Origin of the sequence: Streptomyces rubiginosohelvolus, assembly GCF_014649875.1 — a bacterium.
GTDB lineage: Bacteria > Actinomycetota > Actinomycetes > Streptomycetales > Streptomycetaceae > Streptomyces > Streptomyces rubiginosohelvolus.
Window position 1 is genome coordinate 1 of record NZ_BMTW01000015.1, and the last position, 187,241, is coordinate 187,241.

A 187,241-nucleotide genomic window follows, 5' to 3' on the forward strand; every position below is an offset into this window, starting at 1 on the left:
GTGCCGTCGGCGAGCCCGGCCCACAGGATGTCCTGGTTGGCGGCCTCGCGGATCGGCGGGCAGCACTTGAACTCGGTGGCTCCGTCCGGGACTTCCTCGGCGGTGAGGGTGAGGAAGTGCGGGCAGGACTCGACGCTGATACGGACGCCCTCGCGCTTCGCGGCGGCGATCAGCGGCAGCGCGTCGGAGGACGACAGATGCAGGACGTGGACGCGGGCGTTCAGCCGCTTGGCGTGGGCGATGAGCCCTTCGATCGCGGTGTTCTCGGCATCGCGCGGGCGGGAGGCCAGGAAGTCGGCGTACCTCCGCCCGTTTCTCTGCGGGGCCGCGGTCAGGTGGTGCGGGTCCTCGGCGTGCACGATGAGCAGGCCGCCGAAATCGGTGATCTCGCCGAGGGAGTTCGCGAGCTGCTGCTGGTCGAGTTCGGGGAACTCGTCCACCCCTGAGGGTGACAGGAAGCACTTGAAGCCGAACACGCCGGCATCGTGGAGGGGACGCAGGTCCTTGACGTTGTCGGGCAGGGCGCCACCCCAGAAGCCGACGTCCACATGGGCTTTCGTTCGGGCGACCTCCTGCTTGACCCGCAGGTTCTCCACCGTCGTCGTCGGAGGGAGGGAGTTGAGCGGCATGTCGACGATCGTCGTGATCCCACCGGCCGCCGCGGCCCGGGTGGCGGTCCAGAAGCCTTCCCACTCGGTGCGCCCGGGATCGTTCACGTGGACGTGGGTGTCGACGAGACCGGGGAGTACGGCATGGTCGCCGACGTCCTCCAGGCGTGCCGAGGAAGGAACTTGGGCGTCGTAGGGGAGGACCGCGTCGATCGTCCCGCCCGCGACGGCGACCGCAGCCGGGCGGGTGCCCTCGGGGGTGACGACGCGCGTTGAACGCAGAACCAGTTGTACGTCGGGCATGGCAGCCCTCTCTCTTTCTCAGTCGCGACGTCTCGGCGGAGGTCTGGGGTCTGGGTCGGGTGGGGACGGAGAGTCAGCGGGCGAGGGGCGGCCAGTTGACGATCTTCTTGGGCCGGGGCGGAGCGTAGGTGCGCACCTTCGAGGTGGACAGGCCGAGGCGTACGAGGGACTCGGCGATGGTGACCGCGGCGGTGACGCCGTCGACGACGGGCGCCCCGGTCCGTTCGGCGACCCGTTCGGCGAGCCCGGACATGCCTCCGCACCCCAGACAGATCACTTCCGCCCGGTCCTCTTCGACGGCCCGGCCGGCCTCTTCGGCGATGGCGGCGACGGCGGCCTGCTCGTCCCGTTCGAGATCCAGTACGGCGAGGCCGCTGGCCCGCACCGAGGCGCAGCGCTCGCTCAGCCCCGCGGCGTGGAGCCGCTCCTCGATCAGCGGGACGGTGCGGTCGAGGCTGGTGACGACGGAGTAGGTGCGGCCGAGGAACTGCGCTGTGCTCGCGGCCGCCTCGGTGATGTCGACGACCGGGACGTCGAGGAGCTCCTGGAGTCCCTCGCGGCCGTGTTCGCCGTAACCGGCCTGGATGACGGCGTCGAACGGTTCGCGGAAGGCGCGCACCGTCTCCATGACGGCGATGGCCGCGAGATAGCTTTCGTAGTTCCCCTCGACGGACTCCGCCCCGAAGAGCGGGGTGAGGGGGACGATCTCCGTGCCGGGCGAGGCGGCGGACGCCGCCTGCTCACCGATCGACGCGGTGATCGACTCGGTGGTGTTGACGTTGACGACGAGGATGCGCATGATCCGGACTCTCCGCTCGGGGGTCTATTCGGCGGCGACGGCGATGGCCTCACCGTCGACATCGCTCATCGCGGACGTGCGGTCCGCGATGAGGGCGTACAGCGCGGCGGCGAGGACGGCCCCGATGAACCAGGAGAATCCGGCGGCCGCGTGGAAGAACGGGACCAGCGCGATGACGACGGCGAGGGTTGCGCTGGGGGCGAAGGCGGCGATGGCACGGGGGTTGACTCCGCGGCGGTAGTGGTAGTCGCCCGCCGGGTCCTCGGAGTAGAGCGCCGGCACGTTCACCCGGGACCTGCGCAGGAGCCAGTAGTCGGCCATGATCACGCCGAAGAGCGGCCCGAGGAGCGCCCCGAGTCCGCCGAGGAAGTAGTTCACGACGACCGGGCTGTTGTAGAGGTTCCACGGCAGGATGACCAGGCCCGCGACGGCGCTCACGACGCCCGCCCGGCGGAAGTTCAGCCGGCGCGGGAAGAGGTCGATGAGCGCGTAGATCGGCGCCACGAAGTTGGCGAGCAGGTTCACGGCGACCGTCAGGGCGATCAGGGCCAGGGAAGCGGTCGCCAGGAGGAACATGTTCGGAATGGTCCGGACGATGTCCGTGGGGCTGGTGATGACATGCCCGTCGAGTTTGAACTGCGCCCCGCTGAGGACGATCACGATCACCGCGAAGAAGACCATGTTGACCGGGATGCCGATCACGTTGCCCCAGATGATGGAGCCACGGCTCTTGGCGGAGCGGGTGAAGTCGCAGAAGTTCAGCACGAACGTCCCGTAGATCACCACCCACAGGGCGGCTGCCTGCAGGATCTGCAGCCACATCTCGCCGCCCACGAGCGGAGCGTCGACGGAGACGGAGATCGACCAGTCCGCCCGTACGAACATCCAGACGGCGAGGGCGCACATGGTGATGAGGGTGGTGGGGGCGGCGAACGCCATGTACCGCCGGATCATCTGCATGCCGTAGCTCACGATGAGCAGTTGGAGGGCCCACAGGGCGAGGAAGGTGATCCAGCCGAGCGTCGACTGCCCGAGCACGGAGTTCGTGTCGAGATCGCGCAGTCCGGGGAACATCGCGATGAGCAGGGCGCTCAGCACCGCGGAGGCCAGGTAGGTCTGGATGCCGAACCAGGCGATGGCGACGACGCCGCGGACCGCGGCCGGTATCTTCGCGCCCCTGATCCCGAAGGCGATCCGGCTCATGACCGGGAACGGGACGCCTGTCTTGTGGCCCATGAAGCCGGAGAGCGTCAGCAGGAGGAAGAGCAGCACCGACGCCAGCAGGAACGCCGCGAGGATGCCCCACACATTCAGCCCGAGCGCGAAGAGGCCGATCGCGAACGCGTAGTTCCCCAGGCTGTGCACGTCGTTGGCCCAGAGCGTGAAGACGTTGTACGCGCCCCAGCGGCGCCCCTCGCGTTTGGTCGGGGCGAGATCGTAGGTGTAGAGCGTCGAACTGGTCGCACCGTCGCTCGTTTCGGACGGACGCTCCTCCACTGCTGTCATCGATCGGCCCCTCTGCATCCTCGTCAGGGTCGCGACGGAGCCCGTCGTACCGCGCCGGGGGGAAGCGGGCGACGGAGATCCGGGCGACCGGACGTTTGGCTGATTCCACAAAGTGGAAGTTGGTTTCCGCGAGAGGAAACGTAGTTTTCGCCAAAGAGCAACGTCAAGAGGTCAGGGGAAATCTGCTCGCTCTGCGGACCGAATGATTCCGCCGGCGCCCGCGCCGATGGCCGGACGGATCGTCGAGCCACTCGATGCGGCGCACAACGCACAAGGCCGGGGTGTCGGCGACGTGCGCCGACACCCCGGCCTTGTGCCTCGGGAGGAGGGAGGGGGGAGCCCGGTCTCAGGCGAGCAGCTTCGCCTTCGCCTGTTCGTACTCCTCGGCGTTGATCGCGCCCTTGTCCTTGAGCTCGGCGAGCTTCGCCAGGTCGTTCACATGGCCGCCGCTGCCGCCCGAGCCGCCCTCCGTCCCGGCGGCCCGGCGTACGTAGTCACGGAACGCGGCCTCGGAGTCCTTGGCCAGCTTCTCGTCGCGCTCGTGCATGCTGCGTCCGCGGACGATGAGGTAGATCAGCACGCCCACATAGGGCAGCAGGATGACGAGGACCAGCCAGCCCGCCTTGGCCCAGCCGTTCAGGGAGTGGTCCCGGAAGAGGTCCGTGATCACCTTGAACAGCAGGAAGAACCACATGACCCACAGGAACAGGTACAGCATGGTCAGGAAGAGGTTCAGCAGCGGGTAATCGTCCATGGGGGCCTACTCCGATCGCGCGGATGGTCCCTTATTCATACAGCTGGTCCGATTGGTCCGCATCCGGCGATCCGCAGAACGTGCGCGGGCGGATGACTGATGCCCAGCTCCGGTCGCCAGGCCGCCAGGATCTGTGCCGACGGGTCGAACAGCGGGGCCGGCAGCTCCTCGGGCGCGGTCCACCGCCAGGCGCTGATCAGGTGCGGCTCGGTCACCCCGGGTTCGCCGGAGGCGAGCCGTACGACGGCCGCCATGCTGATCCGGTTGATCCCGCCGATCACGTCGTGGACCATCGCGACGACGTCCACGGACGCTTCGTCGACCACCAGGCCCGTCTCCTCGCGCAGCTCCCGGACGGCCGCCGCGGCGATCGACTCGTGCGTCGCGTCGACCTTCCCGCCCGGCAGCTCCCACGTACCGCTGTGATGTCGGCCCAGCAGCACGCGCCCCCGGCCGTCCTCGACGATCACCCCGACCCCGAGGGCCGCCTGGGCCACGGGCGGGTGGGTGTTGCGGGCGGGCTCGGTGACGGGGTCGGCCGACATGGTGCTGGTTCTCCGCTCTCCGGTGCGTGTGCGTGTGCCTGTGCGGTACGCGTACGGGGGACGCGTGCGGACCACCGTAGCGAAACCGCCGGGCCGGACACGCTCAGATCACCAGGCGCAGCGCTCTCTCCGCGATACCTAGCCGCACGCTCTGACCCCAGGTCAGCTCCAGCGCGTCGGACTCCATCCCGTCGCCGAAGACCACGATCCGGTCCGACTCCACGGTCAGCCGCAGCCCCTGCCCGCGCGCCAGTTCGCCCGCCACCCGCGACGTCCCGGTTGCCGGTGACGGCCAGGCCTCGCGTACGAACCACAGGAGGCGCGCGTCGCACGGCCCGGGCAGCGGCAGCGCGCTGCCGCGCTCCAGCCACAACGAGCGGAGCCAGCCGGTCGCGCCCGTGCCGGTGCCGACCAGCACCCCGGAGGACGCCTGGGCCTCGCCGGAGGCGCCCTCGCCGTCGTCGCCCAGGCGGTAGCGGGCCGTCTGGTGGCCGGGCGGCCCGAGGTAGATCTCGTTGAGGGCGATGAGGCGCTGCGTGTCGTCGGCGACGGCCTCGACCATGGTCAGTTCCTCGGCCTGCCCGCCGGCCGCCGTCGCGGCGCGCAGCAGGGCCGCCGCGTCGGCGTGCCGGTGGCGTACCAGGACGCCGGGGTTCCGCCCCGGGGCGGTGTCGATACCCACCACCGGCTGCCCGGCCAGGTACTTCGCGGTGTTGGCGACCAGACCGTCCTGGCCGACCACGACCACCACGTCCTCCGGGGCGAACAGGAAACGGTCCAGGTCCGCCCGTTCCACCCGGGTGGAGCGCCAGGTGAGCGGCACTGCCGCCGCCACCTCGCGCAGTGCCTGCCGGGTGTCCTCGTGGCGGCGGGCCACCGCGTCGATCGAGCGGCCCCGGCTGGACAGGAAGAACGCGGCCTGCCCGTGGGTCCCGTGCCGGGCGAGCAGCTCCTCGTACTCCGTCCGCCGGTGGACGAGCACCGCCCGGGGCGCCAGGCTCACGCTCCCGCCCCGCCTTCCGGACGGCCCAGCTTGGCGAGCAGCCCGGTGAGGACGTCGGGGGAGAGGGTGAGGCTCTCGATGCGCGGCAGGTTCTCCGCGAGCCGGGTCGCCGCCAGGGCGTGCAGCGTGGCCGGGTCGACCTCGCCGTGCACCCGCAGCCAAGCGGCCTGCGCCTCGGCCCGGGCCCCGCCCGTCTCGCGCGCCGCCTCGGCCTCCGCCCGGGCCAGGCGCACCTTGCGGGCCGCCTCCGCCTCGGTCCGTACGCCGTCGGCGGCGGCCTTCTCCTCCGCCTCGCGGCGGGCGTTCGTGCCGCGCTGGTCGACCAACTGCTCCTCGCGCCGGGCCAGTTCGATCTGGCTGGCCAGCTCGTTCTCGGCGATGGCGCGTTCGCGCTCGACGGCAACGGCCCGCCGCTCGTAGGTGGCCCGGTCCGCCTCCTGCTGGATCTGCTCGCGGGCCGGGGTGCGCAGGGCGCGCTCGACCTCGGCCTCGGGGCGGATCGCGACGACGCGCACGGCCACCACGTCGATGCCGGTGGCCGGGAGCCGGGGTTCGGCGGCGAGACCGGTGGCGACCCGTTCGCGTACGGAGGCGACGCCGTCGACCAGGGCCGCGGCCAGCGGGGTGCGGGCCAGGACGTCCAGGGTGTGCTGCTGCGCGGTCTCGGTGAGGAGGGTGGCGATCTGCTCCAGCGGTGCGCCGCGCCAGCTGCCGGTGTCCGGGTCGACGGAGAAGTCGAGCCGGTTCGCCGCCTCGGCCGGATCGCTGATCCGGTAGGTGACGGTGGCCTGCACGGTCACGTCCTGGAAGTCGGCCGTACGGGCGTGGAACGCCATGGCCAGCTCCCGGTCGTCGACCGGCACCTCGGAGAGCGCCGCCGACAGCGACCGGTACCAGAAGCTGAGCCCCTGCCCGTCGTGGGCGAGCCTGCCGCGCTTGTGGTGGCGGATGTGGGCGGTGGGCGCGGAGCGCAGGTGGCGCCAGCCGAAGCGCCGGGTGATGTCGGCCATGATGAGGACCCCCTTGATTTCGTCATGACGACGATAAGGGGTGAGTGTTATTAGAGTCAAGGTGACTATTAAGGAGGGCCGGGGCGGCGGGCGACCGTGTACCTGACCGGGACCTCGCCGCCTCCGTGCACGGCGAGGTCGGCCCCGTTGACGTACGAGGAGAGGTCGCAGGCCAGCCAGAGGCAGGCCCGCGCCACATCGTCCGGCTCCGCCAGTCGCCCCATCGGGACGACGCCCGCCACCGCGTCCCCGTCGTCCTCCCCGTACAGCGCGGCGGCGTTCTCGGTCCGGATGGGGCCCGCCGTGATGTGGTTGATCCTGACTCGCGGCGCCCATTCGAGGGCCAGCGCCCGGGTCAGCCCGAGCAGGCCCGCCTTGGCGGCGGAGTAGGCGGCGGTGCCCGGCTGCGGGGTGTGGGCGGAGACGCTGCCGATGTTGATCACGCTCCCGCCGCCCGGCTGCTCCCGCATCACCAGGTTCGCCGCCTGGGCCGTGTAGAACGGGGCGAGGAGGTTGAGTGCGACCACCTTCTCCACGAAGCGCGGCGAGACCGTGGCCGCGTCGGCGTCCGGGGAGCCGCCGGCGTTGTTCACCAGTACGTCGAGCCGCCCGAACCGCTCGGCGGTGGCGGCGACGACATCCGCCGCCGCCATCGGATCCCGCAGGTCCGCCGCCCGGAACGCCGCCTCGTGCCCGCCCGCCGAGGGCAGGGCGGCCGGAGTCGAGCGTCCGCAGACCAGGACGTCCGCGCCGCTCGCCAGGAAGGCCCTCGCGATCGCGGCCCCCAGGCCCCTGGTGCCGCCGGTGACGAGCACGGCCCGTCCGGTGAAGTCCATCGCGTGGGACTGGTCGTTCATGGTCGGCCCTCCTGCACCAGAATCTACCAAGCGCTTGTTAGGTGCGGTAGGGGAGGAGTGGGTGCGGATACACGGGCGGCCGGTGACCTCCGCAGAGGTCACCGGCCGGCCGGGCGGTGCGCCGCCCCCGTCCCCACGGTGCGGCGCGGGTGGACCGTCCCCATCCGCCGGGACGGGCGGTCCACGTCTGTCAGGACTCCGGCGCTCCCGCCGTGAGCCCGAGGCCCGGGAGGATCGCCAGCTCCACGAACCGGGTCAGATACGCGGCGTCCGCGTAGCGCCCCTCCAGCAGCGGCCGGGCGCGCAGCACGCCGAGCAGCTGGGCCGCCACGAACTCGGCCGCCGGGAGGTCGGCCGCGATCTCGCCGCGCTCCTGGCCCCGCCGGACCATCGCGTCGATCGCCGCGACCTCCGGAAGGATCAGTGCCTCGCGCAGCGCGCACAGCAGCTCCGGGCTCTGCAGCGCGGCGTGGCTGAGGGCGTGCATCAGCGGGGTGTCGCTCCCCGAGGCCTCACCGATCGTCCGCGCGGCCTCCAGTAGATCCCCCGCCAGCGTCCCGGTGTCGATCCTCGGGAGCCGCATCCGCCGGGTGCCGTGCAGCGCGGCCACCACCAGCTCCGGCTTGGAACCCCATTGCCGGTAGAGCGTCGACTTCCCGCAGCGGGTGCGCGAGGCGACGCCCTCCATCGTCAGCGACTCATAACCGCTCTCCCGCAGCAGTTCCAGCACCGCCGCGTACAGCTCCTGCGCCCGCTCCGGTGTGATCTTCGACCGGGGGGAGGAGAGGGCTGACTCCGGTACGGAATCGGGCGACGGCATGGGCTGTACCTCCAGCGGCGGTGCGGTGAGGTTCTCGATACGCCAGTGTACCGATACGCGCGTGTACCGATACGCCGACGTATCGGTACACTGGCGTATCGATACGGCGTGGATCGATGGAACCGGGCCGTCCGCTACCGCTTCGCATCCAAGGGGGCACGGGTGAGACTCGCCCGCACCGAGCCCACGGACCAGGAGCCGGACATACGTGCCCGACCGCCCCTCGTCCGCGAGTTCCTTCTCGTGGCCGGACTCTTTCTGGCCTACAAGTTCGGCCGCCAGGCCGCCAACGGCCATGTCGAGGAGGCGTTCCGCAACGCGGGGAGCGTCTGGGACCTCGAACGTGCCCTGCACCTTCCCGGCGAGGGCGCCGTCCAGGGGCTGCTGCTGCACAGCCAGCCCCTGATCCACGCGGCGAACACCTACTACGCCGTCGTGCACTTCCCGGCCACGGCCCTCTTCCTGATCTGGCTCTACTGGCGCCGTCCCGCCCACTACGTCCGGTCGCGCCGCGTGCTCGCCGCGCTCACTGGGGCGGCCCTGGTGCTGCATCTGCTGTTCCCGCTGGCCCCGCCCCGGATGCTCCCGGCCGCCGGGCTTGTCGACACCGGTCAGGTCTACGGGCCGACGGTGTACGGGCAGACGCCCGCGACCGACACGATGGCGAACCAGTTCGCCGCGATGCCCTCGCTGCACGTCGGCTGGGCCGTGATGGTCGCCCTCGGGCTGATCGCCGCCACCCGCTCCCGGTGGCGCCGGCTGTGGCTGCTGCACCCGGCGATCACCCTGTTCGTTGTCGTGGGCACCGCGAACCACTACTGGCTCGACGCGATCGTCGTCGTGGCGCTGCTCGCCGTCGCCCTCGCCGCGTTCCGGCTGCCCCTGTCCGCCCGGACGGTTCCGGCGCGGCTGCGGGGGCCGGGCGCGCGGGGGAGCGGCGAGGGGGCTCCGATCCCGGCGTACGCGGGGGGCGCGCACCTTGCGGTCTCCGGTGCGTACGAGGGCGGCGTGCGGCCTGCGATCTCCGAGGTGCCCGTGGCCTCCGGGACGTACGCGGGTGGCGCGCGATGAACGCCACCCTGCTCGCCGTCGCGCTCTCCCTCGTCTCCGCCGGCGCCTACGCGGCCGCCGCCGTCGCCCAGTCCCGGCTCGCCGGGCGTACCGAACCCGGCACCGGAGTCCTGCGGATGCTGGGCCGGGGCGCCTGGTGGTCGGCGGTCGGCCTCAACGCGGCGGGCGCGCTGCTGCACGTCGCCGCGCTCAACTACGGCCCGCTCACCCTGGTCCAGCCCCTCGGGGCGCTCACCCTCGTCGTCGCCGTCCCGCTCGGCGCGCGCGCCGCCGGACGCCGGGTCGGCCGTGCCGAGTGGCGGGGCACCGCCCTGACCCTGCTCGGCCTCGGCGCGCTGCTGCTGACCGCGGGCGGCTCCGCCCCGCACGAGACCCTCACCCTTCCCGAGGCCCTCGGCGTGGGCGCGGCCACCATGGCGGTCGTCGCCGGGCTCAGCCGGCCCGGGGCCCGCCCGGGCCTGCGGCACGCGGCGGCGTCCGGGATCACCTCCGGGGTCGCCTCCGCGCTCACCCAGACCCTCACGGTCGCCGTCACCGACCACTCCGGCGGCCCGCTGTTCAGCTGGCGCCTGCTGACGGTGGCGCTGCTCGTCTCCGCCTTCGCGATGGGCGGCCTGCTGCTGTCCCAGACCGCCTACCGGGGCGGGCTCGGCGCACCGCTCGCCGTGGTCACCCTCGCCAACCCGGTCGCCGCCGCCGCGATCGGCCTGGCCCTGCTCGGTGAGCGTCTCCAGGGCGGGCCGGTCAGCCTGGTGCTCGCTCTCCTCGGTACGACGGCGGCCGTGCGCGGGGTGATCCTCCTCAGCCGGGCGCAGGCACGGAACGCGGACCCGGATGAGGTGCCCGAGGGGCCCGCGCCCGTGGATCCGGTGCCCTCGCGGGTCGTCATCGGCAGCCCTCGCCCCGCGGCCGTCCCGGAACCCGTGGCCGTACGGGCGGGCGGCGCGCCGCACCCGTAACGCGGTCCCCGCGGTCAGGCGTCCAGGTCCGCGATCGCCCGGGTCAGCCAGCCGATCCAGAACGTCTCCAGGTCGATGCCGCCCCGCAGCACCAGATGCCGCAGCCGCCCCTCGTCGGTCGTCGGCGGCGGGGTGAAGTCCCGCTCCTCGATCTCCTGGTACTCCGCCAACTGCCGATCGTGCAAAGCCAGATGGCGGCGCAGCTCCGCGCCCATGCCGTGCGCCCCGACGACCGCCGCCGCCCGCATTCGCAGCAGCAGCGGATCGCGGACCGGCCGCGGGTCCTCGGGGAGCGCCACCCAGGCCGCCAGCTCCTCGCGGCCCGCGGGCAGCACCTCGTACTCCTTCTTCTGCCCCCGGGCCGGCGCCGCCGTGGGCAGCGCCCTGATCCGTCCGGCCTGCTCCAGTTTCCCCAGCTCGCGATAGATCTGCTGGTGGGTCGACGACCAGAAGTAGCCGATCGACCGGTCGAACCTGCGGGTCAGTTCCAGACCCGAGGACGGCTTCTCCAGCAGGGCGGTGAGAATCGCGTGCGGCAGTGACATGACGTGCATCCTAAGGACGGGGGTGCGCGGTGGTACGGGCCCCCGGCGGGGCGGGTTCAGAGCGCGGCGGCCAGCTCCGTGCCCTGGCGGATGGCCCGCTTCGCGTCCAGCTCGGCCGCGACGTCCGCGCCGCCGATCAGATGGACCGGGACGGTCCCCGCGCTCAGCTCCTCGTACAGCTCGCGGCGCGGCTCCTGGCCCGCGCACAGCACGACGGTGTCAACCGGCAGCACCCGCGGCTCACCGTCGACGGTGAGGTGGAGGCCCTCGTCGTCGATGAGGTCGTACGAGGCTCCCGCGATCATCTCGACGCCCCGGTGGCGCAGTTCGGTGCGGTGGATCCAGCCCGTCGTCTTGCCGAGCCCCGCGCCGACCTTGGTCGTCCTGCGCTGGACCAGGTGGACCGTGCGCGGCGACTTGGGGCGCTCGGGGGCGCGCAGCCCGCCCCGGTCCTCGTACGCCGTGTCCACGCCCCACTGCCGGAAGAACGTGTCCGCGTCCAGGCTCGCCGCGTCGCCGCCGTCGGTCAGGAACTCCGCGACGTCGAAACCGATGCCGCCCGCGCCGACGATCGCGACCCGGTCGCCCACCGGCGCCCCGTCGCGCAGCACGTCCAGGTAGCTCACGACGTTCGGGTGGTCCGTGCCGGGGATCGCGGGCGTGCGCGGCTCTACGCCGGTGGCCAGCACGATCTCGTCGAAACCGTCCAGCGTGCCGGTGTCGGCCCGGGTGGACAGCCGCACGTCGACGTCCAGCTCCGCCAGCCGCGTACGGAAGTAGCGCAGCGTCTCGTCGAACTCCTCCTTGCCCGGCACCCGGCGGGCCACGTTCAGCTGCCCGCCGATCTCGTCCGCCGTGTCGAACAGGGTCACCGCGTGCCCCCGCTCGGCCGCCGTCACCGAGCACGCGAGGCCCGCCGGACCCGCCCCGACCACGGCGACGCGTTTACGGGTCCGGGTCGGGCTGAGCACCAGCTCGGTCTCGTGGCAGGCGCGCGGATTGACCAGGCAGGAGGTGATCTTGAGGCTGAAGATGTGGTCCAGGCAGGCCTGGTTGCAGCCGATGCACGTGTTGATCGCGTCCGCCCGGCCCGCCGCCGCCTTCGCGACGAACTCCGGGTCGGCCAGGAACGGCCGGGCCATCGAGACCATGTCCGCCCGGCCGGAGGCGAGGATGTCCTCGGCGACCTCGGGGGTGTTGATGCGGTTGCTCGTCACCAGCGGTACGGAGACCGCGCCGCGCACCTTCTCGGTGACCCAGCTGAACGCGCCACGCGGTACGGAGGTGGCGATCGTGGGGATCCGCGCCTCGTGCCAGCCGATGCCGGTGTTGATGATCGTCGCGCCCGCCGCCTCGATCTCCCGCGCGAGCGTCACGACCTCCTCCAGCGTCGAGCCGCCCGGCACCAGGTCCAGCATGGAGAGCCGGTAGATCAGGATGAAGTCGTCGCCGACCCGCTCCCGGACCCGGCGCACGATCTCGATGGGGAGCCGGATGCGGTTCTCGTAACTGCCGCCCCAGCGGTCGGTGCGGTGGTTGGTCGCGGAGACGATGAACTCGTTGATCAGATAGCCCTCGGAGCCCATGATCTCGACGCCGTCGTACCCGGCGAACCGCGCCAGCTCCGCCGCTCGGACGAACTCCTCGATGGTCTCCTCGACCTGCTCGTCGGTGAGCGCGTTCGGGACGAACCCGCTGATCGGGGCCTGGATCGCGCTCGGGGCCACCAGATCCGGGTGGTGCGCGTACCGGCCGAAGTGCAGGATCTGCATCGCGATCCGGCCGCCAGCCGCGTGCACCGCCGAGGTGATCTCCCGGTGCTGCTCCGCCTCCGCCTCGGTCGTCATCTTGGCCCCGCCGGGGAAGGAGCAGGCCCGCTCGCTGGGGGCGATGCCGCCGGTCACCATCAGGCCGACGCCGCCCCGGGCGCGCTCGGCGTAGAACGCGGCCATCCGCTCGAAGCCGCGCTCGGCCTCCTCCAGACCGATGTGCATCGATCCCATGAGCACCCGGTTGGGCAGGGTGGTGAACCCGAGGTCCAGCGGGCTCAGCAGGGTCGGGTAGGGGCTCATCCGGGATCTCCTCCGCAGGGGTCGTCGCGTCAGTTGTAGACCACCCCGAACCGCTTATGCAACAAGTTGCACAATGATCTGCGTCGCACGACGGGCCGTGCGGCGTCCGGCCCGTGCCCCGTACGGCGTAGTCGGCCGCGCCCGCAGGCCACCCGCCGACGAGAGTGGAGCCGTACCCCTGAACCCCCCTGACCCCGGGAGTCCTCATGGTCTGCTTCGAGCGGCGTGATCTCGGTCTGCTCGCCCTGCGCGTCGGCACCGGCGCGGTGCTCGCCGCCCACGGCAGCCAGAAGCTCGCCGGGTGGTTCGGCGGCGGCGGGATCCAGGGCACCACGGCGGCGATGGAGGCGATGGGATTCCACCCGCCCAAGCACAGCGCGGTGGCCGCCGGGCTGGGTGAGGCGGGCGGCGGTGCGCTGCTGGCGCTGGGGCTCGCCACTCCGGCGGCGGGTGCGGCGGCGGCCGGGGCGATGGCCGGTGCGGTGGCCGTCCACGCCCCGGCGGGATTCTTCGCCCAGGGCGGCGGCTACGAGTACCCGGCGTTCCTCGGCTTCACCGCCGCCGCCATCGGCCTGACCGGTCCCGGGCGCTATTCGCTGGACCACGTCACCTGCCATGTGTTCGACCGGCCGTGGATGGTCGCGCTGGCCTTCGCGGGCAGCGCGGCCGCGGCCGCCGCGGTGGTCGGCCGGCGGGCGAAGGGGCAGGCGGCGCAGAAGGAGGAGGCGTCCGGATGAGCGAGGACCCGTCCCGGGCCGCCGATCCGTCGTCGGCGGCCGATCCCTCCCGCGCTGCTGAGCCCTCCCGAGTAGCTGATCCGTCCGGCGCCGCTGATCCCTCCCGGGGCGCTGATCCGGTCGCCGCCGGGCAGGGGCCCCGGCCGGGGCCCGGTCAGGGCGATACGCCGTGGCAGCGCGGCGACGGTCCGGCCGGGCGCGCTCCCGCGCCCGACCCGGACAGCCTCTGGGTGACCGGCGGCGTGCTCTTCGCCGGGGTGCTGATGCTCTGCCAGGGCGTCGTCGCGGCCCTGGAGGGCATCGCGGCCCTGGCCGACGGGGACGTCTACGGCGATGTCGGCGAGTACGTCTACCGCATCAGTCTCACCGGCTGGGGCTGGATCCACCTGGTGCTCGGCGTCTGCGTCGCCGTCACCGGGGCGGGGCTGCTCAAGGGAGCGCGATGGGCCCGGGTGACCGGCATCGTCTTCGCCTCCCTGAACCTCTTCGCGCACTTCCTCTTCCTGCCGTACGCGCCCCTCTGGTCGGTGATCGTCATCGCCCTGGACATCTTCGTGATCTGGGCGCTCGCCGCCTACCGGGACCCGGGCTGGGCGCCCGGGGACGCGCTGCGGCGGCCTTGAGGCCTTCGCTCAGGACCTCTCGCGGCTCAGTGCCCCCGGCCACCACGCCTTCGGCCCGATATCCCGGACCAGCGCCGGAACGAGGAGCGACCGGACGACCAGGGTGTCCAGCAGGACACCGAAGGCCACGATGAACGCGATCTGGACCAGGAACGCCAGCGGGATCACGCCCAGCGCCGCGAAGGTGGCCGCCAGGACGACGCCCGCCGAGGTGATCACCCCGCCGGTCGTGGTCAGTCCGCGCAGGATGCCCTCCCGCGTGCCGTGGCGCAGCGACTCCTCCCGGACCCGGGACATCAGGAAGATGTTGTAGTCGACGCCCAGGGCGACCAGGAACACGAACCCGTACAGCGGAACCGATGAATCCGTGCCGCTGAAGCCGAACACATGGGTGAAGACCAGCGAGGAAATGCCCAGCGTCGCCAGGAAGTTCAGCGCCACCGTCGCCACGAGCAGCACCGGCATCAGCAGCGACCGCAGCAGGAAGACCAGGATCACCAGGATGATCGCCAGAACCACCGGCACGATCAGCATGCGGTCGTCCTCGGCCGTGCGCTGGGTGTCGTACTGCTGCGCGGTGTAGCCGCCGACCAGGGCGTCCGATCCCGGCACCGCGTGGACCGCGGTGCGCAGCGCGGCCACCGCCTCCTTGGCCCCGTCGCTGTCCGCCGCGTCGTCGAGGGTCGCGTCGATACGGACCTTGCCGTCGACGACGAGGGGCTCGCCGCCCGGCCGCCCGCTCGCGCTCACCGGTACGGCCGAGTCCACCCCGTCGGTGCGCTCGGCGGCCTCGGTCACCTGGGGCAGCCGGTCCGCCGCGGCGATGATCACCGCCGGATTGCCCGAGCCACCGGGGAAGTGCTCGCTCAGCGTCTCCTGGGCGGCCACGGACGGCGCGTCGTTCACGAAGATCTCGTCGAGCGGCACGCCCTTGGAGGTGAGCGTCGGAGCGAACGCGGCACAGGCGATCAGGGCCGCCAGGGTGATCGCCCAGACCTTGCGGGGCGACCGGTCGACGAGGGCCGCGACCTTGTGCCAGATGCCGTGGCCACCGGACACCTTGTCCTCGGCGGGCTTGGGCTTCGCCGGCCAGTAGGCGGCCCGGCCCAGCAGGACCAGCGCGGCGGGCAGGAAGGTGAGCGCGCTCAGGACCGAGCAGACGATACCGATCGCGCCCACGGGACCGAGGGCCCGGTTGTTGGTGAGGTCGCTCAGCAGCAGCGCGAGCAGACCGGCCGCGACGGTCGCGGCGCTCGCCGTGATCGGACCGAAGGACTCGCGCAGCGCGACGCGCATCGCGGCGAACCGGTCGCCGTGGACGGCGAGTTCCTCCCGGAACCGGGCGGTGAGCAGCAGCGCGTAGTCCGTCGCCGCGCCGATCACCAGGATCGACAGGATGCCCTGCACCTGACCGTCCACCCGCACGATGTCGTGGTCGGCGAGGACGTAGACGATCGCACAGGACAGACCGAGGGCGAAGACCGCGCCGAGGATGATGACGAAGGGCAGCAGCACACTGCGGTAGACCAGCAGCAGGATGACCAGCACCGTGATCAGGGCGACCCCGAGCAGCAGCCCGTCGATGCCCGCGAAGGCGTCGGACAGATCCGCCTGGCTGGCGGCCGGCCCCGCGAGCTGGACCGTCGTACCGGACACCGAGGCACCGGCCTTGTCGACCTCCTCCAGCACCGTCGGCAGCTCGTCCCCGAGGTCCGGGCTCAGCTGCACGATGCCCTGGAGTGCGAGGCCGTCCTTCGAGGGCAGCGCGGGGGAGGGGGTTCCGACGACGCCCTCGTTCCCGGCGAGCGAGGCGAGGGCGCCGGTGGCGGCCTCGCGCTGCTCGTCGTTCACCGGGGCGTCCTTCTCCGCCGAGGTCCAGACGAGGATGACCGGCAGGGTCTCGTTCTGCTGGAACGCCTTCTGGGCGTCGATGACTTGCGTGGACTCGGCGTTCTGGGGCAGGAAAGCGGCCTGGTCGTTGGTGGCGACCTCGCCGAGCTTCCCGGCGTACGGTCCGAGCCCGCCGCCGATGCCGAGCCAGGCGATCAGCAGGACGACGGGGACCAGCCAGCGGACCGACCGTGCAGGGGTGGGCATGTCTCTCCCGAGGGGTGGAGATATCTCATCGGTGAACAATCTCAATCGCTGAAATACATTACGCGATGGCTCCCCGGGGAGTTCGCACGGGGGTGGAAGGCAGCGTGAGGAGGGTGGCGCAAAAGGGGCGGGGATGTTCAGCGACGCGCCGGGGGGACCTCGGCCAGTTCCTCGTTCATCGCGGCGAGGAAGCGCAGCACGGTCGTCAGTTCGCCCTCGCTGAAGCGCGCCCTGGCCCGCGCCGTGGCCTCGGCGAGGGGCATGAAGTAGTCGCGGGCGACGGTCCGGGCGCTCGGCTCGTAGTACACGTGCACCACACGGCGGTCGGAGCTCTCCCGGGCCCGGCGGATGTGCCCGGCCCGCTCCAGCCGGTCCAGGCAGGCGGTCACCGCACCGGAGGTGAGCCCCAGATGCTCCCGCAGAGCCCCCGGCGTCAGGGGCGACGGGGCGTCGAGGATGGCCCCGAGCGCGCTCACGTCCGTGGGGTGCAGTTGCTGGTTCACCGCGAAACCGTGGGTCATCCGGTTGATCTCGCCGTTCATCCGGCGCAGCTCGACCGCGAAGGCCTGGAGGTCTGCGAGCGGCGCCTCGGAATCCGAGGCGCCGCTCCGGGTCGGTCGGTCGTCGGCGTGTCTCACGCCTTCAGCGTATAGAACCCCCGCTCAGGGGCCACGCGGTGTCCCTAGGACGGCGGCATGAGGACCGTGTCGACGAGGTTCACCGTGGCGTTGGCCGTCGGCACGTCGCCACAGACGATCTTCGAGGAGTCGTTCACCGTGAACTCGGTGCCCGAGCCCTTCGTGGTGAGGTCGCTGCCCTCCAGCGTCTTGAAGGTGCCGTTCTCCATCTGCTGCGTGGTGACCTTCTCGCCCACCACGTGGTACGTCAGCACCTTGGTGAGCTGGGCCTTGTCGTTGAGGAGGGCCTCCAGATCGGCCTGCGGGATTTTTTCGAACGCGGCGTTGGTCGGCGCGAACACCGTGATGTTCTTCGCGTTGTTGAGGGTGTCGACCAAGCCGGCCTTCGTCACCGCGTCGACGAGGGTGGAGAGTTCGGGGTTGTTGGACGCGGCGGTGGCGACCGGGTCCTTCGCCATGCCTTCCAGGCTGCCCGCGCCCTCCTTCGGTACGGAGGCGCAGGCGGGGCCGTACGGGTCGGCGGGGGCCTCGGCCTGTGCCTGCGGGGCGAAGAACGCCAGAGAGGCGGGAAAGGCGAGGGCCGCGGCGGCCGCCGCGGTGCGCTGCAGACGGGTGATCGTCATGATGTCTCCTCCGGCGATCGAGGGGGGTGCGTCGTCACCCCCACGGGTCTTCTCCGTCATCCCCACGCTGACGCGCCTCCGTCCGCTCCGCCTGCCGCGTCGATTCTGCGTCGAAACGGACTTTGCATCTGCGTCGAAACAGACTCCCGGGTCTCACCGGATCGGCCCGGGATCGTCACGCCGTCGATCCAGGACCTTCACCGTGTCGGACCTTCACTGCATTGATCCGCCGCACGGGGGCAACCGGGTGACATGAATAGCCGTTCAGTAACAGCGCAGGGGCGTGGCCAGGCACGGCGTGCCGCGAACAGCAACGCCATGGAAGCGGCGGGCCGCGCCGGGTTCGTCGCCCGCGGAGTGATCTACGTTCTCGTGGGCTTCCTCGCCCTGCGGATCGCGTTCCCCGGAGGCGACAAGAAGCAGGCCGACCGGGGCGGCGCGGTCGCGGAGATAGCCGAGAAGCCCTTCGGGACGGTTCTGCTGTGGGTGCTGGGCATAGCCGTGGCGGGCATGGCGTTGTGGCGCCTGTCCGAAGCGCTGTTCGGCGGCGCCGGACCCGATGAGCACAAGCCGGGCAAGCGGGCCATGGCGGCGGGCCGTGCGGTCTTCTACGCCTTCGTCGCCTTCTCCGTGCTGTCCTTCGCCGCCGGGGACTCCGGTAGCGGCGGCGGTTCCTCCGACCAGCAGTCGCAGGACATCACCGCCAAGGCGCTCGGCTGGCCGGGCGGGCAGTGGATCGTCGGGATCGGTGGTGCCGTGGTGGCCGGTGCGGGCCTCTGGATCGCGGTCCGGGCCCTCATGCGCAAGTACCACAAGCACCTGAAGCTGTCGCAGATGTCCCGCCGGGTCCGCCAGGCCGTGGACTTCACGGGGATGTTCGGCGGAGCGGCGCGCGGCAGCGTCTTCGCCGCGGCGGGCGCCTTCGCCATCGCCGCCGCCATCGAGCACGAGCCTGACAAGTCCAAGGGGATGGACGACACCCTGCGCTCCTTCGCCGACACCCCGGTCGGCCCGTGGCTGCTGGTGCTCATCGCCCTCGGACTGGTCGCCTTCGGCGTGTTCTCCTGGTTCAACGCCCGCTACCGCAAGGTCTGAGCCGATCCGTCCCGCAACGGGCCGCCGGCCGTCGCCCTCCTGCGGGCGGCGGCTTCGGCTGCTGCCTGCTCGGGGTGGCGGCGACGCCAGTACGGGTTGTCGTGCGGCAGGCCGCCGGTCACCCGGCCGTACATCCCGAACGTGAGGATCAGCAGCCCCATCACGAAGCTGAAGATGACGTTGGCCATGCTGAAGTCCAGGATGTTGGCGGACCGGTCCAGGATGAACAGGTGGATGAAGCCGCTGAGCAGGAAGAGCGTGCCGACGGTCATGTTCACCGTGGAGGCGACGTTGCCGCCCACCGCCGCCCCGGCGATCAGGACCGCTCCGACGAGCAGCGAGATCAGACTGAGGAGCCCGTTGGACGTGAGTCCGGCGATCTGGCTGCCATCGGTGTTGAAGAAGCTCAGCTGATTCGCGAAGCCGAGAGAGCCGAACACCATCAGGATCGCGCCGCAGAGCCCCGCGCCGATCCGGTACACCGTCGCCAGCCGGTGGTCGGTGGGCAACTCGTCGCTCAGTTTCATGACCGTCTCCTGTCCCTTGGCGCTTTTCATGACGCTCCTGTCCCGGTGTCTCAGCGAACCGTGTGGGCACGCGCCGGACAACATGCGTCGCTTATGCGTCGTATGGTGGATTTATGGACCCCACAGGTGACCTGCTCCTAGAATCCCCGGCCGACGGGGGTCTGACCACCGGCGCGGTGGCCCGCCTCCTGGGGGTCGCCCCGACGACGCTGCGCTCGTGGGACCGCCGCTACGGCATCGGCCCGGCCGCACGGGAGGACGGCCGGCACCGCCGCTGGACCGGGCCGGACATCGCGGCTCTGCGGAACATGTGCGCCCTGACGAGCGCGGGCCTGCCCCCGGCCGAGGCCGCCCGCACGGTCCTGGCCGGAACGTCCGGCGCGGGAACGTCGAGCACCGGACCGTCCCGCGCGGAAGAGTCGGGCGCCGGGGCGTCCGGCGCCCCGGCCGCGCCCCGCTCGGCGCGCGCTTCCCGGGCTTCCGGGCCGCTTCCGGTCGGCCGGGCCCGCCAGGAGTGCCGCGGTCTGGCCCGGGCCGCGGTCCGGCTCGACGCGCCGGCCCTGGACGAGCTGCTCACGGCGGTGCTCGACCGCTACGGACTCCCGGCCGCCTGGGACGAGGTGATGATGCCGGTGCTGCACGCGGTGGGCCGCAAGTGGGAGACGGCGGGGGAGCGGTACATCGAGGTCGAGCACCTGCTGTCGTGGCACGTCTCCGGCGCACTGCGCGGGGTCACGGCCGGGCGGACGCCGACCCCCGGCGCGGGCCTCGCCCTGCTGGCCTGTGCGCCCGGCGAGACCCATACGCTCGCCCTGGAGGCGCTCGCCGCGACCCTCGCCCAGCAGGGCCTGCCGGTCCGTATGTTCGGTGCCGCCGTGCCCGCCGGGGCGCTGGAGGACGCGATCCGGCGCACCGGCCCCGCCGCGGTGGTGCTCTGGGCGCAGTCCCGGAAGACGGCGAGCCCCGCGCTCGTGGCCCGGCTGGACGCGCTCGAGTGGGGCGTACGCGGCGCGCGCAGGCGTCCCGTCGTCTGCGTGGCCGGACCCGGCTGGGCGGGGCGGCAGCCGCCGGGTGCCCGGCACCTGTCCGGTCTTTCCGACGCGGTGGACACCTTGGCCACGCTCTAGGGGTGTGCGCCCGGCCTGCCGTCAGCCCAGGAAGTCCGCCAGCCCCGTCAGGAGCCGCTCCACATCGTCCGCGTCGTTGTACGCGGACAGCCCGACGCGCAGGCCGCCGCTCTCGCCGAGCCCCAGGTGCCGGGAGGCCTCCAGGGCGTAGAACGACCCCGCGGGCGCGTGCACCCCGGAGCGGGCGAGGGCACGGTAGGCGTCCGTCGCGTCCCGGCCTTCGAAGGTGAGCAGCAGGGTGGGGGTGCGCTCGGCGGCCCGCGAGTGCACCGTCACCCCGCGCAGATCGCGTACCCCCTTCTCGATGCTCTCCCGCAGCGCGGTCTCGTGGGACTCGATCGCCGCGTACGCCGACAGCAGCCGCTCGCGACGCCCCGCGAGCCCACCGGCCGCTACGGTCCCCAGCTCCGCGATGAAGTCCACCGCCGCGCGGGTCCCCGCCATCAACTCGTACGGAAGCGTGCCGAGTTCGAAGCGCTCGGGCACGGCGTCGGTTGACGGCGCCAGCTTGTCCGGGCGGAGGGCGTCGAGCAGTTCCGGCCGGGCGGCCAGCACCCCGTGGTGAGGGCCGAAGAACTTGTACGGGGAGCAGACGAGGAAGTCCGCCCCGAGCCGCGCCAGGTCCACCGCGCGGTGCGCCGTGAGATGGACCGCGTCCACGTACAGCAACGCTCCCCCTTCGTGGGCGAGTCGGGCGACGGCCGGGATGTCGGGCCGGGTGCCGATCAGGTTGGAAGCGCCGGTCACCGCGACCAGCCGGGTCCGCCCGGTGAGCTGCGCTCCGACGGCCTCCGGGGGCAGTTCGCCGGTCGCCGGGTCGAAGTCGGCCCACCGCACCACCGCCCCGACCCGCTCGGCCGCCTGCACCCACGGGCGGATGTTGGCATCGTGGTCCAGCCGGCTGACCACCACCTCGTCCCCCGGCTGCCACGTCCGGGCCAGGGTGCGCGAGAAGTCGTAGGTGAGCTGGGTGGCGCTCCGGCCGAACACGATGCCGCCCGGATCCGCGCCCAGCAGATCCGCCATCGCCTGCCGGAACTCCCGGACGATCCCGTCCGCGTTGACCTCCCCGGGCAGTGTGGAGCCCCGGTTGGACAGCGGGCGGCTCATCGCCTCGCCGATCGCGGCGACGACGGAGGCCGGGGTCTGGGTGCCCCCGGGGCCGTCGAAGTGCGCCGTGCCGGAGCGCAGGGCGGGGAACTGTGCGCGCACCGCGCTGACGTCGTACGACAAGGAGGCTCCTCGGGTCGCTGATGGCTGCCGGATCTCGCCGCGATCATCGCAGGGCGGTGTCCTCCGGCGGAAGGAGCCCGGAGTCCGCCCACCGCGCGTGCCCGTGAGGAGCACGCGGCGACCCCGCCTGCGCGCGGGCGCACGGCTCCTCGCTCCGACGCACGCCCGAGCGTGGGAATTCGCTTCCCGGTGCACCGGAATGCGCCGTCGCCCGGCATCGCGATGATCCTACGAAGTAATTTCTCCGAAACGTGAGCTCGCTCGGTTGTGCGATCCTTTCCGCATCGCTTTCCGTATGGCTTCCGTGAACAAAAGCATCGGTCGAATTCTCTGAGTCGGGCGTGATTAAAGCCGTGGGATCGGGAAATAGATGATCTGGGCTGATGGGGTCGGGGGCATCGGTTCACGCCACGGCCGAATTCCATCGGAGCCGGGTGTCTGAAAGGCATCAGTGCGGGGCCATGGTCGCCCCGGAGTTCACCGAGACTCTCAGGTCTGGTCCGACCTGCGCTGATTCGGAGGAATTGGTCTCTCTCCCAGTTGCGTTCCCTTGTGGGGGTCACCTATGGACGAGCGCGAGCGCGCCGCCGATGGCGAAATTTATTCGGCCGACTATTCGGTTCCCGGGAAGGGGGCGGTAAGGAATTCGGCTGCCCGTATTCTCCGTGCCGCCGCCTACCCCGTTCTCCTCCTCGCGGTCGTGGGCGTTGCGGCGTTCGCATTGCGCCTGCGATGGGATCCGGCGTGGGTCAGCCCACTTTTCCTGGTCGGAGTGATCGCCTATCTGGCGCTCCTGGAGCGGCTGATTCCTTACGACCGGAACTGGCACCCCGGCAAGGACGAATGGCGCTGGTACGGCATCTACTTCCTGCTCACCATGGCCGGAAGCGGACTGGCGCAGCTGCTGGTCGCCCTGGCCGTCGGCCTGATCTCGCCGGAGGAGCCGGCCCACCACCTCGGGGCCGAGATCCCGGGCGCCCTCCTCACCGGTTCGCTGGTGAGCTACGCGGTGCACCGGCTGGGCCACCGGAACGCCCTGCTCTGGCGCCTGCACGGCGTGCACCACGTGCCGGAGAAGGTCAACGTCGCCAACAACGGGGTCAACCACGTGCTGGACATCGTCCTGGCGCAGAGCCTCGTCCAACTGGCCCTGGCCCTCGTCGGCTTCTCGCGCCCCGCTGTCCTGGTGGCCGGACTCTTCGTCGCCGCACAGGGCTACTTCGTCCACGCCAACATCGACGTCCGGATCGGCCCGCTCAACCATCTGCTGGCCAGCCCCGAGCAGCACCGGCTGCACCACAGCACCGATCTGTCCGAAGCCGGCCACTACGGCTCCGACCTGTCGTGCTGGGACCACCTCTTCGGCAGCTTCACCTGGCACCCCGGCCGCGAACCCACCGCCGTCGGCCTGCACGATCCCGCCTCCTTCCCCGGCACCGGCGAGATCCTCGCCGCCCTTCTGCACCCCTGGCGGCGCAGACCGGCCCCGCGCCCCGGCACGGAATGACCGCGGTCCCCACCACGCGCTTCATCACGACGTACGGCACCACGACTTGAGGAGTTCGAATGGCCGACGCGAACAGCCGGGCGTTACGGAACAAGGTGGCGATCATCGGGATGGGCTGCCGCCTGCCCGGTGGCGCCTCGGACCACCGCACGTTCTGGCGGAACCTGGTGGCGGGCAAGGACTGCATCACCCCCACCCCGCCCGACCGGTACGACGTCCGCACCCTCGGCAGCCGGTTCCGCGACAAACCCGGGCGCCTCGTCGGCGGCCGCGGCGGATACATCGACGGCTTCGACGAGTTCGACCCCGCGTTCTTCGGCATCAGCCCCCGCGAGGCCGACCACATGGACCCGCAGCAGCGCAAGCTGCTCGAAGTCGCCTGGGAGGCGCTGGAGGACGGCGGCCAGCGCCCCGCCGACCTCGCCGGAGGCAACGTCGCCGTCTACGTCGGCGCGTTCACCCTGGACTACAAGATCCTGCAGTTCGCCGACCTGGGCTTCACCTCGCTGGCCGCCCACACCGCGACCGGGACCATGATGACGATGGTCTCGAACCGCATCTCGTACTGCTTCGACTTCCGCGGCCCGAGCCTGTCCGTCGACACGGCGTGCAGCTCCTCCCTGGTCGCCGTCCACCTTGCGTGCCAGGCGCTGCACAACGGGGAGACCGACCTCGCGCTGGCCGGCGGCACCCTGCTGCACATGGCCCCGCAGTACACCGTCGCCGAGACGAAGGGCGGGTTCCTGTCGCCCGAGGGCCGCTCCCGTACGTTCGACGCCGCCGCCGACGGTTACGTACGGGCCGAAGGCGTCGGCCTGGTCGCGCTGAAGCGGCTGGAGGACGCCGTACGGGACGGGGACCGGATCCACGCGGTGATCCTGGCCAGCGGCGTCAACCAGGACGGCCACACCAACGGCATCACCGTGCCCAACCCCGACGCCCAGGTCGACCTCATCCGCCGGGTCTGCGCCGAGGCGGGCATCACCCCCGGCGACCTCCAGTACATGGAGGCGCACGGCACCTCGACCCCCGTCGGCGACCCGATCGAGGCGAACGCCCTGGCCCGCGCGCTCGCCGTCGGTCGGGCCCCGGGCGCCCGCGCCTACGTCGGCTCGGTCAAGACGAACATCGGCCACACCGAATCCGCCGCCGGGATCGCCGGGCTGATCAAGACCGTGTTGAGCATCGGGCACCGCACGATCCCGCCCCACATCAACCTGGAGAACCTCAACCCCGCCATCGACCCGGCGACCCTGCCGTACGAGATCCCCACCCGGCCCACCGCCTGGCCCGCCCACGAAGGGCCCGCCCGTGCCGGGGTGAACTCCTTCGGCTTCGGCGGCACCAACGCCCATGTCGTCCTGGAAGAGGCCCCGCCGCCGCTTCTGCCGGACCCCGGGAACGCCGCCGCCTCCTCCGGGCGTCGCTGGAGCATTCTGCCGCTCAGCGCCCGCCGCCCGGACGCCCTGGCGGCGATGGCGGCCGGGATCCGGACCGAGCTGGCGGGCGACGACGGCCCGGCCGTCGACCTCGACGACCTCGGCCACACCCTGGCCCACCGCCGCCAGCACCTGCCCGAACGGCTGGCCGTCGTCCACTCCTCCCGCGCCTCCCTCGACGAGGCCCTGGCCGCCCACGAGCGCGGCGAGCCCCACCCCCGGGTCGTCCACGGCCGGGCCCGCGACGCCGCCGACCGGGGGCTGGTCTGGGTCTTCACGGGCATGGGCCCCCAGTGGTGGGGCATGGGCCGTCAACTCCTGGAAGTGGAGCCGGTCTTCCGGGACGCCGTCACCGCGTGCGACCGCGCGCTGCAAGAGTTCGCCGACTGGTCCCTCGTCGAGGAGCTGACCGCCGACGCATCCGTCTCCCGGATGACCGAGACCTGGCTCGCCCAGCCCGCGAACTTCGCCGTACAGGTCGGCCTCGCCGCCCTGTGGCGGTCCCACGGGGTGCGCCCCGACGCGGTGGTCGGCCACAGCACCGGCGAGATCGCCGCCTTCCACGCGGCGGGTGTCTACTCCCTGCGGGACGCGGCCAGGATCGTCGTGCACCGCAGCCGCCTCCAGCAGACCCTGGCCGGCACGGGCACCATGCTCGCCGTCAGTCTGTCCGAGGACGAGGCGGAGCGCCGGGTGCGCCCCTACCGCGACCGGGTCTCCGTCGCCGCCGTCAACAGCCCTACCGCGATCACCCTGGCCGGGGACGAGGCGGCGCTGACGCTGCTGGCCGAAGAGCTGCGGGCCGAGCAGCAGTTCGCGAAGTTCCTCACCGTCGAAGTGCCGTACCACAGCGTCGGCATGGAACGCATCAAGGACGAACTGCTCGCAGAGCTGGCCCCGTTGGAGCCTCGACCGGCCGAAGTGCCGCTGTATCCGACGGGCGTCGAAGGGACCGCCCGGGGCGAGGAACTCGACGCCGCCTACTGGTGGAAGAACGTCCGCGACCGGGTCCGGTTCCGCTCGGCCATCGACCGTATCGCCGACGACGGCCACCGGGTCTTCCTGGAGATCGGCCCGCACCCGGTCCTCGGCCACGCGATCCGCGAATGCCTCGACGCGGGCGGCAGGTCCGCGCTCACCCTGCCCTCGATCCGCCGCCGGGAGGACGAGACCGAGCGCTTCGCCGCCTCCCTCGGTACGCTCCACACCCTCGGCGTCCCCATCGACTGGGGCCTGCTCCAGCCCACCGGCCGGCCCGTCACCCTGCCCCGTCACCCCTTCCGGCGCGACCGCCACTGGACCGAGCCCCGCCCGGTCGCCCAGGTCCGGCTCGGCCACCACGACCACCCGCTCCTCGGCCGCCGCACCGACGCCACCGAACCCACCTGGCAGTTACGCCTGGACACCGAGGCCCTGCCCTACCTCGCCGACCACCGCATCCAGGACACGGTGGTCCTCCCCGCCGCCGGCTACCTGGAGATGGCGGCCCAGGCCGTCCTGCGGCTCACCGGCTCCACCACCGCCGTCCTCGCCGACATCGACCTGCGCAAGGCGCTCTTCCTGCCCGACGGCGAGGACCGCACCGTGGAGGTGTCGCTCTCCCTGGAGAACGCCGCCTTCACCATCGCCTCCCCGACCGGGGATGACGGCGAACGGGCCGTCCACGCGAGCGGCATCGTCCGCACCGGCCAGCGCCGCCGCACCGCTCCGCCGCTCGACGCCCCGGCGATCCGGGCCAGATCCCGCCGCCACATCGAAGGGCCCGACTGCTACACCGCGCTGGCCGCCCTCGGCTACCACTACGGCCCCGCCTTCCAAGCCATGGAGGAGGTCTGGATCGGCGCCGACGAGGTCCTCGCCCGCATCCGCCCGCCCCGGGCGATCGGCGACGACGCCGCCGGCCACCACCTGCACCCCGCCCTGCTCGACGCCTGCTTCCAGACCCTCCTGACCCCGCTGATCCCGGAGACCCCCGAGGACTCCGCCCCGGCCACCGGGATCAGACTGCCCCTCTCCCTGGACGAGGTCGCCCTCGAACCCATCGGCGACCAGCCGTTCTGGGCCCACGCCACCCTGCTGCCCGCCGACGCGGACACCACCCTCGGCAACATCGCCCTGTACGCCGACGACGGCACGCCCCTCGGCCGCATCGAGGGCTTCCGCGCCGCGGACGTCGAGAAGGCCGCCACCGCCGTCGCCCGCACCACGATCGACTCCTGGCTCGCCGAACCCGTCTGGACCGACTGCCCGCCGCTGCCGGTCGAGGACGCCGGAGCCCCGCCGCAGCACGTGAGCTGGCTGCTCCTCGCCGACACCGGAGGCCTCGCGGACGCCTTTGCGGCTCTGGCCGACGCCCGGGGCGAACGCTGCCGCCTGGTGCGCCGGGGCGCGGCCTACACCGCCTCCGCCGACGGCCGCACCTACACCGTCGACCCCGCGTCCGACGCCGACCTGCGACGCCTCTTCGCCGACCTCGACCGCGACGGCGGGCCCTTCCGGGGAACCGTCCTGCACCTGTGGAACCTCGACGCCCCCGCCCTCGCCGCGTGCGACCGGACCGCCCTCCGTGACCACACCGGCGCGGGCGCCTACTCCCTGATCGCACTGGCCCGGCTGCTGTCCGCCCGGGGCGCAGGAGGCCGCCTGCACATCGTCACCCGGGGCGCCCAGCCCGCCCTGCCCGGCGAAGCACCCGAACCCCTCGGAGCACCCGCCTGGGGCATCGGCCGCGTCCTGCGCCACCAGGAACTGACCGAGCACCCCGGCAAACTCATCGACCTCGACCCCCGGCGGCAGCCCGGCCCCGACGGCGACCGGGCCGAAGCCGCCGCACTGCTGGCCGAAGCGCTGACCGACGACGAAGCGGAGATCGCTCTGCGCGACGGCGGCCGCCGCACCGGCCGCCTCCGCCTCGCCGGGAGCCTGACCCGGCCGCTGCCCCTGCGCCTGCGGGCCGACGGAAGCTACCTGGTCACCGGTGCGTTCGGCGCGCTCGGCCGACTGCTGTGCCGCACGCTCGTACGCCGGGGAGCCCGCCGGATCGTGCTGGTCGGGCGCACCCCCGTACCGCCCCGGGAGAAGTGGGCCGGAACCGACCCCGCCACCGCCGAGGGCCGGGCCGTGGCCCTGCTCCGCGAGCTGGAGGCGCTCGGCGCGCACCCGGTTCCGGCGACGTTCGACATCACCGACGAGGACGCCCTGACCGGCTGGCTCGACGCCCACCGGCGCAGCGGAGCGCCGTCCGTACGCGGAGTGTTCCACCTCGCCGGCCAGGTCCGCGACACGCTCGTCGCCGACCTCGACCGGGCCGCCTTCGACGCCGTCCACGACCCCAAGACCGTCGGCGCCCACCTCCTGCACCGGCACCTGCGGGACGAACCCCTCGACCACTTCGTGCTGTTCGCCTCGATCGCCTCCCTGCTCACCACGGCGGGCCAGACCAACTACGCCGCCGGGAACGCCTTCCTGGACGCCCTCGCCCATCACCGCCGCGCCCAGGGACTGCCCGCGCTCAGCCTGGACTGGGGCCCCTGGGCCACCGGCATGATCGAAGAACTCGGCCTGGTCGAGCATTACGTGCAGAGCCGGGGCATGAGCTCGCTCTCCCCGGACACGGGCATGGCCGTACTGGAACGCGTCATCGGCCAGGACCACGCCCAGCTCGTCGTCGCCACCGTCGTCGACTGGCAGGTCTTCCTCGCCTGGTACCCGTCCCCGCCGCCGCTCGTCGCCGACCTCGCGGCAGCCGCCGTCCCGCCCACGGACACCACCTCCGGCAACGGGTTCCTCGACACCTTCCGCACCACCGGGGAGGAAGCCCGGCGCGCCCTCGTCACCGAGCGGTTCGCCGCCCTGGCCGCCACCGTGCTGCGTACCGGCGCCGACCGCATCGACCCCGCCACCGGCCTCGGCGAACTCGGCCTCGACTCGCTCCTCGCCATGGAGCTACGGGCCCGCATCCACGCCGAACTCGGCGTCGCCCTGCCCGTGGTCGCCCTGCTCAGCGGCACCCCGGCCGGGGAACTCGCCGGGCGGCTCCACGACGGACTCACCGCCCTGGCCTCGGCGGAAGACCCCGCAGGGGCGACGCGGGCGGTCCAACTCCACAGCGACGAGCGGCAGTACCCCCTGACCCAGAACCAGAAGGCGCTCTGGTTCCTCAAGCACCTGAACCCCGACGGGTACGCGTACAACATCGGCGGAGCCGTCGAGGTGAACGTCGCCCTCGAACCGGACCTGATGTTCGACGCCGTCCGCCGGCTCATCGCCCGCCACCCCGCGCTGCGCACCAACTTCCTCCTGGAGGACGGGCAGGCCGTGCAGCGGGTCTCCGAGGACGCCAGGACCGACCTCGCCCTCTTCGACGTCCGGGGCGAGGACTGGGACACCATCCACGCCACCATCGTCGAGGAGTACCGCAAGCCCTATGACCTCGCCCACGACCCGCTGATCCGCTTCCGCCTCTTCCAACGTGGCCCGGACCGCTGGATCATCATGAAGGCCGTCCACCACATCGTCTCGGACGCCATCTCCACCTTCACCTTCATCGAGGAACTCCTCGCCATCTACGAGGCGTTGCGCCGCAACCAGGAGCCCCAGCTCCCGCCGGTCGAGGCCCGCTACCTCGACTTCCTCAACCAGCAGAACGCCTTCCTGGCCGGCCCCGAGGCCGCGGGCATGCTCGACTACTGGCGGTCCCATCTGCCGGCCGAGGTCCCGCTCCTGGACCTCCCCGTCGACAGACCGCGCCCGGCGGTCCAGACCCACAACGGCGCCTCGGAGTTCTTCGTCCTCGACGACGAGCTGAGCGCCCGCGTCCACGCCCTGGCCCGGACGCACGGCGTCACCCCGTTCATGGTGCTGCTCAGCGCCTACTACCTCCTGCTGCACCGCTACTCCGGGCAGGACCACATCGTCGTCGGCAGCCCGGTGACCGGCCGCACCCGGCAGGACTTCGCCTCCGTGTACGGCTACTTCGTCAACCCGCTTCCCCTGCACGCCGACCTGTCCGACGACCCGAGCGTCGCCGAACTGCTGCAACAGGTCCGCCGGACCGTGCTCGGCGGCCTGGACAACCAGGAGTACCCCTTCGTCCTCCTCGTCGAGGAACTGGGCCTCCAGCACGACCCCAGCCGCTCCGCCGTCTTCCAGGCGATGTTCATCCTCCTCACCCACAAGGTGGCCACCCAGCAGTACGGGTACCGCCTGGAATACATCGAACTACCTGAGGAGGAAGGCCAGTTCGACATAACCCTGTCGGCCTACGAGGACGAGGCGGAGGGCCGGTTCCACTGCGTGTTCAAGTACAACACCGACCTCTTCCTCCCCGAGACCATGCGTCGCATGGCCGCCCACTACACCCGCCTTCTCGACGGGATGACCCGCGCCCCGGGCGAACAGCCCGCCTCCCGGCTCGCGATGCTCGGCGACCGGGAGCGGGAGGGGCTCGTGGGGGAGTGGAGCCGCCCGGCCCTGCCGTCCACCGGCCACCGGGACGACGAGCCGTTCACCCCGGTCCACACGCTGATCGCCCGCGCCGCCGCCGAACACCCCACGGCCGTCGCCGTCACCACCCCTTCCCCGCACGGCGAGGCACACCGGCTGACCTACGCGGAACTGGAACGGCGTGCCGCCGATACCGCTGCCCGTCTGCGGACGCTCGGGATCGGCGAAGGGGCGGTGGTCGTGCTCCGCCTGGACAAGTCGCCCGAGCTGATCGTCGCCCTGCTCGCCGTGCTCAAGGCCGGCGCCGCCTACCTCCCGGTCCGGCCCGACCAGCCGGCCGACCGGCTCGCCCATCTCGTATCGGCCACCGGAGCGGAACTCGTCCTCGTCGCCGACGACGCCGGGCCCGGGGCGCAGGGGGCGACCGGCGCGCTGACCGTCCCCACGCTCACCCTCTCCGCCCTGGCCCGCACCGAGCCGCACCCGGAGGGACCGGCGGCCCAGGCCGCTCCGGACTCGCCCGCGTACGTCATCACCACCTCCGGCTCCACCGGCCGCCCCAAGGCCGTCCGCGTCAGCCACCGCAACCTCGCGTCCGCCCAGGCCGCATGGCGGCAGGCGTACCGGCTGGACACCGACGTGACGACCCACCTCCAGATGGCCGAACCCTCCTTCGACGTGTTCACCGGCGACCTGGTGCGCGCCCTGTGCTCGGGCGGCACGCTCGTCCTGGCCGACCGCGACCTCCTCTTCGACACCACCCGCCTCTACCGCACGATGCGTCAGGAGCGTGTGGACTGCGCGGAGTTCGTGCCCGCCGTCGTACGCGGACTGATGGACCACTGCGCGCGGCAGGGACTGCGGCTGGACTTCCTGCGGCTGCTGGTGGTCGGCTCGGACGCCTGGAGCGTGGGGGAGTACCGCAGGCTGTCCGAGCTGTGCGGACCCGGCACCCGCCTCGTCAACTCCTACGGCCTCACCGAAGCGACCATCGACAGCGCGTACTTCGAAGGCCCCGTCGACGCCCTGGAACCCGGCGCGATGGTCCCGATCGGCCGCCCCCTCCCCAACAGCACCCTCCACATCCTCGACGCCCACGGCGAACCCGTCCCGCCCGGCGTGCCCGGCGAACTCTGGATCGGCGGCGACGGCGTCGCCCTCGGCTACGCCGGAGACCCCGAGCAGACCGGCGAACGCTTCGTCACCCGTACGCTCTCCAGGGCCGCCGACGCCCGCGCCGAACGGCTCTACCGCACCGGCGACATCGCCCGCTGGGACGCGCACGGCCGGGTCCATCTGCTCGGCCGGACCGACGGACAGATCAAACTGCGCGGTCACCGCATCGAGATCGGCGAGATCGAGGCGCACCTGGCCCAGTGGCCCCCGATCGCCCGGGCCGTCGTCACCGTACGCACCGACACCGGGGGAGACGCGGCCCTCTGCGCCTACTGCGTACCGGAGGCCGGCGCGGCTCTGGACGTCCGGGCGCTGCGCCGCCATCTGGCCCGCTCGCTGCCCTCGTACATGATCCCGTCCCACTTCACCGAGCTGCCCGCCCTGCCGCTCACCGCCAACGGCAAGGTCGACACGGCCGCACTGCCCGCCCCGCGGGCCGAGGCGGGCGACCGGCCGTACGAGGAGCCCGTGACCCTGTACGAGGTGAGCGTCGCCCGGCACTGGAAGACGCTGCTGGGGTGCGAACGGGTCGGCCTGGAGGACGACTTCTTCGAACTCGGCGGCAGCTCGATCAAGCTCATCGAGCTCCTCCACCACCTGCGCACCGAGTTCGGCATCGGCGTTCCCGTCAGCAGGCTCTACCAGGTCACCACCCTGCACGGCATGGCCGCCACGGTGCAGGACGTCCTGCTCGGGGCGAGCGCCGAGGAGTTGCCCAGCCTGACCTTCAACGCCGGACAGCACCCCGTCCTCTTCTGCTTCCCGCCCGCCGGCGGCCACGGGCTCGTCTACCGGGGCCTGGCCGCCCGGCTCCCCGACCACCGCGTCATCGGCTTCAATTACCTCCCCGGCGACGACAAGATCGCCCGGTACGCCGACCTGATCGAGGCCGACCAGCCCGAAGGACCCTGCCTGCTCCTCGGCTACTCCCTCGGCGGCAACCTCGCCTTCGAGACGGCCAAGGAGCTGGAGCGGCGCGGCCGCCGCGTCGCCCATGTCGTCATCCTCGACTCCCGCCGCATCCTCACCGCCTACGAACCGGACGCCTCCGGCATCGCGGCCTTCGAGGCCGAACTCGGCGACCACGTACGCAAACACACCGGATCCGACGCCGTCACCCACGAGACCCTCGCCCACGCCGCCGAGTACCTCGCGTTCTGCGGGCGCACCCCCAACACCGGCACGGTCGCCGCGACGGTCACCGTCATCACCGACGAGGAGAAGGCCGCCCTCTACGCCGCCGGGGAGCACGGCACCTGGCACGGCAGCTCCACCGGCGCCACCGCCGTCCTGCGCGGCTCCGGGGTCCACGCCGACATGCTCGACGCCAAACACCTCCCCCGCAACGCCCAGTTGGTGCGGTCGGTCATCGCGGGGGAGGCGCCCCATGGCGGCTGACAACAGGGCCGCCCCCACGGAGTCCTCCGACTGGACGACCAGGGAGCGCACCCCCGGTACCCCACCCCGCGTCATCGTCGTCGGCGCGGGCGTGGCCGGCCTCTCCACCGGCTGCTACGCGCAGATGAGCGGCGCCAGGACCCGCGTCTTCGAGAAGCACGTACTGCCAGGCGGCTGCTGCACCGCCTGGTCGCGGGACGGCTACCTCTTCGACTACTGCATCGAATGGCTCATCGGTACCGCCCCGGGCAACGACGCCCACCAGGTGTGGGCCGAACTCGGGGCGCTGGACGGCAAGTCCGTCACCAACTTCGAGCTGTTCAACAAGGTCGAGGACGAACACGGCCGGTCGGTGACGTTCTACAACGACCCCGACCGCCTGGAGGCCCACCTCCTGGTTGTCTCGCCCGCCGACGCCCCGCTCATCCGGGCCTTCACCCGGGATCTGCGGCGGTTCATCGACATCGAGCTGTACCCGTTCCTGACCGCGCCCGCCCTGCGGACCGTACGGGAACGGGCCGAGACCCTGCGCACGGTACTCCCCGCCTTCCGGCTGTTCTGGCGGACCGCGGCGACGCCGATGCACGCATTCGCCGACCGGTTCCAGGACCCCTTGCTCCGCAAGGCGTTCCGCAACATCTTCTTCCAGGACCCGGGAGGCTTCCCGCTGCTGCCCTACCTCTTCAACATGGCCGCCGCCCACCACGGCAACGCGGGCTTCCCGCAAGGCGGTTCGCTCGGCCTCGCCCGGTCGATCGAGGAGCGCTACCGGAGCCTGGGCGGCACGATCACCTACCGGGCCCGCACCGAACGGATCCTGGTCGAGAACGACCGGGCGATCGGCATCGAACTGCGCGGCGGAAGGCGGTACTTCGCCGAACACGTGGTCTCCGCCTGCGACGGGCACACCACCGTCTACGGACTCCTGGGCGGCCGGTACACCGGCCCCCGCATCGACGAGCTCTACACCGACCTCCTCCACCGGCCCGGCACCCTCTTCCCCGCCGTCGTCTCCGCCTTCGTCGGCCTGCGCGGCGACCTCGACCCCGACGAGGCGCACAGCACCACCCACCTCCTCGGCCCGGACGACGCGGACCACCTCCCCGGCGCGCTGCAGGACAGCCTCGTCGTCCAGGCCCGCTCCCGCTACTCGGGAGGCTTCGCACCACCCGGCTGCTCCGTCCTGCACTGCACCTACTTCAGCGACTACGCCCACTGGAAGGACCTGCGCACCAGGAACCGCAAGGAATACCGCCGCCGCAAACGCGAAGTCGCCGACTTCGTCCGGGACTTCCTGGAGCGCCGCACCCCCGGTATCGCCGACCGCATCGAGATGGTCGAGGTCGCCACACCCGCCACGACCCACCGCTACACCGGCAACCTGGGCGGCTCCATCCTCGCCTGGAAGGCCTTCTCCGACGCCGACGACGTCGCCGCGCGCCTGGTCGGCAAGGACCGGATGCGGCTGCCCGGACTGAGCGGCTTCTCCATGGCCGGCCAGTGGGTCGGCATGGGCGGCCTGATCCGCGCCGCGTCCACCGGCCGCTTCGCCGTGCAGTACCTCTGCCGCGAACTGGGCCTGGAATTCCGGGCTTGGGAGAGCAAGGGCGACGAACCGTGGCACCCCGGGAAGCTGGGGCACCTGCCGCAGCTCGACCGGTGGTCGGCGCGGGAGAGCGAGGGATCATGAGCGGAGACAGGAACCGGTCCCGCCGTGACGGCGGCGAGCGCAGCCCCCGGGAGACGATGATCATCATCGGGGCCGGGCTCGGTGGCCTCTCCACCGGCTGCTACGCCCGGATGAACGGCTACCGCACCCGCATCCTGGAGATGCACGAGATCCCCGGCGGCTGCTGCACCGCCTGGGAGCGCGGCGGCTTCACCCTGGACGCCTGCGTCAGCTGGCTCCTCGGCAGCGGCCCCGGCAACGAGATGCACCGGATCTGGCTGGAGCTCGGCGCCCTCCAGGGCAAGGAGATCCGCCACTTCGACGTCTTCAACATCGTGCGCGGCACCGACGGCCGGGCCGTCCACTTCTACTCCGACCCGGACCGTCTCGAAGCCCACCTCATCGCCATCTCACCGGCCGACGCCCGCCTCGTACGGAAGTTCTGCGGGCAACTGCGCAGCTTCCGCGGGGCGTTGGCCGTCTATCCCTTCCTCAAGCCCGTCGGCCTGATGGGGCGCCGGGAGCGCTGGCGCATGCTCGCCTCGTTCCTCCCGTACTTCAACGCCGTACGGACCACGATCACCGTCCTGATGACCGACTTCTCCGCCCGCTTCAAGGACCCCCTCCTGCGGGAGGCCTTCAACTTCATCCTGTACGAGAAGCACCCGGCCTTCCCTGTCCTCCCGTTCCACTTCCAGCTCGCCTCGCACGCCAACCTCTCCGCCGGCGTCCCCGAGGGCGGCTCCCTCGGTCTCGCCGAGTCGATCGAGGCCCGCTACCGGCGGCTCGGCGGCGAGATCTCGTACAACACGAAGGTCGAGTCGGTGATCGTCGAGGACGACCGGGCGGTCGGCGTCCGCCTCAGTGACGGCGGCGAACTCCGCGCCGACATCGTCGTCTCGGCCTGCGACGGCCACACCACCACGATGAAGCTCCTGAAGGGCGCCTACCTGGGCGAGGACTACCGCAAGCTCTACACCGAGACCATCCACGAACCCGGCATGGTCTTCCCCGGCTACTTCACCCTCTTCCTCGGCCTCTCCCGGCCCTTCCCCGAGGGCGACCCCTGCACGACGCACCTCATCGACGAGGCCCTGGCGGCCGAGCTGACCGGGATCCGGCATCCCAGCATCAACGTTCAGTTCCGCAGCCGCCATTACCCCGAGCTGTCCCCGGACGGCACCACCGTCGTCTACGCCACCTACTTCTGCGACATCGCCCCCTGGCGCGCCCTGGACGAGGGGCCCGAACAGGTCACCCGCACCCGCGGCGGCCAGGAGCTTCACACGTTGCCCGTACGCCACGGGCGCGGCTACTACGCGGCGAAACGGCGGGCCCGCGAGGCGCTCGTCGGCTTCCTGGAACAGCGCCACCCCGGCCTGCGGGACGCGATCGTCGTCCGGGACGTCTCCAGCCCCCTCACCCAGGTCCGCTACACCGGCAACTACGACGGGACCGTGCTCGGCTGGCAGCCCTTCGTGGAGAGCGGCGAGAAACTCGAAGAGCTGATCAAGAAGCACGGCCCCGGCCTCCCCGGACTGCGCGACTTCTACCAGTCCGGCGTCTGGGCCACCACCGGCGGCCTCATCCGTGCTGCCGCCGCCGGACGCCACGTCATGCAGTTCGTCTGCCGCGACGACAACAAACCCTTCACCGCGTCGATCGACCGCACCGCACCCCCGCCGACCCACCGGGTGATCCCCGTGCCCGTCCGCCCCACCGCACCGACGGAGAGGAAACCATGAAGATCGCGAAATGGGTGGTCCGGGAGCACATGGAGGGCGTCCCCGACGTGGACCGCGTCTACGAGAAGGTCGTCGAGCACGTCGATGTCACGCTCGCCCCGGACGAGATGCTGCTGCGCACCCTGTACGTCTCCGTCGACCCCTACCTCCAGGGCATCGCCCTCGACACGCCCATCGGCCGGCACATGGGCGCCGACTCGATCATGGAGGTCGTGGAGGCCGGACCGCGCGCCGCCCACCGCGTCGGCGACCTCGTCCAGGGCTTCGGCGGCTGGCGTACGCATCTGATCTCGACCGGCGTCCCCGAACTCTGGCAGACCGGGACGTTCCCCATGGTCTTCCCGGCGTACCGCAGACTCGACCCCCGGTGGTACGACGACGCCCTGCCGCTGTCGACCGCCCTCAGCGTGATGGGCGGCCCGGGCATGACCGCATGGGGGACCCTCTCCAAGTACATGACGATCAGCCCCGGCGAGACGCTCGTGGTCAGCGGGGCCTCCGGTGCGGTGGGCGCCCTCGTCGGCCAGCTCGCGGCCCTCGCAGGAGCCCGGGTCATCGGCACCACCTCGTCCCCGGAGAAGGCGGACTACCTCACCGGGCTCGGCTTCGACGCGGTGATCGTCTACCGCCACGGGGACGGCGCGGACACCGTGCGCGAGGCACTGGCCCGGGCGGCACCCGACGGTATCGACCGGTACTTCGACAACCTCGGCGGCACGGTCACCGACGCGGTGTTCTCCCTGCTCAACATCGGCAGCCAGGTGGCGGTGTGCTGGCAGTGGGCGACCCAGGTCGGCAACGAGGACACCGGCCCCCGGCTCCTGCCCTACCTGATGTTCCCGCGCGCCACGGTCCGCGGCATCTTCTCCCTGGAATGGTTCACCGAACGCAACTGGCAGGACCTCCACACCGAGCTGGGCGGCCGGGTCCGGCGCGGCGAGGTCGTCTGCGACCACACCCTGCACCACGGCTTCGACTCCATCCCCGCCGCCTACGGCAGCCTCTACGGCGACCGGGCGGCCAACCGCGGCAAGGTACTCGTCGAACTCTGAGCCCGGCTCACTCTCTCCCCTCGCTGCAACGGGAGGCACGTTGAACCCCACCGACCCCACGGAACCGGCCCCGGAGCCGATGCACCGCCTGCGTTTCGAGGCGCCCGGGCCGCCCTGCCGCACCCAACTTCCCGGCGGCACGCCCGCCTGGCTGGTCAGCCGGTACGCCGACGTCCGCCAGGTGCTCTCCGACCCGCGCTTCGGCCGGGCCCGGCTGTACGCCCCCGACGCCCCGGCCCTCTCCGACGTACCGGACCTCGTGAACGACCCCGACCTCATGTTCAACCAGGACGGCCCCGACCATCTGCGGCTGCGCCGCACCCTGCGGCGTGCGTTCACCCCGAGGGCTGTCGCCCGTTGGCGCCCGTGGATCGCCGCGATCGTCGAGGAACTCCTCGACCGGCTGGAGGCACAACCGCAACCGGCGGACGCGGTAGCGAAGTTCGCCCTCCCCCTGCCGGTCGCGGTGATCAGCCGGCTGATGGGACTCGACGAGTCGGTGTGGGGCCGGCTGCGGACCTGGAGCGAACACGCCTTCTCCGACGGCACCCACGAGAGCGAACAAGTGGCGTCGGCACTGAAGGAGTTCAGCGCGTTCGGCGCCGATCTCCTCGCGCAGCGGCGCCGGGCTCCGGGCGATGATCTGGTCAGCGGGATCGTCGCGGCGGCCGACGAGGAAGGGGGCGTTCCCGAGGCGCAGTTGGTCAGCCTGGTGTGCGGTCTTGTCGTCGGCGGCCACGACAGCACGATGACCATGCTCGGCAACGCGCTGCTCTACCTCCTGGGCGAACGCCGCGAGACCTGGCCCCGTCTCGGGGCCGACGAGCAGGCCGCGGAACGCGTCGCGGACCGGCTCGTCCACCTCGTACCGCTGGGCGACGACCGGGGCAGTACCCGGCACGCCGCTGCGGACGTCGAGGTCGGCGGGGTGACGATCCCGGCGGGCGCGATCGTGCTCGCCGACTGCGGCATGGCCAACCGCGACCCGGAGGTCTTCCCGCCCGCCACACTCCACGACCTGCTCGCCCCGCTGGAGGCCCCCACGCTGTCCTTCGGCGCCGGGCCCCACTACTGCCTGGGCGCCTGGCTGGCCCGTACGGAACTCCAGCTCGCCCTGCACCGCCTGGCCGCCCGCTTCCCGGAGCTGTGCCTGGCCGACCCGACGGACACGGTCGTGTGGCGGACCGGGACGACCTCGCGCAGCCCCCGGTCCCTCCGCGTCAGGTGGTAGGTGCGCCCGTGGTGCCGGGAGCGTCGCCGGTACGCACCGCACCGGGCGTCACCAGTCGTGCACGGTCCCGTCGTGGAGCCGGTTGACCGGCAGATACGCGGCCGCGTACGGGTGGGCGGCGGCCAGCTCCTCGTCCAGTTCCACCCCGATGCCGGGCGCCTCGCCCGGATGCAGGTGGCCGTCGGAGAAGGTGTAGGCGTGCCGGAACACCTCGTCGGTGAGCGGGGTGTGGCCGGAGTACTCCTGGATGCCGAAGTTGTGCACGGCCAGGTCGAGATGGACCGCTGCGGCCATCCCGACCGGGGAGATGTCCTCGGGGCCGTGGATCGCGCTCTTGATCTGGTACTGCGCGGCGAAGTCGAAGAGCTTCCGCAGCGGGGTGACCCCGCCGAAGTGGGTCACCGCCGAGCGGACGTAGTCGATCAACTGCTCGGTGACCAGGGTCTGGTAGTCGTACACCGTGTTGAAGACCTCGCCCACGGCGAGCGGCGTCGTCGTGGACCGGCGGACCAGGCGCAGCGCCTCCTGGTTCTCGGCCGGGGTGCAGTCCTCCAGCCAGAACGGCCGGTAGGGCTCCAGGTCCTTGCCGAGCCGGGCGGCCTGGACCGGGGTGAGCCGGTGGTGGGAGTCGTGCAGCAGCGGCAGCTCGGCCCCGAACTCCGCGCGTACCGCCTCGAACACGGTCGGCACATGACGGAGGTACGCCGCCGTGTCCCAGTCCTCCACCAGGGGGCGGGCCTGCTGGTGGAGGACCGGCGCACCGGTTTCGTCGGTGTCGGATACCCCGTACACCGCCTTGAGCCCGGGGATGCCGGACTGGATGCGGACGGCCGGATAGCCCTCGGCGAGCCGGGCCCGTACGGAGTCGAGCAGCTCGGGTATGTCCCGCCCGTTGGCATGACCGTACGTCCCGACCCGCTCCCGGCTCGCGCCGCCCAGCAGTTGGTACAGCGGCAGCCCGGCGGCCTTCGCCTTGATGTCCCACAGCGCCACGTCGACGGCGGCGATGGCGGCCATGGTCACCGGGCCGCGCCGCCAGTACGCGCCCCGGTACAGCGACTGCCAGGTGTCCTCGATGCGATGCGGGTCGAGCCCGATGAGCAGCGGGGCGACATGGTCGGTGAGGTAGCTGACGACGGCCAGCTCCCGCCCGTTGAGGGTCGCGTCGCCGAGGCCGGTGAGCCCTTCGTCGGTCGTCAGCTTCAGGGTGACGAAGTTGCGGCCGGGGCTGGTGACGACGACCTTCGCGTCGACGATCTTCATGCGTGTGTGCTCTTTCCGCAGGTGGGGGAGTTGAAGGGGTCAGCCCTTGGAGGCGCCGGACGTCAGCCCGGCCACCAGGTACTTCTGGCCGAGGAGGGCGGCCAGGACCACGGGCACGGTGATGAGGGCCGCGGCGGCCATCAGACCGCCCCAGTCCGTGCTCGCGTAGGAGATGAAGTTGAACAGGGTGACCGGCACGGTCTGGGTCCGGTCGTCGGAGAAGACCAGCGCGAACATGAAGTTGTTCCAGCTGAAGACGAAGGCGAGCAGGGACGCGGTCGCGGTGCCGGGCGCGGCGAGCGGCAACGAGATCCGCCAGAACGCGCCGAAGGCGCTCAGCCCGTCGGTGCGGGCGGCCTCCTCCAGCTCGACCGGCAGCCCGGCGAAGAAGCTGATCATGATCCACATGATCAGCGGGACCGAGACGAACATATGGCTGAGAACGAGCACCGTGTAGGAGCCGACCAGGCCCATCCGCGCGAACAGGTAGTACCACGGCACCAGCAGCGAGATCGCCGGGACGATCCGCGCCACGAGGATCACCGAACCGGTGCGGTGCATGGAGAACCGGCCGACCGCCCAGGCGGCCGGCACCGCGATCACCGCGGAGAGCACCGTCGAAACCACCCCGACCAGCAGGGAGTTGCCCATCGAGCGCACGATCTGCCCGGCCTCGACGACGGCACGGAAGTTGTCCAGCGTGGGTGTGAACCACAACCCCACCGACGGATCGGTGACCTGCACGTTGGTCTTGAAGGCGGCGGCGAACATCCACACCAGCGGCAGCGCGAAGACGAGCGTCACGACGGTGATGGCGATGCCCCGCAGCCAGGAACCGAGACGCCGGCCGCGCCGGGCCCGCGCGGGGGAGAGGGTGGCACTCATGCGTTCTTCCTTCCGCCCCGGCGGCGCAGCAGCACCACGACACCGATGATGAACAGCGTGAACAGGACCAGGACGGCGGCGGCGAGACCGTACTCCTGGTAGTCGAAGGTGAGCCCGTAGGCGTAGACGTTGAGGGTCTCCACCTCGAAGTCCGAACCGCCGCCCGCGCCCTTCGTGGCGTACAGGAGGTCGAAGGTCTTCAGCGCGTCTACGGCGCGCAGCACCAGGGCGGTGGCGAGGGTCGGCCCGAGCATCGGCAGGATGACGTGACGGAAGCGCTGCCAGGCGTTCGCCCCGTCCATCAGGGCGGCCTCCTCCGGCTCCTCGGGGAGTGTGGTCAGGCCCGCGAGCAGCAGCAGCGTCATCATGGGGGTCCACTGCCACACGTCGATGAGCATCAGCGTCGGCAGCGACTGCCCGACCGAGCCGAGGAACTCCTGCCGGGGCAGACCGACCGCCTCCAGCAGGTGGTTGGCGATGCCGTTGGTGGGGTCCAGGATCAGCAGCCACAGGATGCCGATCGCGACCGGGGTGGCGAGCAGCGGGATGATGAGCACGGTCCGTACCCATCGCATCCCCTTGAACGGCTTGCGCATCAGCATCGCCAGGGCGAGCCCGAGCACCGTCTCCAGGGCCACCGCGCCGACCGTGAAGACCAGGGTGCGGCGGGCCGCGGGCCAGAACCGGCGGGTGTCGCCCAGGGCGTCACCGAAGTTGCGCAGCCCGATGTGGGCGCTGTCGGCGTTCACCGCCCCGAAGGCGTCGGTGAGGCTGAGGTTCAGCGTGAAGACCAGCGGAAAGACGATCATCAGGCCGACGAACAGCACGGCCGGGGCCAGCATCGCCCACTTGAGCCTCCGGTTGGCCTGTTCGAAGGTCCGCTGCCGCCGCCCGCCTCGGGAAGGCGCCGAGCGCCGGGTGCGTGCGGTGGCACTCCGGTCGTCCGCTGCCACTCCTCGGGTCTCCGTGGTCTCCGTGGCGGGCATCAGGACTCCTTGTGGCGGTTGTCGCGGACGAGGAAATCGGCGAACTCCGCGTCCGCGTCACGCACGACCGGCCGCACGGACTGGCCGAGGATGCCCGCGACCAGCGGACGGCCGACGATGTCCCGGGCCCGGCCGACCTGGAGGACGCGCGGCCGGTCGTGGCCGACGCCGCGCTCCGCGTTGATCCGCATGGCCTCGGCCAGCTGCGGCGGGAAGGCGGACAGCGTCTTCGGGTCCGACCACACGGAAGTGCGGGCGCCGGGTATGCCCTCCTTCTGCAGCGCGGCCGACATCTCGGGCCCGGCCGCCCACCGGATGAACTCCCAGGCTTCGTCGCGCAGTCGGGAGAAGGTGTTGATACCGAGGCTCCAGGACGGGATGTTGTGCGGCTTCGCCCCGGCCGGCCCGGCCGGGAAGGGCGCGAAGCCCACGGTCTCGCGCACCCGCGACACCTTCGGATCGAGGAAGCTGCTGTAGATCGCGTCGGCGTCGACGAAGAAGGCGGCCTTGCCCTGCGCGAAGACCGGCAGAGCCTGTTCGAGGCTCATGTTGGTGGCCCCGGGCGGTCCCGAGCCGGCCAGCAGGCGGCCGTAGTACTCGTACGCGGCGACGGCCTCGGCGCTGCCGATCCCGGACTTCCCGTCCACGACGAAGTCCCCGCCGTACGAGTAGAGGAAGCTCGACCACTGGGAGACCGCGCCACTGCGCTGGCCCCTGCCGACATACCCGTAGAAGCCGTCCTTCCGCCGGGTCAGCTCCCGCGCGCCCTCCATCAGCGCCTCCAGGGTGCGTGGCGGCCCGCCCAGATCCGCCACCAGGTCCTTGCGGTAGTAGAGGGCGGGGCGCTCGGTCACCACCGGGACGCTCAGCACCTTCCCGGCCGTGACCGACGCCTCGCGCGGTGCGTCCTGGAAGTCGTCCCAGGCGAACCGGTCGTCCGCGACCCGGTCGCTGAGATCCGCGAGCCAGCCGTTGTGGCCGAACAGCAACTGCTCCTGGAGCGCGCGGACCATCATCACGTCCACGTCCGTCCCCGACGCGTTGAGCTTGACGTTGTAGCTGCCGGCGAGCTGGTCGGCGGTGAGCAGCGTCATCGAGACCCGCCGCCCGACGCGCTCCTCGAACTCCGCGATACTGCGCTTCACGGCCTGGGACCAGACATGGTTGATCGCCATGATCCGCAACGGCGCGTCGGCCGAGGGCTTGCCGCCCCCGCCCGCACAGGCGCTCAGCGCGCCCGCCCCGGCGGTCGCCGCGACCCCCGCGGCGAGCTTGCCGAAGGCGCGCCGGCTCAGGAGCTGGCTGCTCGTGGACATCCTCGTCCTCGTTTCTCTGCGTACGTGTCGCGTGCCGGCCCCCTCGGGAAACCGGACTGGTCCGACCTGGTCCAACTGGTAGGACCAGTTGGTCTACGCGGGACCGTAACAGCAGGGAAACCTCCCCGACCAGACCCTGAAGCCAAGAATCCCACGGACCGGACGGACGAGTTCCGCCCCAGGCCGATGAGAAGGGGACTACCGCCCCGCGGAGGTCCGGCGGCCCTCGGTCTGCCCCAGCAGCGTCTCGATGTGATTGCGCGCCATGGTGTCGACCTGTACGTCGAGATCGGCCCCGTAGGTCCGCAGACCGAGCATCAGGTGCTCCCGCATCCGCGCGCACGCGAGGTCCACGTCCCGCGCCTCGATCGCCTCGAAGATCTCCGGGTGGTGCGGTACGCCGGGCTCCCCGATCGACGGGTCGGAGTTCGAGCGGAGCATCATCTCGAACATCATCCCGCCGATCGACGACAGCATGATCCTCAGCACCGGATTCTTGCTGGCCACCGCGATGGCGTCGTGGAACTCCATGTCCGCCTGGGCCTTCACCACGACGTCGGTCGCCGACTCCAGCCCGTCCCGGGCGGCCCGCATCGCCGCGATGTCCTCCTCGGTGGCCCGCTCGGTCGCCAGCCGGACCATCTCGACCTCCAGCGGGATCCGCGCCTCGATCAGCTGCCGGACGGTGGGCCGCCCCGCCCGGTACAGCGCGTCGTACCCCCGGGCCTGCCCCGAGGACTGCTCGCGGACGAAGGAGCCGCGGCCGGGAGCCACCTCGATCAGGTGCTGGGCCTCCAGCCGCCGCAGCACCTCGCGCACGACGTTCCTGCTGGCGCCGAACTGGGCGGCGAGCTCCCGCTCGGAGGGGAGCTTCGTCCCGACGGCGATCTCACCGGAACGGATGTCGTGCTCCAGCTCGCGGGCGATGCGCTCGGTCAGGAGCCCGCGCCGGGCGGACCCCGACGGGGAGGAGGAGGGGACGGACGGCTGCATGATCGCAGCGTACAGGCCGGGTCGGAGGCGGATGGAGGCTCCGGACCGGACCTGGCCGGGTGGAGCCCCGTCGCTGATCACGTCGGATCGGGCGAGCGGAAAGTGCGTTTCCTGCAGGAAACCGCTCGTCTGCGATCGACTTGCGGAACATTCATTTGGCTCTGTAAGTATTGCCGTGTGGAAACTATTGGAGACTTCCCTGCGGGCACGTCGATCACGGCGGAACTCCGCCGGACGCCGACTGTGTGGTTGGTGCGGATCGTCGGCGACGTCGACATCGACTGCATAGAGCCGCTCCGCATGGCGCTGTCCGAGGCCACCCGTACCCGCACGGCCGTCCTTCTCGACTGCTCGGGCATCACCTTCGCCGACTCGTCCTTCCTGAACGCGGCCCTTCAGGCGATCCGTTTCGTGCCCGTCCATCTCGCGGGCGTCTCCGGCATGCTGGCCTCGCTTTTGAAGGTCACGGGGACGGAGGAGGCGTTCCAGCTTCATCCCGACGTCGCGACGGGCCTGCGGGAGTGCGCCCGGCGGGAGGAGAACGGGCCGTGACCGGCGGGGGGCCCTGCCCGAGGAGGTCAGAGGGCGAAGGTGACCGTGATCCGCTTTCCCGCGCCCGGCAGCCGGGTCACGGAGCAGGTGTCGGCCAGCCGCCTCACCAGGGCCCACCCCCGCCCGCCCGGTTGGAAGCGGTCGGTCTCGGACGGGCTGCGGGGCAGACGTGAGTCGGCGTCCTCGACCGCGAGGCGCAGCCGGGAGGAGTCGGGGCTCAGATCGGCGGAGAACCCCGTGAGGCCGCCGCCGTGGCGGATCGCGTTGCTGATCAGCTCGGTGGCGGCCAGATGTGCGTCCCCTCTGGCCGCCGACGTGTCGGCCGCGCAGCGCTGGAGGAGCGAGGTGATCAGGTCCCGCGCCGCCGCGCACGTCGGCACTCGCCGGTCCGTGGCGGTGGGTCCGGCGGACTCGCTCCGCCCCTCCCCGTGTGCAGAGATGATGTCGGACATGGCGCTCCCCGGCCTTCGCGATGTATGAACGATCTCTGTCCCGCGGTCGGCACGCACGGGGGGACAACACGCCGCATACCCGTACTGCGGCCGAACAATCGTGGTGATCGCGTGGTGTGCGTGGTCACGGTGTCCGACGGGGCATCGGCGTGCATGATCTGCCGACGGGCGACAAGCGCCGATGCCCCTCTCGGCCGCGGGCTCGCCGTTCGCCCGGAAGGCAGGCCGTGGGCCGGGTCTCGGCGGCAGGCGGCGTCAGAACGCGTATCTGATGCGGAGCCAAGGAGCGTGGGACGCGATCAGCTCGCGGAGCCGACCGATGGCCCGCTGCTTGACCTGAAGTTCGTAGCGGACGTTGATCGCACCGTTCTGCGAGCGCTTGGTCTCCTGCGCGGCGGGCTGCCACAGGACGTCCTCGGCCCGGGGGTGCCAGCCCAGATTGACCTCGTGGAGTTGCTCGTTGTGGGTCAGCAGAATGACCTCGGCGGCCGCCTGCTCCTTCACCCGGTCCGGTACCACGTCGTCGAGATGGGTGAGCAGCTCCGCCCAGTCCCGCTGCCACCCGGGCCGCAGCACCACCGGGGAGAGGTTGAAGTGAACCTCGTAGCCCGCGTCCAGGAAGTCGGCGGCGGCCGCGATGCGCTGGGCCACGGGGCTGGTACGGATGTCCAGCAGGCGCGAGTCGTCCTGCGGCATCAGCGAGAACCGCACCCGGGTACGGCCCCCCGGGTCCAGATCGAGGAGGTCGGGATTGACGAACTTCGTCGCGAACGATGCCTTCGCGGTGGGCAGTGCGCGGAACGCGGCGATCAGGTCCGCGGTGTTGTCGCAGATCAAGGCGTCGACCGAGCAGTCGCCGTTCTCGCCGACGTCGTACACCCAGGCGTCCCGATCGCACTGGTTGGGCTCCGGTTTGGACCCCTGGGCCCGTACGTGCCGCTGGATGTGGGCGATGATCGCCTCGATGTTGGTGAACAGGGTGATGGGGTTGGCGTAACCCTTGCGGCGCGGCACGTAGCAGTACGCGCAGGCCATCGCGCAGCCGTTGGACGCGCCGGGGGCGATGAAGTCGGCGGACCGTCCGTTGGGGCGGGTGGTCAGGCTCTGCCGGACGCCGAGGACCAGCGTCTCGCGCTTGATCCGGGTCCAGCGGGCGACGCTGCCGGCGTTCCCGTGGAGGGAGGGAATGCGCCAGTGGCCCGCCACCTCGGTGATCGGCACTTCCGGCAGGCGGGCCAGGATCTGCTGCCCGCGGGGGGACGCGAGCGCGGCCGGCTCTCCGTACACCTCCCGGATGTCCAGCATGCGCCGGGCCGTCGCGCTGATCCGGAAGGACCCGTCGTGCTCCGGGGGTGCGGCGGGAGCCGTGTCGGCCCAGCCGAAGAGGGCCTGCTGTTCCGGTTCTCCGTCGAAGGGGTCTCCACCTGAGGTCGGCTGCACGGCGCTGCTCCTGATCCGGTGTTCCGGAGCTGCTGGGTCCGGGCCGCCCCCGACCGTACGCGGACACGCGCCCGCGAACACCGCGACGCGGCCGTACCGGGGGATCGCGGGCCGGAGGCGTCGGCCCCGGCCCGCGATCGCTGTGAAGCGCGTCAGCAGCTCAGGTTGGAACCGGGCGTGGTGCCCAGGATCTGGGTGAACTGCTGGAACTTGTTGATGCGGCTCTGCACCTGGGCGGGATTACCGCCGTTGCACTCGATGCTGCCGTTGATGGCACGGATCGTGTGACCGAAACCCTGGTTGTTGACGATCGCGTTGTGCGCGGTCATCCACCCCGGGCCGTTCTGGGTGTTCCAGTACCAGAGGGCGGTCTTCCAGGAGACGGAGGCGTTGTTCTGGACGAGCCAGGGGTTGTTCAGCAGGTCGATGCCGAGTGCGTCGCCCGCGGCCTTGTAGTTGAAGTTCCAGGAGAGCTGGATGGGTCCCTTGCCGTAGTACGCGGCCTGTCCGGCCGGGCAGCCGTAGGGCTGGCTCCAGTCGCAGTAGTGCGGGTAGTTGGCGGTGTTCTGCTCCACGATGTGGACGAGGCCGCCCGTCTCATGGCTGACGTTGGCCAGGAAGGCCGCCGCCTCGCGACGCTTGACCTCGGTGCTGCCCATGTTGGCGAACGCCGGGTACGCGCTCAGCGCGGAGACGAGCCCGCTGTAGGTGTAGAAGGAGTTCCTGTTCGGGAACATCTGGTCGAACTGCGCCTGGCTGACCGGGAAGCCGGTGGTGGGCGGGTTGCCGCCGCCACAGGTGTAGGGGTCCCAGTACCACGTGCTGATGGTCGGATCGTAGGCCGGGTTGTCGTGCTCGGCGATGTAGTAGGCCCCGTTGAAACGGACGACGGTCCCCGCCGTGTACCAGGAACCCGCCTGCCAGTTGGGTGCCGTGTCGCACAGACTGGCGGCGGCTTTGAGGGGGGCCGCCGAGGCGGCGGGGGCGAACGCCGCCGCGAGCCCGGTCACCAGCAGCAGGGTCATGAGCGTTCTCGCGATGCGATGTCTGAGCACTCGATCACTCCTTTACGCATGACGGCCGCCCGGACCGGGGTGCGCGGCGTCCGGTCACGACCGTGATGGGGGTGTGACCACACTCAAGCGCCTTGACATGATCCAGTCAAGGTATAGACCAATGGTCGAGTGAGGGAAATGCGGCGGGCGTCGGCGTCGGGTCACCCGTCGGCGAGCGAGGCCGGGGTGCGCCGCCGAGCTGATCCGGGGCTGCCCGCGCCCCGGAACCGCCCAGAGGCAGGTCACGTACCGCTGAACAGCCGGTCCAAGTGCGCGTCGATCGCGGCGAGCGCGTCCCGGGGCTCGATCACGTCGAGTTCGATCAGGGGGGTGAAGCCGGTGAGGGCGAGGAGCAGGTTGGTCTCGGTCGCCGGGTCGCGGCCGGAGTCGATGTGCCCGTCGGCGATCGCCTGGCGGACCAACTGCTCGACGAGGAAACGCCCTTGGGTGAGGCCGTGGCGTGCCTGTTCGTGCACGGCCCGGTCGTGCAGCGCCTCCAGGGCGTAGGCGGCGCTCATCCGGCTGGTCGCGCGGGCGTCGGCATGCAGGGGAAGCAATTCCGCGAGCGTCAGTCGCAGTACGTCACGGGGGTGCGGGCGGTCGCCGAGTTTTGCGAGCCCCCGGGTCACGCGCACCGAGGTCTGCTCGGACGCGAAATCCATGGCGAAGGAGAGCATGGCGGTCCGGGAGGCGAAGTAGTGCTGCAACTGCCCGAGTGACATGCCCGCCTCCTGTGCCACCACGCGCATCGTCAGCTGTGTGACGCCGCGCTGCTCCACCACCCGCCACAGGGCGCGGGCGATCGTTTCGCGGCGTCCGCGGTGATCCACCTGTTTCGGCACCGCAGGCCCCTCCCTCGTACCGCAGGACTGTTCCCATACGCTCGACATAATACACCTGACCCATCATCCTGGAGTCCGGTCCAGGGAAGGAGTCGTCATGTCCGAACAGCCGAAGGTGCGGACCACGGAAGGCGTGGTGCAGGGGCTCCGGCGGCAGGGGCACGCGGTGTTCCGCGGCATCCCCTACGCCCGGCCTCCGGTCGGAGCCCTCCGCTTCGCAGCCCCCGCGCCGCCGCACCGCTGGGAGGGGACGAGGCAGGCGGTCGAGTTCGGCCCCGTGGTGCCGCTGTCCCTGCCGATCGACGTGACCCCGCAGGGCACCGACTGGCTGACGCTCGACGTCGGCACTCCGGATCCCGGCGCGGCGGGACTGCCGGTGCTGGTGTGGATCCCTGTGGGCGGCTACCTCTCGGCGGTGTCGAGCGACCCGATGTACGACCCGGCCGCACTGGCCGGGGCGGGAGTCGTCGTGGTGACCATCAACTGCCGTGTGGGCGCGGAGGGGTTCGCGTTCCTCGACGACGTGCCGCCCAACCGCGGATTCCTCGACCAGATCGCGGCGCTGGAGTGGGTGCAGCGCAACATCGCCGCCTTCGGTGGCGACCCCGGCCGGGTCACCGTGGGCGGGCTGTCCGCCGGGGCGGGCTCGGTCGCCGCCCTGCTGACGATGAAGTCCGCGCGCGGCCTGTTCCGGCGCGCCATCGCCCATTCGGTGCCGGGACTGCACAGCACTCCCGCGCTGGCACGCCAGGTCACCGCCGCGTTCACGGACCGGCTCGGCGCTGCGGCCCCCACCGCCGAGGCCCTGCGCGACATCGACCCCTGGCACCTGGCCGCCGAGCTCACCTCCTTCAACGCCGGCCTCCACGCGCACCGGGAGAGCTGGGGACGCCTCACGGAGACCGGCACCGCGCTGTGCCCCGTCGTCGACGGCGAGGTCCTCCCGGAATCCCCCTGGACCGCGCTGACCGGCGCGCGGGCGAACGGCGCCGAACTGCTCGTCGGTCACGCCCGGGACGAATTCCGGTACTTCAGCGTCATCAGTGGACGGTACGGCACCTTCACCGAGGAGGACGCCCACGCGGCCCTGGACCTGCTCGCCCCGCAACCGGACGGCGCGCGGGCCTACCGCGCCGCGTTCCCGCAAGCGGGCCCGGAGGAGCTCGTCGAGACGGTGTACTCCGACGCCCTCTTCCGTATGCCGTCACAGAAACTCGCCGAGGCGAACGCCGCAGCCGGCGGCACCTCGTACCTGTTCGAACTGTCCTGGGTCGCCCCGGCCCTCGGCGGCATCCTGGGCGCCTGCCACAGCCTCGACCTGCCGCTGGCGTTCGGCACGCTGGACAGTCCCGTAGGCACCCAGCTCATCGGCGAGGAGCCGACTCCCGAAGCTGTCGCGCTCTCCCGCGAACTCCAGGACGCATGGGTCCGCTTCATCACCACCGGCGACCCGGGCTGGTCCGCCCACCGGCCTGACGCGTACCTCACCCGCGTCCTGGACGCAGAGTCGAAGACGCTGCCCTACCCCGAACAGGCATCCCGCACGATCTGGGAAGGCCACCACCCCGCCCCCTTCGATCATGCGTAAGGGCCTCCCTCACTGCGGTGAGGGTGGCCGGGTCGTGGTGGCGGCCTTGCCCACGCGGGCCTCGACGCACTCCCGTTCGCCGTCGGCCGACGCCGGGCGGAAGCAGGCCCGGACGGTGCTGCCGGGACGGACCTCGGTCATCTCGGTATAGACGAACGTCGCCGCGTCGTCCTTGTTCCGGATGCGCACGCCGTGGGTCGGTCCGTCTGCCGTGACGTCCACCCGGTCGCCGATCTCCGTTCCCCAGGTCCGGGCCCAGCTCGCACCGCACTTTCTGCTGTGGCGCAGCTCGATGTGGGCGCCGGTGGCCGTGCGGTACGAGGCGAGGGTGTCGGGGTCGATGCCGCAGATCAGACGCATCGGGTCCCGGCCCTCGCAGGCGGCGCCGTGGCATTGGGGAGCGACGGAGAACGGCACGGAGGCCGGTCGCCCGGCCTCCTGAGCTTCGGAGTCCGGCAACAGGAGGAACAGCAGGACGGCGACACCGCCGACGATCACGGTGTACGCCGACGCCAGCACCACCAGGAGCCTGCTCCTGCCGAGTCGCCGCCACCCGGTCCCGGCGGACGGTGGCGACTGCTGAGGATTCCGCTGCGTCGGCTCATCCATGGGAGGTGCGGATGCAGGGGTCGCGGCGCGGGCGCTCCATTGCGACTCGGCGATCTCCCACAAGGCCAGCAGCCGCCCGTCCGGTTCGTTCGCGAGCCGGCACAGTTCCCGTACGGCCTGGCGAGGAGGCAGGCTCTTGCCGTTGAGGTAACGCTCCCACGAGGACTTGCTGTACGGCGTTCGCTCCGCCAGCGCGGCCAGGCTCAGCCCCGCACCGGCCCGCAGTTCCCGCAGCGCCGCGACCAGTCGCGTGTGTTCCGTGATCACTTCGGCGTCGCCTCCCGCAGGGCCTGCCAGGTGGGCGGGTCGATGACCCCGTTGACGATCAGCCCGTTCCGCTTCTGCATGCGCTCGACGGCCCGTCGGGTTTTCGGGCCGAAGATGCCGTCGATCTCTCCCGGCGCGGTGCCCGCCCGGTGCAACAGGCACTGTGCCTCGGCCACTTCGGGCCCCACCTGGGTGTTGGACAGGAGGATGTCCGTGGCCGGGCTCAGGTTCGCGTGCCAACGGCCCTCTCGCTGCTCCAGCCGACAGGTGTAGATGACCGGCACCAGGGACGCCGACACGGTGGCCGGGGCCGTCACGACAGCATCGCCGCGGTCGTGCGCGAGCTGGGCACGGGCCTCGGTGAGCCGCACGGCCAGCAGGAGTGCCGCGGAGACGGACAGCGCGGTGACAACGGCTCCCGCCGTGACCGCCGCGCGCAGGTGGCGCCCGTAGGGCTGATGCTTCGCGGGGGTGGGTTCCGGTGCCGGGGAGGAGTCCTCGGGGCTGTCGGTGGTGACCGCCTTGGCTTCTGCCCAGCGTTGGGCGGCGATCTCGTGCAGCACCAGCAGCCGGGCCGGATCGTCACCGCCGACGCGGGCCATCGCCTCGACGGCCGCCCGGGGCGGCAGAGACCTGCCGTTCAGATAGCGCTGCCACGATTTCGCGCTGTACCCGGTCTTCGTGGCCAGTTGCCGCGTGCTCAGTTCGTTGTGGTCCTTGAGCCTGCGCAGTCGCACGATCAGCTGACGGACCTGTGGATGCAGCTCCGCGGGCAGTTCCTTCCAGCGCGACACGCTTCCCCCACTCGTGTTGGGGACCGCAAGCCCCGCCCTCCGTGTCCCGGCCTCATTCTGCACCAGCCGCCACGGGGCTCGCGGCGTCCCGTCCGGCGGGAAACCAGCCGGCCGTCTGTCGTGGCAGTCCCGCCGCAGGGACTCGGCGGGCTGCATCGCAGCAGGTCAGAGGGCGGGACGTCCCGGGACGGGGTCACTTCCACGTCACCTGTGGCCGAAGAGCCCGCCGAACCCGCAGTCTCGTTGCGGAGCCGGCCGCTGCGGTCGGCTCCTTCCAGCGCACGTCCATCGAGGGGGACAGCATGCGAGCTTTCACGAAGGCACTCGTCAGTGCCGGCGCGGCGGTCGGGATCGCCGCCACCGGCAACCTGGCCATCACGGGCACAGCCATGGCGGCTGCGTCACCAGGTCCGAGGTCCGCGGTCGCGGTCGCGCCTTCCGACGTCTCGGCCGCCCCCACGTGGCAGGCCATGGACACGGTCTGCAAGACGTACACCGCCCTCGACGGCGTCACGTCCCGGGGAGAGATCTGTGCCGAGGTACAGAAGCGTGTCACCGACACCGGCTCGGTCACGGGCTACCGGGGAAGAGTGGTCCTGTCCCCCCTCAACGGCTACGAGATGAAACCGACCGCCTATCACTGGAACACCGGCGCGGGCCTCTCCGAGGTCTGCGCGGGAGGCTGCGCACCACAGGCCGGCGCGTGGACCTCCGCCTGGTCCCCGGTTCACACGGCGAGCTCCGGACCGTACAAGGTGCAGGGCGAGTTCGGCGACGGCTCGTTGTGGGACCTGCACGCCTCGTGGGGCGCGTGGCAGACGGCGGACCAGACGTGCCTCACGTACACGGCCGGGAAGGTGTGCGTGAGGTACGAGGTACGCAGCTACCGTGACACTCCCCAGGAGCGCAGCCGCCTCACCTATACGCCGGTCAAGGGCGGGTACATCATCCCGATATCCATAGGTGTGGGATCCGAGATCGACGGGAGCACCACGGGCACAACCAGGAATCTCTGCCAGCCGTGCACCAAGCGGACGACGTCATACTCCGCGACGGTGAGCCGGGACACGCCCAACCCTGGCGGTACCAACGAGTACTACGCCACCGCCAGGTTCGAGCATCCCAACGGCAAGACGTCGACCCTGAAGGCGGCCATCACCGGCTGACACCGGCGCGACCGCGCCCCGGACTTCCCATGCGTCCGGGGCGTGTCGCCGCTGTCGGGGGTGACGATCATCACGAGCGTTCTCGAGAGGTGTACTGCGTAGGCTTTGGGGGTCGTGAGGGGGTGAACGCTGCCCGGACACGCGACGCGTTGTAGCGTAAGGAAAAGGCCCTTGACCTGCAAAAACGTAGGCAGGGAGCCATAAACTCGGGAGCACTCCGATGATGCGCACCATGTTCAAGTCCAAGATCCACCGTGCCACCGTCACCCAGGCCGACCTGCACTACGTCGGCTCCGTGACCATTGACGCCGCTCTGATGGAGGCCGCCGACCTGCTGCCGGGCGAGCTGGTCCATATCGTTGACATCGACAACGGCGCCCGCCTGGAGACGTACGTCATCGAGGGCGAGCGAGGCTCCGGTGTCATCGGGATCAACGGCGCGGCCGCACACCTCGTGCACCCCGGTGACCTGGTCATCCTGATCAGCTACGCGCAGGTCGACGACGCGGAGGCCCGCGCCCTCGTGCCGCGGGTCGTGCACGTGGACGCGGACAACCGGATCGTGGCGCTCGGCACCGACGCCTCGGCGCCGGTTCCCGGGACGCGTACGGAGCGGAGCCCGCAGGCCGTCGTCGCGGGCGGCTGAGAGCGCCGGCCGCTTCCAGGACCAGGAGAGGGCGGAAGCCGATGGCGGAGAACGCTGCTGTGGAGATCAGGGACGACCGGGAGCACGGCAACCTCGTGGCGTACGAGGGCGGTGAGTCGGCCGGGACCATCGCGTACTTCGTCATGGCCCCGGCTCCCGGCGCGCTCGTGGCCGTCCACACCGTCGTCCGGCCCGAACACGAGGGCAAGGGCATCGCGGGCGCGCTCGTACGGGAGTTCTACGCGATGGCCGCTCGAGAGGGCGTCCCCGTCGTTCCGCTGTGCCCGTACGCGGCGAAGTGGGCCGAGCGCCACCCCGACGAGGCGCCCGAGGCGTCGGCCGAGCTCGTCCACGAGGCGAAGCGGCAGCTCAGGGATCATCCCGAGCTGTTCTGACCGAGACAAGGGGAGCCCGGACCGGGGTGGATCACGGGCTCGGTCCGGGGCGGATCACGCGCTCAGTTCCGTGGCTGACCCGCACCGGCGCCCCAGGTCCTCGCGGATGTACCACTCGGTGCCCAGCACCTCGCGCTGGACGGCCGGAGTCAGGGCGGCGATCCGGCCGGGTGCCGCTCCTCGTTCCACCTCGCTGCGGTGCGCGAGGATCGCGGCCAGCTTCTGCGGAAGCCAGGGGCGGACGTCGACGGTCGTGGTGATCCAGGCATCCTCGGAGCAGTACAGCGCATCTGCCGGGGTGCCCGACCCGGTCATCCGTCCGCCCACCGCGACGGCCGCCGAGCGGGGGTGGGTGGCGAGGTACAGGGCGCTCGGCTGCCAGGGGGCGCCGGCGCCTGGACAGAACCCGGGCAGTCCGGCGGACCGCACCGCCAGCGCGGTGATCCGGTGGGCGTGAACGTGGTCGGGGTGCCCGGTCATGCCTCCGTAGGCGTCCGTCGTGATCACGACCTCCGGGCGCACGTCACGGATGTGGCCGACCAGGGCCGCCACGGCTTCGTCCAGCGGTGCGTCCAGGAACCGGGGCCTGCCCGGGGCCGACTCCGATACGCGGGCGTCCGCGTAGCCGAGCAGCCGGGGGACGCCCGCGCCCAGGGCGTCGAGGGCCCGGGCGAGCTCAGCTGCCCGGCGCGTGCCCTCCGCCCAGGTCGCCGTGACCACCGCCGTACGGGCCCCGGCCGCCGCGTGCCGGGCCAGGACGCCTCCGCAGAACAGGGCCTCGTCGTCCGGATGGGCGTGGACGGCGAGAACACTCGGCAGGGGCATGGGGAAACCTTTCGCGTCGGCCGCGACGAGCGCGGAACCGGGCGGCTCCGGGCGTCGTGCCCGGAGTCCTGCCCACTCCGGGCGGGCCTGCACCTCCGTCCACGCGCTCCTCGGCCACCGGGCGTATGTGTGGACTCGGCAGGCGCGGGCAGCCGCACCGGGAGACGGTGGAGGAAAGCTCCATCTGTCCTTTTCGTGCCGTTGTGGAGGATCGCGATGACCCACCCGTACCCCGACCCCGTACCGCCCTCGCCGACCCCTCCGCCCGTGCCGGGCCCGCCCACGCCGGTGCCCAGCCCGCCGCCCGTTCCGCCGGGGCCCGGGCCGATGCCGCCCGGCCCCGCACCGGACCCGATCCCGCAGCCGCCGGGCCCCAGCCCGGACCCCGTACCGGATCCGGAACCGGAGCCGCAACCGGCCGGGACGTGACCGCGGGAGCCCCCGGGACGACGATGAGCGTCGTCCCGGGGGCTCCTCGGCGAGGGCGGCTGTCCAGGGGCTCCTCGGCCCGGACCGTCCCGCCCGCTCCCCGGTGACCCGTCCCGCCTGCTCCCTCAGTCGTCCCGCTCGATCAGGGCGTCCACGTGCGCGAGTCCGCTCTCCGCCGCGATGGAGTCCAACGACTGCGGCCCCCGCACGGTCGCGAACGTCACCGCCCCCGCGTGCCCCGGCCCTTCCCCCTCCTGCCCCGCCGCCACCCGGAATCCGTACACCGCCGGGCGGGGCAGGCTGTTGTACGCCCACGGGGTGGAGAAGTAGTACGCCCCCGTGTCGTACAGCACCACCACATCGCCCTCGGCCAGCTCCGGCAGCTCCCTCCCGTACGCCACCACGTCCCCCGCGAAGCAGCAAGGACCCGCGATGTCCTGCGCCAGCACCGGGCTGGCCTTGGGGGCGCCGTCAGGGCCGAACGCGCCGATCCGCAGCGGCCAGGCGTCGGGCATCAGGACGGTACGGGTGGCGGTCTGCGCTCCCGCGTGGGTGAGCGCGATCCGGCGGCCTCCGGCGTCCTTCGTGTACTCCACCCGGGCCCCGATGAACCCGTTCTTCGCCACCAGCGACCGGCCGAACTCCGTGACCAGCGCATAGCGTCCGGAGAAGAGGCCGGGGGCGGCGGCCGTCAGGGCCGCCACGTAGTCCGCGTAGCTGGGGCGCACGGTCTCGTCGGCGAAGTTGACGGGGAGCCCGCCGCCGATGTCCAGGCTCGTGATCTGCCGGGCGCCCAGCGTGGCGTTGATCTCCTCGGCCAGCTCGTACGTCCGGGCCACCCCGGCCGCGATCAGCTCCAACGGGCAGCCCTGGGAGCCCACATGGGCGTGCAGCCGGGTCAGCCACGGCCGTTCCCGGAAGGCTTCCACGATCGCCTCGCGGGCCCCCGGGTCGCGCAGGGCCACCCCGAACTTCGACGTGTCCGTCGCCGTGCTCATCGGCCCGATCGAACCACCGCCCACCTGGGGGTTGACCCGCAGCCCGAGCACCGAGGAGGTGCTCGGGTTCCGGAGGGCGTCGATGCGGCGAAGTTCACCGAGGCTGTCGGCGTTGACGGCCACGCCGAGGGCGAGCGCCAGCCGGATCTCCTCGCGGGTCTTGGCGGGGGAGTCCAGGACGACACGGGACGCGGGGAACCCGGCCTCCAGGGCGAGGCGCAGTTCACCGGGGCTCGCCACCTCGCACCCCATGCCGCAGTCGGCCAGCAGCCTCAGCACCGGGATGAGGGAGCAGGCCTTGGCCGCGAAGGTGTGCAGCACCTCGGGCGTGGCGGCGAAGGCGTCCCGCAGGGCCCCGACGGAGGCGCGTACCCCCGCCGTGTCGATGAACCCGGCGACCGGACCGCCCTCGCCCAGCAGCCCCTGCTGGACGGCCGCTTCGACGATGGCGTCGAAGCGCGCGGCGGGTGGTGCCGTGCCGTCCTCGTGCTGGGGTGCGGAAGTCGTCTGCGTCATACGGCCAGCGTCCCTGATGGCTGCCCCCGGGGTCAGGCGATCAGGCCGACCACGGCCTCCGGCGTCAGCATCCGGAAGGTGAAGGCCTGATGGAAGTAGAGGTGGATGCTGGTGGCGTCGTGGTCCGCGTAGCCGATCGACAGGTCCTGCCCCAGGCAGAGTTCGAAGTCCCCGCCCCGCGTCGACAGCAGCACCCCGCCCTTGACCGCGGGCGCCCACAGGATCTCGTCGTCCACCAGCCGGCTCAGGTGTGTCTTGACCGGATACCCGTGGTCCGAGGTCTCAGCCGCCTCGGTGAACGCGTCAGCGCCGAGCAGCAGCCGGTACGGCCCGTCGACACCGGCCAGCCGCAGCCGCGTCACGGCCTGACTGACCGCCACCGGATAGTCCCGCGCGTCAGCCGGCAGCGGCAGCGGTTCGTGCGAGGAGCCGTCCCGCAGACCGGTGATTCCGGCCGCCGCGTACCCGTCGATGATCGCCATGTCCTCGGCGAACGCACAGGTGCGGGCCGCGTCCTTGACCGGCTGCCAGTCGCTGTCGGCGGAGCCGCGCTCCACGTCGTCCACGGCCTGGCGGCTCACCGTGAACGGCACCCGCCACTCGATGACCGGCATCGACGTGCGGGCCCGGGCGAGCACGTCCGGGGTGGGCGGATCGATGTCGCGCAGATGGCCGTCGCCCACGGCGGCCAGTGTCGGACCGTCCGGGTCGGACACGTCGACGACGCGGCGGCCGGCCACATGGCGGCGGAAGGTGCGCCGGGCCTCCTCCTCGATCTCGTCCCAGGCGGACGGGGTGACCGGTGCGAGTTCGCGGTGCAGATTGTTCATCACTGGGCACTTTCTTGCAGGCTGCCGATGCGCAGCGAACCGTGGTCGGAACCGGCCGGGACCGGCTCCCGCCGGACGGGGGCGGCCGCCGGTTCCTGCCCGACCGGTGCGGCTGCCGGTTCCGGCCGGTCCCTGGAGCGGGTCAGGGAGGGCAGGGGCGGCGGGTCGTCCAGGAAGTCGGCGCGGGGGGCGAAGAAGAGGGAGCCGGTGACCGCGGTGGAGAAGTCGAGGATGCGGTCGTGCGTCCCGGGCGGATCGCCGAGGAACATGTTGCGCAGCATGCGTTCGGTCACGTCGGGATCGGCGGCGTACCCGATGAAGTACGTACCGAACTCGCCCTTCCCGAAGCTCCCGAACGGCATGTTCGCCCGCAGGATGTCGCGTTCGGTGCCGTCCGGATCGGTGATGGTGTTGAGGGCGAGGTGGGAGTCGGCGGGCTTGTCGTCGTCAGGGAACTCCACGTCGTCCAGCTTGGTCCGGCCGATGACGCGTTCCTGCTCCTCGACGGTGAGCGCGTTCCAGGACGTCAGGTCGTGCAGGTACTTCTGCACGACGACGTAGCTGCCGCCCTCGAAGTCCGGGTCGTCGTCCGCGCCGACCAGCGCCGCCGCACGGGCCGCGTCGCCGACCGGGTTCTCCGTACCGTCCACGAATCCGAGCAGGTCCCGGTGGTCGAAGTAGCGGAAGCCGTGCGTCTCGTCCACGATCCGCAGGGCTCCGCCGAGCTTGTCGAGGAGCTGGGCCGCCCACGCGTAGCAGACGTCCATCCGCTCGGCCCGGATGTGCAGCAGCACGTCGCCCGGGGTCGCCGGCGCGTGGTGCAACCGCCCGCGCAGCTCCGGGAACGGGTGCAGGTGCGCGGGGCGCGGCCCGGCGAACAGCCGGTCCCAGGCGCTGGAGCCGAACCCCGCCACACAGGCGAGATCGGCGTCCGGAAAGCGGAAACCGAGCGACCGGGCCACGGCCGCGAGATCCGGCAGCACGTCCCGTACCGCGCCCTCGCCGCCCGGCTCGATCGTGCCGACCAGGATCAGCGCCGCGTTCGTCAACGGCGCCACGACGGGCTGTACGGAGACGGGATCGGGGACGGCGTCGGGCATGCGCGCACTCCAGGACGAAGGTGACAGGAGAACAGGACTCGCAGCCACTAAGCCACGTCCCGCAGCCCCCCGCACCCGGGGTGGACCGGCCGGGTCAGCCCGCATCGCCCCACTCCCGCCCGCACGCCGGGAGCGCCCCGCCTGGTCAGCCGGCCCCGGATGGGACGCGGCCGGGTCAGCCCGCCCCGACCTCGGACCGGTCGCCGCCCCAGAGCGTGTGGAACGAACCCTCCCGGTCCGTACGCCGGTAGGTGTGCGCCCCGAAGAAGTCCCGCTGGCCCTGGGTGAGCGCGGCGGGCAGCCGGTCCGCGCGCAGCCCGTCGTAGTACGCGAGCGCGGCGGCGAAGCCCGGGGTCGGCACGCCCTGGCGCACGGCCTCGGCCACCACCGCCCGCCAGTCCTCCTGCGCCGCGCCGATCTCCTGCCCGAACTCCTTGTCGGAGAGCAGGCTCACCAGGTCCGGCCGGCCGTCGTACGCGGCGCGGATACGGTCGAGGAACGCGGCCCGGATGATGCAGCCCGCCCGCCAGATCGCCGCCACTGAGCCCAGGTCGATGTCCCAGTCGTAGGCCTCGCTGCCCGCCCTGATCTGGTGGAAGCCCTGCGTGTACGAGACGATCTTGGAGGCGTACAGGGCCTGCTCCACCCGGTCCGCGAACGCCGCCGCTCCCGCCTCGTCGAGCGGCTCCGGCGTGGGCCCCGGCAGGCCGCGCGCCGCCTCCCGCAGATCGGCGTGGCCGGAGAGCGACCGGGCGAAGACCGCCTCGGCGATCCCCGACACCGGGACCCCGAGATCGAGCGCGATCTGTACGGTCCAGCGCCCGGTGCCCTTCTGCTCGGCCCGGTCCTGCACGATGTCGACGAACGGCTTCCCGGTCGCCGCGTCGGTGTGGGCGAGGACCTCCGCCGTGATCTCGATCAGATACGAATCGAGCCGGCCGGTGTTCCACGTACGGAAGACGTCGGCGATCTGCGCGGGGGAGTACCCGGCGACGGCGCGCAGCAGGTCGTACGCCTCGGCGATGAGCTGCATGTCCGCGTACTCGATGCCGTTGTGGACCATCTTCACGAAGTGTCCCGCGCCGTCCGGACCGATGTGGGCGGTGCACGGCGTGCCGTCCTTCGCCTGCGCGGCGATCCTCTCCAGCATCGGGCCCAGCGACGCGTAGGACTCCGCCGAACCGCCCGGCATGATGCTGGGCCCGTTCAGCGCGCCCTCCTCGCCGCCGGAGATCCCCACCCCGACGAAGTGGATCCCGCGCTCGCGCAGCTCCTTCTCGCGGCGGCGGGTGTCCTCGAAGTGGGCGTTCCCGCCGTCGATGATGACGTCGCCCTCCTCCAGCAGCGGCGCGAACTCCTGGATCACCGCGTCGGTGGGATCCCCCGCCTTCACCATGATCACCAGGCGCCGGGGGCGCTCCAGCGCGGCGACGAACTCCTCGGGTGTGTGCGCGGCGACGAAGGTGCCCTCGTCACCGAACTCCTCGACCAGGGCGTCGGTCCGGGACGTGGTGCGGTTGTGCAGGGCGACGGTGAAGCCGTTGCGGGCGAAGTTCCGGGCGAGGTTGCGGCCCATGACCGCGAGTCCGGTGACGCCGATCTGAGCAGTGCCGCTCATCTGTGTGCTCCTGGGGTGCGGTACGTACCGCTCTTCGGGTGCGGTGCTTCGGTCAGGGGAGTACGGGCGCGGGGACAGCCGCGTTCAGGGGCGGGCGCTCGTCGGCGGCCCGCTCAGGGCGAGGGCGAGGCGGCCGTGCCACCGGTGGTGGGATCGGTTCCGGGACTGCCCGCGACCGGCGAGGGCTCCAGGAGCGCGTCGTCGTCCCCCGGCTCGGGGATCACGTGCATCGCGGCCTCCTCGGCCGACGCGGCCGCCCCGTCGATGCCCACGTCGCTGGCGGTCAGGGTGGCCGGTACGGTCCCTTCCGCCTGCTGGGTCAGCCGACCGGCGCGGGCGACGCCCACCTCGTTGTCCCAGGGCTCGCCGTCGCCGTCCACCAGATCGCCCACACCGTCGCCGAGGGAGCCGTCCGGCTCGGGAACCTCCCTCGTCAGCCGCGTTTCGAGGGACTCGCCGGAGTGCCGCTCGTTGGCCGTGGTGCCGAGTCCCTCGACCACCCACGGGCGGTCCGGGGGCGCGTAGCCCTCGTCCAGCGGATCGCCGGTACCGGACGGGTCCATGAGCGTGTCCTCCGCGCCGAGCTGCTCGGCGGGGTCGGAAGCCTCGGGTTGCTGGGGCTGGTAGACGTCGTCCCCCCAGTCGGTGTCGCTCATGGCGCGTCCTTTCCTCCGGGAGCCTCCGGGAGTACCGAATACCACTGTCCCCTGTACGCAATTCCACTCCGGTCCTGCTCCGGCCGCAAAGGGAAGATCGGATTCCGGTGCCCCGCGCGGGTGGCGTGAAACGGTCCGTACGCAGGTCGCGCCCCGTTCTCCGGCGCACGGAGACTCGTGGACGCCGGGCTGTTCGAGTCGTCGAACGGCCCGGCATAGGGTGACCCTCCATGGGGTACGGACAGCAGTCGCCCGGGGGCGAACACCAGCAGCAGGGCCCATGGCCGCCGTACGCGGGACAGCCGCCCGCTCCCGGGGGCGGGGCGCCCTGGAACGCGCACCCCGGCCCGCCCCCGTCCCCGTCCGGCGGCGGCCGCCGTAGCTCGGTCATCGCGGTCGTCGCGGCCACCGCCGTCGTGCTGGCCGCCGGGATCACCGGATTCCTGGTGCTCGGCGGCGACGGGGACGACGGGAAGCCGGACGCTGGACCCACCGGAGACGCTGTCCCGCGGTCCGCGTCCCCTGGCGAGCCCCGGGGCGGAGCCCGGGACGGCACCGCGCCCCTCGTGCCGGGCTGGAAGACGGTGGTCAACCCCCAGCGCGGCATCGCCTTCGACGTACCGGTGGACTGGGCGGTCAAGTCGTCCGGATGGGTGACGTACGTCGCGGAGAACGGCGACCCCGAGGAGACCCCGCTCGTCGGGTTCGCCGCCCCGGCGATCCTCAAGGAGAAGTGGTGCCGGTCCGACGACGACGGCAACGGCACCCAGGAGGACACCCCGCTGGCCTCCGTGGGCTCCCGGGCCGAGCCCGACGCCCGCGACACCGCCGAAGCGGCCCGGGAGAACGCCCGCCTGTGGGTCTACGGCAGCTACGCCCAGCCGGCGAAGGAGAAGGTCGCCACCGGGGCCGCGAAGCCGTTCACCACGAAGTCCGGCCTCACCGGGAGCGTGGCGACGGCCGCCTCGACCGGCGTCGATGGGCCGGGCCGTTGCGCCTACGACGGCAAGGCGACCGCCTTCGCCTTCGAGAACCCGGCGGGGGAGACCCTCTCCTGGACGTTCGTCGGAGTCCGCGGTGTCGACGACGAGGTGCCCGAGCCGACCGTGCGGAAGATCCTCGGCACGGTCCGGCTCGTCGACAGCACACCCTGACCTCCGGTGCCACCCGGGAGGGCCCCGGCCGATGCGGACGGGGGCCTTCCGCTGCCCCGTACACCCGGCCCATGGGACGCGGCGCCGAGTAAGTGCCCGCACCGGGCCTCCTCCGCGCCGCCTCCGGCCGCCGCCCGCGCGGCCGTGCCCCCGGCGCCCGCCGACGCGGCGCCCGGAACAGGCCGTACCGCACTGCACGGCCACGGCTTAGCCGTGGCCTACGCGTGGCCGTCGGCGCGCGCCAGCCAGCGGCCGGCGTGCCGGGTCACCTCGATGGGGCGGCCGAAGCAGGCGGTCATGCGCTCGGCCGTGAGAACGCCCTCGATCGCCCCGCGCGCCAGAACGCGCCCCTCGCGCAGGAGCAGGGCGTGACCGATCGCCGGAGAGAGCTCCTCCAGATGGTGGGTGACGGTCACCGTCGACAACTCGGGCCGGGCCGAGGCGAGATGGCGCATGGTGTCGATGAGGTCCTCCCGCGAGGGCAGGTCGAGCGCGTTGAACGGCTCGTCGAGCAGCAGCAGTGCCGGGTCCGCCATGAGGGCGCGGGCGATGAGGATCCGGGCGCGCTGGCCACCCGAGCAGACGCCGTACTCACGGTCGGCGAGGTCCTTGATCTGGAGTTCGGCGAGCAGCGCGTGGGCCCGCTCGCGCACCTCGCCGTCGTACTTCCTCCACAGCGGCTGGACCGTGCCGGTGTGGCCGGTGAGCACGACGCCGTGGCCCGTCAGGTCGCCCGGGACGCGGGAGGTCGAGACGTGGCCGATCAGGGCGCGCAGATCCCGCACGTCGACCCGGCCGAGCCGGTGGCCGAGGACCTCGACCGTGCCGGCCGTCGGGAAAGCGGTGGCGCCGACGAGACGCAGGACGCTGGTCTTTCCCGCCCCGTTGGGACCGAGCAGCGCCCAGTGCTCACCGGCCCGGACGGTCCAGTCGACGGCGTCGAGGATGACCTGCCCGCCGCTGTGGCGGCGCATGCTCACACCGTCGAGGGCGGCGACCACACGCCCGTGACTGATGCCGGTGTTCCCGTCCATGGCGTCGGTCGACCCCTTCGCGTCGGTGTTCACCGCACGAAGGGTAGCTGTAGACGGCATTTACCCGTTGCGGGTGACTGCATCGTGGAACCGCGGCCCATGGGCGCCGCGGCACCGCGGACCTCAGCGCCGCGCCAGCGCCAGCACGCTCAGCCCGAACATCAGGACGCCCAGGGGGAGATGCACCGACGGTATGTGCGCGATACCGACCGCCACCTGGACCGAGGCGAGGACCAGGAAGCCGACGGCGTGCCCGACGGGCCGGGGCGAGCCGCCGCCCGGCTTCCACGCCAGCACGGCGGCGAGCACGTACAGCATCGACGCCCCGTACATCACGCGCGCCCCGACGCTGTGCAGGACCTCGCCGTAGGCCGAGGTCATCAGCAGTCCGGAGGAGACCGCCTGAAGGAAGATGGTCAGGGTCTGCAGGGCGATCGCGATCCGCAGGAACGAGAAGCCGCTCCGCTCCGTCGTCACGTGGGTGGTCATGCCGGGCCCCCATTTCCCGCCCGTCGGGCGGTAGATCGATAAGGTCTCACCAGCCCGACGAGACGGGCCCGCGAAAGGTAAGGCGAGGGGGCGGCGGTGAGCCGGGAGACTGCGGGGGCGAATGCCGAGGAGACAGCCGGTGAGCGGCGCCAACTGTTGAATGTCGCCTATCGGTTGCTCGGCTCGGTCGCCGAGTCCGAGGACGCCGTGCAGGAGGCCTACACCCGCTGGTACGCGCTGCCGCGCTGCCGGCGGGACGAGATCGCCTCCCCCGGCGCCTGGCTGACGACGGTCACCGGCCGCATCTGCCTGGACGTTCTCGGCTCGGCGCGGGCCCGGCGGGAACGCTATGTCGGCGTGTGGCTGCCCGATCCGCTGCCCGACCGCGCGGAGTGGGGCCTCGCCCCGAGCACGGGCCTCGCCGACCCCGCTGACCAGATGGTCCTGGACGAGTCGGTGACCATGGCCTTCCTCGTCGTCCTGGAGTCGATGACCCCCGCCGAGCGCGTCGCGTTCGTCCTGCACGACGTCTTCCGCTACCCGTTCGCCGAGATCGCCGCCGTCCTCGGCCGCACCCCCGCGGCCTGCAAGCAACTGGCCGCGTCCGCCCGACGCCGGGTGCGCGCCGCGCGGGCTCCGGTGTCGGTGGGGGAGACCGGGCGGGCCGACGCGGTGCGGCAGGTCAAAGAGGCGTGGGAGAGGAAGGACATCGCTGCTCTCGTCGACCTCCTCGACCCGGCCGCGGTGATGACCGCCGACGGTGGGGGCCTGGTCGGAGCCTCTCTGCGGCCGATCGAGGGCGGTGCGCGCATCGCCCAGTACATGGTCGCCATCGCCGACAAGGCCCCGGGGCTCGAACTCCTGGAGCGGTCGGTCAACGGCGCCCCGGGCCTCGTGGCCCGGCGCGACGGCGTCGTCATGACCGTGGCGTCGTTCGACGTCACCGACGGCCGCGTCACCCGGATCTGGGCGGTCCGCAACCCGGAGAAGCTGCGGCCGTGGGCCCGCCATGACCTGTCCTAGGGCAGGTCATGGCGACAAGAGCGCCCTCCTACTCGTACCGGTACTTCAGCGATTCCGCCTCGCGCTGCTCGATGTCTGCGATCGTCAGCTCCGGCATCCGCAGCTGCGCCAGGGTCACCTCGGCCGAGGTCGGCTGGGCGTCCGCCGGCAGCCACTGCTCCGGCTTCCAGGCCCCGCTGCGCAGCAGCGACTTGGGGCAGTGCGGGTAGACCTCCTCGATCCCGATCACCAAGGCGCTCGCCGGCGGCTTGCCCACGGCGGTGAGTTGCGACAGCAGCTCCGGGCGGGTGGAGACACAGGCCCGGCCGTTCACCCGGAGCGTCGTGGTGCGCCCCGGAATGAAGAACAGCAGCCCGGCCCGTCCGGTGGCGATGACGTTCTGCAGCGTGTCCAGCCGCTTGTTGCCGGTCGCGTCCGGTATCGCCACCGTCCGTGCGTCCAGGACGGAGACGAACCCGGCCGGGCCGCCACGCGGCGAGACATCGCAGTTGCCCTCCGCGTCCGCGCTGGCGACCAGGACCAGTGACGAGCACCCGATCAACCGCTGTGTCTGCTCGGTGAGTTCGGTCATCTGCTTGCGGATGGCCGCGGCCCCGGGCAGTTCGTAGGCGCGGCGCAGCGCCTCCTGGTCGGTCACGGCGTCGAGGCGGAGCGAGTCGAAAGCGCTGCCAGCAAGGGGTGTCGTCATGCCTGTGACCCTAATAGGGGGTGCCGATCCCGGCCGGTGGGGCACGGCCGGCCGGTCAGTACGGCGGCAGCCGCAGCGCCCCCGTGCCCTCGCGGACGTCATGGACGAGCCGGATCTTCCCCACCGGATTGCCACGCTCGTCCGTCGTCACCAGGGCCGCGTCGTCGGCGTTGACGCACCGCCCGCGCGCCCCCGGCTCGGGGCAGAACAGGACGTAACCGGTCTGCCGGTCCACCCGGCCCGGCTCCAGCCGCCAGATCCACTGGTAGTCGCTCACGACCACCCGGGGGTAGGTGGCGCGCAACCGCTCCTTCACCGCGTTCTGCACGGTGCCGCCGAACTCCTGCCTCTCCCGGAACGGGCGGACAACCCTGGCGCTGCCCGTCGTGTCGACCCGGCCCGCCTCGATCTCGTAACTCGCCGAGAAATACGCGTGCTTGGTGAGCGAGGCCAGGAGGTCCGACCGGGTCAGCCGCATCACCGTCGGCCAGGAACCCTTGCCCCGGTCGCGCCGGTCGGCGACCGACGGGGAGACCACGTTCACGTACGAGGCCTGCGCCTTCGCCAACGCGCTGCCGGCCCCGCTCGCCGTGACCCACCGCTGGACGCACTCCCCGATCTCGCCGAGCACCTTCGTCACGGTGGCGTTCGTCAGCTCGGCCACCACGTAGGGCGGGGTGCCGGTCGGGCCCAGGGCGACGACCTCGTAGCCGCAGGCGTCGAAGGCGTCCCGGAGCGTACGGAAGTCCTCGGCCTGCTGCCGCCCGCGCTCCACGGCCTCGGCCAGCACGCCCGCGCACTCCTTCCGGTCGCACATGCCCCGGTCCGCCTCGTCCGTGTCGATGCGGAGCCGGACCACGGCGTCGCGGTCGCCGGTCACCGCGAACGTGACCTCCGAGCCGCCGGAACCCGGGAAGAGCGTGCGGGCCCCGATCGCCTTGAGCTGCCCGGGGAAGTGCTTCTCGGCCAGCTCCTCCGCCGCCCGGCGGTCGTCCTTCGTGTCCACCACGCCGCACGCGCCCAGCAGCACGACCAGCGAACCCGCCAGTGCGCCGGTGAGCCCGGCTCTCCACCGTCTGCGGCGTGATCCGGCCATGATCTGCTCCTCCACCTGGTCCAGCCGTCGGGTCTCGCCCCGTGCTCCTGTGACCGTAGGACCAGTCTCCGCACGGCGGATGAGTACGCCTACTCAACCCCGGTGCGCACAGCGCCCCGAGCCCCTCCCGTGCACCTCCTGTCATTGGCATGGACCTGACTCTTGAACTCCGCTACAGTCCGGGAACGGCACATCTGAGAGCGCTCTCAAAGGCACGATCGGATCGCGCTCCCGGACGCCTCCCGTTCCACCCCCACGTCGCTGGAACAACAGGAAGGGTCACTCCCTTGAGACACGCAACCCTGCTGCGGACCGGTCTGTCCGCACTCCTGGTCATCGGAGCCTGGACCGCCGCCGGTCCGGTGTCCGCCTCCGCCGCGCCCGCCCCCGCCGAACCTCCCGCCTCCGCCGCCCTGCTCTCCGCGATGCAGCGCGACCTCGGCCTCACCGAGAAGCAGGCCCTCACCCGGCTCGCCGACGAGAAGGCCGCCACCGCCCTGGAGAAGAAGGCGCAGCGCGCCGCCGGCTCCGCCTTCGGGGGCTCCTGGCTCGACGCGAAGACCGGCAGGCTGACCATCGCGGTCACCACCGCCGGGAAGGCCGAAGCCGTACGGGCGACCGGTGCCGACACCCGGCTCGTCGAGCACTCGGCCAAGAGCCTCGACGCCGCCAAGGCGCGGATCGACGCCCTGAAGGCCCCGTCCGGGGTGAGCAGCTGGCACGTCGACCCGGCCACTAGCCGCGTCGTCGTGAACGTCGTCGCCGCCGAGCAGACTGACAACGATGTCCGCACCTTTGTCGCCAAGGCCCGCAAGGCCGGTCCCGTCACGGTGAAGACGACCGCCGAGGCTCCGCAGACCTTCGCCGCCGGAACGGTCGGCGGCGACCCGTACTACACGGGCAACGTCCGCTGTTCCATCGGCTTCTCCGTGCACGGCGGCTTCGTCACCGCAGGCCACTGCGGGGGCACCGGCCAGCAGGTCCGCGGCTGGGACAACTCCTACATCGGCAACTTCCAGGGCTCGTCCTTCCCCGGTGACGACTACGCCTGGGTGAACGTCGGCAGCGGCTGGTGGACCGTCCCGGTCGTGCTCGGCTGGGGCACCGTCCCGGACCAGCTCGTCCGTGGCTCGATCGAGGCCCCGATCGGCGCCTCGATCTGCCGCTCCGGTTCCACCACGCGCTGGCACTGCGGCCGCGTCCTCGCCAAGAACGAGACCGTCAACTACAGCCAGGGCGCCGTCCACCAGATGACCAAGACGAGCGTCTGCGCCCAGGGCGGCGACTCCGGAGGCTCGTTCATCAGCGGCGACCAGGCCCAGGGCGTCACCTCCGGCGGCTGGGGCAACTGCACCAGCGGCGGCGAGACCTGGTACCAGCCGATCAACGAGATCCTCAACCGATACGGGCTGAGGCTGCACACCGCGTGATCCGGGGGAGCCGTCCCGCCGTCCTCCCCGGCGGAGCGTGCCCCGGCAGTACGACGTAGGACCAGCGAGCGGCCCCGCCGGAGTGCGGGGCCGCTTCCTTGCGCCAACAGCCGTTGGGCAGCGCATCGTTCACAAGCTATTGACACCCTCTCAGCCTCGGCGCAACACTGGCACCGCTTTGGAGAGCGCTCTCCCAGAGGGATCCCGCGGTCCGCCGGCCTCGTGACGCGCAGGGTGGAGTCTCTTCCCGGCTGCACCGTCCAGCTCACCCTTTCCCCCCACCGTGCACCCGAAGTGCAGGGATGAAGAGCGGCATGGAGGTCCCTATGGTGACAAGACTCAACCGATCAACTCTGGTGTCCGTACTGGTCGTTGCCACCGCCCTGGCGCTGGTCGCGCTCGGGCTGTCCGCGATCGCGAACGCCGGTCCGGCCGCCGCCGGTGCGGCCCCGGAGGCGGCCGGCAAGTCCGCCGCGGCCTCGCACGCCATGCAGGGGCACAAGATGGCCCCGGCGAAGCCCGTGGCCTTCGGGGACGACCCCGACGGCGACGGCTACATACCCGCGGAACCGCCGGTCACGGGCGTCGAGCCGTCCGACGAGATCCCGCCGCACCGCTACTTCCACGAGTTCCAGGCGAACTGCTCGGTCAACCACACCGCGCCGGACGACCCGATCGTCTATCCGGGCCAGGCCGGCGCCTCGCACGACCACACGTTCATGGGCAACGACACCACGAACGCGAACAGCACCACCGCAACCCTGAGCGCGGGCGGCACCAAGTGCGTGGCGCCCGGTGACCGGTCCGCGTACTGGATGCCGACCCTCTACAACGGGAACGAGGAGGTCCGCCCGATCGGCCCCCAGACCATCTACTACAAGGCCGGAGTCACCGACTACCGCACCGTCCGGCCCTTCCCCAAGGGGCTGCGGTTCGTCGTCGGCAGCCCCACGCAGACCGCCGAGGAGTTCCGCAACCACCCCGGCATGGTCGAGGGGTACGAGTGCGGCGAGAGCTACCACAACTACGACTTCCCGGCCGCCTGCCCGACCAGCCAGGACACCCAGCTCAACCTGCGCATGCAGGCGCCCAGTTGCTGGGACGGCAAGTATCTGGACACCCCCGACCACAAGGCCCACATGGCCTACCCGGTCGTGACGGGGGCCAACCAGGACGTCTGCCCGCCGAGTCACCCGGTCGCCCTGCCGATGATCGAGTTCAAGATGGCATGGCCGGTCAACGGTGACATGTCGCAGGTGAGACTGGCCAGCGGCACCGGCCACTCCTTCCACTACGACTTCTTCAACGCCTGGGACGACGCCACGCTCGACGCCCTCGTCGACCATTGCATCGTGGGCGCTCTCCAGTGCAACGCCCGTGGCTACGACGAGAACAACCCGGGCGAGGGCGCGGCCCTCGACGAGAACTACGAACTGCCCCGACCCTGACCCTCCCCTTGGCGTCTCCCTCATGGGTGCACCGCGCCCATGAGGGAGAGCGCTCTCCAAGTTCTCCCGTACCTCGGCATCCCCACCCGCACCCCGACTCCCGTGAGGAGCTTCTCCCCCCATGATCATGTCCCGTTCTCGACGACCGGCCCGCCCCCGTGGCCGTACCACCGCCCGCCTCGCCGTCGCCGGAGTCCTGGCCGCCACGGCGGCCGCCCTTCCGGTCCCGACCGCCCAGGCCGCCGGAAGTGTGGTGAAGGTGACCGGGTCCCAGGGCGCCTGGCAGCTGACCGTGGACGGCGCCCCGTACACCGTGAAGGGCCTGACCTGGGGTCCGTCCGTCGCGGACGCCGGGCGGTACATGCCCGACGTGAAGTCGATGGGCGTCAACACGATCCGTACGTGGGGCACCGACGCCACCACGAAGCCCCTGCTGGACAGTGCGGCCGAGAACGGCATCAAGGTGATTGCCGGGTTCTGGCTGCAGCCGGGCGGCGGCCCGGGCAGCGGCGGCTGTGTGAACTACCTGACGGACACCGCGTACAAGAACGACATGCTCGCCGAGTTCCCGAAGTGGGTGGAGGCCTACAAGGACCACGAGGGCGTCCTCATGTGGAACGTCGGCAACGAGTCGGTGCTCGGCCTGCAGAACTGCTACAGCGGCGACGAGCTGGAGCGGCAGCGCGACGCGTACACCACCTTCGTCAACGAGATCGCCAAGAAGATCCACGCGGTCGACCCGAACCACCCGGTCACCTCCACCGACGCCTGGACCGGGGCCTGGCCGTACTACAAGAAGAACGCGCCCGACCTCGACCTGTACGCCGTCAACTCCTACGACGCCGTCTGCGACATCCGCGCCACCTGGGAGAGCGGCGGCTACGACAAGCCCTACATCGTCACCGAGGGCGGGCCCGCCGGCGAGTGGGAGGTCCCGGACGACGCCAACGGCATCCCGGACGAACCCACGGACGTGGCAAAGGCGGAGGGCTACCAGCGGGCCTGGGACTGCGTGAACGGGCATCAGGGGGTGTCGCTCGGGGCCACGTTGTTCCACTACGGCACCGAGTACGACTTCGGCGGCGTCTGGTTCAACCTGCTTCCGGCGGGCCAGAAGCGGCTCTCGTACTACGCGGTGAAGGAGGCGTACGGGGCGGACACCTCCGGCGACAACACCCCGCCGGTCATCAGCGGTATGACCGTCGACAACGCCTCCGCCGTGGAGGCGGGCAAGCCGTTCACGTTCAGGGCGTCCGTCTCCGATCCGGACGGCGACGCGCTCACCCACCAGGTGCTGGTCAACTCCAAGTACATCGACGACAGCGGCCAGTTGACGGACGCCGACTTCACCGACCGGGGTGCCGGCACCTTCGAGGTCACGGCTCCGGACAAGCTCGGCGTCTGGAAGGTTTACCTCAAGTCGACCGACGGGAAGGGCAACGTCGGCATCGAGACGAAGTCCTTCACGGTGGTTCCGCCGAAGGTCGACGGGGTGAACCTGGCTTCGGGCAAGCCCGCCGAGGCCTCGTCGTTCCAGCCGGACAGCGTCGGCTGCCCCTGCCCGGCGGCCAACGCCGTCGACGGCTCCTTCGACACCCGGTGGGCCAGTGAGTGGGCCGACCAGCAGTGGATCCAGGTCGACCTGGGCGCGACCACCTCCTTCGACCACGTCCAGCTGGCGTGGGAGGCGGCCTACGCCAAGGCGTACACGGTGCAGACCTCGGACAACGGCCAGGACTGGAACACCGTCCACACCGAGACGGCGGGCAACGGCGGCATCGATGACATCCAGGTCGCCGGCAACGCGCGCTACGTCCGCGTGAGCACCTCCGAGCGCGGCACCCCCTGGGGCTACTCGCTCTACGAGTTCGGCGTCTACCGGCGCTGATCCGACGGGGCCCGCAAGCCCTCCGCGCCGTCCCATCCCCGCTGTCGGCGCGGCGGGAGCCCGCGGCGGCCACGGACATCCGTGGCCGCCGCGGGCTCGTCACGTCGTTGGCGGGAGAAGCGAGGTAGCGTCCTCGTCATGGACTTTCGAACCACTGTCGAGCGCGCTGAGCGCCTCAAGCAACTGCACGCCGACCACAAGCCGCTCGTGCTGCCCACCGTCTGGGACGTCTGGTCCGCCCGGACCGCGGTCGCCGCGGGCTTTCCCGCGCTGACCATCGGCAGCCATCCGCTCGCCGACTCCCGAGGGGCCGAGGACCAGGAGGGCCAGACCTTCGAGGAGGTGCTCGCCGCCGTCAGGCCGATCATCGCGGCGGTCGACGTCCCCGTCTCCGTGGACCTGGAGTCCGGCTACGGCCAGAAGCCCGCGGACCTCGTCGCCGGTCTCATCGAGGCCGGCGGTGTCGGTCTCAACATCGAGGACACCGTCCACTCCGAGGGCGGACGCGTGCGCAGCACGCAAGAGCACGCGAGCTACATCGCGGGTCTGCGCGCGGCGGCCGACGACGCGGGCGTCCAGGTCTGGGTCAACGGGCGCACCGACCTCTTCGCGCACGCGGAGAACCCCTCCGCCGTCCTCGACGAGGCGATCGAGCGACTGCGGGCCCTGGAGCAGGCCGGAGCCGACAGCGTCTACCCGGTGAAGATCCAGGACAACGACGAACTGCTCGCGGCGGTGACCGCGGCCGTCGCCGTCCCGGTGAACACCACGGCGCATCCCGTGAAGCACGACCTGGAGCGTTTCCGCCGCCTCGGCGTCGGCCGCATCACCTACGGTCCGCTGCTGCAGTTCGCGCTGACTGATGCGATGAAGGACATGCTGAAGCCGTGGGCGCCGTAGGCGTGTCCGCGATGTGACCTGCGAGCCGGTGGCCGGTCGGCCACCGGCTCGCCGCGCGAGGCGAAGCCGTTCCCCCCGGCTGGGCGTCGGTACATCGGCCCTGGAATCCCGTTGCCCCGGCGTCCGCCGAACGGGCACGCTTCCGGCATGCGATTCCCCGCTGAAGCCCGCCGCGATGTCCACGTCCGCTACACCCGGCCAAGCTGTATGGGCGGGTTCGCCTGGTTCACCGTGGATTTCGAGCCGCTCCCGGACGGGCGGCTTGGCTTCGATTTCGTCAATCCGCTCGGCCCGGAGGACATCGACGCGGAGTGCGCGGAGGCGGTGAGCGACGGGATATTGCTGTGGCTGATCGGAGCGGGACCGCAGAACGTGAACTTCGACCGCCCGCCCCTCCCCACGGCGAAGGAGCTCGCGGCGGGAGTCCTCGTCCGCCCGGACGCCGGGTCGGGATTCATCGCCCTGCGCACGGTACTCCGGCACTCACGCCTGCACCCCGTCGACTCCCTGCCCTGGACCCATGCGCGCGCCGGGTGGCGGGCCGCGGACAAGAGCTGGCGGGGCGGGGAAGCGGCCGATGACCCGATGGACCGTGCGCCGTAGAGGCGTGCGGTCGCCGGGAGCCGACCGGGTCGGACCGGTCCTTCCCGTGCCCGCTGTCAGCTGCTGAGGTCGAAGACGCCCCATTCGGTGAACGGTTCGGCCTGGACGTAGATCCTGCCGCCTCGGCCGACGACCCGTCGTCGGCCGACAACGGATCCGTCGGGCATGGTGAGCGCGCCGACATCGGTCTGTTCGACGGACGTCTCGGCGAGTTCTGCGTGGACGAGTCGGTCCTGCTCTTCGCCGTAGCCGCCGTAGAAGGCCACTCGTTCACCGTGGACGGCCACTGCCCTGGCGCCCCGCACCTGGTTCTCCCACACTCGCACGGGCCGTTCGCGACGGTCGGGACGTATCTCGACGAGCGGGAAGTCCGTGTACGGGCAAGCCCAGGCGGTGGTGCCCGACACGTTCAGGGCGTAACAGTCGAAGAGACCGGGGATGTGGGCGTCGTCCGACATCCAGGTGGGGCGGCCCGTGGCGCTCCAGCGGCGGATGCCGATCGGGTTCTCGTCGAAGTGCCCGACCCAGAGCTGGCCGGCCTCGTCCACGAGCAGGTGCTCGACGGCGTCCCCGACGGAGAAGGACGAGGTCTCACGGCCGAGCGCGTCGAAGACCTGGACCTGGTTCGCGTCCTCGTATCGCCGGGCGCGCGACGCGGCGACGACGAACCCGCCGTCGGGCAGGCGGTCCAGGTGCGGCCAGCGGGCCCGTACGGCGCTCAGCTCGGTGAGTTCGATGCTGCCACCGGGATGGACGGAGACGACCAGGGCGTCGAAGGGCGGGACATCGCCGCCGGGCTGCGGAACATGCTCGCCGAGCAGCCAGTGGGCGGTGCCGAAGAGATCCTCGCCGACGCCCGAACCTTGCGACAACCCATTTCGGTACGCCCCGTGCGGCGGCGACCCACCGTATGCCCCGTGCTTTCGGCGCGGGATCGGTCAGTGGCACTCCTCCGGCCGCGGCGAGCGATGCGCCGCGGCCGGAGGGCTGCCGGGGAGGAGCAGGGGAGGAGCAGGGGAGAAGAGGGGTCAGGCGGCTGTCCGGCCCTCCCGGCGTCCCGCGTGTTCCCGGACCAGCTCCGCGTACCGGAGTCCGCTGCTCTTGACCGTACGGCGCTGGGTCGCGTAATCCACGTGGACCAGGCCGAACCGCTTGTCGTAGCCGTACGCCCACTCGAAGTTGTCCATCAGGGACCAGGCGAAGTACCCGGCCAGCGGGGCGCCCTTGCCGACCGCGCGGGCGCAGGCGGCCAGGTGCTCCTCCAGATAGCGCACGCGCTCCGGGTCGTGCACCGAACCGTCCGCCGCGACGACGTCCTCGTACGCGGAACCGTTCTCGGTGACGTAGATCCGCTGCACGCCGTATTCGTCGGTCAGCCGCAGCAACAGCTGCTCCAGGCCCTCCGCATGGACCTCCCAGCCCATGTGGGTGAGCCGGGCGCCGGGGACGGAGATCTGCCGGGCGTGCGGGGCGGTCCCGTCGGGGTCGGCCGTGACGATCTGCCGGAAATAGTAGTTCAGGCCAAGCCAGTCCAGCGGGGCCGCGATCGTCTCCAAGTCACCTGGCTGAAGCGGTAGTTCGACGCCATACTCCTCCACCATGTCCTGCGGGTAGCCGCGCCCCAGGATCGGGTCCAGCCACCAGCGGTTGATGTGGCCGTCGGCGCGGCGGGCGGCGGCGAGGTCGGCCTCGCTCGTGCTCGCCGGCTCGATCGGGCTGAGGTTGTTGACGATGCCGACCCGGGCGTCCGAGGAGGCCGCCCGGATCGCCTGGACGGCGAGACCGTGGCCCAGGTGCAGGTGGTACGAGGCGCGCACGGCGGCGGTCAGGTCGGTGAGGCCCGGCGCCATCCGGCCCTCCAGGTGCCCGATCCAGGCCGAGCACAGCGGCTCGTTGAGCGTCGCCCAGTCCTTGACCCGGTCGCCCAGGCGCTCCACCACCTGGGAGGCGTACGCCGCGAAGTGCTCCGAGGTCTCCCGTACGGTCCAGCCGCCCCCGTCCTGGAGCACCTGCGGCAGGTCCCAGTGGTAGAGCGTGGCGAACGGGGTGACGCCCGCCTCCAGCAGGCCGTCCACGAGCCGGTCGTAGAAGTCGAGGCCCGCCTTGTTGACCGGCCCGTCGCCGCCGGGCACGACGCGCGGCCAGGCGACGGAGAAGCGGTAGGCGTCCGCGCCCAGTTGCTTGATCAGGCCGATGTCCTCGGGCACCCGGTGGTAGTGGTCGCAGGCGATGTCGCCGGTGTCGCCGCCGTCGACCTTGCCCGGGGTGTGCGAGAACGTGTCCCAGATGGAGGGGGAGCGGCCGTCCTCGGCCACGGCTCCCTCGATCTGGTACGCGGCGGTGGCGACGCCCCAGGTGAAGTCGGCCGGGAGTGCGGTGAGGTCGGACACGTACTGCCTTTCTGTGGAGGTCACTTGACGGCTCCGGCGGTGAGACCGGCGACCAGGTAGCGCTGAAGCAGCAGGAAGCCCACGACGATCGGGACGCTGACGACGAGGGACGCGGCCATGACCTGGTTCCAGTACACGTCGTTCTGCGTGGCGTAGCCCTGGAGGCCGACGGAAAGGGTCCGGGTGGCGTCGTTCGTCATGACGGAGGCGAAGAGCACCTCGCCCCAGGCCGTCATGAAGGAGTAGACGGACACGGCGACGATGCCGGGGATGGCCGCCGGCACGACGACCTGGAAGAGGGCGCGGACGGGACCGCAGCCGTCGACCAGGGCCGCTTCGTCCAGGTCCCGGGGGATGGAGTCGAAGTAGCCGATCAGCATCCAGATGGAGAACGGCAGCGAGAACGTGAGGTAGGTGAGGATGAGCCCGCCGCGCGAGCCGTACAGGGCGACGCCGGTGCTGTTGCCGATGTTGACGAAGATGAGGAACAGCGGGAGCAGGAAGAGGATCCCCGGGAACATCTGCGTGGAGAGCACCGTGACGGTGAAGACCCGCTTCCCCCGGAACCGGTAGCGGCTCACCGCGTACGCCGAGAACACCGCGATGGTCACCGACAGCACCGTCGACGAGCCCGCCACGATCAGCGAGTTGACGAAGTACTTGGCGAGCGGGACGGTCTCCCAGATGTCGAAGTACGGCTGGATCGTCAGCGTCGACGGGAGCCACTGGAACTTCCCCGACACGTCCTGGAGCGGCTTCAGCGAGCTGCTGACCATGACGTAGACCGGCAGCAGGACGAAGCCGGCGAGCAGGGTCAGGATGATGCGCCGGGTCCACAGGAAGGACTGCGGGGCCGCCATCGGCGAGCGGGCCCGCGACCGGGTGGTGCGGGTCGGCCGCGTGAGGCTAGACATCGGCGCCCTTCCTTCCGCGCGAGGTGAAGAACAGGTAGACGGCCGTCACGATCAGCAGGAAGAGCAGCAGCAGGACGGACATCGCGGACCCGGTGCCGAAGTTCCAGGTGACGAACGAGGACTGGTAGATGTGGATCGAGATCAGGTCCGCGTTCTCCGGTGCCGATTTCCCGAACAGCACGAACGGGGTGTTGAAGTCGTTGAACGTCCACAGGAAGAGCACCAGGATCAGCACCTGGTTGACCGGGCGCAGCGAGGGCAGCGTGATCCGGCGGATCTGCTGCCAGATACCCGCGCCGTCGATCGAGGCGGCCTCGTACAGCTCGCGCGGGATGTTCTGGAGCCCGGCCATCAGCATGAGGAAGGCGAACGGCCAGCCCTTCCACACCGAGACGATGATCAGGGTGTAGAGACTGTTGTCGCCGATCAGCCAGAACGACGGCTCGTCCGTGATGCCGAGCTGGTCGTGCAGGACGTGGTTGATCATCCCGTTGTCCCGCTGGAACATGAACGCCCAGGTGATGACGGCCGCGTAGACCGGCAGGGCGTACGGGACCAGGAAGATCGTCCGCAGGACGCCCCGCCCCCGGAAGTTCTCCTGGAGCAGGATCGCTGCTGCTGTGCCGAGCAGCCAGGCCAGGCCGACGGAGAAGAACGTGAAGACGCAGGTGACGAAGAACGAGTGGAGCAGGGCCTCACCGATCGGCGCGTCGATGTCGACGGCGATCTTGTAGTTGTCGAGGCCGGACCAGGGCGCGGCGCCCCAGTTGTTGATGAAGAACTGCGTGAGCTGCCGGAAGCTCATCACGATCCCGATGACCATCGGGATGATGTGGATGAGGAGTTCCAGCAGGACGGCGGGCAGAAGCAGGAGATAGGGCAGTCCGCCTTGGCGGATCCGGTCGGGGATGCGCGGCAGTCTCCTGCGCGCACCCCCGGTGCCCCGGCTCGTACCCCTGCTGGTCGACTTGTCGACCTCGGGGTCCGTGGTGACGGTGGCGGTCATGGATCAGGGCCTCACTGCTGCATCGTCTGCTGGGCCTTTTCCAGGCGCTCCTTGACCGATGCCTCGGTCACGGGGCGTCCGGCCGCCGCGTCCGCCCACAGCTCCTTGACCGCCGTGCCCACGGCCGTCTCGAACTGCGACTCGTTGGGGACCTGGGGGAGCGGGGCGGCGCTGGTGGCGAGGGTGTCGCGCAGGACCTTGAGGTCGGGGGCCCCGAACGCGGCGTCGGCCTGGGCGGCCTTGACCGGCGGGATGGAGCCGTAGGTCTTGTTGAGCAACTTCTGCTCGGCGTCGCTGGTCATGAACTTCACGAACTTCTTGGCGCCGTCGATGTTCTTGCTGTTCTTGAACACCGCCATGTTGATGCCCGCGACCATGGAGTTGACCTGCTCGCCCGTTCCGGGGGCGCCCGAGGGGACCGGCACCGGGGCCGCGCCCCAGTCCTCCGGCTTCATGCCCTGCGCGGCGAAGGTGGAGGCGGCCGCCTGCCACAGCACCATCGCGGTCTTGCCCTTGGCGAAGTCGGTGAGCGACTGGTTCTGGGCGTACTCCGCGTTGCCCGGGGCGATGATCTTGTCCTTGGCCATGAAGTCGATGTACTGCTTCACCGCCGCGACCGCACCGTCCGAGGTGAACGTCGCCTTGCCGTCCTTGTCGAAGAAGTCGGCGCCGTGCTGCTGGCCCAGGACGAAGGTCTGGTGGATGTTGTTGGAGAGGTTGCCACCCTCGGCGCCAAGGCCCCACTTGCCGTCCTTGGATATCTTCTTGCCGGTCGCGACCAGCTCGTCCCAGGTGGCCGGCGGCTTCTCGACGCCCGCCTCGGCGAACATCTTCTTGTTGTAGTAGAGGGCGTACGCCAGCGAGTACAGCGGCACGGCGGCGGGCGGTTCGCCCTCCTTGCCGGCCGAGGCGACCGCCGAGTCGACGAAGCGGTCCCGGCCGCCGATCGCCTCGAAGTTCTTGTCGTCCCACGGCAGGAGCGCGCCGGTCGCCTGGAGTGAGGCCGACCAGGTGTTGCCGATGTTCAGCACGTCCGGGCCCTGACCGGAGGTGGTGGCGGCGAGGATCCGGTTCAGCAGGTCGGCCCACGGCACGACCTCCAGCTTCACCTTGATCCCGGTCTCCTTCTCGAACTTCTTCAGCTCGGGAGTGAGGATCTTCTTGTCGGCCTCGATGCTGGGGCCCTGGTTGGACGCCCAGTAGGTGAGGGTCTTCGGCGACTCGTTGCTGCCGCCCGACGTGGTTCCCCCACCACAGCCGGTGGCGGCCACGGCGATGGAGAGGGCGAGGGTGACGGCGCTTGCGGCTCTGAGATGACGCATGAGAGGTGGCCCCTTTCCGGGGATGGCTGCGTTCGGGAACCGAACGGCCTCCATGACTTAAATTATGCCGTGATTTAAGAGGTGAGAGAAGGTCGCGTCAAGGCCTTGGGCCGGGGTATGTTCCTGGACGGGAAGGAGCACCATGGCCGAGCGCAACAGACGAACCGTGCGTGACCTGCGGCGGGGCAACCGGGCGCGGGTATTGCAACGGTTGTATTTCGACGGCCCGCTGAGCCGTCAGGAGCTCGGCCCGGTCACGGGACTGAGTTCAGGCTCCATCAGCAACGTCGTCGCGGAGCTGTCCGCCGAGGGCCTGCTGGAGGAGGCTGGTGTCGTCGACTCGGACGGCGGCCGCCCCCGTACGCTGCTGCGCGTCGCTCCGGACGGCGGCCTCCTCGTCGGCATCGACATCGGCGAGACCCGCGTCCGGGTCGAGCTGTTCGACCTCTCCCTCACCGAACTGGCCCGCACCGAGCGGCTGTTGGCCCAGCACGGTTACGACGTCGAGCGCATCGTCGCCCATGTCCGCACCGGCGTCGCGGACGTGCTGCGCGACGCGGGCGCCGACCCGCGCCGGCTCCTCGGCATCGGGATCGGGGTCCCCGGCATCATCGAGCGCGACGGCCCCGAAGGCCCCGACGGCACCCGCGGCGCGGTGGTGCACGGCCAGACGATCGGCTGGCGCGCGGTCCCCTTCGAACAACTGCTGCGCGAAGCGGTCGACGTGCCGCCCGAGGTGCCGCTCTTCATCGACAACGGCGCCAAGACGCTCGGCCAGGCCGAGATGTGGTTCGGCGGCGGCCGGGGCGCGGGCGCCGCCGCCATCGCTCTGATCGGCTCGGGTGTGGGCGCCTGCGTCGACCACGGCGACATCCTCGACGAGGACCGCACCAGCCTCGCCCTCGAATGGGGCCACACCACCGTGCAGTTGCGCGGCCGCCGGTGCCGTTGCGGCTCCATCGGCTGCCTGGAGGCGTACGCGGGCGCGGAGGCCCTGCGCGAGCGCTGGCGGGAGGCGGGCGGCCCGCTGCCCGAGGACGCCGACGACGAGACCGCGCTCGCCGCCCTGCTCGCCGCCGCCTATCCGGGGCGCCGTGGCACTCCGGACCCGGTGGCCCTCGCTCTGCTCGACGAGACGGCGGAATGCCTCGGCGCGGCCCTCGCCGACCTGGTCAACCTCTTCCTGCCCGAACGCATCCTGATCGGCGGCTGGGCGGGCCTGCTCCTCGGCCCCCGCCTGCTCCCGGAGATTCGCCGGTACGCCAACGAGTACGCCCTGAGCCACGCGGCGGCCCGCACCACCATCGAGATGGGCCGCCTCGGCCCGGACGCGGTCACCGTGGGCGCGGCGACGCTCCCGCTGGCGGATTTCCTGACCCGGGGCGGCAGCCGCCCGGCGCCGGGCGGGACGGGCACCCCACCGCGTACGGCCGTCCACGCGGTACGGGAACGGCACCGGACCCCGGTCAACTGAGAGGACGCGCCTCGTCGGGCCGGCCCGCCACCTCGCCCGGTGCGGCCCAGCGCGGGTCCACCCGGCGCAGATGCGCGTCCTGGGCGTCGGCGAGCGGGGACGCCAGGGGGAGCGGTGCGAACCGGCAGACGAACCGCATGCCCGCGTCGCCCCCGTCGCCCCGGACCCGGTGCTCCCACTCCGCGGGGCCGCCCAGCGGGGCGTCGAGCAGGAGATAGGTGGTCAGCCGGGGCTGCCCCGTCTCGGGGTGCGGCCGCCCGTCCACCGCGATCCGCCGGACGACGCGGGCTCCCCGCAACCCGGTCTCCTCGGCGACCTCGCGCAGGACGGCCCGCTCAGGGTCCTCGCCGGGCGCGACACCGCCCGCGGGCACCTGGGTGCCGGCCTCGGGGAAGGCCGGCTGGTCGAACACCAGCAGGGCGGGGGAGGGGTGACGCCGGATCACATAGGCGGCGACCCGGACGCGGGGCGGGGGAGAGGTCATGCACGGCATCCTCGCGTACGCCGATGAGCCTCCGTTCCACGGAACGTGGGCCGCGCACGCCGATGAGCCTCCGCCCGCCAGGCCCGGAGGGCCGTCGTTCAGGCCGACCCCGTACGAGGTGAGCGTCTGCCCGGCCGTCGGGTCCTCGCCCGGCGTTCCCTAGGCCGACGCCCGTACCACCAGCTCCGGTTCGAAGATCACCGAGGTCACCGGGCCGTCCGGCCGGGACAGCCGGTCCAGGAGCAGGCGCGTCATCTCCGCGGCCATCCCCTCCACCGGCTGGCGGACCGTGGTCAGCGGCGGGCGGCAGGCCAGGGCCGCGCTGCTGTCGTCGAAGCCGACCACCGCCACGTCCCCCGGCACAGAGCGGCCGTGCTCCCGCAGGACGTGGCAGGCCCCCAGCGCCATCAGGTCGTTGGCGGCGAACACCCCGTCCAGGTCGGGGTGTTCCGCCAGTAGCCGTTCCATCGCCGCCTCGCCGCTCTCCTGGGTGAACTGCCCCTCGACGATGGGGATGTACGGGTGCCCGTGGCGCGCCATGGTGTCCCGGAACCCCGTCAGGCGCGCCTGCCCCGCCGGTACGTCCAGCGGGCCGCTGATCGTCGCTATCCGGCGGCAGTTCCGGCCGAGCAGGTGCTCCGCCGCCAGCCGCGCACCGTCCTGGTGCGCGAGATCGACATAGCTGACCGGGACCGGCCGCGCGGGGCGGGCGAACAGGACGGCCGCCAGGCCGGCTTCGGCGATCAGGGCGGGCAGTGGGTCCTCGGCGTGCGTCGAGACGACAAGGGCCCCGTCCGCGCGGCCCTGCCGCAGGTACGCCACCACGTCCTCGCGTGCCCGCGACGACTCCGCGAACATCAGCACCGGGTGCATTCCGCGCGGCCGCAGGTAGTTGACCACCCCGGTCACCACCCGGCCGAAGAACGGGTCCGCGAAGACCTGCGCGGTGAAGGAACTCCCGTCCCCGGACGCGGTGGTGTCCTCGGATTCTTCTGCTGCCTTCGGCTCGACGCCCGCGCCCGACACCACCAGCGCGATGGCGTCGGCCCGCCGGGTGACCAGCGACCTGGCCGCCCGGTTGGGGGTGTAGCCCGTCACGGAGACCGCCCGGCGCACCGCCTCCTGGATCACCGGGTCGACATTGCGCACCCCGTTGACCACCCGGGAAACGGTGGCGCGCGAGACGCCCGCCGCCCGGGCCACGTCCTCCAGGGTGGGCGCTCCGGCCGACCGCAGATCATCCGTCATGAGCGTCTTTATAGCACTTCAGGAGAGCGCTCTCCATGGGGTGGCCTTCCTCCCGATACCGATGCGGAGGCGGCCATGCGTGCCTGGCCGGACGAGTCCCCGGAGGGCTGAACGCGGCCGGGCGAGAGGGAAGCTCAGGGCGGCGGTATTCGGCCACGGACGGGCCGGGTGCGGCTGAAGTATCACGTTTTGCTTGTGATCAGTCACTGTGCGGACCTACGTTGCCCCTTGCGAGATGTACCGAAGCCAGTGGGGGAGCCACGTATGGCCGCGACCGGACGGCACCGCAGATATCAGCCCAGTCGGATCAACCGTGCCTCGCTCACGGTGACGGCGGGCGGCGCGGGCATCGCGCTCCCGCTCATCACCGCGGCCTCGGCCGGGGCCGCTTCGGGCGAGGTCTGGGAGAAGGTCGCCGCCTGCGAGTCCAGCGGCAATTGGGCCATCAACACCGGCAACGGCTACTACGGCGGGCTGCAGTTCAGCGGCTCCACCTGGGCCGCGTTCGGCGGTACGGAGTACGCGCCACGCGCCGACCTCGCCACCCGTGAGCAGCAGATCGTCATCGCCGAAAGGGTGCTGGACGGCCAGGGGCCCGGCGCCTGGCCCACCTGTTCCGTACGGGCGGGGCTCACGCGCGGCGGCGACGCACCCGACACCACCCCGGGGGCCGGGACCGCCCCGCAGAGCGCGGGCAGCCGGACCGCCCAGGCACCGGCGCCGCAGAGCGCACCGCCCAGGCAGCCGCAGACCCGTCCCGCCGAGGCGACGCCCACCCATGTGCCGGGCAAGCGCGATGCGTACACCGTGGCGAGCGGCGACTCCCTCTCCGGGATCGCGTCCGCCCAGCGGGTCCCCGGCGGCTGGCAGGGCCTCTACGCCGCCAACCGCACCGTCGTCGGGAACGACCCGGACCTCATCTTCCCCGGACAGCGGCTGAGCCTGGACGGGAGCCGGGCGCCGAAGGCGGGGGAGGGGGCGAGCACCGGGAAGCCCGCACGGCAGACCGCTCCGAAGCCCTCGGCCACCGCCCCCGGGCCGAAGAAGGCGGACCAGCGCCAGGCCGAGCCCAAGAAGGAAGCCCCGAAGCGGCAGGCGCCCAAGAAGGAAGCGCCCGAGCAGCAGGCGCCGAAGCAGGAGGCGCCCAAGAAGGCCGCCCCCAAGAAGGCCGCCCCCAAGAAGGAACAGCCCGCTCCGGAACGCGCCGTACGGCACTCCGGTTTCAGCGCCCCGGTCGCCGCCGGCACCGGCACCCCGTACCGCCAGGCCGGCTCCTGGTCCAGCGGCTACCACACCGGTGTGGACTTCCCCGTGCCCACCGGGACGTCCGTGAAGTCGGTGGCCCCGGGCCGCGTCGTCTCGGCCGGCTGGGCCGGAGCGTACGGCTACGAGGTCGTCATCCGGCACAGCGACGGCAAGTACAGCCAGTACGCCCATCTCTCCGCGCTCCACGTGCGCGCCGGGCAGTCCGTCTCCGGCGGGCAGCGCATCGCCCGCTCCGGCTCCACGGGCAACAGCACAGGGCCCCACCTGCACTTCGAGATCCGCACGGGCCCCGGCTACGGCTCGGACGTCGACCCGCTCGCCTACCTGCGAGCAGGCGGCGTCAGGGTCTGAACCCTCCGCTCGGAGCGGGGGCGCCGCAGGGTGGATCCGCCGCGCCGCTGCTGCTCCGCGAGCGGCCCCGGCGTACCGAACTCCACCTGCGGCACGGCACGCCCCGGCGGCAGGGGCGATGACTTGGTGGCCGAGGGCGCCGGTCCCGGCACGGCAGGCGCATCGGACACATCCGGCGACGACGAGGACTGACCGTCCTCCTGCCCCTCCGCGCCGCGAGCCCCGTCCACCCCGTCCGGGGCCGCGCGCCGGGCTCCCGGGCCCGCCGGCTCCGGGTTCGCCAACGCCTCCTCGGCGTGCTCCCGATTCATCCGCTCCCGCGTCAGCATGATGAGGCCGGCGGCGGCCAACGCCCCGCAGGAGAGGGCGAGGACCGTGCCGGGGACGCCGAGACGGAAGTGCTCGCCGAACAGGGTGAGGCCGATGGCGGCGGCCACCACCGGGTTGACCACCGTCACCGTGGCCAGCGGAGCGGTGAGCCCGGCGCCCCGGTACGCGGCCTGGGACAGGAACAGGCCCGCCGCGGCGAGCCCGGCGATCACCAGCAGCGGCAACGCACCCGAGCGCACCGAACCGGACGTCCACTCCACGGCCACGGTCTTGGTGAACACCGAGGCCATCCCGAACGCCGCCCCCGCGCCCGTGGCCAGGACGATGCTGCGCAGGACCGGCCGGCGCAGCGTACGGGAGAAGACGACGAGCGCGCCCACGGCCCCGAACGTCACCGCGGCCAGCAGCACCTGCTCCGGGCCGTTCAGGGTGTGCGGTTCGGCGTTCCCCGTGAGCGCCAGCAGTCCGCCGAGCCCCGCCGTCGCCATCAGCGCCCCGCGCCACGCCGTCGCGCCCGCCCGCCGCCCGACGAACAGGGCCGCCATCGGTAGGGCGAAGACGATCGTCAGCGCCCCGAGGGGCTGGACCAGGCTGAGCGGACCGTAGGCGAGCGCCACCACGTGCAGGACCGCACCGACCCCGTTGAGGACGACGGCGACCCACCACACGGCGTTGCGCAGCAAGGCGTGCCAGGCGTTGTCATCGGTCGCGGCCACGCGCTCCTGGATGATCGCGCCGGCCGCGTAGGCGACCGCGGAGACCAGTGACAGCAGCACGGACAACGCAAGGGAGCTCATGTACACCACGATGTCCCGTCCGGGGCCCCACGTCGTCGTCCTTGAGTCTCCACTTCGGCGTACTGCCCCAGTAGTACGCCCGTCGGACCGACGTCCTCCTCCTGACGGTAGTCCTGCCGCCCCCAGCCGTCAGAAGTTGTCGCCCGGCGGATACGGTGAGCCGCCGGGGCGGCACAGTCGGTGGCCGCCGGACCGGTCACGGGAGCGGGACCGCGGACGGACCGGAGACGGAGGGGGAACGGGCCATGGACCTGGCACAACTGGCATCGGTCGGGGGATTCTTCGCGCTGCGGACCACCCCGGTGCCGGACGGCGGACACCGGCCGCTGGAGCGGCTGTACGCGGGCGAGAACGCTCCGCTCGCCGCGCGTGTCGACCGGGTCGCGGAGCGGCTTCGGGCCCCCGAGCGCCGGGTCGCCGCCTCCATCGCCCATCTCGGTCTGGCCGCGCGGCTCTGGTCCATCGCCCTGGGCCCCGCCGCGCTGTTCGGGCGGATCCCCGCCCTGGCCCCCGGCGACCTCCACTGGGACCCGTCGTCCACCTCGCCGGACGACCTGTGGCTCGCGGGGACGGCCGAGCTGCCCGGCACGGCGGCCCGGATCCGCGAGGAGGTCCAGCACGGGCATCTGGTCCCGCTGGCCGACGCGTTCCGGCGCGACGGGAACATCTCCCCGCAACTGCTGCGCGGCAACGCGGGATCAGCCCTCGCCGGGGCCGTACGCGAACTCGTCGCCTTCGCCCGCGCCCAGGACCGGCCGGACGTGGCCGCACGGGCCCGCGCGCTGGCGGCCGAGCTCTTCGACGACGAGACGCTGCGCGACACCGGGTCCCCGCACGGTCCGGCGTTCCGGCGGCGCAGCTGCTGTCTGTACTGGCGCTGTCCCGGCGGCGGGGTGTGCGGTGACTGCGTGTTCGACCGGGCGCCCGGCTCCGCTCGGGCCGGGGCATAACGCCGGAAGGACGTTCAGGAAGGCAGCACGGCGTCTATGGCGTCGTCCACCGACGGCAGGACGGGCAGGGCGCTGTCGAGGCCGATCATGCCGATCAGGCGCCGCATGAACGGGGACGGGGCCGCGAGACGCAGCCGGTCGCCGAGCGCGGTGTGCCCCTGGAGGAGCACGTTCACTGTCGTCGAGTCCGCGAATCCGACGCCGGAGAGATCCACGACGACCGGGCCCGAGCCGTCCTCGGCCGCCGAGGTCAGAGCCAGGCCCAGGGGGGACACGCTGTCGATGTCGAGGTCACCCGAGACGGTCAGGACCAGGGCGCCCCGCTCCCGCCGGGTGGTGATTCTGACGGCTCTGTCCTCGTTGGGCGATGAAAGCACGGAAGGCACCTCGGGCGGGATCGGAAGGGAGCGGAGAGCCGTGCCGCCGGAGGGGCCGGCAGCGCTCCGTCCCTGGTCGCGGCGGGATATCGGGATAACGATAGAAGTAACAGTTGCCATTTGACAACATTCTCCATCGGGTAACAATCTGATCCCCGCCGGTTGATCGTCCGGCTGTCGACGGCGGAGTGCCGATGGATGCGGAAGCAGGGGCTGGATGAGGCTAGGCGCTGTCGGCGACATCATCGCGGAGCGGGGAGGCGTCCGTATCCCGTTCCGGGGAAAGGCGCTCCGAAGCCGCGGCATGGAAGGCCGCGAGTCCGTCCGTGAGCGCGGCGAGGTCGGCGGGAGCCATCCGCTCCAGCACGGCGTTCAGCTCGGCGGCGCGCAGGGCCCGGTATTCTTCGAGGAGGGCGCGGCCACGAAGACTCAGCCGCAGTTCCAACTCGCGTCGGCTGGTCGGGCTGGGTGCACGCAGCACGAGCCCCATCGCCTCCATCCGGTCGCAGAGCCGGCTGACGGAGGGGGCGCGCGAGCCCAGGGCTTCCCCCAGGGCCCGCAGATTGGTGCCTTCGTGCTTCTCGATCACCAGAAGGGCACGGAGCTGGGAGGGCGATACGGTTCCCGAAGCGGCGGATTCCTGGCCCCGGCCCCACAGCACCTCCAGCAGCTCCGAGGCGGCGACGGCGTAGACGGACGCCTGTTCGCCATTGCGGGGGCGGAATCCTCGGTGGGGCATTCAGCCACTCTGTCACCCGTCAGCCCTACTTGTCAGCCCGGGCCCGGCCCTTACCACGTAGCAGGACGAAGAATGCGCGAGAGACCGTGAACAGACGAACCCACATCGAGGCCGCAGTGCGGGCCGCCGCGCCGCACGCTCTGCTGGCCGCCCTGCGCGCCGAGCTCATCAGCGCCTACGGGGCCCTCGCGGTGGAGCTGCACCTCGCCGACTACGGTCTGCGGGTCCTCACCTCGCTGGACGGGCCCGACGGCGAGAGCGAGCCGCTGTCCCTCCACAACAGCCCCGAGGGCCGGGCGTTCGGCAGCCAGGAACCCCGTGAGCAGCAGGTCCGGCACGACGACGCCGTCGATCACCACCTGCCCGTGACCGTCCGGGGCGAACGGCTCGGCATCCTCACCGTCCGGCTGCCCCAGACGCTGTCCACCCCGGAGCTGGTCGGCGAGCTGACCCACGTCGCCGACCTGCTGGGACACGAGATCCTGGTCGCCGAACGGGACACCGACCTGTATCAGCGCGCCCGGCGCACCAGCCGTCTCACCCTGGCCGCCGAGATGCAGTGGCAGCTGCTGCCCGCCCGCGCCTGCACCGCCGCCGAGTTCGCCATCGGGGCCCAGCTGGAGCCCGCGTACGCCATACACGGCGACAACTTCGACTGGGCCGCCGACGGCGACGAGCTGACCCTCGCGGTGACCAACGGCATGGGCGAGGGCATACAGGCCTCCCTCCTCACCAACCTCGCCGTCAACGCCCTCCGCAACGCCCGCCGGGCCGGCATCGGCATCGCGGACCAGGCGGCCCTCGCCGACCAGGCCATCTACGACCAGCACCGCGGCGCCTCCCATGTCTCCACCCTGCTGCTCCGCTTCGAGCTGGCGACCGGCCGCGTCGGCGTCGTCGACGCGGGATCGCCGCAGCTGTGGATGCAGCGCGGCCGCTCGGTCCATCGGATGGAGCTGGAGGCGCAGCTGCCGCTCGGCATGTTCGAGGAGTCGCAGTACACGGTCCAGGAGTTCCACGTCGAGCCCGGCGACCGGCTGCTGCTGTTCAGCGACGGCGTGTACGACGCGGTGTCCCCGCTCGGCGAGGCCTACGGGGACCGCATGCTGGCCCGCGCCATCCAGTCGACCCGGCTCCTGCCCGCCGCCACCGTGCCGCGCGCGATCCTCGCCGAACTCGCGGAGTACCGGATCACGGAGACGCTCGACGACGCGCTGGTCCTGTGCCTGGACTGGTTCGGCCGGCAGAAGGACTGACCGGAAGGGCTGACCAGGAGACAGGGCTGACCGGCCGGCCGGATACTCCCTAGGGCGCGTCGAAGGCGCGGCGGGAGGCCTCGATGTGGCCGATGTGCTCATGGGTCCAGTCGCACATCACATGGACCGTCCGGCGCAGGCCCTGCCCCGGCTCGGTGAGCGTGTACTCGACCCGCGGGGGCACGGTGGGGTGGACGCACCGCTCGACGAGTCCGTAGCGCTCCAGCATCCGCAGGTTCTGGGTGAGCATCTTGTGGCTGATGCCCTCGACCTCGCCCCGCAGCTCGCTGAAGCGGAGAGTGCCCTCGCCCAGGGCCTCGATGATCAGGAGCGCCCACTTGTTGGCGACGTCGGAGAAGATCTCGCGCGCCAGCGAGTCCGCGCGCCGCAGATCCGCGTCCTCGGGCGAGCCGCTGAACTGTTTGGTCACCATGAGGTTCCCCTGTCACCCAAAAGTGCGTTCTTCCTTGTCGACGCACACTCTCCTACGGTTCCTGAGTAACCACAAGTGACCGGTAACCGTCCGGTCCGGTGGAGAACGGGGGCACGGCCCCCAGGACGAGGAGGCGAGAGGTATGGCCATCACCCTGGTGAACCCGAGCGGACTGCCGGAGATCGGCGCCTACCGGCAGGTGTCGGTCGCGACCGGATCGAAGCTGGTCTTCATTGCCGGGCAGGTCGCCTGGGACGCGGACGGCGCCACCGTCGGTGCGGGCGACCTCGCCGCGCAGGTCGAGCAGTGTTACGTCAACATCGGCACGGCCCTCACCGCGGTCGGCGGCACGTTCGCGGACGTCGCGAAGCTGACCGTGTACGTCGTGGACTGGACGCCCGAGAAGATGCCGCTGTTCCTGGAGGGCGTGGCCCGGGCCGCAGCGCGACTGGGGACCACCCCCGTACCGCCCGGCACGCTGGTGGGCGTCGCGGCTCTGGACGTCCCCGACCACCTGGTCGAGGTCGAGGCCACCGCCGTCCTCGACTCCTGAGAAGGGAGCCGGCCGTCAGGGGGGAGCCGGCCGGGCTCAGGTGCTGAGCTGGAACTCCGCGCGGATCCGCTTGCCCACCGGCACCCGCTCGGCGGTGAGCCGGTCGCAGAGCGCCACGACGATCTCCATGCCGTGGCCGCCGAGACGGGACGGGTCGGGGGCGTACAGCACGGGCATCGCGGTGCTGCTGTCGTACACCGTGACGCTGATGCGCTCCGCGTTGCCCTCCAGCTCCAGCATGTAGGGCCCGTGGCTGTAGCGGTCGGCGTTGGTCACCAGCTCACTGACGGCCAGCATCAGATCGCTGCGCGTGTGCTCGCCGATCCGGGCGAGGCACTCCACCGTGAGCCTCGTCAGGAAGCGGTCGGCGAGCGCACGGGCCAGCGCGATGCAGCCAGGCTCGCCGTCGAAGACCTCGGCGCTGAGCAGTACCTCGGCGGAGGGCGGTACCTCGACGGAAGCCGGCGCCTGACCCGGTTCTTCCGGTGGGGAGGTGACCTGTTCGTTCATGTGCTCCAGCCAGGGCGCCGCAGTGAGGTCGGAGACCTTTTCCGCCAATCGTCTACCCGTGGCGAACGATCCCACTCCAGGAGATCCGGACCGATCCTACGCACGTCCGGGCAGCCGCACCACGGTCACGAAGAACTCGTCGATCTGGCGGACGGCCGCGATGAACTGGTCGAGGTCCACCGGCTTCGTCACGTAGGCGTTGGCGTGCAGCTTGTAACTGCGCAGGATGTCCTCCTCGGCCGAGGAGGTGGTGAGGACGACCACGGGGATGAGGGCGAGTTCGGGGTCGCCCTTGATCTGCTCCAGCACCTGCCGGCCGTCGTACTTGGGCAGGTTCAGGTCCAGCAGCACCAGGTCGGGGCGGGGGGCCTCGGCGTACTCGCCGCGTCGGTAGAGGAAGTCCAGCGCCTCCTGCCCGTCGCGCACGACGTGCAGGGTGTTGCGGATCTTGTTGTCCTCGAAGGCCTCACGGGTCATCAGCTCGTCGCCGGGGTCGTCCTCGACGAGCAGGACCTCGATGGGCTGCACAGGGGTGTTCACGAAGCGTCTCCCGACTGGCTGGTGAGCTGGGCGTGAGCGAGCAGCTCCGCCGTGGTGTGGGTGGGCGCCTCGGGCGCGACGGGCAGGGTGAAGTGGATCCGGGTGCCTTCGCCTGGTTCGGGCTCCAGCCAGATCCGGCCACCGTGGAACTCGATGATCTTCCGGCAGAGTGCCAGACCGATGCCCGTGCCGTCGTACTCGTCCCGGGCGTGCAGCCGCTGGAAGATGACGAACACCTTGTCCGCGAACTCGGGCGCGATCCCGATCCCGTTGTCCGACACGGTCAGGTGCCAGTTCTCGTCCTCGCGCTCGCAGTCGACGGTGATCCGGGGCGGACGGTCGGGGTGGCGGAACTTCACCGCGTTGCCGACGAGGTTCTGCCAGACCATGGTGAGGGCGGTGGCGTCCCCGACGAGCTCCGGCAGCTCCTCGGGCCGTTCGACGACCGCCCCCGACTCCTCGACCGCCGTGGCCAGATTGCCCAGGGCACGGTCGAGCGACCGCCCCAGGTCGACGGGCTTCCAGCTCTCGTGGACCCGGCCCACCCGCGAGAAGGTCAGCAGGTCGTTGATGAGCACCTGCATGCGCTTGGCGCCGTCCACCGCGAAGGCGATGTACTGCTTGCCCCGGTCGTCCAGCTCCGTCCCGTACCGCTTCTCCAGCAGCTGGCAGAACGAGGCGACCTTGCGCAAAGGCTCCTGAAGGTCGTGCGATGCGACGTACGCGAACTGCTCCAGCTCGGAGTTGGAGCGGCGCAGTTCCTGCGTCTGGTCCGCCAGCAGGTCTTCCCGCTTCTGCGTCTCGGCCAGCTCGTCGGAGAGCCGCTGGCGCATGTTCTCCACGGCCCCGGCCACGGCCTGGACGTCGGAAGGGCCCTCGATCTCGATCCGGCGGTCGAAGGTGCCCGAGCGCACCGCCTCAGATGCCGCACGCAGCCGGTTCAGCGGCATGCCCACCACCCGGTGCAGCAGGACGCTCAGCGCCACGATGGTCAGCACGAGAACGCCGAGCAGGATGCCCACCACCCAGTCGCGGGTGGAGCGCGCGGCGTTCAGGTCGGCCCGCGCCCGGTCACGGGCCTCGGCCAGATGCCCCTGCTGGGCGGTGTAAGCGCGCCGCAGGCTGTCGAACTCCGTCTTGCTGCTCTGGAGCTGCGCGGTGGTGCCGGAGCGGCTGGGACCGCCCTCCCGCACCGCCGCGATCAACGGCTCGGCCTTGTCCCGCCGCCACCGGCCGGCTGCTGCCTCGATGGCGTCGAGGTCATTCGTGAGTCGCTCGTCGTCGCCGACCAGCTCCCGGGCCTGAGCCAGCCGCTCCAGCTCTGCGCTCTTCCCTGCCTCGTACGGCTCCAGGAAGGAGCGGTCACCGGTCAGGGCGAACCCCCGGACCCCCGTCTCCTGGTCGAGCAGGGCGTTCTGCAGCTGGAAGGAGACCGATCGCGCCGGCTGGATACGGTCCACCAGCTCGTCGGTGCGCTCCGACATCCGGGACAGCACCAGTCCGCCGACCACCAGGCAGCCGCAGACGACCACGACGAAACCGCCGAGTATCAGATGGACCCAGGACTGCACCGGCAGCCGAGCGGCGAGGCTCGTTCCCGGTGTCCCCTTGGTGCTGTCAGTGCTCATCGTCTTCCGATCCCCAGGCCAGGTGCAGTACGGCCACATCGTCCGCGAGCCCGCCGTACGGCGCGGCCCCCTCGGCGGCTCCCGCCACCAGGGCGTCGACGAACGCGGAGGCCGGCAGATGCCCGTTGTCCTGCGCCATCGCCAGCAGCCCTTCTTCGCCCAGGCGGCTTTCCGGTCCGTCGCGCCCCTCGAAGAGGCCGTCGGTGAAGAGCACCAGGCCCGCTCCGGGCGACAGCGGAATGTCCACCGTCGGCCATCGGCCCATTCCGGGCAGCAGCCCGAGTGCCATGCCGCCTTCCGGCTCGACCCACGTCACACCGGTGCCCTGGCGCAGCAGCAGGCCGGGGTGACCGGCCCGCAGGATCTCGACGCTTCGCCGGTCCGGCGGGAACACCAGGGAAGTGACCGTGGCGAACACATGCGCGTCCGAGCGCTCGGCGACCAGGATCTCCTCCAGCAGGGCGATCTGGTCGACGTGGGACGTGCCGCACAGTACGGCGGTACGCCAGGCCACCCGCAGACACACACCGAGCGCGGCCTCGGCCGCACCGTGCCCGGAAACATCGCCGATCACCGCGTGCACCGTGCCGTCCGCGGTCTGTACGACGTCGTAGAAGTCACCGCTCAGCAGCCCGTGGACACGACCCGGCTCGTAACGGGCGCGGGCCCGGAACAAGTCGTCCCGCAGTAGCGGTACGGGCAGCAGACCACGCTCCAGCCGGGCGTTCTCCTGGGCCATCAGCTGGTTGGCGCGCAGTGCCGCGGCGGCCCGCTCGACCTCCTTGCGCTGCAGGGCGTAGCGGATCGCGCGCGACAGGATCTCGGGGCCCAGCCGGCCTTTCACCAGGTAGTCCTGGGCGCCTCCGGCGACCGCGCGGAGCCCGGTGCCCGAGTCCTCCAGGCCGGTGAGGACGACGATCGCGGCCTCGCCGTCGGTCTCCAGGATCTGACGCACGGCGTCCAGGCCGTGGGCGTCGGGAAGATGAAGATCGAGCAGCACGCACACCGGCGCGGTCGAGGCGCGCAGGAACGTGCGGGCCTCACCCAGTGTCTTGCACCAGGTGAGGGCGGAGTCCAGCTCGCTGTCCGAGAGCATCTCCTCGACGAGCAGCGCGTCACCGGCGTCGTCCTCGACCAGCAGGATCGTCGCGGTCCACAGCGGAGACTCGGGATGGTGGGGGATGCCGACCTGCTGGGTCGGGATACCGGGCGCGCCCGCAGGAATCTGCGATGTGCCCACGGGTGACTCGGTCAAGCCTTCACCCTCTCGTGCGACGGCACGGTGCGTCCGGCCTGATCGTCGCAAAGCATATGCGAGGGATACGTCCCGTCGGCCCCCGCCCGGAAGAGCGGACGGCACGAAGCCGCCCGCCCGTAGGGGCGGACGGCTTCGGACTCGGGACGGGACCCGAACGGTGTGCGGGATCTCACGCCTCGACGCTCATACCCTTGCGCAACTGCTGGACGATCCGGCTGAGCAACCGCGACACATGCATCTGGGAAACGCCCAGCTCAGCCCCGATCTGCGACTGCGTCATCTCCGCCCCGAACCGCATCTGCACGATGCGGCGCTCCCGGTCGTCGAGCTGCTCCAGCAGCGGGGCCAGGGTGTGCAGGTTCTCGACGGTCTCCATGCCCGGATCCGCCTCGCCGAGCACATCGGCGTACGCCCGCTGCTCCTGGCCGGAGTCGCTGTCCGCGGACGGGGTGTCCAGCGAACCGGCCGAGTAGCCGTTGGCGGCCACGAGCCCCTCGATGATCTCCTCCTCGGGGAGGTCGAGGTGGGCGGCCAGCTCCTTGACGGTGGGGTCGCGGTCGAGCTTGGCGGAGAGCTGCTCCTTCGCCTTGGCCAGGTCCACGCGCAGCTCCTGGAGCCGCCGCGGCACGTGCACCGACCAGGTGGTGTCGCGGAAGAACCGCTTGATCTCCCCGACGATGTAGGGCACGGCGAAGGTGGCGAACTCGACCTCGCGGGAGAGGTCGAACCGGTCGATCGCCTTGATCAGGCCGATCGTGCCGACCTGGATGATGTCCTCGGTGTCGTCGCCGCCGCGGTTGCGGAACCGGGACGCGGCGAAACGCACCAGGGAGAGGTTCATCTCGATGAGGGTGTTGCGCGCGTACTGGTGCTCGTGCGTGCCCTCCTCCAGCGTCTGGAGGCGGTCGAAGAAGATCTTGGAGAGGGCGCGGGCGTCCTGCGGGGCCACCTTCCCGGCGTCCTCGATCCAGGGCAGCTCCCCCGTGACGTCCGCTGCCTGCGTGCCGATCCGGCCGTCGCTCAACTGCGCCGTACTTCCGGTGGCTCGCGCCGACATCGTCGTCATGATGACGCCCTCCCTGTTGACCAGTGCATGTGTGTCGGACCAGCGCCTGCCCCGCCTTCGCGAAGTCATGCACATCTTTTTCAGATTTCTTCGATCGCCCTCCGGACGCCCCGCCTGCGGCACCCGTTCGCCCGAACGGAGCAGTGGCCCGCGCATGGCAAACTTGAGCGGGGTGTTTCGGCCTGCGGTGACCCACGACCCGCGGCGAGAAGATGACAGAGGAACGGCAATGACGGTGACAGAGGACAGCCCGGAGTTCGCTCCCGGAATCGAGGATTTCGGTCCCGGAATCGACCCGGAGCGGCTGGCCGTCTGCCTGAGCGTGCTCGACGAGCTCGACAAGATCGAGGTGGACCACCCGGACGCGATCCTCGTCCGCCGTGCCACCGCCGGGATCTACCGCACCGTGAAGCAGCGCCGCCGCCAGGAGCGCCGCGCCGCCAAGACCGCCCACGACCGGGCCGTCACCGAGGCCACGGCGACCGGCTCGGCCGAGCGCATCGACGACGAGACGCAGGGCGTGCTGCCCTCCTCCTCCGCCCAGGCCGAGATCGCGGGCATCCTCCAGCGGCCCAGGTCCTGCTACATCTGCAAGACGCGGTACGTCGAGGTGGACGCGTTCTACCACCAGCTCTGCCAGCCCTGCGCCCAGGAGAACCGCGCCCGCCGCGACGCCCGTACGGACCTGACCGGACGCCGGGCGCTGCTCACCGGCGGCCGGGCGAAGATCGGCATGTACATCGCGCTGCGGCTGCTGCGCGACGGCGCGCACACCACCATCACCACCCGCTTCCCCAACGACGCGATCCGCCGCTTCAAGGCGATGGAGGACAGCGACGAGTGGATCCACCGGCTGAAGATCGTCGGCATCGACCTCCGCGACCCGGCCCAGGTCGTCGCGCTGGCCGACTCCGTCGCCGCCGAGGGGCCGCTGGACATCCTGATCAACAACGCCGCCCAGACCGTGCGCCGCTCCCCGGGGGCCTACAGCGAGCTGGTGAGCGCGGAGTCGGCGCCGCTGCCCGCGGGCGAGCTGCCCGCCGCCGAGGTCATCGGCACCTTCAACAGCGGTTCGGTCGACCGGGTCGCCGCCCTGCCCAGCGCCCGCAAGGAGGGCCTGAGCGCCCAGGAGGTCACCGACCTCGCCCTGGTCACCGGCTCCGCATCGCCGGCCCGGATCGCGGCGGGCACCGCGATCGACGCGGGCGGCCTCGTACCCGACCTGCACGACACCAACAGCTGGATCCAGACGGTCGACGAGGTCGAGCCGATCGAGCTTCTCGAAGTCCAGCTCTGCAACTCCACCGCACCGTTCATCCTGATCAGCCGACTGCGCCCGGCGATGGCCGCGACCGCAGCGAAGCACGCGTACGTCGTCAACGTATCGGCGATGGAGGGCGTCTTCAGCCGTGGCTACAAGGGCGCGGGCCACCCGCACACCAACATGGCCAAGGCCGCGCTCAACATGCTGACGCGTACCAGCGCCCAGGAGATGTTCGAGAAGGACGGCATCCTGATGACGGCCGTGGACACCGGCTGGATCACCGACGAGCGCCCGCACCCGGACAAGATGCGCCTCGCCGATGAGGGCTTCCACGCCCCGCTCGACCTGGTCGACGGCGCGGCCCGGGTCTACGACCCGATCGTGCGCGGTGAGGGCGGAGAGGCCCTCCACGGCTGCTTCCTCAAGGACTACGCCCCGGCGAACTGGTAATCCCGACGGCCCAACCGGCCCGACGGTCTCCGCGCGGCGGCCGGGAACCCGGCCCAGGATGATTCCTGGGCCGGGTTTTCGCTTACCCGGTGGCCGAAAGTGACCTACCGCACACGTTCTATCGAGCGCGGAGGCGCTCATTTGGTTACGCTGATGCGAACGGACGTCATCGAGGGGCCCACGAAGGTTCCTCGACCGTCCTGGGACACGGTCGGTAACCCGGCCGCTGTTCCGCCCCGAACCGGCGCCACCGCGACCGACATATCACCATCCCTGCCCCGCTCGGGGCGGTCGCGCTCCGGCATCGGTGCCGGAGCGTCGGCGACGCCCTGGGTGACGCGACACAGAGGAGTGCGCGGTGACGACACCGGAACTGACCGAACGCGAAATGCGCCCCGCCGAACGGACCTCGGGGCGGCCCGGCCGCCCCGAGAAGCTGCGGAACATCGAGGTCTGGGCCAGGTCCGCCCCGATCCGGCTCGCCGGATACGAGGACGACCTCGCCGAGCCGCACATCCTGCCCGGCATCGACTGACCCCCGAGGCTCTCTAGCGCGACCCGCGGCCCGTCCCCCCGCTCTTCCGCTCCGGCGGCAGCGGCCGGGAGACGGGCCGCAGGAATTCCCGGACGTAGGTGCGGTGCCACCAGCATCCGGTGGCCCGCAGCTCCCGGAGCCCGGTGAACCGGTAGCGGAACACCCGGGCGCGCACCTGGCGGGGCGGCCCGTCGGGGAACGGGTTGTGGCCGAGCAGCCGGAGCGTGTCCCGGTCGCCCTCCAGCAGTCGCTCGGTGAACGGTCCGAACCAGGAGCGCGCGTACGCGGGGGAGAGCGCCGCGAACCACATCATCCAGTCCAGCCGCAGGTGGTACGGGGCGAACAGACGCGGCAGCCTGCGCGGATCGCCCGGCTTGCCGCGGAAGCCGTACTCCCGCCACTCGGTGCCCTCGTGCACCACCGGATCGGCGCTGCCCTCCACCACGACCTCCAGCCGCATCCGGCTGATCGAACCGAACGCGCCATAGGTGTTGACCAGGTGCAGGGGATCGTAGGACCGGTTCATCGCCTGCCGCCGCGAGACCAGATTGTGCGCCGGGCGGTAGCTGAGCACCAGCACCAGGGCGGTCACGGCGATGACGACCACCTCGTACCAGAGGGGCGGCGCGGCCTGGGCCGGCGGCGGCCCGGCCAGGGGAGTCCAGTCGATCACGGAGAGCGCCAGCGCGATCGTGAGCCAGTTCAGCCAGGCGAAGTTCCCCGACAGGACCAGCCAGAGCTGGGTGAGGACCATCAGTCCGGCCGCCGCGCTCGCCACGGGCTGCGGGGTGAACAGCAGGAAGGGCACCAGCAGCTGCGTGACATGGTTGGCCGCCACCTCCACCCGGTGCACGGGCCGGGGCAGATGGTGGAAGAACCAGCTCAGCGGCCCCGGCATCGGCTGGGTCTCGTGGTGGAAGTCCAGGCAGGTCAGCTCCCGCCAGCACGCGTCGCCCCGCATCTTGATCAGCCCCGCGCCGAACTCCACCCGGAACAGCAGCCACCGCAGCAGCCACAGCACCAGGACCGGAGCGGCGGTGTCCCCGGTGCCGAGGAAGACCGCCAGGAACCCCGTCTCCAGCAGCAGCGACTCCCAGCCGAACCCGTACCAGACCTGCCCCACCTGGACGATCGACAGATACAGCACCCACGGCAGCGCCCAGAGCAGCATCCCGCCCCACAGCGGCAGCAGACCGTCGAGACCGGCGATCAGCGCCACCGAGACGGCGCAGCCGCTCCAGGCGACGGCGGCGAAGAGGCGGTCCGAGTAGTGCAGCCGGAAGAGCCCCGGAGCCGCTCGCCAGGGGGTGCGCCGCAGCAGGTCGGGGACGGGCAGCATGCCGCGCTCGCCGATCAGCGCCCGGAACTGGAGCGCGGCGGAGAGGAAGGCGACCAGATAGACCACGGCCAGGGCCCGCTGGAAGATCAGCCGGCTCAGCCAGTAGCCGTCCGCGGTGAACCACTCCATCCCTGCCAGTATCGGCCGACGGGCGGCCCGGGGCTCCCCGCCGGCCGCGACCGGCGGTTCCCGGGCCCCTCCGCCCGCGGGCCGCGCGGGTCAGCCCGCCGCGACGATCCGGCGGAGCGTACGGCCGAGCCTGCGCGCGTACCAGTGCTGCACGACCGGCACCAGCGGCCCGGCGAGCCGGGCGTACCAGGAGGCGGGGCGGGAGAACGCCAGGACGGTGAACCACACCGTGCCGTCGTCCGCGAGGTCCACCACGAAGCATTCCTCGCCGCGTTCCGGATGCCCGGCCAGGGTGCCGTAGCCGAAGCCGGTGCGGCCGTCCTCCCCGTACGCCGTCCAGATCACCTCGCACGGGGCGGTGAAGCGCAGCGGGCCCAGGCCCAGGGAGACCCGGACGCTTCCGCCGGGCTCCGCGCGCCGGGCCGAAGCCTCCACCCGGGCGCCCGACGCACGGTGCATCCGCCACTCGGTGATCGCCGCGCCGGCGGCCGCGAAGTCCGCCGCGCCCCGGCCGACCCGGGTGCTGTGGTGGAGGTGGTGGTAGCCCCGGGGGAGCGGGCCGAGGCGGGTCGCTCCGACCTCCGGGTAGGTGAGGGTGCTCATGCGGTCCTGCCTTCGGTGTGGGTGCGGACGGCGGCGCGGGAGGCGTCGTGGGTGTGGATGCGCCGCCAGGCCAGCAGCGAGCAGAGCGCGAAGCCCAGCGCGTTGCCGAGACCGTGGGTGGCGGCCATCCAGGTCAGGGTGGGGTGGGGGAGCCCGGTCGCCTCGCCGAGCGCCCAGCTCAGCGCGAGCAGCATCGTCGCCACCAGGACGGCGGCGGAGGAGAGCAGCAGGAGCCGTGTCGTCCGGTCGCGCCCCTCCTCGTGCCCCATGCGCCAGGTCAGCAGCCCCACGGTCCACATCCCGGCCGTCAGGACGACGGCCCCGGCGAGTTCGGCCCAGTCGCCGATGAAGTACCCGACGAGGACGATGAGGGTGCCCAGCGGCACGCTCAGCGCGGCGAAGCGGCCCGCGGGACCGTCGGAGACCCGGCAGACCAGCCCGGCGATCAGGGCGGCGGCGAATCCGGCGAAGTGGAAGTGCGGCACGGTCAGCGCCAGGATGCCGAGATCGAACCCGAACAGCTCGTGCCCCGAACGCTCGGCGACCAGCGCGGTCGCGGCGACGGCCGGGGTGACCAGCGCGGTGAGCAGGGCGATGCCGGCCGGGTCGAGGTTCCGGCCCCGGGCCGCCCGGCGCGGGGCGTGCAGGGCGAGCAGGACGGTTCCCGCCGTGTAGACGCAAGCGAGCGCCGTGGCCGTGGCGCCGCGCGGCAGCCAGAGGGCGAGCGCGCCCGGCGCGGCGAAGAGCGGCCAGAGCCGGCGGATCCGCTCCAGTTCCGGCTGCTCGGTCAGCCGCAGACCCGCCGGCACGACGACGAGCATGCCCAGCATGACGATGACGTTGACCAGTGCGGACATGACTTCCCCCCTTGTTTGAACGTGTTCAACTCTCTGGTGTGAGCGTAGAGGATCAATTGAACGCGTTCAAGACGGGGGCGACGGCCGGCTGTCCGCTTGCGGGTCCGTGCCGGGTGCGGCACAGATAGGTGACACCGAACCGTTCCTCCGGGACAGGCAGGAGAGCTCTGTGCGCTCACAAGGACGATTGCGGCGTACCGCGCTCGCCGCGCTCTCCGCCGGGGTGCTGCTCGCCGTCGCCGGCTGCGGCGAGGGCGGCGACCGCACGGCGAAGGGCACCACGGGCACCGCGGAGGCCAAGGACGTCCTCCTCCAGCCGCTCGCGTCCCCCGGTCCCGGACCGTTCACCGCGTCCACGGCGCGGGCGGCGGACTCCCCGTCCCCCACCGGCGCACCGGACGACGAACCGGACTCCGGCACCCGTACGGTCCATCCGGTCTCCGGCGCCGTCCCCGGGCTCTACGGCGGTACCCGATCGGTCGCCGCCTGCGATGTCGAGAAGCAGACCACCCTCCTGACGGACGACAAGAAGAAGGCGAGCGCCTTCGCCGAGGCGGCCGGCATCGAGGCCGTGCAGATCCCGGGCTATCTGAAGTCCCTCACCCCCGTCGTCCTGCGCGCCGACGCCCAGGTCACCAACCACGGCTACAGCGCCGGATCGGCCACCGCCTTCCAGGCTGTGCTCCAGGCGGGCACCGCCGTCCTCGTCGACAGCCGCGGAATGCCCCGGGTCCGCTGCGCCTGCGGCAACCCGCTGGGCCCGCCCGTGGTCGCCGACGGCAAGGTCGCCCACCGGGGAGAGCGCTGGCCCGGCTACGACCCCGCGCGCATCGTGGCCGTCGAACCGGGCGTCAAGGCGGCCACGAGCCTGATCATCGTGAACACCGACGACAACAGCTGGATCGAGCGGGCCATGGGCGACAGCGGCGGCCGTGACCGGGTGCCGGACGACCCGCCGCCCTTCGAGCCCGACGCCGACCTGCTCTTCCCGTCCCCGGGCCGCCCCTCCGAGCCCCCGTCCCCGGACGCCACCCCGTCCGACCCGGCTCCCTCCGAGCCGGAAGCGCCGACGGACCCCGGCCCCGACGAGTCGTCCGACGACTTCGGCGACCCGCCGCCCGAGGAGCCGTGGGAGTACGAGGAAGGCATCCCGGAGGAGGTGGCGCCGGAGCCGACCCAGGTCTTCCCCGCCGAGCCGGAGCAGCCGGACGTGCCGGACGCGCCCATGGAGCCGGACGCGCCCATGGAAGCGGATCTCGGCGACGTGTTCGCCGGCTGACCGGCCGAGGCCCGAGCGGCGGACGCGGACAAGAGGAATAGGAAAAATGGTGGCAGAGTGGCCCACATGGATGATCGGGTAGCGGGTGCCCTGTCGCTCCCCGAAGACTGGCCCGCCCACCCGGACCTCAGCCTCGCCCTGAACCGTATGGGCAGCTTCGACTGGGATCTCGACACCGGCCTCATGCACATGGACCGGACCGCCCTGGACGTGTTCGACCTGACCCCGGACGAATACGACGACCGGCCGGCCTCACTGTCGCCGCGCGTGCCGACGGACGAGGCCCAGCGCCTGGACGGGCTGGTCTCGCACGCCCTGAAGAGCGGGCGCACCAACTACGGCGCGTACTTCCGCATCCAGCGGCGCGACGGCACCCTGCGCTGGACCCACACCCAGGGCTTCGTCCGCCGGGACGGGACCGGACGCCCGCGCCGGATCATCGGGATCGTCCGCGACGCCACCCAGGAACTGGCCGACTCCACCGCCCGCCGCGAACTGGACGAGGAGCGCCGCCGGCGCACCAGCCTGGTCGAGGGCACCACCGCCGCCCTGGCCCACGCCCGTACGGTCAAGGACGTCATCGCCGTCCTCAAGAACTCCCAGGGCCTCGCCCACCTCGGAGCCACCAGCCTCGTCATGGGCCTGCTGGAGTCCGGCCGCATCCACCTGGTGGCCGACGGCCCCGAAGGCGCGTACGTCCCCGGCACCCGGTACACCCGGGTGGACGAGCAGTACCCGATGAGCGAAGTGGTCCGCACGCTGTCGCCGCGCTTCATCGAGTCCGCCGAGGACTTCGCCGCCTCCTATCCGATCCTGTGGCCCAACATCAGCCACCTCGGGATCACCTCCGCCGCCTACATGCCGCTGATCGCCCAGGCCCGCCCGATCGGCGCGCTCGGCCTGCTCTACCGGGACAAGGGCGGCTTCACCGCCGACGAACGCAATCTGCTGATGGCGCTCGGCACGTCGATCGCCCAGAGCCTCCAGCGCGCGATGCTCTACGAACAGGAGCACGACCTCGCCGAGGGACTCCAGCAGGCCATGCTGCCCCGCCGGATCCCGTCCGTGCCCGGGGCGCAGGTCGCCGTCCGCTACCGCTCGGCCCGCCTCGGCCGGGACATCGGCGGCGACTGGTACGACCTGATCCCGCTGCCCGGCGGCCGGGTCGGCGCCGTCATCGGGGACGTCCAGGGGCACGACACCCACGCCGCCGCCGTCATGGGGCAGCTCAGGATCGTGCTGCGCGCGTACGCCGCCGAGGGGCACAGCCCCGCCACGGTCATGGCGCGCGCCTCCGTCTTCCTGCACGAACTGGACACCGACCGCTTCGCCACCTGCACCTACGCCGAGGTCGACCTCACCACGGGGGTCGTGCAGGTGGTCCGGGCCGGGCATGTGGACCCAGTGGTGCGGGACGTGGACGGGAGCTGCCGCCGCGTGGTGTCCGAGGGCGGTCTGCCGCTCGGGCTCTCGGCGGAGTTCGGCCGGCTGGAGTATCCGGTCTCCACGGTCGAACTGGACCCCGGCCAGACGATGATCCTGTTCACCGACGGCCTCGTCGAACTGCCGGGCTCCGACCTCGACGAAGGGATGCAGCGGCTCACCTCCCTCGTCGCCAACGGCCCCCAGGACCTGCAGAAACTGGCCGACCAGCTCTGCGACGCGGTCGACGGGCGCGGCGGCCAGGACGATGTCGCGGTCCTGCTGCTGCGCCGCCGGGCCGCGCACGCCCCGCAGCCGGGCGGCCGGCTCCAGCAGCACGTCGCCCAGAACGACCCCGAGGCGCTGAGCTCGTCCCGGCACATGATCCGGGCCGCGGTCCGGGCCTGGGGCGCGAAGGACCGGGCCGACGAGATCGAGCTCGCGGCCGACGAGCTGATCACCAACGCGCTCATGCACACCGACGGCGGTGCCGTCGTCACGATCCGGGTGCTCGCCGGAACCGAGCGACGGCTGCGCGTCGACGTCGAGGACCGCTCCAGCGCCCTGCCCCGGCGCCGCGACGCGGGGGAGGACGGGGTGTCGGGGCGTGGCCTGATGCTGGTCGACCGGCTGGCCGACGTCTGGGGCGTGGAGTCGCGGGGCAGCGGCAAATGCGTGTGGTGCGAGTTCCTCATCCCGACCCGCTGAAGGCCGGCCCCGGGGCGTCCCGTTCGCGCGCGACCGACGCACCGATGTAACAGTACGTAATATGTCTGTGCTTGACCGTGACCGACCGCAAACGATTGACTGCGAGGGGCCCGCCCACCACCGCCCCGCCGCTTCGACGACATGAGGCCCCCGTTGAGTACCGAGCTTCTCGCCCCGCTCGACCTTGCTTTCTGGCACCTCGAATCGGATGCCCATCCGATGCACCTGGGCGCGCTCGCCGTCTTCGCCCCGGCGCCCGGCGTCGGCCCGGAGCGGATCCTCGACCTGCTCGGGACCCGCGCCGCCGCGATCCCCCGGCTGCGCATGGGCGTACGGGACGTCCTGCTGCCGGTCGGCGGCAAGGCCTGGACGGTGGACAAGGACTTCGACGTGCACCGGCACGTCGAGCGGGTCGTCCTGGCCGACGGCGACTTCATGGCCGGGGCCACCCGGCTGGCCGGCGAACTGATGGAGCGGCCCCTCGGGCGCGGGCTGCCGCCCTGGCGGATGTACCTGATCTGCGGCGCGGACGGCGGGCCCTTCGCCGTCCTGGTGAAGCTGCACCACGCCCTGGCCGACGGCATGCGGGCGGTCGCCATCGGGGCCGGGATCTTCGACGAGATCGCCGCCGTCACCAGCGCCCGCACCAGCGCCCGGGGCCGCACCGCCGTTCCTCCCCGCTCCTGGCTGCCCGACCCCCGGGAGATGGCGGGCATGGCGCTCGGGCGGATCGGCGAGGTCGGCCGGGCGCTCGGCGTGGGGGCCTCCGTCGTCCGCGCCGGCCGCCTCGACCTGTGGGGCCCCTCCGCCCTCACCGCACCCTCCAGCGGTACGCGGCGCCTGGCCACCGCCGAACTCGACGCCGGAGACCTCCAGCGGATCCGGCGCGCCGAGGGCGGCACGGCCAACGACATCCTCCTGGCCGTCGTCGCCGGGGCGCTGCGCCGCTGGATGGCCGAGCGCGGCGAGTCCCTGCCCGCCGCCGACCCGCGCGCCCTGGTGCCCGTCTCCCGGCGCCGCCCCGGCGGGGCCGCCGCCTCCGGCAACCGGCTCTCCGCCTATCTGCTGGGCCTGCCGGTCACCGCGGCCGACCCGCGTGACCGGCTCCGGGCGGTCCGGACCGCGATGGACCGCAACAAGGCGGCGGGCCCCCTGAAGGGCGCCGGAGCCGTCGCCGTACTCGCCGACCAACTGCCGCCGCTGGCGCACCGGTTCGGCGCACCGCTGGCGGCCAACGCCGCGCGCATGCTGTTCGACGTGCTGGTCACCAGCGTGCCGCTGCCCCGCTCCGCGCTCTCGCTGGGCGGCTGCCCGCTGACCGCCCTCTACCCCATGGCGCCGCTGGCCCGGGGCCAGTCCCTGGCGGTCGCCCTGTCCACCTACGGCGGGCGGGTGCACGTGGGCCTGGTGGCCGACGGCAAGGCCCTGCCCGACCTGGACCGGCTCGCCGCGGCGGTCGAGGACGAGTTCACGGAGCTGTACGCCCTCGTCGTAGGCCCGGACGGCACACCGGTGTCCTGACAGGCAGCGGCGCACCGGCTGCGGCAGGCTTGAGCCATGCCCGAACTGCCCGAAGTCGAAGCCCTGCGGGTCTTCCTCGACGACCACCTGGTCGGCAAGGAGATCGCCCGTGTGCTCCCCCTGGCGATCAGCGTCCTGAAGACGTACGACCCGCCGCTGACCGCCCTGGAGGGCACGAGGGTCACCTCGGTCGCCCGGCACGGCAAGTTCCTCGACATCGAGGCGGGCGGACTCCACCTGTGCACCCACCTCGCCCGGGCCGGCTGGCTCCGCTGGAAGGACTCCTTCCCCGCCGCCCCGCCCCGGCCCGGCAAGGGCCCGCTCGCCCTGCGCCTGGTGACCACGGACGGCGACGGCTTCGACCTGACCGAGATGGGCACCAAGAAGAGCCTCTCGGTCCACCTCGTCCACGACCCCATGGACGTCCCCCGTATCGCGACTCTCGGCCCCGACCCCCTCGCCGACGCCTTCGACCGCGACACGTTCGCCGCGCTGCTCGCCGGGGAACGCCGCCAGATCAAGGGCGCGCTGCGTGACCAGTCGCTGATCGCGGGCATCGGCAACGCCTACAGCGACGAGATCCTGCACGTGGCGAAGATGTCCCCGTTCAAGCGGACCGCCGACCTCGGCGAGGATGACGTCACCCGGCTGTACACGGCGCTGCGCACCACCCTGCGGGACGCCGTGGACCGCTCCAGCGGGGTGGAGGCGGGAAAGCTCAAGGCGGAGAAGAAGACCGGGATGCGCGTCCACGGGCGGACCGGCGAGTCCTGCCCGGTCTGCGGGGACACCATCCTGGAGGTCTCCTTCAGCGACTCCTCGCTCCAGTACTGCCCCACCTGCCAGACGGGCGGGAAGCCACTGGCCGACCGCAGGCTCTCGAAATTCCTCAAGTAGCGGCGATCCGCGTTCCCGAAGTGACCCGGGGGCTCACCGCGTCACCGTCACCAGCCGCCGCCCGTCCGCCGTGCGCACTTCGAAGTGGTCGATGCCCTCCGGCCGCAGCGCCGCCCCGCCCGACACCTCCACCGGACCGTCCTCCGCGCCCCCGGCCGACCAGCTGCCCACCGTCTCCTCGCTGCCGTCCCGGCCCACCGCGACCAGCGCGCACACCCCCACCGCCGGAACCCGCGCCACTTCCAGCGCGACCGCCGTCCCCCACTCGCGCCCCGCCGCTGTCACGACGGCGGCCACCCCCGACGCCCCGTCCGTGCCGGACCACCGCTGCGTGCCCGCCCCCTCCGCCGGACCGCCCGACAGCCCGGCCACCGCCGCCGGGCCGGACACCGCCAGCACCACCGCGGCCGCCACCAGCGCGAGCCGCCGCCGGCCCGCCCTGCGCCGCCCCGCCGCCACCGCGGCCGCCAGCCGCTCCGCGAGCCCGGGCCCCGGGGCCACCGGCGGCCCCACCACCGCCAGACCGTCCCGCACCCCGGCGAACTCGCCGGCCCGCACCCGGCACCCGGGGCAGTCCGCCAGATGCTCCTCGAAGCGGAAGGTGTCGGCGCTCCCGAGCACACCCAGCGCATAGGCCCCCACCCGGACGTGGGGTTCGGTCGTCTGCATGTACTGCGGTACGGGAACAAGCCGCGCATCACTCACGCCATCGGCCGCCACAGGTCCTAAACTCCGGCCCATGCTGCGCGTACTCGCCGTCGACGACGAACAACCCGCCCTGGAGGAGCTTCTCTATCTCCTGCGCGCCGACCCCCGTGTCCGCAGCGCCGAGGGCGCCACCGGTGCGACCGAGGCACTGCGCCGCATCGGCAGCGCGGTGGACGCGGGCCCCGACGACCCGTCCGCGATCGACGTGGTCTTCCTCGACATCCACATGGCCGGTCTCACCGGGCTCGACGTCGCCCAGCTCCTCGCCGGATTCGCCGCGCCCCCGCTCATCGTCTTCGTCACCGCGCACGAGGGCTTCGCCGTCCACGCCTTCGACCTCAAGGCCGTCGACTACGTCCTCAAACCGGTCCGCCGCGAACGCCTGGCCGAAGCCGTCCGCCGGGTCGCCGAACAGGTGGGGGACCGGTCCGCACCCGTCCACGACAGCGCGGGCGACCAGATCCCGGTCGAGCTCGGCGGCGTCATCCGCTTCATCCCCATCGACGAGATCGCCTACGCCGAGGCGCAGGGCGACTACGCCCGCCTGCACACCGCCGGCGGCAGCCATCTCGTCCGCATCCCGCTGACCACCCTGGAGGAGCGCTGGCGCTCCCGCGGCTTCGTCCGGATCCACCGCCGCCACCTCGTGGCGCTCGGCCGGATCGACGAGCTGCGCCTGGACGCGGGCAGCATGAGCGTGCGCATCGGGGAGGCCGAGCTCGCCGTCAGCCGCCGCCACACCCGCGCCCTGCGTGACCTCCTGATGCGCCAGGGCGGCCGCTGAGAGAAGCCGTAAGGCAGCCGCTGACCTGGGGAGACCTTCCGGCAGCCCTTCCCAGCACCATCCGGCGACGCCTACACTCCGAGCCCATGTCCGCAGAGCCAACCCCCCGGCGCGAAGTGGTCACGGGAGAGCCGCGGCGGGTGCGCCCGCTGCCCCGTTACCGCACCCAGTCGGAGATCGACGAGCAGACCGCCCTCGGCGGCGCCTACGTACGCTCGCTGATGCGCGGCCAGCTGCGCGCCGGGCTCACCGTCTTCGGTGTCCTCGCCCTCGTCGCGGGCACCCTGCCGCTCCTGTTCGCCGCGCTGAACAGCTCCGCCCTGGTCTGGGCGGTCCTCGGCTTCGCCACCTACCCGCCGCTCACCCTCGCCGCCTGGTGGTACGTCCGCCGGGCCGAGCGCAACGAACGCGACTTCGCCCGGCTGGTGGAGGGCCGCCCCGCCCCGTGAGCGCCCCCGACCACATGGCGTCCTGGGTGGCGGTCGCCCTCGTCGTCCTCGCCACCGTCCTCGTCGGCGGCTTCGGCCTGCGCATCTCCCGTACGACCTCCGACTTCTACGTCGCCTCCCGCACCGTGCGGCCCCGCCTCAACGCCGCCGCGATCAGCGGCGAATACCTCTCGGCCGCCTCCTTCCTCGGCGTCGCCGGACTCGTCCTCGTCCACGGCCCCGACATGCTCTGGTACCCGGTCGGCTACACCGCCGGATATCTGGTGCTCCTGGTCTTCGTCGCCGCACCGCTGCGCCGCTCCGGGGCGTACACCCTGCCGGACTTCGCCGAGGGCCGGCTCGAATCACGGCAGGTCCGCCGCCTGGTCAGCGCCCTGGTCGTCGGGGCGGGCTGGCTCTACCTCGTACCGCAGCTCCAAGGCGCCGGGCTGACGCTGAAGATCCTCACCGGAGCTCCGGGCTGGCTCGGGGACGTCCTCGTCGCCACCGTCGTGGCGGCCGCCGTCGCCGCGGGCGGCATGCGTTCCATCACCTTCGTCCAGGTCTTCCAGTACTGGCTGAAGCTCACCGCCCTCCTCGTCCCCGCCCTCTTCCTGGTCCTCGCCTGGCAGGGCGACGGCCGGCCCCGGGTCAGCTTCGACGACCAGCTCGCCGTCTTCCGCGCCGACCACCCGCTGTACGCGACGTACGGGCTGATCGTGGCGACCTTCCTCGGCACCATGGGCCTGCCGCATGTCGTCGTCCGCTTCTACACCAGCCCCAACGGCCGCGACGCCCGCCGCACCACCGTCGCCGTCCTCGCCCTGGTCGGTCTCTTCTACCTGCTGCCGCCGATCTACGGGGCGCTCGGCCGGCTCTACACCCCCGAACTGCGGTACGGGGGAGACGCGGACGCCGCCGTCCTGCTGCTGCCCGCCCGGGTCATCGGCGGACTCGGCGGCGACTTCCTCGGGGCGCTGATCGCGGGCGGGGCGTTCGCCGCGTTCCTGTCCACCGCCTCCGGTCTCACCATGGCCGTCGCCGGGGTCATCACCCAGGACGTCCTGCCCTCGCGCGGGGTACGCCACTTCCGGCTCGCCACCGTCCTCGCCATCGCCGTGCCGCTCGTCGGCTCCCTGCTGGTGAGCCGGGTGCCGGTGGCCGACGCGGTGGGCATGGCCTTCGCCGTCTCCGCCTCCTCCTTCTGCCCGCTGCTCGTCCTCGGTATCTGGTGGCGGCGGCTCACCCCGCCCGGGGCCGTCGCGGGGCTCCTCCTCGGCGGCGGGTCCGCGCTCCTCGCGGTGGCCATCACCGTCAGCGGTGCCGTACGTCCACCGGGCTGGCCGCACGCCCTGCTCGCCTGGCCCGCCGTCTGGTCCGTCCCCGTCGGCTTCCTCGCGATGATCCTCGTCTCGCTCGCCACCCCGGGGCGCATTCCCCCGGGCACCAACGCCGCCATGACCCGCTTCCACCTCCCCGAAGCGCTCTCCTCGGCGCGGGCCGCCGCGGGGAGGGAGCGATGACCGGGGCAGCCGTCGCCGTCGTGGTCGTCCTCGCCGCGCTGCTGGTCGGCGCCGGCTATCTGCTGGGGCGCCGCACCGCCCGCCCGGTGCGCCCCAGCGACGTCGGCACGCCCGTCGAGCACGCCACCTTCGAGACCCTGCACACCGCGTCGCTGGCCGCCCCGCCGCTGCGGGCCGGGCTCACCGAGGAGAGCGCCCGGCGGGCCGCCCGCAGGCTGCGCTCCCTCCTCGGCACCGACGCCCTCTGCCTCACCGACCGGGAGCGGGTGCTGGTCTGGGACGGGGCGGGACACCACCACGGCAAGGACGTGATGGAGCATCTGCAGGTGCTCCTCGACAACGGCCGCGACACCGCCTTCGACAGCGGCTGCGGCGACCTCGACTGCCCGCTGCGCTGGGCCGTCGCCGTCCCGCTCACCGTCGAGAACCGGGTCTTGGGCGCGCTCGTCGCCTACGCCCCGCGCGAGTCGGCGGTGCTGGCCCGGGCGGCGGGGGAGGTGGCGCGCTGGGTCTGCGTCCAGCTGGAACTGGCCGAGCTGGACCGCTCCCGTACACAGCTGATCGAGGCGGAGATCAAGGCCCTGCGGGCGCAGATCTCCCCGCACTTCATCTTCAACTCGCTCGCCGCCATCGCCTCGTTCGTCCGCACCGACCCCGAGCAGGCCCGCGAACTGCTCCTCGAGTTCGCCGACTTCACCCGCTACTCGTTCCGCCGGCACGGGGAGTTCACCACTCTGGCGGACGAACTGCACTCCATCGACCAGTACTTGGCCCTGGTCCGCGCCCGCTTCGGCGAACGCCTCTCCGTGACCCTCCAGGTCGCCCCCGAGGTGCTGCCGGTCGCACTCCCGTTCCTGTGTCTCCAGCCGCTGGTGGAGAACGCCGTCAAGCACGGCCTCGAAGGGGCGGTCACCCGCAGCCGGATCACCATCAGCGCCCTGGACGCCGGTTCGGAGGCCGAGGTGGTCATCGAGGACGACGGGACCGGGATGGACCCCGAGCGGCTGCGGCAGATCCTGCGCGGCGAGGGCGGCACCTCCACCGGCATCGGCCTGCTCAACGTGGACGAGCGGCTGCGCCAGGTCTACGGGGACGACTACGGGCTCGTCATCGAGACCGGGGTCGGGGCGGGCATGAAGATCACGCTGAGGCTCCCCAAGTACCGCGCGGGCGTGCACGGTTCCTGAAGAAGGCCGTCAGCACAGATGGACGCCGTCAGCACAGATGGACGGCCAGATGCCCCAGCGGCAGCCCCAGCTGCCAGGCGGGCGTCCAGATCCGGACTTCCTGGTCGTCGTCCGCCGGGTCGGCCGGGGCCTCCCAGGGGGCGGGGCCGATCGCGTCCAGGTCCGCCGCGAGCAGTTCGGTCTCCTCCAGCCAGCGCCAGGCGGCCCGGGCCAGCGCCAGATCGGGATCGCCGGGCTCAGCACACCGCTCCGACTCCGCAAGACGCTCGCAGATCCAGCTGCGCCAGGTGCCCTCGTACGCCGTGAGCACGCGCAGTTCGTCGACCCGCGGCTCGGGCAGGGCGTGCGGGGCTGGCGCGTCCCGGGGGAACTCGCAGAGGAACATCGTCAGCGCGAGGGCGTCACGCCCCGCCCGGAACTCCAGCGTCGTCGGCTCCATCAGATCGCCGGTCCGTAACAGCTCGTCGGCCAGGTACTCGGTGGTCAGCCAGGTCATCGGCACCCGGAGCCCGTTCCCACCGGCCTCATCCGTATCCTCGGGACGCATCCCGTCTCGCCTCTTTCCTTGTTCGGTACCGGGCTTCACGCAGCATTGAACCGGGGGCGGGCGCCCCGCGTGGGCAGAAGGGGAGGATCGCCCAGGAGATGCGAGGCTGCGAATGAGTGCCGACCCCGGCGACGACCCGCATGTGCGCCCGCTGCTGGGGGCGTACGTCCTGGACGCCCTGGACGCCGAGGAGACCTGCCGGGTCGCCCGTCACCTCCAGGGCTGCGACGGCTGCGCCCGGGTCTATGTGGAGGTGGTCGAGGCCTCCGCCCTGTTGGCGCTGCTCCGGGCGGAGGACCTGCGGGAGTAGCCGGGCAGGGTGCGCGCGAGGACCCGCAGGGCGTAGTACGAACGGGACTTGACGGTCCCCGCCGGGATCCCGAGCACCTGGGCCGTCTCGCCGACGCTCAGCCCGCGGAAGTAGATCTGCACCAGCACCGCGCGGTGCTCGGGGCTCAGCGTGCGGACCGCCTCCCGGACGTCCAGGGTGCGCACCGCGCGGTCCGCGGTGTCCAGGGCGTCCGGGGTGGTCTCCAGCACCGTGTCGCTCACCTCGACGGGGCGGGCCTGGCGGGAGCGCCGCGCGTCGATGGCGAGGCGGCGGCCGACGGTGAACAGCCACGGCCGCATCGAGTCGTAGGGCGCGTCGAACGCCTCGGGGTGCTGCCAGGCGCGTACGAGGGTCTCCTGCACCAGGTCCTCGGCCCGCTGCCGGTCCCCGAAGGTGAGGCCGAGGAGGAAGTGGAACAGTGCGGGGCCGTGTTCGCGCTGCAACTCCGCCAGGGTCCGTTCGTCGGTCGTCGTGGTGGTCTTCATGAACGTCCTCTCCCGCCGAGGCCCCTGACGGCCGCGTTGCCGACTGGCGTATACGAACGCATTCGACGGCGCGGGAACAGGCGGTGCACCGAGGCGTGCGACGAGCGGTCGCTCAGTGCGGCGAATGGTGCGGTGAACGGTCGAGGGGCCGTCGGGGTCGGCCGGTACGACCAGTTCAGCTAGGTATGCGGCAATGCTCCTTGCTTATGCGGTATGAAAATCTATGTAGTCGGATGGTCGTAATCATCCGAACATGGAGTCGAGCAGATGACGCAGCGCATCCGACCGGGCACCGTGGCCGCCATCGCCCTCCTGCTCGCCGCGGCCACCGGCTGCACCGGGCAGCAGCCCACGGCCCCCGCGCCGAGCGGGCCGCCCGCCGCCCGGGGCGCGGGCGGCCAGGGCGCCGACGGGCCCCGCCCGTTCACGCTCCTCGCCGCCGGCGACGTCCTGCCGCACTCCTCCGTCATCGACCAGGCCGCCGCCGACGCGGGAGATGCCGGCTACGACTTCGCCCCGATGCTGGCCGGTGTCGCCCCGGTCGTCTCCGGAGCGGACCTGGCGTTCTGTCATATGGAGACGGTGTACGGGAAGGAGGGCGGCCCCTACACCGGCTACCCGAGCTTCAAGTCGCCCCCCGAGATCGCCACCGCCCTGCGCACCACCGGATTCGACTCCTGCTCCACCGCCTCCAACCACACCCTGGACGACGGGGCCGAAGGGGTCCGGCGCACGCTCGACGCCCTGGACGAGGCGGGCGTCCGGCACGCCGGTTCGGCCCGCACCGCCGCCGAGGCCGCCCGGCCCACGATCCTGCCCGCCGGACCGGGGAAGGGCGCGGCCAAGGTCGCCCACCTCGCGTACACCTACGGAACCAACGACATCCCGCTGCCCGCCGGCCGGCCCTGGACGGTGAACGTCACCGACGAGCGGAAGATCGTCGAGGAGGCCAGGGCGGCCCGCCGCGCCGGCGCCGACGTCGTCGTCCTCTCCACCCACTGGGGCACCGAATGGCAGGACGAGCCCGACGCGCAGCAACGGGAACTCGCCGAGCGGCTCACCGCCTCCACCGACCGGGGCCGCCCCGACATCGACCTCATCATCGGCACCCACGCCCATGTGCCCCAGGCGTACGAGAAGGTCAACGGCACCTGGGTGGTCTACGGCATGGGCGACCAGATCGCCGGAGCAATGATCAACTACGAGGGTGCCCAGGACCCGCGCGGCAACCAGAGCTCGATGGGCCGCTTCACCTTCACGCCGCCCGCGAAACCCGGTGAGCGCTGGAAGGTGAAGAAGGCGGAGTTCGTCCCGCAGTGGTACGACACCGTCACCGGACGCGCCGTCAACCTCAACGCCTCCCTCGGCTCTTCCGGCGAGGAGGCTGAGCAGCTGCGCGAGGTCCGCGACCGTATCCGTACCGTCGTCCTCGGCCGGGGAGCGGACGAGGACGGGCTCCTCATGGGCAAGTAGCGGTCGTCGGCGGGGCCCTACGGCACCACGGTGACCGGCCAGCGCCCCGCCTTCACCAGACGTACGGCCACCGAACCGATGAAACGGTGCCCGGCCGACTCCGAGGCCCCGACCACCACCGCGTCCGCCTTCAGCTCGTCGGCCGCCGTCACCAGCCCGTTGTAGGGGTCGCCCCGGAAGGTGTGGAACTCCCAGCGCACGTCCCACGCGTCCCTGAAGCGCTCCGTCGCCTCCCGGATCTCGGAGACCAGCGCGTCCGCGACCTCCCCCGTCGCATCGCCGACCGGTACGCCCAGGGCGGCGCCCGCCGTCATGACCGGCTGGACGTACACCAGGGCCAGCATGGCGTTCTGCCGACGGGCCAGTCCGGCGGCGTAGGCCGCCGCGCGCATCGACGAATCGGAGCCGTCGAGCCCCGCGACGATCACCTTGGGGCCGTCCGTACCGCGTTCGAACTGATGAGGCTGCTGCTCTGTCACGGCTCCGAGGCTATCGGCTCGTCCGGAGGGGGCGTCGCCGGGCCGTCGGCGGGCACCGGCGAATATGAGCATACTGCGTCGATCGGGTACAAAAAGGTCGGCATGCGGTGTCGACGGGCAGGGCGGACGTCCGGCCATGCGAGCAGTTGGCCATGACACGTGATCACACCGGACCCGAGCGCCGCACCCTGCTGAGGATCGCCCTCGGCCTCGGAACCGCCGCCGCCGTGCACCTGGCCGTCGCCGATCCGGCGTCGACGCCCAGCCGCCCCGCCCGTACCGCGGGCACCCCGCCCGCGGGGGCCGCCGGGCCTCCGGCGAACGTGCGGGGCCGGCCCTCCCCGTACCGGCTCGACCCCATGACCGCGGGCAGCCCGGCCCGCTTCAGGCCGGCCAGGCCGCCCGTGCGCACCCGGCCCTTCGAGCACCTTCCCGACCTCGGGCACTCGATGGTCCTCAGCTTCGACGACGGCCCCGACCCGCTGTACACCCCGGACATCCTGGCCACCCTGCGCGAACACCGGGTCCGCGCGATGTTCTTCGTCTGCGGCGAGATGGCCGACGGCAGCCCGGACCTGCTGCGCGAGATGGCCGACGACGGGCATGTGGTGGGCAACCACTCCTGGTCCCACCCGCTGATCCCGAAGCTCTCCCGCCCTGCGATCCGCGACGAGCTGGGCCGTACCAGCGACGTGGTGGAGCGGGCGCTCGGCGCCCCGCCGCTGTGGTACCGCGCCCCCTACGGCGCGTGGAACCGCAACTCCTTCGAGATCGGGGCCGAGTTGGGCATGGAGCCGATGGCCTGGACGGTGGACACCCTCGACTGGAAGGAGCCGGGAACCGGCACCATCGTCCGGAGGGTGCTGGACGGCGCGGCGCCCGGTGTCGTGGTCCTCTCGCACGACGCGGGCGGCGACCGCTCGCAGAGTGTCGCCGCCCTGCGCCGCTATCTTCCCCGGCTGCTGGAGGCGGGCTACCGGATCACGGTGCCGCAACGCGTCTGAGCGCGCACGCGTATGGCTGTGTCCCCGGCGATCCACCGGGGACACAGCCATGCCGGGACGCGTTCGGTCAGCGGGTGTCGACGAGCCGGGCGAAGACCACCACGTTGCCGTCGTAGCCGCCCGCCTTGGAGTAGCCCCCGCCGCAGGTGATCACGCGGAGCTCCGCGTGGCCGGTGTCGCCGTAGACGCGGGGGCCGGGGAAGTCGTTCTTGGCGAAGACCTCCACCCCGTACACCTCGAAGATCCCGACCCGGCCGTCGTAGCGGGAGACCTCGACGCGGTGCCCCTTCTGGAGCGAGCCGAGGCCGTAGAAGACCGCGGGCCCGGACATGTTGTCGACATGGCCGACGACCACGGCGGTGCCCCGCTGGCCGGGGGCGATGCCGTTCTGGTACCAGCCGGCGAGGTTGGGGTCCTCGGCGGGCGGGGCGTCGATCCACCCGTTGGCGTCCAGGTTGACGTCGATGATCGGCGCGTCCACGTCGATGGAGCCGATCTTCACCCGGGAGGCGGGGGCGTAGGGCAGCGGCTGCACCGGCTCGCCCTCCACCGGCGGGCCCGCGGCGTCCTTGCTCAGATCCAGCGAGGCGGCGGCCGCGGGCTGCGGCGGGCCCTCCTCCGAGAACTCCGTGCCGTTGCGCATGAGGGCGAGGCCGCTGAGCATCACCAGAGCGATCGCACCCCATGGCACCCGTCTGGTCCGCTCGCCCCCGGTGTGGTCCCGGCCCATGGTTCTCCCTTCGTCGCGACGCTGTGAACGTTAAGGGCGTCGCGCCGGGTCGGCGATCAGGGAGAGGCGAACGGGTGGCGGCGGGGCCGGTCCTCGCTGGGTTCCCCTGATGGCTGACTGCCCATCGGAGTAATGAGCAGATAAAAGTTCTGACGGCTCGTGACCTGCGACTCCGTCAGATTCTGCGGCTCCCGTACGGCGTGTCGCGTCACCGGGGTGGAGCAGTGCCGAAGTGCGAGCCGCCGGTCGACTGGTGAGTGTTCGTCATGGGAGACGTTCTCGTCGATCCACCGGGGGACCAGCCCCCGGGGGCGTTTCCCGCTGGAGGTTCACACGATGCGTGCTTCACGCGCTCTCGCGGTCACCGCGACCGCTTTCGCGGCCGTCGGGCTCGCGGCCCCCATGGCCGCCGCCACCAACGGCCCGGTCAACGTCGCCGTCAACCCTCAGTCCGTCCACCAGGGTGGCACGCTGAAGATCACCGCGCAGGGCTGCGGCCACGGCGGCAAGGTCTGGTCGAACGCGTTCCCGACGACCACCCTCTCCGCGGGTGACGGCACCAACTACGCCCACGCCCGGGTCCGGAACAACACGACCCCGGGGCAGTACCACCTGTCCGTGAAGTGCAACGACAACAACCGGATCGCGACGCAGCAGTTCACCGTGCTCGCCGGCAACGGCGCGCAGGGCGGGCTCGGCGGCTCGATGGGCCCGAGCTCCGTCGAGATGCAGGTCGGCGGCGGTCTCGTGGCGGCCGCGGCCGTCGGCGGCGCGGTCTTCCTCGTCCGGCGTCGGCGGACCAGCCATGCGGCGTTCTAAGGCGTCGAACCTCCCGCCCGGCCCGATACGCCCGTCGCCCCGAGTCCTCGATCAGGACCCGGGGCGACTGCCGTGCGCCACATGCTCGCGGTCAGTGGCGGCGGTCGGCGTTACGGCGACGCGCGAAGTAGAGGGCGCCCGAGGCCGCCGCGACCACCAGGGCCCCGCCGGCGGCGACCTCCACCGTGTCGGTGGTGCCGGAGCTGCCGCCCAGGCCACCGCGCACACCGCCCGGCACGAGAGCCGTCGAGCTGGCGGTCGGGACCGTGGTGGGCGTCGGGGTGGGCGTGGGGCTGCTCGTCGCACCGCCGGTGATCGTCAGGTTGACGTTCCGGGAGGTGCCGGTGGAGCCGCACGTGAACGTCACCGCGTAGACGGCGCCCCGCCGCGCGTCGGAGTCGACGGTGGCGGTGGCGGTCGTGCTGCCGCTCGGGATGGTGGTGGTGTCGAAGATGCCCGAGCTGACGGTCGTCTCGCCCGTGCAGCCACCGGCACCGAGGGTGACCCGGCCGCCCGGTGCGATGACCGAGGGGGTGATCGTCGGATTGAACGTGCTGGAGGCCCCGTCCGGCGCGGCGAAGGCGGCGGACGGGGCGAGGAGCGTCAGGGCACCGGCGCCGAGCAGGGCGAGCGGTGCGACACGTATCGCGCGCATGGTGGATCCTCCGGGTTCCCCGAGGGGCAGCTGCGGAACCAATTTCCACATAGCAGGAAAAATGCACCTCGATGCCCGACACGCTAGGAGGGGTCCCCCCGACCCGCGATCGGGGTCCGGCGAATGGGTCACGCTGTCCCCCGACCGGCGCACCGGCCCGCTTGTCGGCCGGGGGAGCGGCGGTCAGCGGGTGATGCCCGGGAACATGTCGATGAAGGGGTCGGCGGTGGCCGAGATCCCCCGGCCGAAGGGTGCGTCGAAGTCCCAGATAAGGAAGAGCAGGAAGGCGATCAGCGCGCTGAACAGGCCCGCCAGGAGCAGTTCGCGGAACGTTCTGCGGATCTGGAGCGTGAAGATCAGCCCCACGGTCACCAGCGCCCCGATGATCAGCCCGAACCAGACCACCCCGGGCATCGTCGCCCCGGCGTTCTGCCCCCGAGTGCTGCGGGCGTCGTCCGCCGCCGCCACCTGGTCGACCAGCGGCTGGTAGGCCTGCCCCTCGTGATCGGTCTTCGGCTCGTAGCCGGTGACGTCCGCCCGCACCTGGTTCAGCAGTTCGGTGCCGCGCTCGGTGAGCGTGTTCCGCTCCGACATCACCTTCCACTCGTCGTTCACGACATGGCTGACATAGGCGTCGACGTCCGCCCGGATACGGTCGCGGACCTCCACCGGGTAGACGGACGCCCGCGCCTTCACCTCGTGCAGCGCCTGCGCCTCGATGCGTACGGACTCCTGGGCGGCACTGCGCCCCTCCCAGACCCCGGCGATGGCGAGCCCCAGGACGATCGCGTAGACCACCCCGATCATCATCGTCATGTACTCGATGACGTCGGGGGTCTCGGAGGGATCGTCGTCATCCCCGACCCGCCGGTTGTTGAGGACGACGATGATGAGGACGACCGCGCAGGCGGACGCCATGGCAATGCTCAGTACGAGCCATTCGGACATGCATCTCTCCTGGTCAGCGGGATGACCGCGGCCGCAGGACGGCAACGGCGAACACCGCCGGGGCGGTGATGAGCAGCGTCAGCGACACCAGTGACGGTCCGCTCCGCGGCTCTTTGCGGGTCGGTTTGCGGTACGTCGGCAGCGCGACGGGCCGGGGTTCGGGCGGCTCGGTCCGCACCGGGGGCTTCGTTGGGGGCGAGGGTTTCGGGGCCGGTGCCGGAGGCGGAGGGGGTGGTGGCGCAGGAGGCGGGGGAGGTGGTGGAGGCGCCGGTTCCGACACCACGGGCGGAGGCGGCGGAGGCGGTGGCGGCGGGGGAGAGGGCGGCGGGAGAGGGGGTGGCGGAGGCGGTGGTGGCGGAGGAGCCGGTTTGGGCGGGGGTGGCGGCGGCGGAGGCGGCTCCGGCTCGGAGACCGCGACGCAGCCCCCGTCGCCCGCCACGGCGACCGCGGAAACGCTCCCGTCCTGCTCGATCGACGCAACCGCGCAGCTGTCAGCGGTCGCGGGCGGCGGCAGGGCCGTCAGCCAGAGGAGTGACGCGACTGCCGTGAGCCGCGCGATGCGTGATCCGTACACGACGGGCAGCATGATCGACATTTCCCGGGAACACGCGGTCGACGCAGGGGATTCGCCTGATCGTGGGATCAATAGGCCATCCGTGTTTACCGGGTCGGCCCGACCCGCCGCATTCTTCTCGGACTTCCTTTGAACGCGACCCGGTCGGCGTCCCGTACCTAGGGCCACGAACGGCGCGGTCCCGCGCCGGAATCACCAGCGCTACGACGAAGCACCACGGGAGTCGACATGAACACCTGGCGCAACGCCTCGCTCGCGGTCACCGCGGCGGCTCTGTTGACGCTCACGACGGCGTGCGGTCAGGAGCAGGGCACGTCGCCGAACGGCCAGGCGGTGGGCAACGCCGCCCCGGCCCAGCAGCCCGCCGAGAGCGGGTACGGATCGGCCGGCGGGGGATACGGCTCCGGGGCCGACGCGGAGGCGGCGGAACCGAAGGAGGCCGGTCAACTCGCCGTGCAGGAGAGCAAGGAGCTCGGAAAGGTGCTCACCGACAGCGAGGGCTTCACGCTCTACCGCTTCGACAAGGACACCGCGAACCCGCCGAAGTCGAACTGCGACGGCGACTGCGCCACCGCATGGCCGGTGGTGGCATCGGGCAACGCCGTCGCCGCGGCCGGCACCGACGAGGAGCTGCTCGGCGAGGTCAGCCGCCCCGACGGCACCAGCCAACTCACCGTCGACGGCTGGCCGATGTACCGGTACGCCAAGGACACCGCACCCGGCCAGGTCAACGGACAGGGAGTCGGCGGCACCTGGTTCGCCGCGGCCCCGGACGGGAAGAAGGCGGCGAAGAACGCCGACAGCGAAGGGGTCGCCGAAGACGGCGAAGGGGGTGCCGAACCGGCCGATCCCGCGGGACTTTCCGTCCGCAAGGACCCGGAACTCGGCGACATCGTGGTGGACGGCCGGGGCATGACGGTTTACCGCTTCACCAAGGACTCCGCCTGGCCGATGAAGACGGCCTGCACCGGTGAGTGCCTCAAGAAGTGGCCGGTGGTCGACCCCGTGGCCAAGAATGCGGTGGACGGTGTCACGACGAAGGGATTCGTCACCTTCGACCGTCCCGACGGCATCAAGCAGCAGACCATCGACTGCTGGCCGATCTACACCTTCGCGGGCGACAAGAAGCCCGGAGACACCAACGGGCAGGGTGTCGGCGGAACCTGGTACGCCGTTTCCCCGGATTCCAAACTCGTCGGCGCCGCCAAGTAACCCCGGACTCCGCAGAACAATCGCCCAGGAGCCCCAAGTGGCCCCGAACCACCGGGAAACGGCGCCCGGAGTGCCGGTCCGTCGCTGTCCGCACACGCGCAGCGACGGACCGACCGGGTATGCCACCTGAGTGTGACCAATAACGGATCGCTAATTTCCGTTTCCACTCGCTCTCTTGGCGGCCGATCAGTAGCCTCTGGTCAACACTGACCATGAACATGGCCGGATCGCCGTGGCGAACTTGTTGGAGACATCGATGGAGCGTCCCGCCTGGGCACCGCAGGGCATAGACATTTCGGTGCCGAGCGTGTCCCGCATGTACGACTTCTATCTGGGCGGATCGCACAATTTCGAGGTGGACCGGGAAGCCGCGCGCAAGGCCATGGAGTTCCTCCCGGGCCTTCCCAAGATCATGCAGGCCAATCGCGCCTTTATGCGCCGGGCCGTCCGCCACGCCGTCGACTCGGGCATCGACCAGTTCCTGGACATCGGCTCCGGCATCCCGACGTTCGGCAACGTCCACGAGGTCGCCCAGGCCGCCGACCCCGGCGCCAAGGTGGCCTACGTCGACCACGACCCGGTCGCCGTCGCCCACAGCCAGGCCGTGCTGGAGGGCAACGACCGCGCGGTCATCGCCGCCGCCGACCTGCGCCGCCCCAAGGAGATCCTGGCGAACCCGGAGATCACCGGACTGCTCGACCTCGACCGGCCGGTGGCCCTGCTGCTCGTCGCGGTGCTCCACTTCATCGAGGACGCCGACGAGCCGTACGCCGCGGTCGCCGAACTGCGCGAGGCACTGGCCCCGGGCAGCCTGATCGTCCTCACCCACGCCTCGTACGAGGGCATCCCGCTGCCCAAGGAGGAGGCGGCCGGCACGGTCGGCGTCTACAAGAACATCCGCAACCCGCTGATCATGCGCTCGCGCGAGGAGATCAGCCAGTTCTTCGAGGGCTACGAGATGGTCGAACCGGGACTCGTGTCGATGCCCGAATGGCGGCCCGACACCCCGCAGTCGCCGGAGCAGGAAGACCCGTACGCCTTCTCGGGCTTCGGCGGGGTCGGGCGCAAGGCGTGAGCATTCCCGCCCAGGCGTCCGGAGAGCCGGACGCGGAACCCGACGGCCCCGAGGGCCGGCTCCGGAGATTCGCCAGAATCTGGAGCCGCGCCATCTTCCCCCTGACGGCCACCTCCCTCACCCGGCCGGAGTTCGAACAGCACCTGCTGCCCCTGGCACGCGAGCTGAACGGCATCCTGCACGCCCACCCCTTCGACGCCTCGCCCGCCCAGCGGATCGGCGCGGCCCTGATCGACGCGCACTGCACCGATCCGGACGCCCTCAGCTCCACGCTCGGCGTCGTCGACTCCTATCTCGTCCTCTACTGCGGCGGCAACGGACCCGGCCCGCTGTCCACCGAGGACGGCCGGGCCCGCTGCGCCCGGATCCAGCACACGCTGGCCGCCGGGTTCACCGGCGCCCTGCGCGAGCGCACGCTCGCCGAGCAGGAGGCCATCGCCCGCTCGGCGCTGACGGCCCGTTCGCACGCCGAAGAGGCCCTGCACGCCACCGAGGCCCGGTTCCGCGCGGTCTTCAAGGACGCCGCCATCGGCATCGGCATCGCGGACCTGGACGGCAACATCCTGGAGATCAACGACACGCTCACCAGGATGTTCGGCGGCCTCGAACACCACGTCCGCAGCCACAAGGTGAACGAGTGGGTCCACCCCGAGGACTCGCCCCAGGTGTGGAAGTACTACGACGAGCTGGTACGCGGCGAACGCGAGCACTACCGGGTCGAGAAGGCGTACTACCGCAACGACGGCACCGTCCTGTGGACCAACCTCACCGTCTCGCTGCTGCGCGACTCCGAGGGCCGCCCCGAGTACCAGCTCGCGCTGATGGAGGACACCACCGAGCGCCGGCTGCTCAACCTGCGGCTGCGGTACGAGGCCACCCACGACGCGCTCACCGGCCTGCCCAACCGGACCCTGTTCTTCGAGCGCCTGGAGAAGGCCCTCACCGCCCAGGACGGCGTCCGCTTCGGTCTCTGCTACCTCGACCTCGACGGCTTCAAGGCCATCAACGACAGCCTCGGCCACGCCGCCGGCGACCGCCTGCTGGTCGAGGTCGCCGACCGGCTCCAGAGCTGCGCCACCGCGCGCGGCGAGATGGTCGCCCGGCTCGGCGGCGACGAGTTCGTCGCCCTGACCACCGGGCCGGACACGGCCGAGGAGGTGCACGAACTGGCCGGCCGGATCCTGAACGCGCTCGCCACCCCGATCCGCCTCGACGGGCGCGAGCTCTCCGTCCGGGGCTCGATCGGCATCGTCGAAGGGCCGTCCGGGGAGCGCAGCGCCGCCGAGGTGCTGCGCAGCGCCGACATCACGATGTACCGGGCCAAGGCGGCGGGCGGCAACCGCTTCCAGCTCGCGGACGCGGAGGCCGACGCGCGCGCCATCACCCGGCACGGGCTGACCACCGCCCTCCCGGCGGCCCTGGACCGGGGCGAGTTCTTCATCGAGTACCAGCCGCTCGTGCACCTGGGCGACGGCACGGTGCACGGCGCGGAGGCGCTCGTACGGTGGTGCCATCCGCAGCACGGGGTGCTCGGCCCCGACCGGTTCATCCCGCTCGCCGAGCACACCGGCCTCATCGTGCCGCTCGGCCGCTGGGTGCTGGAGGAGTCCGTACGGCAGGCGAACTTCTGGCAGGAGCGGCACAGCGACGGCGGCCCGCTGCGGATCAACGTCAACCTGTCGCCGACCCAGCTGCACCATCCCCGGCTGGTCGCGGAGACGGTCGACGTGCTGGAACGTTCCGGTCTGGAGCCGGGAGCGCTCTGCCTGGAAGTGACCGAGTCGGCCCTGATCGGCGCAGACGACGATCTCCTCAAGCCGCTGCGGCAGTTGGCGGAGATGGGCGTCGACATCGCGCTCGACGACTTCGGCACGGGCTACTCGAACCTGGCGAACCTGCGCCGACTGCCGGTGAGCGTGCTCAAGCTGGACCGTTCCTTCACCCGGGGCATGCAGCAGCATCCGGCGGACCCGGTTGATCTGAAGATCGTCGAGGGCATCGTGTCGCTGGCCCACAGCCTGGAGCTGGCCGTCACGGTGGAGGGCGTGGAGACGGGCGCGCAGGCCGAGCAGCTGCGCCGGATCGGCTGCGACACCGCCCAGGGCTGGTACTACGCCCGCCCCGGGGCCCCGGACCGCATCCACTCCCTGCTGCTGGCGGACGCGGTCTGAGCGGTTGCCGGGCGGGGGACCCCGCCCGGCTGCCGGGCCCACGTCAGCCGGGTACCGGCCGGTGCTCCAGCAGCATCCGCTGGAGTTCGCGCGCGGCCCGGGGCGGGTCCACGTCGCTGCGGTGCGCCAGCGCGATCGTGCGCCGCAGCCCGCCCCCGGCCAGCGTGGTCCTGCGCAGGTCGTGGCCCGCCCGGGCGGCGACCATGCTCGGCACCACGGCGATGCCGAGCCCCGCCCGTACGAAACCGAGCACCGCGTCCATCTCGCCGCCCTCGACGGTGAACGTCGGCTCGAAGCCCTCCGCGCGGCACGCGGCGAGTGTCAGCTCCCGCAGGTTGTACCCGTGCCGGAACATCACGAGCGGCGCCCCCTCCAGATCCGCGATCCGGATCGAGCCGCCCCGTCCCGGCGGAGGCTCCGTCGCCGCTGAGACCACCACCAGGTCCTCCCGCAGCAGCTCCACCGTGGTCAGCACGGGCGAGGCGGCCGGCAACGGCAGCACCACCAGCGCCAGGTCGAGCGCCCCGCGCGCCAGCTGACGTACGAGATCGTGCGAGCCGCCCTCCTCCAGCAGCAGCCGCACCCCCGGATGCCGGTCGTGGAAGGCGCGCAGCAGGTCCGGCAGCAGCCCGGTGCACAGGCTGGGCGTCGCTCCGAGACGCACCCGGCCGCTGCGCAGCGAGACCAGCTCCTGGACCTCGTGGCGCGCGGTCTCCGCGTCGGCGAGGATCCGCCGGGCCAGCGGCAGCAGCGCCTCACCGGCGTCGGTGAGGGTGATGTTGCCCCGGGCCCGGCTGAACAGATCCGCGCCCAGCTCCGCCTCCAGCGCCCGGATCTGCTGGGAGAGCGAGGGCTGCGACACATGCACCGCCTCGGCGGCCCGGGTGAAGTGCCGGGCCTCGGCGACGGCCACGAAGTACGTGAGCTGCTGGAAGTGCATACGCCGACGATAAACCTCACCGATAGGCACTGCCTATGGAGATCAGCCAGACCATGTCTTGGACTGATCGGGCCCTCCGCCCCTACCGTCGTGTCCATGGCATTGGCAACGCGGACGGACCGACGGCCGTCGATGACGCGTACGCTCTGGGACTCGACCGTCGGCAAGAAGACGATCATGGCCGTGACCGGTCTGGTCATGCTCGGATATCTCGTCGCCCACATGGTGGGCAACCTGAAGATCTTCTTCGGACCCGGTGAGTTCGACGGGTACGCCCACTGGCTGCGCACCATGGGCGAACCGGTCCTGCACTACGAGTGGGCGCTCTGGATCGTCCGTGTGGGGCTCGTGGCCGCCGTCGTGCTGCACGGCGTCTCGGCGTACCAGCTGAGCCGCCGCGACATCAAGGCGCGCCCGGCCAAGTACGTCCACAAAAAGCCCCGCGCGAGCTACGCCACCCGGACCATGCGCTGGGGCGGCATCATCCTCGCGCTCTTCATCGTCTGGCACATCCTCGACCTGACGACCGGCACCGTGCACACGAGCTTCGAGGCCGGGCACCCCTACCAGAACGTCATCGACACCTTCTCCACCTGGTACGGCAACGTCATCTACATCGTCGCGGTGCTCGCCATGGGCCTCCACGTCCAGCACGGATTCTGGAGCGCCGCACAGACCCTCGGCGTCGGCAACGCGACCCGCGACCGCATCCTGAAGACCCTCGCCAACGTCCTCGCGGCGGTGCTGACCCTGGGCTTCGTCTCCGTACCCGTCGCCGTCATGACCGGAGTGGTGAGCTGACATGCCCGACTACACGCAGTACCGCACGGGCGAGCCCGCCGTCGACACCAAGGCCCCCGAGGGCCCCGTCAACGAACGCTGGGACACCCGCCGCTTCCAAGCCAAACTCGTGAACCCCGCCAACCGGCGCAAACACACGGTCATCGTCGTCGGCACCGGGCTGGCCGGCGGCGCGGCCGGGGCCACCCTCGCCGAACAGGGCTACCACGTCGTCCAGTTCTGCTTCCAGGACTCGCCCCGGCGCGCCCACTCGGTCGCCGCCCAGGGTGGCATCAACGCGGCGAAGAACTACCGCAACGACGGCGACTCCATCCACCGGCTGTTCTACGACACCGTCAAGGGCGGCGACTTCCGCGCCCGGGAGTCCAACGTCCACCGGCTCGCCCAGATCTCGGTGGAGATCATCGACCAGTGCGTAGCCCAGGGCGTCCCCTTCGCCCGCGAGTACGGCGGCCTCCTCGACAACCGCTCCTTCGGCGGCGTCCAGGTCTCCCGTACGTTCTACGCGCGCGGCCAGACCGGACAGCAGCTCCTCCTCGGCGCCTACCAGGCGCTCTCCCGGCAGATCGCCACCGGCGGCGTCGAACTCCACGCCCGCACCGAGATGCTGGACCTGATCGTGGTCGACGGAAAAGCGCGCGGCATCGTCGCCCGCGACCTCGTCACCGGGAAGATCGACACCTACTTCGCCGACGCGGTCGTCCTGGCCACCGGCGGCTACGGCAACGTCTTCTACCTGTCGACCAACGCCATGAACTCCAACGCCACCGCGATCTGGCGGGCCCACCGGCGCGGCGCCTACATGGCCAACCCCTGCTTCACCCAGATCCACCCCACCTGCATCCCGCGCACCGGCGACCACCAGTCCAAGCTGACGCTGATGAGCGAGTCGCTGCGCAACGACGGCCGCATCTGGGTCCCCAAGGCAGAGGGCGACACCCGCCCGGCCAACCAGATCCCCGAGGACGAACGCGACTACTACCTGGAGCGCATCTACCCCGCCTTCGGGAACCTGGTGCCCCGTGACATCGCCTCCCGCGCCGCCAAGAACGTCTGCGACGAGGGGCGCGGCGTCGGCCCCGGCGGGCAAGGGGTCTACCTGGACTTCGCGGAGGCCATCCAGCGCATGGGACGCAAGGCCGTCGAGGCCAAGTACGGCAACCTCTTCGACATGTACCAGCGGATCACCGACGAGGACCCCTACACGGTCCCCATGCGGATCTATCCCGCCGTGCACTACACGATGGGCGGCCTCTGGGTCGACTACGACCTCCAGACCACCATCCCCGGCCTCTTCGCCATCGGCGAGGCCAACTTCTCCGACCACGGGGCCAACCGGCTCGGCGCCTCCGCGCTGATGCAGGGCCTCGCCGACGGCTACTTCGTCCTGCCCTCCACCATCAACGACTACCTCGCCCGCAACCCGCACACGGAGAACGTCGACGCCGAACACCCCGCCGTCGCCGAGGTGGTGGCGGAGACCGAGGACCGCATCAACCTGCTGCTCTCCGTCGACGGCGACCGCACCCCCGACTCCTTCCACCGCGAGATCGGTGAACTCATGTGGGAGTACTGCGGGATGGCCCGCACCGAGGACGGCCTGCGCAAGGCGCTCGCGAAAATCCCCGAGATCCGCGAGGAGTTCTGGCGCCGCATCAAGGTCCCGGGAACCGGCGAACAGTTCAACCAGTCGCTGGAGAAGGCGAACCGCATCGTCGACTACCTGGAGCTCGCCGAGCTCATGTGCCTCGACGCCCTGCACCGCGCCGAGTCCTGCGGCGGCCACTTCCGCGAGGAGTCCCAGACCCCGGACGGCGAGGCCGAACGGCGCGACGAGGAGTTCTCCTACGCCGCCGCCTGGGAGTTCACCGTCACCGGCGGCGCCCCCGTCCTGCACAAGGAAGACCTCGTCTTCGAGTACGTCCACCCCACCCAGCGGAGCTACGCATGAAGCTCACCCTGCGCGTCTGGCGTCAGCGCAACGCCCAAGAGCCCGGCGCCATGGCCACCTACGAAGTCGACAACATCTCCGCCGACATGTCGTTCCTGGAGATGCTCGACACCCTCAACGAGGAACTCACCCTCGCCGGGGAGGAGCCCGTCGCCTTCGACCACGACTGCCGCGAGGGTATCTGCGGAGCGTGCAGCCTCGTCATCAACGGCGACGCCCACGGCCCGGAGCGCACCACCACCTGCCAGCTCCACATGCGGTCCTTCGCCGACGGCGACACGATCGACATCGAGCCCTGGCGCGCCTCCGCCTTCCCGGTCATCAAGGACCTGGTCGTGGACCGTTCCTCGTTCGACCGGATCATCCAGTCCGGCGGTTACATCTCCGCCCCCACCGGCACCGCTCCGGACGCCCACGCCACCCCGGTGCCCAAGCCGGACGCCGACTTCGCCTTCGAGCACGCCGAGTGCATCGGCTGCGGAGCCTGCGTCGCCGCCTGCCCCAACGGCTCGGCGATGCTCTTCACCTCGGCGAAGGTCAACCACCTCAACGTCCTGCCGCAGGGCGCCCCCGAACGCGAGACCCGCGTCCTCGACATGGTGGCCCAGATGGACGAGGAGGGCTTCGGCGGCTGCACCCTGACCGGCGAATGCGCCACGGCCTGCCCGAAGGGCATCCCGCTGCCGTCGATCGCCGCGATGAACAAGGAGTGGCTGCGGGCGACCCGCAAAGTCCGCCGCTGACAAGGCGAGTCGATCCCGTACGGCTCCGATCACGTCCGGAGCCGTACGGGATCGGCGCTGTCACCTGCCCAGCGCCCTGGCCAGATACGGGGCCGTACGGCTTCCGGCGCTACGCGCCACCTCGGCGGGGGTGCCGGCAGCGACGATCCGGCCGCCCCGGTCCCCGCCCTCCGGGCCCAGGTCGATGACCTGGTCCGCGCCCGCCACCACGGCCATGTCGTGCTCCACGACCACCACCGTGCTCCCGCCGTCGACCAATGCGTGCAACTGCCGCATCAGCACTTCCACATCGGCCGGATGCAGCCCCGTCGTCGGCTCGTCCAGCAGGTACAGCGTGTGCCCGCGCCGGGTGCGCTGGAGCTCCGCCGCCAGCTTGATGCGCTGTGCCTCGCCGCCGGACAGCTCCGTGGCGGGCTGGCCGAGCCGCAGATACCCGAGCCCCACGTCCAGCAGGGTCCTCAGCGCGCGCTCGGCGGCGGGCGTCCCGGCGAAGAACGACGCCGCCGACTCCACGGTCAGATCGAGGACCTGAGCGATCGTCAGGCCGTCCAGCCTGACGTCCAGCGTCTCCGGGTTGTAGCGCGCACCGTGGCAGTCCGGGCAGGGCGCGTAGGTGCTGGGCAGGAACAGCAGCTCCACCGAGACGAAACCCTCGCCCTGGCAGGTCTCGCACCGCCCGCCGCTCACGTTGAACGAGAACCGCCCCGCCCCGTAGCCGCGCTCCCGTGCCGTCACCGTCCGCGCGAACAGCTTCCGTACGGCGTCGAACAGGCCGGTGTACGTGGCCAGATTGGACCGGGGCGTACGCCCGATGGGCTTCTGGTCGACCTGGACGAGCCGGTCCACCGCCTCAAGACCGGTGACGGAAGCGCAGAACCGCTCGCCCGCCCCGGTCGCCTCCTCACCCGCCTGCCGGTCCGCGAGCACCCCGGCGAGCACCTGGCCGACCAGGGTCGACTTGCCCGAGCCGGACACCCCGGTCACCGCCGTGAACACCCCGAGGGGGAACTCCGCGTCGACGCCACGCACATTGTGCCGCTCCACTCCGGTGAGCCGGATCCACCCGGACGGGGTGCGCGGCTCGCGTACCGGCGCGGGGCCGCGGCCGTCCTCGGGGAACAGGAAGCGGCGGGTCGCCGACTCCGGGACCTGGGCGAGTCCCTCCGGCGGCCCGCTGTGCAGCACCCGCCCGCCGTGCTCCCCGGCCAGCGGGCCCACGTCCACCAGCCAGTCCGCCCGCCGCACCACGTCCATCTGGTGCTCCACCACGAAGACCGAGTTCCCGGCCTCCTTCAGCCGCCCCAGCACCCCGAGCAGCGCCTCGGTGTCCGCCGGATGCAGACCGGCCGACGGCTCGTCCAGGACGTACACAACACCGAAGAGCCCCGACCGCAATTGCGTGGCCAGCCGCAGCCGTTGCAGCTCACCGGAGGACAGCGTCGGGGCCGTCCGGTCCAGGCTCAGATAGCCGAGGCCCAGCTCCGTCACCGTCCCGATCCGCGCCAGCAGATCGGCGGTCAGCACCCGGGCCGTCTCCTCCCCGCCCGCGCCCGCCCCCGCCAGTACTTCCGCCAGCACGGACAGCGGCAGCCCGGCCAGCTCGGCGATGGTCCGCCCGGCGAACGTCACCGCCATCGCCTCGGGCCGCAGCCGGCTCCCGCCGCACACCGGGCACGGCGCACTGGTCAGAAAACGCTCCGCCTTCGCCCGCAGCGACCGGCTCTTGGTGTCGGCGAAGGTGTGCAGCACATAGCGCCGCGCGCTCATGTACGTGCCCTGGTAAGGGCGTTGGATCCGGCCCGCGTCCCGCACCGGATGCACCGTCACCACCGGCTGCTCGTCGGTGAACAGGATCCACTCCCGGTCCTTCGGATCCAGCTCCCGCCAGGGCCGGTCGACGTCGTAGCCCAGCGCGTCCAGCACATCCCGCAGATTCTTCCCCTGCCACGCCCCCGGCCAGGCGGCGATCGCCCCCTCCCGGATCGACAGCGAGGGATCCGGGACGAGCAGCTCCTCGTCCGTCCGGTGGATCCGCCCCAGACCGTGGCACTCCGGGCACGCCCCGACGGCGGTGTTGGGGGAGAAGGAATCGGAGTCCAGCCGCTCGGCCCCCGGCGGGTAGTCGCCCGCGCGGGAGAAGAGCATGCGCAGCGAGTTGGAGAGCGTCGTCACCGTCCCGACGGACGACCGGGCCCCCGGGGCGGAGCGCCGCTGCTCCAGCGAGACGGCGGGCGGCAGCCCGGTGATCTCCCCGACAGCGGGCGCACCCACCTGGTGGATCAGCCGCCGGGCGTAGGGCGCCACGGACTCGAAGTAGCGGCGCTGCGCCTCGGCGTAGATCGTGCCGAACGCCAGTGAGGACTTCCCCGATCCCGACACGCCCGTGAAGACGGTCAGGGTGTCGCGCGGGATGTCGACCCGGACGTCCTTGAGATTGTGCTCGCGCGCGCCGCGCACCCGGACGTACGGATCGTGGGGGGAGTGCATGGGGCTCGGCTCCGTACGGGTGGGGTGCTGACGGCTGGAGGGACAAACGGTCCGATTCTAGGCGTCGACGCCGGTGGCGGCTGGGTGGGGGCCCGCCGTGCGGCCCACTGGGTGAGGGCTCGGGTCCCGTTCGTCCGACCGGCCCTGGGGACGGGCCAGCCCGGCGAGCCGCCGCAGCGAGTCCACCAGCGCCTCCCGGTCGTACGTACTCGTCGTCACGAGCACCTCGTCCGCCCCGGTCTCCTTGATCGCCCGCTCCAGCTGCTCGGTGACCTGGTCCTCGGTGCCGTGGATGTGACGGTCGAGCCCGCGTTCGTACAGCTCCCGCTCCTTCGCCGTCATCGTGCGGCGCCCGATCTCCTCGGCCGGGGCCAGCGGCGGGAAGTCCCCGTGCGTACGGGAGTACGCCATGGCCCACGCCTCCGGTACGAGCAGCCGCCGGGCCGCCTCCTCGGTGCCGGCGACGGCCACCGTGCCCGCGACGATCACCTCGGGGTGCTCGGCGCGGGCGGACGGGCGGAAGTCGCGGCGGTAGACCTCGATGGCGCGCAGCACCTTGTCCCGGCCGCGCAGGTCGCCGATGACGAGGGGGAGTCCGGCGGCCGCGGCGACCGACGCGCCCTCGCCGATCGCGAGCACGTACGCGGGGATCCGCAGGCCCTCCGCCGGGTGGGCGTGCACCCCGGGGTGGGCCTGCTGGGTGCCGTCGATCCAGCCGAGCAGTTCGGTCAGGCGTCCGGGGAAGTCCTCGGCGTCCTCCTTGCCGTGGCCGAGCGCCCGGCGTACGCCGTCGGTGAAGCCCACGGAGCGGCCGAGCCCCATGTCGATCCGGCCGGGGAAGAGGGAGGCCAGGACGCCGAACTGCTCGGCGACGACCAGCGGCCGGTGGTTGGGCAGCATCACTCCGCCGGTGCCGACGCGGATGGTGGAGGTCGCGGCGGCGACGGCGGCGGCCAGCACCGTCGGCGCGGACCCCGCGACCCCCGGCACGCCGTGGTGCTCGGAGACCCAGAAGCGGTGGAAGCCGAGCGCCTCCGCCTCCCGGGCCAGATCCACGGTGTCGCGCAGCGCCTCGGCGCTCCCGTGTCCCTCACGGGTGCGGGAGCGGTCCAGGACGGAGAAGCGGGTCGACGCGATCACAGAGCTCACGTTCTCTTCAACGCACTCGTTCCGCAGGGATTCCCGAGGTGGTTCCTAAGCTGGGGGAGTGGACAACGACGCACGGCCGCTGGCCGTATTCGACCTGGACAACACGCTCGCGGGCACCGCTCACCGGCAGCACTTCCTGGAGGGCGCCAAGCGCGACTGGGCCGGCTTCTTCGCCGCGGCCGTGGACGACCCGCCGCTCCCGGAGGGCGTACGGATGGTGCTCGCGAACGCCGAGGAGTGCCGGATCGTCTATCTGACAGGACGGCCCGAGCGGTGCCGTCGCGACACCGTGCGCTGGCTGAGCCGTCAGGGGCTGCCCGAGGGCGAGCTGTTCATGCGGCGCAACGACGACCGGCGCCCCGCGCGCCGGACGAAGCTGGACATCCTCCGGCGGCTGGGGCGGACGGGGCAGGTGCGCATGCTCGTGGACGACGACGAACTGGTCTGCGATGCGGCCGAGGTGGCCGGATTTACCGTGGTGCGGGCCCGTTGGGCCGATCCGTCGGATGCGCTGAAGGACGCCCAGGAGCGCGAGGGGCGTACCTGATCAGCTGTTTTCGTCGAGCCGAAAGCCCACCTTCAGGCCGACCTGATAGTGCGCGATTCGGCCATCCTCGATATGGCCGCGAACTTGATTAATCTCGAACCAATCGAGATTGTGCAACGTTTCCGCCGCTCTTGCGACGCCGTTCCGGATCGCCGCGTCGACGCCCTCGTCGGAGGTTCCTACGATCTCGGTGACCCGATAGGTGTGATTCGCCATTGTTTGTCTCCTCTCCTGTGACCACGGTGCCCCAATCCGGGGCGTCCCGCGAGGGGGAGGGTCGGGTGAAGCGGGAGAGGCATCCGCCTTGACCTACCCATTGGTCCATACCAAAATTCAGCCAACCACCCGTGCGAGCGCCGCCCGCAATCCCCCCACACCGGGTCCGATTTCGTTGTGCCGTTTCGCAGAAGGTGACCACGTGAAGAACCGCATACTGGCTGGAGCCATCGCGCTTGTCTCGACCGTCGCACTCGGTGGATGCGGCTACATATCGGGATCGGGCGGCGGTGACCGCACAGTGACGGTCTGGCTGATGAAGGACAGCGTCTCGCCCGGCTTCCTGGACAAGTTCACCCGCTCGTACGAGGAGGAGAACCCCTCGATCGAGCTGGACTTCCAGATCCAGGAGTGGAGCGGCATCGGACCCAAGGTCATCTCCGCGCTGGAGGGCGACGACGCCCCGGACGTGATCGAGGTCGGAAACACGCAGGTCGCGCAGTACGCGGAGAGCGGCGGCCTGCGGGATCTGACCCTCGAATCGATGCGCGACCTGGGCAGCGAGGACTGGCTGCCCGGCCTGGCCCAGCCCGGCAGCATCAACGGCGTGCAGTACGGCATCCCCTGGTACGCGGCCAACCGGGTGGTGATCTACAACAAGGACATCTTCCAGGAGGCGGGCATCGACGCCGTCCCGAAGACCCGCGCCGAGTGGATCGACGCCACCGCGAAGCTCAACAACGGCGGAAACCAAGGCATTTACCTGGCCGGCCAGAACTGGTACGTGCTCGCCGGATTCATCTGGGACGAGGGCGGCGAGCTCGCCGACGAGAACGGCGGCGACTGGCAGGGTGCCCTGGACACCCCGGAAGCCCTGGCGGGCATGGAGTTCTACCAGAAACTCCAGGCGCTCGGCGACGGCCCCAAGGACGCCGACGAGGAGAAGCCCCCGCAGACCGACGTATTCGCCGGGGGAGACGTCGCCCAGATCATCTCGGTGCCGGGCAGCGCCGCGCTCATCGAGCAGAAGAATCCCGAACTCAAGGGAAAGCTGGGCTACTTCCCCATTCCCGGCAAGACCGCGAAAGCGCCCGGTTCGGTATTCACCGGCGGCTCCGACCTGATCGTCCCGAAGAACGCCGACGAGCGCAGTGCGGGCATCGCCGTCGTCAAGGCGCTGGCGAGCGAGAAGTGGCAGACGGAGCTGGCCCGGGGCATGAGTTACGTCCCCAACAAGCCGAGCCTCGCCCATGTCATCGAGGGCGAGGAGGGCACCGCGGCGATGGCGGAAGGCGCCACCCGGGGCCGCGCCACCCCCAACTCGGCCCAGTGGGCCAGGGTCGAGGCGGAGAACCCGATCAAGCCCTACATGACGGCCGTGCTCCAGGGCGGCGACCCGGCCCGCGAGGCCAAGGCCGCCTCCGAGCGCATCTCCGCGCTGCTCACCGGCACCGGCACCGGCTGATCCCGCGCCTGGGGAGGCGGACGGCGGCCCGCGCACCATCCGGACGGCGGCCAGGCGGACGCTCCGTCCCGGGGATTCAGCCGTCGCACATCCGCGCTCCCCACGGCGGTCACGTCGAATCCAGCCGGTGACGGAAGAAGTAGGGGGTCGGTGCGTCGCACCCGCGGCGGCCCGGCCCCTGACCGCTCCCGTCCCCGGAGACCGCCATGACCGTGCTGCCCGTCGCACCGCACCGCCCCGCCGCTCCCGCCTCCGCCCCGACCCCCGCCCCCGAGCCCGCCTCAGCCCCGGAACCGGCCTACCGGGTCTCCCTCGCCACCTGCCAGGAAGACGTACGCGCGGCGCAGCGACTGCGCCACCTCGTGTTCGCCGGGGAGCTCGGAGCCCGGCTGGAGGGACCCGAACCCGGCCTGGACAGCGACGCCTTCGACGCGTACTGCGACCACCTGCTGGTCCGGGAGACCGCCACCGGGGACGTCGTCGCCACCTACCGGCTGCTGCCGCCGGACCGGGCCCACATAGCCGGACGCCTCTACGCGGAGAGCGAGTTCGACCTCAGCAACCTCGCCCCGATCCGCGACGACCTCGTCGAGGTCGGCCGCTCCTGCGTCCACCCAGCCCACCGCGACGGCGCGGTCATCGCCCTCGTCTGGGCCGGACTCGCCCGCTACATGGAGCGCACCGGTCACACCTGGATCGCGGGCTGCTGCTCCCTCCCGCTGGCCGACGGCGGCACGTCGGCCGCCCGCAGCTGGAACACCGTACGCGCGGCGCACCTCGCACCCCAGGAGTACTGGGTCACCCCGCACCGCCTCTGGGACTCCTCCGCGCACGGCCCGGAAGCCGGCTCCCGGGCGGACCTGCCGCCCCTGCTGCGCGGCTACCTCCGGCTCGGCGCCCAGGTCTGCGGGGCCCCGGCGTACGACCCCGACTTCAACGTCGCCGACCTGTACGTCCTGCTCTCGATGCGCCGGACCGACCCGCGCTACCTGCGCCACTTCCTCTCCCTGGCCCCGCTGCGATGACCGGCTGGCTGCCCGTCGCCCCGTGCACCCCGGACGGCTGCGCCCGGCACACCGGGGCCGTACGCGCTCCGCTGCCCGCCGCGCTCCTTCTGCTGTCCGGCTGCGCCCTGGTCCTGCTGGGGGTGGCCTGCGTCCCGCTGGTCCGGCTGCTCGGGGCCGGCCCCCGCCGCCGGCTGACCCGATGCTGGGCGCGCGCCGTTCCGCACGCTTTCGGCGTACGTGTCAGGGTCCGGCTGCACGCGCCGGACCGGGCCCCGGGCGGCGGCGAACTGGTCGTCGCCAACCACATCTCCTGGCTCGACATACCGCTGGTCGCGTCCGTACTGCCTGGCCGGATGGTCGCCAAGCGCGAGATCCGGTGCTGGCCGCTCCTGGGGTCCCTCGCCGCGCTCGGCGGCACCCTGTTCATCGACCGCGACCGGTTGCGCGCGCTGCCCGCCGCCGTACGGACCATCGCGACGGCCCTGCGTTCCGGCTCCCGGGTCGTGGTGTTCCCCGAGGGCAGCACCTGGTGCGGACGGGGAGGCGGCGGCGCATTCCGGCCCGCCGTGTTCCAGGCGGCGATCGACGCCAGGGCGACGGTCCGGCCGGTCCGCATCACCTATCGCACGGCGGCACACAGCAGCGCGGAACACCCCACAGGTCCCGCCGCGGGCGCCGTCGCGTTCGTCGGGGCCGACCCGCTCGCCGCCTCCCTGTGGCGCGTGGTGCGGGCGGCCGGGCTCACCGCCCACGTCGACCTGCTCGCGCCGATCTCCGCAGACGGCGAGGACGGCCGCCGCGCCCTGGCCCGCAGAGCGCGAACGGCCGTCCTCGGCTCCGAAGAGCCCCGCCGAACCGGCCTGTCCGGCCGGCCCGGTCAGACCGCGGTGGCCAGCGACAGGGCGAACCGCCCCGCCGAGTCCGTCCACCACTGAGCCAGCCGCATCCCGGCGGCGGCCAGCTCCTCGCGGACGTCCTCCTGCCGGAACTTCGCCGACACCTCCGTACGCAGCTCCTCACCGGCCTCGAACGGCACCACGAGGTCCAGCTCCCGGATCTTGACGCTCAGCGCCCGCCGGGCACGCAGCCGCATCTCGATCCACCGTTGTTCCGGATTCCACACCGCGCGGTGATCGAAGCCGTCGAGCGGGAAATCTGCCCCCAGTTCACGGTTGACCACGCTCAGGACGTTCTTGTTGAAGGCCGCCGTCACCCCGGCCGCGTCGTCGTACGCGGCCACCAGCGTCTCCTCCTCCTTCACCAGGTCCGTGCCCAGCAGCAGCGCGTCACCGGGGGAGAGGAGCGAACGCACCGACCGCAGGAACGTCGCCCGCTCCTCCGGCAGCAGATTGCCGATCGTGCCGCCCAGGAACACCACCAGCCGGGGGCCCGGCGTCCCCGGCAGGACCAGGCCGGTGGTGAAGTCCGCGATCAGCGCGTGGACGGACAGACCGGGGTGCTCGGCGAGCAGTGATTCGGCCGCCCCCGTCAGCGCGCTCTCGCTCACGTCCACGGGGACGTAGGCGTGCAACTCGGGGAGGACCTCCAGGAGATGGCGGGCCTTCTCGGACGACCCCGAGCCCAGCTCGATCACGGTCCGGGCCCCCGAAGCGGCGGCGATCTCCTCGGCCCGGGTCTGCAGGATCTCCCGCTCCGCGCGGGTCGGGTAGTACTCCGGCAGCCGGGTGATCTCCTCGAACAGCTCGCTGCCGCGGGCGTCGTAGAACCACTTCGGCGGCAGCGTCTTGGGATGCCGGGTCAGGCCGCTGAGGACATCGGCGCGCAGCGCCGCGTCCGTCGCGTCCACCGGCAGGGTGCGGGTCAGCGAATAAGGACTCACGCGGGGGGCTCCTTGAGCGGGGTGAGCAGGACGTCCGAGGCGGTCGCGACCAGCAGGGTGCGGTCGGGGACCTCGCGCCAGAGCGGGTCGTCGTCGTACGGCTCCGAGGCGACCGCGGTGCGGCGGCCCGGCTCCGTGAGGTACCAGAGGGTGTCGCCCCAGGCGGTCGCCGTGATGGTGGCGCCGTCGGTGAGCAGCAGATTCAGCCGGGAGCCGGGCGCGGCGGCCGCGACCTCGCGGACCGTCTCCGCGACGGCACGCGGCACATCGTCCCCGGCGTCGGTACGGTGCCGGATCAGCGCCCAGACCAGCGCCGAGTCGTTCCGGGCGGCCAGCGACAGGAGCTTCTCGGCGGGCAGAGCGGCGGCCGCGCCGGCGAGCGAAGCGGGCCAGCCCTTCACCGCCCCGTTGTGGCTGAACAGCAGCCGCCCGGCGGCGTACGGCGCGGCTGCGGCCTCCCCGTCCGCACCCGCCTCGGTGGCATCCCGTACGGCGGCGAGCAGCGCGGTGCTGCGGACCACCCGGGCCAGATCGGTGAAGGTCTCGTCGCCCCATATGGGGCCCTGGCGGCGGTAGCGTCCGGGTGCCGGGTCCCCCTCCGCGTACCAGCCGACGCCGAAACCGTCCGCGTTGACCGTGCCGTAGCGCTGCCGGCGCGGCTCCCAGGACTGCCGCACCAAGGAGTGCGGAGGCCGCACGAGCACCTCTCCCAGCGTCACCGGATCGCCCACATAGGCGATATGACGGCACATCAGGCGTCCCTCGCCGTACGGAAACCGGCGAAGATCTGCCGCCGCACCGGAAGGTCCCAGTTGCGGAACGTGCCCCGGCAGGCGACCTGGTCCACGGCGAACGACCCGCCGCGCAGCACCTTGTGCCCCGGGCCGAAGAACACTTCCGAATACTCGCGGTAGGGAAACGCCACGAACCCCGGATAGGGCAGGAAGTCGCTGGCGGTCCACTCCCACACATCGCCGATCAACTGCCCCGCCCCGGAGGGCGACCGGCCCAGCGGATACGCCCCGGCCCGCGCCGGACGCAGATGGCGCTGCCCCAGATTGGCCCGCTCCGGCGTCGGATCCTCGTCGCCCCACGGATACCGCCGCGACCGGCCGGATACGGGGTCGTGCCGGGCGGCCTTCTCCCACTCGGCCTCCGTGGGAAGCCGCCGCCCCGCCCAGCGGGCGTACGCGTCCGCTTCGTACCAGCTGACGTGCAGCACCGGCTCGTCGTGCGGCACCGGCTCGGTCACCCCGAACCTGCGGCGCAGCCACTGGCCCGCCTCCCGCCGCCAGAACAGCGGTGCGGACAAGCCGTGTTCACGGACCATCGCCCAGCCCTCGGGCGCCCACCAGCGCTCGTCCCCGTACCCGTCGTCCTCGATGAAGCGGAGGTACGCGCCGCAGGTGACCGGCGAGGAGTCCAGGTGGAACGCCGCCACGTCGCGCCGGTGCGCGGGGCGTTCGTTGTCCAGGGCCCACGGTTCGGCGGAGGTCCCCATCGTGAAAGGGCCACCGGGAACGAGGACTTCGCTCGGAATGACCTCGTTGCCGACGGGCTCGGGTGGGGCAGGAGGGGCGGGCGCGGTGAGCGCCGCCGGTCCCGCGCGCAGCTGATGGGTGATCAGCATGGTCTCGTCGTGCTGCTGTTCGTGCTGGGCGATCATCCCGAAGGCGAACCCGGCCCGTTCCAACGGCCCCCCGCCCTCGTGCAGCGGCGTACCCTCCAGCAGCTCCAGCGCCCGCCCCCGTACGTCGGAGGCGTACGTCCGGGCCTCGGCGGGGGCCAGCAGCGGCAGCGAGGGGCGCGAGGCGCGCGCGTGCTCGAAGGCGTTGTACAGCCCGTCGATCTCCGGGCGCAGCGCCTCCCGGCCGCCGACGGCGCGCAGCAGCCACTGCTCCTCCTGGTTGCCGATGTGCGCCAGGTCCCAGACCAGCGGCGACATCAACGGGGAGTGCTGGGCGGTCAGTTCACCGTCGTCCACACTGTCGGTGAGCAGCGTGGTGCGGTCGCGCGCGGCCAGCAGCGCATCCAGGGCGCGCCGCCGCAGGGTCTCCGGATCGATCCCGGAGGCGAAGGGGAAACCGGCGGCGGCCGGACCGGAGACCTGGGTGGGATCGAACGCGTCGGACAGCTCACGGGGCTCGAAGCCTTCGCGGTGCTCTTCGTGTTCACGGTGCTCGGTCATGCGGAGGCCGCCTTCCGGTCGGTCAGCAGGCTGAGATCGATGAGGTCGCCCGGCTCGGGCAGATCGTCGGCCGGACATCGGCCCCGGGCGACATAGCGGTCGGTGAAGGCGGCCACCGTGTCGCGTACCGCGTCGCTCGCCCCCATCCGCTCCAGCGCCGGCAGCGCCGCCCCGAAGCAGGTGACGGCCGCCGCCCGCAACTCCGGATCGGCGAGCCCCTCGCGGGCGGCGGCCGTCCAGAGCGGATTGCGCGGGGCCGCCGAAGTGCCCGCGATCTCGGCCAGCGGCTTCACGGCCCGGTACACGGTCTCGGCGGCCTCCGGGTCGTCGAACAGGGCCGTGGCGACGGCGAGCGGCACCAGCCACCCGTCGGGCCCGCTCTGCGCGTCGATCATGCGCAGTTCGAGATGGCCGCGCGGCCGGATAGGCGGGAACAGCGTGGTGAGGTGGTAGTCGAGATCGGCCTGCACCGGCGGCCGGGGCGAACCGGTGCGGATCCACTCGCGGAAGGTGAGCCCCTCGGGGACGTCCCACGGGCCGCTCTCACACCGGATGCACAGCACCGTCGCGTCCAGGACATGGGCGGCCCAGGCCTCGCGGGGCGCGCGCCCGGTGCCCGGTGCGAGGGTCCGGCCCGGGTCGAGGTCGGCCCACAGCGACTGCCGGGTGGAGGCCCAGCCGGTCCGGCGGCCCCGCTGGAACGGCGAATTCGCGAACGCCGCCACCAGCACCGCGCCCAGCAGATGCGCGAGCTGCCAGCGCCGCCCGTATCCGAGCGGTCCCGGCTCCTCCTCGCCCGCGTCCAGGCAGACCTGGACCGACGCGGAGGTGCACATCATGGCCCGCCCGGCCGGCCCCGACCGGTCCAGAGCGGCCTCCATCGCCTCGTAACGCGGCTCCCGCAGTCTGCGGTGCGGGGTCTGCCACGGGTCGACGCCGAGCCCCACGGGCGCGAGCCCCGCCGCGCCGAGCGAGGCACGGACCGCCGCCAGATCGGCCGCGGTCGTCGCGACGCACTCCATCAGCGAACCGGCCGGCTGCGAGCTGAGTTCCAGCTGCCCGCCCGGCTCGAACGTCAGTGCGGCGCTCAGGGGCAGCGCGCGGACCGCCTCGACGGCGCTGTCCAGCCGCTCCTGTTCGACCGGGACGTGCGGACGTTCCCGGTCATGGATGAGCCATTCGAGTTCCACGCCCACGGTTCGGGGCGGACCCGTCTTGAAACATATACCGCGCAGTAAATCCTCTGCCCCGCTCTCGTCGAGCGGGGTGGCGTCCGGGCGCGAGCCGGTCGCGCCGGGAATGTCCAAGGCCATGAGGGCCTCCTTCTCAGCTGTCTGCCTACCAGCCAAACCCGTACCCGGAGATCGCACAAGGGTGCCCCCGAGCCAGGAAAATCCGATTGCGCCCAGGCCGGGTTCCCCGTCAGCATGCCCCGTATGCACCACACGGGGGAGCGCCGATGAGCGCGCGGCTGCGCGGGATCGCGCGCGAGACGGAAGCGGTCGTCGAGGCCGGGCGATACCGCAACGCAGCAGGTCAGGACGTGTCCATCGAACGAGCGGTGGCCGCGGCACGCTCCGGCACCCGGCTCTACGGCCCCGATCCGGTGCCCGTCGCCGCCCTGGACACCGACCGCACCCCGCACATCGAGGTCACCGCCGAGAGCAGCCTCGCCGCGGCCCGCCGGATGACCGGCGAGGCCCCCGGCCGGGTCGTTGTCCTGAACTACGCCTCGGCCCGCAACCCCGGCGGCGGCTATCTCAACGGCGCCCAGGCCCAGGAGGAGGCCCTGTGCCGAGGATCGGCCCTCCACACGACCCTCCTGCGCGCCCCCGAGTACTACGCGCACCACCGCGCGGAGCGCAGCGCCTTCTACACCGACCGGGTGATCCACTCGCCCGGCGTGCCGGTCTTCCGCGACGACAGGGGCGACTTCCTGGACGCCCCGTACACAGCGGGATTCCTCACCTCGCCCGCGCCGAACGCCGGAGTGATCCGGCGGCAGACCCCCGAGGACGCCCACCGCGTCCCGGCCGCCCTGGCCTCCCGCGCCGAACGGGTCCTGGAGGTCGCGGCCGTACGGGGGTACCGCAGGCTCGTCCTGGGCGCCTGGGGCTGCGGAGTCTTCCAGAACGACCCGGGGGCGGTCGCGGAGGCGTTCCGGGCGCTGATCGGCGAGGGGGGCCGGTTCGGCGGCCACTTCGAGCAGATCGTCTTCGGGATCCTGGACCGGAACCCCGACTCCGCCGTCCGGGCCGCCTTCACCCGGACCTTCGCCTGACGCGGAGCCCGCCGGGGCCGCGCTCCGGGGTGCCCGTCGCAGGCGTCGCGCCCCGGGCCTGACCGGCCGGACACGCTCCGGGGGCGCTCAGCTCCATCGGACACACGCCGGGGAGCCGCTCAGCTCCAGCCGTACCGCTCGCGCAGCCGCCCGACGACCCGGTCGAAACGCTCCAGGTCCAGCGCGCACGCCTCCCGGCGCATCCCGTCCTCGTGGACCCGCAGCACCCGGTCCAGATCCGCCCAGGACGGCCGCCCCGAGCTGTCCCACGGGCCCGCGCCCAGCGCCACCCACTCGTGGTCCCGGTCGTGCTGCTTGCTGGAGAGCTGGACGGCGAGGAGCGTGCCCGCCTCCTCACGGGCCACGACGAGCACCGGCCGGTCCTTCCCGCGCCCGTCGTTCTCCTCGAAGGGCACCCAGGTCCAGACGATCTCGCCGGGATCGGGATCGCCGTCGCGATCGGGGGCGTAGGAGGTGCGCACGGAACCCACCTCGGCCGGATCGGCCTGCACCGTGGCGGTCGGCCCGCTGCTGCCGGGCACGTCAAAGGGGTTGTCGGAACGGTAGGCGCTGTCGTGGAACGTCATCACCACACCGTAGAACCCCTGGCCCCGGATCCCGGGAGGGGGGCGGCGGACCGAAACGGCGGGGCGGTGTTCCGGCCACCGTGACCGGACCTGCGGGCCCCGGGCCGAAACCCGCTCCCGCGGGTCTGGAAGACTGCCCGACGCCATGAGCCAGTTACCCAAGCAGCCCGCCGAAGTCTCCGTCCCGACCAGCGCCGATGTGGCCCGCCTCGCCGGAGTGTCCCGGGCCACCGTGTCGTACGTACTGAACAACAACGCCACCGTCCGGATCAGCGATCCCACCCGACGCCGGGTCAGGGAGGCCGCCCTCCAACTCGGTTACGTGCCGCACGCGGCCGCCCGCAGTCTGCGCGCCGGACACAGCCGCATGGTCCTGCTGCCCTCAGGCCACATACCCGGGGGGCCGCTGCACCAGTATTTCTTCGAAGAACTCCAGTCCGGGTTGCGCCGGCTGGACTACACCGTCGTGCAGTACGGCAGCGTCGGCCTCTCCGCCGACGAGGCGGCCACGGCCTGGGCCGAACTGCGGCCCGTCGCCGTCGTCGTACCGCCGGGCATCACCCTCACCCCGCACGGCACGGGCATCCTGACCCGCTCCGGGGCCAAAGCGGTGATCACCCTGGGGCCCGACCCGGTACCGGGTGCGCACGGCCTGGTCATGGACCAACGCCGGGTCGGGGAAAGCGCCGTGCAACACCTGCTGGCCCGCGGCCGCCGCCACATCGGCGTGGTCATGCCCCAGGAACCGTGCCGCGCGTCGTTCTCCGAAACCCGCCTCGCCGGCGCCCGGCGTGCCGCAGAGGCCGCCGGGGCCCGCATCTGCCCGCTGCCGCTGCGGTACGAGGAGGAGTCGGGGGAGCAGTTGGCCGCCCGCTGGCCGGAACTGGGGCTGGACGCGGTGTTCGCGTACAACGACGAGTACGCCATGCTGATGATGCGTGCCCTCCAGGACGCCGGAGTGGACGTGCCCGCCGACACGGCGGTGATCGGGGCGGACGACACCCTCATCGGCAGGCTGCTGCGCCCCCGGCTGAGCACCGTCCGGATGGAGCTGGCCATGCCGCAGCCCCTGGCGGAGACGATCGACCGCATGGTCCAGCACCCGGGCGGGCCACCGGTCCACCACGACCTGCTCCGCACCAGCGCCGTCCACCGGGAATCCAGCTGACCGCCTCCGGCGCTGGATATGCGCCGTGCACCGCGCATGTCTAGCGTCGGAGGCATGAGCCACCCGCAGAGTTACGAGCTGCTCCTGATCCCCGACCACAGCAGAACGCGGTCCGGAGCCCCCGGCCGGCCGATCCGGTCCGCGGTCGTCGCCGCCACCGGCGAAACGGGGGCCTCGGGCTATCCCCGGTACGCCGGTGACGGCATGGAGGCCGACGTCGATCCGGAGACCCGGACGGTGGAGGCCGTGCTGATCGACGGCGAGGAACTCGACTACGGCATGTCGGTCCGCGTCGCAGGGTCCGAGGGCGAGCGTCGGCCGGGCGCTTGAGACAGCCGCCCGGCCGGACGGTCTACTGAGCCTCGGGCTGCCCCTGCCCCTGCCCCGCCTCGGCCGCCCGCTGCTGCTCCTCGACCGACTTGCGGACCTCGTCCATGTCCAGGTTCCGGGCCTGTCCGATGACGTCCTCCAAGGCCGCCTCGGGCAGTGCGCCGGGCTGCGCGAAGACCGCGACGTTGTCCCGGACGATCATCAGAGTCGGGATGGAGCGGATATCGAAGGCAGCCGCCAGCTCCTGCTGTGCCTCGGTGTCGACCTTGGCGAAGACCAGGTCCGGGTGGCGCTCGGAGGCCGAGTCGTAGACCGGCGCGAACTGCCGACAGGGGCCACACCAGGAAGCCCAGAAGTCGATCAGGACGAAATCGTTGTCGCTGACGACCTGATCGAAGTTTTCCTTGGTGAGCTCGACGGTGCTCATGCTGGGGATACCTCTTCCTGTGCCCGTGGGGGTCCTGTCGGGTCCTGTCCGGCACAACGGTGACTGCACTTGCGCTATTCCGCCTGCCCATGTGGCCGGTGCGCACACCCACGAGGAGACTGTTTCCATGACTGACGCAGGCAAGATCTCCGAAGGCTCGCCCTACGACGTAGTGGTCATCGGTGCCGGACCCGTGGGCGAGAACGTGGCGGACCGGGCCCGCGCCGCCGGGCTCACCACGGCGGTGGTGGAATCCGAGCTGGTCGGCGGCGAATGCTCCTACTGGGCCTGCATGCCGAGCAAGGCGCTGCTGCGCCCCGTCGTCGCCCGCGCCGACGCCCGCCGGGTGCCGGGACTGAGCGCCGCCGTGCAGGGCCCCCTGGACGTGGGGGCCGTCCTCGCCAAACGGGACGAGGAGACGAGCCACTGGAAGGACGACGGCCAGGTCGCCTGGCTGGAGAGCGTCGGAGCGGACGTGTACCGCGGTACGGGCCGGCTCACCGGCCCCCGCGAGGTCACCGTCACCGCCCCCGACGGCACGGAGCACCGGCTCACCGCCCGGCACGCCGTCGCCGTCTGTACCGGCACCCGGGCCGTCGTCCCCGCCCTCCCCGGCATCGAGGAGGCCCGCCCCTGGACCAGCCGCGAGGCCACCAGCGCCAAGGAGGCTCCCGGCCGGCTCGTGGTCGTCGGCGGGGGAGTCGTGGGCGTGGAGATGGCCACCGCCTGGCAGGCGCTGGGCTCCCAGGTGACCCTGCTGATCCGGGGCGGCGGCCTGCTCCCCAGGATGGAGCCCTTCGCGGGCGAGCTGGTCGCCGACGCGCTCACGGAGGCCGGGGCCACGATCCGTACGGGCGTCTCCGTCACCGCCGTGCACCGCCCCGCACCCGACGGCCCGGTCACCGTCGAGCTGGACGACGGCGGCTGCGTCGAGGCCGACGAGATCCTCTTCGCCACCGGCAGGGCTCCGCGCACCGACGACCTGGGGCTGGAGACCGTCGGCCTCGAACCCGGCTCCTGGCTCACCGTGGACGACAGCTGCCTCGTCGAGGGCACGGACTGGCTGTACGCGGTCGGGGACGTCAACCACCGTGCCCTGCTGACCCACCAGGGCAAGTACCAGGCCCGGATCGCGGGCGCGGCGATCGCCGCCCGCGCCGGGGAGACCCCCCTGGACACCGCCCCCTGGGGCGCCCACGCCGCCACCGCCGACCACGCGGCCGTTCCCCAGGTCGTCTTCACCGACCCCGAGGCCGCCTCCGTCGGCCTGACCCTCGCCGAAGCCGAACGCGCCGGCCACCGGGTCCGCGCCGTCGACTACGACCTCGCCTCCGTCGCCGGCTCCGGCCTCTACGCCGGCGGCTACCGGGGCCGCGCCAGGATGATCGTGGACCTGGACCGCGAGATCCTGCTCGGCGTCACCTTCGTCGGCCCGGGCATCGGCGAACTCCTCCATTCGGCGACGGTCGCGGTCGCGGGGGAGGTCCCCGTCGCCCGCCTGTGGCACGCGGTTCCGGCGTACCCGACGATCAGCGAGGTGTGGCTGCGGCTGCTGGAGACGTTGAGGGGGTAGCGACCGCTGTCACGAGCGCTTCCGCCGTCGGCGTACCGCCGGCGGCGGCGGCCTGTGCCCGGCGTGCCGCCGTGTTCTTTCCCCCGCAGGGGCATGTGAGTGACCATCAGGGGCAGGAACTCATCGTCGACACGAGGGGGACAGCCGTGAAGGTGGGACTGCTGAGTCGGGAGTACCCGCCGGACGTCTACGGCGGCGCCGGTGTCCATGTCGAGTTCCTGGCACAGGAGTTACGCGCGCTCACCGACCTGCAGGTCCACTCCTGGGGCGAAGGGGCATCGAACGGCGTGGTGAGGCACCGGCCCGGCCGGGAGCTGGACGGTGCCAACGACGCGCTGCGCGCCTTCTCGGTGGACCTGTCGATCGCCGCCGCGCTCGAAGGCCGCGACCTCGTGCACTCGCACACCTGGTACGCCAACCTCGCGGGCCACCTCGCCGGAATGCTCCACGGCATCCCGCATGTGATGACCGCCCACTCGCTGGAGCCTCTACGGCCCTGGAAGGCCGAACAGCTCGGCGGCGGCTACGCGTTGTCCAGCTGGGCCGAGCGCACCGCCGTGGAGTCCGCCGACGCGGTGATCGCCGTCTCGCACGGCATGCGTGCCGATATCCTCGGCTGCTACCCGCAGTTGGACCCCGACCGGGTCAGGGTCGTCCACAACGGCATCGACACCCGCCTGTACCGGCCCGTTCCCGGAGCCGATGTACTGCGCAGGCTGGGCGTCGACCCGGACCGCCCCTTCGTCCTGTTCGTCGGCCGCATCACGCGCCAGAAGGGCGTTCCGCACCTGCTGCGCGCCGCCCACCGGCTCGACCCGGCGGCGCAGTTGGTGCTCTGCGCGGGCGCGCCCGACACTCCGGAGATCGAAGCCGAGTTCCGCGAACTCGTCGGCGAACTGGAGCGCTCGCGCGACGGGGTCCACTGGATCCCGGACATGCTTCCGCGGCCCGACGTCATCCAACTCCTCAGCAGGGCAGCCGTTTTCGTCTGCCCTTCCGTGTACGAGCCGCTGGGCATCGTCAATCTCGAAGCGATGGCCTGCGGCACCCCGGTGGTCGCCTCCGCGGTCGGAGGCATCCCCGAGGTCGTCTCCGACGGCGGCACGGGACTGCTCGTACCGTACGAGGCCGACGAGCCGGGCCGGTTCGAGGCGGATCTCGCCGAAGCGATCAATCAGGTGCTCGCCGATCGTTCGGCGGCCCGGCGGATGGGTGAGGCGGGCCGTGAACGTGCGGTGCGCGAGTTCGGCTGGGACAGGGTCGCCCGGCGGACTCTCGAGGTGTACGAGGAGCTCGTCAAAACGGTGTAGCCGGAAACGGCTCCGGTGTTTCAGGAGGGGGAGTGGCCATGCGCGCTGGACCTTCGGTGCTCGGGATCGTCCTTGCGGGAGGCGAGGGGAAACGGCTGATGCCGCTGACGGCCGACCGGGCCAAGCCCGCGGTGACCTTCGGCGGAACCTACCGGCTGGTCGACTTCGTCCTGTCGAACCTCGTCAACGCCGACATCATGAGGATCTGCGTCCTCACCCAGTACAAGTCCCACTCGCTCGACCGTCATGTGACCACCACCTGGCGGATGTCCAGCCTGCTCGGCAACTACGTCACACCGGTCCCGGCCCAGCAGCGCCTCGGCCCGCGCTGGTACCTCGGCAGCGCGGACGCCATCCTGCAGTCGCTCAACCTCGTCCACGACGAACAGCCGGACTACATAGCGGTGTTCGGAGCCGACCACGTCTACCGCATGGACGCACGCCAGATGCTGGAGCGGCACATCGAGAGCGGCGCCGGCGTCACCGTCGCCGGTATCAAGGTGCCCCGTGCGGAAGCCTCCGCCTTCGGCGTCATCACCCCGGCCTCCGACGGCTCACGAGTGAAACGCTTCCTGGAGAAGCCCTCCGACCCACCCGGCCTGCCCGACGACCCGACCAAGGTCTTCGCCTCGATGGGCAACTACGTCTTCTCCACGAAGGTTCTCGTCGACGCCCTCCACCAGGACGCCGAGGACGAGAACTCCGTCCACGACATGGGCGGCTCCATCCTGCCCATGCTCACCGAGCGCGGGGCCGCCCACGTCTACGACTTCGACGACAACCACGTACCGGGCGAGACCCAGCGCGAGCGCGGGTACTGGCGGGACGTGGGTTCTCTGGACAGCTATTACGAGGCCCACATGGACCTCATCTCCGAGCAGCCGCTGTTCAGCCTCTACAACCAACGCTGGCCCATGTACACCCACGCGAGCCACCAGGCCCCGGCCCGCTTCGTCTCCGGAGGCATCGCCGGCGAGTCGATCGTCAGCCCGGGCTGTGTGATCCGTGGCCAGGTCACCGGGTCGGTGCTCTCGCCCGGTGTGATCGTCGAGCAGGGCGCGGTGGTCCAGGGCTCGGTGCTGCACCACGGTGTGCGCGTCGGCAGGGGCGCGGTGGTGCGCAACGCGATCCTCGACAAGAACGTCGACGTCCCGCCCGGGGCGACGATAGGCGTCAACCCCGAACGGGACCGCGAGCTCTACACCGTCTCGCGCAACGGCGTGATCGCCCTCGGCAAGGGCCGGGTGGTGTCCTAGGGGGTGGCTTCGGCAGGTGCTGCCTCTTCCACGCTGCGGGAGTTCGTGAGGCTCAGCGCGCCGACCGTCGCGATCACACCGACGGCGACGGCGAGGACGGCGTAGGCGATCCGCTCGCCGTGGAAGAAGGAGGCGACGAGGCCGCTGCTCCACACGCCGGCCGGAAGCTGGGTGGTGACCAGCGCGGCGATCAGCGTGCCGACCGCGGCGGTGCCGACGCTCGTGCCGACCTCCTGCGCGGTGTCGTTGAGCGCGGTGCCCATCGAGGTGCGGTTGGCCGGCATCGCGTCGACGAGCGCGACCGCGCAGATCGTCATGACGGTTCGCAGCCCGATCGTCATGAGCACCATGCAGAGCGCGATGACGAGATACCCGTGCTCGACGCCCCAGGACAGCCCCGCCAGCGCCACGGCCAGGCAGGCCGCGCCCACCAGGCAGGCGACGCGGTGGCCGTAGCGGCGGGCCAGTCCCTCGGAGAGGGGCGTCGCGAGCAGCATGGTCACGATCAGAGGCAGGTTGGCGAGGCCGGCCCGTACGGGGCTCCAGCCGTACGCGTACTGGAAGTGGAGGATAAGCCCGAACATCACGCCGGCCATCGCGATGGACGTACCGATCTGTGCGACGGCGGCGCCCCGGACCGTCCCGTTGGAGAACAGGCGCAGGTCCAGCATGGGGGCCGGGCTGCGGCGCTCGTGGAGGACGAAGGCGATCGCGGCGACGGCCGCGCCCACGATCGAGCCGAGGGTGAGGACCGAGAGCCAGCCGTTCTCGACGCCGCTGGTCAGCGCGTAGCAGGCGAGCCCGATGGTGGCGACGCTGAGCACGGCGCCCGGCACGTCGAGCCGGTCGCGGGTCAGGTCCTCGGGCCGGTCGGCCGAGACGCCCAGGCGGACTCCGATCCAGGCGATCACCGCGATCGGGGCGTTGACGACGAGCAGCCACTCCCAGCGCACATGGGCCAGGGCCGTGCCGCCGATCAGCGGCCCGAGGATGAAGCCGGACATGCCGACGACGATCATCACCGTCATGGCGCGCATGCGCAGCGCCTTGTCGTCGAAGAGGCGGAACACCAGCGAGTTGGTGATCGGAGCCATCGCAGCGGCGGCGATGCCGAGCAGGGCGCGCAGGGCGATGAGCTCACCCGCGGTGGTGACCCAGACGGCGCACAGGCTCAGCCCGCCGAACACGGCGAGACCGACGAGCAGGACGCGGCGGCGGCCGAGCCGGTCGGCCATGGAGCCCGCGGTGAGCAGCAGACCGCCGAAGGTCAGTGAGTACGCGCCGGTGACCCACTGCAGTGCGGTGGTCCCGCCGCCGAGGTCGCGCCCGATGGTGGGCAGCGCGATCGACAGCAGGGTGTTGTCGACCATCTCCACGAAGAAGGCCAGACAGAGCGCGGCCAGCGGGATCCAGGCGGCGCGCAGGGAGGGATAGGTACGGGAAACGGGGGGTTTCAGCATCGCGGTCGTCATGGCGGCGCTCCTTTCCATCGAACGCCGATCGGTTATCGAACGGTGTTCCATGAGGTACGATAGAACAGCGTTCGGTAGAGATGCAAACGAAGGGGCAGAGGGCATGCCGCGCCACCAGAACCGGGCCGCCGCGGGCGGCCGTCGCCGGGCTTCGCACTCGATGGAGTCCGTGCTCACCGAGGCGGTGGCGCTGCTCGACGAGGCGGGCCCCTCGGCCTTGACGTTCCGGGCGCTCGCGCAGCGCCTCGGCGGTGGCGTGGCCAGCATCTACTGGTACGTTGCGAGCAAGGACGAGCTGCTCGACCGCGCCACCGATCACGTCATCGGCGGCGTTCTCGCCGAGATCGAGGCGATGGAACCCGGTGACGACCCGATCGACGACCTGCGGGCGATGTCGCTGACCTTGTTCGACGCGATCCTGGTACGGCCCTGGCTCGGGAACTACTTCATGCGCAACACCGACGTCCAGGGCAACGCCCTGCGCCTGTACGAGAAGCTCGGGCAGCCGACGCTGCGGCTGAAGCTCACCGCGCGCCAGCGGTTCCACGCCGTCTCGGCGATCACGACGGTCGTCGTCGGCTCCGCGGTCGACCTGGGGCAGGAGCCGCCCCAGGAGGTCCTCGACGGCGCCCTCGGTCGCGACGAGTTCCTCGGCCGCTTCGCCGCGACCTGGCGGGAGCTCGATGCCCAGGAGTTCCCCTTCGTGCACGAGATCGTCGACGAGTTCGAGGGGCACGACGACATCGAGCAGTTCCGGGCCGCGCTGGATCTGACCCTGGCGGGGCTGAGCCTCCAGGCCGGCGCCTGAACGAATCTCCTGGGTGACCGCTTGGCCGAAAAGTGTGCCTTGCGGCAAGGGTTTCCGGTTCCCGACAATCGGATCGCTTTGACGGGTGCATGACCAGAGTGTCATCGCGCCCGTGTCGTGGTTCCCCCAGCAGCCCCCCACGAAAGAAGGCGGTCCGTGAAGCAACTCCTGCGTGCCCTCAAGAGATGTTCCGTCGTCGTCGCCACCGTCGCCATCGCCGTCGTCGGCCTCCAGCCCGTCACGGCCTCGGCAGCCCCCAACCCCGTCGTCGGCGGAACCCGCGCCGCCCAGGGCGAGTTCCCCTTCATGGTCCGGCTCTCCATGGGCTGCGGCGGCGCCCTGTACGCCAAGGACATCGTCCTCACCGCCGCCCACTGCGTGAACGGATCGGGCAACAACACCTCGATCACCGCCACCGCCGGTGTCGTCGACCTCCAGTCGTCCAGTGCCATCAAGGTCCGCTCCACCAAGGTCCTCCAGGCCCCCGGCTACAACGGCACCGGCAAGGACTGGGCGCTCATCAAGCTCGCCCAGCCCATCAACCAGCCCACCCTGAAGATCGCCACCACCACCGCGTACAACCAGGGCACCTTCACCGTCGCCGGCTGGGGCGCCAACCGCGAGGGCGGCAGCCAGCAGCGCTACCTGCTCAAGGCCAACGTCCCGTTCGTCTCCGACGCCGCCTGCCGCTCCGCCTACGGCAACGAACTCGTGGCCAACGAGGAGATCTGCGCCGGATACCCCGACACCGGTGGCGTCGACACCTGCCAGGGCGACTCCGGCGGCCCGATGTTCCGCCGGGACAACGCCAACGAGTGGGTCCAGGTCGGCATCGTCAGCTGGGGTTACGGCTGCGCCCGGCCCGGCTACCCCGGCGTCTACGCCGAGGTCTCGACCTTCGCCTCCGCCATCGCCTCGGCGGCTCGCACGCTCTGACGCCGCGCACCACCACCGTTCGATCGCCCTCGGGTGATCACGGCTGAACCACCCCCGGGGGGTGCCCGTACGGACGGGCACCCCCCGGGCCCGTCCCCACGGACGGCCGCGCTGATCCCGGGGCTCCGGACGCGTTGTCACTGGGGCCGCCTAGAGTCTCTCCCAATCGTCACGGTGCGTTGCCGTCGACGGGATTCATCAGCATGCCGCCAGGGCGGCGGCCGGCCGGCACGACGGGGAGAACAGCGCATGGGGTGGGTTCCGGCGGGCGACTACGAAGTCGCTCTGGAGGCGGGCAAGGTGGTCTGCCGCAACGGGAAGGGCCGACGGCTCAAGTCCGTTCCGGCGAAATTGAAGGACGATCCGGCGGTCGTCGGTCTCCGCCAGCTGACCGAGTGGCTGGAGCGGCACGAGAAGCGATGCCTGAGCGACGTCGAGCAGTGGATGGTGCGTTCGCTGCCCGTTCCCACCGCCGTGCTCGCCCGGGTCTGGCCCGACCCGGCGTGGCAGGCCGCCCTGCGGGACGTCGTGGTCACCGGCGCGGACGGCGGAGTCGCCGGGTTCCTGCGCGACGTCGATCCCGAGCGCGGCCTCGGCCTCGTCGACCTGGACGGCGACACGGTCCGCATCACCCCCGACATCGTCCATGTGCCCCACCCCGTCCTGCTGGAGGACCTCGACGAGCTGCGGGAGTTCGCGGTCGAACTGGAAGTCCGCCAGAACGTCGAGCAGCTGTTCCGCGAGGTGTGGCACCGCCCGGCCGGCCTCGCCCCGGACACCACCTCCGTGGACACCTACGCCGGCGGCGTGTTCAAGGAACTGCGCTTCCTGCACGGCCGCGTCACCCAGCTCGGATACCGGTCGCGCGGCGGATACGCGGTCTGCCCGGTCGTCGAGGACGGCGTCGGAGTCGAGGCCCGCATCTGGATCGGCGAGCACGACGGATACGACGCGTACGGCACCGAGACGGGCCCGCTGGGCTGGACCGACGCCTCGGGGCGCGCGCTGACGGCGGCCGAGGTCGGCCGCGTCGCGTGGTCCGAGGGCATGCGCATGGCGGCGGCGCTCTACGCCGGACGCGACGTGGAGGACGAGGAGCGGGCGGCATGAGCAACATGACGAACACCGAAGCGAACACGGCGGCGACGGGCTCGACGGCCCTCCCCGCCCAGAACCGGGGCCGCAGCGCCGCCGCCCTCGCCGCCGAGGCCCGCGCGGCGAGCCTGCTGGACGCGGGCGCGATCCTCCCGGCCGGGACCACCGAGCGGGACGACGCCGACACGCTGACCGCCCGCACCTACACGCACACCGCACTCGGGGACCGCCCGGTGGTCCGGCTCGTCCCGGGCACGCTCGCCGAGGCCGAGGACCTGGCCCTGGAGTTCCTGGGGCTGGCCCGGGCCGCCGAGGCCCCCGTCGTCGGGCAGATCCGCCGCGAGACGCTGGGCTTCCCCGCCTGGGCCCTGGTCAACGACCCGGCCAACGGGCACCACGCCCTCGCCCTGGTCAAGGACATCGAGCGGCTCGGCCGGCAGGCCAAGACCCGCGCCGGAGCGGCCAAGGAAGGCTTCGACGAACTCGGCACCCGCCTCGGCCGTGCCGTGCCGCACTTCCTCCCCACCTACTACGAGCAGGTGGCCCGCCTCTTCCTCCAGGCCGAGAACGCCACCTACGCCGCCTCCTTCTTCGGCAAGGCCCGAGAGGCCGAGCGGGTCCACGGCCTGGTCGTGGACGAGGATCGGCAGCGCGCCGTCTTCCTGGAGTTCGCCCTCGCCGGCGCACTGACCGTCAAGGCCCTGCGCCAGTACGTGCGCGACCTGGTGGCCCGGCTCGCACCGGCCGACGCCTGGGCGCAGTTCCGCCGCCTGCTGGTGGAGCGCTGCGCCGCCGGTATGCCGCCGTACGCGGCACTTCCGCAGGACGTACGCACGCTGGTCAAGGCCGCCGGACTGGACCGCGAGAGCGCCGAACGCGAGCTGGTGGCCGACCTGATCGGCTCTCCCGGAGTCGTCCGCGCCCCCGCCTCCTTCTGGGAGACCTACGGCTCCGCGCTCATCGCCCTCGCCCGGGCGGACGCGTCCGTACGGGCCCGGCTCCTCGGGTTCTTCCCCGAGACCTTCAGCGAGAACGGCCGCGACACGGACGGCGAATCCGGCTGGCTCGCCCTGCTGGCCGACTCCGGAGCCGAGGAACTGCTGACCGCACTCCCGGGCTCCTCCGACTCCGCCGACGCGGCCGTCTCCCCGGCGGACTGGCTCGCCCGCTGGGAGGCGTACCGACGCCGCAACCGGGCCACCTCGGGCCGCAGCCCCCGCACCCTGGACCTCACCGCCCGGATGGCGGACCGGCTGCGCGCCGACGGACGCCCCGTCGAACTGTTCCAGGGCCGCTGGCAGCCCACCGCCGACCTGGACCTTCTCGACCTCTGCCTGGCCTCCGGGGTCCCCGTGGCCGAGCCGGACGGCGAGGACTCGGGCCGTGGCCACCAGCGGTCGAACGGCTTCGCGCTGGGACAGTGGCTCGCCGACGACGAGCCCGGACAGCGGGATCTCGCCGCCGTCGCCGAACACCCGGGCTTCCGCGACCTCCTGCGCCGGAACGTCGGCGGCCTCGGCGACGGGCGCGGCCAGCGGCTGAGCGACGCCGGGATGGCGAAGGTGGCCGCCCACCCGGTGCTCTCCGTCCTCCTGCGCGAGTGGCTGACCCGCTGTGCCGAGGAGTACACCGCCGCGCGAGGACTGCCCGGGCTGCGCATCGCCCTCAACAAGCTCTCGCCGTTCCGCGCCGTCGTCGCGGACGTCGCCCCGGAGGCCGCGCGCCTGCTCGAAGAGCACGACGTCGTACCCCTGCTCGTCTCCACCCTGCGCACGGGCGTCTTCGACGAACTGGGCTGGCCCGCGCTCGACGAGACCTACACCGAACTGGCCGCCGAGGCAGCCACCGCATCGCGGCGGACGAACAACCGGTCGCATAATGTCGGCGTCACCGGTGCCTGGCCCGCGCTGATCCTGAGCACACAGGAACGGGCCGTCGTCGTCGGCCCGGAAGGCGTTCTGCTGCGGCACACCCTGCGACTGCCCCCCTCCACCGACCAGTGGCGGACACCCGCCTTCCGCTTCGTCGACGGCGAGTTGCTGGTGATCTGGTGGGAGGACGGCAAGCAGCACGGCTACTGGTCGCACCGCCCCGCCGAGGTCTTCACCGTCGGCGGCGAGCAGACCCCTCGCTGGGGCCGCCCCACGCTCACCGACGAGGTCTCCGTACCGCTGCCCTCCGGCGGCAGCGCCACCGGAGGCAAGGCCCTGCACGCGGGCGACACCACCCTCCCGCCCCAGCGCGCCGTCCTCGCCGATGGCACCGGCCACTGGCGGGAGGGCCACCAGGGCACCGAGCGGGTGTGGCTGGAGTACGACCCGGTCAGCGGCACCCACGGCCGCGCCTCCCTGCCCGCCTTCCTCCGCTCCGGGGTGCAGGACGGCACCCGGCTGCTCGCCGAGCACTGCCAGGTGCTGCCCCTCCAGCCCGGTCTGGAGACCACCCCGTTCGGCACGGACGGCACGGTCCTCGGCCGCTGGGTCCGCCGCACCGCCACCGAGCCGGGCACGGCCGCCCCCGCCGACGGAGGCCGGATCGTCGCCGGTACCCCCGACGGCCACACGGTCGCCCTGCCGCACCCGCTGCCCGACGGCGCCACCGTCGTGCCGCTCGGCGCCCTCACCCTGCCCGGCGGGTCGCGGCCCGCCGTGGTCCTGCGCCACCGGTCCGTCGAGGCGCACCCGGCGGACACCGACGGCACCGGCGGCGGCCTGTGGTCCGTCGGCACCGACTCCTCCGGCGGGAACGACGCGGCGGGCACCCCCTACGTGCCGCCCGCCGTCTACTGGCACGCCCTGCGCCCCCGGGACGAGCAAGGATCGGCCACCCTGCGGAAGCTGACAGAGGCCCGGGCCCACGAGCTGTTCGACGAGGTCGCCGCCGCGGTCGTCCGGCACCTGAACGCGTTCCGGGCGGTCGAGGAGTACACCGGACCCTCGTCGCAGGAGATGAGCCAGGAGGCCGTCGCCCGGATCCTGCCCGAGGTGTCCGACGTACGCCTCCTCGCGGGCGTCACCGCGATCGTACGGAACGCCGTGGACCGGGCCGTCGCGGTCGCCCAGTACCTGGAGCCGCCCGCACCCGCGCAGCCGGTCACGCCCCGGAACACCGCACGCACCCAGGGCATGTTCTTCGACCACGAGCCCGGACACGGCGACGACACGACGCTGCGGGCCGCCACCGCCTGGGGCGCCGAGAAGGTGCGCGGCTCCTGGTACGGAGCCGCAAGCCGCTGGACGGCGATCCGGCAGATCCTCGCCGTCAACCACGTCCTCGGCGGTGAGCCGGCGTTCGGCCCGGCCACGCCGTCGAAGGTCCCCTTCACCCCCGTGGACGGCTGGCAGCGCGACGCGTACACGGTGCCCGGCGAATCCCTCGCCTGGACCCCTCTCCTCGACAAGCTGCCCGAACTGGCCTACCGGGCCGCCTCGGAGGCCACCTCCGCCGAGCACCGCGCCGGGCTCATCGTCCTGCTGGAAGCGCTCGCCGCGGGCCCGCTGGCCGACCCGGCGGGCACGGTCCGGCGGGTGGAGCTCGTCGAACCGCTCGACGCGGCGACCCCCGGCCGGACGGGACGCCCCGAGGCCGTGCACCGCCTCGGGCAGGTGCTCCGCAAGGGCGCCCGCACCGTCGTGGTCCTGGCCAACCACGGCCGCAACTCCCGGGACGACGCGGCCCGCTGGCTCGCCCTGGACCACGACCCGACCGGAGCCTTCGGACCCGTCCCCGGCTTCACCCTCGACCGCGAGCACGTCTACCGGCAGGGCATCGCCCGCGACCGGCTCACCCGGCTCACCGCCCTGGTACGGGACAAGGGCCCGGCGCCCTGGCGTCCGGAAGCCGCCGAGGCGTTCCACACGGCCACCGGAATCGGCCCCCTCCAGGCCACCGCGCTGCTGTCGGCGGCTGTCGAGGAGCCCGGCGCCGAGGCGCTGGCCCTCCTCGGCACGAAGAGCCGCGCCTTCGAGACCGCCCAGGACCGGCTGGACGCCCTGCCCCGCGACGAACGGCACACCGTGCTCCGGGCGTTGCTGCCCGCGGACCCGGCCGAGCTGTGGTCCACGGGCCCCGACGTCCGGGCCGCCGCCGAGACCTGGGGGGAACTCCTGGGGTCCCTCGTCCGCGTCCCCGAGGAACTGGACCTCGACCTCAGCGGGGCCACTGCCGCCTCCGTCGACCTGATCCTCAACGCGGGCACCCGCAGCTGGCTCGCCCACGGCACCCCCGTACCGGACGGCAGCGCCCGCCCGGCCCTCCACCGGGTCAGCGCGCGCGGCGCGGTCGCGAACGCCCTGACCGCCCTGCGCACCCTCGCGTACACGCTGCCGTACGGTCACCCCCTGCGGGCCCACCTGCCCGTCGGCCTCGCGGCGCTGCGCAGCCGTCTCGCCGACCCCGGACTGGTGCTGGACCTCGGTCTGGACTGGACCGAGTCGGGGACGTCCCTCGGCACCGCGATCCGCGCCGCCCACGCACTCCCCGAATCCGGCGGTGCCGAGGCCGACGGACTGGTCCGGGCCGGCACGGCGCTGCTGCTCGCCCCCGGGTACGGCGACAGCGAGAGGCTGCTGATCCGCCCGGCGGGACTGGAGGGCTCCGACGATCCGGTGTTCGGCCTGGTCGAGGGCACCGTCGGCCCCCACCGCACCGGCGACCTCCTCGCCCTGCGCGCCCTGCTGGGATCGGAGTCCGACGCCCTGGCCTCGGCGGGTGCCCCCGACGGCTCCGCCCACCACCCGGCCCAGGACCCGACGCGTACGGTGCCGGACCTGGTGGCCGAGGCGGCCGCCGCCCTCGCCCTGAGCGAGGACGCCGCCGCCCTCTACCTGATGCTGCTCGCCCTGCCCGACCCGACGGACCGCAACTGCGTCCGCTGGACCGAGTGGAAGCCGGCCCGGATCAAGAAGGCCCGCGCGGAACTCGCCGCCACCGACCTCGTCGTGGAGGCGAAGCGCTCCCGGGCCGGCCGCACCCTGTTCCTTCCCTGCGGCTGGCTCGAACGCGGCGCCCCCGGGCTGCCGCTGGAGACCTGGAAGGAAGGCCTGTACCCCGTGGCGGGGTCCGCCCGGACCCTGCCCCACCTCCCCGTCCCCGCGCTGTACGCAGCCGCCTGGGCACGGGTCCGGGGCGGCGACGCCCCCGCCTTCGAAGAACTGAACACCCGCGCCACCCGGAAGGGCCGCCGCCGATGACGTACGACACCACGACCACCCCCGACAGCACCACGCCGGACGGCACCCTCGCGGGAGGCGTCCCGGGCCAGGCGACGGCGCCCGGCCACGGGCCGCGGCAGATCACCCCGCCCGAGGACCGGTACGCCACCGAGCTGGCCTTCCTCGCCGCGCACGACTCCGGCCCGCGCCCGCCCGGCTGGCTGCTCACCCCCCGTGCCGTCGTCACCTTCGTGATGGGCAGCGCGGGTGACGCCCTGAGCCTGCCGAAGGGGGCCCGGCCCGGCGCCGGAGTGCCGCGCCGTCTGGTGATCGAGCAGAAGTTCGTCGGCGAACGCGCCTTGGTCGAACGGTGTGTGGTCACCCTCGCCGGGGAACGCGGGCTTCTCCTCGTCGGCGAACCGGGCACCGCCAAGTCCATGCTCTCCGAGCTGCTGTCGGCGGCCGTCTGCGGGACCAGCGCGCTCACCGTGCAGGGCACCGCGGGCACCACCGAGGACCAGCTCAAGTACGGCTGGAACTACGCGCTGCTGCTTGCCCAGGGCCCCACCGAGCAGGCCCTGGTGCCGTCCCCGGTCCTCACCGCCATGACCCGGGGCGCCGTCGCCCGCGTCGAGGAGGTCACCCGCTGTCTGCCCGAGGTCCAGGACGCCCTCGTGTCCCTGCTCTCCGAGCGGCGGATCGCGGTGCCCGAACTGGCGGGCGGCGACGGCGCCCAGGTGCACGCGGCCCCCGGCTTCACCCTCATCGCCACCGCGAACCTCCGGGACAAGGGCGTCTCGGAGATGTCCGCGGCCCTGAAGCGGCGCTTCAACTTCGAGACCGTGGGCCCCATCGGCGACGTGGACGCCGAGACCGCACTCGTCCGGAGCCAGTCGCGGGCCGCCGTCGAACGCGTGGGTGCCGCCTACCAGGTGGACGACGCGGTTCTCGAAGCCCTCGTCACCGCCTTCCGGGACCTGCGCGAGGGCCGCTCCGTGGAGGGCTGGGAGGTCGAACGCCCGTCCACGGTGATGAGCACGGCGGAGGCCGTCTCCGTCGCGGGCTCCCTGGGCCTGGCCGCCGCCTATTTCCCCGGCGACCGGGACGTACTCTCCCTGCTGCCCGGGCATCTGCTCGGCGTCGTCCGCAAGGACGACCCCGCCGACGCGGCACGGCTGCTGGGGTACTGGGACGGGCCGGTGCGCAGGCGCGCGGAGCAGGGTTCGGCCACCTGGCGTGCGCTGTGGGACCTGCGCTCGGTGCTGGAGAGCTGACGGATGAACGAGTCGACCATGGCCGGGGCCTCCGCCGAGGCACCGCCCGCCGCCGGCGTGCCCACCGGTGCTCCCACGGCTCCCGTGGTTCCTGCGGTTCCCGGGCGGGGTCCGGCGGGCGGACCGGCCACCGCGGAAGCCGCGGTGGCGGCCCTCGCGGAGGCCGGTCCCGGGGCACCGTTCCTGATCGGGGTACGCCACCACGCGCCCTCGCTGGCGGCCGCCCTGCCCGCCCTGCTGGACGCGGCCGACCCCGACGTCCTCCTCGTCGAACTGCCCGCCGAGTTCCAGCCCTGGCTGGGCTGGCTCGCCCACGAGGAGACCGAGGCCCCGGTGGCGCTGGCCGCGGTGCCCGCCGCCGGCCCGGCGGGTGAACGGGGCCCGGCCTTCTACCCGTTCGCGGACTTCTCGCCCGAACTGGTCGCGCTGCGCTGGGCGGCGAGGAACGGCGTCCCGGCCGTGGCCTGCGACCTGCCCCTGGCCGACCGGGCCTGGGCGGAGGGTCGCGACGGGGCCCCCGCCCCGGTTCCCGGCGCCGCCTCCGCACCCGTGCCGGGGGAGGGGCACGGGCTGTCCGCCGCGCTCCGGTCCCGGCTCACCGGCCGGGAGGGCGACGACCTGTGGGACCGCCTGGTGGAGGCCCAGGCGCCCGGCTCGACACCCGAGGCGCTCCGCCGTGCCGCCCTGCTCACCGGCTGGGCGCTGCGTTACGAGGCCGAGGCGCGGGGCGGGGTGCACGGCACGGACCTGGTACGCGAGGCATGCATGCGCGGCCATGTCGCGGAGGCCCTGGCGAACGGACGGCGGCCCGCCGTGGTGGTGGGCGCCTTCCACACCCCGGCGCTGTTGCGGTCAGGGGCGGGGGCGGACGGGACAGCCTGCACTGCTGTTGCCGCCGCCGAGGAGGCGGGATCGCCGGGCCCGCCCTCCGTGCCGGAGCCGAGCGTGGGCGGGCACGCCGACGGCGTTGCCGGGGCGGCCGCGTGCACGGTCTCCCTGATCCCGTACACGTACCCGCTGCTCGATTCCCGCTCCGGCTACCCGGCCGGCATCCGGGACCCGGAGTGGCAGCACACCGTCCTGGAGGCCGCCGGGGACCCGGCGGTGGTGCACGAGGCGCTGGTCCGCACCGCCGTACGTCTCTGTGCCGCCCTGCGCGAACAGGGCCACCCCTACGGCCCGGCGGACGGCCGGGAGATCGTCCGGGTCGCCGGTGACCTGGCCCGGCTGCGCGATCTGCCCGCGCCGGGCCGCGGTGAACTGCTGGAAGCCGTGCAGACGGTGCTGGGGCGCGGCGAGACCTACGGCACGGGACGCGCCGTCGCCCAGGCCCTCGAGCGCGTGCTCGTCGGAGCCCGCACCGGGCGGCCGGCACCCGCCGCTCCGCGCAGCGGACTGAGCCCCGCCGTCGAGGCCGAGACCGCGGCGCTCGCGCTCCCCGGGCCGCAGGACGCGCACGAGAAGGCACCGCGCGACCTCCGGCTCGACCCGGCGCGCTCCGCCCTGGACCGCCGCCGCGAACTGCTGCTGCGCAGACTGACGGTGTGCGGCATTCCCTACGCGCAGGAGCAGGAGGTGACGGGCGCGGCGGGTGCTGAAGGACTGACGACACGCTGGCGGGTGCGGTGGACCCCGGCGACGGCCGCGATGCTCACCGCGGCCGGGGCCCGTGGCGTCACCCCGGCCCAGGCGGCCGAGGGTGTGCTGCGGAAGCGCCACGCGGCCGAGCGCGCGGAGGGCGGTCCGACGGCCGCCCAGGTCGTCCGCGGCCTCGCGGAGGCCGCCGCGTGCGGGCTGCCCGCCCCTGCCGACGAACGGCTGACCGAACTCGCGGCCGTGCTCCCCGCGAGCGGCACCCTCCCCGAACTCCTCGCCGGGCTCGACCTGCTGGACCGCGTCGACGCGGGCCATCTGCCGGGCCTGACCGAGCCCGACGGCCCTGACAACCGGTCCGACAGCTCCGAAGTGCCGTCAGAAAGCTCCGGAATTCCGTCCGACCGCCCTGCCGCGGCCCTGGACGCCGCCGACACCACCAGGGCCGCCCGCACCGCGCACGCTGCGGAACTGCTGACCGCTGCCGCGGTGCGCCAGGTCGAGGGGCTGACCGGCTCCGAGAAGCCGGAGGACGCCCGCGCCCTGCTCGAACTGGCCCAGCGGGCCGATCGGCTGGGCGGCATCCGGCTCACCGACGCCCTTGCCCGGCTGGCCGCCGACGGCGCCCCGCTGATCGCCGCGGCGGCCGGAGCGGTCAGGGTGCTCACCGGCCATGAAGAGGCCGAGGCCTTCGGGGAGCGCGTCGCCTCCTGGGTGGACGGTGCCGTGGACAGCACTTCCCGGGCCACGCTCACCGCCCGGCTCTCCGGCGTCCTGACGGTCGCGGGCCCGCTCCTGACCGTCGGCGTCGGCGCCCTGGATCCGTTGCTGGACCGGGTCGTCGAGCTGGACGACTCCGCGTTCCTGGCCCGCCTGCCGGCCCTGCGCGGTGGCTTCGACACCCTGAGCCCGGCCGCCCGGGACCGTCTGCTGGGCACCGTCGAGGAGCGGCTGGGCGAACGGGTGGACGATCTCGACGCCGACGATCCGGCCGAACTGGCCCGCCGTACGGCCGCCGACCTCGCGGCGCGGGAGCTGCTGACGGGACTCGGCCTGCCCGTCCCGCCGTCGCCGGACGACGGCCGGGTCCCACCGCCGTCGGACCACTCCGCCGCAGCCCCCGCGACGGCGCCTCTTACGGCTGTCACCCCCGCCGACGAGCCCCGGGCCGAGGCGACCTCTGCCGAGACGGCACCCGTAACCGCACTCACCACCGAGGCGCCCTCGACAGAGGTGCCCCCTGCCACGGCACACCCCACCGAGGCGCCCCGCGCCACGGCGCCCTCCACCGAGGCGGGACCCGCCCAGGCTCCCGCCCGTACCCTCGCACCCGCCGACCGTTGGCGGCTCGTGCTCGGCCGGAGCTCCGACCGGTTGCCGTCCGGCGCCGCCCGGCTGGCGACCGCGCTGGACGAGCTCTACGGCGCGGGACACGGGGAGGGTTCCCGCGGCGGCCTCCCCGGGCGCGACGGGTCCGGGGCCGGTGGCGGGCGGGAGCCGTCGTTCCCCGGTGTCCGCGAGTGGTCCGAGGAGCTGGCCGCGCTGTTCGGCCCCGGTGTCCGCGAAGAGGTCCTCGCCGCCGCGGCCGTGACGGGGCGGCAGGACGTCCTGGCCGAACTCGACCCGGCGGCCGCCACCCCCTCCGTGGAGCTGCTCCGGACGATCCTGCAGTACGCCGGCGGCCTTCCCGAAGCCCGCCTCGCGGCGCTCCGACCCCTGGTGCGTCACCTGGTCGAGGAACTGACCCGGCAGCTCGCCACCCGGCTGCGGCCAGCGCTGACCGGCGCGATGACGGCCCGGCCCACCCGCCGCCCCGGCGGCCGGCTCGACCTGCCGCGTACTCTGCACGCCAATCTGGCCACCGCCCGCCGGACGGCCGACGGCACGATCCAGGTGATTCCCGAAAAGCCCGTCTTCCGCAGCCGTGCCCGCCGGTCGGCCGACTGGCGGCTGATCCTGGTCACCGACGTCTCCGGGTCCATGGAGGCCTCCACGATCTGGTCCGCGCTGACCGCCTCGGTGCTCGCCGGGGTGCCGACCCTGAGCACCCACTTCCTGGCGTTCTCCACCGAAGTCGTCGACCTCACCGGCCATGTACGCGATCCCCTCTCCCTCCTGCTGGAAGTGAGTGTGGGCGGCGGAACGCACATCGCCGCCGGGCTCCGGCACGCCCGCGGCCTGATCGAGGTGCCTTCGCGCACCCTCGTCGTCGTCATCAGCGACTTCGAGGAGGGCGGGCCGCTCGCCGGACTTCTGGCCGAGGTGCGGGCGCTGGTGAACACCGGCTGCCACGTCCTCGGGTGCGCGAGCCTCGACGACGCCGGCCGACCCCGCTACTCGACGGGCGTCGCCGGGCAGCTCGTGGCCGCGGGGATGCCCGTGGCGGCCCTCAGCCCACTCGAACTGGCCCGCTGGATAGGGGAGAAGACCGCATGAACGCCGCTCAGCTGCCGCCCGTCGCACCTGAGGTCACGGCCACGCTCGTGGAGGGCCTCTCGCCCCGGCTGCGCAAACGGCTGGACGCGGCGGTCACCAAGCTCGCCGCCCGCCCGACGCACCGCGACGGGGACACCACGACGATCGAGGTCGACGACGAGACCGAGCTGCGCCTGTACGCCCCGGGCGGGGTGGTGGCGAAGGTGGAGGACGTCACCTGCGGCTGCCTCCTCGCCCCGGCCTGCGTCCACCGCGCGGCCGCGGCCTGTGCCGCCCCCGCGACCGACCTGGCGCCGGAGCCCGCCGAACAGGCCACCCCGGAAGCGCCGGGACCGGCCTCGGCGACGGCCCCGACCCCCTTCGGCCCCGACGCCGCCCATGCCCTCGGCCTCAACGTCGCCCCCGCCTCCGGCCCCGACGCCGCCACCGGCGTCGCCGCCAACGCAGCCCCCGGCCGCGCCCCCAACGCCGCCCCCGACGCCGCCACCCCGCACGAGACGGCGAGCCCGGACCAGCGTGCCGCCGCCGACGCCCTCTGGTCGGCGGGCGCCGCCGTGCTGGAGGCCGGGGTCGACGGGGCCGGGGCCGTCACCCAGTCGGCCCTCCTGCGCGCCGCGCACAGCGCCCGGCTCCGACACCTGCCCCGTGCCGCCGGCGCCGCGCTCTCCGTCGTCACGCTGCTGCGCGCGGCCCGCGCCGGGAACCCGTCGTACCGGACCGCCGAGCTCGTCACCGCCCTGGCCGAACTCCTGGGCACCGCCCGGCGGGTGGGGACGGCGTCCGGGGCGGAGCTGGCAGCCGTCCGGGGCCGGGTGCGTCGGCCGTACAGCCCGGACGGCTCGCTCCGCCTGTACGGCCTGTTCACCGAACCCGTGGTCACCGACTCGGGGCACGGCGGCGTCCGCACCTGGGTCGCCGGAGCCGACGGCCGCCTCTTCACCGTCGGCGATGTGGCGCCCGGCGGCGTGGGGCGGGCCCTCGGCGTGGCCGACCGGGCCGTGCGCCTGGGGGACAGCGCCCTCACCCACCGGGAGCTGGGCCGCGCCGGTCTCGCCGTCTCGGGCGCGACGGTCTCGCCCGACGGCAGACTGGGCGCCGGAAAGGCCGTCAAGGCCGTCACCGCCCGGGGTGCGGCGTGGACGGAGCCGCCGCTCGCCGCCCTGTGGGAGACACCACCGGCCGAACAGGCCGCCCGCGCCCTGCGGTCCACCTCCCGCTACGCGGACCCGGACGGCACCGGCAGCGACCTGCTCTTCCTGGACGTCGAACTCCTCGGCGCGGTACGGGAACCGGGCGGCGCCTGCCTGCTCGCGCAGTGCGAGGGAGGCGTTCGGATCCGGCTCACCGTCGCCGACGACGACCCCGCGCTGGCCCACCGCGACAACCTGGCCCTGCTGGCCGCCGCGCCGGGGACCCGGCTGAGGATCATCGGCCGCCTGATTCCCGCCACCCACCCCCGGCTCACCCTCCTCGCGTGCACGCACCCCACCGGCGAGGGCACGGTCGACCTCGGCCTCGACCGGCTGCGCCGCGCCGACCTCCCGGACCCGTCCGCCCCCGCCCACTTCGCCCCGCCGCAGCCCGCGGGACCCGGCGGGGCATCGCCCCTGTACCTCCTGGAGCGCCGGGTCGAACAGACGGTTCCGGCGGGCCGCGCCGCCCTGGGCCTGCTGAGCGATGTCACCGCCGAGACCCGCCGGATCCGCCGCGGCGGTCTCCCCACGGCTGCCGCGCTGCTCACCGCCCTGTGCGCCTCGGCCGCCCAGCGTGATCGCGATCTGTTCGGCCGTCTGCTCCCGGCCGACACCGACGGTTTCGCCGCGTACTGGCTGGCGGCCGCCCGCTACACGGCCGCCGTGTCCGAATCGCTGTGCGCGGCAGCCTGGAACGCGACGGAGGGAGATCCGGTCGCGGTGCCGCCCGTTCCGGTCCACGACGCGGCGGGCTGAGGCGCGGACCGCCCGACACCGGGCAGTCCACCCCGCCGATCGGCGTCGGCCGGCGCGGCGCACCCGCCCCACGCGTGCACCGGTTCACCGCGGTCTCAGCTCGCGACTTCGGGCCCGGTTCTCCGCGACGTTGCGCGTCTTCTTCCTGCGGCCCGACTCGGCGAGCAGGGCGAGTACAGCCGGCGACCTCGACCCCTCGGCGAGGGTGCGCTGCATCCAGTCGGTGACCTCCGCCAACTCGGCCGTCGTCGGCACGTGACCGTCCTGGACGTGCAGGTGGAACAGCCAGTCGCGGATACGGCGGCGGATGAACGCGCGGTGCCCTTCCCCTTCGAGCCCGTCGATCTCCGGCAGGAGTCCGGATGCCCACTCCCGGAACTCGGCAGGTCCGGCCGTCCTCATCGCGATCTCGTCCACGAGGGCGACCACCGCCGACTTGGCGACCATCTCGACGGGGTCTCGAAGAATGGTGGCCACGATCGCCCGGTCCCGGTCCCGGCTCGGCGAGGAAGCGATCACCGACACGATGCGTCGGTAGGCGGACCATCGAACGTGTTCGTCCGCGACCGCGTCGTCGACGTCCACGCCGGGGATGCCGGCCACCGCGAGCAACTCGGCCACGTCGGCATGCAAGGTCATCGCTTCACCCCTCCCGGACAGCCTGTCTAGCGTGCATCGGCATCGGCTGTCACGTCGGAGTCCTGGGCGGCGACGTCCGGGGCGAGCCGGATCGCGCCCGCCTGCCCCCCCCCGGAACGTCCGGGCCGGGCTCGCTCGCCCCCGGAAGCAGCCGACGTCAGACATCCGGCCGCGTCCCGGGAGCGCACCGCCGGGACCCCGGGTAACGTCGGACGCGGCTGAGGAAGGTGTGGCCATGACGCAGGATCGCGGGGAGCAGACGTTTCAGCGGATCGTCCAGGCCGCCGGAATCGTGATCGACCGGGACGGCTACGCCGGTGCCTCGACCCCGGCGATCCTCCGCCTGGCCAACGTCTCCCGCAGCGGCTTCTACCACCATTTCGCGTCGAAGCAGGACCTCGGTGACGAGATCCTGGCCCGCCAGCACACGTACTTCCAGCAGGTCTCCGAGCAGATGGCGGCGGGCCCGGCCCCCGAGCTCTGGCTCCAGGCCCTGGTGGACATCAGCCACCACTACACCGCCGGCCTCCTGGAGGACCCCGTCCTGCGGGCCGCCGTGCGCCTCTCGATCGAGCCGGGCCCGTACCAGACCGCCGAGAGCTACGCGGGTTCGCTGGGTGCCGTCACCGCCGCTCTCGAATCCGCGCGCGAGGCCGAGGAGATCCAGGACCACGTCGAGCCCGTGGAGACCGCGCGGACACTCGTCGGCTGCTACAGCGGCGTACAGATGCTGTCCCTCGCCCTGGCCGAGCGGGACGCCCTGCACCAGCAGGTCAGCGCCATGTGGTCCCTGGTCATGCCCGGCATCGCCCGTCCGGAGGTCTTCGCCCGCCTGCGTCTAGGGCCGCCGCGCTCCATGGGTACGTCCCCGCCGCGCTGAGACGGCGGTGCCGGGAAACCCTAGTCCGCCCAGTGGGGCGGGCGCTCCAGGGTCTGCGGGACCTTCGTGCGGGCGTCGCCCCGCGCGGCGTTCAGCTGGGGCTGGGTGAGAAACAGCGCGCCGCGCAGATCCGCCCCGCACAGATTGGTGTCCCGCATGTCCGCGCCGATCAGGTCGGCGTCGCGCAGATCGGATCCTGACAGGTCGGCCGCGATGAGGAGGGCCCCGCGCAGGCTGGCGCCGCGCAGCTTCGCACCGCGCAGCCGGGAGCCCATGAGATGGGCGCCCCGGTGGTTCTTCTTGCGCCCGGGGACCGCCGCCCGGGCCAGCTCGCTGGCCCGCAGGAGCAGCGGGTTCACCTCGCCGCGCAGCGTGTCCACGTCGACGGCGAGCAGCGTCTCGGCCGTGTCCCGGGTGAGGGCGTCCAGCCGCTCGTACGCCCGGCGCAGATCCCCGTGCACGGGCCCGGCCGCGGGCAGGTCCAGGGCCTGCGCGATGTACTTGAGAAGCTCATGGAGCTGCCGCACGACGGGGAAGGCCTCGTACATCGCACGGGCCGAATCCGGCTCCTCGCGCCAGCTGACGCCCTTGAAGGTGACCTGGGAGACCTTCTGGCCCGCCCCGAAGCAGTCGAACACCGTGCAGCCGTTGTACCCCTGGTCACGCAGCCGCTGGTGGATGCCGCAGCGGAAGTCCTCCTGGAGGTTTGCGCAGGGCGTGCCGGCGGACTTGTCCACCGGGAAGTCCGAGGAGCGCGAGAAGGGCAGCGCCACGCAGCACAGCCCGAAGCAGCTCCCGCAATCGGCCTGCAGGTCGGGCTGGGCGGCGTACGAGGTGCGCTCGGACAAGACGGTGACTCCTGGTGGCGTGCGGGGCCGGCAGCGGTGTGCCGGTGGCTGTACGCCCCCATTTTGTCCCGCGTGCTCCGAACGCGGCGTACCGGGAGGCCGGTCAGCCTTCCGGACGCAGGATCCCGCGCTCGTAGGCCTTCACCAGCCGCTGCGGCACCTGGTGGACGGTTCCGTCGATCGTCACGGGGACGAGCTGAGGCGTCGTCGCCTTCCACTGGGCGCGACGGTGACGGGTGTTGCTGCGGGACATCTTCCGCTTGGGGACTGCCATGAGGGACCACCTTTGTCGTTGACCTCGAAGAACGCTATATGAAAACGATAGTCAACACCAAGTCGCCACCGGCTTGTCCATCTGCCGTCGTCGATCGGGCCGAAGGCCGCCCCGCCGGGGGTCGGGTTGCTGCCTGCCCCCGTCGGCCTACGCCGGTACGCCGCACGGACGGAGGATCATCAGCGAGTCCTCCAGGGTCGCGACCATGGCGAAGGGGAAGCGGTCGACTTCGAGGCAGAGGGCGACGTCGTCCTGGTGGGCTCCTTCGCGGATGCCGTCCGTCAGTTCCGTGGCGGCGCGCGACTCCGCGGCGCGGCGCACGAACGCGGTCGCGTCCGCCCCCGACCCGGTGACTCTCCCCGCGATGTACTGGGCGCACGCCAGGTCCTCCTCGGCGCGCCCGTCCTCGCCGGTGACCACGAACGTGACGTCCTCGCAACCGCGTTGGCGCAGGAGCCCCGCCGTCGCCTCCGCCACCACGAAGCCGGCGCACAGCACCAGCGACGCTTCCTTGACCGCGAGGGCGCCCACCGTCCCCGCCGTGGTCTTCTGTATGACGGTGCGTCCGCCCAGGTAGGCGGAGCGCAGCAGGCCCGGTGAGTTGACGGCGTCGAAGCCGCGCGCCGGCGCACCGTCCTTGAGCGCCACCCAGTCCGGATGGCTCGCCTTGAGCGCGAGGGCGTCGTCGAGTGACTCGGCGAGGACGATCTTCTCCGCCCCTCGCGCGAAGGCCCAGGCGGCCACCGTGTAGGCCCGCATGACGTCGACCACGACCGCCACGGACGGCGTTCCGGTGAGCTCGGGGATGCCGAGGAAGCGAGTGTCCATCCGGTCATGATCGAGTAAGCCCCTCCCGAAGTCCCCGACTTCGTGAGCCACTTCACACCGGCAGGCGCGCACGCCCGCGTTCCCTTGATCGGGCACATTGGTCCAGTCCAAACTGTGCATGAGTGGGCGAGGGGGATGCCATGTCGGATACGGCGTCGGCGACGGTGGACCCGCAGGGCGAGCCGGGCGGGCCGGGCGAGGGAGACGAACGTGGCACGGTCGGCCCACGGATCCAGTCGTTCCGCCGCCGGGCCGGGCTCAGCCAGGAGGCGGCCGCGTCCCGGGCCGGGATCAGCACCAGGGCGCTGCGCGACATCGAGCGCGGCCGCGCCCGGCGGCCCCGGGTGCACACCCTGCGAAGCCTGGCCGCGACGCTGGGGCTGAGCGACGACGAACTGGCGGACCTGCTGGCCGACGCCCGCACCGGGCCACCGCGCGACACCGGTCGGCCGAACCTGCTGATCCTCGGCCCGCTCGTCCTCCGGCGCGGCCGGATCCCCGTCCCGGTCAGCAGCCCGATGCTGCGCCGTCTGCTCGGGCTTCTTGCGCTCAAGCACCCCGAGCCCGCCACCCAGCAGGAGATCACGGACACCCTCTGGCCGTCCGGGCCACCCCGCTCCCACCCGAGCCTGATCCACACGTACGTCACCCAGGCCCGTCGGCTGCTGGCACCGTGCGGGCCACAGGACGCCCCGCTGCCGACCGTCGTCCGGTCGCCCACCGGTTACCGGCTGGAGGCGTCCCGGGACCGGACCGACCTCGGCCGCTTCGACGAACTGCTGGCCCGGGCGGAGCGCCTGCGCCACGCGCCGGACCCGGAGGCCCTCTACGCCGCCCTGGCGGAGGCTCTGCGCTGCTGGCGCGGGCCGGTCCTGGCGGACGCCGACCCCGTGCTGCGCCGGCATCCGGCAGCGGTGGCCGCCGACGAGCGGCGGGTCCGGGCGGCGCTCCTGCACGCCGACACCGCACTACTGCTTCGCCGCTCCGGGGAGGCCGTCCCGGTGCTGGCCGACCTGGTGAACACCGAGCCGCTCCACGAGGGCCTGCACGCCCGGCTGATCCTCGCCCTCGCCGACAGCGGGGAACAGGCCGCCGCGCTCCAGGTGTTCACCCGCCTGCGCGACCGGCTCGTCGAGGAACTGGGCATCGAGCCCGGCACGGAGATGCGCGAGGCCCAGCTGCGGGTGCTGCGCCGCCAACCGCCCGGCCCGCACCCCACCGCCCACCACACACCGGCCCACCGCGAGCCCGCTCGCTCCACGGAGGCCTACCGCACGGAGAGCCACCCCACGGAGATCCGTCGCACACCCGCCGACGCCACAGCGGCCGCCGGTCCGACGCCGCCCCCGGCCCAACTGCCGTCCGGTGCAACCACCTTCGTCGGGCGACGACCGCAGATGCGCGTACTCGACACCCTCGTCGCGTCCGACCCGGCGCGGCGACCGCACATCGCGGTGGTGGTCGGTGCGCCCGGCGTCGGCAAGTCCGCCCTCGCCACGCACTGGGCGCACGCCCGGCGCGACCGCTTCCCGGACGGGCAGCTGTACGTCGACCTGCGCGGCCACTCCCCACGTCCGGCGCTGCGTCCCGGCGACGTACTCGCCCCGTTCCTCCGGGCCCTCGGCGCCCCGCCCCACGCACTCCCCGAGCACCCGGCGAACGAGGACGAGGCCGCCGCGCTCTACCGCACCCTGCTCGCCGACAAGCGCCTGCTGATCGTGCTGGACAACGCGCGCGACGCCGAGCAGGTCAGGCCGCTCCTCCCCGGTGCCCGGGGCTGCACGGTCGTCATCACCAGCCGCAGCCGGCTCGCCGGGCTGGTCTCGTCCGACGGTGCGCGCCGCATCGCCCTGGACGTGCTCGACCCGGACGAGGGCCGCCAACTGCTGGGCAGCATCGCCGGATCGTGCAACGTCGCGGCCGAGGAGGCGGCGGCCCGCAGGATCGTGGAGCTCTGCGGCGGCCTGCCGCTGGCGATCAGGATCGCCGGAGCCGATCTCGTGGCCCGCAACGCGAGCATCGCCGCCCACAGCGCCGAGCTGGCGGGCGCGGGCGACGGCGTCCTCGGCCGGCTGCGCATCGAGGGGGACCGGCGTTCCACCGTACGGTCCGCCTTCGAGCTGTCCTACCGCACGCTTCCCGACGAAGCCCGGCGGATGTTCCGGCTCCTCGGCCAGCTGCCCGGCCCCGACCTCACCGTGGACGCCGCCGCAGAGCTCGCGGGCACAACCCCGGCCGCGTCGGCCGCACTTCTGGCGTGCCTCGCGGACGCCCATCTGGTACGGGAGAGGGCGGGCCGTTTCGGGCTGGACGTCCTGCTGCGCTCGTACGCCCGCGAGCTGATCGGCACGGACGAGGCGCACACCGCCCGAAGGCGGCTCGTGCTCTCCCGGGCTCGCGGTCCCGCCCGGCGCGACAACGTCCAGGACAACTGCTCCGGCAGTTACGCCAGTTCTGCCGGTTCCCGCGCCTAGTCCGGCGAGGGCCGGAAGAACCGCAGGTCAACTCACCTCCCCTCGGCCGGGTTCGGCCTCCCGGCCGCCTCCGCCTTCTCTGGTCCGGCTGCATGAGCCCGAACAGGCCCCAGCCGTACGGTTGGCCGCACCGCAGCCCTTCCCCGTGCCCAGCCACGGGAGTTGCGCATGCGCCGGCACGAGTGAGCGAAGGATGGAACGACGGTGGAAGAACATCCGGCAGAGCACATCACAGCGGTCGCGTCGCCGCCCGCCCGGGACGGCTCCGGCGGGCCGCCGCCGTCGCCGGGCGAGCCCGCCATCTGGTCCCGCAACTTCCGGTACTACTTCGTCGCCCGCAGCGCCGGCCTGCTCAGCTGGGCCATGCTGCCGGTCGCCGTCGCCGCCGGGCTGCTCATCGACGGGTACGGTCTGGACACCGCGGGCTACTCGATGGCCTTCCTGGTCGCCCCGTTCGCGGGCCTGGTGCTGTTCGGCGGGGTGCTCGCCGACCGGTTCACCGCGCGCCGGATGATGATCGTCGCGGATCTGGCCAATCTCACCGCCCACATCCTGCTCGCCCTCCTGTTCCTTCACGGCATCGGTCACCTCGGGCAGCTGTACGCCCTGCTGGTGGTGGCCGGGACGGCGAACGCCCTGTTCCAGCCGGGCGCCTCCTCGACCGTTCCGCTGGTGTCCCGGGACGTGCAGGGCGCCAACGGGGTGCTGCGGACCTCCGAGGCGATCACCGGTCTCGGCGGCCCCGCCCTGGCGGGCGTCCTCGTCGGATTCGGCTCCACCGGCTGGGTGATGGTGATCTCGGCCGTCGCCTACGGGACCAGCGCGGTCTGCCTGTACGTGCTCCGGCTGGGCGCGGTGCCCGCCCCGCCGCCCGGCGAGAGCCTGTGGCGCAATCTGGCCGTCGGCTGGCGGGAGTTCCGGGCGCGCGGCTGGCTCTGGGGCGTCATCGTGATCTGGATGTTCTACGCGGTGCTCTCCTGGGGGCCGCAGCTGTCGGTGGCCGCCGGGGTCATCGTGCCCGAGCACGGCGCGCGGTCCTTCGGCCTGATCAACGCCGCCCTGGGCGCCGGAACCGTCATCGGCGGCCTGCTGGCGATCCGCTACAAGCCCGAACGGCCGCTCGCGGCGGGGGCGGTGGCGATGCTGGCGTACCCCCTCTATCCGCTGGGCATCGTGCTCGGCCTGCCGGTCTGGGTGCTCGCCGCCGCCCAGGTCGTGGTCGGGGCCGGGATCGGCGTCTGGGGTGTCATGTGGGCCACCAGTGTGCAGACCCAGGTCCGGGGCGAGATGCTGAACCGCATCCACGCCTACGAGGTCGCGGGCTCCGTCGGCATGTACCCGATCGGCAGTGCGCTGGCGGGCCCCGCGGTCGGAGCGTTCGGCACCGACCGGGTGCTCCTGACCGGTGTTGTCGTCTCCTTCCTCACCGCCACCGCCCTGCTGGCCGCCCGCCCGATCCGCACCCTGCGCCGGGTGCCGGACCGCCGCTGAGCGTCACGCCCGGTCCCGCCGGGGACGCGGCGGCGGACCGTACGCCTCGACCAGCGCGTTGCGCACGGCGTGCCGTCCCGCGTGGCGGAACGCCAGGGAGTGGGAGTCCACCTCGTGCACCTTGATGGACCGCAGGACCACCGCGACGGCCACGGTGGTTCCGGGGGTCCAGCTGGGAAGGTCCTCGGTTCGGTGGTCATGCACCCCACGCTAACGGCGCGCCGACAGCCTCCCCACGGAAGTTCCGCGGGGAGGCTGTCCGTTGTTTTCGCGGGGAGGCCGTCCGTTCGTGCGTCAGGCGTCCCGGCGCAGCTCCAGCGTGCAGCACTTGACGCTGCCGCCTGCCTTGAGCAGCTCCGAGAGGTCCACCCCGATCGGGTTGAACCCGCGCTCACGCAACTGCGCGGCCAGCTCCGTGGCGTTCTGCGGCAGGACCACGTTGTACCCGTCCGACGTCGCGTTCAGCCCGAACACCTCGGCGTCGGCGGGGGTGGCGAGGAGGGCGTCCGGGAACAGCCGCTCCAGTACGGACCGGCTGCCGGGGGAGAAGGCCGCCGGGTAGTAGGCGACCGTCTTCTCGTCGAGCACGGTCAGGGCGGTGTCCAGGTGGTAGTAGTCGGGATCGACCAGGGTCAGCCCGATCACCGGGCGTCCGAAGTACTCCTGTGCCTCGTCGTGCGAGCGGGGGTCGCTGCGGAAGCCGGTGCCCGCCAGCAGCCAGTCGCCCGCCAGGAGATAGTCGCCCTCTCCCTCGTTGACGAAGGCGGCCGTACGCAGCTCCGGAAAGCCGTTGTCGCGCAGCCAGTTGTGGTAGGCGGGGCCTTCGGCGATGCGCTCGGCGTCGCGGAACCGGGCCACGAGGGCCCGTCCGTCGACGACCGTGGCGCCGTTGGCCGCGAAGACCATGTCGGGGAGGGAGGGGACGGGGTCGATCGTGTCGACGGTGTGCCCGAGGCTCAGGTAGACCTCGCGCAGCCGCTCCCACTGGGCGATGGCCAGCGGAGTGTCGACGGGCTTCGCCGGGTCCATCCACGGGTTGATGCAGTAGACCACGTCGAAGTAGGTGGGCCGGCACATGAGGTAGTGCCGGGCACGTGCGATACGCATATGGGGTGGGTCCCGATCGTCAGGGGCGGCCGGTGAGATATCCGCCCATCGAGGTGAAGTACTCGGTCGCGGGCAGCTCGCGGCCGTCTTCGGTCCGTACGCGGGTGATCGCCAGGCCGTGGTTGCGGCCGGTGCGGGCGTCGGCTCCGGCGACGATCACGACACCGTCGCCCTCGCGGTAGAAGACGCGGCCCGGGGTGCCGCCGTAGCGGCCCTCGGACACGACGGCCGAGACGACCTCGATCCGCCGCCCCCGGTGGTACGTGAAGGCGGCCGGGTACGGGGCCGACTGGGCGCGGACCAGGCGCTCCAGGTCCTCGGCCGGCCAGTTCCAGTCGATGCGGATGTCCTCCTCGGCGCGCTTGTGGAAGAAGCTCGCCTTCGACCGGTCCTGCGGGGTGAACTCCTTCTGCCCGGAGGCGATCAGCCCGAGGGCCTCGACGGTGACCGGCGCGATCAGATCGACCGTGCGGTGGAAAAGGTCGGTCGCGGTGTCCGCCGGTCCCACGGGCACCGCCCGCTGGACGACGATGTCACCGGCGTCCAGCTCCTCGTCCATCATGTGGGCCGTGACGCCGACCTCCGGCTCGCCGTTGACGAGCGCCCAGATCAGCGGCGAGAAGCCCGCGTAGGCGGGCAGCAGCGAGTCATGGATGTTGAGCGTGCCGTGGACCGGCAGCGTGAAGATCTCCGGCGGCATCCACGTCCGCCAGTTGTTGGCCACGATGATGTCCGGGGCCACTTCCCGCAGCTGGTCCACGAGTTCGTCGTCCGGCCGGTTGCGGATGATCACGGGGACGCCGTGCTTCTCCGCGAGGTCGGCGACCGAGTCGCTCCAGATCTTCTCGTAGGCGTGCTCGCTCCGGGGATGGGTCACGACGGTCACCACGTCGTGCTCGGAGTCCAGCAGGGCTTGCAGGGTGCGATGGCCCCAGGTCTGGTATCCGAACATGACGACCCGCATGAAGGTGCCTCCTTGGAAAGCGATGACCGGCGCTTCAGTAAAGCAAGGCTTACCTAAGATCACAACGGCCCATGATTCACAGGGAGGTTGACAGCCGACGACGGCCGGAAACACACCCTCACGTCGACAGGAAGGGGCGAGCGGGTTAACTTGACCCGGCCCGCTCTCCGGCCGCGCGCCGTGGGTCCGAACGCGACGGGGAGGGACCTCCCATGCTCTGTACGAGGCTGACGAACGCGCGCTTCCGCACGATGGACCCCTGCCACCCCGTCGCCCACGACCTGGGGATCTGGCGCGGACGGATCGTCGGCCTGGACGACGCCGTGACCTCCCTGCCCGCCCGCGAGACCGTCGACCTGGGCGGGGCGACCGTGCTGCCCGGCTTCATCGACAGCCATGTCCACCTCGCCTGGGCCGGGTTGAAGGCCGGAACGCCGAGCGTCGCCCCGTGCGAACGGATCGAGGACATCCTCGCCGTGGTGGACGCGGCGGCCCGGCGGCCCGCCCCTCCCGGCGCCTGGGTGGATGTGGCCGGATATGACCAGCGGTCCCTGGGTCGGCATCTGACCTCCGCCGAACTGGACCGGGTCAGCCACGGCCGCAAGGTCTTCCTGATGCACGACTCCGGGCACGCCTGCGTCGTCAACACCGCGGTGCTGGACCTGCTGCCGGCCGGGACCCCGCACGAGGACGGCTTCCTCGCCGAGAGCGCCATGACCACCGCCCGCCGGCTCCGGCTCCCGTACTCCCAGGAGGAGCTGGCCGACGCGATCGAGCTCGCCGCCCGCGCCTGCCTGGACGAGGGGATCACCGGCTGCGCGGAGGCGGGCATCGGCGGCGGACTCCTCGGCCACAGCCCCGTCGAACTGGGCGCCTACCAACTGCTCCGGGACCGCGGCCGGCTGCCCCTGCGGGTCCAGCTCATGGCCTCCGGCGACACCCTGCGCCCCCGCGCGGCACACACCGACGACGGGTTCACCCAGGCCCTGGACCTCGGCCTGCGCACCGGATTCGGCGACGACTGGCTGTCGCTCGGCGCGCTCAAGATCTACACCGACGGCGGGATGATGGCCCGTACGGCGGCGCTCACCTCCCCGTACGAGGGGACGAGCGACAACGTCGGCCGCTTCCAGGACGACCCGGAACGCCTCACCGCCCTCATCGTCGACGGCCACCTCGCCGGCTGGCAGCTCGCCGTCCACGCCATCGGCGACCGCGCCGCCGACCTCGCCCTGGACGCCCTGGAGCGGGCGCAGAAGCTGCGGCCCCGCCCGGACGCGCGCCACCGCATCGAGCACGCCGGGCTGATCCGCCCCGACCAGCTGCCCCGGTTCGCGGCGCTGGGTGTGAGCGCGGTGGTCCAGCCCAACTTCCTGCGCCACTTCGGCGACGACTACGCGACCGTGATGGGCCAGGAGCGGGCGGGCTGGATGTACCGGGGGAGGGGCTTCCTGGACCACGGCGTCGCGCTCGTCGGCAGCTCGGACCGCCCCGTCACGGACGGCGCACCCCTGCGCGCGATCCAGTTCATGGTCGAACGCGCCTCCACCTCGGGCCGTCTCGTCGGCCCGGACGAGGCCGTCACCGTCGACGAGGCGCTGCGTGCCTACACGGTCGCCGGCGCCCACGCCTGCCGGTGGGAGGGCGCGGCGGGCGCCCTCGCGCCGGGGATGCGTGCCGACCTGGTGGTGCTGGGCGACGACCCGCACCGCGTGGACCCCTCCCGGATCGGGGACATCGAGATCGTCCGGACCTTCGTGGACGGCCGGGACGCCCGCGCCGAGGCGTGACGCTACGCTCGACGCCATGGGTACGGGGACGAGGGGAAGCGGGACGGACGCCGCGTGGGTGACCGTCGTGTCGTACGAGAACCTGCCGGGCTGCCCGCGCCCCCCGGCGGCCCTCCGCGCTTGACTGCGTGACCGCGGCATCGACTGGATGCCCTTCGTCGGGGAGCTGATCCACTGCGATCTCGCCTGCGGCATCGGCGCGGACGGGCACTGGCGCGGCTGGTACACCGTCCGGGTCGACGCCGACGCGCTGCGCACCCTGGGCCTGCACCCCGATCAGTCCACCTCGGTGATCACCGCGCCCTCCCCGCCGCGCTGGTGGCACGCCGCCGCCGAGCGTAACGCCGAACGGCGACCCGGGGGCTGACGGACACTCCGCCCGCGGTGCGCGCCAAATCCCCTCGTGCCGAAGCCCGTTGAGCTCCGTCGGCCGGTAGACGCGTGTCACCCCGCGAGGGGGCGGCAGAACAATGCATCGCCCTTTTCGTGTTATTTAGGACGAATCGGGTCATTGGCCCGTAGGTTGGGGAGAAACGCCACCCGGGTGGCGTCCTGTGCCCCCCGACCCACCACCGACAGGGGGCCGGGCGGCAGGTCATGAACGAGGAAAGGCAGGGCAGGTGAACGTGCTGGGGATCATCGCCTCCGGTGTGGCCGCGCTGTTCATCACGGTCGCACTCGCCAAGAGTGCCCGCCGCGTTGCGCTCCGCCCGCACGTCCCGAACGAACCGGGCGGGCGTGCGCCACGGGCCGGTGTACTGCGCAGGACGGGCGGCGCGACGGCCGTGCTCGGTGTGGGCACGGCGACCGGAGTGGCCCTGTGGCTCGGGGCGGCGGACGACGCTGCGGGCTCCGTCGGAGGGCTGCTCGCCGGGGCCGGGATCGTGGCGGCCCTCGGTCTCGTCCACGACCTGAAGCCGCTGTGGACCGCCCTGCGCCTCGGCGCCCAGACCGCCGCCGCGATCCTCGTCGTCTGCCTGGCCGGGCTCCCACCGGCGGCGGGTGTCCTGGCCGCGCTCTGGATCGTCCTCGTCACCAACGCCTTCGCCCTGCTCGACCACGCCGACGGACTGCTCACCGCCGTCGGACTGGTCACCGCCGCCGGACTGCTCGCGTGCGCCCTCGTCGGCGGGGACCCCGCTCTCGCGCTGCTGCCGACGACCCTGGTGGCGGGCCTCGCCGGCTTCCTGCTCCACACCTGGCACCCCGCACGCCTCCGGCTCGGCGCGACCGGTGCGCAGTTCACCGGATTCGCCCTGGCCGCCTCCGGCGCGCTGATCCTGGCGGCCGCCCCGTCGGGCCGCGCCGCCTGGGCCGCGCTGCCGGCCCTGGCCACGGTGGCCCTCGCCGACAGCGTCCTGGTCCTGATCTCCCGCCGTCGCGCGGCACGTTCCCCGCTGCGCGACACGGACGACCACATCGCGCACCGCCTGCGCCGGGTCCGTGTCACCGTGCCGGGCGCCGCGGTCCTGACCGCTCTGTGGGCGGCGGTGCCCGTGGCGACCGGGACCCTGGTGTACGCGGAGCTGCTGCACCCCGCGTTCCTCCTCCTGCCCCTGGCGGGGACGGCGGCCGCCGTGTTCGCGCTGCTCAGGATCCCGGCGTACGGCTCGCCCCGCACGGCCCCGCCCCGTACGGGCTCCTCCCGTACGGCCTCGTCCGGCGCGGCCCCGTCCCGTACGGCCGCCGCCCGACGTGTCCAGGCGTCCGGCGGCGGCGCCGCGATCCCCGCAGCGACCTCCGCACCGGGCGCCAAGGCCTCGGCTCCGGGCCAGGGCGCCCCCGCCGCCAGGACCGCCGCGGGGCACCCCACCGTCCCGCCTCCGCCCACCGGTCGCCCCCCGGCCGAAGCCGCCACGGCCGCGGCCGAACGGGGCTGACACTGCCCGGCCCCGATCACCCCCGCAGCCGCCCGACCGTCGCGCGGGCCGCGGTGCGCGCGTACGGGGAGACCATCAGATACGGCGCCCACGGCCAGGTGTGCCGCAGGCAGTACACCCACCACTGGCGCGGCGGCAGCTCCCGCACGGAGGTCACCCGGCGCAGCGCCTCCCGGACGCCGATCCCCGGCTCCCGGCTCCCGGGAGCCGCCGGTCCGTCCACGCACTCGCCGGCATGGCCCGGTGCGACGAACGCGGCCACTCCGGCCCGTCGCGCGCGCCGGCCGTGGTCGTAGTCGCCCATCCGGTGGCGGAAGACCTTGTCGGGGTCGCCGACGAGGTCGTACACGGCACGGGGCACCAGGACCACCCGTCCGTCGTACGTGTCGCAGCGCTCGGGCCGGTGCGCGCCGGGTTCGACGAGCGTCAGGGACCAGCCCCGCCGTCCGGAGTACACCGTGTCCCCGTACGCGTTGCGCACCGCGCCGACGACGACCGCGTCGGACCCGGCCGCTTCCGAGGTGCGCAACAGCGTCGCGAGGGCGTCCCGGAAGAGCTCCACGCCGTCGTCGAGCCACAGCTGATGCGTCCACGCGTGGCTCGGGCCGCCCGGGGTGCCGTCGAGCGGGCCGCCGCCCCCGCCGCCGCTGCGGCTGTTCCGGCTCGCGATGCGCAGCGCCTGGTTGCGGGAGACGTCCGCGCCCACCGCCATGACCTCCACCGCCGGATGACGCAGCCGCACCGCCTCCGGCGTACCGTCGGTGCTGCCGGTGTCCACGAGATGCACACCCAGCGTCGTCCGGGCGGGGAGGCCCCGCTGCTCCTCCAGGGCGCGCAGCGCGGACAGCGTCCGCGCGCGGCGGTCGTGACTTGTCATCAGCACGGCCAGGTGGACGGGGTGCACAGCGGGCTCCTCAGCTCCTGAGTCTCATCATTCATGCATAAAAGCTGATATTCCGCATAGGCTGGGTGGGTGAGCGCCGAACCGATCGCGAACCCGCTCGGGCCCGTGCGGGGCCCCACGCCCCCGCGCCGGTCCGGCCGCCTCGTGCCGGTGCTCGCCTTCCTCCTGGCCGTCCTGTGCGTGAGCACCGTCGCGCTGACCGCGACCGTCCGCTCCACGGTCGCCTCACCCGGCTTCTACCAGGCGGTGCTGGACGAGGAGTCGGCCTACGACCGCCTCTACGGCGAGGTGCTCGTCGACCCGGAGATCTCGCCCGTCACCCGCGATCTGCTCGCCCATCTGCCCGTGCCCGAGGCGCTGGTGACGTCGAACATCAAGGTCGTGCTGCCGCCCGCCACCGTCCGGGCCCTCACCGACCAGCAGATCGAGGCGGTGACCGGCTATCTGCGTGGCGACCGCGACGAGCTCCGGCTGACCGTCGACCTGGCCCCGGTGCTGGAGAACCTCGCCGACCTCGCACGCGTCTACTTCGGCGACCTGGTGGCCAACGTCCAGGGCCGGGACCGGCCGGACTTCGAACGGTTCACCGCCGACCTGGCCGCGGGGCTCGACGACCTCAAGGAGGGCCGGGCCCCCGAGCTGCCCAGGCTGCCGCTCACCGAGGACCAGGCCGACCGCGCCGCCGACGCCCTCCTCACGGCCGTACCGGAGCAGCAGCGGACGGCGCTGCGCCCCGAGATCGAGGTGGCGCTGGGCGAGGGGGACGTGTCGACCGCGCTCGCCGCCACCGCCGCCGCCGCGCTCTCCGACGGCTCCCGCAGCGCGGCCGCGGACCTCCGTACCACCCTCCAGGACGGTACGTGGGACCTCACCGGCACCCTCACCGCCGCCGGGGCGGACCTCACCGCCCTGGAAGAGGCCCGCGACACCATCAGGCTCCTGACCCTGCTCCAGGTCCTCGCCCTCACCCTCGCGCTCGCCGCCCTCGTGACCCTCTGGTTCACCGGCCCCGTCACCCCGGCCCGCAGGCTGATGCGGCTCGGTCAGGCGCTCGCCTGCGCGGGTGTCCTGACCGGCGCGGCCGTGCTCCTCGCCCGGCTGATCACCGGCGGGCGCCTGTTCACCACACCGTCCTCGTGGGCCCCGAGCGTCAGCTCACTCGTCGACGACCTCCAGCGCAACGCCGTGAACCAGGCGGTGACCACCGGTCTCGGCGCCGCGCTCGCGGCCCTCGTCGGCGGCGTACTCCTCACGGGCGCGGGCTGGGCGCTGCTGGTGCGCCCCGACCGGATGCCGACGCCGAGCCCGACGGCCCTGCGGACGACGGCGGCGGGCGTGGCCTGTGCCGCACTGGCCGGTGTCCTGGTCGTGCCACCCGTGTTCGGCCCGTCCGCACCTCGCCAGTGCCTGGGCAGCAGCCGCCTGTGCGACCTGCGGTACGACGAAGCCGCCTACCTCACCTCGCACAACGCCATGTCCACCACCGCCGACCGGTTCATCGGCCCGTTGCAGGACCCCGACATCACCACGCAGCTCAACACGGGGGTCCGGGCCCTCCAGCTCGACACGTACCGCTGGGAGAGCCCCCAGGACATCGCCGCCCGGCTCGACTCCCCCGAATTCACCCCCGAGCAGCGACGCCTGATCACCGGCGCCATCGACAAGGCCAACCCGCCGCGCGAGGGCCTGTGGCTCTGCCACGGCGTCTGCCGCGCCGGGGCCATCGAACTGGTCCCGGCCCTGGAGGACATCGGCGACTGGCTGCGCGCCCACCCCACCGAGATCGTGACGCTCATCGTCCAGGACGACATCAGCCCCGAGGACACGGAGAAGGCGTTCCACGCGGCCGGCCTGGACGACCTCCTGCACACCCCCGACGCGGACCCGGAAGCCCCGTGGCCCACTCTGGGGGAGATGATCGACAGCGGCCGCAGGCTGGTGGTGTTCGCCGAGAAGGCCGACGGCCCGGCCCCCTGGTACCGCAACTTCTACCGGTACGGCATGGAGACCCCGTTCGCCTTCCGGAGCCCCTCCGAGATGACCTGCGCCCCCTACCGGGGCGGCACGGGCAAGCAGCTGTTCCTCCTCAACCACTTCATCACGAACGCCGGCGGCAGCCGCCTGGACGCCGGTCGTGTCAACGCCCGCGACTGGGTCCTGGAGCGGACCCGGGCCTGTGAGGCGGAGCGCGGCAGCCCGGTCACCTTCATCGCCGTCGACTACACGACGATCGGCGACGCCCTCGGAGCGGTGAAGGAACTGAACTCCCGCCGCACGCAGGACGACTGACGGCACGGCGCCCGTATGACAGCACTCCCGGCAGCCGACGCGGCCGCGCCCGAAACCCCGGGAGATCCGGGAGGGGAGCGTGAGAGGCTACGTTCCCAGGGGCTCCCCACCGTGCGGACGGAGCCGGACGACCGCCGAGAGATCAGGAACCCAGCGCCCATGACTCCTCCGAGCGACCCGGCACCGCACGGTGCACCGGCCCCCGGCGACGGATCCCCACAGCCGGGCCGGGGCCGTCTGCTGGCCGTGAGCGACCTGCACGCGGCGGTGAGCGACAACCGGCCGATCGTCGAGTCCCTGCAGCCGACGTCCGACGCGGACTGGCTGATCGTCGCGGGCGATGTGGCGGAGCGGCCCGAGGACATCCGGTGGGCGCTCGGGCTCCTCGCGGAACGCTTCGCCCACGTGATCTGGACCCCTGGCAACCACGAGCTGTGGACCGTGCCCAAGGACCCGGTCCAACTGCGCGGCCAGGCCCGCTACGACCACCTGGTCGAGCTGTGCAGGGAGCTCGGAGTGACGACTCCGGAGGACCCCTTCCCGCTCTGGCCGGGCCCCGACGGGCCGGTGGCGATCGCGCCGCTCTTCCTCCTGTACGACTACACCTTCCGCGCCCCGGGAACGCACACGAAGGAGGAGTCGCTCGCCGTCGCGCACAAGAGCGGAATCGTCTGCAACGACGAGTACCTCCTGCACCCCGACCCCTATCCGACCCGGGAGGACTGGTGCCGCGCCCGGGTCGCCGAGACGGACCGCCGGCTCGCGGAGCACGACCCGCAGATACCCCTCGTCCTCGCCGGACACTGGCCGCTCGTCCGCGAACCCACGTCGGTGATGTGGTACCCGGAGTTCGCCCAGTGGTGCGGCACCGAACTGACCGCCGACTGGCACCGCCGCTTCAACGTCACAGCCGTCGTCTACGGCCACCTCCACATCCCCCGTACGACCTGGTACGACGGCGTGCGCTTCGAGGAGGTCTCCATCGGCTACCCCAGGGAGTGGCGCGAGCGGGGCCACCCGCGCGGCCTGCTGCGGCAGATCCTCCCGTACGAGGGTGAGCCCGCCCCACCGGAACGGACCGGGGCCGGACCGTCCGCACAGCCGCGCACCCCCGGAGGCACCTCGTGATCGAGCTGCTGCTGCCCGCCGACGTCTCCTCGGCCGCCACCCGTGCGGAAACCGTCCCGGACGGAACCCTCTTCCCGGAGGAGGAGGCGCTGATCGCCAGGAGCGTGGACAAACGCAGGAACGATTTCGCGACGGCCCGCGCCTGCGCCCGGCGCGCGATGGCCGGGCTCGGCCTGCCACCCGTGGCCGTGCTCCACGGTCACCGGGGGAAGCCCCTGTGGCCCGAGGGAATCGTCGGCACCCTCACCCACTGCGCCGGATACCGGGCGGCCGCGCTGGCCCGTGCGACGGACGTGCTGTCGCTGGGCATCGACGCCGAGCCGCACGCCCCGCTTCCCACCGGCGTACGGGAGTTGGTGACGCTGCCCGCCGAGCGCGAGCGGATCGGTCCGCCCGCGCCGGTGGGCACGGGCGGAATCCACTGGGACCGCATCCTGTTCAGTGCCAAGGAGAGCGTCTTCAAGACCTGGTATCCGGTCACGGGTGTCGAACTCGACTTTGTCCAGGCGGATCTGACGTTTCATCGCACCGACAGTCCGGAGAGTGGCGCCGGGTCCCAGGGGCCTGCCGCGGCCGAGGGTACCTTCGCGGCCCGTCTGCTGCTCACCGATCCGGCCCTGCCGACGACGCTGCATGGGCGGTGGCGGGTCGAGGACGACATCGTGGCCACGGCGGTGCTGGTCCGGCCCGACTGGCGTGAAGGCAGCGAGTCTTGACGGCCCGTCGGCCGTGAGGGGCGGTGGATGTGGGGTCGGCCGACCCGCCGGTGAGCGCCCGGGGGGTGCTGGTCAGCCGGCCGGGGGAGCGGTGAGCGGGCGTCCGAGCCCCACGTTCCACCGGCCGGAGCGCCCGCTGAGTTCGGTCAGCGTCAGCGGGGCGACGTCCAGCCGCCAGAACGCCTCCGCCGGCAGGCGCAGTCCGTGGACGACCGCCGCCCGGACTACGGCGGCCTCGGTCACCGCCAGGAAGTTCGCGCCGGGTGCGTCCGGTCCGCCGAGGGAGTCCAGCCACGCCCCGGTCCTGGTCACCAGGTCGCACAGCGACTCGCCGCCGTGCGGAGCCGCCGACGGGTCGCCCAGCCAGGCCGCCACCCCCGCGGGTTCGGCGGCGGCCACCTCGTCGAGGCGGCGGCCGGCCCAGTCCGCCAGGTCCCAGCCGCCCAGGGCCGGTTCGGTCCGGGCCGCCAGGCCGAGGGCCTCGGCGGTCTCGCGGCACCGGCCGGAAGGGCCACTGAGAGCGAGCCCGGTCGACGGCACCGTACCGGCGGCGGCCCGCGCACTCTCCCGGCCGGACCGGTCCAGGGGGGAGTCGCCGTCGAAGCGCGCCTCCCGCAGCGCCGCGTTCATCGCCGGTGAGATCAACATCACCCGTACTGTCATGTCCCTGCTTTCAATCCCGCACCAGTGGCCCCACAGCCCTGTCGCCCCAAGGAATTCGGCCCCCGTGACGCTGCACATTTGACCATGGCGGCGCCTGCGTACAGGCGGTATGGTCTCGTCGACCATGACGAGGGTGGGACGGAAGTCCGGTGAGAATCCGGCACGGTCGCGCCACTGTGAACCCGCCTTCGGGCGGGAAGTCAGACCCGGCACCTTCGTCTGAGGCACCACAACAGGGACGCGTGTTCCCACAGGAGGTTCTGCCATGGCACAGTCCGCCGTTTCCGCCACGGGGACATCCGAGATCACTCCGATCTCGGCGAAGGCCCTCGCCCCCTGGGCGGTCTTCTTCGGCATTCTCATGCTCGTCCTGCTGTACTTCGTCGGCGCCGAACAGGGCGCCACCGCACTCATCTCGGGCGAAGGCGTCCACGAGTGGGTTCACGACGGCCGCCACCTGCTCGGCTTCCCCTGCCACTGAGACATCTGAGGAACCAGGCCCCGCCGGAGAGAACATCCGCCGGGGAATCAGCGGACGCGCCCGGCAGCGGCAAGCAAGAGAAATCAGGAAACCCTCGTGAACCCCATATCTGTCAGAGCCTTGCTCGTGCGCGGCATGCTCGCGGGCCTGATCGCGGGCGCGCTCGCGCTCGTCGTGGCCTATTTCCTCGGCGAGTCCCAGGTGGACGCGGCCATCGCCCTCGAAGAGGCCCACAGCCATGACCACGGCGGCGGCGAGGAGTTGGTCAGCCGCACCATGCAGGCCACCGGCGGGCTCGCCACCGGCGTCCTGGTCTTCGGCGTCGCGGTGGGCGGAATCGCCGCTCTCGTGTTCTGTTACGCCCTGGGCCGCATCGGCGACTTCGGCCCCCGGGCCACGGCGGCGCTGATCGCCGGCGCCGCCCTGCTCACGGTCTACGTCGTCCCGTTCCTCAAGTACCCGGCGAACCCGCCCGCCGTCGGCAACCCGGACACCATCGGCAAGCGCACCACCCTGTTCTTCCTGATGGTCGCCCTCAGTGTGCTGCTGGCCGTCGCCGCCGTCATCATCGGCAGGCGGCTCGCACCCCGCCTGGGCAACTGGAACGCGAGCATCGCGGTCGTCGCGGGCTTCGTCCTGCTGATCGGTCTCGCCTACGCCTTCCTGCCCTCCTTCGACGAGGTGGGCAAGGACTTCCCGGCGACGCTGCTGTGGGAGTTCCGGCTCTCGACGCTGGCGGTCCAGGCGACGCTGTGGAGCACCTTCGGCATCGTCTTCGGCTATCTCACCGAGCGGCTTCTGACGCCCGCCGCCCGTGCGGCGGCGCCGCGTACCGCGAGTGCGGTGGGCTGAGCCCGCGCGCGCCCACGCGCGCACGTTGTGACTGACGTCCATGACAGAACCCGCCGGGGAGCATCCGGCGGGTTCTGTCGTGTACGGGCGGTTACAGAGGCGGTAGCGATGTTTATTAGCATCGCTACGATCGAGAGGTAGCGTCGTTAACGTGTTGGTGTTAGCGTTGATCCCATCGGGTTTCACGGAACCGCCGCGACCCCAGTCGCCAGGAGCATCGCCATGACCGAACAGTCCGCAACCGCATCGACATCCGTCCCTCGCCGGGTGGTCGTGGTCACCGGAGGGTCCCGGGGCATCGGCCGTGAGAGCGCGGAACGGCTCGCCGCCGACGGCTTCGCGGTCGTCGTGAACTACGCGGGCAACCGGACCGAAGCCGAAGCCGCCGTCGCCGCGATCACCGCCGCGGGCGGCGAGGCCATCGCCCGGCAGGCGGACGTGGCCGACGAGGTGGCGGTGGCCGCTCTCTTCGATGCGGCCGAGGAAGCGTTCGGCGGGATCGACGTGGTGGTGCACGCGGCGGGGGTCATGGCACTCGCCCCGCTGGCCGACCTCGAACTCGACACGCTCGACCGGATGCACCGCACCAACATCCGGGGCACGTTCGTCGTCGACCAGCAGGCGGCGCGGCGGCTGCGCGCGGGCGGGGCCATCATCAACTTCTCCAGTTCGGTACTGTCGCTGGCCCTGCCCGGCTACACCGCGTACGCCGCGACCAAGGGCGCCGTCGAGGCCATGACGCTGATCCTCGCCCGGGAGCTGCGCGGTCGGGACATCACGGTCAACGCCGTGGCTCCGGGGCCGACCGCCACCGCACTCTTCCTGGACGGCAAGGACGAGGAGACCGTCGCACGGATGGCCGCCCAACCGCCGCTGGAGCGGCTGGGGACCCCGCAGGACATAGCCGAGGTGGTCTCCTTCCTGGCCGGCCCGGCCCGCTGGGTCAACGGGCAGGTGCTGCGGGCCAACGGCGGCATCGTCTGAGGGCCGCCGTGCCGCTTGATAGCGTCCCTCCGGTGAGCACGAGTACCCGGACACGCATCCTGGAAGTGGCCGCCACCCTGGTCAGGGAATCGCCCGACGGCGACATCTCCACGCGCGCCGTGTGCGAGGCCGCGAAGGTGGGCGCACCGGCCCTCTACCGCCACTTCGGCGACAAGGAAGGACTGCTGACGGCCGTCGTCGACCACGGCTTCGAGAAGTACCTGGCGACGAAGAGGGAGCGCGGCGAGACGACGGACGCCGTCGAGGATCTGCGGCGAGGGTGGGACAGTCACGTCGCCTTCGCCCTCGACAACCGCAACCTCTACCGGCTGATGAACTCACCGGCGATGCGCACGCCGCCCGCCGCGGCGCTGGAGTCCCACCGGATCCTGACGGGGGACCTCGAACGGGCCGCCGTCCAGGGGCGGATACGCGTCGCGCCCGAGCTGGCCGCCCAGATGATCATGTCGGCCAATGTGGGCGTGGCGCTGATGCTGGTGTCCCGCCCGGCGACGTTCGACGACATCGAGGTGTCCCACCGGGTACGGGAGGCGCTGTACGCGACGGTGCTCACGCCGGAACCACCGCGGGAGCCGTCGCCGAGCGTACCGGCGGGCGCCGAAGTCCCCACGGCGGCGGCCCGGTTGAGCGCCCTCCTGCGGAAGGAGCACGGGGCGGGTCTGAGCACCGCCGAGGCGGCGCTGATGAAGGAGTGGCTCGACCGGGTGGCGAACGCCTGATCCGGAGCGCCGGGATGCGGGCTCGTCCAGGTGTCCAGGAGCCCTTGCGTCAGGGCGACCTGGCCTCACGGGGCGGGGGAGGGGGCGTCGTGGTCGCGTAGGCCGTCCTCGACGCGGCGGGCCGTGTTCCCGAGGATCTGTTCGAGGTCCTTCCGCGCCTCGCGTTCCGTGCTGCCGTGCGGTGCGTACGCGGACACCGTGAGCACCAGGTCGCCGTTCCACAGGAGGAGGGTGCGGCCGGGGCGGCCCCGGTCGTCGGCCGGTAGCGCGTAGGCGGTGTCGTGCACCTTCTCGGGCCCGCGCCCGTGAGCGCGGTCGAGATCCTGCTTGACGCGGTACGCGTGACGGGCGGGTTCGGGGTCCTCGTACACCGAGGCCGTGGCGCTGAGTTTCCAGAACGCGCCGTCCGGGCCCTTGAGATCCGCGAGGCAGCCGGTCCGCCGGTAGAGCGGCCGCGCGCCGTTCTCGCCGATGTCCTCCCGGGCTTCGGGGGAGGCGGAGTCGGTGGTTCTGCCGAGGCTGAAGCCTGCCGCGGGCGGTGCGTCCGTGAGGAGGTCGCACGGTCTGCCGGTCCAGCTGTGGACTCCCGGCGGACGAGCGGGCAGCTCCGCCGCGTCCCCCTTCGTCCCGCTGTCGTCGCCGCCGGAGCAGCCTGCCGAGACCACCACCGCCAGCCCGATGAGCGCGGCCGACCGCGCCCGGCGTAACGCGGCGCCCCTGGATCCCTTCATCCCCCACCCCTTCGTCCTGGAGATCCCATTGTCCGATGCCCGTACCGGCCGGTAAAGGAGACCGGGCCCGCACCGAAGGGTGCGGGCCCGCCAGGTGGCGTGGTGCGGCGGCTCAGGAGCGGTCGCCTCCGGGGCCGAAGTCACCAGTGAGGACCTCTGCCATCCGCAGGTGCGGCGCTGCGTCGGCGCTGCGCCCCTGGCGCTCCAGAGTCCGGCCCATCATGAGATGCGCGTAGGTCTCCACCGGGTCCAGTTCCAGGATCCGGCGCAGCTCCTCCTCCGCCTTTCCCAGCCGGGCGGAGTGGTAGTAGGAGCGGGCCAGCAGCAGGCGAGGCGCGACCTGCTCCGGCACCTCTTCGACGAGTCCGCCCAGGATCCGCGCGGCCGTCAGGTACTCCTTCGCCTCGAAGAACATCTGCGCCCGGTCCCACCGGTCGGCGGCGGTGCCGAACTCGTAGTAGGTCTCGGTCTCGCTCACGTGTCCTCCTTCGTGTGGTGCGGCCCTCTCCGGACCGCCCCGCCGTACGTTCAGCCATGACAACACCCCACACTGGTTGAACATTCCACTAAAATTCTGGCGTGGGACCCGGTGCTCCACGCCGCTACGGGAATAGGTTGAGCGCCATGAGCAATCTCGATCGCCAGGCCACGCCCTCCGTCTGCGGCGGGCGGGGTTTCGTCGTCGCCGAGCCCGTCCGTGAACTGCTGGCTCCCCGCCGCGTCCAGCTGGGCGAGTCCACCGAGGTCCGCCGTCTGCTGCCCAACCTCGGCCGGCGGATGGTGGGCGCATGGGCCTTCGTGGACCACTACGGCCCCGACGACATCGCCGACGAGCCGGGCATGCAGGTCCCGCCGCATCCGCACATGGGCCTCCAGACCGTCAGCTGGCTCCACGACGGGGAGGTGCTCCACCGGGACAGCCTGGGCAGTCTGCAGACGGTACGTCCCCGCGAACTGGGCCTGATGACCTCGGGCCGCGCCATCAGCCATTCCGAGGAGAGCCCGAAGGAACACGCCCGGCTTCTGCACGGAGCGCAGCTCTGGGTGGCCCTTCCGGACGCGCACCGCCACGTCGAGCCGCACTTCCAGCACCATGTGGACCTGCCCGTCGTCACGGCCCCCGGCCTGTGCGCCACCGTCATCCTCGGCGAACTGGACGGAGCGGCCTCGCCCGGTACGGCGTACACCCCGATCGTCGGCGCCGACCTGTCCCTGACCGCAGGTGCCGAAACCCGCCTGCCCTTGGACCCCGACTTCGAGTACGCGGTCCTGTCCATGGCGGGCGAGGCCGAGGTCGACGGCGTACCCGTGCTGCCCGGCTCGATGCTCTACCTCGGCTGCGGCCGCACCGAACTGCCGCTGCGCGCCGTCTCCGACGCCGGTCTGATGCTCCTGGGCGGCGAGCCGTTCGAGGAGGAGCTCGTGATGTTCTGGAACTTCATCGGCCGCTCCCACGAGGAGATCGTCCAGGCCCGCGAGGACTGGATGAGAGGATCGCGGTTCGGTGAGGTGAAGGGCTACGACGGCGCGCCGTTGCCGGCCCCGGAACTGCCCGCGACCTCGCTGAAGCCGCGTGGACGAGTGCGCTGAGCGGCGGAAACCTGAAGACGGTTGAGGTATGCCGAGTCTCATGTTCGAGTTTGTGTGTCAGGGTTCAATCGGATCGACGCTGACCGTTCGCTGACGATCTCGAGCAGACGTCGGGCTGGACCAAGGCTCCGGGCCACAAGCCATTCGGGAGCGATGCGAGGCTGGATCTCAAGCTCGGCGTGCGGGCCTCCACCCGGCCCTGGGGAAGGTCGAGGCGGCCCCGGCGACACGAGGTCCGTAGAGGGTCGCGGCTTTGTCGAGGGCGGTTTCGAGTCGGCGGAGCTTGTCGTCGCGCTGATCGAGGGTGAGCTGGTGGACGGCGTCCTCGGCGGGCCGGAGGCGCTCGGCGCGCAGGGTGAGGGTGCGGACGCGGGCGCGCTGGAGGCCGAGGACTGTGAGCAGTTGGCGGGCGGTTTCGGCCAACGCGGGTGTGTGCGCGGTGGGTTCGGCAAGGGTCCGGGTGCGGGTGGTCTGGGAGCGGTCGGCGTAGGTGACGGTGAGCACGAGCGCCTGGGCGATCTCCCCGCTCGTACGCAGCCGTCCGCCGAGTTCCTGGACCAGGCCGAGAACTGCACGGTGGTGCTGGTCGGGGTCGAGCTCGTCGCGGTCGAAACGGCGGCTCGCGCTCATCGTCCTGGGCGCGGCACCGGGGACGACGGGGCGCTCGTCGATACCGAGGGCGCGGTCGTGGGCCAGGCGGGCGGCGGTGGTGCCGAGGATGCGCTGGAGGGTGGGGAGCTGGGTGTCGGCGATGTCGCCGACCGAGGTGATGCCGTAGCGGGCGAGCGT

At 72.2% G+C, this 187,241-nt stretch carries 166 protein-coding genes and 1 riboswitch; of the genes, 80 read left to right on the plus strand and 86 right to left on the minus strand.

The genetic code is table 11. From position 1 onward, the window contains the following. The 9 genes from allB to IE134_RS26845 all read right to left on the minus strand — a co-directional run. The coding region (gene allB / locus IE134_RS26805) for an allantoinase AllB (RefSeq protein ID WP_189431964.1) at positions 1–911 on the minus strand (911 nt) is incomplete at its 3' end. A gap of 73 nt (positions 912–984) precedes the next feature. After that, positions 985–1,710, minus strand: coding sequence for an aspartate/glutamate racemase family protein (locus IE134_RS26810; RefSeq protein WP_189431967.1), 726 nt, complete (start codon positions 1,708–1,710; stop codon positions 985–987). A 24-nt stretch (positions 1,711–1,734) separates the two neighbouring features. Continuing rightward, entirely contained in the window at positions 1,735–3,216 is a 1,482-nt protein-coding gene (locus tag IE134_RS26815; protein WP_030719481.1) for an NCS1 family nucleobase:cation symporter-1, read from the minus strand. Between the two features lie 346 nt (positions 3,217–3,562). Next, the gene (locus IE134_RS26820) at positions 3,563–3,970 is read right to left on the minus strand and encodes an SHOCT domain-containing protein (protein ID WP_030719478.1); all 408 of its coding nucleotides are present in this window, start codon (positions 3,968–3,970) and stop codon (positions 3,563–3,565) included. 35 nt (positions 3,971–4,005) lie between these two features. Continuing rightward, positions 4,006–4,515, minus strand: coding sequence for a nucleotide triphosphate diphosphatase NUDT15 (locus tag IE134_RS26825; RefSeq protein WP_189431968.1), 510 nt, complete (start codon positions 4,513–4,515; stop codon positions 4,006–4,008). Positions 4,516–4,618: 103 nt separating this feature from the next. Beyond that, positions 4,619–5,518, minus strand: a complete 900-nt coding sequence (locus tag IE134_RS26830) for a hypothetical protein (RefSeq protein WP_189431970.1) — start codon at positions 5,516–5,518, stop codon at positions 4,619–4,621. Then, positions 5,515–6,528, minus strand: coding sequence for an SPFH domain-containing protein (locus IE134_RS26835; protein WP_030719469.1), 1,014 nt, complete (start codon positions 6,526–6,528; stop codon positions 5,515–5,517). Before IE134_RS26835 ends, IE134_RS26830 begins: the two co-directional genes overlap by 4 nt. Positions 6,529–6,596: 68 nt before the next feature. Then, positions 6,597–7,385: an SDR family oxidoreductase gene (locus IE134_RS26840; RefSeq protein ID WP_098019819.1), complete on the minus strand. Its 789-nt coding sequence runs from the start codon at positions 7,383–7,385 to the stop codon at positions 6,597–6,599. A 190-nt stretch (positions 7,386–7,575) separates the two neighbouring features. Then, entirely contained in the window at positions 7,576–8,205 is a 630-nt protein-coding gene (locus tag IE134_RS26845) for a TetR/AcrR family transcriptional regulator (RefSeq protein ID WP_097983498.1), read from the minus strand. Between the two features lie 162 nt (positions 8,206–8,367). Between IE134_RS26845 and IE134_RS26850 the strand changes: the two genes are divergently transcribed. After that, on the plus strand, positions 8,368–9,276 hold the full coding sequence (locus IE134_RS26850) for a phosphatase PAP2 family protein (RefSeq protein WP_030719459.1): 909 nt from the start codon (positions 8,368–8,370) through the stop codon (positions 9,274–9,276). Beyond that, positions 9,273–10,235, plus strand: a complete 963-nt coding sequence (locus tag IE134_RS26855) for a DMT family protein (RefSeq protein WP_189431971.1) — start codon at positions 9,273–9,275, stop codon at positions 10,233–10,235. The genes IE134_RS26850 and IE134_RS26855 overlap by 4 nt, the downstream gene beginning before the upstream one ends. Positions 10,236–10,249: 14 nt before the next feature. Here IE134_RS26855 and IE134_RS26860 read toward each other — a convergent pair whose 3' ends face one another. Continuing rightward, complete coding sequence (locus IE134_RS26860; RefSeq protein ID WP_189431973.1) at positions 10,250–10,780, minus strand: PadR family transcriptional regulator; 531 nt, start codon at positions 10,778–10,780, stop codon at positions 10,250–10,252. 56 nt (positions 10,781–10,836) lie between these two features. Further along, positions 10,837–12,852, minus strand: coding sequence for an NADPH-dependent 2,4-dienoyl-CoA reductase (locus tag IE134_RS26865; RefSeq protein ID WP_189431975.1), 2,016 nt, complete (start codon positions 12,850–12,852; stop codon positions 10,837–10,839). Positions 12,853–13,058: 206 nt separating this feature from the next. Here IE134_RS26865 and IE134_RS26870 point away from each other — a divergent pair, with 206 nt between their 5' ends. Together IE134_RS26870 and IE134_RS34555 are read left to right on the plus strand one after the other, a co-directional pair. Continuing rightward, positions 13,059–13,589, plus strand: coding sequence for a DoxX family protein (locus tag IE134_RS26870; protein WP_030719448.1), 531 nt, complete (start codon positions 13,059–13,061; stop codon positions 13,587–13,589). Then, on the plus strand, positions 13,586–14,212 hold the full coding sequence (locus IE134_RS34555) for a DUF7144 family membrane protein (RefSeq protein WP_179888331.1): 627 nt from the start codon (positions 13,586–13,588) through the stop codon (positions 14,210–14,212). Before IE134_RS26870 ends, IE134_RS34555 begins: the two co-directional genes overlap by 4 nt. Positions 14,213–14,221: 9 nt before the next feature. Here the strand turns inward: IE134_RS34555 and IE134_RS26880 are convergent, their stop codons facing one another. The 3 genes from IE134_RS26880 to IE134_RS26890 form a co-directional block, all read right to left on the minus strand. Next, the gene (locus IE134_RS26880) at positions 14,222–16,309 is read right to left on the minus strand and encodes an MMPL family transporter (RefSeq protein WP_030719444.1); all 2,088 of its coding nucleotides are present in this window, start codon (positions 16,307–16,309) and stop codon (positions 14,222–14,224) included. 137 nt (positions 16,310–16,446) lie between these two features. Continuing rightward, positions 16,447–16,947, minus strand: a complete 501-nt coding sequence (locus IE134_RS26885) for a MarR family winged helix-turn-helix transcriptional regulator (RefSeq protein ID WP_075263154.1) — start codon at positions 16,945–16,947, stop codon at positions 16,447–16,449. 44 nt (positions 16,948–16,991) lie between these two features. Further along, complete coding sequence (locus tag IE134_RS26890) at positions 16,992–17,570, minus strand: fasciclin domain-containing protein (protein ID WP_030719439.1); 579 nt, start codon at positions 17,568–17,570, stop codon at positions 16,992–16,994. Positions 17,571–17,822: 252 nt separating this feature from the next. Here IE134_RS26890 and IE134_RS26895 point away from each other — a divergent pair, with 252 nt between their 5' ends. After that, the gene (locus tag IE134_RS26895) at positions 17,823–18,665 is read left to right on the plus strand and encodes a DUF1206 domain-containing protein (RefSeq protein ID WP_078614492.1); all 843 of its coding nucleotides are present in this window, start codon (positions 17,823–17,825) and stop codon (positions 18,663–18,665) included. On the opposite strand, the gene IE134_RS26900 is transcribed toward IE134_RS26895, so the two are convergent. Then, positions 18,650–19,192 (minus strand): DUF4383 domain-containing protein, encoded by a 543-nt coding sequence (locus IE134_RS26900; protein ID WP_075263152.1) that lies wholly within the window; start codon positions 19,190–19,192, stop codon positions 18,650–18,652. The genes IE134_RS26895 and IE134_RS26900 overlap by 16 nt on opposite strands. A gap of 113 nt (positions 19,193–19,305) precedes the next feature. Here IE134_RS26900 and IE134_RS26905 point away from each other — a divergent pair, with 113 nt between their 5' ends. Then, the gene (locus IE134_RS26905; RefSeq protein ID WP_098019822.1) at positions 19,306–20,319 is read left to right on the plus strand and encodes a MerR family transcriptional regulator; all 1,014 of its coding nucleotides are present in this window, start codon (positions 19,306–19,308) and stop codon (positions 20,317–20,319) included. A 21-nt stretch (positions 20,320–20,340) separates the two neighbouring features. On the opposite strand, the gene IE134_RS26910 is transcribed toward IE134_RS26905, so the two are convergent. Next, positions 20,341–21,552, minus strand: a complete 1,212-nt coding sequence (locus tag IE134_RS26910; protein ID WP_189431977.1) for a cysteine desulfurase-like protein — start codon at positions 21,550–21,552, stop codon at positions 20,341–20,343. Between the two features lie 565 nt (positions 21,553–22,117). On the opposite strand from IE134_RS26910, the gene IE134_RS26915 reads away from it, so the two are divergent. Genes IE134_RS26915 through IE134_RS26940 form a run of 6 tightly spaced genes read left to right on the plus strand, consistent with a single transcriptional unit; the run spans position 22,118 to position 38,214 of the window. After that, positions 22,118–23,059 carry a sterol desaturase family protein gene (locus IE134_RS26915; protein ID WP_030719427.1) on the plus strand — a complete coding sequence of 314 codons (942 nt, stop codon included), beginning with the start codon at positions 22,118–22,120 and terminating at the stop codon, positions 23,057–23,059. A 59-nt stretch (positions 23,060–23,118) separates the two neighbouring features. Beyond that, positions 23,119–32,517, plus strand: coding sequence for a non-ribosomal peptide synthetase/type I polyketide synthase (locus IE134_RS26920; RefSeq protein ID WP_189431979.1), 9,399 nt, complete (start codon positions 23,119–23,121; stop codon positions 32,515–32,517). Next, positions 32,507–34,207, plus strand: a complete 1,701-nt coding sequence (locus IE134_RS26925; protein ID WP_189431981.1) for a phytoene desaturase family protein — start codon at positions 32,507–32,509, stop codon at positions 34,205–34,207. Before IE134_RS26920 ends, IE134_RS26925 begins: the two co-directional genes overlap by 11 nt. Then, positions 34,204–35,931: a phytoene desaturase family protein gene (locus IE134_RS26930; RefSeq protein WP_189431983.1), complete on the plus strand. Its 1,728-nt coding sequence runs from the start codon at positions 34,204–34,206 to the stop codon at positions 35,929–35,931. Before IE134_RS26925 ends, IE134_RS26930 begins: the two co-directional genes overlap by 4 nt. Further along, the gene (locus tag IE134_RS26935) at positions 35,928–36,983 is read left to right on the plus strand and encodes an MDR family NADP-dependent oxidoreductase (RefSeq protein WP_030719420.1); all 1,056 of its coding nucleotides are present in this window, start codon (positions 35,928–35,930) and stop codon (positions 36,981–36,983) included. The genes IE134_RS26930 and IE134_RS26935 overlap by 4 nt, the downstream gene beginning before the upstream one ends. Before the next feature lie 40 nt (positions 36,984–37,023). Continuing rightward, positions 37,024–38,214 (plus strand): cytochrome P450, encoded by a 1,191-nt coding sequence (locus IE134_RS26940; protein WP_189431985.1) that lies wholly within the window; start codon positions 37,024–37,026, stop codon positions 38,212–38,214. A 48-nt stretch (positions 38,215–38,262) separates the two neighbouring features. Here the strand turns inward: IE134_RS26940 and manD are convergent, their stop codons facing one another. The 5 genes from manD to IE134_RS26965 all read right to left on the minus strand — a co-directional run bounded on the left by manD (position 38,263) and on the right by IE134_RS26965 (position 43,657). Further along, positions 38,263–39,477 carry a D-mannonate dehydratase ManD gene (gene manD, locus IE134_RS26945; protein ID WP_030719415.1) on the minus strand — a complete coding sequence of 405 codons (1,215 nt, stop codon included), beginning with the start codon at positions 39,475–39,477 and terminating at the stop codon, positions 38,263–38,265. A gap of 39 nt (positions 39,478–39,516) precedes the next feature. Continuing rightward, positions 39,517–40,362 (minus strand): carbohydrate ABC transporter permease, encoded by an 846-nt coding sequence (locus tag IE134_RS26950; protein WP_030719412.1) that lies wholly within the window; start codon positions 40,360–40,362, stop codon positions 39,517–39,519. Beyond that, a complete protein-coding gene (locus tag IE134_RS26955; RefSeq protein ID WP_030719410.1) occupies positions 40,359–41,348 on the minus strand; it encodes a carbohydrate ABC transporter permease in 990 nt (329 codons plus the stop codon). Before IE134_RS26955 ends, IE134_RS26950 begins: the two co-directional genes overlap by 4 nt. Continuing rightward, the gene (locus tag IE134_RS26960; protein WP_189431987.1) at positions 41,348–42,664 is read right to left on the minus strand and encodes an ABC transporter substrate-binding protein; all 1,317 of its coding nucleotides are present in this window, start codon (positions 42,662–42,664) and stop codon (positions 41,348–41,350) included. Before IE134_RS26960 ends, IE134_RS26955 begins: the two co-directional genes overlap by 1 nt. A gap of 198 nt (positions 42,665–42,862) precedes the next feature. Beyond that, positions 42,863–43,657, minus strand: a complete 795-nt coding sequence (locus IE134_RS26965; protein ID WP_030719404.1) for a FadR/GntR family transcriptional regulator — start codon at positions 43,655–43,657, stop codon at positions 42,863–42,865. A 177-nt stretch (positions 43,658–43,834) separates the two neighbouring features. Between IE134_RS26965 and IE134_RS26970 the strand changes: the two genes are divergently transcribed. Continuing rightward, positions 43,835–44,209 (plus strand): STAS domain-containing protein, encoded by a 375-nt coding sequence (locus IE134_RS26970; RefSeq protein WP_189431989.1) that lies wholly within the window; start codon positions 43,835–43,837, stop codon positions 44,207–44,209. A gap of 26 nt (positions 44,210–44,235) precedes the next feature. Here the strand turns inward: IE134_RS26970 and IE134_RS26975 are convergent, their stop codons facing one another. From IE134_RS26975 to IE134_RS26990, 4 genes are all read right to left on the minus strand, one after another. Continuing rightward, positions 44,236–44,661 carry an ATP-binding protein gene (locus tag IE134_RS26975; protein ID WP_050513774.1) on the minus strand — a complete coding sequence of 142 codons (426 nt, stop codon included), beginning with the start codon at positions 44,659–44,661 and terminating at the stop codon, positions 44,236–44,238. 255 nt (positions 44,662–44,916) lie between these two features. Further along, entirely contained in the window at positions 44,917–46,101 is a 1,185-nt protein-coding gene (locus IE134_RS26980) for a spore photoproduct lyase family protein (protein ID WP_098018657.1), read from the minus strand. 152 nt (positions 46,102–46,253) lie between these two features. Beyond that, positions 46,254–47,126, minus strand: coding sequence for a glycoside hydrolase family 19 protein (locus IE134_RS26985; protein WP_189432049.1), 873 nt, complete (start codon positions 47,124–47,126; stop codon positions 46,254–46,256). Positions 47,127–47,398: 272 nt separating this feature from the next. Further along, positions 47,399–47,998, minus strand: coding sequence for a TetR/AcrR family transcriptional regulator (locus IE134_RS26990; RefSeq protein ID WP_098018655.1), 600 nt, complete (start codon positions 47,996–47,998; stop codon positions 47,399–47,401). 97 nt (positions 47,999–48,095) lie between these two features. Between IE134_RS26990 and IE134_RS26995 the strand changes: the two genes are divergently transcribed. Then, positions 48,096–49,586, plus strand: coding sequence for a carboxylesterase/lipase family protein (locus tag IE134_RS26995; protein WP_189431991.1), 1,491 nt, complete (start codon positions 48,096–48,098; stop codon positions 49,584–49,586). Positions 49,587–49,595: 9 nt separating this feature from the next. Here IE134_RS26995 and IE134_RS27000 read toward each other — a convergent pair whose 3' ends face one another. Together IE134_RS27000 and IE134_RS27005 are read right to left on the minus strand one after the other, a co-directional pair. Next, the gene (locus IE134_RS27000) at positions 49,596–50,462 is read right to left on the minus strand and encodes a helix-turn-helix domain-containing protein (RefSeq protein WP_189431993.1); all 867 of its coding nucleotides are present in this window, start codon (positions 50,460–50,462) and stop codon (positions 49,596–49,598) included. Then, positions 50,459–51,256, minus strand: a complete 798-nt coding sequence (locus IE134_RS27005; RefSeq protein WP_098018650.1) for a peptidoglycan-binding protein — start codon at positions 51,254–51,256, stop codon at positions 50,459–50,461. The genes IE134_RS27000 and IE134_RS27005 overlap by 4 nt, the downstream gene beginning before the upstream one ends. Before the next feature lie 302 nt (positions 51,257–51,558). On the opposite strand from IE134_RS27005, the gene IE134_RS27010 reads away from it, so the two are divergent. The 3 genes from IE134_RS27010 to IE134_RS27020 all read left to right on the plus strand — a co-directional run bounded on the left by IE134_RS27010 (position 51,559) and on the right by IE134_RS27020 (position 53,463). Beyond that, entirely contained in the window at positions 51,559–52,422 is an 864-nt protein-coding gene (locus IE134_RS27010) for a hypothetical protein (RefSeq protein ID WP_126931924.1), read from the plus strand. A 220-nt stretch (positions 52,423–52,642) separates the two neighbouring features. Then, entirely contained in the window at positions 52,643–53,068 is a 426-nt protein-coding gene (panD, locus tag IE134_RS27015) for an aspartate 1-decarboxylase (protein ID WP_097972713.1), read from the plus strand. A gap of 41 nt (positions 53,069–53,109) precedes the next feature. After that, entirely contained in the window at positions 53,110–53,463 is a 354-nt protein-coding gene (locus tag IE134_RS27020; RefSeq protein WP_030719340.1) for a GNAT family N-acetyltransferase, read from the plus strand. A gap of 54 nt (positions 53,464–53,517) precedes the next feature. Here the strand turns inward: IE134_RS27020 and IE134_RS27025 are convergent, their stop codons facing one another. The 6 genes from IE134_RS27025 to IE134_RS27050 all read right to left on the minus strand — a co-directional run bounded on the left by IE134_RS27025 (position 53,518) and on the right by IE134_RS27050 (position 60,435). After that, positions 53,518–54,288, minus strand: coding sequence for a PIG-L family deacetylase (locus IE134_RS27025; RefSeq protein ID WP_189431994.1), 771 nt, complete (start codon positions 54,286–54,288; stop codon positions 53,518–53,520). A gap of 554 nt (positions 54,289–54,842) precedes the next feature. Further along, positions 54,843–56,231, minus strand: a complete 1,389-nt coding sequence (locus tag IE134_RS27030) for a type III PLP-dependent enzyme domain-containing protein (protein WP_189431995.1) — start codon at positions 56,229–56,231, stop codon at positions 54,843–54,845. A gap of 32 nt (positions 56,232–56,263) precedes the next feature. Next, a complete protein-coding gene (locus IE134_RS27035) occupies positions 56,264–57,061 on the minus strand; it encodes a family 1 encapsulin nanocompartment shell protein (RefSeq protein WP_097983529.1) in 798 nt (265 codons plus the stop codon). Then, complete coding sequence (locus IE134_RS27040) at positions 57,061–58,161, minus strand: Dyp-type peroxidase (RefSeq protein ID WP_189431996.1); 1,101 nt, start codon at positions 58,159–58,161, stop codon at positions 57,061–57,063. The genes IE134_RS27035 and IE134_RS27040 overlap by 1 nt, the downstream gene beginning before the upstream one ends. 175 nt (positions 58,162–58,336) lie before the next feature. Beyond that, positions 58,337–59,779: an NADP-dependent phosphogluconate dehydrogenase gene (gene gnd / locus IE134_RS27045; protein WP_030719314.1), complete on the minus strand. Its 1,443-nt coding sequence runs from the start codon at positions 59,777–59,779 to the stop codon at positions 58,337–58,339. A gap of 113 nt (positions 59,780–59,892) precedes the next feature. Then, complete coding sequence (locus IE134_RS27050; RefSeq protein WP_030719311.1) at positions 59,893–60,435, minus strand: DUF5709 domain-containing protein; 543 nt, start codon at positions 60,433–60,435, stop codon at positions 59,893–59,895. A gap of 230 nt (positions 60,436–60,665) precedes the next feature. On the opposite strand from IE134_RS27050, the gene IE134_RS27055 reads away from it, so the two are divergent. Next, positions 60,666–61,589 carry a DUF8017 domain-containing protein gene (locus IE134_RS27055; protein WP_189431997.1) on the plus strand — a complete coding sequence of 308 codons (924 nt, stop codon included), beginning with the start codon at positions 60,666–60,668 and terminating at the stop codon, positions 61,587–61,589. A gap of 218 nt (positions 61,590–61,807) precedes the next feature. On the opposite strand, the gene IE134_RS27060 is transcribed toward IE134_RS27055, so the two are convergent. Further along, positions 61,808–62,623 (minus strand): ABC transporter ATP-binding protein, encoded by an 816-nt coding sequence (locus IE134_RS27060; protein WP_030719305.1) that lies wholly within the window; start codon positions 62,621–62,623, stop codon positions 61,808–61,810. 123 nt (positions 62,624–62,746) lie between these two features. Then, positions 62,747–63,112 (minus strand): hypothetical protein, encoded by a 366-nt coding sequence (locus tag IE134_RS27065; protein ID WP_030719303.1) that lies wholly within the window; start codon positions 63,110–63,112, stop codon positions 62,747–62,749. A 96-nt stretch (positions 63,113–63,208) separates the two neighbouring features. Between IE134_RS27065 and sigJ the strand changes: the two genes are divergently transcribed. Then, complete coding sequence (gene sigJ, locus IE134_RS27070) at positions 63,209–64,135, plus strand: RNA polymerase sigma factor SigJ (RefSeq protein WP_189431998.1); 927 nt, start codon at positions 63,209–63,211, stop codon at positions 64,133–64,135. Between the two features lie 28 nt (positions 64,136–64,163). Here the strand turns inward: sigJ and IE134_RS27075 are convergent, their stop codons facing one another. Together IE134_RS27075 and IE134_RS27080 are read right to left on the minus strand one after the other, a co-directional pair. Next, entirely contained in the window at positions 64,164–64,823 is a 660-nt protein-coding gene (locus IE134_RS27075; RefSeq protein ID WP_030719299.1) for an MSMEG_1061 family FMN-dependent PPOX-type flavoprotein, read from the minus strand. A 55-nt stretch (positions 64,824–64,878) separates the two neighbouring features. Then, the gene (locus tag IE134_RS27080; RefSeq protein WP_189431999.1) at positions 64,879–65,919 is read right to left on the minus strand and encodes an SCO7460 family lipoprotein; all 1,041 of its coding nucleotides are present in this window, start codon (positions 65,917–65,919) and stop codon (positions 64,879–64,881) included. A gap of 287 nt (positions 65,920–66,206) precedes the next feature. Between IE134_RS27080 and IE134_RS27085 the strand changes: the two genes are divergently transcribed. The 5 genes from IE134_RS27085 (at position 66,207) to IE134_RS27105 (ending at position 72,188) form a co-directional block, all read left to right on the plus strand. Next, positions 66,207–67,349, plus strand: coding sequence for a S1 family peptidase (locus IE134_RS27085; protein WP_189432001.1), 1,143 nt, complete (start codon positions 66,207–66,209; stop codon positions 67,347–67,349). 326 nt (positions 67,350–67,675) lie between these two features. Further along, positions 67,676–68,797: a DUF1996 domain-containing protein gene (locus tag IE134_RS27090; protein ID WP_189432004.1), complete on the plus strand. Its 1,122-nt coding sequence runs from the start codon at positions 67,676–67,678 to the stop codon at positions 68,795–68,797. Positions 68,798–68,918: 121 nt separating this feature from the next. Beyond that, positions 68,919–70,685 (plus strand): discoidin domain-containing protein, encoded by a 1,767-nt coding sequence (locus IE134_RS27095; protein WP_189432005.1) that lies wholly within the window; start codon positions 68,919–68,921, stop codon positions 70,683–70,685. A gap of 138 nt (positions 70,686–70,823) precedes the next feature. Beyond that, positions 70,824–71,585, plus strand: a complete 762-nt coding sequence (locus IE134_RS27100; protein ID WP_030719291.1) for an isocitrate lyase/PEP mutase family protein — start codon at positions 70,824–70,826, stop codon at positions 71,583–71,585. A 147-nt stretch (positions 71,586–71,732) separates the two neighbouring features. Continuing rightward, positions 71,733–72,188 carry a hypothetical protein gene (locus IE134_RS27105; protein ID WP_098018628.1) on the plus strand — a complete coding sequence of 152 codons (456 nt, stop codon included), beginning with the start codon at positions 71,733–71,735 and terminating at the stop codon, positions 72,186–72,188. Positions 72,189–72,244: 56 nt separating this feature from the next. Here the strand turns inward: IE134_RS27105 and IE134_RS27110 are convergent, their stop codons facing one another. The 5 genes from IE134_RS27110 to IE134_RS27130 all read right to left on the minus strand — a co-directional run bounded on the left by IE134_RS27110 (position 72,245) and on the right by IE134_RS27130 (position 77,820). Beyond that, positions 72,245–73,060 (minus strand): hypothetical protein, encoded by an 816-nt coding sequence (locus tag IE134_RS27110; protein ID WP_050513768.1) that lies wholly within the window; start codon positions 73,058–73,060, stop codon positions 72,245–72,247. A gap of 156 nt (positions 73,061–73,216) precedes the next feature. Beyond that, complete coding sequence (locus IE134_RS27115) at positions 73,217–74,578, minus strand: GH1 family beta-glucosidase (RefSeq protein ID WP_098018622.1); 1,362 nt, start codon at positions 74,576–74,578, stop codon at positions 73,217–73,219. Positions 74,579–74,598: 20 nt separating this feature from the next. Further along, positions 74,599–75,492 (minus strand): carbohydrate ABC transporter permease, encoded by an 894-nt coding sequence (locus tag IE134_RS27120; protein ID WP_189432009.1) that lies wholly within the window; start codon positions 75,490–75,492, stop codon positions 74,599–74,601. Beyond that, the gene (locus tag IE134_RS27125; protein ID WP_030719280.1) at positions 75,485–76,498 is read right to left on the minus strand and encodes a carbohydrate ABC transporter permease; all 1,014 of its coding nucleotides are present in this window, start codon (positions 76,496–76,498) and stop codon (positions 75,485–75,487) included. Before IE134_RS27125 ends, IE134_RS27120 begins: the two co-directional genes overlap by 8 nt. Positions 76,499–76,509: 11 nt before the next feature. After that, the gene (locus IE134_RS27130; RefSeq protein ID WP_030719274.1) at positions 76,510–77,820 is read right to left on the minus strand and encodes an ABC transporter substrate-binding protein; all 1,311 of its coding nucleotides are present in this window, start codon (positions 77,818–77,820) and stop codon (positions 76,510–76,512) included. A gap of 142 nt (positions 77,821–77,962) precedes the next feature. Between IE134_RS27130 and IE134_RS27135 the strand changes: the two genes are divergently transcribed. Further along, complete coding sequence (locus IE134_RS27135; protein ID WP_097885476.1) at positions 77,963–79,294, plus strand: ROK family transcriptional regulator; 1,332 nt, start codon at positions 77,963–77,965, stop codon at positions 79,292–79,294. Here the strand turns inward: IE134_RS27135 and IE134_RS27140 are convergent. Both IE134_RS27140 and IE134_RS27145 read right to left on the minus strand, forming a co-directional pair. Then, positions 79,287–79,778: an NUDIX hydrolase gene (locus IE134_RS27140; protein ID WP_126931910.1), complete on the minus strand. Its 492-nt coding sequence runs from the start codon at positions 79,776–79,778 to the stop codon at positions 79,287–79,289. The genes IE134_RS27135 and IE134_RS27140 overlap by 8 nt on opposite strands. Positions 79,779–79,937: 159 nt before the next feature. Beyond that, on the minus strand, positions 79,938–81,026 hold the full coding sequence (locus IE134_RS27145) for a LacI family DNA-binding transcriptional regulator (RefSeq protein ID WP_030719269.1): 1,089 nt from the start codon (positions 81,024–81,026) through the stop codon (positions 79,938–79,940). A 264-nt stretch (positions 81,027–81,290) separates the two neighbouring features. Between IE134_RS27145 and IE134_RS27150 the strand changes: the two genes are divergently transcribed. Next, positions 81,291–82,643 carry a transglycosylase family protein gene (locus tag IE134_RS27150; protein ID WP_189432010.1) on the plus strand — a complete coding sequence of 451 codons (1,353 nt, stop codon included), beginning with the start codon at positions 81,291–81,293 and terminating at the stop codon, positions 82,641–82,643. On the opposite strand, the gene IE134_RS27155 is transcribed toward IE134_RS27150, so the two are convergent. Then, complete coding sequence (locus IE134_RS27155; protein ID WP_098895282.1) at positions 82,613–83,770, minus strand: DMT family transporter; 1,158 nt, start codon at positions 83,768–83,770, stop codon at positions 82,613–82,615. The genes IE134_RS27150 and IE134_RS27155 overlap by 31 nt on opposite strands. Positions 83,771–84,015: 245 nt before the next feature. On the opposite strand from IE134_RS27155, the gene IE134_RS27160 reads away from it, so the two are divergent. Then, positions 84,016–84,720, plus strand: a complete 705-nt coding sequence (locus IE134_RS27160; RefSeq protein WP_030719259.1) for a (2Fe-2S)-binding protein — start codon at positions 84,016–84,018, stop codon at positions 84,718–84,720. A gap of 14 nt (positions 84,721–84,734) precedes the next feature. On the opposite strand, the gene IE134_RS27165 is transcribed toward IE134_RS27160, so the two are convergent. Together IE134_RS27165 and IE134_RS27170 are read right to left on the minus strand one after the other, a co-directional pair. Next, complete coding sequence (locus IE134_RS27165) at positions 84,735–85,097, minus strand: STAS domain-containing protein (RefSeq protein WP_030719256.1); 363 nt, start codon at positions 85,095–85,097, stop codon at positions 84,735–84,737. Between the two features lie 223 nt (positions 85,098–85,320). Beyond that, positions 85,321–85,836: a MarR family winged helix-turn-helix transcriptional regulator gene (locus tag IE134_RS27170; RefSeq protein ID WP_030719253.1), complete on the minus strand. Its 516-nt coding sequence runs from the start codon at positions 85,834–85,836 to the stop codon at positions 85,321–85,323. Between the two features lie 86 nt (positions 85,837–85,922). On the opposite strand from IE134_RS27170, the gene IE134_RS27175 reads away from it, so the two are divergent. Continuing rightward, positions 85,923–87,092, plus strand: coding sequence for a PP2C family protein-serine/threonine phosphatase (locus IE134_RS27175; RefSeq protein WP_030719251.1), 1,170 nt, complete (start codon positions 85,923–85,925; stop codon positions 87,090–87,092). A 49-nt stretch (positions 87,093–87,141) separates the two neighbouring features. Here the strand turns inward: IE134_RS27175 and IE134_RS27180 are convergent, their stop codons facing one another. Beyond that, the gene (locus tag IE134_RS27180) at positions 87,142–87,525 is read right to left on the minus strand and encodes a winged helix-turn-helix transcriptional regulator (RefSeq protein ID WP_030584634.1); all 384 of its coding nucleotides are present in this window, start codon (positions 87,523–87,525) and stop codon (positions 87,142–87,144) included. Positions 87,526–87,667: 142 nt separating this feature from the next. On the opposite strand from IE134_RS27180, the gene IE134_RS27185 reads away from it, so the two are divergent. Beyond that, positions 87,668–88,078, plus strand: a complete 411-nt coding sequence (locus IE134_RS27185) for a RidA family protein (protein WP_126931906.1) — start codon at positions 87,668–87,670, stop codon at positions 88,076–88,078. Between the two features lie 36 nt (positions 88,079–88,114). On the opposite strand, the gene IE134_RS27190 is transcribed toward IE134_RS27185, so the two are convergent. The 5 genes from IE134_RS27190 to IE134_RS27210 all read right to left on the minus strand — a co-directional run bounded on the left by IE134_RS27190 (position 88,115) and on the right by IE134_RS27210 (position 93,080). Beyond that, positions 88,115–88,588 carry an ATP-binding protein gene (locus IE134_RS27190; RefSeq protein ID WP_030719246.1) on the minus strand — a complete coding sequence of 158 codons (474 nt, stop codon included), beginning with the start codon at positions 88,586–88,588 and terminating at the stop codon, positions 88,115–88,117. A 96-nt stretch (positions 88,589–88,684) separates the two neighbouring features. Further along, the gene (locus tag IE134_RS27195; RefSeq protein ID WP_010058886.1) at positions 88,685–89,128 is read right to left on the minus strand and encodes a response regulator; all 444 of its coding nucleotides are present in this window, start codon (positions 89,126–89,128) and stop codon (positions 88,685–88,687) included. Next, complete coding sequence (locus tag IE134_RS27200; RefSeq protein ID WP_030719243.1) at positions 89,125–90,756, minus strand: sensor histidine kinase; 1,632 nt, start codon at positions 90,754–90,756, stop codon at positions 89,125–89,127. The genes IE134_RS27195 and IE134_RS27200 overlap by 4 nt, the downstream gene beginning before the upstream one ends. Then, entirely contained in the window at positions 90,746–92,011 is a 1,266-nt protein-coding gene (locus IE134_RS27205; protein WP_098018605.1) for a PP2C family protein-serine/threonine phosphatase, read from the minus strand. The genes IE134_RS27200 and IE134_RS27205 overlap by 11 nt, the downstream gene beginning before the upstream one ends. A 172-nt stretch (positions 92,012–92,183) precedes the next feature. Further along, positions 92,184–93,080, minus strand: a complete 897-nt coding sequence (locus tag IE134_RS27210) for an RNA polymerase sigma factor SigF (protein WP_030719237.1) — start codon at positions 93,078–93,080, stop codon at positions 92,184–92,186. Positions 93,081–93,309: 229 nt separating this feature from the next. Here IE134_RS27210 and IE134_RS27215 point away from each other — a divergent pair, with 229 nt between their 5' ends. Both IE134_RS27215 and IE134_RS27220 read left to right on the plus strand, forming a co-directional pair. Further along, positions 93,310–94,794, plus strand: a complete 1,485-nt coding sequence (locus tag IE134_RS27215) for an SDR family NAD(P)-dependent oxidoreductase (RefSeq protein ID WP_126931905.1) — start codon at positions 93,310–93,312, stop codon at positions 94,792–94,794. Between the two features lie 358 nt (positions 94,795–95,152). Further along, positions 95,153–95,329 (plus strand): hypothetical protein, encoded by a 177-nt coding sequence (locus tag IE134_RS27220; RefSeq protein WP_010058891.1) that lies wholly within the window; start codon positions 95,153–95,155, stop codon positions 95,327–95,329. A gap of 13 nt (positions 95,330–95,342) precedes the next feature. Here IE134_RS27220 and IE134_RS27225 read toward each other — a convergent pair whose 3' ends face one another. From IE134_RS27225 to IE134_RS27235, 3 genes are all read right to left on the minus strand, one after another. After that, entirely contained in the window at positions 95,343–96,797 is a 1,455-nt protein-coding gene (locus tag IE134_RS27225; RefSeq protein ID WP_189432011.1) for a lipase maturation factor family protein, read from the minus strand. Between the two features lie 90 nt (positions 96,798–96,887). Beyond that, entirely contained in the window at positions 96,888–97,400 is a 513-nt protein-coding gene (locus IE134_RS27230) for a DUF1990 domain-containing protein (RefSeq protein ID WP_030719226.1), read from the minus strand. After that, on the minus strand, positions 97,397–98,257 hold the full coding sequence (locus IE134_RS27235; RefSeq protein WP_189432012.1) for a YndJ family protein: 861 nt from the start codon (positions 98,255–98,257) through the stop codon (positions 97,397–97,399). The genes IE134_RS27230 and IE134_RS27235 overlap by 4 nt, the downstream gene beginning before the upstream one ends. A 169-nt stretch (positions 98,258–98,426) precedes the next feature. Between IE134_RS27235 and IE134_RS27240 the strand changes: the two genes are divergently transcribed. The 4 genes from IE134_RS27240 to IE134_RS27255 all read left to right on the plus strand — a co-directional run bounded on the left by IE134_RS27240 (position 98,427) and on the right by IE134_RS27255 (position 104,084). Then, a complete protein-coding gene (locus IE134_RS27240) occupies positions 98,427–99,536 on the plus strand; it encodes a DUF6777 domain-containing protein (protein ID WP_189432013.1) in 1,110 nt (369 codons plus the stop codon). Between the two features lie 66 nt (positions 99,537–99,602). Further along, entirely contained in the window at positions 99,603–101,666 is a 2,064-nt protein-coding gene (locus IE134_RS27245; RefSeq protein ID WP_030719204.1) for a SpoIIE family protein phosphatase, read from the plus strand. A 153-nt stretch (positions 101,667–101,819) separates the two neighbouring features. Then, positions 101,820–103,187: a wax ester/triacylglycerol synthase family O-acyltransferase gene (locus tag IE134_RS27250; RefSeq protein WP_098896144.1), complete on the plus strand. Its 1,368-nt coding sequence runs from the start codon at positions 101,820–101,822 to the stop codon at positions 103,185–103,187. Between the two features lie 36 nt (positions 103,188–103,223). After that, complete coding sequence (locus tag IE134_RS27255) at positions 103,224–104,084, plus strand: Fpg/Nei family DNA glycosylase (protein WP_030719202.1); 861 nt, start codon at positions 103,224–103,226, stop codon at positions 104,082–104,084. A gap of 33 nt (positions 104,085–104,117) precedes the next feature. On the opposite strand, the gene IE134_RS27260 is transcribed toward IE134_RS27255, so the two are convergent. Further along, on the minus strand, positions 104,118–104,753 hold the full coding sequence (locus tag IE134_RS27260; protein WP_126931902.1) for a zf-HC2 domain-containing protein: 636 nt from the start codon (positions 104,751–104,753) through the stop codon (positions 104,118–104,120). Between the two features lie 70 nt (positions 104,754–104,823). Here IE134_RS27260 and IE134_RS27265 point away from each other — a divergent pair, with 70 nt between their 5' ends. The 4 genes from IE134_RS27265 (at position 104,824) to IE134_RS27280 (ending at position 108,714) form a co-directional block, all read left to right on the plus strand. Beyond that, the gene (locus IE134_RS27265; RefSeq protein ID WP_030584585.1) at positions 104,824–105,576 is read left to right on the plus strand and encodes a LytR/AlgR family response regulator transcription factor; all 753 of its coding nucleotides are present in this window, start codon (positions 104,824–104,826) and stop codon (positions 105,574–105,576) included. 86 nt (positions 105,577–105,662) lie between these two features. Continuing rightward, a complete protein-coding gene (locus tag IE134_RS27270) occupies positions 105,663–106,025 on the plus strand; it encodes a hypothetical protein (protein ID WP_030622898.1) in 363 nt (120 codons plus the stop codon). Then, positions 106,022–107,527 carry a sodium/solute symporter gene (locus tag IE134_RS27275; RefSeq protein WP_030719191.1) on the plus strand — a complete coding sequence of 502 codons (1,506 nt, stop codon included), beginning with the start codon at positions 106,022–106,024 and terminating at the stop codon, positions 107,525–107,527. The genes IE134_RS27270 and IE134_RS27275 overlap by 4 nt, the downstream gene beginning before the upstream one ends. Further along, positions 107,524–108,714 carry a sensor histidine kinase gene (locus IE134_RS27280; protein ID WP_030719187.1) on the plus strand — a complete coding sequence of 397 codons (1,191 nt, stop codon included), beginning with the start codon at positions 107,524–107,526 and terminating at the stop codon, positions 108,712–108,714. Before IE134_RS27275 ends, IE134_RS27280 begins: the two co-directional genes overlap by 4 nt. A gap of 28 nt (positions 108,715–108,742) precedes the next feature. Here the strand turns inward: IE134_RS27280 and IE134_RS27285 are convergent, their stop codons facing one another. Further along, positions 108,743–109,261: a hypothetical protein gene (locus IE134_RS27285; protein WP_030719182.1), complete on the minus strand. Its 519-nt coding sequence runs from the start codon at positions 109,259–109,261 to the stop codon at positions 108,743–108,745. A gap of 112 nt (positions 109,262–109,373) precedes the next feature. Here IE134_RS27285 and IE134_RS27290 point away from each other — a divergent pair, with 112 nt between their 5' ends. Then, complete coding sequence (locus IE134_RS27290; RefSeq protein ID WP_189432015.1) at positions 109,374–109,571, plus strand: zf-HC2 domain-containing protein; 198 nt, start codon at positions 109,374–109,376, stop codon at positions 109,569–109,571. On the opposite strand, the gene IE134_RS27295 is transcribed toward IE134_RS27290, so the two are convergent. Continuing rightward, positions 109,505–110,077 carry a sigma-70 family RNA polymerase sigma factor gene (locus IE134_RS27295; RefSeq protein ID WP_189432017.1) on the minus strand — a complete coding sequence of 191 codons (573 nt, stop codon included), beginning with the start codon at positions 110,075–110,077 and terminating at the stop codon, positions 109,505–109,507. The genes IE134_RS27290 and IE134_RS27295 overlap by 67 nt on opposite strands. 267 nt (positions 110,078–110,344) lie before the next feature. On the opposite strand from IE134_RS27295, the gene IE134_RS27300 reads away from it, so the two are divergent. Further along, on the plus strand, positions 110,345–111,550 hold the full coding sequence (locus IE134_RS27300) for a CapA family protein (RefSeq protein WP_189432019.1): 1,206 nt from the start codon (positions 110,345–110,347) through the stop codon (positions 111,548–111,550). Between the two features lie 17 nt (positions 111,551–111,567). Here the strand turns inward: IE134_RS27300 and IE134_RS27305 are convergent, their stop codons facing one another. Beyond that, positions 111,568–112,029: a universal stress protein gene (locus tag IE134_RS27305; RefSeq protein ID WP_010058913.1), complete on the minus strand. Its 462-nt coding sequence runs from the start codon at positions 112,027–112,029 to the stop codon at positions 111,568–111,570. Positions 112,030–112,181: 152 nt separating this feature from the next. Here IE134_RS27305 and IE134_RS27310 point away from each other — a divergent pair, with 152 nt between their 5' ends. Continuing rightward, positions 112,182–113,033, plus strand: a complete 852-nt coding sequence (locus IE134_RS27310) for a polysaccharide deacetylase family protein (RefSeq protein WP_030719170.1) — start codon at positions 112,182–112,184, stop codon at positions 113,031–113,033. 67 nt (positions 113,034–113,100) lie between these two features. On the opposite strand, the gene IE134_RS27315 is transcribed toward IE134_RS27310, so the two are convergent. Beyond that, complete coding sequence (locus tag IE134_RS27315) at positions 113,101–113,763, minus strand: class F sortase (RefSeq protein ID WP_030719167.1); 663 nt, start codon at positions 113,761–113,763, stop codon at positions 113,101–113,103. Positions 113,764–114,099: 336 nt separating this feature from the next. Between IE134_RS27315 and IE134_RS27320 the strand changes: the two genes are divergently transcribed. Next, positions 114,100–114,582, plus strand: a complete 483-nt coding sequence (locus IE134_RS27320; protein WP_030719165.1) for a hypothetical protein — start codon at positions 114,100–114,102, stop codon at positions 114,580–114,582. A gap of 91 nt (positions 114,583–114,673) precedes the next feature. Here the strand turns inward: IE134_RS27320 and IE134_RS27325 are convergent, their stop codons facing one another. Together IE134_RS27325 and IE134_RS27330 are read right to left on the minus strand one after the other, a co-directional pair. Next, positions 114,674–115,237, minus strand: a complete 564-nt coding sequence (locus IE134_RS27325; RefSeq protein WP_030719162.1) for a hypothetical protein — start codon at positions 115,235–115,237, stop codon at positions 114,674–114,676. 183 nt (positions 115,238–115,420) lie between these two features. Then, positions 115,421–116,185, minus strand: a complete 765-nt coding sequence (locus IE134_RS27330) for a bestrophin-like domain (protein ID WP_030719159.1) — start codon at positions 116,183–116,185, stop codon at positions 115,421–115,423. Between the two features lie 802 nt (positions 116,186–116,987). On the opposite strand from IE134_RS27330, the gene IE134_RS27335 reads away from it, so the two are divergent. The 3 genes from IE134_RS27335 (at position 116,988) to IE134_RS27345 (ending at position 121,217) form a co-directional block, all read left to right on the plus strand. Further along, positions 116,988–117,971, plus strand: a complete 984-nt coding sequence (locus IE134_RS27335) for an SCO0930 family lipoprotein (RefSeq protein ID WP_030716918.1) — start codon at positions 116,988–116,990, stop codon at positions 117,969–117,971. Positions 117,972–118,227: 256 nt separating this feature from the next. Continuing rightward, positions 118,228–119,046 carry an SAM-dependent methyltransferase gene (locus tag IE134_RS27340; RefSeq protein ID WP_030716920.1) on the plus strand — a complete coding sequence of 273 codons (819 nt, stop codon included), beginning with the start codon at positions 118,228–118,230 and terminating at the stop codon, positions 119,044–119,046. After that, positions 119,043–121,217 (plus strand): putative bifunctional diguanylate cyclase/phosphodiesterase, encoded by a 2,175-nt coding sequence (locus IE134_RS27345; RefSeq protein WP_030716923.1) that lies wholly within the window; start codon positions 119,043–119,045, stop codon positions 121,215–121,217. The genes IE134_RS27340 and IE134_RS27345 overlap by 4 nt, the downstream gene beginning before the upstream one ends. A 43-nt stretch (positions 121,218–121,260) precedes the next feature. Here IE134_RS27345 and IE134_RS27350 read toward each other — a convergent pair whose 3' ends face one another. Next, positions 121,261–122,157, minus strand: a complete 897-nt coding sequence (locus IE134_RS27350) for a LysR family transcriptional regulator (protein WP_030716926.1) — start codon at positions 122,155–122,157, stop codon at positions 121,261–121,263. 132 nt (positions 122,158–122,289) lie between these two features. On the opposite strand from IE134_RS27350, the gene IE134_RS27355 reads away from it, so the two are divergent. From IE134_RS27355 to IE134_RS27365, 3 genes are read left to right on the plus strand one after another with little or no spacing between them, the layout of a single operon-like run. Then, on the plus strand, positions 122,290–122,958 hold the full coding sequence (locus IE134_RS27355; RefSeq protein WP_098894878.1) for a succinate dehydrogenase cytochrome b subunit: 669 nt from the start codon (positions 122,290–122,292) through the stop codon (positions 122,956–122,958). A gap of 1 nt (position 122,959) precedes the next feature. Further along, positions 122,960–124,909, plus strand: a complete 1,950-nt coding sequence (locus tag IE134_RS27360) for a fumarate reductase/succinate dehydrogenase flavoprotein subunit (RefSeq protein WP_030716931.1) — start codon at positions 122,960–122,962, stop codon at positions 124,907–124,909. Beyond that, positions 124,906–125,652 (plus strand): succinate dehydrogenase/fumarate reductase iron-sulfur subunit, encoded by a 747-nt coding sequence (locus IE134_RS27365; RefSeq protein WP_030716932.1) that lies wholly within the window; start codon positions 124,906–124,908, stop codon positions 125,650–125,652. Before IE134_RS27360 ends, IE134_RS27365 begins: the two co-directional genes overlap by 4 nt. A gap of 60 nt (positions 125,653–125,712) precedes the next feature. Here IE134_RS27365 and uvrA read toward each other — a convergent pair whose 3' ends face one another. Further along, positions 125,713–128,139 carry an excinuclease ABC subunit UvrA gene (uvrA, locus tag IE134_RS27370; RefSeq protein WP_189432021.1) on the minus strand — a complete coding sequence of 809 codons (2,427 nt, stop codon included), beginning with the start codon at positions 128,137–128,139 and terminating at the stop codon, positions 125,713–125,715. A 57-nt stretch (positions 128,140–128,196) separates the two neighbouring features. Beyond that, entirely contained in the window at positions 128,197–129,279 is a 1,083-nt protein-coding gene (locus tag IE134_RS27375; protein ID WP_229823751.1) for an LLM class flavin-dependent oxidoreductase, read from the minus strand. Between the two features lie 67 nt (positions 129,280–129,346). Here IE134_RS27375 and IE134_RS27380 point away from each other — a divergent pair, with 67 nt between their 5' ends. Further along, positions 129,347–129,835 (plus strand): phosphatase domain-containing protein, encoded by a 489-nt coding sequence (locus tag IE134_RS27380; protein WP_097947855.1) that lies wholly within the window; start codon positions 129,347–129,349, stop codon positions 129,833–129,835. On the opposite strand, the gene IE134_RS27385 is transcribed toward IE134_RS27380, so the two are convergent. Further along, positions 129,836–130,051 carry a dodecin gene (locus IE134_RS27385; RefSeq protein WP_010058938.1) on the minus strand — a complete coding sequence of 72 codons (216 nt, stop codon included), beginning with the start codon at positions 130,049–130,051 and terminating at the stop codon, positions 129,836–129,838. A gap of 202 nt (positions 130,052–130,253) precedes the next feature. Here IE134_RS27385 and IE134_RS27390 point away from each other — a divergent pair, with 202 nt between their 5' ends. From IE134_RS27390 to IE134_RS27400, 3 genes are all read left to right on the plus strand, one after another. Further along, entirely contained in the window at positions 130,254–131,516 is a 1,263-nt protein-coding gene (locus IE134_RS27390; protein ID WP_098019713.1) for an extracellular solute-binding protein, read from the plus strand. 206 nt (positions 131,517–131,722) lie between these two features. Next, a complete protein-coding gene (locus IE134_RS27395) occupies positions 131,723–132,541 on the plus strand; it encodes a GNAT family N-acetyltransferase (RefSeq protein ID WP_030716946.1) in 819 nt (272 codons plus the stop codon). After that, complete coding sequence (locus IE134_RS27400; RefSeq protein ID WP_189432023.1) at positions 132,538–133,458, plus strand: lysophospholipid acyltransferase family protein; 921 nt, start codon at positions 132,538–132,540, stop codon at positions 133,456–133,458. The genes IE134_RS27395 and IE134_RS27400 overlap by 4 nt, the downstream gene beginning before the upstream one ends. Here IE134_RS27400 and egtD read toward each other — a convergent pair. From egtD to egtA, 4 genes are read right to left on the minus strand one after another with little or no spacing between them, the layout of a single operon-like run. Next, entirely contained in the window at positions 133,401–134,363 is a 963-nt protein-coding gene (gene egtD, locus IE134_RS27405; RefSeq protein ID WP_189432025.1) for an L-histidine N(alpha)-methyltransferase, read from the minus strand. The two genes, IE134_RS27400 and egtD, sit on opposite strands and share 58 nt — an antisense overlap. Then, a complete protein-coding gene (egtC, locus tag IE134_RS27410; protein WP_032786226.1) occupies positions 134,360–135,115 on the minus strand; it encodes an ergothioneine biosynthesis protein EgtC in 756 nt (251 codons plus the stop codon). Before egtC ends, egtD begins: the two co-directional genes overlap by 4 nt. Next, positions 135,115–136,551 carry an ergothioneine biosynthesis protein EgtB gene (egtB, locus tag IE134_RS27415; protein ID WP_179888098.1) on the minus strand — a complete coding sequence of 479 codons (1,437 nt, stop codon included), beginning with the start codon at positions 136,549–136,551 and terminating at the stop codon, positions 135,115–135,117. The genes egtC and egtB overlap by 1 nt, the downstream gene beginning before the upstream one ends. Further along, positions 136,548–137,864: an ergothioneine biosynthesis glutamate--cysteine ligase EgtA gene (gene egtA / locus IE134_RS27420; protein ID WP_030716960.1), complete on the minus strand. Its 1,317-nt coding sequence runs from the start codon at positions 137,862–137,864 to the stop codon at positions 136,548–136,550. The genes egtB and egtA overlap by 4 nt, the downstream gene beginning before the upstream one ends. A 146-nt stretch (positions 137,865–138,010) precedes the next feature. Between egtA and IE134_RS27425 the strand changes: the two genes are divergently transcribed. Continuing rightward, positions 138,011–138,832 carry a TIGR02452 family protein gene (locus IE134_RS27425; protein ID WP_098894874.1) on the plus strand — a complete coding sequence of 274 codons (822 nt, stop codon included), beginning with the start codon at positions 138,011–138,013 and terminating at the stop codon, positions 138,830–138,832. A gap of 119 nt (positions 138,833–138,951) precedes the next feature. Here the strand turns inward: IE134_RS27425 and IE134_RS27430 are convergent, their stop codons facing one another. Continuing rightward, positions 138,952–139,419, minus strand: a complete 468-nt coding sequence (locus IE134_RS27430; RefSeq protein WP_030716962.1) for a type II toxin-antitoxin system PemK/MazF family toxin — start codon at positions 139,417–139,419, stop codon at positions 138,952–138,954. A gap of 145 nt (positions 139,420–139,564) precedes the next feature. Between IE134_RS27430 and IE134_RS27435 the strand changes: the two genes are divergently transcribed. Both IE134_RS27435 and IE134_RS27440 read left to right on the plus strand, forming a co-directional pair. Next, complete coding sequence (locus IE134_RS27435; RefSeq protein WP_030716963.1) at positions 139,565–140,587, plus strand: LacI family DNA-binding transcriptional regulator; 1,023 nt, start codon at positions 139,565–139,567, stop codon at positions 140,585–140,587. Between the two features lie 54 nt (positions 140,588–140,641). Continuing rightward, the gene (locus tag IE134_RS27440) at positions 140,642–140,917 is read left to right on the plus strand and encodes a hypothetical protein (RefSeq protein WP_030716965.1); all 276 of its coding nucleotides are present in this window, start codon (positions 140,642–140,644) and stop codon (positions 140,915–140,917) included. 22 nt (positions 140,918–140,939) lie between these two features. Here IE134_RS27440 and trxA read toward each other — a convergent pair whose 3' ends face one another. Further along, positions 140,940–141,344 carry a thioredoxin gene (gene trxA, locus IE134_RS27445; protein WP_030716967.1) on the minus strand — a complete coding sequence of 135 codons (405 nt, stop codon included), beginning with the start codon at positions 141,342–141,344 and terminating at the stop codon, positions 140,940–140,942. 127 nt (positions 141,345–141,471) lie between these two features. On the opposite strand from trxA, the gene IE134_RS27450 reads away from it, so the two are divergent. The 3 genes from IE134_RS27450 to glgC all read left to right on the plus strand — a co-directional run bounded on the left by IE134_RS27450 (position 141,472) and on the right by glgC (position 145,483). Beyond that, positions 141,472–142,917 carry a dihydrolipoyl dehydrogenase family protein gene (locus IE134_RS27450; RefSeq protein WP_189432027.1) on the plus strand — a complete coding sequence of 482 codons (1,446 nt, stop codon included), beginning with the start codon at positions 141,472–141,474 and terminating at the stop codon, positions 142,915–142,917. 146 nt (positions 142,918–143,063) lie between these two features. Further along, a complete protein-coding gene (gene glgA / locus IE134_RS27455) occupies positions 143,064–144,227 on the plus strand; it encodes a glycogen synthase (protein ID WP_030716969.1) in 1,164 nt (387 codons plus the stop codon). Positions 144,228–144,265: 38 nt separating this feature from the next. Further along, the gene (glgC, locus tag IE134_RS27460) at positions 144,266–145,483 is read left to right on the plus strand and encodes a glucose-1-phosphate adenylyltransferase (RefSeq protein WP_010058964.1); all 1,218 of its coding nucleotides are present in this window, start codon (positions 144,266–144,268) and stop codon (positions 145,481–145,483) included. Here the strand turns inward: glgC and IE134_RS27465 are convergent. Beyond that, positions 145,480–146,955, minus strand: coding sequence for an MFS transporter (locus IE134_RS27465; RefSeq protein ID WP_030716971.1), 1,476 nt, complete (start codon positions 146,953–146,955; stop codon positions 145,480–145,482). The genes glgC and IE134_RS27465 overlap by 4 nt on opposite strands. A 160-nt stretch (positions 146,956–147,115) precedes the next feature. Here IE134_RS27465 and IE134_RS27470 point away from each other — a divergent pair, with 160 nt between their 5' ends. From IE134_RS27470 to IE134_RS27500, 7 genes are all read left to right on the plus strand, one after another. Beyond that, positions 147,116–147,763 carry a TetR/AcrR family transcriptional regulator gene (locus tag IE134_RS27470; protein WP_030716974.1) on the plus strand — a complete coding sequence of 216 codons (648 nt, stop codon included), beginning with the start codon at positions 147,116–147,118 and terminating at the stop codon, positions 147,761–147,763. Between the two features lie 156 nt (positions 147,764–147,919). Next, positions 147,920–148,699 (plus strand): S1 family peptidase, encoded by a 780-nt coding sequence (locus IE134_RS27475; protein WP_030716979.1) that lies wholly within the window; start codon positions 147,920–147,922, stop codon positions 148,697–148,699. A 249-nt stretch (positions 148,700–148,948) separates the two neighbouring features. Then, entirely contained in the window at positions 148,949–149,809 is an 861-nt protein-coding gene (locus IE134_RS27480) for a DUF4132 domain-containing protein (protein WP_030716982.1), read from the plus strand. Next, positions 149,806–154,986, plus strand: coding sequence for a hypothetical protein (locus tag IE134_RS27485; RefSeq protein ID WP_189432029.1), 5,181 nt, complete (start codon positions 149,806–149,808; stop codon positions 154,984–154,986). Before IE134_RS27480 ends, IE134_RS27485 begins: the two co-directional genes overlap by 4 nt. Then, positions 154,983–156,221: an ATP-binding protein gene (locus IE134_RS27490; RefSeq protein WP_189432031.1), complete on the plus strand. Its 1,239-nt coding sequence runs from the start codon at positions 154,983–154,985 to the stop codon at positions 156,219–156,221. The genes IE134_RS27485 and IE134_RS27490 overlap by 4 nt, the downstream gene beginning before the upstream one ends. 3 nt (positions 156,222–156,224) lie before the next feature. Further along, positions 156,225–160,250: a vWA domain-containing protein gene (locus tag IE134_RS27495; RefSeq protein ID WP_189432032.1), complete on the plus strand. Its 4,026-nt coding sequence runs from the start codon at positions 156,225–156,227 to the stop codon at positions 160,248–160,250. Next, positions 160,247–162,199, plus strand: a complete 1,953-nt coding sequence (locus IE134_RS27500) for a hypothetical protein (RefSeq protein ID WP_189432034.1) — start codon at positions 160,247–160,249, stop codon at positions 162,197–162,199. Before IE134_RS27495 ends, IE134_RS27500 begins: the two co-directional genes overlap by 4 nt. Before the next feature lie 84 nt (positions 162,200–162,283). Here the strand turns inward: IE134_RS27500 and IE134_RS27505 are convergent, their stop codons facing one another. Continuing rightward, a complete protein-coding gene (locus tag IE134_RS27505) occupies positions 162,284–162,838 on the minus strand; it encodes a hypothetical protein (RefSeq protein WP_030716995.1) in 555 nt (184 codons plus the stop codon). A gap of 235 nt (positions 162,839–163,073) precedes the next feature. Here IE134_RS27505 and IE134_RS27510 point away from each other — a divergent pair, with 235 nt between their 5' ends. Further along, positions 163,074–163,718, plus strand: a complete 645-nt coding sequence (locus IE134_RS27510; RefSeq protein WP_030716997.1) for a ScbR family autoregulator-binding transcription factor — start codon at positions 163,074–163,076, stop codon at positions 163,716–163,718. A 20-nt stretch (positions 163,719–163,738) separates the two neighbouring features. Here IE134_RS27510 and IE134_RS27515 read toward each other — a convergent pair whose 3' ends face one another. The 3 genes from IE134_RS27515 to IE134_RS27525 form a co-directional block, all read right to left on the minus strand. Then, positions 163,739–164,566, minus strand: a complete 828-nt coding sequence (locus IE134_RS27515) for a pentapeptide repeat-containing protein (protein ID WP_098020491.1) — start codon at positions 164,564–164,566, stop codon at positions 163,739–163,741. 103 nt (positions 164,567–164,669) lie between these two features. Beyond that, the gene (gene rpmF / locus IE134_RS27520) at positions 164,670–164,840 is read right to left on the minus strand and encodes a 50S ribosomal protein L32 (RefSeq protein ID WP_030717001.1); all 171 of its coding nucleotides are present in this window, start codon (positions 164,838–164,840) and stop codon (positions 164,670–164,672) included. A gap of 147 nt (positions 164,841–164,987) precedes the next feature. Beyond that, entirely contained in the window at positions 164,988–165,668 is a 681-nt protein-coding gene (locus tag IE134_RS27525) for a 2-phosphosulfolactate phosphatase (RefSeq protein ID WP_098020490.1), read from the minus strand. A gap of 140 nt (positions 165,669–165,808) precedes the next feature. Here IE134_RS27525 and IE134_RS27530 point away from each other — a divergent pair, with 140 nt between their 5' ends. Further along, positions 165,809–168,142 carry a BTAD domain-containing putative transcriptional regulator gene (locus IE134_RS27530; RefSeq protein WP_098020489.1) on the plus strand — a complete coding sequence of 778 codons (2,334 nt, stop codon included), beginning with the start codon at positions 165,809–165,811 and terminating at the stop codon, positions 168,140–168,142. Between the two features lie 204 nt (positions 168,143–168,346). Continuing rightward, complete coding sequence (locus tag IE134_RS27535) at positions 168,347–169,633, plus strand: MFS transporter (protein WP_189432036.1); 1,287 nt, start codon at positions 168,347–168,349, stop codon at positions 169,631–169,633. Positions 169,634–169,636: 3 nt separating this feature from the next. Here IE134_RS27535 and IE134_RS27540 read toward each other — a convergent pair whose 3' ends face one another. From IE134_RS27540 to IE134_RS27550, 3 genes are all read right to left on the minus strand, one after another. Then, entirely contained in the window at positions 169,637–169,837 is a 201-nt protein-coding gene (locus IE134_RS27540) for a hypothetical protein (RefSeq protein WP_098020487.1), read from the minus strand. 90 nt (positions 169,838–169,927) lie between these two features. Then, on the minus strand, positions 169,928–170,779 hold the full coding sequence (ddaH, locus tag IE134_RS27545) for a dimethylargininase (protein ID WP_373301890.1): 852 nt from the start codon (positions 170,777–170,779) through the stop codon (positions 169,928–169,930). Continuing rightward, the gene (locus IE134_RS27550; protein ID WP_098020486.1) at positions 170,760–171,704 is read right to left on the minus strand and encodes a methionyl-tRNA formyltransferase; all 945 of its coding nucleotides are present in this window, start codon (positions 171,702–171,704) and stop codon (positions 170,760–170,762) included. Before IE134_RS27550 ends, ddaH begins: the two co-directional genes overlap by 20 nt. 212 nt (positions 171,705–171,916) lie before the next feature. Between IE134_RS27550 and IE134_RS27555 the strand changes: the two genes are divergently transcribed. The 3 genes from IE134_RS27555 to IE134_RS27565 all read left to right on the plus strand — a co-directional run bounded on the left by IE134_RS27555 (position 171,917) and on the right by IE134_RS27565 (position 175,374). Next, positions 171,917–173,494 carry an amidohydrolase gene (locus IE134_RS27555; protein WP_189432040.1) on the plus strand — a complete coding sequence of 526 codons (1,578 nt, stop codon included), beginning with the start codon at positions 171,917–171,919 and terminating at the stop codon, positions 173,492–173,494. Positions 173,495–173,642: 148 nt separating this feature from the next. After that, entirely contained in the window at positions 173,643–173,861 is a 219-nt protein-coding gene (locus tag IE134_RS27560) for a hypothetical protein (protein WP_030717019.1), read from the plus strand. A gap of 253 nt (positions 173,862–174,114) precedes the next feature. Continuing rightward, positions 174,115–175,374 (plus strand): MraY family glycosyltransferase, encoded by a 1,260-nt coding sequence (locus tag IE134_RS27565; protein ID WP_189432041.1) that lies wholly within the window; start codon positions 174,115–174,117, stop codon positions 175,372–175,374. Between the two features lie 16 nt (positions 175,375–175,390). On the opposite strand, the gene IE134_RS27570 is transcribed toward IE134_RS27565, so the two are convergent. Continuing rightward, positions 175,391–176,278 (minus strand): glycosyltransferase family 2 protein, encoded by an 888-nt coding sequence (locus IE134_RS27570; protein ID WP_098017382.1) that lies wholly within the window; start codon positions 176,276–176,278, stop codon positions 175,391–175,393. A gap of 69 nt (positions 176,279–176,347) precedes the next feature. Here IE134_RS27570 and IE134_RS27575 point away from each other — a divergent pair, with 69 nt between their 5' ends. The 3 genes from IE134_RS27575 (at position 176,348) to IE134_RS27585 (ending at position 180,411) form a co-directional block, all read left to right on the plus strand. After that, positions 176,348–178,567, plus strand: a complete 2,220-nt coding sequence (locus tag IE134_RS27575; RefSeq protein WP_098895624.1) for a phosphoinositide-specific phospholipase C-related protein — start codon at positions 176,348–176,350, stop codon at positions 178,565–178,567. A 159-nt stretch (positions 178,568–178,726) separates the two neighbouring features. Continuing rightward, positions 178,727–179,695: a metallophosphoesterase family protein gene (locus IE134_RS27580; protein WP_097946992.1), complete on the plus strand. Its 969-nt coding sequence runs from the start codon at positions 178,727–178,729 to the stop codon at positions 179,693–179,695. Continuing rightward, on the plus strand, positions 179,692–180,411 hold the full coding sequence (locus tag IE134_RS27585) for a 4'-phosphopantetheinyl transferase family protein (RefSeq protein ID WP_189432043.1): 720 nt from the start codon (positions 179,692–179,694) through the stop codon (positions 180,409–180,411). Before IE134_RS27580 ends, IE134_RS27585 begins: the two co-directional genes overlap by 4 nt. A 72-nt stretch (positions 180,412–180,483) precedes the next feature. On the opposite strand, the gene IE134_RS27590 is transcribed toward IE134_RS27585, so the two are convergent. Continuing rightward, positions 180,484–181,074 carry a histidine phosphatase family protein gene (locus IE134_RS27590; protein ID WP_030717037.1) on the minus strand — a complete coding sequence of 197 codons (591 nt, stop codon included), beginning with the start codon at positions 181,072–181,074 and terminating at the stop codon, positions 180,484–180,486. Positions 181,075–181,200: 126 nt separating this feature from the next. Then, positions 181,201–181,294: riboswitch (adenosylcobalamin (AdoCbl) riboswitch) on the plus strand. A 45-nt stretch (positions 181,295–181,339) separates the two neighbouring features. Between IE134_RS27590 and IE134_RS27595 the strand changes: the two genes are divergently transcribed. The 4 genes from IE134_RS27595 (at position 181,340) to IE134_RS27610 (ending at position 184,131) form a co-directional block, all read left to right on the plus strand. Further along, positions 181,340–181,555 (plus strand): CbtB domain-containing protein, encoded by a 216-nt coding sequence (locus IE134_RS27595; protein ID WP_030717040.1) that lies wholly within the window; start codon positions 181,340–181,342, stop codon positions 181,553–181,555. Between the two features lie 96 nt (positions 181,556–181,651). After that, a complete protein-coding gene (locus IE134_RS27600) occupies positions 181,652–182,407 on the plus strand; it encodes a CbtA family protein (protein ID WP_126931885.1) in 756 nt (251 codons plus the stop codon). 222 nt (positions 182,408–182,629) lie between these two features. Then, a complete protein-coding gene (locus tag IE134_RS27605) occupies positions 182,630–183,391 on the plus strand; it encodes an SDR family oxidoreductase (RefSeq protein WP_189432045.1) in 762 nt (253 codons plus the stop codon). Positions 183,392–183,423: 32 nt separating this feature from the next. Continuing rightward, positions 183,424–184,131 carry a TetR/AcrR family transcriptional regulator gene (locus IE134_RS27610; protein ID WP_030717050.1) on the plus strand — a complete coding sequence of 236 codons (708 nt, stop codon included), beginning with the start codon at positions 183,424–183,426 and terminating at the stop codon, positions 184,129–184,131. A gap of 65 nt (positions 184,132–184,196) precedes the next feature. Here IE134_RS27610 and IE134_RS27615 read toward each other — a convergent pair whose 3' ends face one another. Both IE134_RS27615 and IE134_RS27620 read right to left on the minus strand, forming a co-directional pair. After that, entirely contained in the window at positions 184,197–184,862 is a 666-nt protein-coding gene (locus IE134_RS27615; protein ID WP_189432047.1) for a hypothetical protein, read from the minus strand. A gap of 112 nt (positions 184,863–184,974) precedes the next feature. Then, entirely contained in the window at positions 184,975–185,340 is a 366-nt protein-coding gene (locus IE134_RS27620; protein ID WP_030717057.1) for a tetratricopeptide repeat protein, read from the minus strand. Positions 185,341–185,486: 146 nt separating this feature from the next. Between IE134_RS27620 and IE134_RS27625 the strand changes: the two genes are divergently transcribed. Then, positions 185,487–186,452, plus strand: coding sequence for a pirin family protein (locus IE134_RS27625; RefSeq protein WP_126931881.1), 966 nt, complete (start codon positions 185,487–185,489; stop codon positions 186,450–186,452). A gap of 168 nt (positions 186,453–186,620) precedes the next feature. On the opposite strand, the gene IE134_RS27630 is transcribed toward IE134_RS27625, so the two are convergent. After that, positions 186,621–187,241, minus strand: a 621-nt coding sequence (locus tag IE134_RS27630) for a DinB/UmuC family translesion DNA polymerase (RefSeq protein ID WP_444545694.1), incomplete at its 5' end; no start/stop codon positions are given.

What these genes read in the sequence shown, in the direction of transcription:
- IE134_RS26810 (WP_189431967.1), bottom strand. Translation starts at nt 1,710, where the DNA reads ATGCGCATCCTCGTCGTCAACGTCAACACCACCGAGTCGATCACCGCG.
- IE134_RS26815 (WP_030719481.1), bottom strand. Translation starts at nt 3,216, where the DNA reads ATGACAGCAGTGGAGGAGCGTCCGTCCGAAACGAGCGACGGTGCGACC.
- IE134_RS26820 (WP_030719478.1), bottom strand. Translation starts at nt 3,970, where the DNA reads ATGGACGATTACCCGCTGCTGAACCTCTTCCTGACCATGCTGTACCTG.
- IE134_RS26825 (WP_189431968.1), bottom strand. Translation starts at nt 4,515, where the DNA reads ATGTCGGCCGACCCCGTCACCGAGCCCGCCCGCAACACCCACCCGCCC.
- IE134_RS26835 (WP_030719469.1), bottom strand. Translation starts at nt 6,528, where the DNA reads ATGGCCGACATCACCCGGCGCTTCGGCTGGCGCCACCTGCGCTCCGCG.
- IE134_RS26840 (WP_098019819.1), bottom strand. Translation starts at nt 7,385, where the DNA reads ATGAACGACCAGTCCCACGCGATGGACTTCACCGGACGGGCCGTGCTC.
- IE134_RS26845 (WP_097983498.1), bottom strand. Translation starts at nt 8,205, where the DNA reads ATGCCGTCGCCCGATTCCGTACCGGAGTCAGCCCTCTCCTCCCCCCGG.
- IE134_RS26855 (WP_189431971.1), top strand. Translation starts at nt 9,273, where the DNA reads ATGAACGCCACCCTGCTCGCCGTCGCGCTCTCCCTCGTCTCCGCCGGC.
- IE134_RS26860 (WP_189431973.1), bottom strand. Translation starts at nt 10,780, where the DNA reads ATGTCACTGCCGCACGCGATTCTCACCGCCCTGCTGGAGAAGCCGTCC.
- IE134_RS26865 (WP_189431975.1), bottom strand. Translation starts at nt 12,852, where the DNA reads ATGAGCCCCTACCCGACCCTGCTGAGCCCGCTGGACCTCGGGTTCACC.
- IE134_RS26870 (WP_030719448.1), top strand. Translation starts at nt 13,059, where the DNA reads ATGGTCTGCTTCGAGCGGCGTGATCTCGGTCTGCTCGCCCTGCGCGTC.
- IE134_RS34555 (WP_179888331.1), top strand. Translation starts at nt 13,586, where the DNA reads ATGAGCGAGGACCCGTCCCGGGCCGCCGATCCGTCGTCGGCGGCCGAT.
- IE134_RS26880 (WP_030719444.1), bottom strand. Translation starts at nt 16,309, where the DNA reads ATGCCCACCCCTGCACGGTCGGTCCGCTGGCTGGTCCCCGTCGTCCTG.
- IE134_RS26890 (WP_030719439.1), bottom strand. Translation starts at nt 17,570, where the DNA reads ATGACGATCACCCGTCTGCAGCGCACCGCGGCGGCCGCCGCGGCCCTC.
- IE134_RS26895 (WP_078614492.1), top strand. Translation starts at nt 17,823, where the DNA reads ATGAATAGCCGTTCAGTAACAGCGCAGGGGCGTGGCCAGGCACGGCGT.
- IE134_RS26900 (WP_075263152.1), bottom strand. Translation starts at nt 19,192, where the DNA reads ATGAAACTGAGCGACGAGTTGCCCACCGACCACCGGCTGGCGACGGTG.
- IE134_RS26905 (WP_098019822.1), top strand. Translation starts at nt 19,306, where the DNA reads ATGGACCCCACAGGTGACCTGCTCCTAGAATCCCCGGCCGACGGGGGT.
- IE134_RS26915 (WP_030719427.1), top strand. Translation starts at nt 22,118, where the DNA reads ATGGACGAGCGCGAGCGCGCCGCCGATGGCGAAATTTATTCGGCCGAC.
- IE134_RS26920 (WP_189431979.1), top strand. Translation starts at nt 23,119, where the DNA reads ATGGCCGACGCGAACAGCCGGGCGTTACGGAACAAGGTGGCGATCATC.
- IE134_RS26925 (WP_189431981.1), top strand. Translation starts at nt 32,507, where the DNA reads ATGGCGGCTGACAACAGGGCCGCCCCCACGGAGTCCTCCGACTGGACG.
- IE134_RS26930 (WP_189431983.1), top strand. Translation starts at nt 34,204, where the DNA reads ATGAGCGGAGACAGGAACCGGTCCCGCCGTGACGGCGGCGAGCGCAGC.
- IE134_RS26935 (WP_030719420.1), top strand. Translation starts at nt 35,928, where the DNA reads ATGAAGATCGCGAAATGGGTGGTCCGGGAGCACATGGAGGGCGTCCCC.
- manD (WP_030719415.1), bottom strand. Translation starts at nt 39,477, where the DNA reads ATGAAGATCGTCGACGCGAAGGTCGTCGTCACCAGCCCCGGCCGCAAC.
- IE134_RS26950 (WP_030719412.1), bottom strand. Translation starts at nt 40,362, where the DNA reads ATGAGTGCCACCCTCTCCCCCGCGCGGGCCCGGCGCGGCCGGCGTCTC.
- IE134_RS26955 (WP_030719410.1), bottom strand. Translation starts at nt 41,348, where the DNA reads ATGCCCGCCACGGAGACCACGGAGACCCGAGGAGTGGCAGCGGACGAC.
- IE134_RS26960 (WP_189431987.1), bottom strand. Translation starts at nt 42,664, where the DNA reads ATGTCCACGAGCAGCCAGCTCCTGAGCCGGCGCGCCTTCGGCAAGCTC.
- IE134_RS26965 (WP_030719404.1), bottom strand. Translation starts at nt 43,657, where the DNA reads ATGCAGCCGTCCGTCCCCTCCTCCTCCCCGTCGGGGTCCGCCCGGCGC.
- IE134_RS26975 (WP_050513774.1), bottom strand. Translation starts at nt 44,661, where the DNA reads ATGTCCGACATCATCTCTGCACACGGGGAGGGGCGGAGCGAGTCCGCC.
- IE134_RS26985 (WP_189432049.1), bottom strand. Translation starts at nt 47,126, where the DNA reads ATGACCCTGCTGCTGGTGACCGGGCTCGCGGCGGCGTTCGCCCCCGCC.
- IE134_RS26995 (WP_189431991.1), top strand. Translation starts at nt 48,096, where the DNA reads ATGTCCGAACAGCCGAAGGTGCGGACCACGGAAGGCGTGGTGCAGGGG.
- IE134_RS27010 (WP_126931924.1), top strand. Translation starts at nt 51,559, where the DNA reads ATGCGAGCTTTCACGAAGGCACTCGTCAGTGCCGGCGCGGCGGTCGGG.
- panD (WP_097972713.1), top strand. Translation starts at nt 52,643, where the DNA reads ATGATGCGCACCATGTTCAAGTCCAAGATCCACCGTGCCACCGTCACC.
- IE134_RS27020 (WP_030719340.1), top strand. Translation starts at nt 53,110, where the DNA reads ATGGCGGAGAACGCTGCTGTGGAGATCAGGGACGACCGGGAGCACGGC.
- IE134_RS27025 (WP_189431994.1), bottom strand. Translation starts at nt 54,288, where the DNA reads ATGCCCCTGCCGAGTGTTCTCGCCGTCCACGCCCATCCGGACGACGAG.
- IE134_RS27030 (WP_189431995.1), bottom strand. Translation starts at nt 56,231, where the DNA reads ATGACGCAGACGACTTCCGCACCCCAGCACGAGGACGGCACGGCACCA.
- IE134_RS27035 (WP_097983529.1), bottom strand. Translation starts at nt 57,061, where the DNA reads ATGAACAATCTGCACCGCGAACTCGCACCGGTCACCCCGTCCGCCTGG.
- IE134_RS27040 (WP_189431996.1), bottom strand. Translation starts at nt 58,161, where the DNA reads ATGCCCGACGCCGTCCCCGATCCCGTCTCCGTACAGCCCGTCGTGGCG.
- gnd (WP_030719314.1), bottom strand. Translation starts at nt 59,779, where the DNA reads ATGAGCGGCACTGCTCAGATCGGCGTCACCGGACTCGCGGTCATGGGC.
- IE134_RS27050 (WP_030719311.1), bottom strand. Translation starts at nt 60,435, where the DNA reads ATGAGCGACACCGACTGGGGGGACGACGTCTACCAGCCCCAGCAACCC.
- IE134_RS27055 (WP_189431997.1), top strand. Translation starts at nt 60,666, where the DNA reads ATGGGGTACGGACAGCAGTCGCCCGGGGGCGAACACCAGCAGCAGGGC.
- IE134_RS27060 (WP_030719305.1), bottom strand. Translation starts at nt 62,623, where the DNA reads ATGGACGGGAACACCGGCATCAGTCACGGGCGTGTGGTCGCCGCCCTC.
- IE134_RS27065 (WP_030719303.1), bottom strand. Translation starts at nt 63,112, where the DNA reads ATGACCACCCACGTGACGACGGAGCGGAGCGGCTTCTCGTTCCTGCGG.
- IE134_RS27075 (WP_030719299.1), bottom strand. Translation starts at nt 64,823, where the DNA reads ATGACGACACCCCTTGCTGGCAGCGCTTTCGACTCGCTCCGCCTCGAC.
- IE134_RS27080 (WP_189431999.1), bottom strand. Translation starts at nt 65,919, where the DNA reads ATGGCCGGATCACGCCGCAGACGGTGGAGAGCCGGGCTCACCGGCGCA.
- IE134_RS27090 (WP_189432004.1), top strand. Translation starts at nt 67,676, where the DNA reads ATGGTGACAAGACTCAACCGATCAACTCTGGTGTCCGTACTGGTCGTT.
- IE134_RS27095 (WP_189432005.1), top strand. Translation starts at nt 68,919, where the DNA reads ATGATCATGTCCCGTTCTCGACGACCGGCCCGCCCCCGTGGCCGTACC.
- IE134_RS27100 (WP_030719291.1), top strand. Translation starts at nt 70,824, where the DNA reads ATGGACTTTCGAACCACTGTCGAGCGCGCTGAGCGCCTCAAGCAACTG.
- IE134_RS27105 (WP_098018628.1), top strand. Translation starts at nt 71,733, where the DNA reads ATGCGATTCCCCGCTGAAGCCCGCCGCGATGTCCACGTCCGCTACACC.
- IE134_RS27120 (WP_189432009.1), bottom strand. Translation starts at nt 75,492, where the DNA reads ATGTCTAGCCTCACGCGGCCGACCCGCACCACCCGGTCGCGGGCCCGC.
- IE134_RS27125 (WP_030719280.1), bottom strand. Translation starts at nt 76,498, where the DNA reads ATGACCGCCACCGTCACCACGGACCCCGAGGTCGACAAGTCGACCAGC.
- IE134_RS27130 (WP_030719274.1), bottom strand. Translation starts at nt 77,820, where the DNA reads ATGCGTCATCTCAGAGCCGCAAGCGCCGTCACCCTCGCCCTCTCCATC.
- IE134_RS27135 (WP_097885476.1), top strand. Translation starts at nt 77,963, where the DNA reads ATGGCCGAGCGCAACAGACGAACCGTGCGTGACCTGCGGCGGGGCAAC.
- IE134_RS27140 (WP_126931910.1), bottom strand. Translation starts at nt 79,778, where the DNA reads ATGACCTCTCCCCCGCCCCGCGTCCGGGTCGCCGCCTATGTGATCCGG.
- IE134_RS27145 (WP_030719269.1), bottom strand. Translation starts at nt 81,026, where the DNA reads ATGACGGATGATCTGCGGTCGGCCGGAGCGCCCACCCTGGAGGACGTG.
- IE134_RS27150 (WP_189432010.1), top strand. Translation starts at nt 81,291, where the DNA reads ATGGCCGCGACCGGACGGCACCGCAGATATCAGCCCAGTCGGATCAAC.
- IE134_RS27155 (WP_098895282.1), bottom strand. Translation starts at nt 83,770, where the DNA reads ATGAGCTCCCTTGCGTTGTCCGTGCTGCTGTCACTGGTCTCCGCGGTC.
- IE134_RS27160 (WP_030719259.1), top strand. Translation starts at nt 84,016, where the DNA reads ATGGACCTGGCACAACTGGCATCGGTCGGGGGATTCTTCGCGCTGCGG.
- IE134_RS27170 (WP_030719253.1), bottom strand. Translation starts at nt 85,836, where the DNA reads ATGCCCCACCGAGGATTCCGCCCCCGCAATGGCGAACAGGCGTCCGTC.
- IE134_RS27180 (WP_030584634.1), bottom strand. Translation starts at nt 87,525, where the DNA reads ATGGTGACCAAACAGTTCAGCGGCTCGCCCGAGGACGCGGATCTGCGG.
- IE134_RS27185 (WP_126931906.1), top strand. Translation starts at nt 87,668, where the DNA reads ATGGCCATCACCCTGGTGAACCCGAGCGGACTGCCGGAGATCGGCGCC.
- IE134_RS27190 (WP_030719246.1), bottom strand. Translation starts at nt 88,588, where the DNA reads ATGAACGAACAGGTCACCTCCCCACCGGAAGAACCGGGTCAGGCGCCG.
- IE134_RS27200 (WP_030719243.1), bottom strand. Translation starts at nt 90,756, where the DNA reads ATGAGCACTGACAGCACCAAGGGGACACCGGGAACGAGCCTCGCCGCT.
- IE134_RS27210 (WP_030719237.1), bottom strand. Translation starts at nt 93,080, where the DNA reads ATGACGACGATGTCGGCGCGAGCCACCGGAAGTACGGCGCAGTTGAGC.
- IE134_RS27215 (WP_126931905.1), top strand. Translation starts at nt 93,310, where the DNA reads ATGACGGTGACAGAGGACAGCCCGGAGTTCGCTCCCGGAATCGAGGAT.
- IE134_RS27225 (WP_189432011.1), bottom strand. Translation starts at nt 96,797, where the DNA reads ATGGAGTGGTTCACCGCGGACGGCTACTGGCTGAGCCGGCTGATCTTC.
- IE134_RS27230 (WP_030719226.1), bottom strand. Translation starts at nt 97,400, where the DNA reads ATGAGCACCCTCACCTACCCGGAGGTCGGAGCGACCCGCCTCGGCCCG.
- IE134_RS27235 (WP_189432012.1), bottom strand. Translation starts at nt 98,257, where the DNA reads ATGTCCGCACTGGTCAACGTCATCGTCATGCTGGGCATGCTCGTCGTC.
- IE134_RS27245 (WP_030719204.1), top strand. Translation starts at nt 99,603, where the DNA reads ATGGATGATCGGGTAGCGGGTGCCCTGTCGCTCCCCGAAGACTGGCCC.
- IE134_RS27255 (WP_030719202.1), top strand. Translation starts at nt 103,224, where the DNA reads ATGCCCGAACTGCCCGAAGTCGAAGCCCTGCGGGTCTTCCTCGACGAC.
- IE134_RS27260 (WP_126931902.1), bottom strand. Translation starts at nt 104,753, where the DNA reads ATGCAGACGACCGAACCCCACGTCCGGGTGGGGGCCTATGCGCTGGGT.
- IE134_RS27265 (WP_030584585.1), top strand. Translation starts at nt 104,824, where the DNA reads ATGCTGCGCGTACTCGCCGTCGACGACGAACAACCCGCCCTGGAGGAG.
- IE134_RS27270 (WP_030622898.1), top strand. Translation starts at nt 105,663, where the DNA reads ATGTCCGCAGAGCCAACCCCCCGGCGCGAAGTGGTCACGGGAGAGCCG.
- IE134_RS27280 (WP_030719187.1), top strand. Translation starts at nt 107,524, where the DNA reads ATGACCGGGGCAGCCGTCGCCGTCGTGGTCGTCCTCGCCGCGCTGCTG.
- IE134_RS27285 (WP_030719182.1), bottom strand. Translation starts at nt 109,261, where the DNA reads ATGCGTCCCGAGGATACGGATGAGGCCGGTGGGAACGGGCTCCGGGTG.
- IE134_RS27290 (WP_189432015.1), top strand. Translation starts at nt 109,374, where the DNA reads ATGAGTGCCGACCCCGGCGACGACCCGCATGTGCGCCCGCTGCTGGGG.
- IE134_RS27295 (WP_189432017.1), bottom strand. Translation starts at nt 110,077, where the DNA reads ATGAAGACCACCACGACGACCGACGAACGGACCCTGGCGGAGTTGCAG.
- IE134_RS27300 (WP_189432019.1), top strand. Translation starts at nt 110,345, where the DNA reads ATGACGCAGCGCATCCGACCGGGCACCGTGGCCGCCATCGCCCTCCTG.
- IE134_RS27310 (WP_030719170.1), top strand. Translation starts at nt 112,182, where the DNA reads ATGACACGTGATCACACCGGACCCGAGCGCCGCACCCTGCTGAGGATC.
- IE134_RS27315 (WP_030719167.1), bottom strand. Translation starts at nt 113,763, where the DNA reads ATGGGCCGGGACCACACCGGGGGCGAGCGGACCAGACGGGTGCCATGG.
- IE134_RS27320 (WP_030719165.1), top strand. Translation starts at nt 114,100, where the DNA reads ATGCGTGCTTCACGCGCTCTCGCGGTCACCGCGACCGCTTTCGCGGCC.
- IE134_RS27325 (WP_030719162.1), bottom strand. Translation starts at nt 115,237, where the DNA reads ATGCGCGCGATACGTGTCGCACCGCTCGCCCTGCTCGGCGCCGGTGCC.
- IE134_RS27330 (WP_030719159.1), bottom strand. Translation starts at nt 116,185, where the DNA reads ATGTCCGAATGGCTCGTACTGAGCATTGCCATGGCGTCCGCCTGCGCG.
- IE134_RS27335 (WP_030716918.1), top strand. Translation starts at nt 116,988, where the DNA reads ATGAACACCTGGCGCAACGCCTCGCTCGCGGTCACCGCGGCGGCTCTG.
- IE134_RS27340 (WP_030716920.1), top strand. Translation starts at nt 118,228, where the DNA reads ATGGAGCGTCCCGCCTGGGCACCGCAGGGCATAGACATTTCGGTGCCG.
- IE134_RS27350 (WP_030716926.1), bottom strand. Translation starts at nt 122,157, where the DNA reads ATGCACTTCCAGCAGCTCACGTACTTCGTGGCCGTCGCCGAGGCCCGG.
- IE134_RS27355 (WP_098894878.1), top strand. Translation starts at nt 122,290, where the DNA reads ATGACGCGTACGCTCTGGGACTCGACCGTCGGCAAGAAGACGATCATG.
- IE134_RS27360 (WP_030716931.1), top strand. Translation starts at nt 122,960, where the DNA reads ATGCCCGACTACACGCAGTACCGCACGGGCGAGCCCGCCGTCGACACC.
- IE134_RS27365 (WP_030716932.1), top strand. Translation starts at nt 124,906, where the DNA reads ATGAAGCTCACCCTGCGCGTCTGGCGTCAGCGCAACGCCCAAGAGCCC.
- uvrA (WP_189432021.1), bottom strand. Translation starts at nt 128,139, where the DNA reads ATGCACTCCCCCCACGATCCGTACGTCCGGGTGCGCGGCGCGCGCGAG.
- IE134_RS27385 (WP_010058938.1), bottom strand. Translation starts at nt 130,051, where the DNA reads ATGGCGAATCACACCTATCGGGTCACCGAGATCGTAGGAACCTCCGAC.
- IE134_RS27395 (WP_030716946.1), top strand. Translation starts at nt 131,723, where the DNA reads ATGACCGTGCTGCCCGTCGCACCGCACCGCCCCGCCGCTCCCGCCTCC.
- IE134_RS27400 (WP_189432023.1), top strand. Translation starts at nt 132,538, where the DNA reads ATGACCGGCTGGCTGCCCGTCGCCCCGTGCACCCCGGACGGCTGCGCC.
- egtC (WP_032786226.1), bottom strand. Translation starts at nt 135,115, where the DNA reads ATGTGCCGTCATATCGCCTATGTGGGCGATCCGGTGACGCTGGGAGAG.
- egtB (WP_179888098.1), bottom strand. Translation starts at nt 136,551, where the DNA reads ATGACCGAGCACCGTGAACACGAAGAGCACCGCGAAGGCTTCGAGCCC.
- egtA (WP_030716960.1), bottom strand. Translation starts at nt 137,864, where the DNA reads ATGGCCTTGGACATTCCCGGCGCGACCGGCTCGCGCCCGGACGCCACC.
- IE134_RS27425 (WP_098894874.1), top strand. Translation starts at nt 138,011, where the DNA reads ATGAGCGCGCGGCTGCGCGGGATCGCGCGCGAGACGGAAGCGGTCGTC.
- IE134_RS27430 (WP_030716962.1), bottom strand. Translation starts at nt 139,419, where the DNA reads ATGACGTTCCACGACAGCGCCTACCGTTCCGACAACCCCTTTGACGTG.
- IE134_RS27435 (WP_030716963.1), top strand. Translation starts at nt 139,565, where the DNA reads ATGAGCCAGTTACCCAAGCAGCCCGCCGAAGTCTCCGTCCCGACCAGC.
- IE134_RS27440 (WP_030716965.1), top strand. Translation starts at nt 140,642, where the DNA reads ATGAGCCACCCGCAGAGTTACGAGCTGCTCCTGATCCCCGACCACAGC.
- trxA (WP_030716967.1), bottom strand. Translation starts at nt 141,344, where the DNA reads ATGAGCACCGTCGAGCTCACCAAGGAAAACTTCGATCAGGTCGTCAGC.
- IE134_RS27450 (WP_189432027.1), top strand. Translation starts at nt 141,472, where the DNA reads ATGACTGACGCAGGCAAGATCTCCGAAGGCTCGCCCTACGACGTAGTG.
- glgC (WP_010058964.1), top strand. Translation starts at nt 144,266, where the DNA reads ATGCGCGCTGGACCTTCGGTGCTCGGGATCGTCCTTGCGGGAGGCGAG.
- IE134_RS27465 (WP_030716971.1), bottom strand. Translation starts at nt 146,955, where the DNA reads ATGACGACCGCGATGCTGAAACCCCCCGTTTCCCGTACCTATCCCTCC.
- IE134_RS27470 (WP_030716974.1), top strand. Translation starts at nt 147,116, where the DNA reads ATGGAGTCCGTGCTCACCGAGGCGGTGGCGCTGCTCGACGAGGCGGGC.
- IE134_RS27480 (WP_030716982.1), top strand. Translation starts at nt 148,949, where the DNA reads ATGGGGTGGGTTCCGGCGGGCGACTACGAAGTCGCTCTGGAGGCGGGC.
- IE134_RS27485 (WP_189432029.1), top strand. Translation starts at nt 149,806, where the DNA reads ATGAGCAACATGACGAACACCGAAGCGAACACGGCGGCGACGGGCTCG.
- IE134_RS27490 (WP_189432031.1), top strand. Translation starts at nt 154,983, where the DNA reads ATGACGTACGACACCACGACCACCCCCGACAGCACCACGCCGGACGGC.
- IE134_RS27495 (WP_189432032.1), top strand. Translation starts at nt 156,225, where the DNA reads ATGAACGAGTCGACCATGGCCGGGGCCTCCGCCGAGGCACCGCCCGCC.
- IE134_RS27500 (WP_189432034.1), top strand. Translation starts at nt 160,247, where the DNA reads ATGAACGCCGCTCAGCTGCCGCCCGTCGCACCTGAGGTCACGGCCACG.
- IE134_RS27505 (WP_030716995.1), bottom strand. Translation starts at nt 162,838, where the DNA reads ATGACCTTGCATGCCGACGTGGCCGAGTTGCTCGCGGTGGCCGGCATC.
- IE134_RS27510 (WP_030716997.1), top strand. Translation starts at nt 163,074, where the DNA reads ATGACGCAGGATCGCGGGGAGCAGACGTTTCAGCGGATCGTCCAGGCC.
- rpmF (WP_030717001.1), bottom strand. Translation starts at nt 164,840, where the DNA reads ATGGCAGTCCCCAAGCGGAAGATGTCCCGCAGCAACACCCGTCACCGT.
- IE134_RS27525 (WP_098020490.1), bottom strand. Translation starts at nt 165,668, where the DNA reads ATGGACACTCGCTTCCTCGGCATCCCCGAGCTCACCGGAACGCCGTCC.
- IE134_RS27530 (WP_098020489.1), top strand. Translation starts at nt 165,809, where the DNA reads ATGTCGGATACGGCGTCGGCGACGGTGGACCCGCAGGGCGAGCCGGGC.
- IE134_RS27550 (WP_098020486.1), bottom strand. Translation starts at nt 171,704, where the DNA reads ATGCGGGTCGTCATGTTCGGATACCAGACCTGGGGCCATCGCACCCTG.
- IE134_RS27555 (WP_189432040.1), top strand. Translation starts at nt 171,917, where the DNA reads ATGCTCTGTACGAGGCTGACGAACGCGCGCTTCCGCACGATGGACCCC.
- IE134_RS27560 (WP_030717019.1), top strand. Translation starts at nt 173,643, where the DNA reads ATGCCCTTCGTCGGGGAGCTGATCCACTGCGATCTCGCCTGCGGCATC.
- IE134_RS27580 (WP_097946992.1), top strand. Translation starts at nt 178,727, where the DNA reads ATGACTCCTCCGAGCGACCCGGCACCGCACGGTGCACCGGCCCCCGGC.
- IE134_RS27590 (WP_030717037.1), bottom strand. Translation starts at nt 181,074, where the DNA reads ATGACAGTACGGGTGATGTTGATCTCACCGGCGATGAACGCGGCGCTG.
- IE134_RS27595 (WP_030717040.1), top strand. Translation starts at nt 181,340, where the DNA reads ATGGCACAGTCCGCCGTTTCCGCCACGGGGACATCCGAGATCACTCCG.
- IE134_RS27605 (WP_189432045.1), top strand. Translation starts at nt 182,630, where the DNA reads ATGACCGAACAGTCCGCAACCGCATCGACATCCGTCCCTCGCCGGGTG.
- IE134_RS27615 (WP_189432047.1), bottom strand. Translation starts at nt 184,862, where the DNA reads ATGAAGGGATCCAGGGGCGCCGCGTTACGCCGGGCGCGGTCGGCCGCG.
- IE134_RS27625 (WP_126931881.1), top strand. Translation starts at nt 185,487, where the DNA reads ATGAGCAATCTCGATCGCCAGGCCACGCCCTCCGTCTGCGGCGGGCGG.